The organism is Spirosoma liriopis (assembly GCF_023196085.1).
GTDB classification, from domain to species: Bacteria; Bacteroidota; Bacteroidia; order Cytophagales; family Spirosomataceae; genus Spirosoma; species Spirosoma oryzicola.
On the sequence record NZ_JALPRF010000004.1, the window covers coordinates 1 to 230,686 of the forward strand.

At 49.3% G+C, this 230,686-nt stretch carries 177 protein-coding genes and 1 pseudogene (1 of these 178 cut by a window edge); 79 read left to right on the top strand and 99 right to left on the bottom strand.

Translation table 11 applies throughout. The features are described from left to right. Window positions 1-625: 625 nt before the first annotated feature. A complete protein-coding gene (locus M0L20_RS22330; protein ID WP_248479177.1) occupies window positions 626-1,423 on the top strand; it encodes an SDR family NAD(P)-dependent oxidoreductase in 798 nt (265 codons plus the stop codon). Window positions 1,424-1,564: 141 nt separating this feature from the next. On the opposite strand, the gene M0L20_RS22335 is transcribed toward M0L20_RS22330, so the two are convergent. Next, entirely contained in the window at window positions 1,565-1,921 is a 357-nt protein-coding gene (locus M0L20_RS22335; protein WP_232563090.1) for a winged helix-turn-helix transcriptional regulator, read from the bottom strand. Window positions 1,922-2,081: 160 nt separating this feature from the next. Between M0L20_RS22335 and M0L20_RS22340 the strand changes: the two genes are divergently transcribed. The 5 genes from M0L20_RS22340 (at window position 2,082) to M0L20_RS22360 (ending at window position 6,109) form a co-directional block, all read left to right on the top strand. Further along, complete coding sequence (locus M0L20_RS22340; RefSeq protein ID WP_248479179.1) at window positions 2,082-2,954, top strand: pirin family protein; 873 nt, start codon at window positions 2,082-2,084, stop codon at window positions 2,952-2,954. 63 nt (window positions 2,955-3,017) lie between these two features. Next, window positions 3,018-3,566 (top strand): YceI family protein, encoded by a 549-nt coding sequence (locus M0L20_RS22345; protein ID WP_248479181.1) that lies wholly within the window; start codon window positions 3,018-3,020, stop codon window positions 3,564-3,566. Window positions 3,567-3,705: 139 nt separating this feature from the next. Beyond that, window positions 3,706-4,566, top strand: coding sequence for an AraC family transcriptional regulator (locus M0L20_RS22350; protein WP_248479183.1), 861 nt, complete (start codon window positions 3,706-3,708; stop codon window positions 4,564-4,566). A 75-nt stretch (window positions 4,567-4,641) separates the two neighbouring features. Further along, the gene (locus tag M0L20_RS22355) at window positions 4,642-5,457 is read left to right on the top strand and encodes an inositol monophosphatase family protein (protein ID WP_248479185.1); all 816 of its coding nucleotides are present in this window, start codon (window positions 4,642-4,644) and stop codon (window positions 5,455-5,457) included. Window positions 5,458-5,482: 25 nt separating this feature from the next. Continuing rightward, the gene (locus M0L20_RS22360; protein ID WP_248479187.1) at window positions 5,483-6,109 is read left to right on the top strand and encodes an NAD(P)-dependent oxidoreductase; all 627 of its coding nucleotides are present in this window, start codon (window positions 5,483-5,485) and stop codon (window positions 6,107-6,109) included. Between the two features lie 34 nt (window positions 6,110-6,143). Here the strand turns inward: M0L20_RS22360 and M0L20_RS22365 are convergent, their stop codons facing one another. Continuing rightward, window positions 6,144-7,352 (bottom strand): FAD-dependent monooxygenase, encoded by a 1,209-nt coding sequence (locus tag M0L20_RS22365; RefSeq protein WP_248479188.1) that lies wholly within the window; start codon window positions 7,350-7,352, stop codon window positions 6,144-6,146. A gap of 130 nt (window positions 7,353-7,482) precedes the next feature. On the opposite strand from M0L20_RS22365, the gene M0L20_RS22370 reads away from it, so the two are divergent. The 5 genes from M0L20_RS22370 (at window position 7,483) to M0L20_RS22390 (ending at window position 12,140) form a co-directional block, all read left to right on the top strand. Continuing rightward, on the top strand, window positions 7,483-8,109 hold the full coding sequence (locus M0L20_RS22370; protein WP_248479189.1) for a MarR family winged helix-turn-helix transcriptional regulator: 627 nt from the start codon (window positions 7,483-7,485) through the stop codon (window positions 8,107-8,109). A gap of 144 nt (window positions 8,110-8,253) precedes the next feature. Continuing rightward, the gene (locus M0L20_RS22375; protein WP_248479190.1) at window positions 8,254-8,868 is read left to right on the top strand and encodes a trimeric intracellular cation channel family protein; all 615 of its coding nucleotides are present in this window, start codon (window positions 8,254-8,256) and stop codon (window positions 8,866-8,868) included. A 388-nt stretch (window positions 8,869-9,256) separates the two neighbouring features. Next, window positions 9,257-9,991, top strand: a complete 735-nt coding sequence (locus M0L20_RS22380) for an AraC family transcriptional regulator (RefSeq protein ID WP_248479191.1) — start codon at window positions 9,257-9,259, stop codon at window positions 9,989-9,991. 72 nt (window positions 9,992-10,063) lie between these two features. Beyond that, complete coding sequence (locus tag M0L20_RS22385; RefSeq protein ID WP_248479192.1) at window positions 10,064-10,792, top strand: SDR family oxidoreductase; 729 nt, start codon at window positions 10,064-10,066, stop codon at window positions 10,790-10,792. A 259-nt stretch (window positions 10,793-11,051) separates the two neighbouring features. Then, on the top strand, window positions 11,052-12,140 hold the full coding sequence (locus tag M0L20_RS22390) for an acyltransferase family protein (protein WP_248479193.1): 1,089 nt from the start codon (window positions 11,052-11,054) through the stop codon (window positions 12,138-12,140). A gap of 93 nt (window positions 12,141-12,233) precedes the next feature. Here the strand turns inward: M0L20_RS22390 and M0L20_RS22395 are convergent, their stop codons facing one another. The 5 genes from M0L20_RS22395 to cobA form a co-directional block, all read right to left on the bottom strand. Further along, window positions 12,234-13,691 (bottom strand): rubredoxin domain-containing protein, encoded by a 1,458-nt coding sequence (locus M0L20_RS22395; protein ID WP_248479194.1) that lies wholly within the window; start codon window positions 13,689-13,691, stop codon window positions 12,234-12,236. Window positions 13,692-13,734: 43 nt separating this feature from the next. After that, window positions 13,735-17,253, bottom strand: a complete 3,519-nt coding sequence (locus tag M0L20_RS22400; RefSeq protein ID WP_248479196.1) for a nitrate reductase — start codon at window positions 17,251-17,253, stop codon at window positions 13,735-13,737. Window positions 17,254-17,310: 57 nt separating this feature from the next. Further along, window positions 17,311-18,627: a NarK family nitrate/nitrite MFS transporter gene (locus M0L20_RS22405; RefSeq protein ID WP_248479198.1), complete on the bottom strand. Its 1,317-nt coding sequence runs from the start codon at window positions 18,625-18,627 to the stop codon at window positions 17,311-17,313. Window positions 18,628-18,716: 89 nt separating this feature from the next. Further along, window positions 18,717-20,240 (bottom strand): alginate export family protein, encoded by a 1,524-nt coding sequence (locus tag M0L20_RS22410; RefSeq protein WP_248479200.1) that lies wholly within the window; start codon window positions 20,238-20,240, stop codon window positions 18,717-18,719. Window positions 20,241-20,511: 271 nt separating this feature from the next. Then, complete coding sequence (cobA, locus tag M0L20_RS22415) at window positions 20,512-21,270, bottom strand: uroporphyrinogen-III C-methyltransferase (protein ID WP_248479202.1); 759 nt, start codon at window positions 21,268-21,270, stop codon at window positions 20,512-20,514. Window positions 21,271-21,548: 278 nt separating this feature from the next. Here cobA and nirB point away from each other — a divergent pair, with 278 nt between their 5' ends. The 5 genes from nirB (at window position 21,549) to M0L20_RS22440 (ending at window position 27,329) form a co-directional block, all read left to right on the top strand. Further along, window positions 21,549-24,083 (top strand): nitrite reductase large subunit NirB, encoded by a 2,535-nt coding sequence (gene nirB, locus M0L20_RS22420; RefSeq protein WP_248479204.1) that lies wholly within the window; start codon window positions 21,549-21,551, stop codon window positions 24,081-24,083. Window positions 24,084-24,192: 109 nt separating this feature from the next. Then, window positions 24,193-24,546 carry a nitrite reductase small subunit NirD gene (gene nirD / locus M0L20_RS22425; RefSeq protein WP_232563071.1) on the top strand — a complete coding sequence of 118 codons (354 nt, stop codon included), beginning with the start codon at window positions 24,193-24,195 and terminating at the stop codon, window positions 24,544-24,546. Between the two features lie 74 nt (window positions 24,547-24,620). Then, the gene (locus M0L20_RS22430) at window positions 24,621-26,099 is read left to right on the top strand and encodes an ATP-binding protein (protein WP_248479206.1); all 1,479 of its coding nucleotides are present in this window, start codon (window positions 24,621-24,623) and stop codon (window positions 26,097-26,099) included. A gap of 2 nt (window positions 26,100-26,101) precedes the next feature. Beyond that, window positions 26,102-26,776: a response regulator transcription factor gene (locus M0L20_RS22435; RefSeq protein ID WP_248479207.1), complete on the top strand. Its 675-nt coding sequence runs from the start codon at window positions 26,102-26,104 to the stop codon at window positions 26,774-26,776. 178 nt (window positions 26,777-26,954) lie between these two features. Continuing rightward, window positions 26,955-27,329, top strand: coding sequence for a nuclear transport factor 2 family protein (locus M0L20_RS22440; protein ID WP_248479208.1), 375 nt, complete (start codon window positions 26,955-26,957; stop codon window positions 27,327-27,329). An 85-nt stretch (window positions 27,330-27,414) separates the two neighbouring features. On the opposite strand, the gene M0L20_RS22445 is transcribed toward M0L20_RS22440, so the two are convergent. Beyond that, entirely contained in the window at window positions 27,415-27,603 is a 189-nt protein-coding gene (locus M0L20_RS22445) for a hypothetical protein (protein WP_232563067.1), read from the bottom strand. Between the two features lie 537 nt (window positions 27,604-28,140). Here M0L20_RS22445 and M0L20_RS22450 point away from each other — a divergent pair. The 5 genes from M0L20_RS22450 to M0L20_RS22470 all read left to right on the top strand — a co-directional run bounded on the left by M0L20_RS22450 (window position 28,141) and on the right by M0L20_RS22470 (window position 34,616). Then, window positions 28,141-29,331: a sterol desaturase family protein gene (locus M0L20_RS22450; protein WP_248479209.1), complete on the top strand. Its 1,191-nt coding sequence runs from the start codon at window positions 28,141-28,143 to the stop codon at window positions 29,329-29,331. A 79-nt stretch (window positions 29,332-29,410) separates the two neighbouring features. Next, entirely contained in the window at window positions 29,411-29,851 is a 441-nt protein-coding gene (locus M0L20_RS22455; RefSeq protein WP_248479210.1) for a DUF4395 domain-containing protein, read from the top strand. A 12-nt stretch (window positions 29,852-29,863) separates the two neighbouring features. After that, window positions 29,864-30,682 carry a phytanoyl-CoA dioxygenase family protein gene (locus tag M0L20_RS22460; RefSeq protein WP_248479211.1) on the top strand — a complete coding sequence of 273 codons (819 nt, stop codon included), beginning with the start codon at window positions 29,864-29,866 and terminating at the stop codon, window positions 30,680-30,682. Between the two features lie 989 nt (window positions 30,683-31,671). After that, window positions 31,672-34,233 (top strand): TonB-dependent receptor, encoded by a 2,562-nt coding sequence (locus M0L20_RS22465; protein WP_248479212.1) that lies wholly within the window; start codon window positions 31,672-31,674, stop codon window positions 34,231-34,233. Window positions 34,234-34,403: 170 nt separating this feature from the next. Next, the gene (locus tag M0L20_RS22470; protein WP_232563063.1) at window positions 34,404-34,616 is read left to right on the top strand and encodes a hypothetical protein; all 213 of its coding nucleotides are present in this window, start codon (window positions 34,404-34,406) and stop codon (window positions 34,614-34,616) included. A 21-nt stretch (window positions 34,617-34,637) separates the two neighbouring features. Here M0L20_RS22470 and M0L20_RS22475 read toward each other — a convergent pair whose 3' ends face one another. The 5 genes from M0L20_RS22475 to M0L20_RS22495 all read right to left on the bottom strand — a co-directional run bounded on the left by M0L20_RS22475 (window position 34,638) and on the right by M0L20_RS22495 (window position 44,654). Next, window positions 34,638-36,671: an SUMF1/EgtB/PvdO family nonheme iron enzyme gene (locus tag M0L20_RS22475; RefSeq protein ID WP_248479213.1), complete on the bottom strand. Its 2,034-nt coding sequence runs from the start codon at window positions 36,669-36,671 to the stop codon at window positions 34,638-34,640. 83 nt (window positions 36,672-36,754) lie between these two features. After that, window positions 36,755-38,407 (bottom strand): RagB/SusD family nutrient uptake outer membrane protein, encoded by a 1,653-nt coding sequence (locus tag M0L20_RS22480; protein WP_248479214.1) that lies wholly within the window; start codon window positions 38,405-38,407, stop codon window positions 36,755-36,757. Between the two features lie 45 nt (window positions 38,408-38,452). Further along, entirely contained in the window at window positions 38,453-41,500 is a 3,048-nt protein-coding gene (locus tag M0L20_RS22485) for a SusC/RagA family TonB-linked outer membrane protein (protein WP_248479215.1), read from the bottom strand. A gap of 568 nt (window positions 41,501-42,068) precedes the next feature. Continuing rightward, window positions 42,069-43,019: a dihydrodipicolinate synthase family protein gene (locus M0L20_RS22490; RefSeq protein WP_248479216.1), complete on the bottom strand. Its 951-nt coding sequence runs from the start codon at window positions 43,017-43,019 to the stop codon at window positions 42,069-42,071. A 36-nt stretch (window positions 43,020-43,055) separates the two neighbouring features. Then, window positions 43,056-44,654, bottom strand: a complete 1,599-nt coding sequence (locus M0L20_RS22495) for a sodium:solute symporter family protein (protein WP_232563059.1) — start codon at window positions 44,652-44,654, stop codon at window positions 43,056-43,058. Between the two features lie 460 nt (window positions 44,655-45,114). On the opposite strand from M0L20_RS22495, the gene M0L20_RS22500 reads away from it, so the two are divergent. The 11 genes from M0L20_RS22500 (at window position 45,115) to M0L20_RS22550 (ending at window position 62,852) form a co-directional block, all read left to right on the top strand. Continuing rightward, window positions 45,115-45,981 carry an AraC family transcriptional regulator gene (locus M0L20_RS22500; RefSeq protein WP_248479217.1) on the top strand — a complete coding sequence of 289 codons (867 nt, stop codon included), beginning with the start codon at window positions 45,115-45,117 and terminating at the stop codon, window positions 45,979-45,981. A gap of 265 nt (window positions 45,982-46,246) precedes the next feature. Further along, the gene (locus tag M0L20_RS22505) at window positions 46,247-46,813 is read left to right on the top strand and encodes an RNA polymerase sigma factor (protein WP_232563057.1); all 567 of its coding nucleotides are present in this window, start codon (window positions 46,247-46,249) and stop codon (window positions 46,811-46,813) included. A gap of 88 nt (window positions 46,814-46,901) precedes the next feature. Further along, the gene (locus M0L20_RS22510) at window positions 46,902-48,020 is read left to right on the top strand and encodes a FecR family protein (RefSeq protein WP_248479218.1); all 1,119 of its coding nucleotides are present in this window, start codon (window positions 46,902-46,904) and stop codon (window positions 48,018-48,020) included. Between the two features lie 194 nt (window positions 48,021-48,214). After that, on the top strand, window positions 48,215-51,526 hold the full coding sequence (locus M0L20_RS22515) for a SusC/RagA family TonB-linked outer membrane protein (RefSeq protein WP_248479219.1): 3,312 nt from the start codon (window positions 48,215-48,217) through the stop codon (window positions 51,524-51,526). A gap of 13 nt (window positions 51,527-51,539) precedes the next feature. Beyond that, a complete protein-coding gene (locus M0L20_RS22520) occupies window positions 51,540-52,895 on the top strand; it encodes a RagB/SusD family nutrient uptake outer membrane protein (RefSeq protein WP_248479221.1) in 1,356 nt (451 codons plus the stop codon). 24 nt (window positions 52,896-52,919) lie between these two features. After that, window positions 52,920-54,053 (top strand): TlpA disulfide reductase family protein, encoded by a 1,134-nt coding sequence (locus M0L20_RS22525; protein WP_248479222.1) that lies wholly within the window; start codon window positions 52,920-52,922, stop codon window positions 54,051-54,053. 118 nt (window positions 54,054-54,171) lie between these two features. Beyond that, the gene (locus M0L20_RS22530) at window positions 54,172-55,236 is read left to right on the top strand and encodes a PLP-dependent cysteine synthase family protein (protein ID WP_248479223.1); all 1,065 of its coding nucleotides are present in this window, start codon (window positions 54,172-54,174) and stop codon (window positions 55,234-55,236) included. A gap of 48 nt (window positions 55,237-55,284) precedes the next feature. Continuing rightward, complete coding sequence (locus tag M0L20_RS22535) at window positions 55,285-55,731, top strand: protein-disulfide reductase DsbD domain-containing protein (RefSeq protein WP_248479224.1); 447 nt, start codon at window positions 55,285-55,287, stop codon at window positions 55,729-55,731. A gap of 8 nt (window positions 55,732-55,739) precedes the next feature. Then, entirely contained in the window at window positions 55,740-57,425 is a 1,686-nt protein-coding gene (locus M0L20_RS22540; protein ID WP_248479225.1) for a protein-disulfide reductase DsbD family protein, read from the top strand. A gap of 100 nt (window positions 57,426-57,525) precedes the next feature. Further along, window positions 57,526-60,387: a M16 family metallopeptidase gene (locus M0L20_RS22545; RefSeq protein WP_248479226.1), complete on the top strand. Its 2,862-nt coding sequence runs from the start codon at window positions 57,526-57,528 to the stop codon at window positions 60,385-60,387. 314 nt (window positions 60,388-60,701) lie between these two features. Next, on the top strand, window positions 60,702-62,852 hold the full coding sequence (locus M0L20_RS22550; protein ID WP_248479227.1) for a M3 family metallopeptidase: 2,151 nt from the start codon (window positions 60,702-60,704) through the stop codon (window positions 62,850-62,852). A gap of 115 nt (window positions 62,853-62,967) precedes the next feature. Here the strand turns inward: M0L20_RS22550 and M0L20_RS22555 are convergent, their stop codons facing one another. Beyond that, window positions 62,968-63,201 (bottom strand): hypothetical protein, encoded by a 234-nt coding sequence (locus tag M0L20_RS22555; protein ID WP_232563049.1) that lies wholly within the window; start codon window positions 63,199-63,201, stop codon window positions 62,968-62,970. A 175-nt stretch (window positions 63,202-63,376) separates the two neighbouring features. Here M0L20_RS22555 and M0L20_RS22560 point away from each other — a divergent pair, with 175 nt between their 5' ends. Continuing rightward, window positions 63,377-64,267, top strand: a complete 891-nt coding sequence (locus M0L20_RS22560) for a helix-turn-helix domain-containing protein (protein ID WP_248479229.1) — start codon at window positions 63,377-63,379, stop codon at window positions 64,265-64,267. 69 nt (window positions 64,268-64,336) lie between these two features. Beyond that, on the top strand, window positions 64,337-65,074 hold the full coding sequence (locus M0L20_RS22565; RefSeq protein WP_248479231.1) for an SDR family oxidoreductase: 738 nt from the start codon (window positions 64,337-64,339) through the stop codon (window positions 65,072-65,074). 175 nt (window positions 65,075-65,249) lie between these two features. Here the strand turns inward: M0L20_RS22565 and M0L20_RS22570 are convergent, their stop codons facing one another. Next, window positions 65,250-65,519 (bottom strand): hypothetical protein, encoded by a 270-nt coding sequence (locus M0L20_RS22570; RefSeq protein WP_248479232.1) that lies wholly within the window; start codon window positions 65,517-65,519, stop codon window positions 65,250-65,252. 251 nt (window positions 65,520-65,770) lie between these two features. On the opposite strand from M0L20_RS22570, the gene M0L20_RS22575 reads away from it, so the two are divergent. The 5 genes from M0L20_RS22575 to M0L20_RS22595 all read left to right on the top strand — a co-directional run bounded on the left by M0L20_RS22575 (window position 65,771) and on the right by M0L20_RS22595 (window position 73,176). Further along, the gene (locus M0L20_RS22575) at window positions 65,771-68,104 is read left to right on the top strand and encodes a S9 family peptidase (RefSeq protein WP_248479233.1); all 2,334 of its coding nucleotides are present in this window, start codon (window positions 65,771-65,773) and stop codon (window positions 68,102-68,104) included. Window positions 68,105-68,293: 189 nt separating this feature from the next. Beyond that, window positions 68,294-68,947 carry a (2Fe-2S)-binding protein gene (locus M0L20_RS22580; RefSeq protein WP_248479234.1) on the top strand — a complete coding sequence of 218 codons (654 nt, stop codon included), beginning with the start codon at window positions 68,294-68,296 and terminating at the stop codon, window positions 68,945-68,947. Continuing rightward, window positions 68,944-69,948, top strand: a complete 1,005-nt coding sequence (locus M0L20_RS22585; RefSeq protein ID WP_248479235.1) for an FAD binding domain-containing protein — start codon at window positions 68,944-68,946, stop codon at window positions 69,946-69,948. Before M0L20_RS22580 ends, M0L20_RS22585 begins: the two co-directional genes overlap by 4 nt. A gap of 8 nt (window positions 69,949-69,956) precedes the next feature. Continuing rightward, window positions 69,957-72,179, top strand: coding sequence for a xanthine dehydrogenase family protein molybdopterin-binding subunit (locus M0L20_RS22590; RefSeq protein ID WP_248479236.1), 2,223 nt, complete (start codon window positions 69,957-69,959; stop codon window positions 72,177-72,179). A 58-nt stretch (window positions 72,180-72,237) separates the two neighbouring features. Beyond that, the gene (locus tag M0L20_RS22595; RefSeq protein ID WP_248479237.1) at window positions 72,238-73,176 is read left to right on the top strand and encodes an NAD(P)-dependent alcohol dehydrogenase; all 939 of its coding nucleotides are present in this window, start codon (window positions 72,238-72,240) and stop codon (window positions 73,174-73,176) included. 85 nt (window positions 73,177-73,261) lie between these two features. Here the strand turns inward: M0L20_RS22595 and M0L20_RS22600 are convergent, their stop codons facing one another. The 7 genes from M0L20_RS22600 to M0L20_RS22630 all read right to left on the bottom strand — a co-directional run bounded on the left by M0L20_RS22600 (window position 73,262) and on the right by M0L20_RS22630 (window position 79,715). Continuing rightward, window positions 73,262-74,482, bottom strand: coding sequence for an exo-beta-N-acetylmuramidase NamZ family protein (locus M0L20_RS22600; protein ID WP_248479238.1), 1,221 nt, complete (start codon window positions 74,480-74,482; stop codon window positions 73,262-73,264). 161 nt (window positions 74,483-74,643) lie between these two features. Further along, complete coding sequence (locus tag M0L20_RS22605) at window positions 74,644-75,909, bottom strand: AGE family epimerase/isomerase (RefSeq protein WP_248479240.1); 1,266 nt, start codon at window positions 75,907-75,909, stop codon at window positions 74,644-74,646. A gap of 355 nt (window positions 75,910-76,264) precedes the next feature. Continuing rightward, window positions 76,265-76,771 (bottom strand): hypothetical protein, encoded by a 507-nt coding sequence (locus tag M0L20_RS22610; protein WP_248479242.1) that lies wholly within the window; start codon window positions 76,769-76,771, stop codon window positions 76,265-76,267. A gap of 45 nt (window positions 76,772-76,816) precedes the next feature. Then, window positions 76,817-77,413 (bottom strand): c-type cytochrome, encoded by a 597-nt coding sequence (locus tag M0L20_RS22615; RefSeq protein ID WP_248479244.1) that lies wholly within the window; start codon window positions 77,411-77,413, stop codon window positions 76,817-76,819. Between the two features lie 136 nt (window positions 77,414-77,549). Continuing rightward, entirely contained in the window at window positions 77,550-78,395 is an 846-nt protein-coding gene (locus tag M0L20_RS22620) for a helix-turn-helix transcriptional regulator (RefSeq protein ID WP_248479246.1), read from the bottom strand. Between the two features lie 89 nt (window positions 78,396-78,484). Further along, a complete protein-coding gene (locus M0L20_RS22625; RefSeq protein WP_248479248.1) occupies window positions 78,485-79,156 on the bottom strand; it encodes a hemerythrin domain-containing protein in 672 nt (223 codons plus the stop codon). 166 nt (window positions 79,157-79,322) lie between these two features. Then, window positions 79,323-79,715 carry a RidA family protein gene (locus M0L20_RS22630; protein ID WP_248479250.1) on the bottom strand — a complete coding sequence of 131 codons (393 nt, stop codon included), beginning with the start codon at window positions 79,713-79,715 and terminating at the stop codon, window positions 79,323-79,325. 170 nt (window positions 79,716-79,885) lie between these two features. On the opposite strand from M0L20_RS22630, the gene M0L20_RS22635 reads away from it, so the two are divergent. After that, complete coding sequence (locus M0L20_RS22635) at window positions 79,886-80,887, top strand: site-specific integrase (protein WP_248479252.1); 1,002 nt, start codon at window positions 79,886-79,888, stop codon at window positions 80,885-80,887. 90 nt (window positions 80,888-80,977) lie between these two features. On the opposite strand, the gene M0L20_RS22640 is transcribed toward M0L20_RS22635, so the two are convergent. The 6 genes from M0L20_RS22640 to M0L20_RS22665 all read right to left on the bottom strand — a co-directional run bounded on the left by M0L20_RS22640 (window position 80,978) and on the right by M0L20_RS22665 (window position 89,594). Continuing rightward, complete coding sequence (locus M0L20_RS22640; protein WP_232563033.1) at window positions 80,978-82,411, bottom strand: TolC family protein; 1,434 nt, start codon at window positions 82,409-82,411, stop codon at window positions 80,978-80,980. Continuing rightward, window positions 82,404-85,607 carry an efflux RND transporter permease subunit gene (locus M0L20_RS22645; protein WP_248479254.1) on the bottom strand — a complete coding sequence of 1,068 codons (3,204 nt, stop codon included), beginning with the start codon at window positions 85,605-85,607 and terminating at the stop codon, window positions 82,404-82,406. Before M0L20_RS22645 ends, M0L20_RS22640 begins: the two co-directional genes overlap by 8 nt. 26 nt (window positions 85,608-85,633) lie before the next feature. Beyond that, complete coding sequence (locus M0L20_RS22650; RefSeq protein ID WP_232563031.1) at window positions 85,634-86,716, bottom strand: efflux RND transporter periplasmic adaptor subunit; 1,083 nt, start codon at window positions 86,714-86,716, stop codon at window positions 85,634-85,636. Between the two features lie 53 nt (window positions 86,717-86,769). Continuing rightward, complete coding sequence (locus M0L20_RS22655) at window positions 86,770-87,063, bottom strand: hypothetical protein (RefSeq protein ID WP_232563030.1); 294 nt, start codon at window positions 87,061-87,063, stop codon at window positions 86,770-86,772. Window positions 87,064-87,498: 435 nt separating this feature from the next. Beyond that, a complete protein-coding gene (locus M0L20_RS22660) occupies window positions 87,499-88,854 on the bottom strand; it encodes a sensor histidine kinase (protein ID WP_248479255.1) in 1,356 nt (451 codons plus the stop codon). Between the two features lie 68 nt (window positions 88,855-88,922). Continuing rightward, window positions 88,923-89,594 carry a response regulator gene (locus M0L20_RS22665; protein ID WP_248479257.1) on the bottom strand — a complete coding sequence of 224 codons (672 nt, stop codon included), beginning with the start codon at window positions 89,592-89,594 and terminating at the stop codon, window positions 88,923-88,925. Between the two features lie 414 nt (window positions 89,595-90,008). Here M0L20_RS22665 and M0L20_RS22670 point away from each other — a divergent pair, with 414 nt between their 5' ends. Continuing rightward, window positions 90,009-91,550, top strand: coding sequence for a sulfatase family protein (locus M0L20_RS22670; RefSeq protein ID WP_248479258.1), 1,542 nt, complete (start codon window positions 90,009-90,011; stop codon window positions 91,548-91,550). An 89-nt stretch (window positions 91,551-91,639) separates the two neighbouring features. Next, window positions 91,640-91,894, top strand: a complete 255-nt coding sequence (locus M0L20_RS22675; protein ID WP_248479259.1) for a hypothetical protein — start codon at window positions 91,640-91,642, stop codon at window positions 91,892-91,894. A gap of 301 nt (window positions 91,895-92,195) precedes the next feature. Here M0L20_RS22675 and M0L20_RS22680 read toward each other — a convergent pair whose 3' ends face one another. Both M0L20_RS22680 and M0L20_RS22685 read right to left on the bottom strand, forming a co-directional pair. Continuing rightward, window positions 92,196-93,137 (bottom strand): ParB N-terminal domain-containing protein, encoded by a 942-nt coding sequence (locus M0L20_RS22680; RefSeq protein ID WP_248479260.1) that lies wholly within the window; start codon window positions 93,135-93,137, stop codon window positions 92,196-92,198. 34 nt (window positions 93,138-93,171) lie between these two features. Continuing rightward, complete coding sequence (locus M0L20_RS22685; protein ID WP_232563024.1) at window positions 93,172-94,128, bottom strand: ParA family protein; 957 nt, start codon at window positions 94,126-94,128, stop codon at window positions 93,172-93,174. Between the two features lie 907 nt (window positions 94,129-95,035). On the opposite strand from M0L20_RS22685, the gene M0L20_RS22690 reads away from it, so the two are divergent. Beyond that, entirely contained in the window at window positions 95,036-96,301 is a 1,266-nt protein-coding gene (locus M0L20_RS22690; RefSeq protein WP_248479261.1) for a replication initiation protein, read from the top strand. Between the two features lie 101 nt (window positions 96,302-96,402). On the opposite strand, the gene M0L20_RS22695 is transcribed toward M0L20_RS22690, so the two are convergent. Continuing rightward, entirely contained in the window at window positions 96,403-96,819 is a 417-nt protein-coding gene (locus M0L20_RS22695; RefSeq protein ID WP_232563022.1) for an OsmC family protein, read from the bottom strand. A 189-nt stretch (window positions 96,820-97,008) separates the two neighbouring features. Here M0L20_RS22695 and M0L20_RS22700 point away from each other — a divergent pair, with 189 nt between their 5' ends. Further along, window positions 97,009-97,605, top strand: coding sequence for a Crp/Fnr family transcriptional regulator (locus M0L20_RS22700; RefSeq protein WP_232563021.1), 597 nt, complete (start codon window positions 97,009-97,011; stop codon window positions 97,603-97,605). A gap of 51 nt (window positions 97,606-97,656) precedes the next feature. Here M0L20_RS22700 and M0L20_RS22705 read toward each other — a convergent pair whose 3' ends face one another. Continuing rightward, a complete protein-coding gene (locus tag M0L20_RS22705; protein WP_248479262.1) occupies window positions 97,657-99,555 on the bottom strand; it encodes an AAA domain-containing protein in 1,899 nt (632 codons plus the stop codon). Between the two features lie 535 nt (window positions 99,556-100,090). Between M0L20_RS22705 and M0L20_RS22710 the strand changes: the two genes are divergently transcribed. Next, window positions 100,091-100,681: a DUF6134 family protein gene (locus M0L20_RS22710; RefSeq protein ID WP_248479263.1), complete on the top strand. Its 591-nt coding sequence runs from the start codon at window positions 100,091-100,093 to the stop codon at window positions 100,679-100,681. Window positions 100,682-100,765: 84 nt separating this feature from the next. On the opposite strand, the gene M0L20_RS22715 is transcribed toward M0L20_RS22710, so the two are convergent. Further along, a complete protein-coding gene (locus M0L20_RS22715; RefSeq protein WP_248479265.1) occupies window positions 100,766-102,691 on the bottom strand; it encodes a CocE/NonD family hydrolase in 1,926 nt (641 codons plus the stop codon). A gap of 556 nt (window positions 102,692-103,247) precedes the next feature. Here M0L20_RS22715 and M0L20_RS22720 point away from each other — a divergent pair. Both M0L20_RS22720 and M0L20_RS22725 read left to right on the top strand, forming a co-directional pair. Continuing rightward, window positions 103,248-105,329: an ATP-binding protein gene (locus M0L20_RS22720; RefSeq protein ID WP_248479267.1), complete on the top strand. Its 2,082-nt coding sequence runs from the start codon at window positions 103,248-103,250 to the stop codon at window positions 105,327-105,329. Between the two features lie 111 nt (window positions 105,330-105,440). Then, window positions 105,441-106,166 (top strand): LytR/AlgR family response regulator transcription factor, encoded by a 726-nt coding sequence (locus M0L20_RS22725; protein ID WP_248479269.1) that lies wholly within the window; start codon window positions 105,441-105,443, stop codon window positions 106,164-106,166. A 128-nt stretch (window positions 106,167-106,294) separates the two neighbouring features. On the opposite strand, the gene M0L20_RS22730 is transcribed toward M0L20_RS22725, so the two are convergent. From M0L20_RS22730 to M0L20_RS22765, 8 genes are all read right to left on the bottom strand, one after another. Continuing rightward, window positions 106,295-108,022: a RagB/SusD family nutrient uptake outer membrane protein gene (locus M0L20_RS22730; protein ID WP_248479271.1), complete on the bottom strand. Its 1,728-nt coding sequence runs from the start codon at window positions 108,020-108,022 to the stop codon at window positions 106,295-106,297. 22 nt (window positions 108,023-108,044) lie between these two features. After that, entirely contained in the window at window positions 108,045-111,314 is a 3,270-nt protein-coding gene (locus tag M0L20_RS22735) for a SusC/RagA family TonB-linked outer membrane protein (protein WP_248479272.1), read from the bottom strand. Between the two features lie 233 nt (window positions 111,315-111,547). After that, a complete protein-coding gene (locus tag M0L20_RS22740; RefSeq protein ID WP_248479273.1) occupies window positions 111,548-112,651 on the bottom strand; it encodes a FecR domain-containing protein in 1,104 nt (367 codons plus the stop codon). A 55-nt stretch (window positions 112,652-112,706) separates the two neighbouring features. Further along, window positions 112,707-113,279, bottom strand: coding sequence for an RNA polymerase sigma factor (locus M0L20_RS22745; protein WP_248479274.1), 573 nt, complete (start codon window positions 113,277-113,279; stop codon window positions 112,707-112,709). A 167-nt stretch (window positions 113,280-113,446) separates the two neighbouring features. Beyond that, complete coding sequence (locus tag M0L20_RS22750; protein WP_248479275.1) at window positions 113,447-114,577, bottom strand: LLM class flavin-dependent oxidoreductase; 1,131 nt, start codon at window positions 114,575-114,577, stop codon at window positions 113,447-113,449. A 31-nt stretch (window positions 114,578-114,608) separates the two neighbouring features. Beyond that, a complete protein-coding gene (locus M0L20_RS22755) occupies window positions 114,609-115,910 on the bottom strand; it encodes an APC family permease (RefSeq protein ID WP_248479276.1) in 1,302 nt (433 codons plus the stop codon). A 36-nt stretch (window positions 115,911-115,946) separates the two neighbouring features. Further along, window positions 115,947-117,389 carry an amino acid permease gene (locus M0L20_RS22760; RefSeq protein WP_248479277.1) on the bottom strand — a complete coding sequence of 481 codons (1,443 nt, stop codon included), beginning with the start codon at window positions 117,387-117,389 and terminating at the stop codon, window positions 115,947-115,949. Window positions 117,390-117,686: 297 nt separating this feature from the next. Beyond that, complete coding sequence (locus M0L20_RS22765; protein WP_248479279.1) at window positions 117,687-118,679, bottom strand: ATP-grasp domain-containing protein; 993 nt, start codon at window positions 118,677-118,679, stop codon at window positions 117,687-117,689. 916 nt (window positions 118,680-119,595) lie between these two features. On the opposite strand from M0L20_RS22765, the gene M0L20_RS22770 reads away from it, so the two are divergent. Continuing rightward, window positions 119,596-123,264 (top strand): beta strand repeat-containing protein, encoded by a 3,669-nt coding sequence (locus tag M0L20_RS22770; RefSeq protein WP_248479281.1) that lies wholly within the window; start codon window positions 119,596-119,598, stop codon window positions 123,262-123,264. Window positions 123,265-123,419: 155 nt separating this feature from the next. Here the strand turns inward: M0L20_RS22770 and M0L20_RS22775 are convergent, their stop codons facing one another. After that, window positions 123,420-123,773, bottom strand: coding sequence for a winged helix-turn-helix transcriptional regulator (locus M0L20_RS22775; protein WP_248479283.1), 354 nt, complete (start codon window positions 123,771-123,773; stop codon window positions 123,420-123,422). Window positions 123,774-123,863: 90 nt separating this feature from the next. On the opposite strand from M0L20_RS22775, the gene M0L20_RS22780 reads away from it, so the two are divergent. Further along, window positions 123,864-124,832, top strand: coding sequence for an aldo/keto reductase (locus M0L20_RS22780; RefSeq protein ID WP_248479284.1), 969 nt, complete (start codon window positions 123,864-123,866; stop codon window positions 124,830-124,832). Window positions 124,833-125,265: 433 nt separating this feature from the next. On the opposite strand, the gene M0L20_RS22785 is transcribed toward M0L20_RS22780, so the two are convergent. From M0L20_RS22785 to M0L20_RS22835, 12 genes are all read right to left on the bottom strand, one after another. Beyond that, window positions 125,266-128,595, bottom strand: a complete 3,330-nt coding sequence (locus M0L20_RS22785; protein WP_248479285.1) for a M43 family zinc metalloprotease — start codon at window positions 128,593-128,595, stop codon at window positions 125,266-125,268. 715 nt (window positions 128,596-129,310) lie between these two features. Further along, window positions 129,311-129,733 (bottom strand): GNAT family N-acetyltransferase, encoded by a 423-nt coding sequence (locus tag M0L20_RS22790; protein ID WP_248479286.1) that lies wholly within the window; start codon window positions 129,731-129,733, stop codon window positions 129,311-129,313. Window positions 129,734-129,754: 21 nt separating this feature from the next. Continuing rightward, a complete protein-coding gene (locus M0L20_RS30150) occupies window positions 129,755-129,889 on the bottom strand; it encodes a hypothetical protein (protein WP_262923994.1) in 135 nt (44 codons plus the stop codon). Window positions 129,890-130,127: 238 nt separating this feature from the next. Next, window positions 130,128-130,703 carry a carboxymuconolactone decarboxylase family protein gene (locus M0L20_RS22795; protein ID WP_248479287.1) on the bottom strand — a complete coding sequence of 192 codons (576 nt, stop codon included), beginning with the start codon at window positions 130,701-130,703 and terminating at the stop codon, window positions 130,128-130,130. Window positions 130,704-130,718: 15 nt separating this feature from the next. Next, the gene (locus M0L20_RS22800; RefSeq protein WP_248479288.1) at window positions 130,719-131,273 is read right to left on the bottom strand and encodes a carboxymuconolactone decarboxylase family protein; all 555 of its coding nucleotides are present in this window, start codon (window positions 131,271-131,273) and stop codon (window positions 130,719-130,721) included. Window positions 131,274-131,332: 59 nt separating this feature from the next. Next, window positions 131,333-132,553, bottom strand: coding sequence for an MFS transporter (locus M0L20_RS22805; protein ID WP_248479289.1), 1,221 nt, complete (start codon window positions 132,551-132,553; stop codon window positions 131,333-131,335). A gap of 5 nt (window positions 132,554-132,558) precedes the next feature. Beyond that, a complete protein-coding gene (locus tag M0L20_RS22810; RefSeq protein WP_248479291.1) occupies window positions 132,559-135,351 on the bottom strand; it encodes a TonB-dependent receptor in 2,793 nt (930 codons plus the stop codon). Window positions 135,352-135,447: 96 nt separating this feature from the next. After that, window positions 135,448-136,023, bottom strand: a complete 576-nt coding sequence (locus tag M0L20_RS22815; RefSeq protein ID WP_232563000.1) for a carboxymuconolactone decarboxylase family protein — start codon at window positions 136,021-136,023, stop codon at window positions 135,448-135,450. Between the two features lie 285 nt (window positions 136,024-136,308). Then, window positions 136,309-136,848, bottom strand: a complete 540-nt coding sequence (locus tag M0L20_RS22820) for a hypothetical protein (protein WP_248479292.1) — start codon at window positions 136,846-136,848, stop codon at window positions 136,309-136,311. Window positions 136,849-137,049: 201 nt separating this feature from the next. After that, window positions 137,050-137,649: a YdeI/OmpD-associated family protein gene (locus tag M0L20_RS22825; protein ID WP_248479293.1), complete on the bottom strand. Its 600-nt coding sequence runs from the start codon at window positions 137,647-137,649 to the stop codon at window positions 137,050-137,052. 129 nt (window positions 137,650-137,778) lie between these two features. Next, on the bottom strand, window positions 137,779-138,195 hold the full coding sequence (locus M0L20_RS22830) for a DUF1761 domain-containing protein (protein ID WP_248479294.1): 417 nt from the start codon (window positions 138,193-138,195) through the stop codon (window positions 137,779-137,781). Between the two features lie 71 nt (window positions 138,196-138,266). After that, window positions 138,267-139,256: a helix-turn-helix transcriptional regulator gene (locus M0L20_RS22835; RefSeq protein WP_248479295.1), complete on the bottom strand. Its 990-nt coding sequence runs from the start codon at window positions 139,254-139,256 to the stop codon at window positions 138,267-138,269. A gap of 217 nt (window positions 139,257-139,473) precedes the next feature. On the opposite strand from M0L20_RS22835, the gene M0L20_RS22840 reads away from it, so the two are divergent. Next, window positions 139,474-140,430 (top strand): glycoside hydrolase family 43 protein, encoded by a 957-nt coding sequence (locus M0L20_RS22840; protein ID WP_354004261.1) that lies wholly within the window; start codon window positions 139,474-139,476, stop codon window positions 140,428-140,430. Window positions 140,431-140,516: 86 nt separating this feature from the next. Here the strand turns inward: M0L20_RS22840 and M0L20_RS22845 are convergent, their stop codons facing one another. Next, window positions 140,517-141,404: an SDR family oxidoreductase gene (locus tag M0L20_RS22845; RefSeq protein WP_248479297.1), complete on the bottom strand. Its 888-nt coding sequence runs from the start codon at window positions 141,402-141,404 to the stop codon at window positions 140,517-140,519. Window positions 141,405-141,600: 196 nt separating this feature from the next. Here M0L20_RS22845 and M0L20_RS22850 point away from each other — a divergent pair, with 196 nt between their 5' ends. After that, entirely contained in the window at window positions 141,601-142,182 is a 582-nt protein-coding gene (locus tag M0L20_RS22850) for a Crp/Fnr family transcriptional regulator (protein ID WP_248479298.1), read from the top strand. Between the two features lie 104 nt (window positions 142,183-142,286). Here M0L20_RS22850 and M0L20_RS22855 read toward each other — a convergent pair whose 3' ends face one another. The 3 genes from M0L20_RS22855 to M0L20_RS30155 form a co-directional block, all read right to left on the bottom strand. Further along, window positions 142,287-142,652 carry a hypothetical protein gene (locus M0L20_RS22855; RefSeq protein ID WP_248479300.1) on the bottom strand — a complete coding sequence of 122 codons (366 nt, stop codon included), beginning with the start codon at window positions 142,650-142,652 and terminating at the stop codon, window positions 142,287-142,289. Between the two features lie 256 nt (window positions 142,653-142,908). Then, window positions 142,909-144,567, bottom strand: a complete 1,659-nt coding sequence (locus tag M0L20_RS22860; RefSeq protein ID WP_248479302.1) for a carboxylesterase/lipase family protein — start codon at window positions 144,565-144,567, stop codon at window positions 142,909-142,911. A 364-nt stretch (window positions 144,568-144,931) separates the two neighbouring features. Then, window positions 144,932-147,568, bottom strand: a complete 2,637-nt coding sequence (locus tag M0L20_RS30155; protein WP_262923995.1) for a cellulose binding domain-containing protein — start codon at window positions 147,566-147,568, stop codon at window positions 144,932-144,934. Between the two features lie 719 nt (window positions 147,569-148,287). On the opposite strand from M0L20_RS30155, the gene M0L20_RS22870 reads away from it, so the two are divergent. Then, window positions 148,288-149,268 carry a helix-turn-helix transcriptional regulator gene (locus M0L20_RS22870; RefSeq protein WP_248479304.1) on the top strand — a complete coding sequence of 327 codons (981 nt, stop codon included), beginning with the start codon at window positions 148,288-148,290 and terminating at the stop codon, window positions 149,266-149,268. Between the two features lie 8 nt (window positions 149,269-149,276). Here the strand turns inward: M0L20_RS22870 and M0L20_RS22875 are convergent, their stop codons facing one another. After that, window positions 149,277-149,777 (bottom strand): cupin domain-containing protein, encoded by a 501-nt coding sequence (locus M0L20_RS22875; RefSeq protein ID WP_248479305.1) that lies wholly within the window; start codon window positions 149,775-149,777, stop codon window positions 149,277-149,279. 354 nt (window positions 149,778-150,131) lie between these two features. On the opposite strand from M0L20_RS22875, the gene M0L20_RS22880 reads away from it, so the two are divergent. The 6 genes from M0L20_RS22880 (at window position 150,132) to M0L20_RS22905 (ending at window position 155,049) form a co-directional block, all read left to right on the top strand. Beyond that, complete coding sequence (locus tag M0L20_RS22880) at window positions 150,132-151,073, top strand: NAD(P)-dependent alcohol dehydrogenase (RefSeq protein WP_248479306.1); 942 nt, start codon at window positions 150,132-150,134, stop codon at window positions 151,071-151,073. A 760-nt stretch (window positions 151,074-151,833) separates the two neighbouring features. After that, window positions 151,834-152,208, top strand: coding sequence for a YtxH domain-containing protein (locus M0L20_RS22885; RefSeq protein ID WP_248479307.1), 375 nt, complete (start codon window positions 151,834-151,836; stop codon window positions 152,206-152,208). 186 nt (window positions 152,209-152,394) lie between these two features. After that, the gene (locus M0L20_RS22890; protein WP_248479308.1) at window positions 152,395-152,667 is read left to right on the top strand and encodes a hypothetical protein; all 273 of its coding nucleotides are present in this window, start codon (window positions 152,395-152,397) and stop codon (window positions 152,665-152,667) included. A 38-nt stretch (window positions 152,668-152,705) separates the two neighbouring features. Continuing rightward, window positions 152,706-153,446 (top strand): hypothetical protein, encoded by a 741-nt coding sequence (locus tag M0L20_RS22895; RefSeq protein WP_248479309.1) that lies wholly within the window; start codon window positions 152,706-152,708, stop codon window positions 153,444-153,446. 197 nt (window positions 153,447-153,643) lie between these two features. Continuing rightward, the gene (locus tag M0L20_RS22900) at window positions 153,644-154,399 is read left to right on the top strand and encodes a hypothetical protein (RefSeq protein ID WP_248479310.1); all 756 of its coding nucleotides are present in this window, start codon (window positions 153,644-153,646) and stop codon (window positions 154,397-154,399) included. A 23-nt stretch (window positions 154,400-154,422) separates the two neighbouring features. Beyond that, entirely contained in the window at window positions 154,423-155,049 is a 627-nt protein-coding gene (locus M0L20_RS22905; RefSeq protein ID WP_248479311.1) for an LEA/WHy family protein, read from the top strand. Window positions 155,050-155,241: 192 nt separating this feature from the next. On the opposite strand, the gene M0L20_RS22910 is transcribed toward M0L20_RS22905, so the two are convergent. Further along, entirely contained in the window at window positions 155,242-157,122 is a 1,881-nt protein-coding gene (locus tag M0L20_RS22910; protein ID WP_248479313.1) for a serine hydrolase domain-containing protein, read from the bottom strand. 616 nt (window positions 157,123-157,738) lie between these two features. Next, window positions 157,739-158,602, bottom strand: coding sequence for a UbiA prenyltransferase family protein (locus M0L20_RS22915; protein WP_248479315.1), 864 nt, complete (start codon window positions 158,600-158,602; stop codon window positions 157,739-157,741). 392 nt (window positions 158,603-158,994) lie between these two features. Here M0L20_RS22915 and M0L20_RS22920 point away from each other — a divergent pair, with 392 nt between their 5' ends. Then, window positions 158,995-159,993 carry an SGNH/GDSL hydrolase family protein gene (locus M0L20_RS22920; RefSeq protein WP_248479316.1) on the top strand — a complete coding sequence of 333 codons (999 nt, stop codon included), beginning with the start codon at window positions 158,995-158,997 and terminating at the stop codon, window positions 159,991-159,993. Window positions 159,994-160,255: 262 nt separating this feature from the next. Here M0L20_RS22920 and M0L20_RS22925 read toward each other — a convergent pair whose 3' ends face one another. From M0L20_RS22925 to M0L20_RS22940, 4 genes and pseudogenes are all read right to left on the bottom strand, one after another. Next, entirely contained in the window at window positions 160,256-161,773 is a 1,518-nt protein-coding gene (locus M0L20_RS22925) for a RagB/SusD family nutrient uptake outer membrane protein (RefSeq protein WP_248479317.1), read from the bottom strand. A 12-nt stretch (window positions 161,774-161,785) separates the two neighbouring features. Further along, window positions 161,786-165,151 (bottom strand): annotated as a pseudogene (locus M0L20_RS22930) (TonB-dependent receptor). Between the two features lie 34 nt (window positions 165,152-165,185). Then, complete coding sequence (locus M0L20_RS22935; RefSeq protein WP_248479318.1) at window positions 165,186-166,199, bottom strand: FecR family protein; 1,014 nt, start codon at window positions 166,197-166,199, stop codon at window positions 165,186-165,188. Between the two features lie 39 nt (window positions 166,200-166,238). Next, entirely contained in the window at window positions 166,239-166,865 is a 627-nt protein-coding gene (locus M0L20_RS22940) for an RNA polymerase sigma factor (protein WP_248479320.1), read from the bottom strand. Between the two features lie 193 nt (window positions 166,866-167,058). Here M0L20_RS22940 and M0L20_RS22945 point away from each other — a divergent pair, with 193 nt between their 5' ends. Next, complete coding sequence (locus M0L20_RS22945; RefSeq protein ID WP_262924000.1) at window positions 167,059-167,274, top strand: tyrosine-protein phosphatase; 216 nt, start codon at window positions 167,059-167,061, stop codon at window positions 167,272-167,274. A 299-nt stretch (window positions 167,275-167,573) separates the two neighbouring features. Here the strand turns inward: M0L20_RS22945 and M0L20_RS22950 are convergent, their stop codons facing one another. The 6 genes from M0L20_RS22950 to M0L20_RS22975 form a co-directional block, all read right to left on the bottom strand. Next, entirely contained in the window at window positions 167,574-168,041 is a 468-nt protein-coding gene (locus M0L20_RS22950) for a CYTH domain-containing protein (protein WP_248479322.1), read from the bottom strand. 26 nt (window positions 168,042-168,067) lie between these two features. Next, on the bottom strand, window positions 168,068-168,994 hold the full coding sequence (locus M0L20_RS22955; RefSeq protein WP_248479323.1) for a CHAD domain-containing protein: 927 nt from the start codon (window positions 168,992-168,994) through the stop codon (window positions 168,068-168,070). Between the two features lie 323 nt (window positions 168,995-169,317). Next, window positions 169,318-169,719: a hypothetical protein gene (locus M0L20_RS22960; protein WP_248479324.1), complete on the bottom strand. Its 402-nt coding sequence runs from the start codon at window positions 169,717-169,719 to the stop codon at window positions 169,318-169,320. A gap of 426 nt (window positions 169,720-170,145) precedes the next feature. Next, window positions 170,146-170,709 (bottom strand): hypothetical protein, encoded by a 564-nt coding sequence (locus tag M0L20_RS22965; protein ID WP_248479325.1) that lies wholly within the window; start codon window positions 170,707-170,709, stop codon window positions 170,146-170,148. A 438-nt stretch (window positions 170,710-171,147) separates the two neighbouring features. Then, window positions 171,148-172,479 carry a DUF2254 domain-containing protein gene (locus M0L20_RS22970; RefSeq protein ID WP_248479327.1) on the bottom strand — a complete coding sequence of 444 codons (1,332 nt, stop codon included), beginning with the start codon at window positions 172,477-172,479 and terminating at the stop codon, window positions 171,148-171,150. Between the two features lie 136 nt (window positions 172,480-172,615). After that, window positions 172,616-173,179, bottom strand: a complete 564-nt coding sequence (locus tag M0L20_RS22975; protein WP_248479329.1) for a fasciclin domain-containing protein — start codon at window positions 173,177-173,179, stop codon at window positions 172,616-172,618. A gap of 640 nt (window positions 173,180-173,819) precedes the next feature. On the opposite strand from M0L20_RS22975, the gene M0L20_RS22980 reads away from it, so the two are divergent. From M0L20_RS22980 to M0L20_RS23025, 10 genes are all read left to right on the top strand, one after another. Further along, entirely contained in the window at window positions 173,820-174,554 is a 735-nt protein-coding gene (locus tag M0L20_RS22980) for a GntR family transcriptional regulator (protein ID WP_262924001.1), read from the top strand. A 179-nt stretch (window positions 174,555-174,733) separates the two neighbouring features. After that, complete coding sequence (locus M0L20_RS22985; RefSeq protein WP_248479331.1) at window positions 174,734-176,161, top strand: sugar porter family MFS transporter; 1,428 nt, start codon at window positions 174,734-174,736, stop codon at window positions 176,159-176,161. 69 nt (window positions 176,162-176,230) lie between these two features. Next, window positions 176,231-179,377: a SusC/RagA family TonB-linked outer membrane protein gene (locus M0L20_RS22990; RefSeq protein WP_248479333.1), complete on the top strand. Its 3,147-nt coding sequence runs from the start codon at window positions 176,231-176,233 to the stop codon at window positions 179,375-179,377. Window positions 179,378-179,397: 20 nt separating this feature from the next. Then, entirely contained in the window at window positions 179,398-181,029 is a 1,632-nt protein-coding gene (locus M0L20_RS22995; RefSeq protein ID WP_248479335.1) for a RagB/SusD family nutrient uptake outer membrane protein, read from the top strand. Window positions 181,030-181,049: 20 nt separating this feature from the next. Further along, window positions 181,050-182,168, top strand: coding sequence for a SusE domain-containing protein (locus M0L20_RS23000; protein ID WP_248479338.1), 1,119 nt, complete (start codon window positions 181,050-181,052; stop codon window positions 182,166-182,168). Between the two features lie 82 nt (window positions 182,169-182,250). After that, window positions 182,251-183,465 carry a glycoside hydrolase family 76 protein gene (locus tag M0L20_RS23005; protein ID WP_248479339.1) on the top strand — a complete coding sequence of 405 codons (1,215 nt, stop codon included), beginning with the start codon at window positions 182,251-182,253 and terminating at the stop codon, window positions 183,463-183,465. A 3-nt stretch (window positions 183,466-183,468) separates the two neighbouring features. Next, entirely contained in the window at window positions 183,469-185,829 is a 2,361-nt protein-coding gene (locus tag M0L20_RS23010; protein ID WP_248479340.1) for a GH92 family glycosyl hydrolase, read from the top strand. A 46-nt stretch (window positions 185,830-185,875) separates the two neighbouring features. Then, window positions 185,876-187,093 (top strand): glycoside hydrolase family 76 protein, encoded by a 1,218-nt coding sequence (locus M0L20_RS23015; RefSeq protein WP_248479341.1) that lies wholly within the window; start codon window positions 185,876-185,878, stop codon window positions 187,091-187,093. Window positions 187,094-187,099: 6 nt separating this feature from the next. After that, complete coding sequence (locus M0L20_RS23020; protein ID WP_248479342.1) at window positions 187,100-188,050, top strand: ROK family protein; 951 nt, start codon at window positions 187,100-187,102, stop codon at window positions 188,048-188,050. Continuing rightward, complete coding sequence (locus M0L20_RS23025) at window positions 188,047-189,834, top strand: class I mannose-6-phosphate isomerase (RefSeq protein WP_248479343.1); 1,788 nt, start codon at window positions 188,047-188,049, stop codon at window positions 189,832-189,834. Before M0L20_RS23020 ends, M0L20_RS23025 begins: the two co-directional genes overlap by 4 nt. A gap of 194 nt (window positions 189,835-190,028) precedes the next feature. Here M0L20_RS23025 and M0L20_RS23030 read toward each other — a convergent pair whose 3' ends face one another. Then, entirely contained in the window at window positions 190,029-190,394 is a 366-nt protein-coding gene (locus tag M0L20_RS23030; RefSeq protein WP_248479345.1) for a glycoside hydrolase domain-containing protein, read from the bottom strand. 1,014 nt (window positions 190,395-191,408) lie between these two features. Between M0L20_RS23030 and M0L20_RS23035 the strand changes: the two genes are divergently transcribed. Together M0L20_RS23035 and M0L20_RS23040 are read left to right on the top strand one after the other, a co-directional pair. Next, window positions 191,409-191,771 carry a LytTR family DNA-binding domain-containing protein gene (locus M0L20_RS23035; RefSeq protein ID WP_232562958.1) on the top strand — a complete coding sequence of 121 codons (363 nt, stop codon included), beginning with the start codon at window positions 191,409-191,411 and terminating at the stop codon, window positions 191,769-191,771. A 22-nt stretch (window positions 191,772-191,793) separates the two neighbouring features. Next, on the top strand, window positions 191,794-192,042 hold the full coding sequence (locus M0L20_RS23040; RefSeq protein WP_248479347.1) for a hypothetical protein: 249 nt from the start codon (window positions 191,794-191,796) through the stop codon (window positions 192,040-192,042). A 268-nt stretch (window positions 192,043-192,310) separates the two neighbouring features. Here the strand turns inward: M0L20_RS23040 and M0L20_RS23045 are convergent, their stop codons facing one another. From M0L20_RS23045 to M0L20_RS23060, 4 genes are all read right to left on the bottom strand, one after another. Next, window positions 192,311-192,478: a hypothetical protein gene (locus M0L20_RS23045; protein WP_248479348.1), complete on the bottom strand. Its 168-nt coding sequence runs from the start codon at window positions 192,476-192,478 to the stop codon at window positions 192,311-192,313. 402 nt (window positions 192,479-192,880) lie between these two features. Beyond that, window positions 192,881-194,323 (bottom strand): hypothetical protein, encoded by a 1,443-nt coding sequence (locus tag M0L20_RS23050; protein ID WP_248479349.1) that lies wholly within the window; start codon window positions 194,321-194,323, stop codon window positions 192,881-192,883. Continuing rightward, the gene (locus M0L20_RS23055; protein ID WP_232562955.1) at window positions 194,307-194,891 is read right to left on the bottom strand and encodes an RNA polymerase sigma factor; all 585 of its coding nucleotides are present in this window, start codon (window positions 194,889-194,891) and stop codon (window positions 194,307-194,309) included. Before M0L20_RS23055 ends, M0L20_RS23050 begins: the two co-directional genes overlap by 17 nt. A 51-nt stretch (window positions 194,892-194,942) precedes the next feature. Continuing rightward, window positions 194,943-195,911, bottom strand: coding sequence for a hypothetical protein (locus tag M0L20_RS23060; protein WP_248479350.1), 969 nt, complete (start codon window positions 195,909-195,911; stop codon window positions 194,943-194,945). A gap of 279 nt (window positions 195,912-196,190) precedes the next feature. Between M0L20_RS23060 and M0L20_RS23065 the strand changes: the two genes are divergently transcribed. Further along, complete coding sequence (locus tag M0L20_RS23065) at window positions 196,191-197,417, top strand: hypothetical protein (RefSeq protein ID WP_248479351.1); 1,227 nt, start codon at window positions 196,191-196,193, stop codon at window positions 197,415-197,417. 242 nt (window positions 197,418-197,659) lie between these two features. Here the strand turns inward: M0L20_RS23065 and M0L20_RS23070 are convergent, their stop codons facing one another. From M0L20_RS23070 to wrbA, 13 genes are all read right to left on the bottom strand, one after another. Beyond that, on the bottom strand, window positions 197,660-198,514 hold the full coding sequence (locus tag M0L20_RS23070) for a DUF2306 domain-containing protein (RefSeq protein ID WP_248479352.1): 855 nt from the start codon (window positions 198,512-198,514) through the stop codon (window positions 197,660-197,662). 200 nt (window positions 198,515-198,714) lie between these two features. Further along, on the bottom strand, window positions 198,715-198,960 hold the full coding sequence (locus tag M0L20_RS30360) for a DUF1398 family protein (protein WP_354004262.1): 246 nt from the start codon (window positions 198,958-198,960) through the stop codon (window positions 198,715-198,717). A 118-nt stretch (window positions 198,961-199,078) separates the two neighbouring features. Next, window positions 199,079-200,257 (bottom strand): tyrosine-type recombinase/integrase, encoded by a 1,179-nt coding sequence (locus tag M0L20_RS23075; protein ID WP_248479353.1) that lies wholly within the window; start codon window positions 200,255-200,257, stop codon window positions 199,079-199,081. A 582-nt stretch (window positions 200,258-200,839) separates the two neighbouring features. Next, a complete protein-coding gene (locus M0L20_RS23080) occupies window positions 200,840-205,303 on the bottom strand; it encodes a cellulose binding domain-containing protein (RefSeq protein WP_248479354.1) in 4,464 nt (1,487 codons plus the stop codon). A gap of 154 nt (window positions 205,304-205,457) precedes the next feature. Further along, window positions 205,458-206,411 carry a methionyl-tRNA formyltransferase gene (locus tag M0L20_RS23085; protein WP_248479355.1) on the bottom strand — a complete coding sequence of 318 codons (954 nt, stop codon included), beginning with the start codon at window positions 206,409-206,411 and terminating at the stop codon, window positions 205,458-205,460. A gap of 19 nt (window positions 206,412-206,430) precedes the next feature. Beyond that, a complete protein-coding gene (locus M0L20_RS23090) occupies window positions 206,431-206,958 on the bottom strand; it encodes a phage tail protein (RefSeq protein WP_248479356.1) in 528 nt (175 codons plus the stop codon). Between the two features lie 46 nt (window positions 206,959-207,004). Beyond that, on the bottom strand, window positions 207,005-207,541 hold the full coding sequence (locus M0L20_RS23095; protein ID WP_248479357.1) for a phage tail protein: 537 nt from the start codon (window positions 207,539-207,541) through the stop codon (window positions 207,005-207,007). A gap of 25 nt (window positions 207,542-207,566) precedes the next feature. Next, the gene (locus M0L20_RS23100; RefSeq protein ID WP_248479358.1) at window positions 207,567-208,103 is read right to left on the bottom strand and encodes a phage tail protein; all 537 of its coding nucleotides are present in this window, start codon (window positions 208,101-208,103) and stop codon (window positions 207,567-207,569) included. Window positions 208,104-208,701: 598 nt separating this feature from the next. Further along, window positions 208,702-209,376, bottom strand: a complete 675-nt coding sequence (locus M0L20_RS23105; RefSeq protein ID WP_232562945.1) for a response regulator transcription factor — start codon at window positions 209,374-209,376, stop codon at window positions 208,702-208,704. After that, window positions 209,373-210,032: a sensor histidine kinase gene (locus tag M0L20_RS23110; RefSeq protein ID WP_232562944.1), complete on the bottom strand. Its 660-nt coding sequence runs from the start codon at window positions 210,030-210,032 to the stop codon at window positions 209,373-209,375. Before M0L20_RS23110 ends, M0L20_RS23105 begins: the two co-directional genes overlap by 4 nt. Before the next feature lie 110 nt (window positions 210,033-210,142). Beyond that, window positions 210,143-210,748, bottom strand: a complete 606-nt coding sequence (locus M0L20_RS23115) for a hypothetical protein (protein WP_248479359.1) — start codon at window positions 210,746-210,748, stop codon at window positions 210,143-210,145. A 78-nt stretch (window positions 210,749-210,826) separates the two neighbouring features. Then, window positions 210,827-211,312 carry a hypothetical protein gene (locus M0L20_RS23120; RefSeq protein ID WP_232562942.1) on the bottom strand — a complete coding sequence of 162 codons (486 nt, stop codon included), beginning with the start codon at window positions 211,310-211,312 and terminating at the stop codon, window positions 210,827-210,829. Between the two features lie 933 nt (window positions 211,313-212,245). Beyond that, the gene (gene wrbA, locus M0L20_RS23125; protein ID WP_262923996.1) at window positions 212,246-212,860 is read right to left on the bottom strand and encodes an NAD(P)H:quinone oxidoreductase; all 615 of its coding nucleotides are present in this window, start codon (window positions 212,858-212,860) and stop codon (window positions 212,246-212,248) included. 688 nt (window positions 212,861-213,548) lie between these two features. Here wrbA and M0L20_RS23130 point away from each other — a divergent pair. Next, window positions 213,549-213,698, top strand: coding sequence for a hypothetical protein (locus M0L20_RS23130; RefSeq protein WP_248479360.1), 150 nt, complete (start codon window positions 213,549-213,551; stop codon window positions 213,696-213,698). A 47-nt stretch (window positions 213,699-213,745) separates the two neighbouring features. After that, the gene (locus M0L20_RS23135; protein WP_248479362.1) at window positions 213,746-214,156 is read left to right on the top strand and encodes a DoxX family protein; all 411 of its coding nucleotides are present in this window, start codon (window positions 213,746-213,748) and stop codon (window positions 214,154-214,156) included. Window positions 214,157-214,380: 224 nt separating this feature from the next. Here M0L20_RS23135 and M0L20_RS23140 read toward each other — a convergent pair whose 3' ends face one another. Then, on the bottom strand, window positions 214,381-215,142 hold the full coding sequence (locus tag M0L20_RS23140; RefSeq protein WP_248479363.1) for an SDR family oxidoreductase: 762 nt from the start codon (window positions 215,140-215,142) through the stop codon (window positions 214,381-214,383). A gap of 191 nt (window positions 215,143-215,333) precedes the next feature. On the opposite strand from M0L20_RS23140, the gene M0L20_RS23145 reads away from it, so the two are divergent. Continuing rightward, a complete protein-coding gene (locus M0L20_RS23145) occupies window positions 215,334-216,269 on the top strand; it encodes a helix-turn-helix domain-containing protein (RefSeq protein WP_248479364.1) in 936 nt (311 codons plus the stop codon). Window positions 216,270-216,413: 144 nt separating this feature from the next. Here M0L20_RS23145 and M0L20_RS23150 read toward each other — a convergent pair whose 3' ends face one another. The 6 genes from M0L20_RS23150 to M0L20_RS23175 form a co-directional block, all read right to left on the bottom strand. Further along, window positions 216,414-217,616, bottom strand: coding sequence for a PepSY-associated TM helix domain-containing protein (locus M0L20_RS23150; protein ID WP_248479365.1), 1,203 nt, complete (start codon window positions 217,614-217,616; stop codon window positions 216,414-216,416). A 177-nt stretch (window positions 217,617-217,793) separates the two neighbouring features. Beyond that, entirely contained in the window at window positions 217,794-219,017 is a 1,224-nt protein-coding gene (locus M0L20_RS23155) for a DUF4374 domain-containing protein (protein ID WP_248479366.1), read from the bottom strand. A 19-nt stretch (window positions 219,018-219,036) separates the two neighbouring features. After that, complete coding sequence (locus tag M0L20_RS23160) at window positions 219,037-221,463, bottom strand: TonB-dependent receptor (RefSeq protein WP_248479367.1); 2,427 nt, start codon at window positions 221,461-221,463, stop codon at window positions 219,037-219,039. A 91-nt stretch (window positions 221,464-221,554) separates the two neighbouring features. Further along, window positions 221,555-222,250, bottom strand: coding sequence for a hypothetical protein (locus M0L20_RS23165; RefSeq protein ID WP_248479368.1), 696 nt, complete (start codon window positions 222,248-222,250; stop codon window positions 221,555-221,557). A gap of 100 nt (window positions 222,251-222,350) precedes the next feature. Further along, on the bottom strand, window positions 222,351-222,875 hold the full coding sequence (locus M0L20_RS23170; RefSeq protein ID WP_248479369.1) for an RNA polymerase sigma-70 factor: 525 nt from the start codon (window positions 222,873-222,875) through the stop codon (window positions 222,351-222,353). Between the two features lie 439 nt (window positions 222,876-223,314). Continuing rightward, complete coding sequence (locus M0L20_RS23175; protein ID WP_232562928.1) at window positions 223,315-223,671, bottom strand: winged helix-turn-helix transcriptional regulator; 357 nt, start codon at window positions 223,669-223,671, stop codon at window positions 223,315-223,317. A 90-nt stretch (window positions 223,672-223,761) separates the two neighbouring features. Between M0L20_RS23175 and M0L20_RS23180 the strand changes: the two genes are divergently transcribed. Next, window positions 223,762-224,517: an SDR family oxidoreductase gene (locus M0L20_RS23180; RefSeq protein WP_248479371.1), complete on the top strand. Its 756-nt coding sequence runs from the start codon at window positions 223,762-223,764 to the stop codon at window positions 224,515-224,517. A 182-nt stretch (window positions 224,518-224,699) separates the two neighbouring features. Here M0L20_RS23180 and M0L20_RS23185 read toward each other — a convergent pair whose 3' ends face one another. After that, the gene (locus M0L20_RS23185) at window positions 224,700-226,142 is read right to left on the bottom strand and encodes a family 43 glycosylhydrolase (protein ID WP_248479373.1); all 1,443 of its coding nucleotides are present in this window, start codon (window positions 226,140-226,142) and stop codon (window positions 224,700-224,702) included. A 40-nt stretch (window positions 226,143-226,182) separates the two neighbouring features. Beyond that, window positions 226,183-226,941 carry an acetylxylan esterase gene (locus M0L20_RS23190; protein WP_248479376.1) on the bottom strand — a complete coding sequence of 253 codons (759 nt, stop codon included), beginning with the start codon at window positions 226,939-226,941 and terminating at the stop codon, window positions 226,183-226,185. A gap of 383 nt (window positions 226,942-227,324) precedes the next feature. On the opposite strand from M0L20_RS23190, the gene M0L20_RS23195 reads away from it, so the two are divergent. Continuing rightward, window positions 227,325-227,762, top strand: a complete 438-nt coding sequence (locus tag M0L20_RS23195) for a hypothetical protein (protein WP_248479378.1) — start codon at window positions 227,325-227,327, stop codon at window positions 227,760-227,762. A gap of 200 nt (window positions 227,763-227,962) precedes the next feature. After that, window positions 227,963-228,433, top strand: coding sequence for a hypothetical protein (locus M0L20_RS23200; protein WP_248479380.1), 471 nt, complete (start codon window positions 227,963-227,965; stop codon window positions 228,431-228,433). A 165-nt stretch (window positions 228,434-228,598) separates the two neighbouring features. On the opposite strand, the gene M0L20_RS23205 is transcribed toward M0L20_RS23200, so the two are convergent. Continuing rightward, window positions 228,599-230,686 carry the 3' portion of a hybrid sensor histidine kinase/response regulator transcription factor gene (locus M0L20_RS23205; protein WP_248479382.1) on the bottom strand. The gene runs 2,058 nt beyond the window's last position, so the window shows 2,088 of its 4,146 coding nt (coding positions 2,059-4,146); its start codon lies beyond the right edge, outside the window; its stop codon occupies window positions 228,599-228,601.

The window sequence follows — 230,686 nt, forward strand, 5'->3', positions numbered from 1 at the left end:
CAGCTTCAGTAACCCACAATTGACCCTGGCTATCTGCCTCCAGACCCAGCGGGCTGACTAGACCAGACGCTACCTGAGTGACAGGCGATGGACTAATATGATCCTTGAAGACTTGGCAACCTGCTGCACCGTATAAAAGAGCAGTTGCGATAAATAGTAAACGTATGTAGCGCATATAGTATAGAGAAAAATAGATACACCTACAATTTGACACTTACCGCATCGGCAAGCCATTTTCAATCAATTACTAATTAAGGTCCAGATACTTAGCTCAGAAGATACTCATTCAACTACTTACTTCGTCGTTATGGACAAAAATCGATTATTCTAGGAAATATATTTATCGAATTTGAGTCAAATGCTATCATATTCGGGACACCTATTGTCAACTACACAAAATAGTCACCAAATAGCTAATAGGGCTAGCATCGAATTCGGCATCGATTCAATTACCGGTTTTTTGCAGGAAATTGTAATACTCGGTACATATTGGCAAATGATGGGTAGCTTAAAATATAGTAAGTCCAACGCTGGTACTATGTACATGCCCCCAACTACAGGATTGACCGTTTGAACATTCTCTCTTAGAAAATGTACTACTTTCATAAAAACAAATGCCTCGCTTATGCTTTCGGTACTAGTCACAGGAGCAACTTCTGGTATTGGCTTAACTATCGCCACAAAACTGCATGAACGTGGTTTTAAGGTTTTTGGAACCAGCCGCTTTCCGGAGAAGTACCAGCAAAAGTTACCCTTTCCCCTCTTACCGCTTGACATCACCTCCGAAGAGTCAGTTAACCGTTGCGTAGCGGCTTTTTCTGCCCGTTCGCCCGTTATTGATGTGTTGATTAATAATGCCGGTATGCTCGTCAGTGGCAGTGCTGAAGGAACAAGCCTTGATGAGGCACGTCAGCAGCTAGACGCTAATTTTTGGGGAACGGTTATGCTGACCAGAGCTATTTTGCCACGAATGAGGCAACAGCGAAAGGGCCGCATTATTACGATTGGATCAGTAGCCGGTTTGATCGGGGTTCCGTTTCAAAGTTATTACGCTGCCTCTAAACACGCGATTGAAGGTTTTTTCAAGTCGCTTCGTTTTGAAGTAGCGCCCTTCAACATCGATGTTTCTGTTATTGAGCCAGGTTTTTTCAAAACTAACCTGGAGCAGACCAATGAGCCAGCCCGCTCTACCATTCCCGACTACGAGGTAAGTCAAAAGAACGCGTTGCGGATTTTCGCAAAGTCCATTCAAAAGGCGCCCACCCCTGAACCTGTTGCAGAGGTTACGTTAAAAGTAATTCAGGCCAGTCGCCCCCGATTCAGTTATCATGTTGGCAGCGAGGCAAAGCTATTACCATTGCTCCAGTTCATGTCCTATCGGTTTTTTGAGTGGGGAGCCCGAAGAAAGTTTAAGTCAGCGTGAAATGTACCATCAAGCCCGTTCGCTCTGGGCGAGCTGGATAGACAAGACTTACATCATGCCTTATCTTGATCCACTATACGGCTCTGCTACGTAGCCAGTATAAAAGAGGAAAACAGATAGGACTATTTTGTACTCGTTTGTTTACTCTTCACCGGAGAGGATTTTGCGCCGATGAAGTTCACCCCAGCTGCGTAAGGATTCTATAACTCCGCCCAAGGTTTTGCTATGAGGTGTCAACGCATAAGTCACTTTAACGGGATAGGTGTCGTAGACAGTCCGTTTCACCAGCCCATTCACTTCCATATCCCGTAATTCTTTAGATAGCATTCGGTCGGTGATGCCATGAACTTCTTTCGCAATTTCGCCAAAGCGCTTCTCTCCAAAGGTCAAGGCAACGATAATGGGCAACTTCCATTTGCCGTTTAATACGTCCAGCGCATCCCGTACGGGACGCAACGTGCTGACGCATTCTTCATGTTTCAATTCACCTATTTCCATCTTACCAAACTAGACGATTGACAAAACCCTGTTTCCGTAAGTACTATACCAGAGTATAGCGCTATACTCTGGTATAGTACTTACAAAAGTATAGTGTATGAAGTAAATTTGCATCATCAATCAGGGCAAAATTTATGACCTGACTAAAATGAAATCGGCAATGAATCTTCATAGAAAACTTGTCAACGTATATACCCCACCTGTTCAACAGGGTTTTTTGGGCGATGGCCATGTTGCTAGGCCGGTCATTCAGGTTGATTACATCCAAAGTGATCCGTTCATTGTACTAATGGACGATCAGCTTACCAAACTAAATGAGCAACCCGTGGGTGGTCCGCATCCGCATGCCGGGTTTGAGACCGTGTCCTTACTGCTGGAAGGCGAAATGGGTGATGAGGCTCACCGATTGCACGATGGTGATTTACAGATTATGACCGCCGGTAGTGGCATCATTCATACGGAAACCATTGAGCGCCAGGCATCCATGCGGCTGCTCCAATTGTGGCTAAATCTACCAAAAAAAGATCGCTGGGCTAAGCCGCGCGTTCAGGATCTTTCTTTGGATAAGGTACCGACTTTTGCGCAGAACGGCGTAACCATAGGGGTTTACAGTGGCTCGTTGGCTGGCTTGACTTCACCAATTCAGAATTATGTACCACTCATCATCGCCGATATCCGGTTGCAGCCAGGAGCTAGTACCGTGCAGCACATTCCGGCTTCGTATACCGCTTTCTTGTATGTACTTGACGGCAGTCTACAAGTAGGAGATCAGGCCCAAGAGATACATCAGGAGCAGGTCGGTTGGCTGAACAGATCCGCTGATGAAGCATCGAGCGAGCTGAAATTAACCGCTGGTGAATCCGGAAGCCGATTGATTCTGTACGCCGGTGAGCCACAAGGTGATGCCATCGTATCGCACGGCCCCTTCATTGGCGATACTCAGGAGGACATCAGACGGCTCTATCAGGAATACAGGCAGGGTAAAATGAATCACATAGCCACCGTTGAGGCTTCGCAGCGGATGCTGTGGTAAGCTTCTCCTAGGCCATCAACAAAATCCTTTCTCAGTACGGACAAGTCAATAATTTTCAAGCATATGTCAACTACCAAATGGGTCCTAGACCCCACACACAGCGAATTAGGTTTCAAGATCAAACATCTGATGATCAGCAACATTTCAGGCTCTTTCCAGCAGTTTCAGGTAGCGGTTGAAACAGATAACGACAATTTCAGCACGGCACAGATTCGGGCGACTGCCGAAATAGCTTCTATCCACACCAATAATGAGCAACGCGACCACCACTTGCGTAACTCCGATTTTTTCGATGCGGAAACCTATCCCCAGTTGACGTTTTCATCGACAAAAGTAGAGCAGCTAACCGACGATACTTTTAACGTCTATGGGAATTTAACCATGAAGGGGACTAGTAAACCGGTCAAATTGACGGTTGAGTACAGTGGCGTTACGAAAGACCCCTGGGGTGGTCAGCGAGCGGGTTTTACCGTGACTAGTAAAATCAACCGCAGCGATTGGGGCATTAACTTCAACGGCGTCCTGGAAACCGGCGGGTTAGCGCTGGGCGAAGAGGTGAAGGTTAATAGCGAAATCCAGCTGGTTAAACAGCTCGCGACGGTAACCGCTTAACCAGACTCATTTGTAAAGCAGCCTTCTGAAGTGCCTGATTGAATCGGGGGCTTTAGTAGGCTGCTTATTAATTTATAGTCAGATCTAAAAATGCCTGTACTTTTGCGGCTGCCTGACACTTACTCATCTTACGTTATCCTTGTCACAATCGTCTTCCATTCAAGAATTTACCCTTGATCCGCAGAACAGAGCAAGCCTGTTTGTCAAAAAGTTGCAAGGCTCTTTTAGTCAGGAGGGGCATGATATCGGTACGCCACACCGCGATGACCATTATCTTTTTATGCTGGCTTCTGAGGGAGAGATGGTCTTGAACATTGACTTCGCTCGGGTGGAGGTCAAAGCACCCGCGCTGGTGCTAATTACACCTGGGCAAGTGCATAACGTGCTTGCAGCGAAACGAATGCAAGGCTGGACCGCTGGCTTTGATGCTTCATTGATTGATGGTGATTTTTTGCAGGTATTAACCCGCTACTTTCGCAGGTCAGTGGTTAGTCACCCCCAACAACCTTTGCTGGATCGTAGCCATACACTGTTGCAGCTGTTGGAGGTCATTCAGACGGGTTCGCACGATGCATACACCCACATTACCCTGCGCAGTCTGCTGACGGCCTTGCTGAGTCTGCTAGCCGGTCAGCTTACAAATCAATCAACAGGCGTGAAAGAGCCAGAGCGACGGGTAACTGTGATTGAGCAGACATTTCATCAGCTATTGGAACAGCACTATGCCAATTGGAAACAACCCGCTCAGTATGCCGCCGAACTAGCCGTCTCCGTTTCGTATCTCAACGAGGTGGTCAAAACCATCACGGGCCATTCGCCTTCGAGCCTGATTCAGCAACGATCCATTCTGGAAGCCAAACGACTGCTTTATTTTACGAATCTGACTGTCAAGGAAATTGGTTACCAACTTGGCTATGAAGACCCCATTTATTTCAACAAACTATTTCGTAAACGGACGGGCAGCACCCCACTTGCCTTTCGACAACAGTTCCGCGATTAGGACCATCTTTTCCGCTAACAGAGCTATATAGGACTACGGTCTATACGCTTGTTTTGCAACGAAATCAAACTCGTTATGCAAACCAACATAAATATTTCACTTGTTCTGGAAGCCGTCCGGCAAATTGGCGATACGTTCCTCCTCCATTATAAAAACACAGCGATTCCAACCGACATGGATTCACTCATGGATCGCTTAAATCAACTGGACGAACAATGCCTGTCTAGTCTGAAAGCCAATCTGTTGCCAGCTTATCCGGACATACCCTGGTTCGTCGGTGATGAGTTTGACAAAGCGGGCCAAAAACAGCCGCTTGATCTACCCGAATACTGGCTATGCGATGCGATGGACGGAGCCATTCAGTATTTGCAACACCTACCGGGCTGGACCATCAACCTCGTGCTGATCCGTCAGGGACAGCCTTACTTGTCAGTGGTGTATGCTCCGCTGGAAGGCGAGCTGTTCTGGGCTCAGCAGGGCAAGGGGGCCTATCTAAATAACCAGCCTGTCCATCCCAGCACTAAAACTGATCCCGCCGTTATGGTAGCGGTATTCGATTACGGTCACCAGGATGAAGCGGCCTTCGCTCCTAACCTGAATCAGCAGGTAGGCACGGCTGTAACCCGCTTGCTCGATCACGTTGGTATCGTTCGCAACTACGGTCCACATGGGTTGCAACTGGCCAATGTAGGAGCAGGTCGCATCGATCTGTTTTATCAGCCCGGTCTGGACACCTTCAACTGGCTGGCCGGGCTACTTATCGCTCGTGAAGCCGGCGCTCTCGTGCTGACCACGACTGGTCAAGCTTGGCAATGGGGCGACGATAGTTTGCTGGTAGCAGCTCCCAGCGTAGCTAAAACGCTGTTGACTAGCCTAGTAAAGGACTTGTAATTTCTCACCTAATCTTTTCTAAATCATGACAATAGCCATCATCGGTGCTTCTGCGGGCATTGGCCTGCTCACCGTCGAAAGAGCCCTGGCCAGTGGACACCAGGTGATTGCCCTTTCGCGGGACACCTCACCCATTCCAGATCATCCAGCCCTCACCAAAGTAAAGGGCAGTGCCACCTCCGTTGCTGACCTTAAAGGACTCATCATCGACGCCGATGCGGTTCTGGTTACCATAGGGACCAAGAAAAAGAAAGGGACGACCTTGTTCTCCGATACCGCTCAGGCACTTATTACCGCGTACGCTGAGACTCGATCCAAGGCCCCGCTGCTGGTAATTACCGGCTTCGGCACAGGCGAAAGCAGGCGATATTTGGGGTTGTTCATGAAACTAGTTATCCGCTTTTTTCTCAGGGATCAGTATACCGACAAAACGAGAATGGAAGTCATGCTGGCCAAGGGTTTGATTCGCTGGGAAATCGTTCAGCCGGGTATACTCACCAACGGCTCGCACACAGGAAACTACCGAGTACAATCCTCACTGCATAAAGGCATGCAGGTTGGCCGCATATCCCGCGCTGACGTAGCTGATTTTATGATAAATCAGGCAGAAAATCCCACATTCCTGGGCCAGCACGTGGCTATCAGCTACTAAACGAATGGGCCGTTAATCAAAATACAGGCAAGGCTTACAGAGCGTATTTAGGTAACGGTGTGTCTTTAAGCAGTTCCTCCTCTTCCGGGTCCGAGCTACCAAACACGCTGGCGATCTTTTGGACCGGCTCGCTCGCCAAGATTCCCACTACGGTGTTGACGATTGATACACCCAGCGCTGTTTTGGGATAAGCTATCCGAGGGATACCGGGCGGCAGTTTTTGAACCGACTCAACGTAAGGTCGGAGAATACGTTCGTAGCTGGCAAACCCATCTTCGAAGCGTTCATGGGTGGCCAGTTCGCCCGCCAGTACGTAAGCCCCTACAAAGGCCAGCGTGGTACCTTTGCCCGTTATGGGTGCGGGGCAGTAGGCTGCGTCCCCAACCATGGCAAAACGACCGGTTGACCAGCGGGGAGCTTTGATCTGACCAACGCCGTCAAAGTAGATATCGTCGCTTTTTTCGACTTCCTGGGCCAGGCGGGGTGCTTCCCAGCCTGCACCAGCCAGCCGACTGAGCAGAATGGCTTTCTTAGTATTCTTGTCTAATTTTTCATACTCTTCCTGCGGCAAAAGAAAATTGATGGAAGCACGGGTGGTTCCCTCGTTATCGGGTCTCAGCAACAGCACACGTGAGTCATCCGCTGTGTACCAGCGTGCCCAGTTGGTGTCCGTTTCCGTTTTGGCAATTGTCAGGTAGGCAGTGCACAGGCCCAGATAGTTGAACACAGACTCGTCGCCAAACATCAACGTTCTCGTCCTGGAACGAATCCCATCTGCCGCAATTACCAGATCGTACGTTTCGGTATGGCCGCTGGCAAACGTAACCGTGGCCTGATGATCATCCTGAGCCAGTTGAGTAATCTGATCGTCGAACCGGTACGTTACGTTTTCTTTAGTGATCTCATAAAGAATGTTCACCAGATCACCCCGAACAATTTCCAGTTCTTGGGTGAGGCTGTTAGCTCCCTCTTTTGGAAAACTAGCCGTCACCTGGTTATCCTTGTCTACCCATTGCGTTCCGATTTCACCCGTATTGGCAGCCTTTATCTGATCCAAAATGCCCATTAGTCGGGCAACTTTTCGGGCAGGTCCGTTAACATCAATGTTTTGCCCGCCCAGCCGAAGCGACGGTGATCGTTCGACAACCGAAACCTCAAATCCATATTTATGCAGCCAGTAAGCTAGCGTTGGTCCGGCAATGCTAGCACCAGCGATAAGAACTTTCTGTTTTTTCGTTTCCATTTTGTTTACACGTCGTTCGAGTTAACTGCTTCCTCAGTTGTTTGAGGATTATTCAGCGTTTACTTTTGATTAGATACAAAACAACGATATTGTACCTTTGTTATGATATTACAACGGAAATCAAATAAATATGCCTAAGCTATCCGCGGTTCCGGTATTAATGGAGTGGGAACGCTTTGTGGACGAGAACCCACAAGGGGGTATTAGGGAGTTTGCCAGTTGGTTGCTAACGAATACCGATCCGCTACGAAAAACCCCAACAAAGCTGGAATCAGAGCCCTTGATGAAATCGGGAATGCGCCTGTCGGAAGCCTTCCAGGAAAGTGAAGATTTCCTATCCTGGTTTTTTATGGGCCGTCTAATCCGGTACGTTAAATTTTACACCAAATCGATGATGGCAGAGCAGGGCATGAGCGGGCCAGACGAGTTTTTGTTTCTTTCCCTGATCAACGAGATGGACAGACCTACCAAAAAAGAGGTATGCGTAGCCAACGCTACCGAGTTGACCACTGGTATGGACATCCTACGTCGATTGATCAAGTTAGGGCTAATTGATGAATTCGCCGATGAGCGGGACAGGCGGTCTAAGCGGTTAAACTTAACACCAAAGGGACACGACACGGTACAAATAATAGCGAAGGGTTTGAGTCAGCTCCACCATAGCGTACTGGCGGATCTTGAGGCAGCGGAACGAAAGCATTTTTTACAGACGCTTCAATACCTCAACAATTACCATTTCCCGTTTTATGAACCTTGACAAGAAAAAGCCGTTCGATACTCCCGAACCGAATCTAGCCAGCTCTATATGAACATAGGCATTGAATAAAACCGATCTGACGTAAGTTTGCGAATTGATCGCCAACAGAAAGCCTTTAATCACTTCTGAGCGACGCTTTACTTCATGACAATTTGGTACATCATCGATCTGGCGGGGACGAGTGTCTTTGCTATTTCGGGCGCACTTTCCGCCCTGAGCAAGAAAATCTACCATGATCTGGTTGCCCTGTTTTTTGTAGGCTTTTTGACAGCCGTGGGTGGAGGAACGGTTCGCGACGTCATCATGGGTGCCTATCCGATTTCCTGGATACGGGATCCGGCTTATTTGATCGTCATTCTTCTAAGCGTTCTTGTTGCGGTGGCCGGGCGCACCTGGTGGCGTGGTGCTTTTCGGCGGCCCTTAGTCTTCTTCGACACAATTGGTCTTGGCCTGTTTACGATTCTGGGTATGCAAAAAGCGCTGCATTCGGGCGTAAACGGCTGGGCTGCCATAGTATTGGGGATCATCACGGCTCTTTTCGGCGGTGTGATTCGGGATACCTTCGTGAATGACTTGCCCCTTATTTTAGATCGGCAGCTCTACGTTACACCCTGTTTGACCGGTGCTCTCCTCTACCAATTGAACGCAAGCCTGGGCCTAGACCCAACGCTCAACGTGATCGTGTCAGCGGGTTTGATTACCCTATTCAGGCTCATGGCAATTCGCAAGGACTGGACCTTACCCCGGATTGAGAATTAAGCGAAACCAAAAAGCTTACCCCTAATCGAGCCATTCGTAGCGACAACTAATTCTTCATAACAGCTGCGTCATTAGGCGTTTTGAACGAATCAGACAAAATCACCCGGCTTCAAGCTGAACCAATTGTTGGCTGGACGTGTCAGGCAAACGATTGGAGATGTGTCTGGCGTCTTCGTTGCATTCTCCAGTCACTACAAAAAGTGTAGTTAGTCAGATTAGCTGACGAACCAATACATTGCGAGCCGTGGAAGATACCAAGGGACTACTTAATCAAATAAAACACCATGACCAATTAGCGGTTACAGTGAACCAAAACTGTTCAATCGCCTTACCCGAAGCGGCTTTACACAAGTTGCTTCAGCCACATAGATTAACGTATTACTATTTCATGTTCTTTGATCAGGGAACGGAAACGGTTGAGGTTGATCGGCAGGAAGTAACGGTTTCCAGCAGCCAGCTTGTATTTGGTCTACCCAATCAATCGTTCGTTCACGATTCGCCCAATCACAACAATCAACAATATAAGTTTAGCTTTGACGAACAGACATTGGCCTTACTCCCACGGGCTTACCCTTTTCTGACGAACCCCAAACAGGCTAGCGTAATCTCCTTTGACCCACTTGCCAAACAGCGGGTTAGCGCTTTGCTGTCCATGTTGTTTCAACTACTCCATGCATCCACCAAGCCGATCAGTACGGATATTATTTTAGCGCATTTAAACTCGCTGCTCAGCGAATTCAATGGTGCCTACTTTGATGACGAAAGCAGAGGCTACATGCCCGACTCAAAACGGACGAAATACGTTGCGTTTAAATTAGCCGTCGAGAAACAGTTGACCGAGCAGCCAGACGTGCATTCTATTGCTCACCAACTAGGCTTGACAACCAGCAGCCTATACGCACTAGTTAAAGAATATTCTGGCCTGTCACCCAAAGAATGGGTCATCAATCAACTGATGGTAGAAGCGCAACGTCAGCTTCAGTATTCACCTCGTTCGGTGAAAGAAATTGCCTACGAATTAGGGTTCAACGATCCGGCTTATTTCTCCCGGCTCTTCAAAAAAAAGACGGGTAAAACGGTCAGTACATTTCTAGCCGACTTGCGCGATTTGTCCAATAGATAACACGATTTGTCCCCCTCCCTTCCTGTAGAGTGCTCTACTTTTGCTGAACTCATTGATAGATAAATAAGTAAAATGAAAACAGCACTAGTAACCGGAGCCAATAAGGGTATCGGTCTGGAGGTCGCCAGACAGCTCGCGCAGCATGGATATTTCGTATACTTAGGGAGCCGCACGCTGGCGAATGGTCTAGCGGCTGTCGAAAAGCTAAATGCCGACGGTATCAGCAACGTGGAAGCCATTCAACTAGACGTTACCGATGAGCGGTCGGTTCAAACCGCGCGCATAGAGTTAGCAAAGAAAACGGCGACGTTAGACGTACTCGTTAACAACGCTGGTATTTCAGGCGGGTTTCCCCAAGCAGTGCTACAAGCATTCATTGATCAGTTCAAGGCTGTTTTCGAAACCAATTTATTTGGAGTTGCACGGGTTACAAAAGCCTTTATTGATCTGATGAAGCAATCGCCTGAACCACGCATTGTTAATGTAAGTACAGCCTTGGCCTCGCTCACGCTTGCCGCTGACTTAAGCAATGATAACCGATACGCAGTTTATCAGTCGAGTAAAGCGGCTTTGAACATGTACACCGTTAGCCTGGCCCACGAATTGCGTGATTCACCGTTTCGGGTCAACGCGGTTTGTCCTGGCTATACACAAACTCATTTTACCAACCATCAAGGTACGAGTACAGTGCAACAAGCCGGCCAACGCATCACTAAATATGCCCTGATTGATCAGGACGGCCCAACCGGAAAATTTATCAGCGAAGAATACTTTCCTGAACCAGCCAGCTGCCCCTGGTGAGGTTAAAAAACAGCTTACTATCGTAGCCCATTGACTGAATGAACTCCGGTTCGGTCAATGGGCTACTACCAATGCATCTCCTTCTCATTCTTTTTAGTCCTCAGTGACTTGATGTAAGCATAGACCGAAGTTATGCAAGTCAAAATGCGCCGTAGGTTAAGTATTGTAAGTCCTGTTTCTGAACGATATAGCTATCTGGCAGGTAGCAGTTAAAACAAGTCTATAAGGTAATAGTATGGCTCCGGTGTCTTTAGTAGCAATGAACTCAACGAAACCCATTGCGAATCCATTAACGACAAAACACCACTTTGCCATTTTAGACGGTCTCCGGGGAGTGGCCGCTGTAGCCGTAGTCATCTTTCATTTTATGGAGTTCATCGCGCCTGACTACCACGATAGCTTCATTGCACACGCATACCTTGCCGTTGACTTTTTTTTCTGTTTGTCCGGCTTTGTCATCGCTTATGTTTATGATGATAAGCTCCAGCAAATAGGCATTGTTACGTTTCTAAAGCTTCGGCTAATTCGCTTGCATCCACTGGTTATCATTGGTTCCGTGATTGGTTTGATCGCCTTTTTGTTTGATCCGTTCAGTAACCTTCACCGACTTTATGACCAGAAAATCGTCGCGATGTTTGTCGCTTCCTGTCTGATGATTCCATATCCCCTGGTAAGGGAACGCTACTTCAACCTATTTCATTTAAATCCACCTACCTGGTCGTTGTTCTGGGAGTACGTTGCTAACTTGCTTTACGCCCTGATCTTGGTCAGGTTACCCACAAAAGTAGTATGGGCTTTAACGATCCTAGCGGCTTTTTGCTTGGTGTATGAAGCGCGCAAATCGACTTACCTGGGTGTAGGCTTCGGCGGGGATAACGTCATGGGTGGAGGTATTAGAGCGTTGTATTCCTTTCTGGCAGGCATGCTCGTGTACCGCTGCAAGTGGATTATTAGTACTCGTCTTGATTTTGTTTCGGTTGGCTTGTTGTTGTTAGCGGCTTTTCTTATCCCTTTTTCGAAGCCCGTCAATTGGTTCGTCGATTCCGGAGTTGTCATTGTCTACTTTCCTTTTCTAATAGCTTTGGGGGCAGGGGCACGATTGAATAAAGCCCTGACAGGGCTTTGCCGATTTTCGGGTGAAATTTCGTACCCTTTGTATATGATTCACTACCCTTTTTTGTGGATCGTTTTGAGTTATATCGAAGTAAAAAAGCCGTCGATTAGCGAGTTGACCGTTATCACGATTGTCGGGACTATTTTATTGATTCTGCTCGCCTATGCAGTCTTGTTATTCCTGGATAGTCCCATTCGGAAGTACCTAAAAAAGAAACTATTGAAAACGATGTAATTAATTGAGGGCTTAAATGATGTATTGTTACGAGTCAAATGCGCAGCTATACACCGATAACTGTATTCATTACAGCTGTTTAAGCCTGTCATTTTAGGTTAATTCCGCCATTTCGATTTCGAAAAAGTCTTCTTTGGGCGCGTCGCAGGTTGGACAGGTAAAGTCATTGGATAATAAAGCAAAAGAGACACCGTTCGAAACACCCCTTAATGGCTCACCAAATTGGCTGTCATAAACCGTGAAGCAATGACTGCATTGGTGGACTTTTGGTCGTTCATGTACGTCAACTTCCGGCTGGTCAACTTTACTATCAAGCGGCTCATCGTTCCTGATTAATCGCCGGGCACTGAACTTTCGACAAAGTCGTTCGATCTGAGCCGGCACGTGAATTTTTAGTAACCCCCGTTCGAACAGATGGTAAGTGCGACTGTTTGGGTTAAAATTATCGGTATAGTATAAATCGTACACGCTGAATAAAGCCAGCTTGCCGACGCGAAAGACGGGACGCTGCCGTATCAATACGGAACCGAATACCTCTGACTTCGGCTGCGTCTGAACGCCAAAACACAACCCAAAAGTGCGGGTATCATTTTTCTCAAAATACCGCATAACGTAGCTTTTGAGCTGCGTTCCATCGGTTGTATAATCCTCGGTTTGCCAGGCCAACTCATTAGCCGCGTGACGAACGTTGATATTATGCTTTCCCAAGATATGAGACCATGCCGCACGGTCTTTCTCCTCAATACCTTTGATAATAAGCGACTTCCAAGGGGTTGTGCATAGTTCACCGACGCGGGTTTTCAGGCATAGCGCACATACATCCAATAGAAAGGCAATGGAAAACTGTTCATCCCGGCGGTAAAGTCCCAACCAAGACCGTTGTCCGTACCGGTTAAACCCTTCGTAGTAAGGAAGCGAGAAATCAGGCAATTCCACGTCCTGCGAGGCCGGTTGCGTAACGAATGGCTGAGCCGTTGTTACAGCGTTATACAAGGCTTCTTCCTCCTGAATAGCCTGATCGAGCATCGCTTGTTCCAGCGTTTTAGCCAGACGGCCAATATCGTTGGTATACACCAGTTCGGGCCAGCGAAACAAGGTATTTCGCTGCTTTGGACGAATGTACAAAAACCAGAAGTGCGGCTCAGGTGAAGCAATAAAGTTTAAATTTCCGGTAAAAAAAGGCGTAAAACTTTGGTTAGCATCGGACAGGTTGACTTTCAGGCGGGGCTGATAATCAAATTGATCCAGCACAGTATGATACTCGCTTTCGCGAAGCCACGCGCCCGTACGAAAGACTTCTTCACCGCAATAAGAGCTAATGATATTGGGGAATTGCTCGGTATTTATTTCGTACTTGATTTGGTGCTGCTTCAACTCCTTTTCAAAAAAGCGCATGTCCTCGTAATGGACAGTCATCAGCAATTGCTGACGAGCGCCAAAACGGACGGTTCTAACCTTGGCGTCGTAGGCTAATTTCAATACCAGTTGCAACGCGCCAGGAGATACGATTCCAGCAGGCAAATTGACTTTTAAGGTATAGTAATCACGCATGGATCAAAGCAGATAAGTGAGCAAGCAATAGTCTGTAATCGATTTAAACACCCGTTAACTCACTCATGAACAACAGTATGCTTCGAATTTCGGGTCGACAAGAGCCGCAGCCTGTTCCGGCACCCGTTTTTTGACAGAGTTGCTGGAAGTCGGTGCAACCAGCTTCGATAGCCCGCTCTAAATTTCCCTGACCAACGGTGTTACACGAACATACCAGTTTGCCTTCGACCGGGTCTATGCTCTTGCTGGATCGCAAAAGCTGAAGGCGCTTTTCCGAGAGCTCTATGCCGTTTGCAATCAGATCGCGGAATTCCGTAAATTCGTTTTTATCGCCAACCAGGATAGCCCCAACCAGCTTGTCGTGGTGAACAATGCATTTTTTGTAGTAGCGCTTTGCTTTGTCGATAAAGACAATTTCTTCATAGCCCGATTTTCCCGCCGGGACTTCACTGATGCCAATGCTGCATAAATGCAGTCCTTCCATTTTTAGAATATTCATGGACAGACTACCCCGGTACGGCTGAGAAATATCACCGGCAATAAATCGGGCGGCTGTTTCTGCCTGCTGCTCGGCGGCTAAGGTTACGCCCCACATGTGACCGTTCCACTGCGCTACTTCACCAGCCGCAAAAATAGCGGGGTCGGACGTTTGCAGGTAGTCATTTACCACTACTCCTCGATTGCAGGTAAGTCCTGCTTCGCGCGCCAGTTCAATATTGGGTTCGGTGCCGATTGCCATGACAACGACCTGACACGCCAACTGACGGCCTGATTTTAAGCGAACACCACCCAAGTGGTCAATGCCAGCAAACGTTTGAATTTCTTCGTTGAAATACACCTCAATGCCCCGATCGAGCAGTTCCAGGTAAAGTAATTCGCTGGCCAATGCGTCAAGCTGCCGCTCCATAAACCGGCCCGACCGGTGAATCAGCGTCACGCGAACGTTAATTTGCCGGAGCGAAGCCGCCAACTCCAAGCCAAGCAAACCTCCACCCACCACTACCGCGTGGGGTGCGTCGCCGGTAAGAAACGGCAGCAGTGAATCAGCATCGAGTCGTGAACGCATGTTGAAGATGCCCGGCAATTTAGGAATCCCTTTCGGCATAAAGGCGCGACTTCCTGTTCCGAGTAGCAGCTTATCGTACGTGTGTTCGATACCTTCTGTATCCGTAACGACTTTGGCTTTCCGGTCGATATGCGCAATGCCCACGCCTTTGTGAACGATTATGTTGGCTTCGTTGAACTGATCTTCACGCAATCGGACAAGCTGATCCCACGTTTGCTCTCCGCTGATGTAGTCGGGCAGCAAGACCCGATTGTAAAAGGGGTAAATCTCTTTTGAAAATACGTGAATCTCATCCTGATTTACGTTCGGCTCCAGCGACCGGTACGCATTAATAAAGCCTAGCCCCGCCGATCCGGCACCAATAACGATTATTTTTTCAACTGGCTTTTTGTAAGGAACTACCTCCACCGCCGAAAACTTAAAATCCGGTTCTTTGGAGCGCGGATCAACCAGTGCATTGGTCAGGTTGTTGGCCCGATTCAAGTTACTGTTCAGCATCTTACCCCAGTGCATTGGCATAAAACACAAGCCGGGCCGGACGTCATCGGTCAGTTGCGCTTTTACCCGAACCACTCCCCGCCGTCCCTGCACCTCAACAAGTTGCCCCTGGCGAATGCCACGAACCTCAGCATCGGCGGGATGAATTTGCAAAAACGGCTGTGGGTTATGTTGGTTAAGTTTCGCAACGCGTCCCGTCTTCGTCATGGTATGCCACTGATCCCGAATGCGACCCGTGGTAAGGACAAGGGGAAACTGCTCATCCGTTGGCTCCGATCTATTCTCGTCCGGTACCGGGTGTATCTGCGCCCGACCGTTTGCTGTGTAGAATTGATGATTGGCGAATAATCGTTTTGTTCCTGCCGCGCCGTCCGCTCCGTCGTTCATCGAATACGGCCATTGAATTGTCCGGTTCTGCTTTAGGATGTCATAACTTACGCCCGTTACATCGATGCTTGTTCCTTCCGTAATTCTTGCGTATTCTTCGTACACCTGTGCGGCTTCGGTATAGTCAAAAGAAGCGCCAAATCCCATTTTCTGCGCGAAACGCCAGATAATTTCCGCGTCGGGCAGAGCCTCACCCGGCGCGTCGAGTATTTTGGGCAGATAGCTGATTCGACGTTCGGCGTTGGTCATCGTTCCTTCCTTCTCCAGCCAGGCCGCAGCAGGCAATACCACGTCGGCAAACTGGACAGTGTCGGCCCGGTTTGAAACATCCTGTACCACCACAAAGCGGGCCTTTTTCAGCGCCTTCTCGGTCGCGTTGACATCGGGCATACTCACCAGTGGATTGGTGTTGATTATCCAAATGGCTTTCAGTCGATCATCTGACAAGGCGTCGATCATTTCAGTAGCTGTCAACCCTGGTTTTGCCGCAATCTGGATTGGGCTATTCCAGAAAGCTTCCATTTCGGCGCGGTGTGCGGCATTGGTCACATCGCGATGGGCGGGCAGCAGATTAGCTAAACCGCCTGTTTCGCGCCCACCCATTGCGTTAGGCTGACCCGTTAGCGAGAAAGGTCCATTGCCCGGTTTACCGATCCGACCCGTAATCAGATGCAGGTTGATGAGCGACAGATTTTTATTAACGCCGACTGCCGATTGATTGAGGCCCATCGTCCAGAGCGACAGAAAACCCTTTGAACGGGCAATCCAGCGTGCAGCGGTGTAAATACCTTCTGAGGGAATCCCACACAACTCGGCAGCTTCGTCGATGGATCGTTGCATCACCTGTTCACGGTACGCGGTAAATCCATCGGCGTGATTGACGATAAATTCGTTATCAACAGCGTTATTTTCGATCAGCAAGCGACCAATCGCGTTGTTCAGTACAATGTCCGTACCGGGTCGGATGGGTAAGTGTAGATCAGACGAGCGGGCGGTATCGGTACGGCGGGGGTCTACGCAAATGATTTTGACGGTAGGATTGGCAGCTTTGTGTGCTTCAATACGACGCCAGAGAATAGGATGGCACCAGGCTGGATTCGCTCCCTCGACCAGAAAAACGTCCGCTTCTTCAATATCGTCGTAACAAACGGGTACAGAGTCTTCACCCAATGTCAGTTTATAACCGACCACCGCCGAACTCATGCATAACCGGGAATTGGTATCGATGTTATTTGACCCGATAAAGCCTTTGATAAGCTTGTTGACCAAATAATATTCTTCCGTCAGGCATTGTCCCGATACGTAAAACGCAACGGAATCAGGGCCGTATTTTTGAATCAATGTTCTGAAAACAGCAGCCGTTCGTTCCAAAGCTGCATCCCAACTCACCCGTTGCATGGGCATCGACCGATTGAACCGCATCTGCGGATACAATAGCCGATCCGACTGATCCATGACGGTGTAATGCAAATTCATTCCTTTGGAGCAAAGCATGCCCTTGTTGGACGGATGTTGCGGATCACCTTGCAGGCTCAGTCGCCCGTTCTGCTCCTGTTTGATCACGATTCCACAGCCAACGCCACAGTAGCAACAGGTAGTTTGGTGAGTCATAAGTTTTCAGAGAAAATAAGAAAGTAGCCCTTGACGCGTTGCTATTCTTTTTACCAACTAGGCGGTTTGCAGTTCCGCTTCCGTTGGCTCAATCACGACGGCTTTACCGAAATTGACCAGGAACAAAAGTACCCCCACAACGGCAACAATGCAGCCGATGTACAGAAACGCCTGACTGTAGGAAATCGATTGCGACTTGAACAGAAAGCCCATTAGCATCCCTCCTACGTTACCACCGGCACCGACAATACCGGATATCATCCCTACTGCTTTCGGATTAACAAACGGAACAATGGCGTACGTACCGCCATTCGACATTTTCAGGAATAATGCGAAAGCAAGCATTGATGCAATAGCCATCGGTAAACTCCCTGCCTGCGCGAACAGAATAACGCCCAGCCCTTCGAGCAATAACATGCTGGCTAGCAGAATACCTTTACCGCGCATGCCGTATTTGTTTCCTACTTTATCGGCTACAATTCCCCCCAATGCACGGGCAAAAATGTTCATGCCGCCAAAGAGCATAGCCCAAAAACCAGCCTGCGTTTCCTCCATCTTAAAGTTATCGAAGAAATACAGCGCGGCTACCCCATCGAAGGTAATTTCCATCCCGAAGCAGCAGCCATACGCCAGCGCCAGCGCCCACACCCGAACGTCAGAAATGGCTTTACCGAAGCTAATTTTTTCGGCCTTGTTGGTGGAATAACCACCCTTTTCTAGTTCGACGGAGCTGTCGCCGTAATTGCCATTCGGAGTATCTTTCGTAAAACGGTAGTAGACAAAGGCCATGATCAGCATCATTACTCCTGGTACAACCATTGCCAGCCGCCAAGCTTCCGGCTTGGTGTAGCCTAAACCGACGATAGCGGCCATGATCAGCGGCATTGCCACCTGCGTTATACCACCACCAAGATTACCCCAGCCACCCGCTACCGCATTGGCCGTCCCTTTGATTTTTGGCGCAAACATCATCGACGTGTGAAACTGCGTAATCACAAATGACGCGCCGATGGTGCCAATCGCTAATCGAAATAATAAAAACGTCGTGTAATCGTGCGCCAGTCCGACCAGCATAACCGGTAGCGAACCCAGCACCAATAAAGCCGTATACGTTTTACGTGGTCCCCACGTATCGCAAAGTTTACCTACCAGCAGGCGGGCAAAGATTGTCGCTGACACGGCGGCAATGATCGTGTTGCCAACCTGTGGTTTTGTCAACCCCAAATCGGCTCGAATAGCGGGCATTAGCGGAGCCAGCCCGAACCAACCAAAAAAGCAAACGAAAAAAGTGAACCACGTAATGTGAAACGTACGCATCTGAATTCCGTTAAATCGGAAGACATTTAGGGACTCAAGCGGTTTGTTAACGTTCATGATTAGATCGTGTTTGAGATTGGTGAAAACGTGTGTGAAATCACTATGGATAAAATCAGTTTTGAGAAACTAAGCGCACAGGAGAAGGATTACTTACTCGCAAAAAAATCGGGTTTGATATTGATCATCAGATAAGCCCACGTGCCTACTTTATCTTTCTGATTCATCGTACCCTGCTTCGTGTATTCCAGCGTATTGGTACCGTTCATGATCGCGTATCCGGCTTCCAGCATTGTGTATTTATTGAGCGCGTACGTAGCAACCAGATCGTATTCGACGCCTAACTTCGCAGATAAGGGAGTTGCTGAAGTCATGTCGGGCTGCTTGTTGTAGGTGGTATTGGCTAAGGCAAAATAGTGGATGTCAAACGTCGTACTCAGGCGTTTGCCGGTGTATCTGACCTTTACATAAGCATCCTGCAAACCTCCCGATGGTGAGCCGGTACCCGCGTAGAAGTAATCCATCAGGCCCCAAAACTTATGAGGTGTGCCGTAGAGTGGATCGAAGCGATTTGTTTCACCCGCTTTGAGGGTAGCGTCATTGTTGCCCGATACAATTTCATAGCCAGGCCCCACGCCAAAATTCCCTTTCTGAACGATGGCATTCGCGCCGTAGTGATGCGCTTTTCTGATCTGCAATCCGTCGCGGTCTTTGCCGGTTTGCCAGTACCCAAAAGCCTGCCAGAACACTTTGGTCGCAATGCCGGACTGCCCGGTTAACATCCCTCCGTACGTTACCCGTGAATTTGTACCAGACTGGTCATAACGTCTCCCATATACGTAACCGGTAGAAGCAGTACCAATTGAGTCGAGCCGGTACTTTTGAAAATCATCTTTGAAAACCAGCGCGGAGAATTTCGCCTGTCGAAATTTGCGTGTCAAATACGCCATCTGAAACGATTTGAACTGTTGGTTCTGCCCGTTTGTACTTACCGCATTGACAACCACTGGCGCACCGCCCTTCCCTACTGTCGGCAGAAAGCCGGACGGTACCGGTAGCGTTACGTTTTGTGTTGATAAAGCCGATGTCGGTACGTTGGCGGGGGTGTAATACGTGCCCGCCAAGCCAAATGCATCGGTATTTTGATTGAAGCCTACGCCCAGATCGAGCGCCCAACCGTTGTGCTGTGCTTTTAACAGTGCAGCATCGAAACGGCGGCCCTGCTGCAACCAGTCTAGATTACCGATTAATCGGGAATCGTCGTACACCATTTCCTGACGACCGATTTTCAGGGATAGAAAATCAATTACTTTCGATTTGATCGTTGTGTCGGCGCGGTTCAGCAGAACAATGTCACCCCACGCTTCGTGCACCATCAGCCGATTGCCGTCAGCGCTGGAGATGGTTGAAGCGTCCTGCCCCCAAACACGTACGTCCTGAACGGCAAAGCCAAAGGTTATCCGTTCCCATTTGTAGCCGAAGGTCAGCCGCGCCCGCTGCGACGTAAAAAAAGCGGGCGAAGCACCTGCCAACGGCAAATTTGCGACACCGTTACGAAGTTCCGTGCGGGTTCTGAGTTGACCAATCAGTGAGAATTGCGCTTTCAACTGCGGGGTTGAACTGAGTAGGCCAACACCAAGCAGCGCTAACCGCGTCAGGTAAGATTTAGTCATTTTGAGTGAATTGGGTGAGAAAATGAATCGCTTTGGCAATGGTATTCCTACCTACACAGGAATGCGTAGTAATCAATACATTACAGGATAACGGAGCTGGGTCTACCAACTAGATTCCGAATACAATACGGCGTTGGCCCCAGTTGATAGCAGACGGAGATTTGCTTTACGAGTAGCTTTTCATTTTCTTTGACATGTTTGTGTTTTTCGCATAGACAAACCCTGTTAAGCCGGTCCAAAGGTGCCCCCACACCGGATCGGCTTTTTATTATTAGCTAACCAGCGATACGTTGTGCAGGCATTCCGCTAAATACGACGGATGCAAGGAAACGACATCGCCGATGACAAGAACAGCAGGCGCCCCCACGCCATGCTCTTCTACCAACTGCGGAATACTCCAGACTTGCCCAACGACGCTTTGTTCATCAGCCCGCGTCCCGTTTTGAATTACTGCCATTGGTAAATGACCGCGTCCGGCCTGGCAGTACATGGCGCAGATTTCGCCTACTTTGTTAAGTCCCATCAGGACAACTACGGTCGCTTTCGACTGAACGGCCAGCCGCAAATCGTCGGATAATTCACCATCCCGCGTTGTACCCGTGATTACCCAAAAGCTTTCACTTACACCCCGACTGGTAACGGGTATTCCCTGCGATGCAGGAACCGCAATGCAGCTGGAAACACCTGGGACAACCTGACAGTCGATGCCATACTGCCGGGCGTAATCCGCTTCCTCGAAGCCCCGACCAAACACATAAGGGTCTCCGCCTTTCAGCCGGACCACATGCCCATGCTCCTGCGCCAGTCGAACGATTAGTGTGTTAATTGCCTCCTGCGAAAACGACAGCTTGCCAGCGCGCTTGCCAACGTATGTCTTGAGCGCATGTGCTGGTGCAAAGTCCAGCAAGGATGCATTCGCAAGGTCGTCATAGAGCACAACATCGGCCTGTTTCAGCGCTCTGATCCCTTTCAGTGTAATCAACTCGCCGTCGCCAGGACCCGCTCCTACTAGTGTAAGCTTTGGCTGCATAATAGTAGTATTTAATTAGCTGCATAGTAGATATCTACTATTTGTAGCTAGTAATAATCATTCGTTATTACGCTTCAAAATTAGATACGACATTCTTAAAAACAAGACTTAAGCCAATAATTATTTTTAATAAGGCACTTTAAACAAAATTTAACATTAGGAATTAATACAAATGCATTTTACTTTTGACGCGGTTGTTTTAGGGGAAAAACAGCTCGATTATTAGTAAAGTGCAATAATAAAACAGGGTTTTTATACACTTATAGTTGTTATTGACTATGGTCGAACACACAAACAAGCATGTTGTTGTCATTGGCAATGGCATGGTAGGCTACAAATTCTGCGAAAAACTGGTAGCCAAACAAAAAGATCAGGGTCGTTTCACAGTGACGGTTTTTGGGGAAGAACCGCGCTCTGCCTACGACCGCGTCCATTTAAGCGCTTATTTTTCGGGCAAAACAGCAGATGATTTGACTCTGGCTCCTGTTGAGTGGTACGCCGAAAACAATATCAACCTGTATCTGACAGACCCCGTGGTCGATATCGACCGGGAACGGAAAGAGGTACGTTCACACCACGGCGTCGTAGTACCTTATGACTATTTAATTCTGGCGACCGGCTCAGGTGCTTTTGTTCCGCCGGTAGCTGGCGTAGAAAAGGACGGTGTTTTTGTTTACCGCACGATTGAAGACCTTGAACTTATCCAGTCTTACGCGGGCAAATCCCGGAATGGTCATGCGTTGCGCGGAGCGGTACTAGGTGGCGGTTTGCTTGGTCTGGAAGCAGCCAAGGCGTTGCTTGATTTAGGATTGGAAGAAGCACACGTCGTCGAATTTGCCCCGCGTCTGATGCCCCGGCAAATTGATGACGCCGGTTCGGGGGTTTTACAGCAGCAACTGGAATCGCTCGGATTGACCATTCATCTGTCTAAAAACACGCAGGAAATTACCGGTGGTGATTGCATCACGGGTATGCAGTTTACCGACGGATCGCACCTGGAGGTCGATATGCTCGTGATTTCGGCGGGTATTCGTCCACGGGATGAACTGGCCAAAGCAGCTGGCCTCAACACCCACCCGCGCGGAGGAATAGTGGTCGATAATGCGCTTCAAACCTCGGACCCCAGCATTTTTGCGATTGGCGAATGTGCAGTTGCTCACCACATGATTTATGGTTTAGTAGCTCCCGGTTACGACATGGCGGAGGTGGTAGCCTCTCAGCTCATGGGTGTACCGAAAGAGTTTAAGCCGTTCGATATGTCCACGAAGCTAAAGCTGATCGGTACGGATGTAGGTAGCTTCGGTGACCCCTTTGCGAGTGAATCGGACCACCGCACGATCGTTTACGAAAACAAAGCGAAAGGCGTTTACAAACGTATCAACGTGTCGGCGGATGGTAAGTATTTGCTGGGCGGCATTCTGGTGGGTGACGCTGAACAGTACAACATGCTGTTGCAGACCTGCAAGAACAAGACTATTCTGCCGCCTGATCCAGAGGATGTTATTTTAGGATTCAGAGGGGGTGAAGAATCGGGTGCGGGCGTAACCAGTCTTCCCGACGACGCGCTGATCTGTTCCTGCGAAGCCATCACGAAAGGAATGATCTGCCATGAGATCAACGAGAACGGACATACAACGGTTGATGCGCTAAAGAAAGCAACAAAGGCTTGTACAGGCTGTGGCGGTTGTACACCCATGGTGAAGGATCTGCTCCAAAGCGTACTAAAAGAGAAGGGCGTTTACGTACGTAATGTACTCTGCGAGCATTTCGATTACACCCGTCAGGAGCTGCTTGATATGGTGAAAATGAACGGAGCAAAAACCTATACCGACGTTCTCAATACGTTCGGGCGGGGCGATGGCTGCGAAATATGTAAGCCCGCCGTGGCCTCGATTCTGTCGAGCTTGTGGAATGAGAATATTCTCACCAAAGATCGTGCTCCTATTCAGGACTCGAACGATCGGTTCCTGGCCAATATTCAGCGGGGCGGTACGTATTCGGTTGTGCCACGGGTAGCCGGTGGTGAAATCACGCCCGAAAAGCTGATTGTACTCGGCCAGGTTGCCCAAAAATACGGCCTGTACACAAAAATCACGGGCGGGCAACGGATTGACCTGTTTGGCGCTCACGTCGGTGATTTACCCAAAATCTGGGAAGAATTGATTGCTGTCGGTTTTGAAAGTGGTCACGCGTACGGGAAATCGCTTCGCACGGTTAAGAGCTGCGTAGGAACAACCTGGTGTCGTTTTGGCGTACAAGATTCCGTTACGTTTGCCATTGAGTTGGAAAACCGGTACAAAGGCTTACGATCACCCCATAAACTCAAATCTGGTGTGTCGGGCTGCACGCGCGAGTGTGCCGAAGCGCAAAGCAAGGATTTTGGCATTATTGCTACCGAAAAAGGCTGGAACGTTTACGTCTGTGGCAACGGTGGTGCCAAGCCACAACACGCCCAACTGCTGGCATCCGATGTAGACAAGGAAACCTGCGTGAAGCTGCTCGACCGGTTCCTGATGTTTTATATCAAAACGGCCGATCCGCTGGCTCGTACTGCGGCCTGGCTCAACAAAATGGAAGGCGGAATGACATACCTGAAAGCGATTGTGGTCGACGACATTCTAGGCATTGCGGCTGATCTGGAACGCGAGATGCAACTGATTGTCGACACCTACGCCTGTGAATGGAAAGAAGTTGTCGAAAACCCAGAACTCCGCAAACGTTTTACCCACTTTGTCAATGCTGTTGAGGTAAAAGATCCTACGGTGGAGTACGTACCGATGCGTGATCAGATCCGTGCAAAGGACTGGGTTTAGGTTCTTGACCGGATTAGTAGAATTTGCAGGATGGAGAAGATCCGAAAAATCTTGTCAATCCTGTTCATCCTGTCGAAAAAACGAAATTCTTATTCTAAAAAACTTTCCTATGGAAGCGCTCACAATTGACACTGAACAAATAACCTGGCACGCCGTCTGCCGCGTCGATGACATTCCGGAAGATGGTGGTGCCTGTGCACTCATCGGTGGACGCCAGATTGCCATTTTTAATTTCACGCGCCGGGGCGAATGGTACGCTACGGATAATCAGTGCCCGCACCGCCAGCAGATGGCACTCGGTCGTGGCATGATCGGTAGCCAGGGCGACGAACCAAAGGTTGCCTGCCCCTTTCATAAACGGACGTTCTCCCTCAAGACGGGCCAATGCCTGAACGACGACAACTATCGCATCAACACCTTTCCGATACGTGTTGAGCAGGGCGTTGTGTACATTGGCGTTTGAAAAATAGCAGCAAGTATAGGACATAGGAGCTGACTTAGTCGCTTAGCCTGTCCGGATACTGTTTACCGTACTTTATGAATCAGCTTGATCAACAGGTAGCCCACCGACTGACACGGTTTTATTTACTGGCACTTACCGTCATTGCCGTCCTGTCGATCAGTGGGCTACTGTTTATCCGAAACACGCTGAACAATCACTACGATGATAGCCGGATCGTCAACGTGGCTGGTCGTCAGCGAATGTTAAGTCAGCGATTAACGAAACTTTCCCTCCTGCGAGTAACGGGTTTATCGGCTGCGGATACAATCTCGTTTGATTCGTTGCAACGGACCTGGGCGCAAACGCATAGCCAACTACGAAACGGTATGCTTCGGATGGAAACGGTTTACACGGTACGTAAAAGCGCTGCACTCGACAGCATGTTTACCCGCATAGAACCTTACTTTCAATCGCTCAATCAACGCTTTGATCAGATCAAGAGTCCTGCGGTTTCTCCCACCGACAAGCAAGCAGCGCTCCAGATCATCTTACGAGATGAGTTGCCGTTCGTACAGCAGATGAACGACATTGTTTTCCAGTTCGACACCGAAAGTTTTGAGCGGGTAAAAACCCTGGAACGCATCGAGTGGCTATTGGCAGCGGCTACTTTGCTGACCTTACTCATCGAAGGATTTTTCGTATTCAGGCCCGTAGTCAATCACACTAAACAGGTTATCCGTAGGCTGGATCAGTCAGAAAAAGCGTTACAAGTAGCTAATTCGAGCCTTGAAGTTGTCAATCAGCATCTGGAAACGACGAATCAGGATCTGGCGACTTCTAACCAGCAGTTGGTCGCTACGCAGGCTGAGTTGGTGCAGGCTACCGAAGAAAAATACCGCTTGCAGCTTTCCGAAGCAACGGTACGTTCGGCGGCACTTCTGGAAGGGCAGGAAGAAGAGCGAAGGCGGTTTGCCCGCGAACTTCACGACGGTATTGGACAGATGCTCACGGGGCTGAAACTACACGCTGAAAAGCTTAAATCGATGGCTATCCACGACGAGAAGCAAAAAATGCGTTTCGCTGAATTGTGCGACCTTATCTACGATACCATCCAGACAACCCGGCAAATAGCCTATAACCTGATGCCATCGACGCTAAGTGATTTCGGCTTAGGTGCCACCTTACAGCTCTTGGCTGATCAAACAGCTCGTTCGTCGGGTATCGATGTTATTTTTGTCGGTGAGCGGGAAGGTGAACGGCTCAGCCCTGCCATGGAAATAGGTCTGTATCGCATTGCGCAGGAAGCCCTGCATAATGCCGTCAAATACGCCGGTGCCCAGTTGATTCGCGTAGTCCTGGTACAGACTAGCCGTAAGCTGATTTTATCCGTGGAGGATGACGGAAAAGGATTCTCGATAAAAGCGTTACCGAAGCAGGAAAACGCTTCGGTAATCGTAAATGGCCTCCAAAATATGAAAACAAGAGCTCATTTGTTCAACGGCGATTTGACGATAACCTCTAAGCCTAAAAAAGGAACATCAGTCAAAGTCAGCGTCAATTTATTAACTCATTGAGTATGTCGATACGTATTCTTGTTATTGATGATCATTCCGTTGTCAGAAAAGGCATTCGAATGCTGTTGGAAGACGAAGCCGATATACAAATTGTGGGCGAAGCCGCTGACGGTACCGAAGCGATTGACTTACTGCCAACGATTCAGCCTGACGTTTTACTGCTGGACATTACTATGCCTAAACTATCAGGCATCGAAACCCTGAAAATCGTCTCTAAACAGTACCCTGGCATTAAGACGCTCATGTTCAGTATGCACAACAATCCTGATTATATTTTGAATTCGGTGCAGAACGGAGCGGCTGGTTATCTGCTGAAAGACACCGACCAAAAAGAAATCTTACAGGCGGTACGCACGGTGATTAACGGCGACTTGTATTACCCGCCCAACGCTTCGTCAATCATTATCAAGAACCTCGTCAAACCCGGCAAAAGCATTCCTAAAAGCAACGACGAGCCAGTCGCCAAAGAGCCATCGATCTGGAGTAAAATTACAGCTCGTGAAGAACAAATTTTGACCTGCCTGGTCGATGGGATGAGCAGTTCGGCGATTGCCGACCGGTTTGGAATCAGTATCAATACGGTTGCGAATCAACGAGCAAGCATCATTCGCAAAGCTGGCGTCAAAAACACAGTTGAGCTGATTCGACTGGCCTTGCAAAATAAACCCCAGCAATGAGGCTCCTATTACCTTACACGACTGAATTGACTCGCTCTGAGTTGGCTCGGTATCAACGTATCTGTTATAGCGCTACACGTTTGTACAACAGTTGTTCCGTAATCAGCATGCTCATGGTTCAGCCAGCATTTTGTTTTTTCCGATTAGGCCAATAGGTTTGATGCCTAAACAAATAGGTATGGACCATACAGCAGCACAATTATTGGAAGACAGCCTTTTAAAGGTGTGGAGCGAACGCGACGAGGAAAAACGAATGGCCGTTATGACGCGAATTTATTCAGCTGACATTGTCTTTTACGAAACCGATAACACCCCAGTTATCACGGGACACCAAGCGATAAATCAGCTCATTAAAAGTCTACAAGCTCAGTGGCCGCCAGAATTTACGTTTAAGCTTACCAAACCAGCGGTAGCCAACCACGGGGTCAGTCAAATAGCCTGGACGCTAGGAGTAGCGAATGCAACACCAGCCGCTAGCGGTATGGATATTGCCATCGTTAAGGATGGACTCATCAAAGAATTATACCTGTATCTCGATGCTACTGCAAGCTAATTATAAAGACTGCCCGACCTACTTTTGTAAGCCGGGCAGTCTTCAATAGAAATGCACTAGTCATTTTCTACCTACCAATATAAGCTTATTCTTCATCGTTTCCCTGATCGACGTGCCCATGAATAAATCCACCGGGCAACTCTTCCTGATCCTCCAGAGGGGTATCCCCCGGTTCGTGGGTCCCTTCCTGACGCAGAATTGACTCTCTGTCATCAGCACTGCTTCCTCCTTGATCTCCGTCTCCTCCTGGCGAATACCATCTGATCGTCTTCATAGCTACTTGGGTTTTGTGCGAGTAATAGACCGTATAACGTTGTCAAAGCAGGCTAGGTTTGTAAAACAGAGAATACGGTCAGCTCGAGAAGATTTATCAGAAATGCCAAAGTCAACTACAAACCATATTCATTGAATCCCTTTAAACTTCACTTCTTGAAAACATATAAACTAAATTTTAAAAATAACCTTGTTCTATAAATGCAGGTATTTTGCTGACTCTTTCTAACTCAACTAAACGCTAACTAGCTGGAAAAGAAACACATTGTCGCTTTAACCTACCTATCAAATAGATTACCCCTATTTCTCGATAGATTATTTGACAACATATTGACAATCATTTTTTTATGATTTTGCTTGGATAACTAAATTTTGCCGATAACCTTTGCGCATCGTCGCTGTTAATACAGCAAGCATATGCAACAACAAAAGTCAGCTAGCTGGCTTATTTATTTATCAAACAAATCTATATAATATATAGATTATGAATAGTTATAGTTTAAATTGGCTTGCTCTTGCCATTCCTTTTTTTCTGTTCATGATGGGGCTTGAATATCTGCTAGCCAAAGCCATGAAGAAAGTTTATTTCCGGTTCAACGATTCCATCGCTAATGTAAGCGTGGGGATCGCTGAGCGTTTGCTGGACCTGTTCACAGTAGGCGCTTTTTACGGAGTTTATGACTACCTGCATCACCACTATGCTTTGCTATCCATCAAGCCTTCAGCGTGGACTTGGGTTGCCCTGTTTTTCGCAACAGATTTTGTGTGGTACTGGTATCATCGGTTCGCCCATGAGGTCAATCTGTTTTGGGCGGCTCACGTTGTGCATCACCAGAGCGAGGAATTCAATTACACGGTTTCGGCTCGAATTACTGTCTTTCAAGCGCTTATTCGTACCGGATTCTGGGCTATCCTGCCCATCATTGGCTTTCCGGCAGGTATGATTACGACGCTGCTGCTGTTCCATGGTTTGTACCCATTTTTTATTCATACCCGCACAATTGGGAAGCTAGGTTTTCTAGAATACATCCTTGTCACTCCTTCTCACCACCGGGTTCACCATGCCAGCAATCCGCAGTACCTCGATAAAAATTACGGGGATGTACTTATCATCTGGGATAAACTCTTTGGTACGTTTGCGCCCGAAGTAGAAGAACCCGTCTATGGTCTGACCAAACCACTTCGCAGCTACAGTTTTCTTTGGCAACAATTTCATACCCTACTGGAGCTTTTGGAAGCGACTCGTCGCACGAGCGGTATTCGCGCCAAAGTCAGATTGCTCTTTGGCCCACCAGATCGGATTGACGGGCAGATAAGGGACCAGTTGGCTACTCGCTTTTTTGTGGCAGCTCACCCCCTCACGCTGGTCCAGTCGATTACCCGCTTGCGAGGATACGTGGTCGGTCAGATCATTAATTTATTAATCCTGCTGTTCGGCCTGACTTTGTTTGAACATCAGATCCCCCTTCTCTGGCAGGTGATGATGGCGCTCTTTATCCTCCTAACCCTTATCAACTGTGGTGCTATTCTGGAACAGCGGCAGTGGGTCATTCACCTGGAACTGGCCAGATTGATCGTTCTGTGGGCTTTTCTGTACGTTACCACCGGCGATCCGATTCTCATTATACTGGCCTACATCGGTGCCATAAGCTGGTGGGCTTATCAATCCCTTATCCAGCGCGTTTACTTCAATTTCTTATTCGGACTCGCTAAACAACCAGCACAATGACAGCAGGAAATAACAGTGAATCAGAGGTACTACTCGAAGTAGTTAACGCAAGTTTGTCGTTGTCTAAACAGAAAAATTGATGGAATCGAACCTTCTATGCCCTGTCGATGGGGTTCAAATCAACGAAACGAAAGTGCGCCTGACCGCCGGGTTCATTTTACTGATAACCTTAGTGTATTTACTGACAGGCTGGGTACTGCTGCCTGTGCTACTACTGGCTGACTTTGGTTTGCGGAGTTTTCATGTAGGCGAGTATAGCCCTTTGGGAAATGGAGCGTCCTGGATCGTGAAAGTGCTTCGATTACCCTATAAAGCGACAGATCAGGCACCAAAACGATTCGCGGCTCGCATTGGCTTTGGCTTCAGTCTATTGATTCTAAGTCTTGATCTGGCTCATCGATCAACGCTACTTCCGGCTAGCATACTGGCTGTTTTTGCCGCCCTTGAATCCGTTTTTGGTTTCTGCGCGGGCTGCTATGTCTATACGTTTTATGTACGGCTGTTTTCACGGGCCGCTTAATTGATTTATCCTATGCTTACAAATTCCACGCTGCTTCCTGACCAATTGACGCAGGTACTATCCGCCCAGCAACTTGATTTTTTCGACAAGAATGGGTTTATCCATATCAAACAGTTCGTCGACCGTCTGACAGTGCAGACTTTCCTGCATGAGATTCAACGGGTCGAAGCGCTTTGGCTAGCCGAAAACGTAGACACTGTGAACGGCACGCCCCTCAAATTCGGGCATGACGAGACCGGCCGTCAGATCATTCAGCGGTTTGCCTTTACATCGCAGTTCAGCCCGCTCTTGAGTCAATTTCTGAAAGATCCTCGTCTGCAAGGACTTACACAACTCTTATCGCCCTTCGAAGGCCGGATCAGTCCGAACGAAAAAGATGGCTTGGTTGTCAACCACTACGTGCGAACGCCAACTAGTAATTTTTCGCGGATGGGCTGGCATACGGATAGCCCACGGGATTTGTTCCTGGGTCGGCGCATTCGCCCGATGCTCAATGTTGGTTTGCATCTGGACGACTGCCCACAGGCTAACGGGGGTTTACGGGTCCTACCAGGTACGCACCGGCAATCGGTGCTGCTGACGTTGTTTCGCAAGCGCCAGTTCATCGACCACCGGCCAGACCCGCGTGAGGTAGGATTTGACATCGAAGCGGGTGATCTTACAATTCACAATGGGAGTTTGTGGCACCGCGTCGAGCAATCGCCCCATCTAGGAGCAGCCAGTAGACGGCGTGTGATGTACATCCCGATCATTACGGGTGACTACCAACCCAAACATGCCACCAGTAAAACGCCTTTTTACCACCGTTTCGCCCAACGGATACAGGATTAATCTATTAGAAAGACCCCTGAGGCAAAACTTTGGCGGAAACCAGATGTTTGGCGATCGAAAAATAGAAGATCACGCTGCGATAAGTAGACAGGAAACAAAAAGCCCCACTTGCACAGCAAGTGGGGCTTCGCAAACGCTAACAGTACATTAACGCTAGTAGCATTCTTTTATTGTGTAACCTGCAACAGATTGGGCCTTATTTGTCATTATTTTTTACCTCTACGAATCGGTAAATGGAAGTGGTATTTCTTAATCGGTTAACCAAATGTGTTTGCTTTTCTGGCGGGTGTAATTATGACCTTTGGTTTAATAGGCTGTTCTTAGTGAAGACAACAGTCTGTTTCAGGCAGTTGTCTTCTGAACAAATTCTCTGATTCTTACGGATTGTCTCCTTGACTAAGCTTTCACACCAAGCATCCCCGGAAGCTTAGTGCACCAACCGGTTTTGGGCAAGATCGGGGACCTAACAAGGAAAAGTAATAGACTTAGGGAATGGTTGTTGGAATATTCTCATCAAAACAACTACTTTTGCCCAAAGTTTTACTAGCTAGGTAGCCGACCAGCTCTTATGTGGCCCATTACTTTTGTTTAGTTGTAAAGCAGATTCACTAGTTACCTCGTCCAGCAGACGTATTGTTTTTGCCCTAAGAACAGCCTTTACAACGGCTATCACTTTGTTGAGTTAATCGTATGACGTAACGAAAAGTAGTACCGCACTTTAGTTTTCTGAGTGCTATTTTATTTCTCGGGAAGCTAATTTTTTTAAACTACCAATTAAAATCTACTAATTCTATATACTATATATGTTTATAGGCTTTTAGATAATAAATCTTTTGATTGAGATAAGGCCCATTCTGTATCGATCATTAAACCTAATAAACGATCCCGATTGTAACCGGCCTGATTTGGAGCGGCTGGTCGGAGTCAACATAGTGCACAATCCGCTCCTGTTCATTTAAACAACCATGAATTCCACCAAATACACTAGCATGAATCTATTTCTAAGGTCAGTTGTCTTACTTACTGCACTTTTTAACGCACAACTTTTATTCGCGCAGACGCCTACAATCAATTCGACCGTTTCCGGAAAAGTAGTGGATGCACTGACAGGTGAAGCCTTGATCGGGGCCAGTATAACCATCAAGGGAACAACCAATGGATCAGCAACGGACGCAAACGGAGAATTCAACCTGATTACCGGACAAAAACTACCGTTTACGCTGATCGTTTCTTCAGTTGGTTACCTCAAAAAAGAAATACAAATCAACGAAAGCAGAGTCGAGATAAGGCTCGATGCGAATACTACCCAACTGGAGGATGTGGTGATTTCTTCCCGTCGGCGGCAGGAGTCGGCTCAGGAGGTACCCATTCCCATATCGGTGGTCGGTGGGCAAAGGGCCGAAGACGCCGGTGCTTTCAACGTGAACCGGCTTAAAGAATTGGTACCCACAGTTCAGCTATACGCGTCAAATGCCCGAAATACAACCCTGAACATTCGCGGATTAGGATCGACTTTCGGCTTGACCAACGATGGTGTTGACCCAGGTGTCGGTTTCTACGTAGACGGCGTTTACTACGCGCGTCCGGCGGCTACGGCACTTGACTTTATTGACATCGAACGCGTCGAAGTACTTCGTGGGCCACAAGGAACGCTTTTTGGTAAAAACACGACGGCGGGCGCTTTCAACATTACGACGCGGGCAGCAAGTTTTACACCCGGAGCCAACTTCGAACTAAGTTACGGCAATTTCGGATTCATTCAGGCGAAAGGATCACTAACAGGACCACTGAGCAAAAAACTGGCCGCTCGTCTTTCGTTCTCGGGCACGCAGCGGAATGGCTTGTTTTACAACGTACACACCCAAATGCCCATCAACGACATCAATAACATCGGCGTCAGAGGGCAACTATTATACACGCCCAGCGATAACGTACAGATCACTGTAATCGGCGACGTTACTGATCAGAAGCCCAATGGATACGGTTGGCCAGTAGCTGGCGTAGTACCTACGCAACGGGCAGCTTATCGCCAGTTTAATGCCATTATTGCCGATTTAAACTACAAGCTTCCTTATTCTAGTGCGTTCGAGCGTGTTGTGGATTTGGACACTCCGTCAAAAGCGGATAACCAGTTAGGTGGCGTTTCGGTCAATGCGGACATCAAAATCGGGAATGGAACACTGACCGCTACATCGGCCTGGCGCTACTGGGTATGGACCCCATTGAATGACCGCGATTACATCGGCTTACCGGTCTTTACAATCTCTTCTGGTAACTCGAAGCATGACCAGTGGTCGCAGGAGATTCGCTATTCGGGTAAAGTGTCTTCGAACCTAAGTGGGGTTGTCGGCTTGTTCGGTCTCTGGCAAGACTTGAAATCGGACCCGGTTCAGACGGAAGAAGCCGGTTCGGCCCAGTGGCGATTTGCGCAAAGCTCGACCAGCGCATTGTGGAAAACGCCCGGTTTATTCGACAACTTTGGTATTCGTACCACGAACGAAATTAAGAGCACGAGTTTAGCGGTATTCGCTCAGGCTGACTGGGCTGTGACCGACCGGCTCCACATCTTACCCGGCGCGCGTTACAACTATGACAAAAAAGTAGTTGATTACAGCCGGGTAACGTATGGTGGTTTGCAAACTACGGACCCAGCCTTGATCGCTTTAAAAAATAGTGTTTACACCAACCAGGCTTTCAACACGGATTACGCGCAGGGCAACTTCTCGGGACAATTGTCTGTACAGTACAAAGCCAGTACTAACCTCAATGCGTATGCTACCTACTCCATTGGGTATAAGCCAATTGGTGTAAACGTCGGGGGCTTACCTACAGCAAATGGACAGGTTTTGATTGATCTCGCTAATGTGAAGCCTGAATACGTAGACCATAAAGAATTTGGCATCAAAACCAGACCTTCGGGCAATTCCGTCTTAAATCTGACCGTCTATCGTTCAGACATCAGAGATTATCAAACGCAGGTACAGACGCCGGAACCGGGTGTAAACCGGGGCTATCTGGCTAATGCAGAAAAAGTGCGGGTGCAGGGCGTAGAACTAGATGGTAATGTTCGATTTACAAACCTGACGTTGAATGCTGCGGTGGCTTATACCGACGGTAAGTACGTGCGCTTTACCAACGCTCCCGTGCCTTTGGAAGAAGTAGGAGGTGCTCAGGCTTTCAAGGACGTTTCGGGAGGAGTGTTACCCGGTATTTCTAAATGGTCTGGATCGGTCGGTGGCGAAGTTACGGCCAAGGGTACGTTGACGGGCCTGAAAGGAAATTACTTTTTGGGTATTGACGAATTTTTCCGGTCAAGTTTCTCGTCAAGCCCCTCCCCTTCGCAGTACCTCAACATTGACGGTTATGCGCTTAGCAATGCACGGCTAGGTTTCCGAGCATCGAACGGGCTTACATTCTTTTTGTGGGGCAGAAACCTGTTGAACAAGAATTACTACGAACAGTTGTTGGCTGCCCCCGGAAGTTACGGCCAATATGCCGGTATCGTGGGCGACCAGCGTACTTACGGGGCCACCATCCGTTTTACGTACTAGTGTAGACGGAAAGATTGACGGCAACCAATCGATTTTTTATTGGTTACACTTTGGGAAAGGTAGTAGCAAACCTTGTTTTGCTACTACCTTTCTTGTTTTTGGAATCACACGACGACCCAAACCATCCTAAGCGGACAAAATTGATTCAGCAACCTGCGGAATAGTTAGCTATGAACGATCAAGAGTTTAAATTAGACGATTGGGTTACGCCCATCGACGAAGAATCCGCTCGTGAGCAGCAAGCGGCCAATCCTGATATTGACTGGCCGGTACCCGTGATTAGTCAGTACGGCGAGCGTGTACACTGCTGGAATAGTGAACGACGCGAGTTTACCATAACGCTCAGTGCGAGTGAGATCAGAAGAGTAAAGCCGACCGATTAAAAGCTTCTTTTAGTCGGTCGGTTAGTTATTTTTACTAGCCGTAACTATCGTTGGACGTTCATTCAGCCAGGCGAGATTAAACTGATAATGTAAGCTACTGCTTAGCAGATGAATAACGTTGTCGGGCGTTTGTGTGATGGCTAAATAGCCTTTAGGCTCCGCGTGGGTTTGATCCATTTCGAAGGCACCTGTCCAGGCTCCTCCATTTAGGTACCGGTCTTTTCCGTCGGTCACCAGTTTGACTACCGGCCAGGTTTTTCCTTCATCGAACGACACCGCAGCATACATCCCGTAGCCTTTATATTGATTGCCATCGGCCAATTTAAAGGGCATACCGGCCAGCTTTTCAGCGCGTTCGTCCGGATGGTGCGTGAACGAGATCATAAGCAAGGCACCTTCGTTGAGCCGGGTAAGTACCAACCGCTGTCCACTCCAGACTGGTGGAAAAGGAGACGCTGAATAGGTCCAGGTTTTTCCCATATCGGTTGAGCGGCTCAGGGGCATACGCAGGTCTGAACTGTCGGCAGCTTTAATATCGTTCTTCCGGCCCAGTGCCAGCAAATCACCGTTTTTGAGCTGAACAACACCGGCGTGGATGCCCGCAATCAGTCCGCCCGTTTCTCCCGCGCCAAAAGAAGGCGTCTCCGTTCCTGTGTACGGATTTGTCCAGGTCTTCCCCTGATCCTTGCTAACATGAATAGCCGTACCACCCGAAGGACCGGGGTCCGCATCGGCAGGCTGGATAAGCCAACCTTCTTTGGTTTGATTTAAGCCAGCAATGACTTGATTCCGCTTGGTATGCTCTGGGTTAACCAAACGTGGAGTTGTCCAGCTTGCTCCGTTATCATTACTGGTGCGCAGTACCATGGCTAAATCTTGCCAGTCGCCGTCAGTTTCTACACCGTTCATGTGGTAGATCGTACCTTTTCCATCGTGTAAGAGAGAAGCACCCGTCATGTTGCGATCCGGTACTTTAAAAAATTCGGCTGGTTCATCCCAGCGGGTAGCGCCCGCTCGAAGTCGACTAGTCAGGACGGTCATTTCCCTACCACTTTCTTCATCGGTAGAAAACCAGATGGAAAGTAAGTCTCCATTGGGACACCAGGTGATGGCAGGTTGATGGTTGTGACTGTAAAACGGAACGGGGTGCGTACAGTCAGGCTTATTTACGTACCGCTGCGGTTCCCGAAAGATTGGCTTGCTTGCATCAATCGGCTTCCAGTTGTAGCGTTGCTGGGAAATGGAGCTCGCGTAAGCCGGTGGTTTCACCGTCGGCAATGGTTTGGAGGTTGGCAGTGGAGCCTGAACGACCCGGAAGCCTACTAACCAGTTTTTATCCTCGGGTATCATCGCCGACCGGTTAGCAGACCGCAAAAAAGAAACAGGCGTTCCAAAGCTCCCTCCTCGGCTAATTCGGTACAGACCAGAAGCCCGGCCAACCGGGTCTATAGCAGGAGCCGGTTCGTACGGACCGTACCAGTCCAGACACAACTCTTCTGCGTTGCCATGCATGTCGTAAAGTCCCCAGGGGTTAGCCGGCGTCTGAGCAACTTTTAAGGAGACAACAGCCGTGTTGCGATTCGTCGATTGATTTTTCTGATAAAGTTTCGGCAGCGAACTTCCCGTCCAAAAATCAGAAACGGTACCCGCCCGGCAAGCATACTCCCACTCCGCTTCGGTCGGTAGTCGGTAGGGTTTTCCTTCCTTTTTGGTCAACCAATCGCAGAAGGCGATAGCATCCTGGTAGGAGACAAAGACAACGGCTTCGTCGTCCTGCGTTGAAAAGCCGTTTTTTCCCCTTACTTTTTTATGAGCCGCATCGAAGGCTTCGTACTGGGCATTGGTCACTTCGGTAGCGGACATCAAAAACGGTTTCGACAGGCTTACCTGATGAACCGGACTTTCGTCATAATCTTTTCCTTCCCGCTCCGAGCCCATGTAAAATTTACCGGCTTTTACGGGGATAAGCTGCATACCGATCGAGTTTTTTTCCTGAGCCCAACTCGTCATCAATGGCCAGTAAAGTAGTAGTAATCCAATTAGCCTTGCTCTCATGGTAGTAAAGATAAGCCAGCCCTGGCTGATTGATGATCAAATCCACTGGGGCTGGCCTTTTTATTAGTACGTGCGTGAACGAATTAATAACCGGGATTCTGGGTCAATTTAGCGCTAAAGTTGGCGTCGATGGCCGACTGTGGGATGGGGTAAAGCTCGTGAAAATCCTGAATCGTGCTTCGTACGTCAGACCGCGTTTGGTACTTACGGGTGCGCTCAACGAGTTTGCCCATCCGGCTGAGTGTCCGACGACGGGGTTCTTCGGTAATTAACTCCCGAGCCCGTTCATCTAGAATATAGTCGATCGTTACATCGCCAGCCGCCACCGGCTTAGCCTTCGCGCGGTTACGTACGGCATTGATGTCAGCAGCAGCAGCCGTCAGATTATTCTTACGAACGTAAGCTTCCGCCCGCAGCAGATACGTCTCGGCCAATCGGTAGACAATGAAATCTTTACCCGTTCGTCCCGATGTGTTAGACCCGTTGAACGGTTTACCTTCCAGCTTGCGCAGGTAAGGATAAACGTTACGCATGGTGTCTTCGTTAGCCGTACGCTTCTCTACTTGTTTACCAAAATACGTCGATGCCGGGTTGTTGTAATAGAATTTACGCCGGATGTTATACACCGAGTTGCGAATGTCGTTATCCCAGTCGTCTTTCCAGAGATCATAAAAGAAAAACGTCGTCGGCCGACTATAGGCAACTCCCCGGCCAAGGCTATCCGATACTATCATGCCCGTTCCCCCCGCCGGATCTTTCAAATTGGGCAAAAACGGAACCCAACCGCGAATGTTGTTATTGCCATTGTTTGTCCCCGCTCCACCCGGCGTTAGGTTTTCATACTGCCATACGTAGATGGACTCCAGGTTTCCGGTGCTTCGGTTCTGGTTGCCTTCCGCAAACAAATCGGCATACACGTCGCCGGGCTGATCCTTTCGGACACCAAACCGATTGGTCATCAATTGGTAAGTTCCGGAGCTAATCAGGCGGGTAGAGCTTTCGATGGCTTTGTCGTAATCGCCCAGATTTATGTACACCTCCGTCAGCAGGTGATCGGCTGCGCCCTTAACAATTCGCCCCTCACTCGATTTGGCTACCGTAACCGGTAAATATTGCGTAGCAAATTCCAGGTCCGCTTTGGCAAACTCATACACTTCTTTACGGGTAGCCCGCACAAAATCGGTTTTCGGATTTTGGTAGGTAACATCGATAATAGGTACACCTCCGTAAAGATTGGCCAGCAGGTTGTAGGTGTATCCCCGAAAAAAGCGGGCTTCAGCGATAATGGCATTACGTTCGGCATCGCTGGCGAATATCCCTTTTAGCTCCGGCTTATTGGCATATTCAATAACGGTGTTGGCCCGCAGAATCATCTTAGTGTATCCCCAGTTCCAGAAACTACTGGCAGCAGCAGCAGTTGGGGTTAGAAAAGTGGTATAATTCCGAAAATTTACCGTTTGCTCCTGACCCGTTGTGGCGACATCCGTACCCAGATACATGTCATAAAAACTCCCTAAGTCTTCCTGCGACAGTTCATCACGAGCGGCTTGGTGCAGGCCCGTAATGTAGTTGTCGAAACCCGCTCTCGAGCTAAGAACAACGTCTGAGCTAAGCGAAGCCAGAGGAACTTCGTCTAAAAACTGGTCTTTGCAGGAGCCAGACAAAAGGATCATTGCGCATAAGCCAACCAGCTTACCAAATGATCGGGTGGTTATATTGAATTGTCGAAATTTCATTGTGATTGAATCCACCAGAGATACTTTTTTTACAACCGTTATGGATTAAAAACCTAAGTTCAGACCCAACGTATACGACCGGGGCATGGGGTAAAAGGAAGACTTGGTCGTACCACCACTTTCGGGATCTGTACCTGGCCAGTCGGTAAAGGTGTGCAGGTTCTTCGCGCTTAAAAACGCCCGTAGATTCGTGACATGGAGTTTGCTGACCAGCTTGCTCGGGAAATTATACGCCAGCGACACGTCCTGGATGCGGATAAAATTCCGGCTTACGTAATAGTTATGCCCCTGTGGGTTGGTGTACACCAGAGATGGTCGGGTGTTGGATTTATTATCGGCAGTCCACCAGCCCGCATCGATTTGGTTCAAAGCACGACCTGGTGAATTCTCACTACGAGTCGAGTTAGGATCGAGCAGGATAAAATCCGAAATCCAGCCCTGCATCGCATTCACAAACACGGAGAGTGACAGATTACCGTAGGAGAAATTGTTGGTAACTCCCCAGCGAACCTTGGGCTGCCCGCCTTGCCCGATAATCGTCCGGTCGTTGTTTGCGTCCAGCTTACCATCGCCATTCAAATCTTTAAGCCGGACAAACCCAGCTTGGGAACCACTTGGAATTTGATCGCCCTGCTGATAAATTCCATCGAAGACGTAGTCATAATAAACCGTGATGGGCTGTCCGATAAACCACCGGTTTGCCAAGTCGTCATCCTCTTTACCGTCACCATTCGTATCAGACCGGTATAGGTGAACGATTTTATTTTTATTGGCGGACAGGACTATATTACTGCTCCACTCGAAATTCTTTTTGCGCAGATTGACCGTATTGAGGGTTAATTCAATACCCTTGTTGTTGGTCGCTCCTAGATTTGTCAGGACACTGGTATAGCCGGTAAGCGTGGGCAATGACCGTTGAACAATCAGGTTTTTGGTATCACTGTTGTATACTTCAACGGTACCCCCCAGTCGTCCTTTAAACAAACTAAAATCAACGGCGGCATTCGTCGTGTAGGTTGTTTCCCATTTCAGATCCGAGTTAGCCATTGTCGCAGGAAAAATTCCGACCGAGGTGGGGCCACTATCTCCGAACACGTACTGCGTTATACCCGACAGACTAAGCGACTGATAAGGCTGAATGGCCTGATTACCAACGGCTCCGTAAGAAAGACGGAATTTGAGTAAGTCAACGAAGGAGGCTTTGCGCATGAACGACTCTTCCGAAGCAATCCAGGCTAGAGCCGCCGACGGAAATGTAGCGTACTTATTGTTGGCAGCAAACACAGAACTGGCATCCCGGCGGGCCGTCAAGGTAAGCAGGTATCGATCCTTAAAGCGGTAATTCAGGCGGGCCATTGAGGAAATCCCGTCGATCTTAGAAGCGGTAGAGGTCGTTGTCTGCGTGCTTCCCAAGGTCAGGCTATTCCAGCCGAGCGCGTCCGAGCTTAGTTGGTTGGCATTAGCTGTCGTTGACTCGGATTGCTGGTGATTTCGCCCGTAAAGAAGTGTCAGATCGAAGCCATGATTCGGGTTGATCTGCTTATTGTAGGTAACGATATTCTCCAGCACCCAGTCGAAACTTTCCTGATTGTACTTATTGGTGCTGGTCGTGTTGTTGGGCAACCGGCGATCCTGACGGACGAAATTATAGATATGGTTCCACCGATAGTTTGGCGAGTAATTGACCCGGTACGAAAGCCCTTTGATAAACGGTACCGTTACGAGTCCGTAGAAATTGGCAAACAGGTTATTATAAATTTCTTCGTTCTTCGTTAGCAGGGCCGACCGGATCGGGTTACCCGAAATTTGTTCTTCGGGTACGCTGTACTGCGTCGGCTCACCATCTGAATATTTCCAGGTACCAAAGGGACTGCTGTAATAGATACTAGCCACATCGGCTTCCCGTCCTGACAAATCACGTCGGATAAACGTAGCGTTCGTGCCTACCGACAGCCAGTTCGTCACCTGATTTTCAATGTTGGTCCGCAGGGTAACGCGTTTCTGGTTGTCGTTGAAGATAACTCCTTTTTCGTCGGTGAAGGCAGCCGACAGGTAATAGTTGGTCGCGTCGTTGCGGCCCGATAAACTTAAATCATACGACCCGATGCGCCCGGGCTGCGAAGCCTCTTTCCAGGGATCGATTGTATTGCCTGATTTGTAGTTGGCGGCCTCGGTTGTGGTTAGATAACTAGCTACATTGGCCGGGTCCGACGGTAAGCCACTTTGTGCGCGGTAATCCAGCGTTTTTTGCAGATATTGCTCGGGACTCAGTAGCTTGACCGTGCGTCCGATTTCTGAAACACCGCTAAAGGCATTGATCCGGATGGTAGGTTTGCGGGTTGTTCCCTGTTTCGAGGTAATGAGAATAACCCCGTTAGCAGCCCGTGATCCATAAATAGCCGCAGCGCTGGCATCCTTAAGGATTTCCATTGACTCGATGTCATTCGGATTAATATCGGCCAGACTGCCGTTGAAGAAAATTCCGTCCAAAACAATCAGCGGATCGTTGCCGCCACCCAATGACCGGGGACCTCTGATCAGGATGGAGCCGTTTTGACCGGGACGGCCACTGTCGGTAAACTGCACACCGGCTACCCGGCCCCGTAAGGATTGCGTTACGTTCGTGTTAGGCAGGTTTTCGGTTTGTTTCATATCGACTTTGGCCACCGAACCCGTAACGTTACGCCGTGACTGCGACCCGTAACCAACGACAACCACCTCGCCCAATGTTCTTGAATCCGACTCCAGAATAACATTGATCGACGTTTGATTACCGACGGTTATCTCCTGAGCCCCGAAACCAACCGAGCTAAACACTAACACATCGGTCGTTGAGTTGATCGCAATTGAATAATTACCGTTCACGTCGGTGGTGGTTCCTTTCTGGGTACCTTTCAGGACCACATTGACGCCTGGTACACCCTCTCCTTTTTCTTTATCCGTTACCCGTCCCTGAACGGTAATCTCCACAGCGTGCCAACCGCCAGCCGGATGCAAACGTACATGGTTGTTACTGGGAAAGGCCACTGTCGGCAGTATGCCGGTACAAGGCCCAACCACGAAAAGTAATAGGGTAAATAGTCGTTCTTTCATAGCAATAGTTAAAGTGAATCGGAGCAAGACGTTGCGGACATGATCAAAAAAGGGCACAGCTATTTACCACGTGCGGGCCAGACGCGAGCAATAAATTTGTACAATAGTCCTCCATAGCGCTATCAAGCTCTATGAATAATGTCCAATACGTTCATGAAATAAGTGGGAGTGGTGGGGTTGTTTTTTAACGTTTCTCAGAATTAACTTAATTTTCTGTAAAACTAAATGGTAAACACTATTTATCCTTTAATAAATTATATCAATTGAGTGTACGAATTTATCATAATTTAGCCTTCGTTGATCGTTTAGAGGGCAAACACCTGCTCAGGATACTTTACTGGTCAGACGCGTACATAAAAAAGCCTGCCAACTGCATCTTTTTATCTAAAAAATAGACCTGCCATTCGAATGAAGGGCAGGTCTATTTTTTGAGTATTTGTATCAAAAATAGCATAGGCTGAAGATTTTCATAACTCACGCCTATATTTTAAAATAAATCACTTGTAATGAACTACTTACCAATAATTACCAGCAAATTTAAAGAATAATGCGCACTGAGAAGCGATAGCTATATCTCGCTAACGTGCATCGCTTTTGTAAACTTGTTTAATTTAGCTAGCAGTTGATCGATACCGGTACGTAAATTGTCTGTGAGTGGTTCGACCTGGCGACGAGTGTATAAGGAAATTGGTAAGCCACGTTGTTGCAGGGCGTACTTGGCAATCGTTGGGTAAGCAGAATGAACCAGATCCATACAATCTACTAAAAATTGCTGCACCTCATCAACCTCTGCTTGCAGGTCAGGATCATTGACATGGTTGCATAGCCAGACCAGTAGTTCAGGGAAAATATTCGCCTGGATGCAGGATAAGCCCGCTGCCCCGGCCCGCAAAGAGGAAACGGCGTTGACCATGTAGGCATCGTACAAACCAAAATTATACCCCTGTGCAACGGCAAGACGGTTTTTTACCTCTTCTTCATCCAAGCTCGTATCTTTATGATAGATCAATCGACCAGTTGGCAGCAATTGAGCTAGAATATCTGCCGTAATCAACCGTTTGTAAGGAACTGGACATTCGTACAACCCAAGCGGTACGCCGGGGGTCATATCCAGCAGCGTCCCTATACGGTCTAGAAAGGTTTGATCACTATCCTGGGGTGTCACCAGCTGACCGGTGATAACAATAACCGCTTGTACACCGGTATCGTATATACGTTTAACAAAATCAGTCTGTTGATCGAGTGCTCCCCCGAATGTCCCGGTAGCGACAACGGGAACACGGCCACCTGCCTGCTGAACGACCTGTCTGGTCGTGGCCAGCCGTTCATCGTCCGTTAGTTCATACATTTCACTCGAGAGGCAGTTAGCAAACAAACCTGCTGCTCCCGCATTGAGATAATAATCCGTTAGCTGATGTAATCCGGAATAATCGACGGCTCCATTGTCCAGGAATGGCGTTAGCATAACCGGAATGAGTCCGTAAGGTAGTGGTTGCGTGGAATTAGCTAATTCGGACATAATATATAGTGAGTTAACGATAATAGGTGTTTAGTGTTAAGCTTGTTGTTGTGGCTCATTGCGATCGACGGGATGTTCTAACACCCTGCTTTTTGCGGATCGACGGGTTAAAAGAAGCCCCGTTAAAAAGATCGTAAGCGTACCGAGTACCATAATCATATTCTGGTGAAATGGGCTTCGCAATGTCGCCAATTGATTTGGTATAAACGCTGAGAACGTCATCCAGATAATAACCAGAAGGCCGATGAGGGTTGCTGTGAGTGCCTCAGGTCCTTTCGTGGAACGAGATATGATACCTAATAAAAACAGGCCAAGCATACCACTGGCAAATATGCCGGACAACAGCCACCAGGCATCCAGTACACTTTTTACGCCAATCATCGCAATTCCGGTCGTCATGCCCAGCAAGCCAAATACTACGGTGGCTCCGTATAGGATTTTTAGGGATTGTTTGGACGTAACGTCTGGCTTAATGTAGCGCTGATAAATGTCAACTAAGAAAATGGTTGCCGAAGCGTTCATACTGGAGCTAATCGTGCTCATAGCAGCCGCCATGATAGCGGCAACGATGAGTCCCAGTAAACCCGTCGGAACCTGGTGAACCATGAAATGAGGCATGATCTTATCACCAATATCTGATGCTGTCAAGGTGTGGGCTAAGCGGTTGATGGCTTCGGGAGTCTGGTTGGGTAATCGCTCGCTGGCAACCTGGTAGCGAACCTGATCCATTAACTCCGGGTGGACCTGATAATACGTGTAAAGGCAGCTTCCCAGTACGAAAAACACCAACGATATCGGCACATACAGGTATACGCAAAGCCAGATCGAACGCGTTGCGTCGGTAACGGATGTTGTGGTATGGTACCGTTGAACATAATTTTGGTCCATCCCGAAATTGTTTAGATTGATAAAAAAGCCATACAGCAAAACGACCCAGAACGTAGACGTGGTAAAATCAGGAGCGAAACTTCCTAGGCTAAATTTATCATGAGCAGTTCCCATCGACAGAATGCGCGGAATGCCTCCGTCGACATGCGTAATTACTAGATAAAGAATAACGAGCGCGCCAACCGTCTTAATGACACCCTGGGCTACTTCCGTCCAGATAACGGCTTCCATACCCCCTAAAACTGTATAAATAATAATGCAGATACCGACCACGACCATAATGGATGTCATGGAATAACTCGTCAGCGCCTGCAAACTAAGCGCAATTCCAAAAAAGATTGAGCCCATCCGAGCCAGTTGCGTCAGCAAAAAACAGATAACTGCATAAGTACGCGCCCACGCACCAAAACGTTTTTCAAGATGCGAATACGCCGATACTTCACCCGTACTGCGGTAAAAAGGAACAAAATAGTTAGCGGCTACCCAGGCCGCCAGAGGCATCGACAAACTAAATACGAAGGCATTCCAATTACCGCCGAAGGCTTTACCCGGTACACCTAAAAAAGTGTTACTACTTAAAAAGGTAGCGTACAGCGACATGCCAATGGCCCATCCCGGTATTTTTCCCGAAGCTGTCGTAAACTGATCAGCGTTTTTATTCTTTCGGGAGAAATAAACGCCAACCAGTACCATACTGATCAAGTACAGCAGGATAATTGATAAGTCGGCAACAGGAAGCGATTTCATGTAAATTGGTTCGTTAAGTGGTTAGGAAGCGGGCGTGAAATTATTATAAACTTTTTTGTATTCAGGATACCGTTGTATTCTTGACTTTATTCCCCCAGTTTCTGACAATAACCTAAAAGAGCCCGATGCCCATCACGGATTTCGATTTTTCAGAGCGTGTTATAATCTTAGTCGTTAGGGCGGTCACAACCCATTCCAATGAGTAACCGTTGAAATGATTTCTGGGGAGTGCTTCAGAACGAGCGTTCATAACGGAAAGAAATAATTTATAGGAATCATCAAAAAGAACTGATCCGATTAAAGCGCTATCATCTTGTACTATTCCTGGCTACGCGCATCACAGTTGTACTATGACAGAAAATCCTTTAATTTTATCAGCAAAACTAAGTGATAAGCAAACGCATTTACTGTTGCCAATTTGCTAATCAGTGTACGAATTTACCCTATTCATCTAGCGCTGATGAAACCTCATTTTCACAAAGTGCCGGTTAACTCACAGGCTTCTTTCCGTATTTCGCACGACGTGAAAGCTAACTTTGGCACGATTTGGCACTACCATCCCGAACTAGAGCTTCACTATGTTGTACGAGGAGAGGGCGTACGGTTTGTCGGCGATAATGTGAGTAACTTTTCGGCGGGTGAAATTCTCTTACTCGGCGAAAATCTACCGCATACGTGGCGGTGTAACCAGGAATATTTTCAGGAACAATCCAGTCTACAAGTAGAAGCAATAGTCGTTCAATTCCGCACGGATTGTTTAGGGCGGGACTTTTTACAGTTGGACGAAGTGTACGCCATACGTACCTTATTCGAGAGAGCACGACAAGGCCTACTGATTCATGGCGAAACGAATCAAAAAATAGCCGAGCTGATGCGATCGGCTGTAACGGCAAATCCATTTCAACGCCTGATAACGCTGTTGTCGATTCTGGACGTAATAGCACAGGCCGATGAGATAGAGACCATTACTTCGGCTAAAGCTTTCTACCAATCGAACGAAATGGAAACAGTTCGGCTCAATAATATTTGTAACTACACGCTAGCAAATTATGCGCAGCCAATAACGCTTACTGAAATAGCCTCTGTGGCTAATCTAAGCGTTACCTCGTTCTGTCGGTATTTCAAGCTGATGACCCACAAAACGTATCACGATTTTTTAAACGAGGTAAGGATCAGCCATGCCAGCAGGTCGTTGATCGAGAATTCGATGAGTACAGAAGAGATTTGTTTCGAGAGCGGCTTTAATAATCTTTCCAATTTCTACCGAAATTTCAAACGAATAAAAGGCGTAACCCCGCTCGATTACAAGAATCGATATATTCAGTAGGCTTGTTAAAGACGGAAGTTTGCTTTTGCTATTCATTGCCCTAGAGCAATAAAACAGGCACGGATGGGTGCTACATAGTTTCTGTCTTTAAGTAAAATAGGACAACGCCTTTCAGTTTAGGAGACAAATTTTAGAAATAAATACTACTACGCAGGTCGAAACCGGGATATTTTGGCTTGCCTTTTATATTTGTACTTTTAAAATATTTTGCCAATTCAGCGTCAAACCAAAATAGAAGCCCATTCGAATTGGTTGTGATCTACCTATGAATATTTTCCGTAATGGCTTTTCCGAAGATGACACGACGCTCTGGCTTCGCCTGATTGAAGGCGATGATACAGCGTTGGACAAGCTGATGAAGCGCTGTTTTAAAGAACTCTATCATTACGGTACTAAATTCTCTAAAGACGACGACCTCATTAAAGACTGCATTCAGGATGTGTTCCTGGATTTATGGGAACGGCGTCACGCGCTACGAACGGATGTGCAGGTAAAACCTTATTTGTTTGTGATTTTGCGCCGACGCATTTACCGCGTTTGGCAAATGAATCAGTTACAAACCGATCTGGCAGCTCAGCCTGACTTTTCGGTTGAATACACGGTAGAAGAAAATTTGATTCAGTCTGAAAGTGCCCGCCTGAAAGCCCACCAGATGCAGCAACTGCTGGACGAACTGCCCGATCGTCAAAAAGAAGTGATCTACCTGAAATACTTTCAGGAGATGGACCGGGATCAGATTGCTCAGACGATGCAGATAACGCCCCAGACGGTTTCGAACATGCTGCAAATGGCCCTTAAAAAGCTGCGGGGCCAGTGGCGAGAGGATTCTTAACAAAGAAGACTCTTTGGCATTTTCAAAAAAATGTAAAAAATTTTCGAAGTTGAATGGTATCTGCCTGCAGTTTTCTGCTATCGAAGGTATGATGCAGCAAAATCCATCAGATTTTACCCCCGTTACGCTGGAAGAACTCGTCTGGCAGGAATCCTTTCGCGAGTGGGTCATGCATCCGACGCCGGAACGGGAGCAGTATTGGCAGGGGTGGCTGGCTAATCACGCGAATCAGGCAACTACGCTGAGCCAGGCCCGCGAAGTGGTGCTGGCGCTGAAGGTAAAAAACAGACCCATAACCGATGCCGATGTTCAGGCCTGCATTGAACTAACCCGGCAGTACCTGGATTTACCCCAATCAGACGTGGTGAATTCCTCCCCTTCGGCCCCCGGATGGGTTTGGAAAAATCGACTCGCTATCGCGGCTACGGTCTCCCTTTTGTTGCTGGTTGGCGCTGGTCTCTTCTGGCAACAGCAACCAACCCTTGTAATCGGATCAAGTACTACGGTTCCGGCGAACACACCGAAGTTTCTAACCGCAAAGGGCACGACTGTCAGGCTTGACGACGGCAGCCTGATTCAACTTAAAACGGGTAGTGAACTTCGGTACCCCGCCCGCTTCACGGCCGCTACCCGCGATGTGTATTTAACGGGTGAAGCTACTTTCTCGGTTGTTCGTAAACCAGATCAGCCCTTTCTAGTATACGCCAATGGTTCAGTGACCCGGGTTCTGGGCACTCAGTTCACAGTCAACGCTCCCAGTGGTGTGGGCCGGGTTATTGTGAAGGTGTTGTCGGGAAAAGTATCTGTATTTGCCGAATCGGAATGGAAACGAGCGCAGCAGCAGACGAGTTATCAACCTCAGTCGATTATCGTTACGCCCAACCAACAGGTAATTTTCGAGCGAGATCGGGAGCGGTTAAGCAAGTCCCTGATCGACCAACCGATCGTTGTCAATACGCCCGTGGGTGAAAACCGATTCAACTTTGTCAACACACCGGTTCCGGTAGCGCTGAAAATCCTTGAGCAGGCCTACAACATCCCTATTGTTTTCGATCAGCAGCTCATGCAACATTGCCAGGTGACAGCACCACTAGGCGATGAACCCCTGTTCGATAAGTTAAGCATCATCTGCGAGACCATAGGGGCTCGCTTTGAAGTAGTTGAGACTCAAATCATTATTTCAGGGAAAGGCTGTGAATCGCCGTAGCTTTCCCCATATAAGAAAAAGCTGATGGTGTTACCAGCACCACCAGCCTTTGCGTAAACCCGTCCAGTATGTGCGACCATCTGAACACCCGAAATCCGGGCGACGGGCTTTGTATTGCCTTGTATCACCAAAACAACACTTGTAAATCTACGATGAAAAAAGCGATACCTCGCCGAAACTTACTGCTACACTGTATGAAACTAGCGGCATTTCCCCTTGTGCTGACTCTAATTTTGGCCAGCACGGCACTGGCTTTCGACGGCCTGGGACAGACTCTGCTGGAACGTAACATTACGTTGACAATTCAGGATCAACCTCTGCCAGCGGCCCTCCATGCGATTGAAAAAGCGACGGGGGCGAAATTTACGTATGTGCCTTCGCTGATCGAGAAACCCCAGCGCGTATCGATTGACGCCCGCAATGAAAATCTGGCAACGCTACTGGACCGCTTGCTGAAACCGCTTCAAATCGACTACAGCATCCGCCGGAACTACATCATCCTCAAAAAAATGACTAGTGTGGCTCCGATCAATGCCAGAGCCTCGATCGACAGTCGGATTGACGTTACGGTGAGTGGCCGGGTGACCGATGCCAGCACGGGCGAAGGTATACCAGGAGTCAATATCGTGGCTGGCGGCACCCCTATGGGAGCGGTCACCGACGAGCGGGGGCAATACCGGATGAGCGTTCCCCAGGGGGTTACGCTGCGGTTCAGCTTTATTGGCTACACCACCCAGTCGATTAAAGTAGAACGGGAAAGCGTTATCAACGTAGCGTTACAACCGGCAGACAATACGCTGAATGAAACCGTCGTCATTGGCTACGGCACGACGACGCAGCGTTACAATACGGGCTCGGTTAGTTCGATTACGGCTAGAGACATTGATATTCAAACTGTTACAAATCCCTTGGTTGCCCTTCAGGGGAGAATTTCAGGGGCGCAGATTACGCAGAACAATGGCTTGCCCGGCAGTTCGGTCCGCATTCAGATTCGCGGCCAGAATTCCTTATCTGCGGGGGGCGTTCCGCTCTATGTTATTGATGGTATTCCATTTACGCTATTCAATGGTGGACAACCGGCTTCGGACAACTTAAATGCCTATGGTATTTCTGGGGCTAACGGCGAACAAAGTCCTTTGGGTCTGATTCCGCCCGAAGATATCGAACGAATTGACGTGTTAAAAGATGCCGACGCGACCGCCATTTATGGTTCACGCGGCTCGAACGGCGTTGTTTTAATTACGACGAAAAAGGGGAAAGCGGGTAAAACTCAGTTTAACATTAACGTGAACAGCGGAGCGGGAAAAGTGCCCTACTACATCCCCATGCTGAATACGGACCAGTATCTTTCGCTGCGTCGTGATGCCTTTGCAAGAGCTAAAGTAACTCCTACGACGTCCAACGCGCCTGATCTAACGGTTTGGGACCAGAATGCAAACACGGACTGGCAACGCAGATACCTCGGCGGTACAGCTCAATTTACCAATGCAACGGCTTCGGTATCCGGAGGAAACGTAACCAACTCATTTCTTTTTAGTGGCTTATATCGAAAAGAGGGAACGGTATTTCCGGGTAATCTGGGATCTACGACGCTCTCCGGCCGCTTCGCCAGTAGCCACACCACGGCGAATCAGAAATTTAGAGTGGATTTCACTACGTCGTACTCCCGCGTCAATAGTAACCTGATTGGTACCGATCTTTCTTCGGTTTATAACCTGCCTCCTAACTATCCGCTCTATAACACCGACGGTAGCTTAAACTGGACCGGCGGAACGAATCCCGAAGCCCTGCTGATACGGGATTTTGAAAACATCAGTACAAACTTCGTTACCCAGTTGAATCTAAAGTATACGGTTCTTCCTGGACTGGATCTGAAAGTAAACAACGGCTATACACTGACGGGGTTGAGCCAGATTCAGACCAACCCGATTCGCTCGCAAAACCCGGCATCCAACCCCGTAGCAAACGCCACGTTTGCCAACAATCAAAACGAAAGCTACATTATAGAGCCACAGCTTGATTACCGGAAAACGTTCGGAAAAAACCATCTCAACGCCCTGATTGGGGGAACGTTCCAGCATTCAGACGCGACCGGCCAGTCGATTAGTGGGCGTAATTATACGAACGAAGCCCTGATTAAATCGCTATCGGGAGCCGGTACGATCACGGTCAGTTCGAACAACTTTTCACTGTATCGTTACACGTCGGCATTTGGACGAGTTAATTACAGCTGGGATAACAAGTATATTCTCACCGGAACCTTCCGGCGTGACGGCTCTTCCCGCTTTGGCCCGAACAACCGTTTCGGAAATTTTGGTGCCATTGGGGCGGCCTGGCTGGCTTCTTCGGAAGAGTTCATGAAACCAATCACTTGGTTGAGTTATCTGAAGCTGAGAGCGAGCTACGGGTTGACCGGTAATGATCAGATTCCAAACTACGCCTATCTTCCGTTCTACCAGGTTACCTCGGGTACCAATACCTATTCCGGCTCAGCTACGCTGGTCAATTATAACATTGCGAATCCAACACTGCACTGGGAGACTACGAAGAAACTCGAAGCCGCTCTTGAACTGGGCTTTCTCAAAGACCGTATTCTGCTAAAGAGCGCTTATTTCAGAAACCGTTCGAGTGATCAGTTGGCTAATACGAACATGCCTACGCAATCGGGCGTCAACTCGTTCTCGGGAAACCTGGATCTCCTGATTCAAAACGATGGTTTTGAATTCGACCTTAGTACAATCAACGTGGCTACGGCTGCTCTCCGGTGGACGACCAATATCAACCTCACCTTCTTAAGAAACAAGCTTTTGTCAATCGGTGACCCCGGACGACTGTTCAACTCCAGCTCTTACACCGTGGGCCAACCCATCAATGCGACCCGTGTCTATAAGTACACGGGCCTGGATGCGAACGGCCTGCCGACGGTTCGGGATCTTGATGGGGATGGGGTCATAGACTTCAATAAAGATCGGGTCATGGCTCCGATTGGAACACCCTTCTTTGGTGGCATTAATAACTCAATCTCCTACCGAAATTTCCAGTTGGATGTGTTCGTACGCTTTAACCGTCGTAATGGGTACAAATTCAATTTCAACGAACTGTACGGTTTCCCCTTGGGCTCCAGCGTCGTCAATACAACAACAGAAGCACTAAACCGCTGGTCCGAGAGCAATCCGAGCGCCCTCTATCCTGCTGCGACAACCCTTTATAGCCAGGCTTTTGGCAATTATAGCTCGTCGGATGCCCTCTGGGGGGATGCTTCCTTCCTGAAAATTGGTACCGTAAGCCTGTCGTACAATCTACCCACCACCTGGATTCGGCCAACCAAACTGTCGAAGGTTTCGGTCTATGTACAGGGACAAAATCTATTTACCTGGGCGAGTCAAAAATACATCCTTGACCCCGAAACGACCGTACCTGGCACAGGCACAGCCCCCGGAGCAGGTCAGTTTCTGGCAATGCCACCCCTTCGCACGATTGTAGGCGGTCTAAATGTTTCATTCTAAGCAGGCTATTTTCATGAAATCGTACGTTCGTTTTTCTTTTTTCATTACTCTGGCAGGCTTGAGTCTTGCTTCCTGCGAGAAGTTTGTAACCATTGACTATCCACCCACCACTATTGGCGTAGGCGACGCCTTTGCCAGTGATGGTTCAGCGACCAGCGTCGTGTTGAATATGTACTCCACGATTCGGAATACCCCTACCATCACCTGGACAGGCTATGCAGGTTTGTTGAGCGATGAGCTGGAATATACCCTTTCCGCGCCAACCCTGGAGGAAATGGAAAATAACACGGTATCTCCGCTTAATTCATCGGTAGCCAACCGGTTGTGGGGGGAGACATATACCTTTATCCGCCAGGCCAACATGGCCATTGCGAACATTGCACAGTCGAATGGCATGAGCGAAGCGGGTAAAAATCAGTTACTCGGCGAAAGCAAATTCTGGCGGGCTTACGGACTGTTTAACCTGGTCAATTATTTTGGTGATGTGCCACTAACTACGTCTTCTGACGAATTCGTGAATGCCGCTTTGGGCCGGGCTCCGGCGGCTCAGGTCTGGGCTCAGATCATTACGGATTTGAAGGAAGCTAAAGCCACGTTACCTACTGCCTACGTAGGGTCATCGCGTACACGAATTAATAAACACACCGCTTCGGCGTTTCTGGCCCGGGCGTATCTGTACACGAAAGACTATACCAATGCCGCCCTCGAAGCGTCTGAAGTCATTGGCTCGGGAACGTATTCGTTGAGTGATCTGTCGACGACCTTCGTTAACAGCAGCAACGAGACCATCTTCCAACTTGCTACGTTTGAAGGATTTACACCACTGGGTGCTAATTACCGCACGGCCAGCACGACGGCTCCCCCCGCTTTTGTTTTACGACCAAACTTTGTTCGTTCCTTCGAAGCAGGTGACAAACGCCGTACCGCCTGGGTGGACTCCATGACGATTAGTAACGTCGTTACGCACCGAATCAATAAGTACAAGCTTCGGGTAGCAACGACGGGAGGCAACGAAAATATTGTCTTGTTTCGTTTAGGTGAACAGTACCTAATCCGGGCCGAAGCACGGGCGAATCTAAATCAGCTGGCCGAAGCCCAAGCCGATCTTAACGTGATTCGCAGTCGGGCTGGCTTAGCCGCTACGACGGCTACCGCGCAAGATGGGATTCTGGCCGCAATTTTACGGGAACGTAAAGTGGAATTGTTCGCCGAATTTGGCCACCGCTGGTTTGATCTCAAACGCACTAACCAGGCGGATGTCGTGCTGGCTCCAATCAAACCGGGCTGGAAACCAACGGCCGTGTTACTACCCATTCCTTCCTCCCAGATTGAAGCCAATCCTGCTCTTACGCAAAATCAGGGCTATTAATTACTTACTAACTAATAATGAATTATGAAGAACTCACTGACCTTAGTTGGATTGATGCTGCTCAGCATCTCGGCTGCTTCTGCACAAAAAGCACCGGCCTCCGCATACACAGTAAAAGGAGAAATAAAAGGATTGAAAAACGAGAAAATCTATTTCAATCATACCAAAGGGGAAGAATCGGTACGGGATTCCGCGATCAGCGCGGATGGTACGTTTTCTTTTAAAGGGCCGCTCGATCACGAAGGCACAGCGTCGATCAGTCTGGCTTCTGATCGCAATCAGTTTCTCCCTTTCTTTCTGACGCCAAAGCCGGTTACGATTAAAGCCGTGAAGGATTCGCTTGGTCAGGCCCTCGTTGACGGTTCCGAAGAGACAAGACTCTGGAGACAGCACCGCCGGGAACTGGAAACCGAGGTGTTTACCAAACTGAATGCAATTGATAAGAAATACGCGGCCATGAAAGCCAAGCCCACCGACAAACTGTCCGACAGTCTGGCGAAGCAGCAAAGCGCAGCCATTCGGTACCAGTTTTCCCGGGCGGATAGTCTAACCCGTGTATTTATTAGTGCGCATCCCAACTCGGTCGTTAGCCCTTTTCTGGCCATGAGTTATTACTCGGTAGAGCCCGAAACTGATAAACTACCCGCTATTTATGCGCAACTGTCGCCAGCCGTGAAAAATTCGTACTACGGTCAGCAGATGCAGCAACTGATGACCGATCTGGAGAAAGTAGGGATTGGCAGACCAGCTCCCGCCTTTACGCTGGCCGATACCACTGGCAAAGCGGTTAGTCTTTCGTCGATCAAAGGCAAATACGTGCTGGTCGATTTCTGGGCGAGTTGGTGTGGTCCCTGTCGGAAAGAAAACCCGAACGTTGTATCGGCTTATCAGAAATTTCATGACAAAGGTTTTGAGATTATCGGCGTTTCGCTCGACACCAAAAAGAACCTGTGGGAAAAAGCCATTCAGGCCGATAACTTGAGTTGGTATCATGTGTCGGACCTGAAAGGCTGGAAGAGCGATGTATTAAATCCGTACGTAATCAAGGCGGTCCCAACCAGTTATCTGCTGGATCAGAACGGCAAAATTGTGGCGAAAAACTTACGGGGCGAACAACTGCATAAAAAGCTGGCCGAACTGCTGGACCCCAAACCTTAGTCGCATCTCCCATCTCCTTACCGGCTTAGGTCGGTAAGGAAAATAGACGCTTTTCCTGTACCTATCGCTGCCCTTTTTCATGGGTACGGCTCCTCTATTGCCTTTACTTTCCATTAACATGCTCACGGAGACAGTATCGCCTGACTTGACACCCCGTCTGAGAGAGAAATTTGCGCACCTCTGGCACATGATTGGCAATACGCCCATGCTGGAATTGGTGTACACGTACCGGGGTGAATCTCGTTCGCTCTACGTAAAATGTGAACACTATAACCTGACGGGCAGTATCAAAGATCGCATGGCCCTGCACGTGCTACATCGGTCCTACCGGGAAGGGCTAATCAAACCAGGCGACCGCATCGTAGAAGCCACCAGTGGCAGCACGGGTATTTCGTTTGCCGCCGTTGGACGAGCCCTGGGCCACCCCGTTACGATTCTCATGCCCGCTGGCATGAGTCAGGAACGCATGGATATTATCAGCAATCTGGGAGCCGACATTCAACTGTTTACTAAGGAAGAAGGCGGTTTTCGGGGGGCGCAGCGACGAGCCGAGGAAATGGCCGCCAATGATTCCGGCATTTTTCTGCCCCGTCAGTTTGCCAACCAGTTCAACGCGGAAGCCAATTATCTGACAACGGGACGCGAAATCTGGCTGCAACTCCAGAATATCGATTGTTCACCGGATGCCTTTGTGGCAGGCGTGGGGACCGGAGGGACCGTTATGGGCGTAGGCCGCTATCTGAAACGGCGCAATCCGGCGATTCAGGTTCATCCGCTGGAACCCGCCGAATCGCCAACGCTTTCCATTGGCTATAAAACCGGTTCGCACCGGATTCAGGGGCTATTCGATGAGTACGTCCCGGACTTGGTTAATCTGGCGGAGTTGAACGCCGTTGTGCAGGCGTCGGATGGCGATGCGATCCTGATGGCACAGAAACTGGCGACTGATCTGGGCCTGGCGGTGGGTATCTCGTCGGGAGCCAACCTGATCGGCGCGATCCAGGTGCAAAACCAGATGGGAGCCAGCGCCATAGTGGTCACCATCCTGTGCGACAGTAACAAAAAGTATTTGAGCACGGATCTGGTTCGCACCGAACCCCTCAAACCGAATTACGTCTCGCCTGACGTGCAGTTCCTAGATTATCGACCCATCAGCCGATTGGCAAACCCGCTACTCAGCTAAATAAATGCATACCCATTCGCTAACGCTTTCAACGGAACAAACCCCCAGATGAAAAAACTAGTACTCGCGAGCCTGATGCTGCTCGCCGTTTGTGCCGTTCAGGCTCAGGTATTAAAACCCGTAAAATGGAGCTACGCAGCCCGGAAAACGAGTGCGACGGAAGCTGTCATTTTTTTGAAGGCTACAATCGATCCCGGCTGGCACGTGTATTCGCAGCATGTGAGCGAAGGAGGCCCGGTCAAAACGACCATTTCTTTCGATCCCGGTACTTATACCTTACAAGGAACGGCACAGGAACCGAAGCCCATCACCCGGATGGAAAAGGTATTTAACATGGAGGTGAGCTATTTCGAAAAGGAAGTCATCTTTCAGCAGAAAGTTAAACTGCCCGGCAAAAGCCCTCAGGTTGTGAAAGGAACGATTGAGTACATGGTCTGCAACGACAAGCAGTGCCTGCCCCCCGACGAAATCCCCTTCAGCGTATCCATAAAATAGTGAACGACATGACTACACATCGATCTCTGTTTCCTGGTTGGCGCTGGCTAATGCCCTGTTTATTGATGGTAGCGCTCCTGGTCGGCGGTCCCCAGACAGCTTGGGCGCAGGATACGCTGTCTACGGAAGGACTGGAGTTTTCACCAATCGAGGAGTCGGCTACAGGAGCGGATACGATGACACAAACGACCGTATCCCCCACTCCTTCCTCGACAGGCATAGGGCCTCAGAAAGCGGCTGCGCCATCACTCTGGGTCACATTTGTAGCGGGTTTACTAGGCGGCTTTGCGGCAATTCTCATGCCGTGTATTTTTCCGCTATTACCCATGACGGTGAGCTTTTTCACCAAACGATCCGCAAGCCGGGCGCAGGGTATCCGTAATGCACTCATTTATGGATTGTCGATCATTGGGATCTACGTGTCATTAGGATTGCTGATTACGGTCCTCTTCGGGGCCGATGCCCTGAACGAGCTATCGACCAACGGTATCTTCAACTTTGCTTTCTTTTTGCTGCTGATCGGCTTTGCTGCTTCATTTTTTGGAGCTTTCGAAATTATATTACCCACATCATGGGCAAACAGAATGGACGCAAAGGCCGATCAGGGTGGTTTGCCGGGTATTTTCTTTATGGCCACAACACTAGCGCTGGTCTCTTTTTCCTGCACGGGGCCTATCATTGGTACGCTGCTGGTACAGGCCGCTTCAATGGGTCAGCTCATAGGTCCCGCCGTGGGTATGTTTGGCTTTGCCCTGGCCTTGTCACTACCCTTTATGCTGTTCTCGCTGTTTCCTTCGTGGATGGCCTCACTGCCCAAATCGGGGAGTTGGCTCAACTCCGTAAAGGTTGTCCTGGGCTTCCTCGAGCTGGCACTGGCGCTGAAATTTCTGTCGAATGTTGATCTGGCGTATCACTGGCAGTGGTTCGACCGGGAAGTGTTTCTGGTGTTGTGGGTTATCATTTTCGGTATGCTGGGCTTTTATCTACTGGGTAAATTGCAGTTTACCCACGACAGCCCCACGACAAGTATCTTAGTACCTCGGCTGTTCATGGCTATTGTGTCGCTAGCGTTCGCTCTTTACCTGGTGCCGGGCTTGTGGGGAGCCCCCTTACAAGCTGTGGCCGCATTTCTGCCTCCACAACAAACCCAGGATTTTGATTTGTATACACGTAGTCTGACCCAGTCAGGAATGACCGGGTCAGGCACAATTAACGAAACGGCCCACTCGCCAACGGTTAAGAAATACGGCAATCTGTTTCACGCGCCCCTGGGCCTGAACGCCTTTTTCGATTATGAGGAAGGAATGAACTACGCGAAATCGGTGGGGAAACCCGTATTGGTCGATTTTACCGGCCATGCCTGCGTCAACTGTCGGAAAATGGAAGCCACCGTCTGGCCTGATCCGGCGGTGCTTAAACGTCTACGAGAGGACTACGTACTGATTCAGCTTTACGTTGACGACAAGACCGAATTGCCCGAAACGGAGCAGCGCGTATCCTCATTCAGTGGTAAAAAAATCAAAACGATTGGCAACCAGTGGAGCGATTTGCAGGCCAGCCGATTTAATGCCAATTCGCAACCGTTCTATGTACTCCTGGGGCCCAATGGTAAACCACTGGTGCAGCCGCAGGGAGCCGATTATGATCCGGTTAATTTTGTCTCATTTCTGGACAGCGGTCGCCAGACCTATTAATTCAATTCCGTCTCTCAGTGACCCATACCCTACCGATGGGCTCTACTCCCTGAAAGCGATCCTCCTATCATATCCATCGCAGTAACACGACACAAACCGCATGCATTACGTTAAACGAAGTCTATGGCTGGCCCTGCTGGTCGGGTGCCTGACGACTCAGTCCGCCTTTTCACAGGCTAAATTGATCGAAAAAGTATCCCGAAAAGGTACTGAACTCCTTATTCCCTACGAAAAGTACGTACTTCCCAATGGGCTAACGGTAGTGGTTCATGAAGACCACTCGGACCCGCTGGTTCACGTCGATGTAACGTACCATGTAGGGTCAGCTCGGGAAGAAATCGGAAAATCGGGCTTCGCTCATTTTTTCGAGCACATGATGTTCCAGGGCTCTGACCACGTCGCCAACGGTGAACATTTCAAGCTGGTGACTCAGGCGGGTGGTACCCTGAACGGAACGACGAACCGCGACCGCACCAACTATTTTGAAACGGTACCCAGCAACCAGCTGGAGCGGGCTATCTGGCTGGAAGCCGACCGGATGGGCTTTCTGCTGGACGCGGTTACCCAGCAGAAATTCGAGATTCAGCGGGCTACGGTGAAAAACGAACGCGGTCAGAATTACGATAACCGGCCTTACGGACTAGCCGAAGAAGTGACGGCTAAAACGCTGTATCCCTACGGGCATCCGTACTCATGGCTGACTATTGGTTACGTAGAAGATCTGAATCGGGTAAACGTAGACGATCTGAAAAACTTCTTTAAACGCTGGTACGGACCCAACAATGCCGTGCTGACGGTGGGTGGTGACGTTACTCCGGCAGAAGTAGTCCGGCTGGCGCTCCGTTATTTTGGGCCTATCAACCGGGGACCAGCCGTAAAAAAGACGGTGGTTCCTTCTCCTGTACTGACGGCAGACCGCTACGTTTCCTACGAGGATAATGTTCGATTCCCGATGCTACGATTGACTTACCCATCCGTTCCCCGCCATCACCCCGACGAAGTGGCGCTCGACGCGCTGGCGGCCGTGCTGGGAGGTGGTAAAACGTCAAGACTCTACCAGCGTATGATGAAAACCCAGAAAGCGGTTCAGGTCAACGTTATCCATCTTACAAGTGAGTTGGCCGGCGAATTTTCGTTTATCACCCTACCGCTTCCTACGTTCCAGCTAGACAGCGCCGAAGCGCTGGTACGGGCCAGTATGATGGAACTGGAGCGTCAGGGTGTAAGCGACGATGAGCTGGCTCAATTTAAAGCCTCGCGGGAAGTCGATTTAATTGGTTCACTGAGCAGCGTAGCGGGCAAAGTATCCCGGTTAGCCGAATTCCAGACCTTCGACGGCAATCCCAATCAGTTACCTGGCGAACTTTCGGCCTTGCGTAAACTGACTAAAGCCGACGTTATTCGGGTGTATAACCAGTATATCAAAGGAAAAAAAGCCGTCATCACCACCGTTTATCCGAAAGGGCAGAAAGCGATTGTCACGCACGCAGATAATTATACCGCGTCACCAGCGGGCTATCAGGCACCGGATTATGGATATACGGGCCTGACCTATACCAAACCAGCCGATACCTTCGACCGAAGTAAGCTACCGGCTGTGGGTCCTAATCCTACGGTTAAAGTGCCACCGTTTTACAAAGAAACGTTTCCGAACGGATTGCGGATGATTGGCGTCCGGTCGGATGAAGTACCAACCGTGACGCTCTACCTGTCACTGAAAGGAGGCCATTTACTGGCTCAGCAAAACCTGTCGAAAGCGGGCGTGGCTCAACTGACGGCCTCCCTGCTCAACGAAGCAACCCGTACCCATTCAACCGAGGAACTGACGCGCCAGTTGGAAAAGCTGGGCAGTTCAATTGCTTTTTTTGCTGGCCCCGAAGAAATGGGCGTCTCCGTCGAATCGCTGACCAAAAATCTGGACGCAACACTAGCCATTCTGCGGGAGAAACTTGGGGAACCCCGGTTCGATCCAGCCGACTTTGAACGGTTGAAAAAGCAGCAGCTTGAATTGATCGCCAATCAGAGCACGCAGCCCGTAGTAATTGCTAATAAAGCCTACAATCGTCTGTTGTTTGGGAGCGACAACATCCGCGCAATTCCGGTTAGCGGCACCCGGCAGAGCGTAGAAACGCTGACGCTGGATGACGTGAAGGAGTTTTATAACATTCAGTTTTCGCCATCCGTAGCGAAGCTGGTTGTTGTGGGCGAAGTGGATAAAGACGCTTTGCTGACGAAGCTGGCCTTCCTGAAAAATTGGGCGGCTAAACTCATTTCCCTACCCACGCTACCCGCTCCGAAAGCAACCGAAAAAACGCGCATTTATCTGGTCGACAAGCCGGGGGCAGCCCAGTCAGAAATTCGGATTGGTTACCTAACCGACCTTCCTTATGACGCAACGGGCGAGTACTACCGCAGCTCACTGACGAACTTTATTCTGGGTGGGGCCTTCAACAGCCGACTCAACCTAAATCTGCGCGAGAACAAAGGCTATACCTACGGAGCAATGTCCCGCTTTTCCAGTACGTTTCTACCCGGACCGTTCACCGCTCAGGCGGGTGTTCGGGCAGCCGTAACCGACAGCGCCATTGTTGAGTTTGTCAAAGAAATCAACCAATACGCGCAGCAGGGTATCACCGCCGAAGAACTGAACTTTACCAAAAATTCGGTCGGTCAGCGCGACGCTCTCCGGTACGAAACCCCGTTTCAGAAGGCCCAGTTTTTAGGTCAGATTCTGGAGTATAATCTACCCGCTGATTTCGTCGAACAGCAGACCAAGATTCTCAGCACATTAACCCGTGAACAGGTTGGCGAAATGGCTATCAAGCGGTTTCCCATCGACAAAATGATTATCCTGGTAGTGGGTGATAAAGCTAAAATCAAACCTGGATTGGATAAGCTGGGGTACGAACTGGTTGAACTAGAAAAGGAAGGAAATGCGGGGGCGTCTCTAACGAATAAATAATTCGATCATTCAACAAACTATTTAAGCAGAAGACGAACGTATCCCCCATTGAGTTTCGCCAATCATTCAGTTGAACCGACGCACTTTATCGGTAGAACGAACGATAAAGTGCGTTGGCGTCCTGTGCTTTGACGTCATCCGATATTAGCTGAATCCTAATTACTTCAATCGTATGCTGATGACTTTCTGACTCATCCCTATCGGGGTGTCGTATCCATTGCGGATAGAGCTTTACAAAACAGCTATTCTTGTCTGAACGGATTGTATTATTTTTACGCAGTTTTCCTCTAGTACTGACTAATACACTCCATCAAATGAAAGTTGGACTATCTTTATTCGCACTGGCTACAGTGATGACCGCCTTTTCTCCAGACACCGACATGCCGCACGTCGCTACGCATTTTGTGGACACTACAGCATCGAACCCGTTTTTTAGCGTTTACAAAACCCCTTTTGCGGTACCACCTTTCGATCAGATCAAACCAGACCATTTTGAACCGGCTATCGAAGAAGGAATCCGTCAGCAAACAGCTGAAATCGCAGCCATTACTCAACAGAAAGCGGCTCCGACTTTTGCAAATACCATCGAAGCAATTGAAGCTAGTGGCGATTTACTTCGGCGGGTCAATACCGTGCTGGGGAATCTCAACGGGGCCAATACAAACGATCAGTTGCAAAAAATTGCCCAGACAGTAGCGCCTAAACTAGCCAAACACAGCGACGATATTATGCTCAACGCGGCCTTGTTTGGCCGGGTCAAGGCTGTTTACGAAGGACGTAACAAACTCAAGCTGTCGGGCGATCAGCAACGTCTGCTCGAAAAGACGTACAAAAATTTTGTGCGAAACGGTGCCGCCCTGAATTCCGACAAACAGCAGCGTCTGCGGAAAATCAATAGTGAGTTATCGGTGCTTACACTCAAGTTTGGACAGAACCTACTTGCCGAAAATAATACCTATACGCTGGTCATCGATAAAGCGGAAGACCTGAGTGGTTTACCAGCTTCGGTTGTAGCGGCAGCCGCCGAAGAAGCCAAGAAACGTAAGCTGGACGGTAAATGGGTTTTTACCCTGCAAAATCCGAGCATTATGCCGTTTTTGCAATACGCCGACAACCGAAGCCTGCGCGAGCGAATTTTTCGGGCTTACCTCGAACGGGGCAATCATAACGACGCGCACGACAATAAGGCAATCATGGCTAACATGGTGGCGCTGCGGGCTGAAAAAGCACAGTTGCTAGGCTACTCCAATCACGCGGCTTATGTGCTGGAAGAAAGCATGGCCCAAACACCGGAAAAGGTGGCTCAGCTCTTGAATCAGCTATGGTCGGCAACGGTTCCTGTGGCCAAAAAGGAAGCCTCCGATTTGCAGGTGATGATGGACAAGGCAGGTGGTCAGGGCGAAAAACTAGCCGGGTGGGACTGGCGCTATTATGCGGAGAAGCTACGCAAAGAAAAGTATGCCCTCGACGAGCAGGAACTGCGTCCTTATTTTTCGCTGGAAAGCGTACGAGAAGGCATTTTCATGCTCACCAATCGACTGTATGGCCTACGCTTCGAGCGACGCACCGACGTACCGGTCTATCATCCGGAAGCGGTAGCGTATGAAGTAAAAGAAGCCGATGGCCGACATCTGGGACTTATCTACATGGATTTCTTTCCTCGGGCCAGCAAACGCGGTGGTGCCTGGATGACGAGCTATCGGCGACAGGAAATCGAAAATGGCAAAAATATAACGCCCGTCGTTTCTATTGTCTGTAACTTCTCGAAGCCAACCGGCAATACGCCCGCGCTGTTGACTCTCGATGAGGTAAGCACCTTCTTCCATGAGTTTGGCCATGCCCTTCACGGACTCCTATCCAATGTGCATTACGGTAGCCAGTCGGGTACATCGGTACCCCGCGATTTTGTGGAGTTGCCTTCTCAAATTATGGAAAACTGGGCCGTAGAGCCTGAAATGCTGAAACTTTTTGCCAAGCATTACCAAACCGGAGCCCCTATTCCGGACGCGCTCATCGACAAGATCAAGCAAAGCAGTTTATTCAATCAGGGCTTTGAAACCAGTGAGTACTTGGCGGCTTCGCTGCTTGACATGGCTTATCACACACTAAAGCCAGATGCGGTTCCTACAGATGTACTGGCCTTCGAAAAGCAAGCGATGGACAAGATCGGTTTGATTGATCAGATTCCTCCGCGTTATCGCAGCACCTATTTTCAGCATATCTTTTCGGGTGGGTACTCGGCGGGTTATTACAGCTACATCTGGTCGGCGGTACTCGATGCCGATGCCTTCGAGGTGTTCAAGCAAAAAGGGTTGTTTGATGCTAAGTCGGCTCAATCATTCCGTAAAAATGTTCTCGAACGGGGCGGCACCGAAGATCCGATGACGCTATACCGCAAGTTCAGAGGCAGTGAACCAGACATCAAACCACTGTTGCGCCGGCGGGGCTTGTTAAAGGACGCATAAAATAACAAAACGGGAGACCAAGTTTGGTCTCCCGTTTTGTTAGCTATTCGTTTGGTATTCTCTAACTTATTCGGCCAATCCCCTTAGCGTGTGTTAGGTCGGACGCTATTATGGGTTAGTCAGTATTTTTCTTCGCCTGTTTTTTGGCTCGTTTAGCCGCGTCCATCGTTTTATCAGCGTCTTTCTGATCCGTCGAGCTACCTGTTTGGTTGGCTTGCTTCTGTAATTGCTTGGCGTTTTTCTGAGCAATCTTGGTTGTTTTGACGGCTTCCTTTTTCGTAACTTCCTGTGCTTTTGCCGTACCCACCAAGAGCAGTGAAAGAGCGGCCACTTTAAGTAAGTTTTTCATAAGGTGTTGATCTGTTTGCTTGTCTAAACGCGCAAACAGGCGAAAAGTTATGATCTGACCAATCGTAGCGTTAACTCACATCGCCGAACTGAACGGGTTCGATTAATCGAATCGTTACGTGTTATCAAGGTCCGGTTCAATACGATACTGGTGGCAAGAATTTTTAATGGTAAGCATGAATATAATCAATCGTGATCAGCAAGTACCGGTTTATACACTGGCTCAGGACCCTATCTTCCAGGAAAAGCTGTTTAGCATAGCCCGCTTCGAAGGAACGCTAACCCACCAGTCGGAACTGCTGATACCACACCGTAAGGATTATTATCTGCTCGTGTTCGCCCGTCGGGGTGATAGCCGTCACTGGGTGGATATGACTCCTTACTTAACCAAAGACAATACGTTTTATGTATTCGCCCCCAATCAGCTAATTGTCAAAGAAGAACCTAAACCGATGTGGGGTACGGCGGTGGCTTTTACCAGCGAGTTTCTAACCTTACAGGAAAGCGCGTCTCTTCGCAAATTGCCCTTACTTCAAAACCCACAAAATGCGCATGAATTACGGCTGTCAAACGAGGATGTGCTTTTTATGGAAGACATACTGGAAAAGATTCAGGTCGAATACACCCGCCCCAGCGAATGGCAGCAACGCATGATAACGGCTTACTTAACCGTACTGCTGACTTACCTGAGTCGGCTCTATACCAGGCAGTACGAAAGCGACTCGTTTTCCAACGACAAGCTCCTACTTAAAAAGTATCAGGCTGCGATTGAGGAGCATTTTCGCGAATTGCATCAGGTAAGTGATTATGCTGCTTTATTGCATGTCTCGGCTGGGTATCTAAGCGAGGTGATGAAAGCACAAAGTGGTCAGCCAGCCATCAGTCACATTCACGAGCGGCTGGTGCTGGAAGCAAGGCGCATGTTGTTTCACACCCAACATTCACTGAAGGAAATCGCTTTCGACCTCGGTTTTTCGGATGCATCCTATTTCAGTCGCTTCTTTAAACGGGAAACCGATTTGACGCCCGCCGAGTATCGGACGAGTACCCGCAAAATGTACCAGTAATGCCGAAGAATGTGTTTCAACTGCTACGAGGGAAGGCTCTAGTTTTGTCCCATCATAAACAGATGAACCATGAAAACAGTACTGATTACCGGCGCGAACAAAAGCATCGGTTTCGAAACAGCCCGGCAGTTGTTGCAAAACGGTTATTATGTCTACCTCGGAAGCCGTGATCCGCAAAAAGGCCAGCAGGCGGTTGATCAACTGAAGTCGGAAGGTTTGAAAAGCGTCGAACCCATTACCATTGACGTTGACAACCCTGATTCCATAAAAGCCGCCCGTGAGACGCTAGGCAGTAGGACAGCTGTCTTGGATGTACTGATCAACAATGCGGGCATCAGTGGTGGTTTTCCTCAAACAGCGCTGGACGCGAATATCGATATGTTTCGACAAGTGTTCGAAACCAATTTGTTTGGGGTGATTGAAACTACGCAGGCCTTTGTTGACTTACTGCGACAATCCCAGGAGCCACGAATTGTCAATGTCACGTCTGGCTTAGGTTCGCTGACGCTGCATAACGATCCCAGTTGGAAGTACTATCATGTAAAAGGAGCCTGTTATACGGCGTCCAAAGCCGCCCTGAACGCCTACACCATCGTTTTGGCTTACGAATTGCGGGATACACCGTTCAAGGTAAATGCTGTTGATCCAGGGTACACGGCTACTGATTTTAATCACCACAGCGGCCCCGGTACCGTACCGGATGCAGCCGCGCGTCTGGTAAAAGCAGCTACGCTCGGGCCGGACGGGCCAACAGGTCAATTTTTCAGCGATGATAATGCCCCGGACACAGGCATAAGCCCCTGGTAGTCTGGGTAGCGTTAAACAATAGCTATGAGTAAGTAGCTTGAAGCGCTTTTCATGTAACCATTGAAGAGTTGTAGTCCTCTTCGTTTTTGTGAGGCCAGATATAAGAACCTGACCTCACAAAGACGAAGAGGACCTTTTGCGTATCAAGCAGTACCGGTTTTGCAAAGAAATTCAATCACCAATAGCTAAACTGAATCACGACGGGGTCATCGCTTAAGTCCTCCTCGTACAACGGAGGATTGGTAATTTCTTCGATCTCAACGGTTATGCTTGCTGGCGCTGTTTCTACCGCATAGGCTTTTGCTGCCTGATGAATCAAAGCCAGCCGAGAATAAACCGAACCATTTCCAGAGCTACTGCCAGCGATCCGTTCCATTCGTTGCCGGAATTGATCAACGGCTATTTCGAGGGTTTTCCACTGTCGGCCAGAAGGTTGTTCATTCATACGGTTACAACCTGATTTTTACCACCCTGTTCCGAAACGCTCCTGAATTATACGACAGAGCGATACTTTTCGTAAAAGTAGCCTGCTGTTATACCCTATGCGATTCTTATCTTTCGCACAAATGGGCTACAATATTTTGCCATAGCGCTCCAACACTGACCGTTTATAAAAGGCTTAGCTTATTTTTGTTGCTTACTTGTTTTAACGTGCGGGGACGCTCTGCGCGTCTGTCGTCATTTTCCTCATCAACCATGAATAAGTTTTTGCTTACCGGTATACCGTTTCTGCTATTTGCCTCAGCGCAGGCGCAGCAACGTCCCCAATTAACCACTACGGATTACCAGCAGGCCCAACGCTTTCTATCATCCAACGCCGAGCAACTAGTTGATCATGGTAGTGTGCGGCCCAACTGGTTTGCCGGAGATCGGTTTTGGTACCGGGATCTGACGGCCAAAGGAAGCGAGTTTATCCTGGTCGATCCTGCTAAGGGAACGCGTTCAGCCGCGTTCGATCACCAAAAACTGGCCGATGCCTTGTCGAAGGCAACGGGTAAGACGTACGAAGCGGCCATGCTGCCTTTTCAAAGCATCAGTTTTTCGCCCGATGGTAAATCTGTTTCGTTCCAGGCCGACGGCAAGCCGTGGCTCTGTGATCTAAAGACCTACCAACTTACAGCCGACTCGGCACCCCAAAAAACCCAGCCTGACAACGACGCCGGGAGACGCCGGGGCGGAACGGGTATCGAAGTGCTATCGCCGGACAAAAAGCGGGCGGCTTACATCAAGGAGTACAATTTATGGGTTCGCGATGTGCAAACCGGTACACAAACCCAGTTGACAACCGACGGTGTTAAGGATTTCGGCTACGCAACCGACAACGCCGGCTGGAAATCGAGCGACAGAGCAATTCTGGCGTGGTCGCCCGATTCGAAAAAGATCGCTACGTTCAAGCAGGATCAGCGTCAGGTGAGTGACATGTATCTGGTAACGACCAACGTAGGAAAGCCAACGCTCAAGCAATGGAAGTACCCGCTACCGGGTGATAAGGATATTGCCACGATCCAGCGCGTTATCATTGAGGTCGATAATCCCAAAGTAATTCAGTTGCAGATTCCGGCAGACCCCCACCGGGCAACCCTAAGCGACGACATCGCCAGCAGCGGCACGTTCGACGATGTGAACTGGACTGACGATGCGTCGAAACTGGCGTTTGTGTCTACGTCACGCGATCACAAGCAGGAAAAAATTCGTATGGCCGATGCGGCAACGGGCTCTGTCCGGGAGATTTTCGAAGAAACAGTTCCTACGCAGTATGAATCCGGTTGGGGAGCCATCAACTGGCGTTATCTGGACAAGTCAAACGAGTTTATCTGGTTCTCCGAACGCGACAACTGGGGACACCTTTATCTGTACGACGCGGCAACGGGCAAGCTAAAAAACCAGATTACGAAGGGCGACTGGCTGGTTACCCGGCTGTTGAAGGTCGATGAGAAAAAACGGTTGCTGTATTTCATAGCAAACGGACGGCAAGCCATTAATCCTTATTTCGGCCAACTCTGCAAAATCGGTTTTGACGGAAAAAACTTCGCCGTTCTGACCCCCGAAGAAGGAAATCATCAGGTCAGTATTTCGCCATCGGGTAGCTATTTCGTTGATAGCTATTCCAAACCGGACGTCCCTCCTACTGTCGTGCTGCGAAACATGGATGGTAAGCTGATTACAAATCTGGAAAAAACGGATATTTCCCGATTGACGGCTACTGGCTGGCAACCGCCCGTTCCCATTACGGTAAAAGCATACGACGGTAAAACCGACCTGTATGGCCTTATGTACAAACCAACCCGTCTCGACCCGGCGAAGAAGTACCCCGTTGTCGATTATATTTACCCTGGTCCACAAGGTGGTAGTGTAGGAAACTGGTCGTTTTCGGCGGCCCGAAAAGACAACCAGGCACTAGCCGAGCTTGGCTTTATCGTTGTCGAAATCGAAGGCACCAGCAATCCGTTGCGCTCAAAAAGTTTTCACGACATGAGCTATGGCAACATGTCGACCAATACATTAACCGATCAGATTACCGGCATTCAGCAACTCGCTCAAAAGTATGCTTACATCGATACCAGCCGGGTTGGTATCTGGGGTCATTCGGGTGGGGGGTTTGCCACGGCCACAGCCATGTTTCGCTACCCCGATTTCTTTAAAGTAGGTATTTCTGAATCGGGCAACCACGACAATCGGAACTACGAGGACGACTGGGGCGAACGCTACAACGGGTTAACGTCTGCTGTCGATTATGAAGCACAGGCAAACCAGAACTACGCCAAAAATCTAAAGGGTAAACTAATGCTGGCCCACGGGATGATGGACGACAACGTGCCGCCTTACAATACATTATTGGTTGTTGAGGCACTTGAAAAAGCCAACAAGGATTATGACCTGGTGATTTTTCCAAACAGTGCCCACGGTTTTGGAAGCTACACTCCCTACATGATGCGTCGGCGGTGGGATTATTTTGTAAAGTACCTTCAGGGCGCGGAACCACCACACGAATTCCAGGTGGAAACGAAGCCAGATCCACGCACTCGATAATGTAAAGCAAATCGATTCAGGTCCAAAACGGCAAGCGCTGTTCAGTAGGTATCTAGATGCTTACTGAACAGCGCTTGCCGTTTTTCGAAAAAGACGGTAAGTCGATTTAGTCGATCTGTACAATAACATTTCGCTGTCAGGCTAAACCTGCATGGGCACTTTGTGCTTTATGAATAAACGTTAGCCAGTATGGAAAACAGACCACCCGATTCACCGATCGATAACGAAGAAGGGCATTCTCAGGAAACACGCCGTGACTTTTTGAAACACTCTTCGTTACTAACGGCTTATGCGTTATCTCCTTCCTCTTTAGTAAACGCTGCCGAAATGAATGGACTCAATCCTCCCCAGGCCGATACGGTATCGATACGCATTGACATCAATGGTACTTCGCGTACACTACACGTCGAACCACGCGTGACCCTCCTGGACCTGCTGCGCGAACAACTCGATCTGACTGGCACGAAGAAAGGCTGCGATTACGGACAATGCGGAGCCTGTACGGTACACATCAACGGCATACGAGCGCTAGCCTGTCTGAGCTTTGCGGTCATGCAAAACGGAAAAAAGATTACCACGATTGAAGGATTAGCCAAAGCCGAGGCCAGTGGATCGGCGCATTTGCATCCCATGCAAGCGGCCTTTATCAAACACGATGGTTTTCAGTGTGGGTATTGCACGCCCGGCCAGATCATGTCGGCGGTGGGGTGTATCCGGGAAGGACACGCGAATTCAGATGCCGAAATTAAGGAATACATGAGTGGCAATATCTGTCGCTGTGGCGCGTATGAGGGTATCGTCGAGGCTGTTAAGGAAGTTAAACAGGGGGGTCAAAAAGTATGAACAACTTTCAATACACGCAGCCGGCCACGCAAAAGGCCAGCATTGATGCACTGGTCAAAGAACCGACGGCTCAGTTCATTGCGGGCGGTACAAACCTTATCGACCTGATGAAGCATGGAATAGCGGCTCCAAAAACACTTGTCGATATTAATAATCTGACGCTTCGAACCATTGAGCAACAAGGGAACACGCTTCGAATTGGGGCGCTGGCGTTAAACAGCGAGGTGGCCGACAGTAAACTGGTACTGGAAAAACAACCGTTACTGGCACAGGCGCTCAACGCAGGAGCATCGGCGCAAATTAGAAATATGGCTACCGTAGGCGGTAATATGCTGCAACGCACCCGCTGCTATTACTTCTATGATACAGCTATGCCCTGCAACAAGCGACAACCCGGCTCTGGCTGTGGCGCGTTGGAAGGGTATAACCGGATACACGCCATCTGGGGTACCGAAACAGCATCGACGGGGCGTACTTCTTCCTGTATCGCCGTTCACCCCAGCGACATGTGCGTCGCGCTGGCGGCCTTAGACGCAACAGTGCTTGTATCCGGCCCGAAGGGTGACCGGCGGATTCCGTTCACTGATTTTCACCGTCTTCCGGGCGATACACCGCAAATTGATACGAATCTGGATCGTGGTGAATTGATCGTGGCCGTTGACATTCCGAATAATGCGTTTGCTAAGCATGTACATTACTTGAAGGTCCGCGACCGAAATTCATACGCCTTTGCGCTGGTGTCGGTGGCCGCTGCCCTTGACCTGAACGGATCAACGATTCGGGAAGCCCGGCTGGCGATGGGTGGAGTAGCTCATAAACCCTGGCGGCTAACCGAAGCGGAAAAAGCGCTGCAAGGAAAACCCGCTACGACGGCTACGTTTGAGCAGGCGGCAACAATTGCCATGCAGGGTGCCAAAGCTTACGAACACAACGCTTTTAAAGTAAAGATGGCCCCTAAAGCTATCGTAGAGGCCTTAAAAACAGCCGCCGGTTTAGGCTGAGATCAATTATGGACGAGACAGCATTTGACAAAGTATCAATTGGCAATCCATTAAACCGGGTAGATGGTCAGCTAAAAGTAACGGGTGGCGCCAAATACGCGGCTGAATATAATTTACCGAATGTCACCTACGGAGTACTGGTAACCAGCACAATTGCTAAAGGTCGTATTACCCGTATTGATACGCAGGCAGCCGAAAAAGCGCCGGGTGTGCTGGCCATTATGACGTACAAAAATGCGCCTAAAGTGCCCGGTTATGAAGCCGGAACCGATAATTCTCAGTCGAGGGTATTCGGGCAGGAGTTTCGTGTTTTCTACGACGACCGCATTTACTTCAACAATCAGCCGGTTGCGCTCGCTATCGCCGACACGTTTGAGCGGGCTACCCACGCGGCTTCACTGGTGCAGGTACACTATCAGGAACAACCGCACGAGACCAGCACCAAAAATAACCTGGCCAAAGCGATTAAACCCGAACGCCCGGACGATTACTCGCGGGGCGCTAAAGACGCCTACAAAACCGCGCCGGTTACGATTGAACAAACATACCACACCCCCGTTCACGTCCATAACCCGATGGAGCCCCATGCCGCCACAGCCGTGTGGGAAGGTGACGACAAACTCACCGTTTACAACAAATCACAGGGCGTAAAGCTGGCGCAGAAAGATTTGATGAAAGCCTTTAACCTGAAGGAAGAAAATATTCAACTTCATTCGCCTTTTGTGGGTGGAGCTTTCGGGAGTTCGTCGCGCATCTGGCCGCAGGAAATGGCGGCTATCTTAGGTGCTAAAAAGATAGGCCGTCCGGTAAAGGTTTCGTTAAAACGCGATCAACAGTTTAATATGGTTGGCTACCGGCCCCGATCCATTCAGAAAGTGGGGATCGGAGCCGCAGCCGATGGAACGCTAATTGGCATTACCCACGAAGCGTATGGCTTAACGTCGAGTTACGAGCAATTTACGGAACGTATTTTGCACCCAACCAAATCTTCCTACCGGTGTCCGAATCTTACGGCAACGTACCGGCTTGTACCGCTCGATGTAAGTACGCCCTGCTGGACGCGCGGCCCCGGCGAAACCAGCGGTTCATTTGCGTTGGAATCGGCGATGGACGAACTCGCCTACGCGCTGACCATGGACCCTATTGCCCTGCGACTGAAAAACTACGCCGAGGTAGACCCCGAAAAGAACAAGCCCTGGTCGAGCAAGTTTCAGAAAGAATGTTACGAGCGAGGAGCCGAACGGTTCGGGTGGAGTAAGCGTAACCCGCTACCGGGCTCTATGCGATCGGGTGAATTGCTGGTCGGACAGGGAATGAGTTCGGGGATATATAAATCGGAACGCAGTCCGGCAGCCGCTCGTGCAACATTAAAAGCGGATGGTACGCTGACGATTCAGACAGGAAGTGCCGACACAGGACCCGGTACGTACACCGTTCTGAACCAGATTGCCTCGGACTTGACCGGAATAGCTTCCGAAAAAATAAAAGTCGAGCTGGGCAATTCAATGTTTCCACAGGCACCACCCCAGTTCGGATCTCACACGGTGATTTCGGTTGGTTCGGCGGTGCATGACGTGTGTGTAGCATTGAAACAGCGACTGGCCCAGTTGGCGGTCAACAAAGAAGGAACAGCCTTGTATAAAGCGGCTGAAAGTAATCTGGTGTTCGAGGGCACGACAATTCGTTTGAAAAATGGCTCGGCCCATGTGTCGTACATAGACGTTCTCAAGCAAAACAAATTACCCGAACTGGAAGTCCAGCAGGAAGCGAAAAGCGGCCCGGAGGTCGAAAAATTTTCGGGTAAATCGTTCTGTGCCAACTTCGTGGAAGTACATGTGCATCCGGCAACCGGTATGGTGAAGGTAACACGCGTGGTTTCGGCGGTTGATGCGGGACGGGTCATGAACCACAAAACTGCTCGTAGCCAGGTACTTGGCTCGGTCATCTGGGGCCTCGGCATGGCCCTGATGGAAGATGGCGTCATGGATCATCGCTACGGTCGGTATATGAACAAGGATCTGGCTGAATACCACGTCCCCGTTTGCGCTGACACACCGGATATCGACGTTATTCTCATCGACAAACCCGATCCTATTATTGACCCGATGGGCGCTAAAGGACTGGGCGAAATCGGTATGATTGGGCTGGCAGCGGCCATCGCCAATGCGGTCTACCATGCTACGGGCAAACGCATCCGTGAGTTACCCATTACTCCGGATAAACTGCTGTAAGAGCGAACAATTAGAACCCGAATAAATCAGGCTCAACGAAACAAACCCGAATATCATCATGAAAGCAGCCGTTCTCGAACACTATGGCGACCCCAGCGAATTTAAAATTAAAGAAGTTGACGCACCCACCATCGAAGACGGACAAATCCTGATTCGAAACCGTGCTTCTTCCGTAAACCCAGTCGATGTACTTGTACGTCAAGGAAAGATGCGATTAGTTTCCGGTCTGTTCGGTGAGCAAATTATTGGCTGCGATTTCGCGGGTACAGTCGTTGAATCGCGAAGCAGCCGCTTCAAAGCAGGTGACGAGGTGTTTGGGTGCAAGAGCCCGATGGCGGGTCATACGTATGCCGAACTGGTGGCTGTGGATGCTGATGTGGCGGCTTTAAAGCCTGAAACTATTAGCTTCACGGAAGCCGCGAGTTTACCGACAACCGCCCTGACGGCCTGGCAAGGTTTACTGAAAGAAGGCGAGTTGAAATCAGGCGATCAGGTATTGATCAATGGCTGTACGGGTGGCGTTGGCGTAGCTGCCGTTCAGATTGCCAAAAGTTTGGGCGCTACAGTAACGGGAACGTGCCAGGGTGATCATGCAGAAACCGCACGTGAGCTAGGCTGTGATCAGGTAATTAATTACGAAACGGAGCCCATCCCGAAAGACAATCGTTACGCGCTTATTTTTGATGCGGCTGGCAAACTTACCTTCTCGGACGTGGAAGACAGCTTAACCCCTGACGGTTTGTTGGTAACCACAAAACCCGACGCAACCGATTTTGCCAGTGCGGTCTCGTCGCTAATCGATTTGGCAAAACCACGCATGAAGCTTGTAATTGTCAGTGCGAATGCTCCCGATCTGATGCACGTCAAAGATCTGGTAGAATCCGGAAAACTTCGTCCGCTTATCGCGCAGACGTTTCCGCTGGAACAAGTCGGCCCGGCGCATCAGATGCTGGAAACTGATGATTTTGTGGGGAAAATTACTCTTGAAATCACCTAGCGCCTGTACTCGCTTTGTTAACGGTAGTTGTGCGAGTAAGATCAGCAACTACTACCGTTAACAATGTTGAGTGAAAGCGTATGGATTAACGATAAAGCAAATACTTCTCCCGCATCTTCTTGTACGCGCTTAGACCGGGCTCCCAGCTTGCCCGTATTTCCTTCTCGGATTTTCCTTCCATGATTTGCTTGCGAAACAAACCGTTGCCCACCAGCCTTTCAATCACGCCCATTTCCTTACTTAGCTTTGAATCAAAAAACTTCTCTTTCTGGGGGTGAGCCTTATACAGTTCCATCAGCCATTGAAGATTAACCTGCTTTTTCTTCCGCAACAGGCTGGTGTCGTAGGCGCGCAAATCGAGGCCGTAGCAAACCTGATCCATAAACAGCGGAGTCTCAGCCATGCCTTTAATGGAAGTCGGGGTATACGAAAATGAATAGATGCCCTTCAATTCAGGACTTCCGATTACTGTGAAGGGAAAATGAGTACCGCGTCCGTGATTCAGATACGTTCCTTCAAATAAGCAGGTGGACGGATACAAGAGTATACTCTGTTGGGTATTCAGGTTTGGCGAGGGCGGAACTGGCAGCGTGTACGGCATGTCATGGGCGTAGTTAGCAACCTTGACAATTTTGAGCTTACAGTTTACCTTGTTGGTAAGCCATCCTTCACCGTTCGCCATCTGGGCAAATTCGGCGACCGTCAATCCGTGCGCCATCGGAATTGGGAACATACCGATACCCGACTTAAACTGCATGTCCAGGATTGGGCCGTCGATAAGATAGCCGTTAGGATTGGGCCGGTCGAGGATCATCAACTCTTTGTTGTTCTCCTGACACGCTTCCATCACCCGAACCAGCGCGTTGATATTCGTATAAAAACGGCAACCTACATCCTGGAGGTCATATACCAGGATGTCCACATTGGCAAGATCTTCCTTCGAAGGCTTATTTTTCTTACCGTAAAGTGAAATAACGGGTATGCCCGTTGCACTATCGGTTTCATCCGCTACAGAAGTACCCGCACTGGCTTTGCCCCGAAATCCATGTTCCGGACCGAATATTTTTACAATGTTGACGCCCAACGCCGACAAACTGTCAACCAGATGTTTTTTGCCGATAATGGAAGTCTGATTCGCCAGTATAGCGACCCGTTTCCCTGTTAAATACGGTACGTACTGATCCGGCTGATCGGCCCCGGTTACGATAGACTTCTCCTTGCTTTTTTTAGTACGACGACTTACCGCGCATCCAAAAACAACAGCGACGATAAGTAAGGCACTTACGATGAACAATCTATTTTTCATGCGTTTTCTCGATGGATGACTCGCCGAAAATACAACTCTGTTCCTGTTAAGGAAATGATTTCTTCGCTGAATACATTGTATGAGCAAGCGTGACTAACCTAAATGCCCGTTAGCAGCAAAACAAACAGGCCGTCTTTCACGAGAAAGCGGCCTGTTTGTTTTTATTTGTGGGTTGAATGCTCTACCCCTTTTGTCTTCGATTGGTCAACGCAGTTTGCTAAGGCTCGGTACGTATGATAAGTCGCTTTCCAGATATGTCCTTTTAAGGCTGTTCGGCGCTCAGGGTCTTTGTCAAGTCCTTCTTCGTACCAGTCGCCGTACTGATGATCGATCAGGTATTTTTGGCAGTACCCCCATAGCAGCTTGTAATTATTGAAATACTGCATGGAGTCGTTCGGAAACCTGTTTGCCATGAGCAGCAGCGTGTTAAGCCCTTCGGCCTGCGACCACCAGTTTTTGCTTTCCCGAATAATGGTCATACCGGGTTTGTCTCTAAAATAATACCCTTGATCGTAGAAGCCCCCCACTTGTTTATCCCAGCCGTTCGCCAACGCGTGGTCAACCATTCGTTTGCCTACTTCCAGCGTTTTAGTGTCATTTTTCAGACCGAGCACGTGCGAAGCTTCAAGCATCAGGTAAGCCGTTTCTACGTCATGACCGAAGGAAACATGATCCAAATTCCGGTGTTTCAACACGACGCTTTCGGAAGAATCGCGAAATGATACAGGCGTCCAGTCTGGTTGAAAAAACAAGACTAGATTTCCTTTTGGCGTCGTGATAACATCGCGGATTAGCCGAAGCATTTCGTCCAGCCGTTCGCGCACCAGCGGGTCGGGCCAGACGGTATACAGCTCTGTGATCGCTTCCAGCAAATGAATCGAACTGTTCTGGTCTTTATAACCCAGATCCGAGGTCGACGGTACCGAAGCATTCCGTTTGATGGGTGTACCATCCCGGCCTAAATGCTGAAAATAGCCTTTATGGACCGGATCGTAGCTGTGTTCTTCGAGCCAGCGAAACGATTTTTTCGCCAGGTTCAATGCTGCTGTATCACCCGACATGTGGTAGTAAGCACTCAGGGCATAAAGGCCAAACGCATTTCCGTAAGCCTCCTTATTTCCCGTTCCTTTGACGGTACCTTTCCGGTCAACCAAGTTGTAAAAACCACCGTACTGCTTGTCCCACATCACGTCGCGGAGAAACTGAAACCCATGTTTCGAGTTACTTTTGTACTGCGCAACGGTCGGGTAACGCTCAGCCGCTTTGGCGTTTGTCCAGGTATGACGGGCCTGCGTCACAATCATTTTGTCCTGAGCGCCAGTCGGCTTGAAGTCATACGTAAAGGTGCTCAGAAACCCGCCATACTCCTTATCGATTGCTTGAGGATACCAGTCGTTGAGCATTTCCGTACGGATGGATTTCTCCATTTCGGTTGCTATACGGGCTCGGTCGCTTGTCGTTTTCTGTGACACAACCGGCTGAGTTACTGCTAGTAGCGAAGCAGTGGCAATTAGAGCGAAAAACCTATTTCTCATGCAGGACTAACAGGCCGAAGCGGCTTACTTTTTGGCTGTCTAACCAATAAGGAAACAAGCCGGGGTTTCATACTGCCTTTTATGGTTATAAAGGCAGTATGAAACCCCGGCTTAACGTTTCGTATGGGCAGGCTACTTACTCGTGACCCCACCAGACTTGCGACCGAACGTGCGATGATACCCGTTTAAGGCGCTTCGTTTTTCGTACGCGTAACTTTTTCAAGAGGTAAATCATTGGTGTGTAGTGTTATAAATGCTCCCAGATCATCGTTGCGGTCAGCGGTTGACCTTCCTCTGTAATCACAACCTTCACTTTTAATGATTTTGGTAGCGATTCCAGAACAGTCCATTCCGAAACGCTCTTATCTTCACCGATCAGACGAAGTATTTTCGTTTCGCCATCGTACGACCATCCCCTACTCGGCTTATTGATGGTGGCTTTCTGATGGATACAATCGAGTGTGCCGATGTCTTCTGTTAGCTTACCGGTAGGCTCAAAAACGAGTCCATTGTCCAGATCGCAGGGTCTGAGAAATTGAGTCAGATCGGTGTCTGGCTTACTGTCTCCATTCATATCAGTTGACTGATCAAGTGTAAAGGAAGCCAACTGCCAGCGCACCCCGACGAACGAAGCAGAATGATTATCCGTATGGGTCCGGGCTGTTACAGCGCTGTTATCTGTAGCAAACGAAGCGATCATTAAAAGCAGTCCGTAAAGGATGGACCGCCAGTTAAACATTGATAAACGATTCATTAGATTTGTTGTCATTATAAGAGATTGTCTACTATATTTTGTCAATTAGGGCGCAGGTGGAATAGCAGCTGGTACGGGATTCGAAACCGGTTTAAGCGACTTTAAGTAGGTAAACACCGCCCGCATATCGGCATCCGTCATCGCTGTGTAGTTGGGCCAGGGCATGGGCGGCAGCAAGGGCCGACTGTTATCCACTCCTCTGAACTTGCCCTGCCGCATGGCTTTGTTGAACTGCTCCAGCGACCAGTTTCCGATACCCGTTTCGTCCGGGGTCAGATTGGCGGCAAACGATACTCCCCAAGGACCGATGAAAGCCGTATTTTGCCCGTTGAACAATACCCACTGACCCGTTTTAACGAGGTCTTTGTCGTACGTTCCCAAGGGTATGTCGCTGTTGTACCCGGAAAGAAAGCGATCCATGTCGGGTGCGGGTCCTTTGGGAGTCATTTTTTTCGGTGCATGGCAGTCCGCACAACCCATGATCGTAACCAGGTACTGCCCTCGTTTAACCAACTCGCCTTGGCTCGATTGCTTAGGCTGATGCCCCGTTCGTTTGGGGGGAGTTGGGGTATTGCTATGCGTGGTAAAGGCACAAGCCAACCCCACAGCGGCTGTAGCCGCCAGATACATCCATTTCATCATGTGTTTAGTTTTATAAAGAAAAAACGATTGCTGTGGTCTGCGGCTGATCAATCAGGCAGACCATTTGTCTGGTAGAAAATAAAAAAGTAAACCGATTGATAAACCTTAAAACGGTCGTTGAGCGCGTTTCCCGACACTAGACACGCCTTGCGGTGCTATGCTTTGCAGGACGCCGAAAGTATTGTTCTGTATCCTGATAAACCAGGGTAGGCACTTCATTGGAAAACTCTTTAAAGTCCCGGATAAAATGCGCCTGATCCGAATACCCAAAATTGTACGAAATATCCAGCCAGTTAGGCGTTCTGGACGTTTGCTGGAATGACTCGTACGCGTTGCGAAAGCGGATAATTCGCTGGTACATCTTGGGCGAAGTGCCGTAGCTATTTTTGAAGCTACGCTCTAACTGTCGCTTACTGACTGCCAGATGCTCACTTAGCGATTCAATCGACAAATTTCCTTTTGCCTGACGAATTACCCGAGTTGCTTCAAATACGTAATTCCGCTCGGCGTTTAGATTTTTGAATTGAGTCAGCAGAAATCGTTCCACTACCTGAACAACCGACTGAATATCCGGCAACCCATATACGTCATCGATTAACCGATTGATACTTTTGCCGAAGAAGCTTTCCAGGTCGGTGAAATTATTGAACAGCGACGCTACCGGTACGTTGAAAAGTTGGAGCAGGCTTTCGGGTTTAAGCCGGATACCAAATTTGCGACCCGTCCCTACCGGTTTCCACTGTACCGTATCCCGATAAAGTCCGACGAAGAAAGCCTGGGGAAGTTTCTGCCAACACGTATCGAACAACACATGAGCCCGGTTATCATCCAAGTGCATAATCAGTTCCATCGCGCCAAAAGGCAGGCAACGCTGAACGGGCGATTCTTCATTGCTGCTAGTCTCGAAATAATGCAGCCAATAGCATTCCACGAAGGGCAGTAGGGCTGGTGATGGCTTAATTTCTTCGTAACTCGTGTTCATTCGTATCGTCGTGTTGTAGCGCGTGATTCTGTAAATGTAGATAAGCTACTTCATTCGCGATTGAAAAAAAGCGACATGTGTGCAAACGGTCAGACAATGGCCAAAGCTCGTTGCACGTTTGTGAGCCGCTCCACCGGTAATTCTTCTTCGGCCATGCGCACAAAGCTGTTAAACACCTCTGTTGGAGCGCCTTGTCTAATACCGGCTAACCACTCGATTACTTCCGTATCATTGATCGAGCGCATCATCCAACGGCTTTCGGCCATTAGCGTCTGGGGCGGAATGGATTTCAGGATCTCCCCTTCCATCTGTCGGATTTCGCCGTCGCTATAATGCTTCCAGAGTAGGTACATCAGCACATTCTCTTCCTTGTTCATGTGGTAAAGGTTGAAGGCAATGAACTCAGAGAACGCAAATAGAAGCCGTTGGCCGATGGCCTGTTTTTGCGCTGCTGATGTGCTGGTTCGCCATTCCCGAATCTGCTCAAACAACGTCTGAGTCAACCGATGATCAATGTCGTGGTCCTGTTCCAGCTCGTCAATCAACTGAGCGTTGTGCTTCCGGATGTGCGGTAGAATGAAGTTGTCTTCATTTTCGGCATGTTCGTCAAAAAAGTGTAACACCTGTTCCAACTGATCGATTCGTTTGGCGGCTTCTGGCTGCGCGAAATCGGTTTGCTGTAAGCGAGTAGCTGTATCGTAAAGCATACCCCGCAATCCTTTGTGAATCTGATTAAACACGTTATACCGTTGTTCTTGCATGGTTTTGTGACTTAGCGAATGATTTTGTTGCTTGATTGCTCTGAGTGAGCACCTTCACGGCGACTTCTGAAAAATCCTGTGTGGTTACACCGCCACAGGCTTTCCGGCCCATACACAGGCGACAGGGGCTCACGGGAAAATTATTCTGTTTGCACATGTCGAAAAACTATCGGACTGCGGTTGCTTCCAGCTCGACCATAAGTTGTGGAAAGGCCAATGCTTTCACTTCGACCAATGTGCTGCTTGGTGTACAGCCCGCCGTACTTAGCCGATGGATTATCTGACCGTAAGCCGCGAAAAACTGCTCAATCGAAGTTGTATAAAAATTCAACCGTACAACATTCGTCATTGAGTAGCCAGCGTTTTGTAACACCGTTTCAAGATTGTCGAAGCTTAATCTGATCTGACCGTTCATATCCGTTTCGACGGGCTGTCCCTGCGCATCCATAGCCGCTTGTCCGGCACAATACAGTGTATGGGTTGCATGGGCGATTTCGACACCTTGCGCGTAGCCGAGCTGGTCCTGCCATTGCCACGGATTGTTCATTGCTTTTTTCATGAGTACTGGTGTTTAGAAGAAATGTTAATTACTGTACAAAAGTAGAGCGGCTACTAAACGCAGTATTGAAGAAATGCGACAAGTTTGAGTCGAAGCAGTCAGAAGAAGCCGTTATATTGCATCTAGTCCGTGAAGTTTACTGACTAGATTTTTACGTATATATTCGCTGTATGAAAAACAGACCGGACGCTAAAAAGCGCAGCAAATCCGAAATAGTACCCGTGCAAGCATCAGCCTTGAGCAATAACTTATCGCATCTGCGAAGTAAAGTAGCGGACTATTTTCAATCCGGTCTGGAAGGCTCGGCAAACACGCGACGCGCTTACGCTGCTGACCTGCGCCATTATCGCCAGTGGTGTACCGATCACCAGCAACTACCGTTACCGATATCGCCTGAAGCGCTTTGTGCGTACTTAGCCTTTACCGCCGAAACCGACAAATGGGCTACAATCCAACGGCGATTGTCAGCGATTCGCAAATTACATCACTTGCAAAACGCTGACTTTCCCGCACAGGATCGCCACGTACAGACGGTATTGGAAGGTATTCGACGCACCATTGGCGTTCGTCAGCACCAGGCCCCCGCCTTTTCCATTGATGAATTTCGCTCGGTTATTCAACGATTAGACGTGAACGAATTACAGCAGTTGCGCGACAAATTGGTGTTGCTGCTTGGCTTTACGGGTGCTTTTCGCCGTTCCGAACTGGTAGCGCTCAATCTTGAAGATCTGACTTTCTCAGCCGAAGGGGCCATTATCCGCTTGGGAAAAAGTAAGACTAACCAATACGGCGATCACGAAGAAAAGGCCCTTTTCTGCCACCCGGATCCTGACTTGTGCCCAATCGAAACGCTTCGTCACTGGATGAACCAACGTCCCGAACGGGGTCCCCTACTCGTCCGCCTGCGCAAGGGTTCAGAGCCGGGTTTTGTTAGACTCACCAACGAGCGGTTGTCGGACAAGAGCGTAGCCCGGATTGTTAAACACTATCTGGGTGATGACTATTCAGCCCACTCGCTTCGAGCCTCCTTTGTCACGATTGCCAAACTGAACGGTGCTGATGATCTGGAGATCATGCAACAGACCAAGCACAAAACGAGTACAATGATCCAGCGTTATACACGCGTTGACAAAATAACACGCTACAACGCCGGTAAAAAGTTAGGTCTTTAGACAGCCACTAGATTTAATGCCGCAAAAAAATAAGCCTAGAAGAACTGATAGTCTTCTAGGCTTATTTCATTAACAATTACTTGGCAGACACTATTGCCAGCCGCCACCCAACGCCCGGTAGATATTAACCATGGCCGTCATTTGCTGCATTTTGGTTTCGACTAGGTCAAATCTCGATTCCAATGCATCGCGTTGGGTAAACAATACTTCTGAGTATTCAGCCCGCGCGGAATTGAACAGGTTATTCGAGATGTTGATCGATTGGGTAAGTGCTTCCACCTCTCTCGATTTCACGTCGTAACTCTTTTCCAGATTACTAATCTTTGACAGTTGATTGGCAACCTCAATGTACGCGTTCAGAATCGTACGCTCGTAGTTGTAAACGGCCTGAATCTGCCGGGCGTTAGCACTGTAATACGTGGCGATGATCGCATTCTTGTTGATCAACGGACCAGCAATGTCGCCAGCCAGCGAAAAAAGTAATGATTCAGGCGTTTTCAGGATGTACGCCGGGTTGAATGCCTGATAACCAATACCAGCGGAAATTCCGAGTGATGGGTAGAACCGCGCTTTGGCTACTTTAACATCCAGCTTAGCGGCTGCCAGATCCTGTTCGGCCTGTCTGATGTCAGGTCGATTGGCCAGTAGCTGCGATGGAATTCCGGCCTGGATCGTAGTAGGTACCAACGTGTTGAAATTCTGCGAGTTTCTAACAACCGGCTGCGGATAACGACCTACCAGAAAATTGATCCGGTTTTCTGTTTCCACAATCCGTTGCAAAATGTTGTACTGAAGATTCTGCGTGTTCAGCACCTGCGCTTCAAATCGACGCACAGCCAGTTCAGTAACCCGGGTCGCTTCTTTTTGCTGCCTTACTATTCTGAGCGCATTGTTCTGAATATCGATGTTCTGTCTGACAATCGCCAACTGGTTATCGAGCGCCAACAACTCGTAGTACGACGTTGCAATCTCAGCGATGATGTTCGTGATCGTGAAATTTCTTCCCTCGTTGCTCGACAGATACCGGTTGATGGCCGCCTTTTTGGCGTTGCGTAGCTTATGCCAGATATCGACCTCCCAGTTAGCGTAGAGCCCTGCGTAATAATTCGGCAGCGGATCAGGAATCTCTTTACCCGGCTTCATTTCTGCGTTAGCCTGCGCTGCGCCCAAAAGCGTATAGCGACCAACTTTGTCAACGCCCGCTCCCCCTCTGAGTCCAACGAAGGGGCGATATTCCCCTTGTCTGGCTCTTATTTCGTTGCTGGCAATCTGAATCTCCTGAGCCGTAATGTTCAGTTCCTGGTTGTTTCTTATCGCCGTGTCAATAAGAGCTACCAGATTGGGGTCGGTGAAAAAATCTCGCCACTTAACCTTTCCGGTGTTGGTAGAGTCCTGTGAGTTGTTGTAGCTCACAGGAACGGATCTGTTTTCTGTTTTTGTAACCAGTGCCGGGGTTTTACATGCCGTTATTAGCAACGGCATGCAAGCTACTCCCAGACATCTGTATATAAGCCTCTTAAGCATGATCAGTACTTTCTTCTGTTACAGGAAATGAGTCTAATTGATGGACCAGATTTTCGGTTAGAGATTCATCCTCTTCCCCCTTAATCAGCTTCCGGCCATCAGCCAGACTACCGAATATGTAGTACAAACCGGGGATGATAACGACCCCAAAGACGGTTCCAAATATCATACCACCCATGGCAGAGGCACCAATCGTGCGGTTACCGATGGCACCGGCTCCCCTGGCGAGGATCAGCGGAATCAGACCAGCTACGAAAGCGAACGAGGTCATCAGAATCGGGCGGAAACGAACCTTGGCTCCTTCGATGGCTGCGGCTAGTATCGTTTCACCTTGCTGTCGCTTCTGAACAGCAAACTCCACGATCAGTACGGCGTTTTTACCCAGCAAACCAACCAGCATGATCAGACCGATCTGTGCGTAGATGTTGTTTTCCAGCCCCATCAGCTTCAGCAGGAAGAACGATCCAAATATCCCAACCGGCAGCGAAGTCAAGACGGCGAGCGGAATAATGAAGCTTTCGTATTGGGCAGCCAGTACCATGTACACAAAGGCTACCACAATCAGGAACACATACAAAGTCTCGTTACCCCGCATCGATTCATCGTACGAAAGACCCTCAAAGGCAATATCATACCCTTTCGGTAAGGTCTTGGCAGATACTTCCCGGATGGCTTTGATGGCGTCTGCCGTGGTATACCCTTTGGCTGGTAAACCCTGAATAGCCGACGAGTTGTACAAGTTGAACCGGGTAATCTCGTTAGGCCCCTGCCCTTTCTTCAACTTCATGAAGGCTGAATAAGGCACCATTTCGCCCGCGTCATTTTTCACGAAAAGCTTTAGAATATCAGATGGCAGTCTTCTGAAGCTCGGATCGGACTGTACGTACACTTTAAAGAACTGGTTGAATTTAATGAACCCTTGTTCGTACGTACTACCGATCAGGATGTTCAGGTTGTCCATCGCTTTACCGATAGACACGCCTTTCTGCATGGCCAGGTTGTTATCAATTTCCAGTTCGTACTGCGGATAGTTGGCCGCGAAGAAGGTGAATAAGCCGGTCAACTCTTTCCGTTTGCCCAGATCTTCCATGAACTGCTTGTTGACTTTGTCAAACTCGCGATAGTCCGTATCGGTGTTCTTATCCAGCAGACGCATCGAGAAACCACCCGATGAACCAAAGCCAGGAATGGCTGGTGGTTCGAAGAATTCGACGGTCGCTCCCAGGTTTCTGGACTTACCTTCTAGCTCTTCCATAATCTCCTTCACGTTCTTATCACGTTGTGACCAGGGTTTCAGGTTAATCAAACACGTACCAGCGTTCGAACCCCGACCTTCAGTCATGATCTCGTAACCGGCCAGCGACGATACCGACTCAATTCCAGGAACCTCTTCGCAAATTTTCTGAAGTGATCGCGAAACCTGATTCGTTTTTTCGAGCGTCGTACCCGGAGGGGTCTGGATGATCGCATAGATCGTACTCTGGTCTTCGTTTGGAATAAATCCGGCGGGAAGAATCTGATTCTCGTATACAATACCGGCGCAGAACGCAGCCAGAATAGCGAAGGTGATCACTCGGCGGTTAACGATCAGTTTTAACAAGCCTACGTACCAGCCGGTCATCTTATCGAATCCCCGGTTAAAGCTATCAATCGCCCGAGTCAGCGGATTTTTCTTCTGAACGTGTCCATGATGATTTTTCAATAACATGGCACACAATACCGGCGTGAGCGTCAAGGCGATCAAGGCCGAAATCACAATGGAACTTGCCATCGTAATCGAGAACTGACGGTAGAACGTACCAACCGGTCCCGACATAAAGGAGATGGGCAGGAACACCGACACCATGACCAGCGTAATCGCGATAATAGCTCCGCTGATTTCGCCAAGCACTTGTTTGACCGCTCCGAAGGGACTTAGATGAGGCTTTTCTTCCATTTTGGCGTGAACGGCCTCCACCACCACAATCGCATCATCGACCACAATACCAATAGCCAGTACAAGAGCAAAGAGCGTGATCAAGTTAATGGATAGCCCAAACGCCTGAATCACGAAGAACGCGCCAATCAACGATACCGGAACCGCAATAATCGGGATAAGCGTCGAACGCCAGTCGCCCAGGAACAGGAATACGACAAGGGCCACCAGCAGAAACGCATCCCGTAGTGTATCGATTACCTGCTCAATAGACGCATCCAGGAATTGAGAAACGTCATAACTGATTTTATAATCGACGCCCGGCGGGAAAGAGGCTTTCATGACCTCCAGCTTCTGTTTTACCTCTTCAATAACTTCGCTGGCGTTACTACCGTAGTTCTGACGGAGTACGATAGCCGCTGAAGGGTGACCATCCAGATTGGAATAGATGTTAACGAATTCACTACCCAGTTCAACCCGGGCAATATCTCTCAGGTGAATACTTTCCCCGGCGGAGTTGGCGCGGATAATAATTCCTTCGTACTCTTTCGGATCACTGTATCGTCCCTTATAGGTAAGCACGTACTCCAGCGATTGAGCGGCAATACCTGAGCTTTGTCCCAGACGGCCTGGTCGCCCGATGATGCTTTGCTCACCCATTGCTTTCATTACTTCTTCCACCGATACGTTGTAGGCCCGCATACGGTCTGGATCTAACCACACCCGCATGGCGTACCGGCGGCTACCTAATATCTGCGCTCTGGCTACCCCTTTTGTCCGTTGGATTTCAGGGATCATTTTAACCGTAGCGTAGTTGAACAGGAATTTCTCGTCAATACCTTTCTCCTTGGCGTAAAGGTTGACGTACATCAACATACTAGGCTGAACAGGTGTGATAATAACCCCTTCCCGCTGAACAAGTTCTGGCAGCAGTGGCATTACCTGGTCAACCCTGGTTTTAACCCGGACAACGGCATCGTTCGGGTCCGTACCCGGTTCAAAAATAATCCGGAGAGTAGCCTCGCCCGCGCTGGTTGCATCCGTAGCGATGTAGCGCATGTCCTGAACCCCGTTGATCGCCTGTTCAAGCGTAATCAGCGTCGATTTAACCAGTACGTCCGCACTCGATCCGGGATAGTCAATAAATATGTTTACGGTGGTTGGGGCAATATCCGGAAATTGAGAAACCGGAAGTTTCTCGATAGCCAGTACGCCGATGAATACGATCATGATCGAAATCATAATCGCGAATACTGGCCTGCGAATGAATTTTGTGAACATGTCTTCTGCTTTTTTAAACGATCAGATTACTCGGCGTACAGCCCCAGATTGGCGATGACAGAAGCGGGCTGCTGATACTTATAGGCAATTTTTTCATTCTCTTTCACCTGACGTAATCCTTCCAACAGGATCTTGTCGTCTTTTTTCAGACCAGACCCAACAACGAAGATGTGTGGCATTTCGGCGGCTATCGTGATTTCTCGCGACTGAATCTTGTTGTCCTTGGTGATCACATACACATACTTTTTCTCCAGTACTTCGAAAGTGGCTTTCTGCGGAATGATCATAGCGTTCTTCATCGGCAAAGTCATCTGAATGTTGCCGGTTTCACCATGTCTCAGTAAGCTATTGGGGTTCGGGAAGGTAGCCCGGAACGCGATGTTACCGGTTTCGTTGTTGAAGTCAGCCTCAACCGTTTGTACTACGCCTGGGTATTTAAAAAGCTGTTGGTTCGCCATCAGCAGGTTTACACTATTCAGATTTTCCTGCTGAGCGTGGGTTTTGTAGTTCAGGTACTCCGCTTCCGGCACATTGAAATAGACCCACATTTTGCTGTTGTCCGAAAGCGTGGTTAACAGGTCACCCTCGTCAACCAGACTACCCAATCGTACCTGGAAGTGGTCCATGATCCCATCGAACGGTGCTCTTACTTCCGTGAAACCTAAGTGAACTTGTGCCAGAGACACTTCCGCTTTTGCTTTGTCTAATTTAGCTTTTGATAGAGCCAATTCATTTTTTGAGACAATGTTGCTATCGGCGAGTTGCTTTGTGTTTCTGAATTCAACATTGGCAAAATTGGCTTCGGCTTCAGCTTTCTGTAGTTCCGCCTGGTATTGCACCGGCAGGATTTGAAACATCAACTGACCTTTCTTGACGTACTGTCCTTCGTCTACAAAAATCTTTTGCAGATACCCTTTTTCCAGCGCCCGTAATTCGATGTGCTGGATGGAGCGGATTTGACAGACATAGTTATTCGTGATCGTCGTGTCTCTTAGCAGAGGACTCGTGACCGAATATTCCTTTTCTTCTTCCTTTTCTTCTTCTTTGTGCGAACAGCTTATGGTACCAAACAAGGCACATACGCTTAGGAGAACGAGGATTCTTTTCATAAGAACCTGAGGTAACATGGCTAAATAGTAGGGGTTTGTATTATTAGATGGTATTACTTTGAAGCAGTACGCTGGCTTACAACCGCTTTGCCCGGCGGGGGGGCATTGGGAGCTTGTTCTAATTGACGAAGCAAACTGTCTTTTTGCTGATTGGCTCGTTCACACTCAGAAAGCTGCTGTTCCCAAACCACATCGTCTACCGAATGGCTTAAGTTACCCAGTTCGTATTCGTAAATGCTTCGCTGGTGGCTTTGCTCATACAGCAGGAACCCATTGAACGCCAATGAAAGAGCCAGTGCCAGCCCAAAGCCGTATAGCAAAATCGAAGGGAAATACCGACGCTGCATACCTTGTGTCTGTGTTTATTGACACAAAAGAAGTTTAGCGGTATTAAAACGATGTAAAAAGGAAATTAGAAGATATTAGAAAAATTTAAAGTATAACTCGGTTACATAGCAGAAACCGCTCCCCTTATCAATAATATTATATTTTATATTCTAATGCGTCAAATGAACCCACGTCTTTTGCGCTTTTATTCGTCCCAATGGCAAAGTACAGACCCGATATTATTAATTTCTAATGGACTTTGTAGCCTATCTGTAATTCTTTATTAAAGGAGCCAATCATAGTTAAATTGTTTTTACAAACAAGAAATATACTGTATATCAGATAGTTACCATTTCAATAAACGTGGTTCTGCTTTTTCATCGCTATTGTGAATAAGTATTTTTGGTCGTTAAAATTTATATGTATTAAAATGAAATTAAAGCAGAGCCAGCTAATCACGGCTGAATGGGCAAACTAATCGTAACGGACGTTCCTTTGTTCACATTCGAACTGATTTGCAGACTGCCCTGGTGTAGATCAATTATCTTCTGCGTTACAGCCAGACCGATCCCGTAACCAGGCACGTCATTTACATTCTCACCTCGGTAAAGAGGATCAAGTATATGAACGGCATCCGTTTCCGAAATGCCTCTCCCCTGGTCAGTTACGGTCACAATGATCTGCTCATCCCGTGATTTAAGTTGCACAGCAACCGGTTCGCTCGAGTATTTACAGGCATTATCAAGCACGTTCAAAAAAGCAGTAGTCAGCAATGTCGCATTGCCTTTCACCGTAAATGATTCATCCTCGCTTGTTACAAATTGGAGCGGCAGACTTCGGCCCGGATACTTGGTTTGTACTTGCCCAATCGCCGTAAGCAGGCAATCGTCTACCTGAACGGCGGTCAGGGCAACAGTTCCGTCAGTAACCTTAGCCAGACCAAGCAAACCATTCGTTAGGATGATTACTTTTTTCAGTTCATCAACGGCTATTTCCATACTGTGACGCCATTCGATTGGGTCCTGATCGTAACGAAGGGATGTTTCCAGAGTTCCCAAGGTGTTGGTGAGTGGTGTGCGCAATTCGTGGGAAGCATGAGAGACAAAACTGCGTTGCGAAACAAACGCGTCTTCCAGGCGGAAAAGCATTTGGTTGAACGTCATGGCGAGTTGAGCGATTTCATCCCGGCGATTTCCTTCGTTTACCCGCTTGTGCAGATGCGTAGCCGTGATTTGCTCTACCTCGTCTACGATTTGCGAAATAGGCTTTAGCACACGCCCGGAAAAGTACCAACCAGCTAGTACAATCAGCGTAAAGCCCAGCAAATTTGACAGCAGCGTGATCTGTTGTAAGGCACTCAGTTTGGCAAAGCCGATCCGGTCGTAACCAGAGGCAAAAATATAAAATTGTTGTCCCCGATCACGGTATGGTATGACGATGGACTCCAGATGACCGCTTCTAAATTCAACCATGGAATTGGTAGCCAGCAACGGGATCTTTTCTTTGTAATAGTCCGATTCTTTTAGTGTCCGATTCGTAAATACCAGATTATGCTGGCTATTGTAAATACTGATTTGTTCCTCTACGATGGTGAGCAAATCGGTACGCACCATGTTTTTAAAAAAATCGTCGTGCAGGTGACGCCGGGAAATAAGCACTCGACCGGCCACACGAGCCTTTCCCTCCAACCTGCTGAAAAATTCTTCCTGTCGATACAGTGAATAGAAGTACAATACCAGCAGCGACAGCGTGATTTGGATAGCCATCGCCAGCAAGGTAAAAATAATCGTTAAACGGTTTCGGATAAGCATGAAATGCTATTGGCAAGTAGACCGATTGATAACTACGCGAAAAGCTACGACTGCCCTATTAGTACTGGTTAACCCTCACGAAGCACGTACCCCATTCCTACAATGGTGTGTAACAGTTTGGGCGAGAATCCTTTGTCTATTTTCTTTCTCAGATAACTCACATATACATCAATAACGTTGGTACTGCTGTCAAAATTCAGGTTCCAGACCTGCTCACTGATATCAATCCGCGAAACAATTTTCCCTTTGTTGAGCATCAGGTATTCTAACAAAGCGTATTCCCTGGTAGTCAAATCGAGACGTTCACCAGCCCGTGTTGCGGTTTGAGTATCCAGATTCAATTCCAGATCGGCCAGTCGAAGTACCTGCTTCTGCTTGGTACCACTCCGGCGCGTCAACGCTCTGACCCGTAAAAGCAGTTCCTGAAATTCAAATGGCTTGGCTAGGTAGTCGTCTGCTCCGGCATTGAAACCATCTGATTTATCAGCCAGACTATCCAGCGCGGTTAGCATCAGCACGGGTACGGCTTCATTTTCCGAGCGGATCATGCGACATAGCTCAATACCGTTTATGTGCGGCAGATTGACATCCAGTATAATGATTCCGTACTCATCCCCGCGAAACAAGGACAGTCCAATTCGGCCATCATAGGCAATCTCGACTTCGTAACCCTCGGCCGACATACCTTTCCGGATAAAAGAGGCCAACCGCTCTTCGTCTTCAACTAAAAGGATTTTCATGCAAACGATATTGGTTGATTGTAGCTCACTGTTGGCACCAGGTTGAGCGGCTCGTTTTAGGCCTTAATTTGCGTTAAGAATACATCTTTGTTTTGTTCTCGAACATTTCCGCTTCCAGATCTAGTCGAGTATGGTCCCAAGTCTTGTATAATGCGAGAAATACAGGCGTGGCCAAAACCTTTACTTATTACCGCTTAAGCATACCGTACTGGCTATTTCTGTGATGACGCATTTAATCACATCAATGGTCAAAACGTAGATGGCATAAAGGTAGACATTACTTTTATCTTTGGCTTGCTTCAGGTAGTTACCCATTCGAATACCGTGCCCTATTTGACTAGCTGTTGAGTAGGTCTTCTTTGTGGTACGCTTAGCTTTTAGACGAGAAACCATCCCGAACGTTCTGTGCGATTTATGAAGAGATTTTTTCACTACAGCATCCTTTTTGTACTGTTGGCTGGACTTCTGTTCGCGTTCCGACCCCAGCTTCAGCCACCGGGTAAACCGAGTGTGAATAAGCCTAAAAACATCATTTACATTCTGGCCGACGATCATCGATACGATTTCATGGGCTTTACTGGCAAAGTAGCCGGTCTAAAAACGCCCAACCTCGACCGACTTGCTAACGAAGGCGCTCATGTGCGTAATGCCTTTGTCAGTACCGCTCTTTGCTCACCCAGTCGTGCCAGTATACTAACCGGACAGTACGCTCACACGCATAAAGTGGTCGATAATTTTGCCCCATTGACACCCGGTCTAAAATTCTTTCCTCAGTATCTTCAGCGAGCCGGGTACAAGACCGCGTTTTTAGGTAAGTGGCACATGGGCAACACCGACGACGCCCCCCAGCCTGGGTTTGACTACTGGCTTAGCTTCAAAGGCCAGGGCGTCTACTACAACCCAACGTTCAACATTAATGGCAAACAGGTTGCTCACGGTGACAGTAGCTATACCTCGGATCTACTAACGGACTATGCGTTAAAATGGCTGAACTCGCTTCACAAAGACAAACCGTTTTGTATGTATTTATCGCACAAAGCGGTTCATTCAGAGTTTCAGCCAGCCAAACGACATCGAGGTATGTATCGTGATGTGCCCATCAATTACCCACAAACGATGTACCTGACGGCTTCGGATACCAGTAAAATTTGGGGTCCGAAGCCATCGGTAGTTCCAGAAGGTAAGTCGCTAAAGGTTAATATGGCCGATATGCCGAACTGGGTCAAGCAACAACGTTACAGCTGGCATGGCGTCGATTATCTGTATCACGGATCGATTAGCTTCAACGACTTTTATCGTCAGTATTGCGAAACGCTCATGGGTGTCGATGACAGCGTAGGTCGAATTCTAAAATGGCTGGAAGATAACGGCCTAGCCGAAACGACGATGGTGGTTTATATGGGCGACAATGGATTCAGCTTCGGCGAACGCGGTCTGATTGATAAGCGACACATGTACGAAGAATCGATGCGGGTACCTTTACTGGTGCGTTGTCCGGCTGTTGTGAAGCCTGGTACTAAGCTAGAGCAAGTGATTCAGAACATCGATATTGCTCCGACGTTTCTGGCTTATGCGGGTTTACCAAAACCAGCGCAAATGCAGGGTAATTCCTTTTTACCATTCTTAAAAGGTCAGTCCGTTCCCTGGCGTGACCGGGCTTTTTACGAGTACTACTGGGAAGCCGATTTCCCTCAAACGCCTACCATGTTTGGTGTCAGGAATGGCCGGTACAAGTATATTTTTAATCATGGCGTATGGGATGCCAACGAACTGTACGATCTACAGACCGATCCGCAGGAAGTGAATAATCTGATCCGCAGTAAGGAGCATCAGGAGATTGCTAAGGATCTACGTAACCAAGTATTCGACTGGCTTGAGTCTACGAACGGCTTACAAATTCCCCTCCACCCGATTCGTCAAAAACGCTTTGATCACCGCTACCAAGGTACCTACTAAGCGCACTTTGGGTAGTCTATGATCAGCCCGAAAGTCAAACCATTTGATTTGCTGTAGGTTACATTTCATAAAACAACCGAAAAACAGGTATGGACAAGAAAGTAACGGCTTTAGCGGGGATTGCCCTGGGGGCCACTCTCATTGCTAGCGCTAGTTTTGGCATCTACAAATGGATAAAAAACAAAACCGGCAACAGCGCCGAATCTAGCTCAGCCGTGTCGGCGGGCAACACTGTCGGAAACAAATTCTCTGGTGGCTTCCTTGGTAATGGGCTGGTTAAAAGCAACAGCTTGTACGGGGGTGCTACGAACGGCCTTGTCGGCGGAGGGTTATTCAAGGGTTAGCCTATAAAGTGTTATTCGAATAGTACAGAGGGTCGATGAACCGTAGTCTTTTCATATCACGGTAGGTCAACTACAGATTTCATCGTATACTCGTCTGTGCAGCCTGAACGGCGTCGTGAAGTTGGTTTCTTTAAGCCATTTTCACGACGCCGTCTGATGTATAAGCTAAGAAGGTAATGACCCAAGAGGCTACAATCGTCATCGTGTAGCTACTCTGACGTATCACGAGTTAAAAAGGTCAAGGGCATAAGGGACATTTTGACCCTTATGCCCTTGACCTTTTTAACTTTTATTATTCCAGTTATTCACCTTTTTGAAGCAAGCGGGCGTATTTGATCAGCTGTTCGCAAATCTCCGTTGTATTTGCTTCGTCGCTTTCTAACTCAGTAACCAGTTGACGAAGCTTGTTTTTTAACTCAGTAAATTTTCGGTTTGGGGTTGCATCAGTGGGTTTGCTTGTTGCACTGGCGACCTGACTTAGCTGCTCTAGTTTCGCTAAATCCCCGATGGCTTCAATTTCTTTATCAAGCTGCCCTGCCCGCTGTACTAACGATTTATCTACTTTTATTTTGTTCGATAAGATGTCTTGCTTGAAAGCTGGCGTTAATCGCTCCAGGCCCTGAGCAAATGCCGCGTCTCGTTTTATCGTCTTTTCGCTTACGTTAAACTGCTTGCCTAACCGATGAGCCGTTGTCTCGCGCGTCTTCTCATCCGTCCCGTTTTGGCCTACCTCTGACCCATCTGACTCATAAAGGTCATTTTGACCCTTTTGCTCTTCACGGTCGTATTTGCCTTTTCCCTGCTTTTCCCGGAGATAGCGTAAGCCTCGTAAATACGATACCTGTTCGGGAGTCAGATTGCGACGGCCTAGCTGATTATCGATCATAAAGAACTTTACCTCCTCGAGGGAAGGAAAGCTCATGAGATGTACTTTAAAATCCAGCTTGTTTCGCTGACAGATCTCATACCGATTGTGCCCGTCAATAAGCACATAAACCGGTCCAGATGTTTGGGATTCCGGGAGTTGATCGCTTGTGGCTTCCCAAACCAACAGAGCTTCCCGACAGCCATTCTTCTGGATGTTTTCTTCTAATTGCTTGTATTCATCTGGTAAGAGAGGAGGGATATAAGCCGCCAATTCGGGTAAAACCAGGATGTGCTGTTTTATATCCTCATGCCGAAGCAAACTTTGATCTTTAATGATCATTTTTGTGGCAAGAGCCGCTTGATATTTCTTTGTCATAGCAGACGTAGTAACAGGAATGCTGTTGATCGAATCAGTGGACGTTTTGACGAGTTAATTCCAGCGCCAGACTACGGTAGTCGGCAGCACCATGCGAATCTTTAGCGTAAGTGAAAATATCTTGCTGGGCAATCTGCGATTCTTTTAACGCCACGTTTAGCCGAATTTCCGTGTTAAAGATTGTGAAGTTTGTGAGCACCCCGCTCCGGATGTAATTAAGCATATCACGGTGGACGTTCAGGCGTTTATCCACCAACGTCAGCACGATTCCCTCCACGGTTAGTTCATGGTTGATTCGGTCGCGAACCTGAGTAATGCGCTCAAATAGGTTGTTAATTCCTTTCATCGCGGACGCTTCAGGTTGCAGCGTAATAAGACAGGATGTCGAAGCTACCAGCGCCGAGTTGGTAAATATATTCAGGGCGGGTGGGCAGTCGATCAGAATGTAATCATACTGCGCGCGCAAACCCGCAATGACGTTCTTTAGCTGATTAACTCCCCCAACGGCCTGTACTAACTCGAGATCGGCATTGGCCAGTTCTAGATCGCTCGGAGCAAGGTCAAAATTGTCAGTGATACGTACGATAGGCAGCGATTCATTACCCAACAACGCATTTACAACCTGTTTTTGTGGTTCTTCGACTCCTAAGACCTGCGATAAATTACCCTGGGAGTCTAGGTCGATCAGCAAAACTCGCTTTCCTAAGATTGACAAAGCACGCCCTAAATTTAAGGTCGTCGTCGTTTTGCCAACACCGCCCTTGTGATTCGCAATAGATATAACTTTTGCTTTTCGGGCTGAAGCATCGGTATAACCGTACTTCTTCAGGATGGGGTATAATGCAGCTAAATGCTTCGCATTTAGGATACGACCACCTGTCAACGCTTTGGTGAGTGTTGTAGTGGGTATACCGGCCTCCTGTTCAATCACGGAAGCGGATATGGCAGGGTTATGCTGAAAGAATGTTAGGACGTCAGCGTTGGCAATCATAGTTTAACAAGCTATTTCGCCTTAATTATAGGACAAATATATAACTATGTCAAAAAAAATTGACAAAGCGACAGTACTTCAACTACTACAGCGCTTCCTGATATTCCTAATTCATTGCTATTGAGCAAGGTCTTGTTTAATTGCGAGGAAAGTACCGTCGCGGAAAAATGCATTCATCCCGCGTTAACGACCCGTTCGTTTTGAAAGCTTTTTTTAAAAAAATTAACCAAACCCTGCTATTAACCTAATTGGCTTGTATTAATTTTTATTACCTATTAACTATTAAGGGCTCTGTAACTAGTTGATTTTCATGGCCTTATAAGGTCTAATTGCGAGGAAAGTACCGTTAATTGCGAGGAAAGTACCGTCCAGCTGCGAGGAAAGTACCGTCAACTACGAGGAAAGTACCGTCTAATTGCGAGGAAAGTACCGTCTAATTGCGAGGAAAGTACCGTTAGTGCGAGGAAAGTACCGTCAACTACGAGAGAAGTACCGTTAGTACAAGGAAAGTACCGTCAATTGCGAGGAAAGTACCGTTAGTGCGAGGAAAGTACCGTCATTGCGAGGAAAGTACCGTCTAAATGGTTACTAGAGGGTATGAGCGTGACAGATGCGAGTAAGTTGCGAAACACTCGTAACAACTACGAGGAAAGTACCGTTATATACGTTCTAACTCTTTCTTGCTAGATTTTTTACAAGCTAATTCGTGCTTCAACTACGAGGAAAGTACCGTCATTGTGGCGAAATAGCGCTTCTGATATGGATAAAATAGTGGAGTAAAGGATAGCTTTTGCTTAACCACGGGGTTTTACTCGCAATACTATAAAATGCGAAGCCGGGTCTTGTTAGTCGAAAAAAGTTGCTTACTCAAGGGTATTTTTTAGCTTTGTAAAAAGCCTTTTATCGTATGGCTAAAAGCACGAAGGCATCGGGCTCTCAAACCGAGTTATTTAGTAACGACTCCGATTTTTTGGAAGCCGATCGGCGGGCCACCAGCCGCCAACTCCGGCAAGATAGCATAGTTGCTCAGCATAATGATTTGATTCGAGCCCGCTATGAGATGTCTTTGCTGGAATCACGCTTGTTTATTTGTTTGCTGGGCCGTATTGACCGTAAGGATAAAGATTTTTTGCTCTGCCGAATTCCGGTTTCTGAGTTATACCCGGACGAAAAAGTAGGAGGAAAGGCGTACGCGCAAGTTCGGGAAGCCGTCATTCGTTTAGCCAGTCGGGTCATTCACGTAGAAAGCATCGATGAAAATGGTCGACGGGAGATTGTCAGCAACCCACTCATGGCAACCTGTCGGTACAAAGAAGGGTCAGGCTACCTGATTGCGCAGTTTAATAACTTTGTAAAGCCATATCTGCTCGAACTTCAGGGAAACTTTACGGTGGCAGAGATTCAAACGCTGCTTGGGTTCCGGAGCTTCTATTCCTATCGCCTGTACTGGTTATTGAAATCAGCCGCGTTTCATCACGAAACCATAAAGCTGGAGCTGTCATCGCTCAAAAAGACGCTCAATCTGGAACAGCGCTATCAGAACTTTGCCGACTTTAAACGCTTTGTGCTAGACATTGCCAAGCATGAGCTGAGTATAACGGATATGGCGTTCGACTACAAACAGCTTAAAGATGGTCGTGCCGTTACAGCTCTGTCGTTTCACTTGCTAAGACCGGCGGTCGTTACCCAGGATGATATAAAACTTCCTGAGGGTACGCAGCAAACGCTTACCGAAATAGGCTTAAGCCTTAAATCCCTGAGTGATATAAAGCTGCGGTTTCAGCAGGGAGGGCTTCCTGAAGATTATCTGCGGTTCGTGATTCATTATTACCAGGAGGCTAAAAAGAAAGGTCGGCTTAAATCACTGGCCGGGGCAATCTACAAAGCGTTGATGACGGATCAGCTTCGTCAGGAATTTCAGCTCTGGCAAGCGAACCAGCCTACGTATCACGCTCCCAAAGCAACCCATAAGACGGCTAAAGTTGAAATGATTCCGCTCGATGTGTTGCGCGAACAATTTGAGTCGTTGTCCACCAAAGGCTTGGCGGAGTATGATACATTCGAAGCCTATCTGGATTGGATGTTAAGCCAAGCTATGTACGACATGGACGTGATTGATGGAAAAGAAGTATTGGTTTATACCGAACCAGCTACCGACGCACCAAAAGCCTAGCGACAACTTCCGAAGCAGATGAATAAATTCCAAACCCATTCAAACAAAGCGGGGTGACTTTCGAAAAAGTCACCCCGCTTTGTTTACGATCAGCTCTTCGACTACACGAGAGTAGCGTCAACAGTGATGTTGGTATTGAACAACTTCGAAATCGGGCAGTTGTGCTCAGCGTGGTCAACCAGCTCATCGAATTTTGCCTGATCGAGGCCGGGAACGCTTGCTTTGAGAGTTAGTTTAGAACTGGTGATGCCTCCGTCTTCGAGCGTGATGGCAGCCTGTACATCGAGCGAATCAGCGGCAAAACCAGCTTGCTGAATATTAAATGCTAGTTGCATCGCAAAGCAGCCAGCATGAGCCGCGCCAACCAGTTCTTCTGGATTCGTCCCAACACCATTCTCAAAACGAGTGTTGTATGAATACTGTGTCTGGTTCAATACAGTGCTGGCAGTACTTACCGTACCTTTACCATCTTTTCCAGTTCCTGTCCAGTGAGCCGATGCATTACGGGTAATTTTCATAAACTTGTGAGTTAACTTGTATAGTGGTTTGTTTTTGATAGGTCAAAGGTAGCCGGTCGAACGCAGCTACTTTTTCACCTATGTTAAAAAATAACCAAGGTCATCACAAAGGAGCCTAAATAAAATATTGTGTGGTCTAAATTCTGCTTAGCCCGACTTATTCACAGGCTTCGCTTATAATTCACAGCGATGGTTTCTGCTCAGCATCCTATTTTACACGATAAACTACAGCAGTTTGCGTTACTCTCGGAAGAAGACATTCGTTTAGGAAGCGAGTTCTGGTCTTTACGAACAATTGCCAAGCACGAGTTTTTTAATTTTCGTAACTCGGTCTGTCGGTACGTCGGTTTTATTGTGAAGGGACTTTTTCGTGTCTACTACATGGACCCTAAGACGGAGCAGGAGCACAACCTGTTTTTTATCTCCGAGAATATGTTCCTGACAGCGCTAAAGAGCCTGCTAACACAAACAGCTTGCCCTTATAACATTGAAGCTCTGGAAGACGCCGAATTGCTGGTTATTCAGCATGATCATTTGTTACGACTCTATCCGCAATCGCACGGCTGGGAACGGTTCGGACGTGTTCTGGCCGAGCAATACCTGATGCTTACGCAAGGTCGGTCAGAAAGCTTACTAACCCAGTCGGCGGAAGAGCGGTACATCGATCTAATAACGAATTACCCAGATTTGGTAAACCGCGTTTCTCTGGGTCATATTTCTTCCTACTTGGGCATCAAGGGACCGTCACTGAGCCGCATAAGAGCACAGATGGCTCATAAGCTGTAATCGACTACACCAGACGCTTGTTTCGTGTAGTCGATTAGCGGACAAATTAAGCTAGAGCCATTCCCACGCACTTTGGTAAGCATCGAGGTTTTCGGCGTAAGTGATAAATTCGCTGTAGAAGGGAAGACCTGCCAGTGTAGCACTGTCGCCAACAATGACCAGTTTCTTGCGGGCACGGGTCATCGCTACGTTCATCCGGCGAATATCTGACAGGAAGCCAATGATTCCTTCCGCATTGCTTCTGGTCATGGATATGTACACAATGTCACGTTCCTGCCCCTGGAAGCTGTCAATCGTGTTGATGGATATGTGTGAACGATAGGGCAGGAGCGAGGGCGTGTTTGAAAGGGCTTCGTTCAGAACGCTCAACTGCTGCTTGTAGGGCGAGATGATGGCCACACTCGGAAAGTTTTGTGGCGTATACACGTCAGAAAGCGCTTCGGTCAACTGGGCAAAATGCTTCATCAGTAAAGCCGCTTCTTCGGGATTCGTTGAGCTTGTACCGTCCAGCTTTTCGTCAAATCCACAACCTGCCGTATCAACAAAGACAAGTGAGCTATCGCCCGGAAAAAGAGAATGACTGGCGACTGAAACGTGTGCTTTCACTTGATTACCGTAGAATACCTGGGATGAATACCCCATGATGTGTTCGTGCATTCGGTATTGTTCGTCCAGCAGGCTTACGGCTTCGGGATGTACCGTCACGCATTTTTCCAGCAGGGTAGTGCTCAACCCATTTCTGGCGGCTTCGGCCGATTTGACAGTTGGCGACAATTGGCAGTGATCACCTGCCAGAACAACCTTTTGCGCTTTTAATATCGGTATCCAGCAGGCAGGCTCCAAAGCTTGTCCCGCTTCGTCGATAATAACCGTATGAAAGTTTAAATGACGAATGGTATGGTGATTCGCCCCAACCAGTGTTGCCGTAATCACCTGCGCCTGCGTTGTAAGTTCGTCAATGATGTATTGCTCCGTATTGGCTACCTCCTTCATAATCCGGTGCGCTTCATCGAAGAGCGCTTTTCGCTGATCACGCTCGGCTTTGCCAAAATTTCGTTTGTATTTGTGCGCCATGTTTCTGAACTCATTGGCCTGCTTCTTAAGCTTTTTGGCCTCTTTCATCAACCGGTGTTCCGACAATTTATGATCAAGAGTCAGTGACACCAATCGTTCCGAAACGCGGGCTGGATTACCCACTCGGAGTACGTTCAGACCGAGTTGATCCAGTTTTTCGCTCAATAAATCAACAGCCGTATTGCTGGGAGCGACAACCAACAGTTGTTTGTGATCCCGTTGTAGCAACGCGCGAATAGCCTGAACCAAGGTTGTTGTTTTGCCGGTGCCCGGAGGGCCATGCACGATAGCTAGCTCATTCGCCGTCACTATTTTTTCGACTGCTTTTTGCTGGCTGGGGTTCAGCTGGGGAATAAACAGTTCAGGGGCTTCAGGGTGAAAAGTAGGCGACTGCTGGCCGGTCAGAATCTTTACCAGCCTATCCTGGGGCGGTTCGCTGATGGAATTAGCCGTTTTCAGGGCCTCCTCCATCTGATCGTACGTTGAGTCGTCAAAGAGTAACTCCACGCCTAACTTTCCATCGCGTGACCAGTCGGGCAGTTCATCAGTGAGTAACGTAATTTTAAGCCGGTTTCCGCTTTGGTACGAAACAGTACCTTCGACCCGATCATTCTTAAAATCATGGTTGCCGAACAACATAGCAGGTACGCCCGCCCGAAACTGGTGGGACAAATCCTGGTGCGTAGTTCGTTCAACTTCAACGGTTAAATAATCACCCCTACTCATTTCCGATCCTCTGATAGCGATTGGATACCAAGTCAGGCCGTTGCTTCTGCGCTCACTTATAGAGGTCGCTTCCGTAAGGATTGTATATTGATTTCGGTCTTCTTCCCGTTCAGTCTTTACTAAATCAAGTAGTTTTTTAAAGTAATTCATTCACAAAGTAAGCTAATCGTTAGCTGAGAGTAGAGCCAGGCAAATAATCATTGACCGGGCTTGCGATAGATTAGGTTGATCCGTTCCGACCAAATTAAGGCTTCCATGCAACAGTTGACGCATCATTTCCGTCATTTCATGGCAGTTACAGTAGCAGGTTAGGCACGACATGTCAACCTTTGTTCTATTGCTTATAGCCCGCTATAGTAAAACAACTGTTCCATTCACTAGTTCATCTATAGAAAAGAGTCCATTATTTGCGGACAATAAATAAAGTTACTCGCGGTGATTTGCATTAATCAACGTTTTATTTGTAACTTTTAATCGAAATTGGTACAAGGAGCATAATATGAACCAGACCACGGCCGATTGGGTGTGATTTAGAATCTTTAACACATCGTTTCGCCTGATTCAATTGCCGGTTTTCTCCAGTACAATGCTACTTTTTTTGATTGTTCCGTAGGGGAAGACGACTGGATAGCTGTCTTCCTTGTGCTTAACACAAACTCAGACGAACCGCTAACCTCCTAGGCGTATGTTATTCATAAAATGGTTTAGTATCGTCCTGCTTGGATTTCTATCAGACTCAGCGCCACAGTCTTTGACGTACGATATTGTGGTCAACGACCGGACCGTAGGGCAGATGCAGGTTGCAACATTGCCAACTGCCAGCGGCCTGCAATATCAGGTCAACGCCGATGTGCGGATGCATATACTGGGCGAGCGACGGATGATCACCAATTTCACGAGTACGTATCAGAATAATCAGCTTACGGAGGCTCGGTTCCACGATCAGCTTAACGGAAAAACCCGTCACGATGCCCTTGTCCGTTGGGACGGCGCGGCTTATCGGATCAAGGTTAATGGTGAGCAGTCGCAACTCGCAAATAGACGGGTTACCTACAGCACCGCCAGCTTATACGCGCAGGAACCGCTAGGTATTCGGGAGTTATTTTCTGAACGATTCGGCCAGTTTTGTTCGATAAAGCCTTTAGCAAATCACACGTATGAACTGACAATGCCTGATGGACGCAAGAATCGCTATCATTACGTCGAAGGAATTTGCCAGAAAGTAGAAGCGCAGCAAGCCTTATTTGATGTTCAATTCCGTCTTCGACGGAATTAAGGTAAGCAATTATTACACCTAACAAAAATGGATTGTACTACCAGTACAATCCATTTTTGTTGGAAACACCTGAGTAACGCTGAATCAGTTTGGTGTAGCAAGAACGCGCACGACTACGCTTGATGGAGTCTGTGGTGAAACGTAAACGCGGTGCGTCGCCTTTTGAAAATCTCCTTCGGTAGCCTGATAAATGTTGACAAATTTTTGTGGATTACGGTCAACCAGCGGAAACCAGGAGCTTTGTACCTGTACCATTAGCTTATGGCCTTTCTTGAACGTATGAGCGGCATCCTGCATATCGAATTTTACTTCCGTGACTTCGCCTGGTTTCATCGGTTCGGGTTTTGAAAAACTGTTGCGGAATTTAGCCCGCATCACTTCTCCCCGTACCATCAGTTGAAACCCACCCATCTTCGTACCGGCAATCGGGCTATTATTTGGGGCGTTGTTTGGGTATACGTCGATCAGTTTGACAACAAAATCAGCATCCGTGCCTGTCGTAGAGACAAATAGATCGGCCATCACATTCCCCGAAATAGTAACGTCTTCCGTTAGCGTGTCCGATTCGTAAACCACTACGTCGGGCCGGGTAGCCGCAAAGCGCTGATCTTCGTACATAAAATCACTGCCCCGAACTGTTCTGATTTCAGCGGTGTAAGGAACAGGCTTCTTCGGATCACTCACGTATTCGTCGTACGAAGGCTGACTGTTCCGGGGAGCTTCGAAAGAAAGTTTACCGTTTGGATGAAAGTAAAGCTTTTTTTCCTGAGCGGCTTTAGGTGGCCATTGATCGTATTTTTTCCACTGATTCGAGCCGGTTTCAAAAATATACGCTTTGGGGAGTTGCGGATCGGGTTTGTCTTTCAGGTAATGATTGAAAAACGGGAATTCAATCGTTTCCCGGTAAAAAGGAGCCGTCTTCGACTCAAAGACAATATTACCCAATGATTCCCCCGTTGAGCGCGACCATCCGCCATGAATCCAGGGTCCCATGACCAGTAAATTAGGCGATTTGGGACTGTTGCGTTCGATACCCGCATAGGTCTTGAGCGGACCGTATAAGTCTTCCTGGTCAAACCAGCCGCCAACTGTCAGCACCGCCGGTTTAATGTTTTTGAGATGGGGTACGGGAGTACGCGCCTGCCAGAACTCATCGTACGATTCATGGTCCATCATTTCGTTCCAGATCGCGTTCTGCCCCTTAAAGAAGCGCTCATTGACGTTTTTGACGGGACCCAGGTTCATGTAAAAGTCATAACCGCTTGGCGTACCGTAAGCCGAGAAACCAGGGCTGTTTTTCGGGGTAGGAGTGGGTCGTGGCTGACCGTAGGAAGACAAAAAAGCGAATGTTCCCATCAGAAAGAAAGCACCATTGTGGTGTCTGTCATCACCCATAAACCAGTCGGTTACCGGGGCTTGTGGGGAAGCCGCTTTCAAGGCTGGATGGGCATCGATGATGGTAGTCGTGGTATAAAATCCCGGTGCCGATATGCCCCACGTACCGACGCGACCGTTATTGTTCGGAATGTTCTTCAGCAGCCAATCGATGGTGTCGTACGTATCCGAAATTTCATCAACATCGGTTTTCTTTTTTTTATTGGGTATGTACGGGCGGACAGCAACAAAATCGCCCTCTGACATGTACTTGCCCCGTACGTCCTGATAAACGATGATATAGCCATCGCGGGCAAACAGCATCGAAGGACCGATTGATGTTTTATAGTTGTTTTCACCATAGGGCGCTATGCTATAGGGGGTTCGATCCAGCATGATCGGGTAGTTCTGGGATGTGTTTTTAGGGACGTAGATTGATGTGAACAGCTTGATCCCGTCGCGCATTGGTATCATTCGTTCCATCTTCGTGTAATTCTCCCGGATATAAAGCGAGTCTTCTTTCGATGTCCTCGTTTGAGCCGATACGGGTTGAGTCAGCAAAAAAAGTAAAAAACATAAAATACTGATTAGGGTCTTGTACTGCCTGCTGATGAATGAATAGCGAATAAGCTTCATGGTTTTAGGAGAAGTAGCTTGGCAAAAAGGATTAACAGGGGAGCCTTGCCAACGGTAGAAAATGAAGGGCCAGACTAAAGAAATGAAATACGTTAAATTGTAGAGGTTGAACGTGGAAGGTAAATTATAGAAGTACTATTTGCAATAAAATTTCATGATTTATAAAAATAGTAACAGTTTATTTTAAAAGATTTCAATTTTACTCACTGTTTCGTGAGCGTGTTTTCAATTGTCCAGTGGTAAATGTACAGAAGTTGAAATAGCTAATGGTCGTGTTGTCACTTGCTGATACCGAACACTAAACAAGAAAGCTTAACCAAACGAACGGGTCAACTTTGTTTTCACTGTCTGACCTACTTAGTTGATATCGTATAGGTCTTCCCCGTCTTTCATTCAGCAATTTTTGTCAGTTGTGCAAAAAAGATATGTACTAAGTAGTAACCTTTTTTACTACTGTAAAATACATGTTTATTATTAATATTAGTCTATAAGCTATACTTTAGCGTACAATGTGGCTTATCCTCTAGTTTAAATTCTTAATGTCAATGCTATATTCATGAAAATGACAGGATTTACCGTTATTGGGTTCTGCGCAATACTGCTGAGTAGCTTTATCCCGGCATTAGCTCAATCCACACACCCATCGGCTTTTCCTAAGGATTCCACGCTCAGTCAGTTAGCGCACCAATTGCAGGAGGCTAACCAAGATACGACTCAGCTTAGAATTCTGGGTAAAATTGTTAGTCGATGTAAAGAAATAAATCAACTCGAAACGGCTGCACCCTATGTACGGGAAGGCTTGCAAATTGCCAAACGTACGGCTGATCCGCTCGTTTTAGGGCGTTTTTACGCTCATGTAGGAAGTTACTACCAAGACACGGCCAACTACCCGGATGTCATTAATATCTTGAATCAGGCTATTCAATACCTGAAGCAAACAGCTCAGAAAAAGGAAATCACCCGTGCTATGTATATGCTGGCCCGTGCGTATAGTTACCGGGACATGTTGGTACAAAAGTTCAATCAGATTAAGCAAAATCTGGCCTACGCCGAGAAAATTAATTTTCACAAATATGACGTCTCAAACTACGCGCTGTTATATACCTACTACGCGGGAAAGGGACAGAATAAAGAAGCGTTAACGACTTTAAAAACCATGGTCGCGCTGGCCGAGCAATTAAATAGCCCCAGTGATCTGTTTCTGGCGTATGCCAATTTTGGGGAGTGGTACGATCTACAACACCAATTCAGAAAAGGCTTACCGTATCATCAGAAAGCACTCGCTGGAATCCTGAGACAGGGTAACGTGGACGTAAATTATGTAAGTCAAACGTATTACTCGATTGCTAATAACCTTCTCGAACAAAATCGACTCAGCGAAGCCCAGGCCGTTGTAAGCAAAGCGCTTCAGCTGAATAAACAAGCCGGTATCTATATGCCGGGTAACCTGTTTCGAATCCAGGGTCTGATCTTTGAACATCAGCATCGATTCGAGGACGCTTTCCAATGGATCAACAAACCCTTACAAAATTTCCGGAGCGCCAACCCAACAGAATTAGTGGATATTCTGAGTAGTTTGATTCGTATCCGGGAGAAGCAAAGGCGATATCAGGACGCTTTCCTGCTGTTGAAGGAGCAAAAACAAGTCAATGACAGTCTGCAACGCGTTGAAAAATACAAAGCACTGGCCAACCTCGAAGCGCGGGCTGAACTGGAAAAGCAGACGCAGCATGTTTCACTTCTGGAAAAGAACATGGCCATTAGCCAGCTTGAGCTTGAGCAGACCCGGCAGCGGCAACTCCTGGTTGGAGGATTGGCGCTTAGTCTGCTATTGTTGGCTATTGGGGGTGTACGAGCGGCTAAAACAGCGCGTACCCACGTAAAGATACTTGAGCAGCAAACCCAGCAAATCCGGTTGCAGACCGAGCATTTGCAGGACCTGAATAACGTAAAGGACAAATTATTTTCTGTAATAGGCCATGATTTGCGAACACCTGTTTTTCACCTGCGGGCTTCCCTCAAACAGCTAAGTCAGCCAACGGTTAACCAGCAGCGTTTTGATGACCAGGTGGCCCAACTCAGCCGAAATGTAAATGCCATATACTCTACGCTGGATAATTTGCTGCATTGGTCGGCTCTCCAACGGAATCTATTGATAACGCGGCCCGCCAGGGTAGATTTGGCGACTGTGACCCAGCAAGTACTCATGCTGTTTGAACCCATGATCGCTCAGAAAGCCCTGGAGGTTGAGTTAGGGGCAGGACCGTTGTGGGCTTGGGTGGATGAAGTTCAAGCCCAAATTATTGTGCGCAATATTATCCATAATGCCTGCAAATTTACCCCGGTGGGAGGCCAGATCAGTATTGACTACCAGACGGTAGGTCAGGAGTCAGTAGTTGTAATCGCAGATACAGGAATAGGGATGCAGGCGACTGAAAAGCCCCAACCACAAAAAGGGACTGGGTTGGGCCTAGTAGTGACTCAGGAGTTTCTTGGACTAAATGAAGGACGATTATCCATAACCAGTCACGTCGGCGAAGGTACAACGGTCGAGCTGTTCTTTGCTGGAATTGACCCTGGTGATAACACGAAGCAAGATCCAGAATTGCAAGCTAGTGAAACCCAAGTAAGTGCTTAGTTTTTCTGTTTCAGAAACTTACTTTAAGTTTACAGGTTTTGATGTGTTTTTAATTAACAACAATACGAGTAAAAAGAAGGCTTATCAACCCTTCGCCTTACCCCCTTTTGCATGACGATACTTATCCTGGAAGATGAACTAACTATTTCGTATCATTTAGAAAGCTTGATTCAACAGCTTCCTTTTCCTGTTCATATTCAAGCCAAACTTACCACTGTTCAAGCGGCTATCCACTGGTTGGCAAACCAACCCGCTCCCGATCTTGTTCTGGCTGATGTTTTGCTACAGGATGGCCTTAGCTTCGAGATTTTTGACTATCTCCAGTTACAGACTCCCGTCATTTATTGTACGAGCTATCAGGATTACGCTCTGGATGCATTTGGTAGCCACGTTATCGATTATATTCTTAAACCCGTTACGGCGGACAGGTTATCTAGTAGCCTAGACAAATTTGCCCGGCGAGCCAACTATTTTAGCCATTCAGCGATTCAAAACAAGCAAGCGGATTATATCGCTGTGAGTAAAGGGGCGAAGCTATTGACTGTCCCTACTGTATCCATTCGGTGTGCGTATCTCAAAAATCAACTTAGTTATTTGCAGACGTTGAAAAATACGTACCAGATTTCACATACGTTGGACGAACTGGAGCAAATGTTGAACCCGAATACATTTTACCGGGCGAACCGCCAGTACCTGATTCATCGCCAAAGCGTCATGAGCGTGGAGTATTTGCCCGCCCGAAAGATTGGTGTCCGGCTTAATACGGACATGGATAACTTGATTGTGGTCAGCAAAGCGAAGTCTAACGATTTTCTCCGCTGGAAGGGCTTTAAATAAATGCATCACGCTGATTCGTAACAGGCTATCACAAGAAAGTCGTCTTTACATACAACTCATCATCTTAGTTGTATGTAAAGACGACTTCTCAAAAGCACTAAGTCCGCGCTCAAATAAGAACGCAGCTCTTAATAGCCGGGGTTCTGTTTTAGTTGCGGAGACACATTTAATACGTTTTGACCAATCGGGAAAACAGCGGTATGGTTATCTGCATCCGGTTGTTTGTCCCACCAGGTACCGGTATTGAATACCCCCCAACGAATAAGGTCGGTACGTCGGCGACCCTCCACCAAAAACTCGCGGCCCCATTCATCCAGCATTTCCTGATCCGTCAATTGGCTGCCATCCGCTTTGTACAGACTCGGTGAGTTGGCTGGGTAGTTTCGGGTGCGAACCGTATTCAGAAGCGTTGCCGCTCCCGCTTTATCACCCGCCCGGTATTTGCATTCGGCCAGCGAGTAATAGATCTCGGCTAACCGAATCTCGGCGTAGGCTGACGAAATCTTGTTCGGATCACTGCTGGGGTAATACGGATATTTTACGGGAGTGATACCGGAGTTTTGGTCAGCATTGTTCATGTTCGACGTTTTGTCGGCGATTTTCGTACCGGGTTTGGCTGCTAGGAACATCCCTACCTGATCCCGGAAGAAAAGCGGGTAAGGCCCTTTGGTAGAGCGTACGGTGTCTGGTTTGCCTGCTGAGTTGGTATAGGTTAAATAACCTTTCAGGAACATACCTTCCCGTTTGCTGTTGCCCAGATTCTTGTACGTTCTAAGCCGGTAATCGTCGGCATACTTTTGGAATTTGATGAACGGTTTACCCAAGGTAAAGTTGTATTCCGTGCTATCGACATCCCGACCCGGCTGAAGGGCATATTTGGGGTTGGCCGTGCCAAAATCCGTGAAGCCGAAGTAGAACGTAGCGTTGACGGGTAACATCCAGAAATACATCCCGCCATCGTACTGCCAGTGCGTAAGGCCGAAGCTTCCGGGAAAACCAAAAACCGTTTCTGACGATGTGGCATTGGTGTAATCGTAGGGAGCGTCCCAGCGCGATTCCAGCGCGTACTGACCGTATTTGCCGCCAATAATATCCTCGCAAACTGCGGCACAGTCCGTAAAGCGGTCGGTACCCGTATACACTTTAGCGTTTAGGTACAGCCTTACCAACAGCGCTGCGGCTCCGGCCTGCGTCCAGCGTCCGATTGCATTGGCTCCTAGACTTTGGCGAGTCGGTAATTTCGGTATCGATTCTTTTAGCTCCTTTTCAATGAAATTAAAGGTTTCCTGGGGGGAAGCCTGCGGACCACCCTGCGTTTCGCCTTTCACTTTGGTCACAATCACAATGTTGCGATAAAAATCCAGTAGCCTTAGGTTAAGCCATGCCCGAAGCGTACGAACCTCCGAAATCATGTCATCGAGTTCTGCCTGGGTCATACTGAACTTGGCTGGGTCTTGGATACTCTGCAAATCTTCCAGCGTGTTGGTTGCTAACGTAACGCCCCCGTACAACGCGTTCCAGGCATCGCTTGTATAGTTGTCGTTGGGAGTCCAGGTATGGTTGTGAACCCGCTGAAATTGCCCCCCGTCGAACCAGTCGCCCTGCCGGTTTGGGGTCATCAGTTCATCCGAGCTATTTTCCTGAAGCATAAACGTTGAGCCACCCTGAATCGACCAGTAGCTGTGTTCGAAGGGGCGTAAGAAGTCCCGGATAACATCCTCTTTGGTTTGTAGGAAATTTTCTGAGGTGATCCGGTCGGAGAGGACCTCATCCAGATTGGTGCAACCGCTAGCGGCTACGAGCAGCAGCGAGACGGAGGCACTACGTATGGCGGTTAAGAATTGATTTCGTTTCATGAGTTTAACGTGTCGCCTAAGGTTAGAAAGTGACCTGAAGACCCAGTAAAAGCTGGGTTGTCGATGGGAAGTAATTCAGCGTGCCGTTGTTGTCGCCGTTCGTATTGACACCGGGATATAAGCCGTTTACCTGAATTAAATCGGGATCGCCCCCAGTGAATTTGGTGAAGGTTTTCAGGTTCCGGGTTGTCGCATAGACACGGACCGAACGTAGGAATTTGCTTGTAACGGGCTGCGTGTAACTCAGCGTTATGTTGTCGATTTTGACGAAACCGCCCGGCTCCAGAAAATAATCGGAAAGTGCCGAGTAGGTCGCCGAATTAGTCAGCTTCGAGTATTTGCTTTTTTCGTCAAACGCCGAACTTAACAAGTTGGCATTCTGCTGAGCAGCGGGCGTTCCCAGATAGGAGGCAAAGGTGTTGAAAATCTTGTAGCCAAACGTTCCCCGCAGAAATACGCTTAGGTCCCACTTCCGGTAGTGGACGTTGTTGGTCAGGCTCGCCGTAAATTTGGGTAGACCATTGCCAACGAACTGCCGATCATCGTTCGTCGCTTTATTGGCTACGATGATATCCCCGTTTTTGTTGTACACCAACAACGCACCAGTTTCATCGACGCCTGCCGATCTTAACATGTAAAAGCTGCCAATCCGGGTATTTTCCTGTAACCGCTGCGACGTGCCGGGGCTGCCGGGTGCGGGCATACTAACAACGTTGACAAAGTTCTGACCCCTGTACGCTTCGTTGGAGAACGAAACAAATTTGTTGTCGTTGGTAGCACCGGCAAAGGAGACGTTGTAGCTAAAGTCATTGTTCGAAATAACCGCTGCACTCAACTGGATTTCGAGGCCGGAATTCTTCATCGTCCCTACGTTGGCAAAGGTTGAACCCTGCACGTTTGGCGGATTGGCTACTGTGTATGAACCCAGCAGGTCTTTGTTGGTGCGAACATAGTAGTTCAGGCTACCCGTCAGGCGGCTGTTTTTAAACACATCAAAGTCAACACCTACGTTGAAGTTAATTGCTTTTTCCCAGCGTAAGTCGTAGTTAGTATTCTGGCTCGGTCCCCACACTTGATAGGAGCTACCGTTGTACAGATAGTAACCATACCCACTATACGTGTCCAATGAGCGGTAGTTGTCGAAATCCTGGTTACCCGTTACGCCATAGTCGGCTCGCAGTTTCAGTTCGTTCAACCAGGGCAGTCCCTGAGCAAATTTTTCCTGCGTAATGCGCCAGCCCACCGAAGCCGCCGGGAAATTACCCCACTTGTTGTCGTAACCAAACTTAGATGATCCTTCGTGGCGTAAGCTGGCGGATAGGTAATACTTCTGGTCGAAGTCGTAATTCACGCGTCCGAAAAAAGCGGCCAGCTTGGAGTTGTTCCGGTAAGACCCCACGTTGTTAATGCCTTGCTGCAAATTCCAGAGACCCGTGCCCAGACTGTTGTACGTTAATATGTCAGAAGGGAAATTCTCGTTGGAAGCACTAAATCCCGATGACGTAAAATATTGATAGGAGTAGCCCGCCAATAGTTTTACCGAGTGCTTTTGAGCATCCAGCGCGTAATTGCCCGTCCACTCAAAGCTTTTCTGATCGCGTTCATCCAGCGCCTGCGAAGCAGAGTTCCGTTTGGTACCATTCACCACCGTCGACAGCGTAGAAGGCGTGAAGTTTTCGTTCCGGAATGAGCCACTTACTTCGCCGAGCGTTATCAGGGTCGACAGGTTGTTGAGCAGATTCAGTTTAAACGAACCGTTGATGTCCAGGTATTTGATTTCCTGCTGAGCCAGTACATTCTTAGCCCGCTCAACAGGGTTATTCGCAAAAAAACCTGATGTGATATAAGCATACCGGCCTGTGTTGTCATAAATCGGCTGCGTTGGATTGAGCGTTAGGGCATAATTGAAGGCGCTGTAATCGGCCCCACTGGTGTTGGCGTAACGGGGAGCCGCCGTAAACGTGATGGCATACAGGTTATTGGCCGAGGTATGGTTGATATTTACCCGGCCACCGTATTCGCGTTTCGCGGAGCGCAAATCTATACCGGTCGCGTTCCGATAGTCGACGGAAGCAAAGTAGTTAGTTTGACCATTGCCTCCCGAAAACTGCAAGGTATGCTTCTGCGAGAAAGCCGGATTACGGCTAACTGCTTTCATCCAATCGGTTTCGCCACCCAGATCAACCCCGCGCTTGTCCGCCAGAAACTGTTCTTTCGACAGCACATGGAGTTTGTTGGTGATGTAATCAAACGACGTGTAGCCATCGTAAAAAATACGAGGTTCCGAAGAGCCTTTCTTCGTAGTAATGACAATCACCCCATTACTACCACGCGTTCCGTAGATGGCCGATGCCGCACCACCTTTCAGGACATCAATCGACTCAATTTCATTTTGGTTAATGTTATCCAGGTTTCCGCCCGGCACGCCATTAATGACAAACAGAGGTCCTAAGCCCGCACTTCGGGAAGAAGCACCCCGAAGTTGAATACTAGGCGTCGAATTCGGATCACCGGCGGCTGTATTCGTGATCGATAAACCTGCCACCTTTCCCTGAATCGACATCAGCGGACTATTGCTGCCTACTCGCAACAGATCCGAGGAAGACAGGTGTGTAACGGCACTTGTCACTTCCTTACGGCTCAACGAACCGTAGCCGACAACAACAACTTCATTGATGGATTTGACATCGGGTTGCAACTGAACAGACAAGTTGGTTTGATTTCTAACCGTCACCTCCTGAGTCGTGAACCCCACGAAGCTGAAAACTAGAGTCTGTGGACCATCGGGAATAGTTAGGCGGTAGGTGCCTGATGCGTCGGTTACCGAACCACGCGTTGAGCCTTTTACAATCACACTCACACCGGGCAATCCCTGCCCTTTTTCGTCCGATACAACCCCTGTTATGGTTCGTTCGGCGGGTGCTTCGTTGATTTCGACCGATTCACCCAACTGACTGCGAACCGGTTCGTCAACCGTACGGGCTAAGATGATCTGTTCGCCAGAAATGCTGAAGTTAACTTTTAACGGTACGAGCAGCTTTTCCAGCACTTCTCTTAACGTTCCGTTCTGCACCTGCATCGAAACCAGTTGCCGGGAGCGGACAACTTGCGGACTGTAGGAAAACTTGACACTAGCGGCTTTTTCAATGCTTCGTAGTACGGTCTTAATGTTCTGATCCTGTATTGTAAGGCTTAGTCGGCGGTTGAGTAATTCCTGGGCTGTGACATCGCTGGCCCAGGAGACTCCCATGAATAGCACCGTCAGTAACAGTTGCAGGCACGTGAGTTTCATAAACCTGAATAAGTAAAGGTTAACGTTTTTCATCGTATTGATTGGTTTTAAAAGGTCAAAAAGAGTAGGAGGGACGCGTCCATTGGCCGCTACGAAGAATGTCATAAAGGAATCGCCGGGCCATGAAAGCAGCCGGTCCTATCATTGACTTTGGGGTTCGGAAAGCAGGTAGAATTGATTCATATTGTACTGAATAGACTTGAAAAATAAAGGTAAATTGTAGCTGATAGTCGTTAGTTCTGACAGGTGCCGCCATTGATAATGACCTGCCCATCAATCATTTCGTAGGTAGCGCCAATTGTGCGGCAGATGATTTCCAGCTTCTGCTCGAATGATTCATTGGTCATGGAGGAGTTCAATTGGCAATTGGTTAATGCTTCCTTGTTGTAGCGGATCTCAATGCCGTAAGCATCTTTTAATTCCTGCAACACTTGGGGAATGGGCGTATCGTTATAGACAAAAGCCGGACCTTTTTTCTGACGGGTTGGGCTGATTATCAAGCTGGGTGTTTCGACCAGCATTTTATCGAACTGGTCCGTCTTTCGGTTAAAGACTACCTGCTGATTGGGCAGTAACATCACCCCTTTTTGCTGAGTCGGCGAGTTTGTTTGCTGATCGCGGTAGACCGATACCTGACCGGATTGCACCCGAACCCGAACCCGGTTTTCTTCGGCAAAGGCCCGAACGGTAAACTGGGTTCCTACAACTTTCGTAACGACTTCGTTAGCATGCACAAGAAAAGGACGTTGCGAATCTCTGGTTACCGAAAACGTCGCTTCGCCCGAAAGATAGATGACTCGCTGGTGCTGACCGAAGTCAACAGAATAGCTCAACCGACTCTTCGGAGCCAGCCGGACAACGGAGCGGTCGGGTAGGTCAATCGTTTGAACTTGCTGGGTATTGTTTACCTTTTCGGAAACCGTTTTATCGAGAGTTGCCAGGTGCTGCTCATACGGGGAGGAACGGGTTTGGGCTTGCCACCAGATCGTTACGCCCAGTACCAGAAAAACCGATGCGGCTGCTGCCCAAAGGCGCCATCTTATCCGGCGAACCGGTGTTTCGGTCTTATCAATCTGGGCGTTTGTTTGCTGAATTCGAACGAGAAGCTGTCGAATAGTCTCCTGCGGCAAATAGGTTTGCGCGTAGGAGTCAAGCCCTAAGCGGATAGCGGCCAATAAATCGACGGCCTGTTGCCATTCCTGCTGTCGGTTCGGGTGCTCTTTGAGCCAGGTTGCCCAAAAATGCGACGAATGGGGTGTGGGCTGAAGCTGGTGATAGACGAAATAATCGTCCGTTAGAAAATCAGCGGTTGAAAAATTCTTGTAATCGGGCTGCACAGGCTACTGGATTTGTCAGTAGATGACAGCATTTGGAAAACGTACTCACTAAAACCTAAAAAAAAGTTGAAAAAGTTAAAAATAAGAGAGCAACCCAACCTCGAAGTTTTTCTACGGCCCGGAATACCAAGTTCTTAGCGGATTGCTGGTTAACGTCCAGTATCTCGCCAATTTGGGTGTAATCCATATTTTCCACGAAGCGTAATTTCAAAGCTTCCTGCTGACGGGGGGGGAGCTGGGCAATGAGCCGTTCCAATCGCTGTTGCCGTGTGCTGGCCGCTTCCAGTTCTTCCAATAATTCCAGGTCATTGGGTTCTGCCCACAGAAGTTCGTAGTCGGTTTCAGTTAGGGGTTTATTCGGTCGCTCTTTTCGTTCGAGGAGGTGAACAATGCGTATTTTAAGCGCTTTCAACAAGTAATGACGAACATTGTCCGGTGTGGTAAGCCGTGTTCGTTTCGCCCATATTTCCGTAAAAACATCGTGTACACAATCTAAAACAAACGCTTCCGAAGCCGCTACCAAACTCATGCCATACCGGTACATCGCCCGGACGTGATTTTGATAAAGCTGTGTATACGCTTCTTCATCGCCTTCCTGAAAGGCTTTCCAAAGTTGTTGCTCGCTCACGTAACCAAATGCATGTAAGGTGATCGATTGTCTAGTTAATGTTCGCTGTAGTTTAACAGGCAGACAGGGTTAGAACCGAAACGCAGTCTTTTTCGTATCAAGTAACAAACACTTTTTTATACTTAACGGCAATCTATTTCGGTGTCAAACAAACCCAATTTTTTCGTTCAGGTCTGTGGTCGTCGCCCCTGTTGAACAGACAGCGAGATCGTCGGTAGCTTGGGCAATACTAAGCTTGCGAAATAATCAGCTTCTTCGATAAGTGGATAACCCGAGAAAATAAAACTCCGCATACCCATGTCCATGTACCGGGTTATTTTCTCAACAATCTGATCGGCGCTGCCCACCAATGCTCCGCCAGCACCCGACCGCGCTTTGCCAATATCAGTCCACAACAACGGCTCGACAAACCCGTCTGAATCGGCCATCTGGCGCAGCTCATTTTGCCGTTTTACACCCAGTGACCACGAACTTTGGGACGCATTTTTTAAGGCGGCCCCCCGTACCGGATCGAACTTCGACATAATATGCGTTGACCAGGCGCGCGCTTCGGCCTCGGTTTCCCGGACGATAACATGAATTCGCAGTCCAAAGTCGATGGTTCGTCCGAGTCGGTCGGCCCGTTCAGCTACGTCCTGCATGTTGGCGTATAGCATCTCCTCGCTTTCGGGCCACATCAGAAACACATCACAATAGCGGGCACAAACGTCGCGTGCGCCATCGGAAGTGCCCCCAAAATAAAGTAACGGACCGCCGTGTTGCTGATAGGGTCGGACAGGGGCTGTGTCCAGACTGATTTTACCGTAGACAGGTCCGTCGTGTTCAATCCGGTCCTGTGTCCAGGCTTGTTTCAGGATCTGAATGGTTTCGGCGCAACGCTGGTAACGAAAATTGGCGTCTTCGCGGTAGCCGGGCAAATCGGAATTAATAATATTGATCGTCAGTCGCCCTTGCAGCATATGGTCGAGCGAAGCCAGCGTCCGGGCCAGCATAGGTGGATGTAGTTCCCCACAGCGGATAGCGGTTAGCAGACTGATTTGCGTTAGATCAGGCGCAACGCCACCCGCAAATGGAATGACTTCCTGGCCAACCATGTATGAAGTCGGCAGCAGTAAGTTATTAAAACCTAACTGGTCGGCCTTGAGGGCAATCGTTCGACAATGGGCGAAGGTGCTACGAGCCGGGTCGCGTACACTCAGAAATTCGGTGTCTTCTCCGCAAAGGTCAGAAAACCAGGCTACTTCGCATGCCCGTTGGGTCGTTCGTACCGGAACTGATTGAATAGGATGATGAAGCATGAAATAAACGGCTTTTATTCGTATTGTGGCACTATTGGCGTGGTTTTGGTCGGCGCTGCATCAACGCAAAAATAAGGAGGCCCACACCAATCGCTATGCTTACGTCCCGCGCTTCTACCGCCGAACTATTGCTGAGTAACCAACCGCAAAACACGACTGCTAATCCGGAAATGAGCCACCCGCCGGCTACATGAAACTGGGCTGGTGGTGCATCGGTACGTAGTCGCAAAACGGGTAGTGCAGCACTGACCAGCGCAAAATAAGCCAGTCGAATCAGGGTGCTAAGGGTCAGCGCATACAGGAAGGTGCCCGTTATGGCCAGCAAAAGTTGCAGCGCAGCCGTCACGAAAATGGCGACGTACGGCGTTCGAAAGCGGGAGTGGGTGCTGGCCAGCCAGCTAGGTAGTTGCCCTTGTTCCGCCATCGCAAACAGGAGCCGGGGACCTGTCAACATCAGAGCGTGCAAGGTTCCCATGGCTGTTAACAGGGCTACGGCGGTGATGACCCAACCGCCCACCGGACCCATGAATTGGGTAGCCGCATCAGCGAGAGGCCGTTCTGACTGGGTAAGATTGGGCAGCGTACCGATACAGACCACCTGAACGGCCATAAACAGCAAAGCAACCGTTCCGATGGCTATTAGCAAAGAGATAGGAACGGTCCGTTGCGGCTGCTGAACCTCGCCCGATGGTATTGTTGCCACATCGAAACCGGAAAATGTGAAAATCAATAAAAGTACCGATTGAGAAAAAGGAGAATAAGCCGGGAAAGGGGGCCAAGTGAATGTTTCCGTTTTAACGAAAAATAACCCCACTGCGGCAAACAGACCAATAGCTCCTAATTTGGCGAGTGTAAATAACGTGTTTATCCGAGCCGACCGCTTCACGCCAACGTAATTGAGCAGGGACAAGCCCAGAACGAGTGCCGTAATCACGCCCGCGCGCTCCCATCCACTAGCAAGCTGGGGCCGAAAAAGAGCCGCGTAACTGATGAATAAATTACAGATTGACGCAAAGGCTGCCACCCGCGATAACCAGAATAGCCAGCCAACCTCAAAGCCAATCAGTGGCCCAAAAGTCCGGCGCGTGTACAAATAGGGACCACCCGTACCACTAAAACGGCTGCTTACCTCGGCAAAACAAAGGATAATCAGGGTAACGATGATACCGCTGACCCCGTAGGCAAGCAAACTCCAACTGCCCACCAGTGTATACAGCTTGGCCGGTAGGCCCAGAATACCTGCACCAATGGTGATGTTGATGATAAGCGCAATAAAATCAAACCGGCCAATGCCCCGCAGCAGAACCGGTGAAGTAGTTGGCGTAGATGCCATCCGTCTGTTTCGTTTACGTAGTTTACAGCATTATAGCTATTTAGCGGGCGTCTGCCATTTGCTCCGTTTCTTGCCGTAGGCGAAGTAGATGACCAGGCCAATAGCTAGCCAGACGACGAGTCGAATCCACGTATCGAGCGGTAGTGATAGCATCATAACCGCACAGGTTACAATGCCTAGAATCGGTACGACGGGTACCCAGGGGGTTCGGAAAGCGCGGGGTGCATCCGGTTGTCGTTTGCGTAGAATCAGCACGCCCAGACAGACCAGAATAAATGCCAGCAGCGTACCAATGCTCGTCATTTCGCCAACAACCCGGATAGGTACCAAGCCCGCAAACAGACTAATAAAGATGCACAGGAGGATATTTGAGCGCCAGGGCGTCTGAAAGCGGGCGTGAATGTCGGAGAAGGCGCGGGGTAGTAATCCGTCGCGGCTCATCGAGAAAAATACCCGCGACTGTCCTAATAAATCCACCAGAATAACGGATGTGTACCCGATCAGAATAGCCAGAATAATCGCTTGACTGAGCCACTGATACGGCGTCTTTTCGATGGCAATCGCTACCGGGGCTGCGCTATTTTTAAACTCGGTGTAATTAGCCAGACCCGTCATAACGTAACCAAACAGGACAAAAAGAACAGTACAAACAATCAGCGAACCGAGAATCCCGATCGGCATGTTGCGTTGTGGATTTTTTGTTTCCTGCGCCATCGTTGCCACAATATCAAAACCGATGAAAACAAAGAAAACGACGCCCGCTCCCCGGAAAATCCCACTGAGGCCAAATTCACCAAACACACCGGTATTGGGTGGAATGTACGGTGAATAGTTGGCGGGGTTGATGTATTGCCAGCCCAGAGCGATAAACACGAGAACAACCAGCACTTTCAGACTTACCACAATGGCATTGAACACCGCCGACCCCTGCGTACCCCGGATGATAATCACCGAAACCAGTACGACAATCAATACGGCAGGTAGATTGATGAATCCACTCACCACCGAGCCGTCGGCCATCGTTATAGATTCGAACGGTGATTGCACCAATTGAGGAGGCAAATGCAAGTTGTATTTTGCCAAAAAACGGGTCAGGTACTGGGACCAGCTGATAGCGACTGTAGCGGCTCCTACGGAGTATTCGAGGATCAAATCCCAGCCAATGATCCAGGCAAACAGTTCACCCAGGGTGGCGTAGGCGTAGGTATAAGCGCTGCCCGCAACGGGTACCATAGCAGCAAATTCGGCATAACATAAGGCACTGAAAGCACAGCCGATAGCCGCCACAACAAAAGAAAGTGTCACCGCAGGACCTGCATGGTTAGCAGCCGCAATGCCCGTTAAGGAAAACAACCCGGCTCCGATGATAACACCGATTCCTAGGGCTACAAGATTAAATGCACCAAGCGACCGTTTAAGCGAGGATTTGCCGCTTTCGCCAGCTTCCTGCCGCAGTTGGTCAAGAGATTTTATACGCATGAATACAATGATAAACAACCGGCATTAACTGGCTCATGAACGACAGGAACATAGCCAACGCCGGTTACGAAAAATAAACCTGTTTACTGACGGAATATGGGTCAATACAAAACAGGTAAATAGTCTAGAATTAATTAAAAACAACGTCAGGCTTTCACCTGGATCACCGCTTCGCAGTCCCCGGTTCGAAACCGAATAATCTTCAAGCGAGCCCTGCTTTTCCAACTGCGTAACCGCCAGTCACTGCTGGTAGTTCTTGTAACCGGCCGCCGAAGACGGGCATCCAATAACCAAATTTCATACGTTTTCGGAGAGAAGCGTTTTTTCGAGTTGGCCTTCGAGGTAGTCTACGAAGCGGGCGTAGGGGTCGAAGCCAACGACGTTGACCGCATCGGCCACAAAGTTGGACAGCGCGTTGATGTCGTAGAAGAGCACTTCGCCGGTTCGGTCGTCGATGAGGTATTCGACACCCCCCACGTCGATGCGGGCAGTTTTGGCGATGCGTTCCACGGCTGCGATAATCTGGGCGGGTGGGGTATAGGCCTCCACCGCCCTTCGGCCTGGATGAATGCCTTTCTTAGGCGCTTCGGTCAGACAGAAATCAGCTGATGGCGACTCTGGAATCGCGCAGATCTCAGCAGGGCAGAGGTTAAAGCTTTCGCCAGTGGTGAAGACCTTCATGGCGTACAGAAAGCGTCCGTTGAGCGTCTCGACGCGGACGATATGGCCCCCGCGTGGCTGAACATACTCCTGCACCAATGCCGTCTGGTCGATACCCAAATCAATCTGGTTGGTCTCAACGGCTGCCTGCAAACCTTCGTGGGTATCGAAGCGAACAATACCAGCCCCCGCTCCGCCGATGTTGACTTTAACGACAATTGGGAAGCGTAGTTCTTGCGCTGCGGGTAGCACCTGCGAGACGTGATTAACGACCAGGGTTTGAGGAAAAGATAAGCCTAGGGAAGCCAGCAGGGCCAGTTGTCGGGCCTTGTTGGTTTCGATGCTGGTAGCGACGGTGCCATTGATGACACGCACGCCAATCTGTTCGAGGTGGGTGAGGTAGCCAGCGGTGTGAAAAATGCCTTGTCCGTTTCCACGCAGGTAAGCCGACGAACTCATTCGGTTGACGACTAGGGAATAAGGGCTGTCGGCTTCGGCAGGGTTGTAGCGATGCCGGGTGGCATCAATTCGTTCAAAGGGTATATTGCGCCGTTGGAGTTCGGCAAAGAGGGGTTTAAACCAGTCAGGATGTTCGTAATAGATACCAATAGGTTTTACTAATTCAGCCATAATCGCTTAGTATTGATGGATCGCTCCTACCTGAACATAAGTAAATTGGAAAGGGTTTGGCCGGCCAACTAGTCATCGATCAGTTCATTCAGAATGATTGATAGGGATGGTCTATGCAATGAACCTTGTAATCCTATTTACTAACTGGACAAATCTACAGGTAAAACGCATTCTGAAACGCAGCAGCTGTATGAATTTAGTTAACACGGAAAATTTTTTGCCTTATACGATTATTACGTTACTGAGTTTCACGGCTTTCTGATAATCCGCTGTATAAAAAAACGACAGGGCTGCTTTCCGTCCGCATTTCTTCTAACCATTCACACCTCGAGTGGCACAAAAGGTCACTGCAGTAGTTGGGCGGAGTTGTATAACAGCCACAATCTTTTCTTATGATAGCCGTCAACGTTGCTTAGTATAAAGAATGTAACTTATTTCTACTGGCTAAATGTCGCGCAAGCCGTCAACGTCACTCATCTGTTTTGTAGTGAAGGCTGATAACGAACCTTAATAAGGTGAAATCGCTCTAAGAAGGAGCAAATTCAGTCGTTTGTTACAAATTGAACAGTTTTTGGGCAGTCTGCGATAGTCACTCATGCTTATTACGACCAGTTTTGCGATCATAATCAATGTGATCATATGGTTAAAGTTTTTAATGGATACGCTCTACTATAGGAGTTTATGAACACATAACACTAGCCTATAGTCACGTAGTACACATAATTGGTGGGTTATGCCTGCCGCAGCTATGCATACGTTTGGTCTACTGATAAAGAAACCAACAAAAAGTTAGTCTATGCATAAGTAGAAGTTTATAGTATTGTATTTATTATCATATAGTTAAGTATTCAATGACTCCTTTAACTAGCGCTCCTTTTCATGACACCCATAATCTCAATTTAACGCTTTCCTATCTATGCTCATTTCTACTTTCTTTTCAAGTCAAATCGAGAAGCTAGCCAATCGCTCAATAGTGTGGCTACTCTTATTAGCCTGCGTCAGCTTTGCCCAGGTGGCAAACGCACAAATCTCCTCGTTCACCGCGGCTCAAATTGAAGAAGGCAACGGGTGCAACTGGCCTTTCAGCGCTCTAGCCGCTAACCCTAAAGATGGAAAAGTTTATGGCTTCTGGCGCAAGGGGGCTGGCGATGAGGCAATCTACAGACTCATCCGATTTGATGGCAGCGGCTGGGCAACGGTGAGTTCATTTTCGCCAACGGGGGGAAGTGCCTCGATCAAGGTACCCAGTTTTGACGGGGCCAGTGATGACGTTGATTTAGCCATTGATGCGCTGGGCCGCTATCACGTTACTTTCCAGGGCTCTCGGGGGTCGGGCGTTACCAGTACCCGAGGAGTCTGGTACGGCTTTAGTAGCGACGGTACCACTTGGTCGTTTAGTGAGGTTCAAACGTATTCAGATCCCAACGGATGGAAAAACACGGACAATCCCGTCTTAGAGTTGGATAATAACAATCAGCCGCATATTGCCTTTCTGTTTAGTGACGCTAACTCACCCCGTACCTATAGCGTTCGGTACTATCGTCAGTCCGGTACTAGCTGGACGGGCGAGGATGCCTTTTCGCAGTCCGGTGGTGAACCCGCCAGTAACGAAATAATTACTTTCGACATGGCTGTTGATGGCAACACTAAAGCACACTTTGCTATTCAGCGGGAAACGAACGGAGAAGGCCGTAATGGGGGATTGATCTATACGACCAATAGCACCGGAAGTTGGGCAACCCCTACTGTGTTGGCGGAAGGTCAGCAGGATAAAATTCAGGGTAGTAGCTTAGGCATTGATACTGACGCTGCCAACAAAGTGCATATCGTTTATTCCGGCTACCCCGGACAGATTAATTATACAAACAATAGTGCGGGTAACTTTTCGACACCGCAGCGGATCAATGGTAATTTATCGGGCAGCATCGTTCGGGGGTCATTCCGAATAAATAGTAATGGCGATAAAGCGTTTGTCTATCAATCCAGCGGCCTACGAATTGCTTATCAGCCCAGCGGAACGACTAATACTTGGACGACGGCGCTCGCCTACACGGCCCCGCAGGGCAGCAGCGTGGCGAGTTTTCCCTCGGGTATACTAGCGCCTAATGGTCGAATTGTGGTGCTGTTTGATAATTTGAATACAAGCAACGAACAACAATGTGGTGAGACGAACACCCGTAGATTATGGTATGCCACGGCTACCGTTCAAGCTCAACAAGCTGCCGCGCCTACCGTGACCAGCGCAGCACCCAGTGCTATCACGACGAGCAGCGCAACACTAGGCGGTAACGTGACGGCTGACGGCGGAGCCAGCGTTACCGAGCGAGGTATCGTCTACGTAGCGGGTAGTGGTACACCTACTACCAGTAATACGAAAGTGACCAATGGCAACAATACGGGCAATTTTTCCCAAACGGTCAGCGGATTGACACCCGGCACTGCTTATTCGGTCCGTGCCTATGCCATCAACTCGGTCGGCACCAGCTACGGTAGCGTGATGACCTTCACGACTACGCCCAATGCACCGGTGGTAAATACACCGAGTAATCAAGCCCTGATCGTTACCACTTCGCCCACCTACACCGGCACAGCTCAGGCGGGCAGTACAGTAACGGTATACGTGGACAACAACATAATTGGTTCCACGACTGCCAGTGGGGGCACTTTTTCTTTTACTCAACCGACAGCGCTAGGACAGGGCAGCCACAGCGTGCGGACCACGACGCTAATCGGTAGCAGTGCTGCTAGCGCTAGCTCGAACACCAATAACTTTACAGTGGATACAGTAGCCCCTACAGTAAGTATCAGCTCTTCGTCGGGGTCATCAGGAAGTGACACGCCTGACCGGCCTATCTCCTTTACGTTAACTTTCTCGGAAAGCGTGACGGGCTTGTCAGGCAGTAGCGTTCAAGTAGCGAATGGTATCCGGAGCAACTTCTCGGGTAGTGGTACCACCTACAGCTTCGAGGTGACTCCCTCGGCTAACGGACTGATCACGGTAAATCTTGGGGCCAACAGCGCGCGAGACCTGGCCGGTAATGGAAACACGGCGGCTAGTACCTTTAGCCTTACCTACCGCCCACCCGTCACCATCAGCGGCTTTTCGAGTACACCCGCTGCTGTTTGTGTAGGTAGCCCTGTAACTTTTAGCGCCACTGTTGGTCGGGACGCGGGTACCTATAGCTATACGCTCACCGGTGGTAACCAAACCATAACGGGTAGCACAGTCAACGCCTTCAGCCAAACGGTGACCACCAGTGGTTCAGGCGCTCAGAACTTCACCCTGCGGGTCAGCAACGGCGTGGATGCAACTAGTCAGAACACCTCGCTAACGGTCAATCCCTTACCTGTAGTATCCATACCGGGTTTGGCGGATGCCTACTGCCAGGATGCAGCGGCTATTACGCTAGCCACTACCGGTTCACCCGCAGGCGGCAGCTTTACCATTGACGGCAACTCGGCCACTGAGTTTATTCCGGCCAACTTAGCGCTGGGGACTCACACGGTAGTTTACCGCTACACCAACAGCAATGGCTGCACCAATTCCGCCAGCCAAACCGTTACCGTCAAGGAAGTGCCCACCGCTCCGGTGCTGGTCACCCAGGCGGGCAATCCCTACCCGGCAGAAGTCAGCAACCTGACTATCTCCCAGAACGTAGGTAATGTGATCCTGACCGTCTCGGGTTGTACGGGTGGCACTATCAACTGGGGAGGGGGCAGTGCAAACACGCTGGCCGTCTCGACCGGTAACCTGGGGACGCAGACCTTCACGGCCACCTGCACTCGCAACGGCTGCACCAGCCCAGCAACTACGGCTACGGTAACGGTAGTAGCGCCTACGCTCAAAGTGCTTTCGCGTGATCCTGACAACGGCCAGCTGGGCAACAACACCATCAAGCCCTACCTGATCCTGCAAAATGTAGGGCGTGACCCGTTCGCCTACAGCAACATCACCCTGCGCTACTGGCTAACCACCGAGGATAACGTGGGCCTGATCTTTCAGAAAAACTTTGTAGCGATTGGTCAGGGTAATTTAAACTTGCGGTATGTGCCTATTAGTCCGGCTCGTCAAGGAGCTACGGGCTACATCGAATACAGCTTCAACGGGGGAGCAGGCAGTCTGGCACCGATGGGCGATTCAGGCCCGCTGGAGATCCAGGTTAACAAGCAGGACTACAGCAGCTTCTTCCAGCCTGATGACTACTCGTATATTAACAACAGCAGCTACACGCTCAACCCCCGCATCACGGCTTATCAGAACGGCACCATCTTCTACGGTATCGAGCCGACGGCCACAGGCAGCTCGCGCGTGGCCTCGCAGGATGAGGGTCGTGGTTTAGCGGTAAAGGTGCTGGGCAACCCGGTGGTAGGCCCATCGGCGGAGGTCGAGATCAGCGGAGTAAGTGGTCAAGCCGTACAGCTCAAGCTGGTTGATTTACAGGGTAAGACACTGCATGGGTTTAGCATCAAAGAGGCTGGTTCTGTTGAACGAGTGAGCGTACCCGTGAGCAGTGCTCACGGCATACTCCTACTGGATGTAAGTACAGCTACTCAGCGTCAGCAGGTTAAGTTGTTGAAACCCTAAGTGATTAACAGATAGATAAAAGCAACGCCCGGGCTATGGCTAGTCCGGGCGTTTTAATAGTTAAGGGCATAAGGGAATTTTACTAAAACGCTCATGGGCGAAACATCTGAATTTCCCTACATGATATTTCAGGAAATGCCCAATCAGGACGGTGTTCACCGCTCGTTGATCAGAAGCGGTTCCAATACATCTCGATGAGCCTCACCCCATTGGGCGGTCAGTTCAATCACTGGTATCAAACTTTGGCCCAAGTCCGTCAGTTGATATTCCACTTTTAAGGGCTTTTGAACAAAACTAGTTTTGGACAAGATACCCTGCTCGACCAATTGGCTCAATTGAGTATCTAAGAGTCGGCGAGACGCTCGGGAGAGTTTACGATGCAAGGCACCAGGCCGCCGGATGCCCGAATGAATGCTCCAGATCAGGCTTAGCTTCCACTTTCCATTCAGCACTTCCATAAACAGGTGAAGGCCGCAGTCCAGCTCGAGGGGTAATTTTCGCTCGTACATACCGCAAAGATAAATCCATACAGACACGATTGCATACGGCTGAATTTAGCCCTACTTGACTCAATTTTAATTAAGGCAGTCTTTTGTAGAATGAATTACAAACTATTTGGAACCCAAACTGGATTGCCGGCGAGTGAGCTGATTCTGGGTGGCTCGCAGTTAGGTGACCGCCGGGGCTATGGCACGCCAGTCCAGGAAGCTCTTCAGATCCTGTCGGCTTATGCCGATAAGGGAGGCAACTTTATCGATGTCTCCGATCAATATCAATTCGGCCAAGCGGAAGAAACAGTTGGCCGCTTTACCGAACACAACCGACACGATTTTATCATTTGTACGAAGTATACCCGAAGCAATCAGGCGGAACCCTCGTTGGCTAATGCGGGTAATCACCGAAAAGCGATGCGTCAAGCCGTAGAAGGCAGCTTGAGACGGCTGAAGACGGAGTATATCGACCTATACATGCCCCATTTTGATGATGGGGTAACCCCACTAGAGGAAACGATTCGAGGTCTGGACGATCTGGTGCGGACGGGTAAAGTGTTGTACGTGGGTTTGGCCAACTTTCCGGCCTGGAAAGCAGCGATCATTGCTGCTTCTATACCGCTGACCGCTGTGCAATATGAATATAACTTGTTGCAACGGACGCCGGAACGTGAACTGATGCCAATGGCGGAGCACTTTGGTTTAGGTAAAATGGGCTATTCTCCCTTAGCTGGAGGCTTATTGACGGGGAAATACCGGCAAGGGGCATCAGGGCGGTTAACGCTGTCGTCAGCGGGCACTTACCAAGAGGATGAGCAAGCAAAGGCGATCCTGAATCAACTGGAGCGGATGGCCAAAGAGCTTGACGCTACGGCGGGGCAGCTCGCGCTAGCCTGGGTTTTAAGCAAAGGCGTCTTTGGGATCATTGGAGCGCGCACCCTGGCCCAGTTGGAAAGCAGTTTGAGGGCAGCCGCTCTTGGTTTATCAGCAGACCAGTTACAGCTTTTGGATGAGTTGAGTGCCATCAAACTGGGCTATCCTCACGATCTGCTAGCTAGTGTGCAAAAGCACTATTAAGATATTACGCGCTGAAGTTATTTACTCTCCTAAAATACTACCAAATGAAATGAACGCCGATCTGTAAAATATAATAGCTGACAACCTACTCCGAAAATATACTGTGCTAAATCAGCGCTCCTGTAAAGATTCAACATTTTGGCCGGATCAATCCTTCCATCGTTCGGTGCCAGCCCTACAAACAAATCAAGCTGATCCTAAGTAAGCAACCGCTCAATAAATACACTGATTTAGTAGGTGATGTAAAAGTGTAATTGGTTAGTTAATTGATTTTTTAGGCATATAGTAAAGTTTCTGTCTCATATAGTAGCTAGATACTTATGTGGAAATTATACCAAGCAGATAGTATTGGCTAAATTATTCCTGAATGATTTGAACCGGAGCCGTAACGAATAGGCGGTGAAGATAGTCATAACGGCTCCAGCTTAAAACCTTACTGTGTCAATAATAAACGAGCCCCGCTTGACCAGGTGACAGGAACCGCAACGTCATAAACTAGACTACGAGCCGTAGCCTGATAATTTTGGGGAATTCTAACCGCATGCTTTACGCGCACTGTATCGGTGGCAATCGGTAGACGGCCACAGGACCATACACTCGCATCATTCCAGTTGCCACCTTTTAGTGTATACATCTGATCGCAGGGCGCTTTGGTTTGGAATACTGCTGAACTTGAAAAAGCAGAACTTTCCGTTGGTGTGCAAAGTATCCGCACTTGCCATTCGTACTGGGTTGAGCTAGTCAGGTCCGTTAAGCTGTAGGTATTAAAACCGTTCGAATTAAGGCTTAGATTACTAATCGTTGTCCAGTTGTCAGATCCTACGGCCCGCCAGCGGATTTCGGCCCGTGTGCCACTGTCAAAACTGGAGTAATACCAGCTGAGTATTGCCGACTTCTCTGTGATATCGTACGAAGTGATGGAATAAGGAACAGAACATTGCTGCGTCGTGAAAGTAGCCATCACCGAATAGTCCGAGTATTGTCCATCTGGGCAACGGGTCCGAAGTTGCCACTCGTAAGGTGTGTTCCCTGATAGACCAGTAAGCTCAATAGTAGTCGATGATAGATTGTCTTTCACGATCCAGTCAGCCGTACCTACACGCCGATATCTCAGATCGTATGTAACGCCAACCCCCATCATAAGCCAACTCAGCGAAGCCTTTGAAACACCAGTTGACGAATTCCAGAGATTTGTGGGCGTTCGGCATTGAGTTGTGAAATTTGATCCTCTTGTGAACGCGGAACTAACCGAAGCTGAGCAGGTTGTCCTGATTTGCCATTCAAAGGTGGTATTATTGGGTAAATCAACGACATTGAAATTACCGCTTGACGTGGTGGCAGTCAGATTGCTAATAGTCGTTGTCCACTCGGAAGAGCCTAATGGACGGTATTGGATTTCATAGGTTGTTCCCGCTTCGTTTTCAACATACCAGAAGAACTGAGCTGATATGGAGGTGACATAAGAGACATATGCATTACCAGCTGTAACGGGATTACACCGAGTGGTAAAGCTAGCGGTTGCGGAATATTCCGACTGAGCGCTCACAGAACACGCTTGACGCACTCGCCATTCGTAAGTCACATTGGTAGGAAGGCCCGTCAGACTATAGTTGTAGCTGCTTATGTTCCTGATGGTACTCCATTCTCCATTGCCTACTGCCCGATACTGTAATTCGAAGCTACCTCCCTTCTCTGTTTCCCCATTGAGATACCAGGATAAGCGAGCACTCGTAGCCGTTGAGCTGCTACGAAGACCTTGCGGTATGGCGCATACAGTGGTAAAATAACTCGACGCCGAAAAGTCGGATTGCTGATCACCCGGGCATATATTTCTCACTTGCCATTCATATTGGGCATTGTTGGCCAAACCAGTTAACGAATAAGCTGTCGCAGTTAAGCTGCTAACCACCGTCCAATCCGCACTGCCCACCGCTCGATACCTAAGCTCGCTAGTACGCCCTTCTTCATAATAATTATTTGACCAGTAGAGATAAGCTGATGAGGATAAGATACTGGTTGTATTCAAAGAGGAAGGAGGCTGACAAGAAAAAGTTGTAAAGGACTGTAAGGGGGTAAAATCAGAACTTACTGTTGGTGAACAGACACCTTGTACCTGCCATTCATAGGCGGTCGACGGTTGTAAGCCTGTCAGTGAATAGTATCCCGTGCTCGCACCAAGATTATTCACAACGGTCCAGTTCAGATCATTCTTCGCCCGCCAGCGCAGGCTATACGATTGGCCGATAATTGCCGTGCTCCAGGAGAGCGAGGCAGATATACGGGCCGGATAAGCATACGGGTAGGCAGGTACCTGACAGGGGATAGTAAAATTGACGGGTCCCTCATACTGATTGCCACCTGTCGTTTTGACCTGCCACTCATAAGTTGTGTTGGTTGGTAGTGCATAAAGAGTGAATCTGTTTTCCGTTAGATTCGTCACGGTATTCCAGGTGGGGGTGTTGACCGCCCTCCACTGTAGTTCATAGGTAATACCTACTCCCGCAAATGGCCAGCTTAGTGACGCGGAATTTCCATTAAGAGTCGTCGTTAACGTTGAAATTGAAATGTCAATGGTTGAACTAATACTTCCGGTAGTGGTATTCGAGGGACGAATACGATAGTAATAACGGTTTGCCGCAGTGGCGCGGTTGTCTATAAAGGTGGTTGCATTGGGGCCTACCCCGCCAACAGGAACAAAACCGGTAGTGGGTGAGGTAGACCGTTCAATGAAATAGCCCATTTCGTTCGTCGCGTTGTCCTGCCAGGTCAAGGTCACTAAGGTGCCGTTCAGGCTAACGCGTAAATTACTGGGCGCGGGAGCATCGGTGGGTGGTGCATTAAGTGAGTAAGTGGTGTGGGTTTGGCGCAGGGCTAAAGCTGCCTGTATGCGGTCATACTGACCAGGGGTGAAATCGTGCCGACAGCCAAAGTAGTACGACATGATATTTGATACAGATGGTGAGTAAGCTTCTCCGTTGGCATCACGGGCAGTGCTGTTTGGATCATACTCAAGACAACCATTTATATAGATCATATTAGCGCCGGGCTTTTTATAGGGGTCGGCGGGCGTGTCACAGATCAGATCACCATCGGTCGTACAGTTGGCTCCGCTTCCCCGGGTGACTAATTCATTACCGCCAAAGGTGTGGAAGAGATTAAAGTTGTGGCCTAGCTCATGAGGAATCGTATTATGGGTAACATAATCCATTTGGTTATTATTATAAGTCCCGATAAACGATCGTGTTGAATAAAGGTTATCGATCGGAAAGTAAGCGTACCCCCCTATAGCGTTGTTTGTAAACTGATTCACATAGTATTGATTCAATGCGTTGGTGGCATCTCGCCCATCTACTTGAGAGCCAGTTGGATAGGGAAACTCCTTATCTAATTCATCATTGTCAATGTAATCAGGGGTAGTACCCGCGAAATAGAACTGAATACCGTAACCGTTCAAGAGGAAGTAGCTATTATTGATAGCCATAGCCTGATTTAAGTTGTCCAGCGTAAAGCCGCCTGAACCGTCACTTCGGCGAACGATGTGGGGGCGAATGGGTATGTATGTGATGGCAGTGAAGGCGGCCCCCGAGGCTCGTTTGCGTTCCAGCGCCAGATTGCCCTGCTGAAGCAATTGCCGTATCTGTTGTGGTGCCAGATCTTCAGTACCACATTGGGGAAGTTGACTTGCAGGGGATTGAGCCAGCAACTGAGCGTTAAAAATTAATAAGAGTAGCCAACTGATGATACCGGTAAAGATTCTATTCATGAAATGGAAAGAAAGTAGATTATTTTACTTGGTGGAGGTATTCTAATCGGTAAGATTCCAGAAAGGTAGCACACGGTTGATGCTTTATAAATACCGTTTATGAAATAATATGTTGTAGTAGAGTTGATTAATAAGTATCCTATTGTGATTATGCGTTACGCACTATTAACCTAAGCCACACGTTCAGTAGCATGGCTCATGCAGTAGTAGTATGAATTGAGGTTGCTAAATTTAACGTACTGGCTTAATAGATTGCATTACGATTTGACCATCGGCCAAAAGTAACCAGTCAACCGCAGGCCACGAATCGAATGGGATAGTTATGTAAGGTGCTCTCTAATAAATCGCTTCGATGCCTGATCGATTACTGAAGCATTACGTCCTTTAGCTATTCCTCTGGATATTGGGATGCCGGAGTTGGATGGCTATGCTACTTGCCACCTGATCCGCGAACAGGTTTGGGGCCAAGATATGGTCGTGATAGCCTTGAGGGGTACGTCAAGAGAAAGATCGACAGCGAACTAAGGAAGCGGGTTTTGATGGTCATCTGGTGAAGCCGGTAGATCTAGAAGCATTGACAAAATTGCTCACAGATTTGCTCCACAAGGAGCAGAACAGAGCTGGATTGGCGTAATAACTAAATCTCCAAACGCTCTCCCATACAAAGTGAAGACTAGGTGTCAAATTGAGGACCACACAGTTTAACAGCTGAGGCTTACAAGCTTTTCCTAAAGCCCACGCGGCTATGACCAGTCGGGTAGAAGTTCTCCTGCTTACAAAAAATTTCGTAGCCTTGTTTCAGATAAAACGGCGGTGCTTCGTAACCCGCCGTCCAAGTATAGACATGCTGAATGCCTAGCTGCCGAAGCTTTTGCTCAAGCAGGTTCATTAGCGCTCCTCCAGTGCCTCGTCCACGATAGGGTTTTTCCAGCCACAAATCAGTGATGTAAAACCAGGTGTCGCTGTTGGTCAGGCCACTGATGCAGCCTACGAAGCTGTCCTCATCAACGAGCGCATAGCCGTATTGCGTTTGGGTAAAGGGCTCGACGCCATGCTCAAGCCCGTGCTCGATGAAGCCGGCATTCATGCGTTCGAGTTCTCGGGGGGTGATGTCGCGTTCGACGATCTGAAGAGGCATAGGGCCAGCGTTTATGGTTTATTAGTCAGCGGGTTTATCAGTAGCCGGTTCGTCAAGGCCAGTACGCCGGAGCGAACCCACAAGCAGTATACTAAGCGGAGGACCAGAATGCCGACTCGGCTGAACTTCGATGGGTGTCCGGTATGTATAATTCAATTTGCGATAATAGTTTGATATAAAGTTAGATACATTAATTTTTAGGGCAAGTTTAGGGGATAAAGCAACGCGCAAGTTTCATCCTAATGGGCAGTTCGCTTACCTAAGAAAGAATTAGGTCAATAAGATCAACGCGTTTCGTTGATGTAATCACTTAAATAATGGGAAACAATTGACTCTTGATGAGGTACCAACTGTTTCCCATTGACTAAAGAGCTACTGAACAAGTGTTCGCTGATCAGGAGGGGGGCATGTAGTGGTCTTCGTGCGTGTATCCGTATTCGGCTACCTTCTGCGCCCGGTAGCGATACAGGTCTGGGTTTTCGGGTGCCCACGTATTCAACCCATCGACATAGCGATTGAACATACAGAACGCTGCGGCAATCAATACTGTATCGTGAATGTCACGATCCGTAGCACCGTTGGCGCGGGCGTTTTCAATCTGTTCGGCAGTTACGTGTTTACCGCCCTGTTGCACACTACCAGCAATAACCAATAAGGCTTTCAGTTTATCGGATAGAGCTGCTTGAGTAAAGTCCTGTTTCACCGATTTTACCAGCGACCAATCGTCATCGCCCAGGTGATGACTGGCGACGGCTCCGTGAATGGTCTGACAGAAGAAACAATCGTTTTGGGACGACACATACGTACCGATCAGTTCTCGTTCGCCCTCACTGAGCGTCGAGTCAGGGTGGCTTGCGTTGGTGCGAAGTAATACATTGACGAGATCGTTGAGGGGGCGGGCCGTTTCGGGGCTAAATGCCATTGGCCCGCGAATACCCGGCAGACCGGGTTCGAAATTGATGTGAGGCATTGTGTCTGTTATGGTTTAGTTCGATTTGGGTAAAGCATAACCCAGCGTACCCATGCGTTCGCCCATCGCGGTGTAGGCCGCCGGGTCTTCGGGGGTAAGTGTGGCCAGTCCGTCAACGTAGCGGTTGTACATCGAAAACGAAGCCGCAATCAGCACCGTATCGTGAATGTCACCGTCGGTAGCGCCTTCCGCCCGGGCTGCCGCTACCACCTCATCCGACACGGTTCGGGCGTCGGCGGTTACGCGCTCGGCAATGGTTAGCAGAGCGCGAAGCCTGGGGGAAATAGGGGCCGTTTCCGGATTTCGCAGCGTTTGATCAACAACAGTCGCCTGCTCGCCAAACAGGTAGCGTGAAGCGGCTGCGTGACTGTTCATGCAAAAAGCGGTACAGTTCAGGCTCGATATATAAGCGGCAATTAGTTCGCGTTCGGCGTCGGAAAGCGTGCTGTCCGGCGAACCGGCACGAAGCAGCGCCTGGGCCAGTTCGTAGAGCGGCTTACCCGTGTCGGGCCGGAACAAAACCAGGCTGCGAATACCCGGCGCATCGTTGTTGAGTTGAATATGAGGCATCGTTGATCATTTTTTAGGCTGAATAACAGTCAGTTTAACTGGGTAGCGTTTACGTAGAGTTAATGAGAAGTCGGTTTATACCGAAAGAATACAGCGATTCCGGCAACTAGAAAAGCGATGGAGAAAATAACCAGTGCATTACTGAAGCCGCCTAATGCCGCAACCATTGTTCCGACAAAAAACACCGCCGTTGCCGTAAAAAAACGACCGATGTTGAAACTGATTCCTGCCGCCGTCGCCCGAATTCGTACAGGGAACAAGGCTGGAATAATGCTCGACAAAGCGCCCTGACTAATGCCAAAAAATAAGGCCAAAAAGGCTGTTTCGGCATAAATGATGGGGGAAAACTGACGGTTCGTTAAAAACAACAGTGCACAGCCACCCGCGCACCCGGCGAAAGTGAGCAAGAGCGTCGTTCGTGAATCAAGCCGACCAATCAGCACACCGGATAGCATACCACCGACGATACCACCCATACCCAGCAACATCATGGTCAGACCCCGCTCACGGGCACCAGTCTGACCGGCTGGCAATAGCGATTGAACCCAGGTCGGTATCCAGGAAAACGTGCCCCAAAGCCCGATCAGTACTGTGCCAAAAATCAGTACGCCCGTCAGCAGATTCGTTCGGTCAGTCGGTGTCCAGCCTTTTTCCGTCTGCGATTGCAGGCGTAGTTGCGCCCAGTTATCGGATTCGGGCAAGCGGACAAGCATCAGAAGAGAAACCAGCACGGGAATCAATCCCAGCCAGAAAGCCTGTCGCCACGGTACCAGACCCGCGTTGAGTCCACCCGTGGCCACAATGCCTACTGGAAACATTACCGCTAAAATACCCAGCGCCACGGGCCGACTTTTTTCGGGCCAGATTTCCGACAAATAAACGGTAGTGAGTAGTAAGACCCCACCGACGCCCGCTCCCGTCAGAAATCGGCAGAGCAACAGCAGAGGCCAGTTCGGGGCAAAAACAGTGAACAGCATGGCTGCACCGTAAAGAAACGTAACAAGCGCAACTGCCCGAGTCCGCCCTATCCGGTCGCCGACGAATCCGAACAGCAGTCCCCCGGCCATCCAGCCGTACAAAAAAGCCGCGCTGATATACGCCCCAATGTTGCCCAGTTGTGTTTCTGAGACGGATTGGCCCAGTAGTTCGGGTATGGCAACGGGCAGAAAGGTTGCCATCAGTGTAGAGGCCGTTCCGCCCAGCAAATACGATAGGGCGCACAAGCCAAAAGCGAGCCAGTTCGCTTGGGTTGTTTCGGGTTTTGTGATAATTGCTTCCATGTTTTTTAGCGTAACCCTTGATCAAAAACGAGTGATAGGTAATAAAGTCCACCGACTGCTGGAGAGCCATACGCTTGCACCACGTATTGATTTGTCAAGTTGGTAGCGCCGAGCTTCACGACGGTTTTCAGCGTTGGCATTCGGTAATTTACCTGCGCGTCAAGCAAGTGGTAAGCTGGAACGGTGCCGGGAATGAGTGCGTTGAACGAACTCACCCATTCGAAGCTTTCCTGCCAGTGCCATGCGACGTTGAAACCCAGATTCGGCGCAATGTTGCGGTGGCCGAGTGTTACGTTGGTTTTGAAGCGGGGTGTGTTGAAAGCCGCCACGTTGTTGGGGTCTGCATTCCGAATATTAAACGCCGACCATGTACCATTGGCACCGATCTGGTAGCCACCCGGTGTTCGATACGTCAAACCAAGCGTTGCACCCTGGGACGATACTTTGTCAGGCGCATTCGTGTAAAGCTGAAACGCCTGAACGTTGCCATTCAAAATATTCTGCGCGGCTGCGGCATTGGGCTTGCCATCCTGGCCGAGTACCGGACTACCGGGACGCAGTACGACTGTGTTGAGAATGAAATTAGTGTAAATGCCGTAGTAATAGTTGGCATCAACCGACAGGTTGTTGCTGAGCAGAGCGCGATACCCAACTTCGAAACTGTTGACACGTTCGGGGGCAATGTACGGTACGTTCGCCTTCTGCAACTTGTCTTTGTTGTTTAGCAACGCCTGTTGCGGTCCTACCCGGCCCACATCGGCTCCGAAGCCCGCCCCAAACTGATTGACGCTGGCCGCTGTATACGAATTTTCGTACACGTTCATACCCGCGCTGTTGCTGGGCGCACCGCCTAGAATCGTAATCGGTCCCACATTGAGTTTGATGAATTGATCGGAAGGGGTGGGGTTGCGGAAGCCCGTCTGGTAACTCGCCCTGAAGTGGTGCCGGCCGGTGGCCGAAAATACCGCCGAAGCGCGGGGCGTAAAATAACCAGCGAAGTTCTGATTCTTATCGTACCGGCCTGATACCGTCAGTTTTAGTTTGTCGGCCAGGAAGGCTTTACTGACCTGCGCAAACGCGCCGTATTCGTGGTATAGAATCCGCCCGCCCTTATCATCGAAAAGGGTACCGTTGGTGAATAAGCTATACTGCCGAAAATTACCGCCAACCAAAACCTCCGCTGCGTTCTTGAAGGCCGACGTCAGGTTGTATTGTCCATCGGCGTGCCACATGCTGGTCTGACTTAAGATCCCCGCACCAGCTAACCCCTGAATTGCTGTCAGGCGCTCTTTCTGGGCATCAAACTCGGACGTGCCTGGTAGTAGTCTACCCTGATCGGCGAAGCTCCGGGCGGCTGTCTGGTCATTCCCACTTACGTTAGGAACGGTGCCACCGTAGGCTGCGGCATACCGGCTGAACCACGTATCATCGGCCTTATCGGGTGTTACCACGTTGCCATTCAGGTCGCGTACCCACGTCCGATTGATCTGTTGCCCCAGCGACCGCGTATTGTACGAGTCATGCGAGTCCTCGGCATTGCTGTACCAACGCACGAAAAACTGTTTTCCGCGTAGTTCCAGCCGGTGCTGCGTGAGCGAGAAGCCGTTGACCGAGAAGCGGTTAGAGCCCGTATAATTGGCGGTTCCTTTGGCGAAATTGAACGTGTAGATGGCTTCCAGTTTCGGTGTGATTCGGTAATGGAGCGCTCCGTTCAGTTTCAGACTATACACATTATAATCGGTCAGGTCTTTTTCCAGATACCCCGTTCGTGACACTTGCCCCGCGCCCGGCAGCGTCCGAACCACTTCATCGCCGTAAATATTGAGCGCGTTCCGGGCCGGATTTTGAGAGCCCCGTAGCTCGGAGGGTGTCGATTGGTTTACGTCGGTATAATCGGTAGCAAACCAGTCAAGCCCCCACATGTAGGACGCATTTAGTTTGAAAGCCAGTTTGTTATTGAACGCTTTGGTGTACCGAATGGCGTGGTCGTTGTAAACGGCGGGGGATGTCGGTCCGGCGTTCCGGTTAGGGTCATTTAAATGATTGACACCGACTTTGGCCTGAACACTAAGACCCTGATAAATAAACGGATCTTTGCTCGTCATTAGCAACGCGCCGTTGAACGCTGCGGGACCATACAGGGCCGAAGCCGCGCCGGGGACAAGCTCCACGCTTTCGGCATCTAAGTCGCTCAGCCCAAACATGTTGCCCACCGAAAACCCAAACCCGGCGGGCTGGTTGTCTACGCCATCGATGAGTTGCAGAAAGCGACTGTTCCCTGTGCTGGCGAAACCCCTCGTGTTAATTTGTCGATAAGTCAGACCGCTCGTCACCATTTCGACGCCTTTGAGGTTATTGATTCCTTCGTAGAAGGTAGCGGATGGTGTTTCGCGAATGCTGCGGGCATCCATTTTCTCAATCGTCACAGGAGCCCTGACTAGGCGTTCTTCCACGCGGGACGCACCGACCACCACTTCGTTTAGTTGACTCGTGGCCGGATTTAGCAGAACCGTCAACGGTTGGGCGTTGTCCGTGATTGAAACCGTTTGGGAGTCATAACCCACCATCGATACGCGTAGTGTAAGCGGCCCCTTCCGATTGGCCGGAATGCTGAATTTACCCTGATTGTCTGTAACCCTCCCGGTTGCTTGCCCTTTGGCGATGATGGTTGCCCCAACCAGTGGTTCGCGTGTCGTAGGATCTATGACCGAGCCCGTTACGTTTACCGATTGAGCGAGTGTTACGGCACTAACGAGCCAGAGCCAAGCGAAAAGCAAGGCGTGCTTCTTGTTATTCATGAGTTAAAATACCTTGTAAGATTAGCGCAACTCGCTAGCCTCCAGACACGCTGTGTATGCCGGATAGGACAAGTAAGTTGAGCTGTGATGGGTGGATTAGGAGTTGTTATGATTACGTTGAGGAGCTGGATGACCTCCCGGTGGACGGTTGTAGCCCCGATGAACAATGCGGTCGCCTAGCGTGTCATAATAAGCTGGGTCAGTGGGCGCTATGGTTGCCATGCCATCGACGTATTTGTTGTAAAGACAAAACAGAGCGGCAATCAGTACCGTATCGTGAATTTCGCGGTCGGTGGCACCCGAAGCATGGGCACGGGCAATGGCCTCCGGCGTAACGGCCCGGCCAGATTGTTGCGTCAGGGCGGCAATCTGCAACAGCGCTTTCATCTTTTCACTTACGGGCGCAGTTTCGATATCGGCTTTCACCGCAGCCGCAATCGTATTGTCACCCAGCAGGATGTCGGCGGCTTTTGTATGAGCTGCGTTGCAAAAGTTTGTACAGTTACGGGCGGATACCACTGTGGCAATCAATTCGCGTTCGCCCTGTGTCAAGGTCGATTCGCCCCGCAAAAGAAGTTGGGTTAGTTCCCGAATCGGCATGGCCGTATCGAGCCGGTATTCGAGCAAGCCCGTAATACCCGGCAAATGTTCCGGTAAAGGAATATGAGGCATACTAAGGAAGTATGGGAATGTCGGTGCAGCCTGCTACGTCTAGTAACGGGTCTGGTCAACGTGTCGTCGTTAGTTAATGGAATTACACACCGCTTCTACACGCTACTTTAGCGCATAGAAACAAGTCAGAACGATCCACGAATCGCTCTGCTCGAACGTACGTTTTAGGGGTTTACAGGAATGTTAGAACCGGTTCAAAGCAACCGTGGGTCACGAGTTGGTTATGCAGGTACGCTCAGAAGCCAGAAAGCAATCGTAGCGCACAAAACGAACCGAACATTCCGCTTAGACTTCTGGAGGGGGGGACGAAACCTGAAGCGCTAGCTGACGCAACAGAACTGGTTTTTCAGGGATCCGGATGTCATTGCGCCAGTTGGGCGGACAAAAGTAAAAAGCAAGCCTGGGGGCCGGGGAGTACTCTTTCAGTAAAAATTTCAGTAGCGTGTTCGCTTTACTGGGCGAGTCGGTTTCCCCCGTTACGTGCTCCTGCATGAACGAAAGCAAATCACTCTGCCAAAACGAATTACTGTCTGTTTGAAGACTGGTAATGTGCAGCGTGTCTCCGTGGATGCTCATGCTGATTACCGAATAATACTGCCCTCGATACGAAAACCCATCTGATGTAGTGCGCGTAATGGCACTAGCGTCGGGTTTGTCTTTCAGCGGAATCTGAAATTCAACTAAGCTATCGACAGAACGATAAACCGACAGTCGCTGCGAAAGATCATGTTCGGCCTGCCACCATGTGCCTATACACACCAGCACATACGCCAACGTGTGGTATAGTAACAATCCGGACAAACCGATTGATATCGCTTTCTTCACGCGAATGCTGTAGGATAAATTTTTCCAATAATAATACAAGATTATAAATATAACTACTCGCGTGCGATATATAATGGGCTGCTTTTCTGCGGCGAACAACAACTAGAACTTGAGTAAGTGTGTATCCAATCGGGTTAATGAGTGACTACCGTTGACCCGATTGGGCATCTAGAGAAAGCTGCTAGGATAGGGGATTCTTTATTATCTGATGAATGGAGGTTTCTGTCTCTGGGCGGCCTGTTCGATAAGCTCAACAATACGCTTTTGTCGGGTTTGGGACTGTTTAGCCAAGACAAGCCATTGTAGAATAGCTCGTTTGTCTGACCTGCTTAAACCGAGAAAATAGCTTCCTGCATCGGGGGTCTGTTGAAAAGCCTCTTCCAAGTCCGAGGGAATTGCCAGAGCCTCGACTTCGTCCAGGATTGTCCAGGACCCATTCTGTTTAGCAACGTCAATGGCATTCAAACCCGCCTGGGTCATCCGTCCACTGTCCGTCAGTTGCTGAATCTTTTCTTTGTTAATTTTCGACCACACGCTTTTCGGCTTTCTGCGGCCAAAAAACTGCATGTATGTGTGTTCGTCGATTGGCTTGGCCCGGCTATCGATCCACCCAAAACAAAGAGCTTCATCAACGGCATCGTTGTAAGAGATTCCTGAAATTGCGGATTTCTTTTTGTGATAAATAAGCCAGACGGATTGTTCGGTAGCATGATGTTCCTGCAACCAGTCTCGCCACTGCTGCCGGTTGGTCGGGCAAAACGTGCTAATTTCTTTTGCTTCGATTTTCATTGTCTGGCTCATCTCGAGGTAGGTAAGTTCGTCAACCGATTTCTGGCAATATTCGATTGCATAGTTTTTAACTAAAACGTCTCCTGAAATACACTTTGGTCAACTGAGCTTGCATCGTGCACTCAGTTGACCGGTAGCGTTTTATTTCATGGCAATTAAGATCACGCTGACAAGCAACGTACCAATGAGGTGATAACTGCCCGTAATAACGCCGTACAGGAACGGTCGGGGTATGTTTGGGTTGATGGCAATGTTGATTGTATTGGCAACCAGGTAGCCGACTCCAACAAGTACGGTAAATGATACCGCGTCATTGTACGATGTACTATTCAGCGCATAGAGCAGTACAGTGCTGGTAAGGGTAATAGCGAGTGTACATACCGCTGGGCCCACAATGTAAATAGGATCTTGACTCAGCTGAGCATCAGGCGCTTTACCCAAAGAAATCCGGTATTGTTTCGGGAAAAGAAATAGATACCACAGAGGGCCAAGCAAGAAATAAGCAATGAAGGCTACCAGGACGCTTAGCCAATTGATGTCAGATAATACGTTAAACATCGTTTGAAGTTTGGGATGATAAAAAAGAGTGTCACTCGACATTACAAAGTTCATCACCCGCACTGACAGCCTTATGTCATAGGTCTATCGGGCGCGCAAAAAAAATCGTGTGCGTGCTGGGCCAGGTCACGCAGACGCTCCCGTAAGGCAGGGGGTTGGAGGATCGTAATGGCACCGGCGTAAGGAAGTAGCCAGGTAGCCAAGTAGGTCAGCGAGCCGATAAAAAATGTCACCTCCAAGCTACCGTCGGGTAAAGCTTGCTGGTGTGCCCAGCCGTACTGATGTTTGGTATTCTGAAAATGCTGCGCCATAGCGGAGCGCGTATTAGCGAACTGAAAGCGAATGATAACGTTGTGCTTTGACCGTTCGTCGTCCTGACTGGCCCAATATTGTTGCAATGTTTCCGGACGTGAAGTAAACACTTCCTCGCTAAGGGTTAGGTGCTGGATACGGTCGAGCCGAAAATCGCGAAATGCCTGCCGAAGGCGACAATAAGCAACCACGTGCCACTGCTGGCTTAAGTAAAGTCCGATCGGTTCAATTTGGCGCGTGGTTGGTAACTCGGTGGCAGCGGCACAGTAGCTCAGATGGACTACCCGCTGCAACGCCACAGCCGTCACCAGTTGCTGATAAGCATTAGGCGGGTCGGGTTGACTGGCCGGACCCAAAACCTGAATATGAGGGCCAAGTGTCTCCAGGTGGTCGCGGTCTGCGCGTCGCAGTGCAGCGCGTAACTTGTCCATGGCTGCGCCACTAAGCTGAGCCGTTTGCGCGTCGGTGAGTCGGGCGGCTAGTTTTTCGGCGGTAAGGAGGGCGATAGCTTCCTCGCGCGTGAACATAACGGGTGGCAGCCGGTAACCATCCAGCATGGCGTATCCTTTACCCTCCTGGGTCACCACCGGGATTCCGGCCTGTTCAAGGGTTCGGATGTCTCGATAAATGGTACGGGTACTAACCGAAAATCGATGCGCCAGTTCGGTAGCGGTCAATAGTCGTTTTGTTTGAAGTAACGTTAGCAATGCTACCAGCCGGGAAAGGCGGGTTGTCTCGTGATCAATCATTGATTAGCCCGTTGGGATTGGAAACCTACCAAGCACTTAGTCCGCTTAAAATTAGCTTCATCTGCGCTTATTTAATCAGTCCACCCTGTTCATTCGTCTAACGTGACAAGTAGAAGAAACTGCGCTGTGCTTTTGCCATTGCAAAACATATGCTTGGAAAATTTCGCATGCCATGAAAATCGTCAAATTACTACTAATAGCTGGGCTACTATTCACTGTGAAGGCAAAAGCGCAGGAAAATAGAATTCCTGTTATTCGAAAAGATGTGCCATTGGACTCGATTCGGTTGAGCGATCCGTTTATTCTGGCCGACCGCAGTACCAACAGCTACTACATGACGGGGACAGGTGGTATGCTTTGGAAAAGTGCTAATCTACGAACGTGGGAGGGACCCTATTCAGTCACGCAGACCGATCCAAGCTCGTGGATGGGACCAAAACCAATGATCTGGGCCGCTGAGATTCACCACGTCAAGAATCGCTACTATTACTTCGCCACGTTTACCAACCGAGCCGTTATGATCGACACGGTTCAAGGCCGACCTATCGAGCGACGGGCAAGTCATGTGCTGGTCAGCGACCGACCCGATGGACCCTATGTACCCATGCACGATGCTACATACCTACCCGCCGACAAGCCCACGCTGGACGGAACATTTTGGGTTGATAAAGATGGTAAGCCTTATATGGTTTATTGCTACGAATGGCTACAGAATCTAAACGGAACGATTGAAAAGATTCAGTTAAAGCCAGATTTAAGCGGAAGCGTCGGCGCGGGGACGTTGCTCTTCCGGGCCAGCGATGCTCCCTGGAGCCGTGAGAAAGATGAGAATGGACACGACCACCCAAATAAAGTGACGGATGGACCGTTCCTGTTCAAAACAAAAACCGGACGGTTAGGAATGTTGTGGACAAGCTGGATTTATGACGTGTATACGCAGGGCGTTGTTTACTCGAAAAGTGGCACGCTCGACGGTCCCTGGATACAGGAAGCCGAACCGATCACCCCGCCAAACTACGGACATGGTATGTTATTTACCACATTCGATGGCAAAATGTTGATGTCCATGCATAGCCACAAAAGTGTAAACGGTCGCACGGTTCGGGTTCCTCATCTGTACGAAGCCGATTTGTCAGGCGATAAATTACGCATTGGCAAGCCGTATGTACCGTGAATGGCTAGTGTTGATTGCATCGTTCAAATAAAGACCCACGCCCAGAACGTATGGTTGACCGTACGCATCCGGGCGTGGGTCTTAAATCAGCGTTCGAAGTAGTGCCCCATGTCAAGATCTTCGATCAGACCCGGTTGCATGGGCTGCCAGTCTAGCTGCTCCCTGGTTTTTGCGCTTGAAGCCGGGCTATCGAAGGCAACGAAGCGCGCGAGCCAGGCAAAATGATCGGGTGCCTCTTCGGGCGATTTACTGACGACTGGCAGGTTCAGGTGCTTACCGATTGTTTCGGCAATTTCGCGAAACGGTATACCCTGATCGGCAATCACATTGTAGCGGCTACCCGCCGTTCCTTTCTCCAATGCTAGCCTGTACAGCTTTGCCGCGTCGAGCCGGTGTACGGCTGGCCAGCGGTTATTGCCATTACCAACGTAAGCCGATACGCCTTTCTGACGGGCGATGTCAATCAGCGCGGGGACAAAACCGTGATCTCCTTTGTCATGTACCGAAGGTGGTAGGCGTATAACTGACGTTCGTACCCCAGAATCCGTAAAAGCCATCGTTGCTGTTTCCGATGCGCGGGGTTCCGGAGTTGCCAGATCGTCCTCGGTGATCAGATCGCCGTGGCTCGATTGTAAGACTAGTATCCCAGCTGTAACGATTAGGGGACGATTGGAGCCCGCGAGTGCCGTACCGAACGTTTCGATAGCCCGCTTATCAGTTTGAGCCGAGGCTGCATAATTGGAAAAATCGTGCACAAAGGCGGTATGAATAACGGCATCGGCGGCTGAAGCGCCCCGCGCAAGACCATCAAGATCGTCGAGACTACCTATAAACGGCTCGCCCCCCGCTTCGGTAAGTGATTTGGCTGACGCATCCGAGCGGACAAGACCGACTACCTGATGACCGGCCTGAATTAATTCCTGTACAATGGCGGAACCAATAAAACCAGAGGCTCCTGTAAGAAAAACGCGCATAATTGGTTGGGTTGATGGTTACTGGCTATTTTTAGCTGTTCAATCTATTCGCTGGCAAAATTGGCAGAAACGAGGTGGCGAAAACGAGGTCATTTGACACAATTTTGTCAGGGATTGACCGCAGCTTAGCGTTTGTGGCCGCTAAAAAGCACCTTACAACGTTGTTATGCGTTAACGGGTAAACGGGTTTTGATGAATGATAAACCAATTTGATCATTATTTACGCTCGAAAGCTCAGTTCACCGACGATGAGCTTCAACAAATACACGCTTGTTCTATACCGTTAAACCTGCGTCGGCGACAACTGCTGCTGCGGGAAGGCGACGTGTGCCGCCACAAAATATTTGTGCTTGGTGGGTTGCTGCGAACCTACCGGGTCAGAGCGGATGGTATAGAATCGACCATGCGGTTTACGATTGAAAACGGATGGTCGATTGACCACGAAAGTTACGTGGATCAGACCCCGTCGAACTACCGCATCGAGGCTATGGAAGAGTCGAGTGTACTGCTATGGACGAGGGAAGCTATGGACGAACTGTTCGATGAGATACCGACGTTCAAATTGTTGTCTGATCGGCTGAGGGAGCAAAGCATGAACGAGAGTCTTCAGCGAATTTTTATCAACATCAGTTACACCGCCGAAGAAAAATACGATGCTTTCGTCAACGCATTCCCCGACGTATTCCGGCGCGTACCCCTGCACATGGTAGCTTCTTACCTGGGGTTGTCGCGGGAAACGTTAAGCCGCGTCCGGCATAAGCATCATCGGGTTGGCTAATGGCTGTGCGCAAACACCCTATCGCCACTGCTTTGTATTCACGTCGATTCGTCAACGCCTTTGGCGGTTAGCGAATCGGTTTTCCGTTACGCTTGTCTGTACGCTTACACACTTTCGGGTTGTAGGTAAGCCTGTAGTTCTTCCTCGTTCGCAAACAATCTAGGTTCGCTGGTCGGATCGGTTGGACATTCCACACTAAAGGCTGAGTGATGATGGTCCAACGGCGGGCAGATAATCGTGTATACTACCCGGTCTACATGCAGAATCTGTTCGTCACCGGGTTGACTAATGGCTAACCCATTTGTCGTATTCAGGTCAAAAATGAGTTTTATTTTGATGATGTTTCCTTTCTGGTAGGGTTTCCAGGCGGGGCCGCCATGACAAGGGATATCTTTAGGAGGATGCAGCACAAATACCTGATCGCCAATGCCAAACGGTGTGGTAAAATCGAGTGAAAAATGAATATCCATGAATGAGGAGGAGTATGTTCGGTGAAATCATACCCCGTAACCTTACCCTAAAGTCACTGGCACTTTTGTGGTGTACATTGTGAGGATACGGTCGAACGCTAATCTCGGTTAGTCAAACCGCACTCGGTACTATCTTGGTATACAATTGCCATCGCTACAGCATTCCTCATTGCATCAATCGTTGTCATTCGGTTGTCGCGTGTCCGGGTTTGATAAGCTCGGATACACGACAACCAAATGACAACGTTCTTACTGATTAAGCTAACGTTTTTCGGGCTTCGCGGTCGGGGTCGTTGACCAGTGCAGGCGAATCATCCAAAATCATGGTTTCTCCGCTTTGACGGGTATACGGCTTCCAGGTCGGTAAACCACCTCCGTTTGGGTTACCGGTTTTAACGAAATTGATGAACGAACCGGCCATCTTTTCGGACAACGCTCGGGGACGTTTACCCCCACCCGTATGCGTCAGCATCAAGTCTGTATTGTAAAACCAGAAGCAAATATCATCGCAGTGGAAAGCCCGCATGCGCCCGTCGAAGAGGGGGGGCTGCCAGCCAAACCAGGCTACATAAACCGGCGCTTTTTGTTGGGACGCCTTTGCATCGGCGGCTGCAACGGCATTTTTGCGGTTAGAAACAATCAGCGCCCAGATCTCGATTGGACGAGCTTTCGGAAAATTTTTGGCGTAAGCGTCAACAATTTCGCTTGATTTATCGCCAAATCGGGGCCTGATTTTTTCTTTCACCTCCGCCAGTGAAATGCTTTCTAAGGAAGCATCGGTCCGGTCAGGGTTCTGCTCATGAAAGGTGCTACAGATCATTAGTGGAATGGTAGCCGAAAAATGGTTCGGATCGCTGAAAAATGGTTTATCTTCCAGATTAACGCCATCCGCTACCGGCGAATAACCACCTCTCTGAATATTGAGCCGTTTCGCTTCGTCGGCCATTTTTTCTACCGCCCGATTGGCAATGTCAATGTATTCGCGCCAGGGAATCTGTTGCAGCTTACCAATCTCGCCGGGCTTTAGACCCGCTTCTTCCATCACCTTGAGTCCCAATTTCTCGGCGTATTCTTTGTTGACACCGGCTAAAGAGCTGCCACTCAGTGCCACCGCTTTGTGAAACAATCCTTTGGCGGACGGCATGTTCATCAGGGTAGTTACTTTCGCTCCTCCTCCTGACTGACCAATAATGGTGACGTTGTTCGGATCTCCGCCAAAGTTAGCAATGTTGGCTTTGACCCATTCGAGCGCAGCGACCATGTCCAGATTACCAACGTTACCGGACTCCGCAGCTCCCCCGGCGGCTTTCAAGTCACTGTAGCCCAGCGCGCCCAGGCGGTGATTCAGGCTACAGAAAATAACATTACCCAGCCGGGACAGATTTTCGCCGTGATACCCATCCTGTTCAATGCCATTTCCGTTGACGAAGCCACCCCCGTGCAGCCAGACGATCACCGGCCGTTTTTGTGAATCGAGGGCCGGTGTCCACACGTTCAGTTTGAGGCAATCCTCCGACACATCATCGTAGTTCCAGTGGTCGACAAAGGATGCGTACGGATTAGCGTACCGCTTTTCCATGATCTGGGGAGCGGAGTTGCCCCACCAAAGGGCCGGGCGAATATCTGTCCACGGCGTAGGTTTTTGAGGAGGCATAAATCGGTTTTTACCGGACGTATCAGCTCCGTAGGGTATTCCCAAAAATTGATGAATGCCCCGGAGTATAAAGCCTCTAACCTTGCCGTACTGCGTATTGGCAATGGCAATGTTATCGCCTACAAATAAAACTTGGTCATCGCCCGCTGGCTTAACCACTTTTGGGGGAGTCAGATCCGACGCTATAGTTGACTGGGATATACCCACACTGGCTACGCTCACGCCCAGCGATTGCAAGAAATTACGCCTTGATGCTTTCATCGATTGATTTTGTTAATGGTTTAAGAGAAATAGACCCCGTGTTGCACCGAGTAATCAACTTTTGCGGTGCTGGTACTGAAAACACAAGGCTGTTAACCGGTAAAAGCACAGACTGGCCTGAATCTACGGATGTGACAATGCTTCGAGGAGACATTTATAGAAAAAGACAAGCTCTCCAGGCTATTCCTCTTTCCCATCTAAGTCTTATAAGTAGTCTAAGAATCGCTCGGTAGTCTAGGGAAATGAATGAAGCTACTACTATGGTTGTTCTTACTGGTCGATAGTTTGTGCCCCAATCAAACAGTCTTCTTTTTTCAAAAGAAGACTGTTTGATTGGGGCTTTTATTAAGCTTTACAATACCTTTTAAGGTCGCACTAGTTTGATGTTCTGACGTTGCGTAGCGGTGCTCACATCCAGCAGGATCATGCCGTGTGTATTGTCTAAAGGTAGACTAACCCGCTCTATGGTGCCCGCTTCATCAATGCTCTGCCGGCGAAGCGTCTTACCTTGCAAATCCGTTAGCTTCAGTTGGACGGCTTGCCCGCTCACCCCGCTAACTTCCACCTCGACGGCTTGCCCCACTATGGGATTACCCAGCACCTTCACCGATAGTCCGCTGCCCGATTCCTCCCTAAGTACGCGGGCACTACCTGTGCCACTTGGCTCCTGGCCATAGAAGATCATTCCATTCTGGTAAGCCGTAATGCGCGGGTTGAGCGTAAAGCTGCTAGTATTGCTATACGAATAATCGTCTCCCTGGAAGAAGCTGCTGTAGTCCTGTTTGTTCACTTGAATCTCTAGCGGACCTGAATCGCCGTTTGGTGCCAGACTGCCCGCTCCTCCGCTAAAGCTGTACTCGATGTAGCCCGTAGCTCCCTGACGGGTGGGACTAATGGGCACATAGCGCAGGTTGAGATTGTTTTGACCAATTGCTACGTAGTTTTTCTGAAAGACCAGAGGAATAGTATTCTCCGTAGTCAGCCAGTAACGCAGGGTAATCGTGCTATAAGGAATCGGCGTGGTGCCTTCGTTTTGTAGCAGCAAGTACGGCTTAATAGTGTTGTTGTTCAACTGACCATTGTCAGGGTCACGGGAAAGCACTTTGAGCGTGGGCGCTACGACGGTGACTGTGGCCGTTGCTACCGGGCTGGTGCAGCCTGTGCTGTTACTGGTACATGTAGCCGTAAAACTCTGCGTTCCCAGGTTAACCGTTGAGACTGCCAGCGTACTGTTACTGCCCCCGTTCCAGTTGATAGTACCGTCTTGACAACCCAATACCACCAACACCACATCGCCGGTATTCTGGCTGACCGTCAAGCTGCTCACGCCCGCTGGGTAGGGTTGTCCAGACTGAGTTACCAGGCTGGGAGCGGGAGGCAAAGGATTGACTGTAATGGGGGCCAGGGTCGTTGTCACGCTGTTGCAGGCACTAATGATGACAAACTGATAGTTGGCGCTTCGAGTTAGCTGCTGAGTATAGCTGACAGTACTACCAGAATAATTTGTTAGTTGATCCAGTAGCTCGTCGTCCCGAAAAAATTGGAGAGTAAGTGGTCCCGTACCCGTAGCCGAGACGCTAAACTGGCCGCTGGTATTGGTGCCGCAGACGGTTGTCAGGGATTGGAATTGGCTGGTGATGGTGACAGGCTGGTTAATTGTTACTCGAGCGCTAGCCGTATCGCTACAGCCGTTGCTGGTAGTGCCTGTTACTGAGTAGCTACCGCTGGCCGTAGCAGAGATGGTAGCTGTAGTATCGCCGGTACTCCATTGATAGGTAGTGGCACCTTCGGCCGTCAGATTAGCGCTCTGACAAACAGTCTGCGTCGGCGGATTGATACTCACCGAAGGCGCAGTCGTGTTACTGGATACAGTGGTCGTCGCTATCACTGAGCAGCCGTCAGGAGCGGTTACGGTGACGCTGTAGGGACCCGACTGGCTTACCGAAGCGATAGCTGGGTTGTTGGCGTTAGCCGTAGCCTCTGGACTATACAGATACGTAGCACCTGCCGGACCGCCGGTAGTAAGCAGATTGACGCTCTTTTTTGCGCAGGTTAGAGGTCCGTCGTTGGTCAGGTTAGCCGTGAAGGATGAACAAAGTGTATAGGTGATGATAACAAGACCATTACCCGGATTACCATCAATAGCACCAGTGCGTGCAAAAAGACGGGGGCCAGCGGTGAACGAACCGCCCCCACCACCAACACCACCAGATGGCTCACCCCGGAAGTTAGCCCCCCCGCAACCACCGCCGGAGTAGCCGCCCCCACCTCCTCCAGAAACGTTACCTCCCCCGCAGCCTCCACCTCCGAAGCCCCCTGGCGAGGTGTATCCTACTGAACCGTTACCCTGTCCACCGGCTCCACCATCAACAAAGGCTCTACCGTTGCTGATTTCCGGAAAATAACCGCCACTGCCCGCCGTCAACAAGCCACCGCCACTGTATGAAAGATAGCCGTTGGGAGGTGGTGTGATACCGCCATTCCCACTGTTACCCCCGGTTCCTGCGGAGTTCCCACCGCCATTCCCGGCTGATGTACCGGCTTGACCGTGTTTTTGCGTAGCATCGGCATTGCCACTGCCACCCCCGCCACCGGCGATAACCAACGGTGCGTTGTTAAGATCGGTTACAAAAGTACCTCCACCCCCACCATTGCTATTAACATCACCGGGGTTCCGTTGCTGCCCGACCAATATTTTCAATTTCTGGCCCGGTGTAACGCTAATTGTACTAGCTATGACTGCTCCCAGACCTGCTTGGAAGCGAGACTGACTTGCATTGCTTCCCTGGGCTCCTCGTGCTTCAACGGTGAGTGACGTCACGCCAGTAGGTACCGTCCATGTCTCGATCTGGCCGGTGTAGGAAAAGCTTTGAGTGGTCGTCACCGAACCAGATTTCTGTGCCTGAACGCTCGTGGCTATACTGCCGCCTAGCAGTAGCGCCAGCCCCAATCGCCAGTGGGCCGCCAGTCGCTGGGGTTTGATCGTAAATCTTGTTTTCATACGTGTTGACGCAGGGGGTTAGTGATCCTGCCGAAGAAGGTAGTTGGTAAAAGTTGACTGTATGCAATCGCCTGATGTGGGTAAGCGACTCACTAGAGATAGTGGACAAAAGTAGGCCGGTACTAAGCCCGTGGACGATAACAAATCGCACAAAAACCATAACATTTATCCCAAAGAAGGGCAAAATGGCCTGTTTTCTTGGATCAAGTCGAGATCAAGAGATGGGTAGTGACTCTGTCAGGCCGTATTTTGGGTATAGACAAGCCAGTGTCAGAGCATGGACAATATCGATATACATATTAGCAGCTTACATCTGGCGGGCTTTTTCCCGTCGTTCTACAAGGGTCAACAGGCTAAGGAAGCAAGGGGTCAGTACCGGGCGCGATGCGGAGCCGTCGAAACGGTTTCTGAAATGGTCCGTTTATCGCGCTGTGCATGACTGACCTAACTCAAGATTGGCAAATTACGAAGCCTGAATGGGGCAGCTATAATGTCCGTTTTGCAGCTTTCAGACAGAAATCCGCTTCGTATAGGCCAGGTCGTCAGCGGGCGATTGACGAATCCAATGCTCTAGGCAGTCGAATGTTGGCTTGGTACCAATCACCCATTGGCGGTTCGATGAATGGAACAACGGTACACTATTTTCAAAAGCTAACTGTGGAATTATCAGTCCTGATTATGTACTATTGTTAAGCGTTAGGAACAGGAGCGCTACTGTCATGATATTCAGTTTTTCCGCTACACCCGATTTTGATTTTATGACCTACTTCGCCCGTTACATACGGGCGACAGTACAGAATGATCTACTGGTGATACCGGATCATTTGGGACAGGGATACATACGCAAGCTCGCATTCGGACCTGACTTCAAGATCACTATACACCGTTATCTGCTTAAGGAAGACCTAATTATCAATCGCAACACATCCGGTCAGGGAAACGACCTGGTTACCGTCTTTTTTTATAGCAACGAGCAAGCCCTAGAGATTGCTTACAACGATGCTCCCCAAGTTCTGTTCTCGCAGCGCGATGAGTCTGCTATCCAGGTTACGTCCAACGATCTCAACTCAACCATCCGTTTTCCCGCTCATCAAACGATTCACTACGTAGTTGTTGCCATAAAGCCGCCCCGTTTGACGGAATTGTTAGCCGTCAGCGAGCCCAATTCGGTGCTTCAGACTATTACTGAGAGTGGTAACTCTTTTTTGTTTTTCGAACGCATGGAAGCGGAGATCAAACAGCTACTTAAAAATGTGGCTGCTGTGGACATGAATGATCGCTTGAGCCACTTTTACATGCGGATCAAAGTGCAGGAACTGCTTTATCTGGTCTTCCATAAACTGTCTTTACGGGAAAATGCGGCCCATCAACCGATCAACAGCGCCGACGCGGAAAGACTCCTGTTGGTCCGTAACGAAATCATCGGCGACCTAAGCGTGCCGCCGGTAATCCGTGAACTGGCGCAACGTGCTGCGATGAGTGAAACCAAACTAAAACAGCTGTTCAAACAAACGTTTGGTACCACGATCTACAACCATTACCAGCAGGCCCGCATGGAAGAAGCTGCCTTCCTGTTGAAGCAAGGCAAGCATTCCGTTGGCGAAGTGGGCTATGAATTGGGGTTTTCTAACCTGAGCCACTTCAGTCGCATATTTGAAAAACATTATGGCCTAAACCCCAAACGCTACTCGTATTCGTAAGGCGTTATTTATCCTAGGTAATTGGGTGGAAATAGTTGCTGACCGTGCTTTTCGGCAATGGCTTGTAGTTTCTTCAGAGTGGCTTCATCCAGCCGCGCCGGAGGAAGGAACTGACCGACGGCAACGGGTTGACCGATTTCCTCGAACAACGATTCCAACCCGGCAGGTACCACGGTGCAAAGCAAATGAGCCGTCTGCTCGCTCTTGTTCTTGAAAGCGTGCACCACGCCCCCTTTGGGTATGGTAATATACGATCCTTTGGCCGCTACATAAGTCCCAAACTCAGATCTTACTTCGACTTCCCCTTCGATCACATAAAACGTTTCGTCAAAATCCGCGTGGGCGTGTGGGCCAGGTCCACCGCCGGGAGGGATCAGCATATCGATTGTAGCGAAAGCTCCTTCGGTGTCTTTCCCACTAGCCAGAATACGATAGGTGCTACCGCCGACCGAAACGCTTTTTCCCGCTTCGGGACCCACCGTGATAGGTTGTTTTTTGTGATTTTCCATGATGGTTGGTTTAAATACGCCACAAAGCTCGGTAGTATTCGATTTGGAAAATACGCCGATCCGACCATAAATCAGTCCGGTCCGACAAACAAGGTTATCCTGACCAAACGGCTGAACAGTACCGATAAAAGCGTATCTGTTAAGTAATTGACCTAGTTGTTCCGCTCCGCCGTATTCGACTATTTTTTCGGCCTTTTGCGCTATTTACAGCTCTTCAGATGATTCAATTTTGCAGTGAGCAAGACGCACTGACTAGCCAGCACTGGATGAATGGATTTGATTCATCTGGCTCACCGCCAGGCAAGAGCTTTTCGGTTGATCGCGCTTCATGTAAACCTCAACTAATAAAACAGCATGAAAAAAGTAATTTATAAACAGTTCGGCGACGAAAGCGTGCTAGAGCTGGTTGACCAAGCGATACCTAGTATTCAGAAAGACCAATTATTGATCCGGGTAAAAGCGGTTTCGGTTAACCCGCTGGATTGGAAAGTATATGGTGGAGAAATGAAACTGATGTCGGGATCTGGCTTTCCAAAATCGGTAGGCATCGATTTCTCGGGTATTGTCGAACAAACGGGTAGTGCCACCACTCGCTTTACCCCAGGTAACGCGGTCATTGGCTTACTGGATGTGTTCAAAGGTGGAGCCCTGGCCGATTACGTGGTTGTCAAAGAATCCAATGTTGCCCTAAAACCAGCCAATATTTCCTTTGAGCAAGCAGCCGCCTTACCCGTAACCGGGCTGTCAGCCCTCCAGATCATCGATCAGCTGGCAGCAGTCGGTCCTAATCAAGACGTGTTAATTAACGGGGCTACCGGTGGTATTGGCGTTTTCGCCGTGCAGATTGCCAAAAAACGCGGTGCCAGCGTAACAGCAGTTGTTAGTACGAAAGGGGTGGACGAGGCCGCAAAATGGGGGGCTGACACGGTAAGTGACTATACGAAGCAATCGATCAACGTACTCAGTCAACGCTTCGACGCGGTTATTGACTTATCTACCAAGCTTTCCTTTACCGAGGCAAAAAGCCTGATGAAACCAAGCGCCGTCTATGTCAGCACACTTCCGTCACCTTTGACACTTGCTTATTCATTTATTAACAATCTTTTCTCCGGGCGGAAAAGCAAGGTTCTAATCTTAAAATCGACTGTTGAGGGGCTCAACGCATTAACCCATTTAGCCGAAGATGGCTTGCAAATCGTGCTGGACAAGTCGTACTCCATAAACAACGTCCGGGAAGCCTACCAAGAAGCCCGTCGGGGTAAAGGCATCGGAAAATCGGTAATCGTTCTTGACTAGCGGTAGATTACCTGACCAAACATGGTTCTTCAACGGGTAAGAACCCGTTTGCAAATCAGCTTTTTTCATTTTAGCCAAGACTTAACGCGATGAATATGGTATCATGCGAAACGCGAAAACACTGTCCCACGACAGTGTTTTCGCGTTTCGCTCAAAGGCAAATAGGAATCTGTCAGCGCTAGAATTGGTATAGCGAAGCTGCCTTTTCAAGGTAAAACTCGGCCTTGCACTTGTATCGCCATCATTCATTATAAGGACAGTGAATCTATCAACCATTATCCCTGCTTTAATAAATGAGTATATATACTTAAAAACATAGAGTGCTTATCTTTGATAGCTAACGCTTTGTAGGTACTATTTTGAAACCACCAGTTCCTGTTCAGGCGAAGACAAACATTGTATTTGTATAACCTAAACTGTTTATATACAAGTGTATATATTTATATTGCCTGGGTAGGAACGCCTAGACTTACCTTGCCAAAGGGACAAGAATGTCTCGTAAGACTTAACTACTAGCAATTTGAAAATAAGTAATAATAGCAAACATGAATAGCTTTTACAGGGTAAATTTACTTAAAAAATGAGTAAATTATGCAACAAAATTGAGTATTATACTCTACTAGTAACGTAATTAGAAAAAATTCTTTACGTCCTGAAACGCACTTATAGTCAGTAAGATAGCTGTTTGGTAATCATCTGGTATAATTTTTACCTCATATGAATCATTGGTCTTTATTTCCCACATAAACACGCTAATCATATGCTTTTCGAACAAAGAAAGGATGTTCAGGACTACGTTACCGATACCACTTTTCTGACTGGATTATTAACAGGGGTAGTCTCTGGCTTGGCCATCGGTCTCTTGCTGGCCCCCCGCTCAGGTAAGAAATTGCGCAAGCAAATCGCGAAGAAGGTACACGACGAGACAAAAGAAGCAAAACACCAGTGGCACAAAGCCAAAGAACGGGCGGAGGATAAGTTTGATGCCTTTGAAAACGGTGTAGCGTCAGTTGCTGGCAAAGCAGAAGATGAATTCAGCAATTACGCTCACAAGGCGCAGCACGGAGCGAACCATCTGGCAGACAAGGCTAAGGCCGGTATCGACTCTCTAAAAGATACCGTTAAGTTCAGCTAACAGTTTGCTTGTTAGCATCGGGTCTTCTGATTTACTCAACAAAAGAATCCCCGGACCGCACCGATCCGGGGATTCGCTTTCAAACCCTAAGTTGTTGAACGAGTGTTGCCTAAGAGAATAGAAAATAGTGCAGCAGGGATTCTGGGCAGCCACACAACGCTTTATCATAATTAACTATTAAACACAATGGAACGAGAACTTACTTCTTTTAACAGCACGGCTTATGGCCGCAGCTCTTTTGTAAAACGAATTTCTTGGAGTGCCGTCTTCGCCGGTGTACTGGTAGCAATTGTAAGCCAGTTATTGCTGTCGCTATTAGGGCTCGGCATCGGATTGAGCACCATCGACCCGGAGACGGAACAAAACCCAACGGCAGGACTAGGTACGGGGGAGCTATATGGTATGTTGTCAGCAGCTTACTCTCTCTGTTTGCCGGAGGATGGATTGCAGGCCGACTAGCTAGCGCGCCCCGTCTTTTTGACGGTATCATCCACGGTGTGCTGACCTGGAGTCTGGCGACGCTATTAACGATTTACTTTTTAACGACGACTATTGGCAGTCTCATTGGTGGAGCGAGCCGGTTGTTGGGCGGGATCGTCCGGACGGCAGGGTCTGCGGCAGGTTCAGTTGCTTCAGCAGCGGGGCCTCAGTTGGGTCAGGCTGTTAAAGGAGAACTTGCTAAGAACGGTGTTAACGTTGATAACATTGACCTGACGAACCTACGCAACGAAGTTAACACGATTCTGCGCCAGACGGGTAATCCCGCACTCAACCCTCGCACGCTGGAGCAGAAGGCTGAACAGGCTGGCGATCAGGCTCAAACTACTGCGGGCCGGGCCGCGGAGAATCCACAGGCTGCTGGCGCATTGGCCGACGGTTTGTTTGATCGACTCTTCAAACAAGGACAAGCAACCGTCAGTCAGGTTGACCGGGACGACGCGGTAAATGTAGTGATGAAACGTACCGGTAAAAGCCGAGCTGAGTCGGAGCAAATTGTTGACAACTGGATCAATACGTACAAACAGGCAGCTGCTAAGTTTGAACAAACGAAAGCAGAGGCTGCGGCAAAGGCCCGGCAGGTTGCCGATGCTACGGCTTCAGCAGCATCAAAAGCGGCTATATTCGGTTTCTTTGGACTACTGATCGGTGTTGCTGCGGCAGGATTCGGCGCGAAAATGGGTACCGAATCGAAAGAAGCGACGAGTTCGCTAGACCGTAAGCTACAGTCTGTAGCCTAACTTCGCTGCCCTCGCTGCTGGACTGTACATCATTTCGTCCGGCAGCGAGGTCTTTATTACTACAAATGGCCTCCTGGACATCAATCGGTAGCTGCCAGTAGACGCTACTTTGAACAGAATATATGAAATTAATTCAACTAGCTACATAGTCTTGTTGTGTCTGCGCTTCTGTTTCTTATGCAGTTTGTCTATCGCTCATGAAAAAAAGTTGTCAGCTACGGATTCTAGTAGTGTGTTTAGTATTACTGGCTGCAATTCCTTATTTGAGTCGGGGGCAGGATTCACTAGCCAGAAAGCAACCTTTTAGGACTGGTCATACAATCTCGGCGGGATTACAAGTTCCACTAAACTATACTCTTGGTTATGAATACCGGTTTAGCCGCCGATTGTCTGTACAGGCACAGGCTGGACTAATCGCTGCTCCTTTTAATCGATACACGCTGAAACTGCTCGAAGGATTCGGACTAGATCCTACGCTGAGCGGAGTCATCGACCGCTCATTTCGACAGGGTAGCCTTATCAGCTTAGGTATGGGTATTCACGCCAATTCGGCTTGGTACAGCACCATCTTCGGTCAATATATCCATTTTTCGGCAGGACCCATTACCCCCGCCGATGGGTTAGGGGTTTATTTTAACCGGGATCTTTCGGGGTTCAGTCCACTCAATTCCCCTGCTTTTGTTTTTAATCTGCAATCAAATCTTTTGATTGGTGGGGTTCGTGTAGGTCGTTCTTTTGCGTTTAGCAATTCGCGATTTGGCCTGAATACAGAACTAAGTTTAGGCAAGATCATCACGACTCAAAATACGTTTTCCTCTAACCGTTCCGTCATTGATGGGCTAGGAATTACCCAGCGCTTATACGCCGACCTTGATGGTGAAACAGATACGAAACTCCATCAGCACGGTTTTCTGCCTATGCTCAACGTGCTCCTTACTTATCGACTGCGTTAGCCCGCAGTGCATTCTAATCATCTATGCGACTATTTATCAAGCTGGCTCTGCTGGCGGTCCCTTTACTTTATACGCAGTGCGGTATCAATCGGCAGGTTCAGCAAGCCAAAGGGCTGGGCAAAAGCCGGTATGCTGTTCATTCGGCAGACAACGTTACGCTTGCCGGTTATGAGGTTAGCGAGTTTAAAGAAATTAACCAGTTGGAGGACCTCAACCCGGTTAATTATCCTCGGCTTGCAGCCGGGTTGTTAAGTAAGGATATCCCCTTTAAGGCGGACATCAATCTGGAAATTGTCAATCCAACTCGCGATACGGCGGCTATCAATCAATTCGAATACCGTTTGCTGCTATCAGGTAATGAACTGGCTACGGGCACCGTCGATCAGCGAGTAGTTGTACCGCCAGGAGGAGGGAAGACCCTTGTCCCCATCCCGGTAAATACCAACGTGTATGGTCTGATGGCGAGTCGGTCAAGCCGCAAATCATTTGTTGATCTGATTCGTAACCTGGCTGGTAGCCAACGGTCTTCGCCTTCTCGAGTAACGCTCAAGATCAAGCCGACCTTTTTGGTGGGTAATAAGCAGATAAAGTACCCTGGTTACATCGATATTGACAAAGACATCAGCAGAGACATGCTCTTAAAAAAGTAAGAGTAGCTATTTCGCAAACGGCCACAGCAGTAGATAGAAGCCATTCTATCTACTGCTGTGGCCGTTGGGTTCTCACTTGTAAAGCTTCTGCAAGGGTTTTGGAGTTCTGTCAATCTTTCTTCTTCACAATAAGTGGGCTTTTTACGCTTTAGAGCAATAGGTTGAATGTGAGCGTTTAGCTAGCTGAAATTCTTACAGCCAGGTTCGCATACCCACCAATCCCCAAACACCCATGTAGCCTACGACTAGTAAAGCGAAACCAACGGCTATAAGCATGAAAATTCGTTCGGTGCGGCTCGAAAGCTGACGATAGTTGCGGGTTAGGTTAAAGAAAGCCATTAAAGCAGCCAGTGGTCCCAGAAGCGAAGCGGTAAAAACGGTGATCGACAGGGGCGAAACGACGCCTAGTTCGTCTCCACCCTCGTTTAGACTGATGACCATAACAAGGTATGATAGTGCATACACAAAGAGCCCGATTCGTACGGGCAGGACGCTCAATCGACGGCCTTTCCTCTGCAACCAAACCCCCCGAATGAGCCAGACAATGCCCATAATGAGACACAGGGCTAGTATCAGCACCGATAGGTGCCCTAGCAATACGGGAAGCCAGGCGCCCAAAAATGACGTTTTAGTAGCCGTATTCGCCATTAGCCCAGCACCGAAAGAGCGAACCAGCACCGGCTCGTTTGAATCGTTATGCACCAGCGTTAGCTCGGGAGTGTAGCCCCGGCTGTCCAGCCGCAGTACCTGGTTCGGGCCAATCGATTGAAGGGGTTGGCTGCCTAATCCGTCATACAGCACCAGGTTGTTTCCTTCTTCTTCAACGTGCACAAGTTGCGTTAAGCCCAGAAACCAGCCTGTGGCTGCCTGTCTGAAATTACTTGGTCTGTAGTAGCCAATCCAATTTTCTTTTTCTGCCTTCGATAAGCGATAAACGGGCGGACGTTGTGGAGGAACATTTTGCATCACCAGTTTCAGAACGGCGTCTTTGAGCTTACTGAAGCCGGGACCATCGGTGTTGACAAGTACAATAATGCCCCGGTTCAGCGCCGATTGGTATAGGTAATGCGCTCGCAGACCGATTGACGCTCCGTCATGGCCATGCAGCAGGTGACCCTGATAGGAAGTGGTGAAGTTATTAAGACCGTAGCCCTGTTTAGAACCCGCGCGGGCGGCCAACGTGGTGGATGGCGTTTCCATACGGTCAACTAAAGCGGGGGAAAGAAGTGGCTGCCCACGAAAAGATCCCCGGCCCATCAGCATTTGCACAAAGGGCATCAGTTCCAGGGCTGATACGTTAAGCCCACCCGTAGGTCGTGCCAGCAGATACCAGTAAGGAGCTTCCTTTTGGCCGTTATCTGTATAACCGCTGGCCAGATCTGTTAAGGCTGCTCCGTCGCGGTGAAAGGTGGCTCGGTTCATGCCCAGCGGAGTAAAGATGCGTTGCCGTACGAACGACTCGAATTCCTGTCCCGTTTTCTTTTCAATGATGCGGGCTACCACAGGCGGGTCAGCATTGCTATAGGCCATAAACGTACCGGGTCGCCAGCGCGACTGACGGGACTGGGGCGCAATGGTGAGTCCTTCCTGTAGCGTGATAGTAGGGCTATTGTAGGCATAAGCTTTCATGGACCAGTCGTCGAAACCCGCCGTATGTTCCAGCAGATGGGCTACTCGGACTGGATCAGTGGCTTCCCAGGGGTTATGAAATTCAATTTCAGGGGCTAGTTTTTTTACTTCGTCAGTGAGCGATAATTTCCCCTGTTGAACCAGCATCAGAGCGGCTACGGCAACCATACTCTTGGTTACGGAGGCTACCGGAAATAGGGTCTGGGCGGTTACAGGCGCCTTTGTCTTAAGGTTTCGTAGCCCGGCGTTTCGTTGGTAAAGCAGCGAATCTTTCGTAAACACCAGTACTTGCAAACCCGGAATTTTTTCGACTTTCTGAATGCTATCAATTTGGTAGGTTAGCTTGTTAAAGGGAATCGCAGGACCTGATGACTGGGCGATAGTGCCTTCACAAGAAATCAATAAGAGCAAACCGGTCAGGAGTAGCGTGAGTCGTTGAAGCATGGGTTAGCGTATCGCCTATTTTGTCTGGATGAATGATGCGGAAAAGACTAGACTAGCAGAAAGAAAGAGTGAATTTATTATTCGCGAATTGGTGTAGCAATTGCTTCAATTGAGTCTATCAGTCTATAAAGATTGTCAGTTTGAACAAGTGGAGCAAACTTATAACCTACACTGATTCAAAGACATCGGATAACTATATGATACGTGCCAAATGATGACTATTAAGGACAATCGATCGAATAGCATATTGGATAATCAAGGTGCTTCTTTGCCTAATTATTCGATGATTCATTCCAGAGTAGTATTGAGCTTAAAATAGCTTCCTCACGTCATTCTCCTGATTAAAAAATAACAGGTTTATGACTACGTATAAATAATAAGTATTGAACTCAGTTTTATGGCTTATAAACCGACTCCGGCTAATGTGCAGCAAGCTGTCAAATTCGAAAAATACCTAAATCGCTGATAGTTAACTATTTGACAAACTCGCCTAAGTGAGAATATAGATGGTTGATTTGACTCACAAAAAAGGGTTTGTTAGGGTTGTTGTAAACTCCACAATGTTGTTTTTGATGCAGTGAAGCTTGCCGGAAGGGGTATAGAAAAGAGTGTACTGTCAAACAAAGGATTCCGCAGCTAGTAGCGTCAATCCTGATAAGAGCAGCAATCCATCTAAATAAACGTAATACCAGTAGTCGGAGGACCAGTGTGGTATGTAAGGAACGGAACCAGCTAGGAAACACATAGGTAAACTCAGCGCTATCACCTTAGGGAATGACATGCCGTGCTGTAATAACAGAATCAACGTCAAAGCGAAACAGCTGGCAATGCCATAAAACACAGTCGCGGCCCGCTTTGGGTTCATCATGGAGACGATGGTAAGCCATCTTGACCGACGATCCGCGACTCGATCCCGGTAGTCAAACCAGAAACAAATGCTATACAGAAACAAAAATCGATTTATCGCCCAGACCGTTAAAGCCATATTCCAGCCAGGGCCTGTGAGCACGATTGGTAAAACCCCCGTTACAAGTGTCCAGACCAGAGCCAGGTAAGCCGTTTTTAGAATGGCAACTCGGCGTAAATACCGAAACGGAACACGGTCAATTTTGGGGGCTGTGTATAGGAGGGTAGCTACGACAATCGGAATAAAGTAACGGTAATAGCTCACCAATTGAGTGAAAAGGACTAGCGCTACCAAGGCAGACCCAATTCCAATACCGATCAGCAGCAACTTATGACGCCTGTTCCATTGGTTGCGTTCTGTTGAATCGAGCGTAGTGGGCGTCAGATACCAGTGTAAGCTGTAGCTGCTTACGGTTGCGACGAAAATAAAAGGCAGGAAAAAAGCAGGTAACTCCCGTTGAAACAGGATGGCCGTTGCCTGACACATGACCACGGCACACAAGGCAATGTAGCCATTGCTAAACAAAATGAATTCCAGCAGGGATTTTCCTAACCGACGAGCTTGCTCAACCATTGTTATTTTGTGATGGTACAGGCTTCAGCTACCCGTTTGCCTGCACCCGAAGCCCGACCGGAGAACCTCACGTGTTTTAACCGGGACAAATCGTTTTCGTTCTGCTCAAGAGGATGGATACATAAACCATCGGTAGACGCAACAACCAATAAGTCAACCTGTCCTCGCCAAACACGCACTATACTGAAACAGAAAACCGGGCTACGGGTGCAAAAATGCAATTTTTTTGCAGGAAATTTGACGGGCGCTGCTGTGGTTGAGCCTTATAGACGTTTTCCTGATACATGAAATTTTCGACTCTTTTCCTTGTATTTGCCTATAGTGTCTTCTGTTTAAACTGCGTCTCCTCGAAAAGGCAGACAACAAGCGTTGACGCTTTACCGGCATCAGCCTTGACACCCTACGGAAGGTTTGTTTTAAGGCAGGATCAGGGGCTGGAAATGATTAGCTCGGCTATGCACGTTGGCTTTAGTTTCGAGGGTAAAAGCTGCCAGATAGTTGCCTCTATTCCATCGGCAAACGGCCATAATTACTTACAATACGAGCTGGACGGCGTGTATCAAAAGCGTATAAAAGTAGTTGGCAATTCAACAATACCGATTAGCCTGACAGCGCCCACGGCAGGAAAACATACTGTGTGGCTCTATAAAGCTACCGAAGCCCATACGGGGCCAATATTTATTCAGAAGATTGTGGGGAACCAGCTCGTTGCGTTGCAGCAGCGCAACGGACCCCTTATCGAATTTATTGGCAATAGCATCACCTGTGGGGCAGCTGCCGACCCTTCGGAAGTAGCCTGTGGAAGTGGACAATACCATGATCAGCACAACGCTTACCTGGCTTATGGCCCCCGTGTGGCCCGTGCGTTAGGTGCTAATTTTGTCCTGAGCAGTGTCAGTGGTATCGGTGTTTACCGAAATTGGAACAGTGACGGCCCTACTATGCCGGATGTGTACGAGAAAGTAGATTTCCAGGCGGCAAATCCACAACGCTGGAACTTTGCTGCCTTTACGCCCCAGGTTGTGAGTATTGCCTTGGGGACCAACGATTTTAGCAAAGGAGATGGCAAGAAGGAAAGACTACCCTTCGATAGCGCTCGCTATGTAAACAGTTACGTTAAATTTGTTCAGCTGGTCAAAGCCAAGTATCCCAAGGCTCAAATTGCGTTGCTGAGCAGTCCGATGATTAACGGGAAAAATAGAGAGACATTGCAAAACTGCCTGCTGGCCGTAAAGAATAGCATGGACGCTATGACGCCCGCTGACAAACCCTTAGCGCTTCATTTCTTCCAACCCATGCAGGCCCGTGGTTGTGCCGGACACCCTAATGTAGACGATCACGCCATTCTAGCCCAGGAGTTGGAGCCCTTTTTTAAAAAACTTATTCGTTAACAGACGTTCTTGCGTGAGGTCTGATGCTGATTCAGGAACCTGTGAATACACACCGGCTTCCCCAATATGCTAAAATCGAACTATCCGGCGCATGGCTTTGCTGAAACCGCTTCGACTGGTATCGGTTTTCATCACAAATGCTGTTTGCCAAATGGTTTCGAATCTTGATTGTCAAAAGTAGAAGTGTAGTAAATCTTATAGGCAAAAAAGATGCCCTACCAAACAGCGTTCGGCAGGGCATCTTCTAGTTGAACGTACTGGATTACCAGCCCTGGTTCTGGGTTAGTGAACCTTTGCTGTTTTGAATTTCTGTTGGCGGAATCGGCCAGACGTTCATCACCTGGGGGTTAAACGTGCGGGCGGGGTAGATCACCCGGCCATCGGCATGGTGCAGCGGTTGGGCGTACACGGTCTGCGCATCCCCCCAGCGAACCAGATCGAAATGGCGGTCGGTCCACTCGCCACCGAACTCACAACGACGCTCCCGTTTCAAGTCTGTTATCGTCGCTCCGCTGATGGCGGCTAGACCAGCACGCGTGCGAATCTGGTTGATTTCGGTATCCGCGTTTTTGCCCTGCATCAGTTTGGCTTCGGCTTTCATCAGCAGAACGTCTGCGTAGCGCAGCAGTGGTACGTTCAGCGAGGTCGATGGTTTGTCGCCGTTCGGGTTGATGGTCGAACCGATGGGGTTCGCGTAACTATACGGCTCCATGTATTTGCGGAACTGATAGCCGGTCCGGTTGCTGGAACTGACCGTGAAAGCACCGACGTTGAACGTGCGCTCCTGCCCAAAGAACATAAACTTATCACCCGTTTTGAGGATCGTTACTTCCCGACGTTTATCGCCCGTCTGGAACGCATCGTACAGCTCTTTCGTCGGATAGAAGTTGCCCCAGCCATTGTAGAGTCCCCAGCCTTTATCTTCCAGACAAACGCCCGGAAAGATACAGCCAACCCGCGTATCTTTTGCGCTCGACGTAACCGACCAGATGTACTCTGACGACCAGTTGTTCGCTGTTTTGAACACGTCTTCGTAGTTGGTCAGCAGGCTATGTTTGCCGCTGCTGATCACCATATCGGCGTACTTTTCGGCGTTGGCCCAGTCTTTTGCGTACAGATACGTACGGACCAGATACGCCAAGGCCGCCGTTTTGTGCGCCCGACCGTAGTTTTCTGCCGAATAGCTGGAGAAGTAAGGCAACAGATCAGCCGCTTTCTTAAGGTCTTCGGCGATGTACGCGTAGTTCTCAGCTACGTTCTTGGCCCGAGACACGTAAATGTTTTCGGGGTTTGAGCGGTCCTGAATTGGAATACCGGCCCGGTCGTCACCGTAGCGATACGCCAGTTCCAGGTGCATCACGGCATGGTTGAAATAAGCCTCACCCAGAATGCGGTTTTTGATTGACTCGGTCATCGAGATGGCCGGAACGTTACGGATCACGTCGTTGGCTCGTTTCATCACCTGGTAGTGTTTTCCCCAGATCGACCGCGTATCGGACTCGTTGCCATCGACCTGAAAGTTTTTGATCCGTTCGGCGTTGGCGCGGGGTTTGGTACCGATGTCATCGCTGGCATTGTTGAGCCAGAAGAAACCCCGGCCATACATGTCGTCGTCGCTGTAGAGTTCGTAAATGCTGTTGACGCCAGCGACGGCATCGCTTTCCGTTTTCCAGAAATTGCCTGTGGTCGGGGCTCCCTGTGGTTCAAGATCCAGTTGACTGTTGCAGCCAAACGTCAGACCGCAAAGGGCGAGCAGAAAGAGTTTGTTTATTTTTTTCATGATAGCTCGTCGTTAGAAAGAAATATTTGCACCAATCATGTACACGCGGGCCAGCGGATACTTCGCTACATCGAGACCAAAGCTGCTGATACCCACTTCGGGGTCCATACCCGAGTACTTGGTGACTGTGAATAGATTCTGACCGGTCAGGTAAATCCGGGCGCCGACCACTTTGGTGAACGTACGTGGAAGCGTGTAACCGATGGTCAGGCTTTTCAGGCGCAGGTAGCTGCCGTCCTCCAGGTAGAAATCCGAAATCCGACCAAAGTTGTTGTTCGGGTCAGAACCCGCCCGTAGCCGTGGAATCGTGCCGCCGGTATTGGTCGGACTCCAGGCGTTGGTTATCTCGGCAAGCATGTTGTACCCTGGGTAAGCCCCCGGATTCAGCGCCAGATTTTTCACGGAATTGAAAACTTTGTTACCCGCCGATCCCTGAAAGAATACGTTCAGGTCAAAGCCTTTGTAGCCCACGTTGCTGTTCAGACTGAACGTTTTGGTGGGAAGAATGCTGCCCAGTACCACCCGGTCGTTGTCATCAATTTTGCCATCGCCGTTGGTATCAACAAACCGGAAATCACCGGCTTTCGCATTCGTCTGGTAACGGGTGCCACTGGCATTGACGTACGCACTGGCTTCTTCGTCGCTCTGGAACAGGCCGTTAGTCTGGTAGCCGTAGAAAGCGCCAAACGGTTGGCCAACCATGTGGAAGTTGGAGTTAGGCAGGCTGCGTACGGTCGAGCCAGTCGGTTGAAGCGTCTGACCAGCCGGCAGAGCCGTTACTTCGTTTTTGAGGAACGATACGTTAGCCGTTACGTCGAACTTCACCCCGCCAAAATTCCGCTGGTAGGTCAGGCCCAGTTCGATACCCCGGTTTTCGGTTGAGCCCGCGTTGATGGTCCGGCCACTAGGGGCACCCGCTACGCCCGGCAACTGCTCCTGGAACAGCATGTTGTTGTTTTTCTTCGAGAAGACATCGATGGTACCGACGAACTGATTCCGCAGCAAGCCAAAATCAAGACCGATGTTGGTTTGAGTAGACGTTTCCCAGCGCAGGTTCGAGTTCGACAGCGCCCGTTCGGCAAACCCAAAATTGATGGTCGGATCGGAACCTAGCAGAGCCATTGTCTGGCTAAGCGGAACCGAATACGCGTAATCGCCCAGCCCGGCCAGGTTACCGATGCGTCCCCAGCTAGCCCGCAGTTTCAGGTTGGTCAGCCAGCTCACATTTTTCAGGAAAGCTTCGTCGCCAATCTGCCAGCCTGCCGATAAAGACGGATACCACTCCCAGCGGTTGGCACTCAAAAGCTTCGACGTACCATCGCGACGAACGATGGCCGACAGCAGGTATTTGTCGTTATAGCTGTAGTTAAGCCGGCCAACGTACGATTCCAGACCGCGCTCCACGACGTAGGTATTATTGGCATCGTAGAAAACCTGCTTGGCGTTGGTCAGGTAGCGCTGCGAAGGATCTTCGTTATCGAAACCCGTGCCCCGTACGCCAAACGATTCAATCTTGGTTTTCTGGAATGTATAACCGAGCAGGGCGTCGAAATTGTGCTTGCCAAACGCGCGCTTGTACATCAGCGTCTGTTCATTGAGCAGGTCATTCTAGGCATAGTCACTTTGATACAGTTCGTTGAAATCAAAGATTTTGCCGGGCTCGGTAATGCGGACGTTGAACTGCTTTTTGCTATTCTTGATCTGCGTGATGCCCCAGTTGCTGCGGAAGGTCAGCCCGTCGATGATTTGCCATTCCAGATACGGATTGACAAACAGGTTGCTGACCGGATTGCGGTTATCGAGTCGTTTCAGATACGCAACGGGGTTGATCAGGTCGCCGTACGAACCGGCAAAATCAGACGGTACACCGCCAAATTTACCCGAGCCATCTTCCCGATAGATCGTTGCGTTGGGCGGATAAAAAATCGACGTCAGAATCGCGCCCGTGTACGCGCTGTTCGTATTACCCGATTGTCCGTTATTGACGTTATACGCCAGATTTTCACCGATTTTGACTCGCTTGGAAAGCTGGTGCGACGAGTTTAGCCGGATGGTGTAGCGATCCGAATACGTATTCAGCAGAATCCCTTCGTTTTTGCGATATCCGCCCGATAGGAAAAACGTCGATTTCTCGGTGCCACCACTGACCGACGCATCAACGTTATAGATCTTTCCCGTCTGGAAAATCTCGTTCATCCAGTCCGTTTTCGTGGTGCGGGCGGTGGGGTTTTTAGCCGGATCAAAAGCCGCGATCCGGGGTAGACCGGCGTTATCGGTCGCCGTGTTCATGGCGTCGGCAAAGCCAGCCGCGTCGAGTGGTTTCAGGGTTTTAGCCACCTGCTGAATCCCCTGCTGGTAGTTGACATTGACGCGCATCTGCCCGCTCGAACCCTTTTTCGTGGTGACCAGGATTACCCCCGCCGATGCTCTGGCTCCGTAAATGGCCGCCGACGCATCTTTCAGTACGCTGATCGACTGAATGTCGTTCGGGTTAATGGAACTCAGCGTTCCCGGATAAATGACGCCATCGACAACGAGCAGCGGACTTTCGTCGTTAAGCGAGCCAATACCGCGAATTTTGATGGTTGGGTTGGCGGTAGGATCACCGCCTTCATTGACGACCGTAACGCCGGGCAGCGTTCCCTGCAATACTTCGGCGGCTGTGTTGTAGTTACGGCTACCGATTTCTTTGGTTGGTACGGTAGCTATCGCACCCAATACGTCGCGTTTTTGCTGGGAGCCGTAGCCAACCACAACCATCTCGTTAAGTTGTTTGGCCGATTGGGTCAGGGTAATCGATACTTGTGAACGACCACCTACTTTTACCTCAATAGATTCGTAGCCGATGTACGAGACAACCAGGATCGCATTTTCGTCGGGTACGCTGATCGAGAACTTGCCTTCGGCGTTCGTTACGCTGCCTACGTTCTGACCTTTTACGACGATACTCGCACCGGGCAACACCTCGCCCGACTGTTGATCGGCAACGGTTCCTGTAATGGTGATCTGACTTTTCGCTGATGAAGGGGTTGACGATACGGGTGCTTTACGCAGCACGATGTGGTCGTTCACCAGTTCATAGCTGATGCCGTAGGGACGTAGCAGATCCGTCAAGACATCACCTAATTTCTGTTTGCCCGCCCGAACCGTAACGCGCTGATTTAGTGGGAGCGACGGGCCGTAGACAAACGTTTTACCCGTTTGGGCTTCAAGCTGCTGGATGGCCTGCCGAAGGGTTACATTGGTGAGTTGCACCGTAACGACCTGATCGGGTTTAGTAGGGCCAGCCTGCGACGCGCAGGGCCACTGGGCCGCCAGAAAGCCAGCCAACAGCAGATGCTGCCCAACCTGGCGGGGGGATAGATACAGTTTTTTCATAAAGAGAAACAAATGGGTGAGTGATTGTAAAGAACTAGCAACCTTTTCTGGTAATGGTAATGCGGGACCCTCGATGCTGATACGTAGCGTTGAGGTAGGAACAGAGTACGGTTAGTACGTCTGGCAGTGACGGCTTTTCAAAACGGGTAGTAATCTGGCAGTGTCTTAGTTTTTCCTGAGGAACCTGAATCTGAACAGCAAACCGGCGATTCAGTAGGCGGACGGCTTCGGCAATCGTTACATTGTCGAGAATGAGTCGGTCGTTTGTCCAGGCCCGATAATCAGTTGCATCGGTAATCGTTTGTTGGTCAAGTGTATGGGTATGACGGTCGTAATGGCTTTTTTGGTTGGGCAGCAAATTGACCGAATCGCGCTGGTCGTCCATCACCCGAACGTTTCCGCTCACCACGGCGACCTCTACATCGGGATCATCGGCATAGGCCCGCACGTTGAACTGGGTACCCAGCACACGAGTGGTCAGGGTCCCGCTACGGACAATAAACGGGTGCTGTTTGTCGTGGGCTACGTCGAAATAAGCCTCGCCTTCCAGCTCGACCACACGCTGAGCAGTATGACTAAACGTACTGGCGTAGCGCAAACGACTCTGCGCGTTGAGCCAGACTTCCGTGCCGTCGGGTAGCTTGACCCGCGCTTTCTGCCCGGCGGGCGTAACGACCTGACGAAAAGCGACCGGCTCTGTCGGAGTGCGGGTGGCTGGCCAGAACCAGAACAAACCAAGCCCTGCTAAGGCAGCCGCAACGGCGTAAGACCAGTACCGGCGGAACGGGATGATTCGAGCCGATTGACGCTGTTCTGCATCGATAGCGTCCTGCAAGCGGCCCCAAACCCGGCTTTGTAACGCTCGTTCCGATGTTGTTTCCGCTGGTAGATCGGTGGGGGCAGGGAGTGACTCTTCGTCGATCAGTTCCTGCATCAGCGCCAACCCATCGGGCGTGGTTAGCCAAGCTTCGAGCTGTTCCCGTTCGGAAGCGGAGCACTGATCGGCCAGGTATCGCCGGAGTAATTCTTTATCGTTTGAATCGGCCAATGGTAGGGCTATTTGCCTACAATACAGCTGCCGAACGGATTAGGGTAGTTCGGTTAGAAAAAATTTTAGCAGCGCTGCGCCGACGGGTAATCCCAGCAGCGTCAGATCAGCGTACCGACGGAGAAAATGATTCAGAAACCGGCGTGCGTGAACCATATGGTCTTTCACTGCATCGCGGGAAATACCAAGCTGCCGACCCACCTCATCGTAGCTTTTACCTTCCACTGTACACAGCTGAAAAACTTCCTGCCGACGGGGTGGGAGCTGTGCAATGACGTTGTGCGCCATCTGTTCGTATTCGACGGTGATGTATTGATCTTCTACCGTGTGGCTGTGCGCATCCGTACGCCGACCCCATTCCTGGTTCAGCTTTTGAGCAGTAGCCCGTTGCTTGATCTGATTAAGGACCTGATTGCGGGCCAGCGTATGCAGATAACCACCAATACCAATAGACGGGTCGAGTTGTTGCCGCTGTTGCCAGACCGTTAAAAATACGTCGTGCAGGATCTCCTCGGCTTCTGCGTCGGACTTAAGAAACTTCTGGATAAAGAAAAAAACAGGGCGTTTGTAGCCATTGAACAATTGCTCAAAAGCCTCCGTGCTGCCTCGCTGAAGACATTGTATGAAGTCCGCTTCCTGCTCTTTGCTAAATGGTCCTGTATACACGTGTCAACACAAATGATTGAATAGTACGCAAAGGTAGTACGACGCTATGGGGCGAGGTAGACAAAAGCACATTCTTAATAGATTCATAATGTAGCGCTTTCTGATCGTATAAAAAACATTGCACTATTTATAGATTGTATTTTTACTTAAGCGAAATACTTTTTTTTAGCGATTATACGGCTACAAAAGATCACTGGAAAGGAAATCGGAAGGAGGTAATCGAAGCCATGAAAAAGCAGGTATAGATGAGAAAACTATCAAAAGTATGCTGGGTGCCAATCCGGCTTATCTGCAAAATGCCGTTGCCGCCATTGACAAGCAGTACGGTTCGATGGACAAATTTCTCACGCAGGATATGGAGTTGACACCGCAGAAAATAATGACGCTACGGTCTACATTTCTTCAATAATCGTGCTTAGTGTCTTGTTGCAGGATTGGCTCAAACCTATGGAAAACAGAGCTTTGGTAAGAGTCATTCTGACTAGTTCGGTTAGACAAAAAAACTCCCTGAATCTATACCCACCAGCCGCATCTGCCCGTTTTTCCATACCTAGAGTCGGGGAGAGCTTACGATAATACGGCTTTCCCCGATCCAAAGTATAACCTGGTTATAGAAATTGCCTGAGTTGAATACGTCAACGTAAACGAGCCATACACGTTAAACTTGGTGAATGGAAAACACGTAACACCTAGTACTCACTAAAAGGGTTAGTCCCATTGTGAATAGGGATGCTTGATCAAGTTAGCGTTGTAGTATTTTTCTTCGGCTGTTACTTCTTTCCCAACCCAGTCTGGCAGGGCTATCGTCTGATGTTCGTCCGTTAGTTCGACCTCGGCAACCACCAGACCCTGGTTTTCTCCTTGAAACTCATCGATTTCCCAAACGAGTCCTTCATAAGTGATCCGGTAGCGGACCTTCTGAATAAGAGGACGTTGGCACAGTTGATCAAGCATCGATTGGGCGTCGGCATAAGGAATACCGTATTCGTATTCTGACCGACTCGCACCCGCTGTTATCCCTTTTATCGTCAGATAGCCTTCATTCCCCACCGTACGAACGCGCACAGTCCGATCTGGATGCGTGCTCAGATAACCTTGTTGATACAGCTGACCCGTTCCCTGCTTTTTCCAATCATCGCCTTTGACCAGATACTTTCGTTCGATTTCAACACCCATGATTTGTGGTTGACTACGTTAAAAAACTACTTACCAATTTTCTGACTGGCTTCCTTATGCCATAGCTTCCAGTGCAACTGGAACCTTCGCACAAACGCACTCGGCTTTTCGGCCAGGAGTCGGTTGGCCAAGGGGTAGATCTGCTCCTGCAACTGATACCGTTGCTCCTGAATCCCTTTTAGCACGGCTTCCTTCTTCGGTTTACCGGGTAACAAAAGCGGGTCTGATTCTATCAACTGCGCTAACACCCCAAGGTCATGGTCATCGCCTAGCAATTCTCCCAGACGATCAAACTCGTGCTCATACGCCTTGAAAAGACTTGGCCAGATCGGCTGTAGCAGCCGGGTGTGATACCAGAGCGTTTTTACTTCTTTGCGTAATTCATGCAAATGGTCAATACTCGGCTGTTGGACAGCTATTTGCAACGCTTTACGGGCTTTGCGGTAAATTTCTTCAAGGTTAGGGGCTATTATCCGAAAACCGTTACGGTGTTTAGGAAGGCCCTCTACGCGCTGAGAAGACTGCTGAAAGGCGTTGGTCACTTGTGTAATCTGAATTGAATCTTCAAAAAAATCGCGGGTTGTCCGGTCCTGTTGCTTGACCAAAGTGCTACGAAAGCCATTAAATACCCGAGTTGACATAATCGATGGCTGAGCCTGGCGGAGTTTTTCTAAGGTTTTAATCATGACCGTGGCATCCCTTAACGGAGATAACTGATGACCGATCGATCGGTAGAAGCTGTTCTGCCGCTTAAAGTCTTTTTCTTTCAATTCACGCCGAACTAACCGAAGAAGCGCTCTGATCTTTTTTATTCGTTTTCGAATCGTATGAATCGTCTCCGGAGTGACTTGGTCTGGCTTTTCCAGGAGGTCCAGCGCTTTCGTTATTTCTTCCTCAAGAATGCGATTGACGTTCTGAACGATCGATTGCTCTTGTTCAAAGGCGTAGGCCATGTTGTAATCGTTTAAATCCACTTTTGGATGATAACGCTGGAAACGCCTGCATGGATTTTAAAACGAATACGTGAGTAAGCCCGCGTTTTGAATCAGCTGGGTGTGCGTTTGCAATTGTCTGTAATGACTAGTGCGTAACACGTTCACTACAAATAAGAAATGGCAGCTAGCTTGACCAGACGCAGATTATAAGACTGGCAGCCATGCGTTTTCTTGCAATAGATTATTAGTTAATTATGCAGGATTGGCCGTCAACTTATAGTTCACGACCAACTCTGCTTGGGCTTCTGCGAATCGATCTTGCAGGGCGCTGGGCGGCCTCCTTATTTCTTGGTCGTAAGAATGGTTTGACCGGCTGGATACAGGATCTCCGCGTTGTCTTCGGCGGTAATAAAAACGGCCTCAGGTTTTACGACGGCCGTCGCGTTTAAGGTTGCCGAGAGGTCTTTGCCGGACGGACTCAGCTGACCTAGTTTTTTTACTGAGTTGTCATTCTGTTTCATCCAGACCAAGTATGTTCCTTTCGATGGCGTCAGGTTTTTAGGTTCGGCCAGATTCCGTACGTCTACCGCGAGGGTGTAATTGCTGTTTTTATCTTTCTTTACGTTTATTGTTCCGTTGGCTGCTGGAACGACAGTCGACGTTACAAAACTCATTTTGGGGGTACAGGCGTTGAGCATGAAGGCAATGCATAGTCCTGCTGCGATTCGATTAATTGTTTTCATCTCGTTGAGGTGTTTGTGATACATTTATTTAATGGGTTTTTGGCCGAGTTTAGCACGTATTACTTACCTTGAACCGACACTCGAACTTGATTACCAACGTTGAAGGGGCAACGCCACAAGATCAGGAGACCGGCGAAAAATTCTCTAAAAGACTCTCGAAGGCAAATCCGATAGCTAGGGATGTAATTTTTAGACCAGCTTCCAGTTTGCTGATAATCTTGTCCGTTCATCAGCAGCAAAACAGCAGAAACACCAACATACCCATAAGGATCTAAGGTAAGCCGGAAGTTATGTCCTTCATAAAATTGCGAACGGTACTTCAGAAGGTTAGTGTTTCGTTGATGGTGGAGGGTGGCGTATTGACCCGTGGCGGTTAGAGAATAGTCCAACCAATAAGCATATCGTTACGCTCAAGCGGTTAGCTTATCAGTTGGTTGGGGAGTTCGGCAGTAGAGTAGCGGGTTTGTAAAACATGACCAGTGTTCCCAGGCGTTTGTCAGGACTGGTCACTGGCGCCGACAGTTCATACGGCTTTTTGTTGTTGAAATACACGTCCTGCTGCTGTAGCAGATAGCCTGGGAAGCGGCTGGTGAATGCAATTCCCTGATTTTTCTTGTTCGTCGAGATTGTTACTTTTCCCTCCGGATCAACCAGCAGCACCTCCTGAACACCCCGGTCTTTAACCAGCGTATTGAAATACTCATTGATCTCGCCCGGTTTGTTTTGCAGCATTGCGTTCCGCACAGCCCAAACAAACGTTTTCATGCCGAACAGAAGCTGCTGGCGGTCTGTTGTCACCTGATTGTTTTGAACAGCAGACCGAAAGTCGTCACGCTCGCGTGCAAACTGGCGGGTCGTTTGTACATTTTTGTAAAGTAAATACCCTCCACCGAGTACTAACAGGGCTATTACACCGTAAAGAATAAGCAGCTGCCTGGAACTGCTTCCGGTTGTTCTTGTTTCATGTTTTGTCTGTTGCTCTGTGTTCATAATCGTCGTAGTTGTGGTCGTGGTTTCACCGGCTATCGATCGACCGGTATCGAATCACTCACCTGTCACAAGTATTTAGTCAAGCCATAGTTGCTATTAGTCGAACGGCTTATGGCTTATTAAACACCGACCAACTTAGATAAGGCTTAACGAAACCTTAGAATTTGGTTAGAGTGATCAAGTGGCTAAACATTTGTTAGGGTATCACATAACTACGTCGATACCATCCAGCCCATGAGGTCGAGAATTACCGGAAATTGAGTATTTCAGTAAAAACGGTAAGGGTATGACAGCGCTTTAGAAAAATAAAAACAAGTTCTGCGCATGTCAATTCAGGAGGTTCTTTTTAACGATAAACTATACAACGTGCGACTCTTGAAAAAGAGTCTAAATCTAGTACAATCGAGTAATAGACTAAGGTTAATGCGGTTACCCGATTTAGGACCAGGTTTTCATCAAATCGTTGTACAACTCTTGTACCTGACGTTTTTCGTAATCAGTCTTTAGCATCTGGTCAGCGTACTGGACCAACCGGTCAGCCAGCTCACGCAGAACGGGTTTACGGTCAGCCGAGCATACGGCTTCATTGACCGTCGCCAGCGCTACCAGCAATCGTCTCAATACGGCATGGTCATCCTTCGCATTTATAAGAGGTAAATCGAAAGCCAGTCGAATGTAATCGGCAAAGTCGGCCCTCCGCACCAGCACCCGTAAATGCTTTCCATCGGAACGCAATCGGGCGGGAAACTCGCGACGGGCCAGTTGCTCGCAGACAGCCCCCAGGTAATCAACCGCCATGATGGCCGTGGTCGTGTCATTGATACCGGGGGAGAGTGCTTTTAACGAAATGTCCAATAACTGCTGAATACCAAACGCTACATCCTGTTCGATGTTACGATGCCGCCCAATGCTAACGTAGTCCAACAAATCATCTGGCCAGTCCGCTTTTTCGGCTTTAGGTCGTTCCATATCACTACGCACCAAAAAAAGTACAGTGCCTTCGCTCATAAAAGCGCCCATTTCTTTTTCGATACGGAGCACCACCCGATGCTGAGTGGCCCATTTTAGTAGTCCGTCGGTATTGATCAACTGTAAATAGCCCACCTGCCCAGCCTTAACCGGATACCAGCCCGTCTGCTCTTCGACGTAACGCAGAGCCGCTTCGGACTGCTGAGGATCATCAATGGGTTCGCCAAACTGATCTGGAAAAAAATGGGCAATAGCTTTTTGGGTCTCGTGAAATGTATGCTGCACAATTGTACCTGTCTGGATCGACTCGGCAATGTGGTGAATAAAAAAGATTAGGGCCGCTACGCCACCTAGTGCCAGGAACAAGCCTACTAACACGGCCGTAGCGGGTACAAATTTGATTTCGTCAGTGCCGCGAATGGTTCCTAACACGATCAGACAGTAGGCGAACACACCCACAAAATAGCCCATCACCACCTGATTGACCTTATCGCTCATGAAGTTCCGCAACACGCGCGGAGAATACTGGTTACTGACCTGCGAAATGGTCGATAAGGTTAGGGAAAAGGATAGCGTAGCCACCGTCAGCATAGAACCCGCAATGGCACCCAGCATTGCTCTGGCTCCTTCAGCCCCCGAACCAAATAGCAGTGGAAATTGCTTCTCGCCGTGCCAGCTCGTATGCGCATCAAACTCTACTAAACCATAGGCCATTCCAAAGGAAGCTAGTACCAGTAAGCCGGGTACAAACCAAAGGGATTCACGCAGTTGCTGCCAATACTGGCGAAGGTGGGTAGTCATTGATAGAAAAATAAAGCTCAGGAGTCAAACCGGCCAGTGGTCAAATCGTTGTTAGGCCTAGTTACCGACCCAAAAGGGGACGTACTGCTTGAAAGAATAGCTTTCGATCTAAAAGCAAGACTAGGTTATCAAGTAGCTAACGAACAATGGGTCCTTTGTTGACAACTCGCTGCAACACCCGATTGATCGAGTATACCACGCCGTTGGTAGCCCGAATATCGCCCTGAATGACCTCCGCCACCGTACCCCGGCCATCTTTGATAGTTATATCATTACCCTGTTTATGCACCACTAGGATTTGTCCGCTTAGATTCGTTAAGCTCTGGCCGTCTCTCAATTGATCCGATGTCAGTCGGCCTTTCACGACATGATAGGCCAGAAACTGAATAAGTCTGGTTTTGCTCGACGGTAACAGCAGTTCGTTTAGTTCACCATCCGGAAGTTCAGAAAATGCCGCGTTCGTAGGTGCAAACACCGTGAAGGGTCCTTTTCCATGAGCCTGCTTTAGTAAACCGGAGGCTTTCAGCAACTGAAGCAGCGTCGTATGTTCGGTCGATTTAGCCGCGCTGAGTCCCAGATCAGTACCGGTCTGTATACCACTGGCTTTTAGGCTGGGATTGTTCTGAGCAATGGCGGGTTCAGCTATAGCCAGGCAAATGATGCTGGAAAGTCTCAAGATGAATTGATGACTTAAGTTCATAAGGATCTGTTGAAAAATTAAAAGGAAAATTGGCCTACCGGTTACGTTTTTAACGCTGGATACACCTGAAAGGTTATCCCCAATCTATCGAAGCCTTTCTTGAAGCCAGCTGATCCAGAGCCCGGACTCGACTGGATCGCCAGTGCGACAGCAATGCGAGTTAGCAGAACCCTTGTGAAGCGACCTGTGGCCTTTTGAATAGTAATGTGAGTGTTGACCCTCCCACGTAGGAAGTTCTATGATACACATTGACTATGCAAGTGGCATTGATTCTGCCAAGCTGGCCATCAACTGGGTGGTCTGCACGTTCCCCAAACTACTTACTGCCCTCCATTCACCTACAAGTCTCTAAACCACCCTGCGCTCGGTGAAAACGCTGCCGGGCTGCAAACCAGCCAAATCAGTCTCTAGTCGCCTATAAACTCGATAAAGATTTGTTAAAAGATCAAGAAAATAGTCAGTTGGATGGATTTTCTATTAGTTTATAAAAAACAATTCAACTACTTGATTTAGAGCCTTTATCTATAATTCGTATAGGTTGAACCTAATTCCTTTTTGAAAAAATACAACTAATAGTTGCTAGTATAAAAATATCAATTAATCTTTGCAGTATAGTATGTATAGACATTTAGACAAGCAAATGCATTTGTTTACTATTGATCACAGCAGCTCTGTTCCGCTTCATCTTCAAGTGGAAACTATTATGCGAGATTTGATTGATAGTGAAGAATACCAGCAAGGTAAACTTTTTCCGAATGAAGTTGACTTAGCGAAGCGACTCGGCATTGCCCGAAATACAGTCAGACAGGCGATTAACAAGCTTGTGCACGAGCAATTGTTAATACGCAAAAAGGGCGTAGGTACCAAGGTCGCCAAGAACCGGATCACTACCAAGCTGAACAGCTGGTCGAGTTTTACGCTCGAGATGCACGATAAGGGTGTTGACTTCCAGAACTACGAAATCAAGACGAGCTGGACCCTGGCCGACCAGGACATTGCGGAGGTGTTTGGGATCAATACCGACACGAGAGTACTAAAGCTTGAGCGCCTGAGAGGGCTGGATGCCGGCCCCATTGTTTCTTTTATCTCGTATTTCCACCCGCGAGTGGGGTTGACGGGAAACGAGGACTTTTCCAAACCGCTTTACGAAATGCTGGAGCGTGATTATCACACCGTAGTCGTGCTGTCGAAAGAAGAAATCAGCGCTACGCTGGCCGATGAACAACTGGCTGCCGTATTGCACACGCTACCAGGTGATCCTATTCTATTGCGGAAACGGATTGTCTGCGACCCAGGTGACCGACCTGTTGAATACAATATTGGCTATTATCGGGCTGATCGCTTTACGTATGCCATCGATATAGCCCGCAAGTAATTTGTACAAACCAGCTTATTGCCTAATTGTCTTGTGCTAGTCGTTTGATTAGTATCAGTTTATAGTTGTCGATATTGATATGTCTATACATATGGACATTCGAAAACTTTGTCCACTTTGAAAGTCCTTAATTCAAGTGAATAAGAGGAATCATCCTAAACCCTTTACCACCCTTAATCATGATTGCCTTAACGAATCAACCGACAAACAAGGTTAATAAATCGTACCTGTACCTGGTTTGTCTGGTGGCTGCGCTGGGTGGTTTCCTGTTCGGTTTCGACACTGCCGTCATTTCAGGGACCGTCAGTCTGGTTAAAAACGATTTTGCGCTTGATGCACTGCAGGAAGGCTGGTTTGTGAGTTGTGCCCTGCTGGGTTGCATCGTCGGCGTCAGCGTTTCAGGAAAACTTAGCGACACCTACGGACGCAAACTGGTCCAGATTATCTCGGCGGTTTTGTTTCTGGCGTCTGCTATTGGGTGTATGTTTTCAACAACGTTTACCACGCTGATCGCTTTTCGGCTGGTAGGGGGCTTAGGCATTGGCGTGGCCTCGATGGTTTCTCCGCTGTATATCTCGGAGTTTGCGCCCCCCCGCTACCGGGGAACAATGGTGTCGCTCTACCAACTGGCTCTGACCGTGGGTATCGTACTGGCTTATTTCTCGAATGCTTACCTAGCTAGTCACACCACCGATACGTTCGAAAACGAAACTCTCCAGCCTATTTTCTCGACGCAGGTCTGGCGGGGTATGTTGGGTTTAGGTGCCTTACCAGCGGGTGTTTTCTTACTAGCCTTATTGGTCGTGCCCGAATCACCCCGTTGGTTGTTACTGCGCGGGCAGGAGCAAAAAGCGCGGGAAATCCTGACTCGTATAGACGGTCCCGTTTCTGCCCAAAATGAGATTGAAGCGTTCAACGCAACGGGTGACGAAGGAGAAAGCAATCTGAGCGAAGTCTTTACACCTACTTACCGCCGGGCTTTGTGGATCGGCTTGCTGCTGCCGTTTCTATCGCAGGTGTGCGGCATCAACGCCGTGATTTACTACGGTCCGCGCATTCTGGAACAGGCCGGTTTTACGCTCAATAACGCATTGGGTGGACAGGTTACCATCGGGCTGGTCAATGTGGCTTTCACGTTCGTCGCGATTTTCACCATCGACAAATGGGGTCGCAAACCCTTGCTGTATGTGGGCGTCGGTGGGGCGGTACTGTCACTACTAATTATCGGCTTGCTCTTTCAGATGGGCGTTACCTCTGGGCCGTGGATATTGCTTTTCATTCTAGCCTTCATTGCCTGCTTTGCGTTTTCGTTCGGGCCTGTGTGCTGGGTCGTTGTCAGCGAAATATTTCCCAATGCTATCCGAGGCAAAGCAATGGCGCTGGCTACCCTGTCGCTCTGGGTCGGTAATTTCCTGGTCGGTCAGCTAACGCCCTTTTTGCTTGAGGAGGTCGGTTCTGCCGGGACCTTCTGGCTGTTTGCACTGTGCTGCTCCCCCGCCTTGTGGATTACCTGGAAACTGATTCCCGAAACCAAAGGCTACTCCCTAGAAGCAATCGAAGCGTACTGGAAAGACACGTATCGCTCAGACCGAACTACCCATTTATAATTCCTAAACCTTACTCTTTTCGTGTGTATCCTAAGATTCACTGAGTTTTCCTAAACCAACAAACCCCGTATGAACATTCCAATACATCATCGAATGCCCTTAACAACCTGGTCAGGCAAGCAGCGGCAGCTTCTCGGATTGCTACTTTTTCTGCTGAATTACGGTCTTTTAGCCAGTTCATCGGCCTTTGCCGCGCTCAACATCGAACTAACGGGCCAGGTACTGGACGAGCAGCAGAAGCCTTTACCGGGCGCAACAGTAAGTGTAGTGGGCACTACGATTGGGACCACTACCGACGAAAATGGCAAATACCGGTTATCGCTGCCGGACAATTACGTGGGACGCAGCCTCGCCTTCTCCTACATCGGCTACACCAAGAAGACCCTCGTTATTGGGCAGGATCGAACCATTAACGTAACGCTAACGGCGGATAGTGGCCAGTCGCTCGATGAGGTAGTGGTGGTTGGCTACGGTCGGCAGGATAAACTGTCGGTGACCGGCGCGGTGGACCAGATCAAATCCCAGAGTATTGAAGGCAAGCCGGTGACAAACGTACTCCAGGCGTTGCAGGGCGAGTCGCCAAACCTGATTATCCAGCAGACAAATTTCAGTCCGGGTAGTGGGGTCAATATCAACATTCGGGGTCTGGGTACGCTGGGTGACAACACACCCCTGATTGTCATTGACGGTATTATTGGCGGAGACATTAACCTTCTTAACCCCAACGATATCGCGAGCGTATCCGTCCTGAAAGATGCGGGTTCAGCCGCGATTTACGGCTCACGCTCGGCTAACGGTGTCCTTCTCATCACGACCAAAGGCGGAAAACTAAACCAGAAAGCCACGATTACGTACAACGGAAGTTACGGAATTCAAGCACCTTATGTCGGATTACACAAAGTAAGCGCCTGGGATAATGCGTACTACAAAAACATGTCCCTGATTAATTCGGGGCTGCCACCCATCTACACGCCGGACGACATCCAGGCGCTGAAAGCTCAGGGTAATGGCGACTGGGAGCGTCAGTCAATTTTGCAAAATGCGCCACAACAATTACACAATATTTCGATTACCGGTGGAGGAGCAAACAGCAGTTACCTGATCTCAGCCGGACTCCAGGATCAGCGCAGCAATTTCGTCGGGCCATCGTACGGTTACAAAAAATACAACCTGCGGTTGAATCAGCTTTCGGTTATCGGCAAACTACGCGTGAATACGATTCTGAACTACGTCAAATCGAGCAATAAGTCGCACAGCAATACCGACTGGGTCATTTTTGCCGATGCGGATCGGGTACCGCTGAACTACAGCTTTCAGGATGCGGCTGGCAATTACCTGACCAACCCGGTGGCTTCGCAGTACAATGTGAAAAGTGTACTAGAGCAAGGTGGCTCCTATCTATCCGACAACGACCAGTTCTTCGGTAATCTGAACGCCGAATTAAGCATCACTAAAGACCTGAAACTAACGGGTATTTTCGGGGGTACGCAGAATGCCAATAACGCCTTTTTCCGTCGGTTACAGGTCAACAACTACCCATCGGGAGTGTACGGAAACGACCGGACCGTGTATGACAACAGTTTCAAAAATTCGTTGCTGAACACGCAGTTATTCGCGGATTACACCAAGCGCTTCGGTGCCCACAGCATCAAAGTCTTGCTGGGTGCTTCCGATGAACATTACCGATCCAACGGCTTCCAGTTGCAGAAAACGCTGACCGATCCGGCCCTGGGTACGCCAACAACCGGAACAATCATTGACCCGGTAAACTCGTTCAATAGCAATTCCAACACCAATCCTAATACGTACCCCAGCACGACGGAGACGCGCATTAGTTCCGTGTTTGGCCGGGTGAACTACTCGTTCAAAGACCGTTACTTTCTAGAAGGTAACTTCCGGCAGGATGGATCGTCTAAGTTTGCTGCGAACCGGCGGTGGGGCTTCTTCCCGTCGCTGTCTGGCTCCTGGCTGCTGACCGAAGAATCGTTCATGGAATCGGTCAAAAATACCGTGACCAATCTGAAAGTGCGGGCTTCGTATGGTCTGGTTGGTAATCAAAACGTGAATGCCTACCAATACCAGACGAACTATTTTAATTATGCCAACGCATACGGTTTCAATAACACCGTAGTCGGTGGAGCGGGCTTTGGCTTGGGAAATCCGGATCTGACCTGGGAAAAATCGGCCATTCTGAACGTCGGTACCGATGCGAGCTTTTTTCAAAACAAGCTGTCGCTTTCTCTCGATTACTTCAACAAGGTAACCAGCGATATTTTGTACAGCCGCCAGGACATTCCGCTTTTATTTGGCGCCGGCTTTCCGGATTACAACGTAGCGAAAGTTAAAAACACCGGTTGGGAAGTTAGTGCAACCTATAACCTGAATACGAAAGCCGTTAAGCAAAGTTTCAGCGTCAATTTAGCCGACAACAAGAATACCCTACTTGCCCTAACCTATGGCTCCGAGCAGCAAATTTCAAACGTCGATGCGTTCGGCTTTATCCGGAAAGTGGGCCAGCCCATCACGCAGTACTGGGGATACAAGACCAACGGTTTCTTCCAGAATCAGGCGGATGTCGATAACTCACCGAAACCAGACGGCGTTACGGTTGGGCCGGGTGATCTGAAATTTACGGACTTCAATGGGGATGGCAAGATTGACGACAGCGACAAAATTGTGCTGGGCAACCCATTCCCGCGCTACACGTTCGGCTTCACCTACCGACTCGCGGTAAAAGGCTTCGATCTGAATCTGTTCATCCAGGGCGTAGGCAAGCGCGATGTGATGCTGCGGGGCGAAACCGTCGAGCCATTCCACTACAATTACGGGGCAACCATGTATGAACACCAGACGGATTTCTGGACGCCCACAAATCAGAATGCGCGCTACCCCCGGCTGGCGGCTATCGGCTCACCTTCCAACACCAACAACTGGCGGTTTGGATCAGACGTCTATCGGTACAGTGGCGCATACGCCCGGTTGCGGAACGTGCAGGTCGGTTACACCATCCCGGCTGCCGTAACCCAGAAATTCGGGGTTCAGCGCCTGCGGGTATCCCTGATTGGCCAGAACTTGCTGACGCTTACGCAGCTTAAGTTTATCGATCCCGAAACGTCTGAGTTCAACAACAACCTCAACTTGAATGCGTCGTCAAACAGCGGCCGCAATTATCCTTTGCCCATTTTTTACGGGTTCGGTCTCGATCTCAGCCTATAACCCTTACCTAACAACTAGATATGAATCTTCTCAAAAAGATAAGTAGCCTGTGCGTGGTGTTGCTTACCGTCGTCGGGTGCGGACCTTTAGACATAGCCCCGGTCGATCGGTTTACGGAACTTAACTTCTGGACATCAGGCGAGAACGTAAATAATGCCCTGAATAACATTTACAGTGGCATGTATAACAGCACGTTATACTTCTACAACGAGGCTTTGTCGGATAATGCCTACACCGCGCAAGGGTCGGCAGCGGGCAATCCGGAAGCCATCGCGAGTGGTAGTTTTACCTCGACGTTACCGAAATTCCAGAACGACTGGTCGTTTTATTATAGCGGTATCAAATCCTGCAACATCTTCCTGACCAACGTGGATCAGAACACGACGCTTCCGGCGGAGACGCTGGCGCGGATGAAAGGTGAGGTGCGTTTCGTGCGGGCCTGGCACCATTTTAACCTGATGAAATGGTATGGCGACGTTCCCCTGCTGGACCGCAATATTTCGCCGGACGAAGCCAAAACGATTGCCCGTTCACCAAGAGCCACCGTTCTGAAATTTGTCACGGATGAGCTGACGGCGGCTGCGGCTGTGCTGCCCTCCCGGGACGCCTACGCCCCCGCCGATAACGGTCGGATTACCAAAGGGGCTGCTATTGCTTTACAAGCCAGAGCCTTGCTCTACGAAGGAAATCGGATGGCCGAGGTTGTTACCCTTTGCGAACAGTTGATGAACGATCAAACGACCAACGGACAGTACGGACTGGCGGCCAATTACGGCGATCTGTTCAGCAGCCCAACGGTCAACAAAACCAGCAACGAATCTATACTGGCCCTGCAATACGTACCCGGCCTGCGCACCTGGTCGGAGTTTTTCGACTTCGCTCCCCGCTCGGTTGGAGCCCGAACCAATAGCTTGGCCCCCACGCAGGAGTTGGTCAACGACTACATCATGCTTAACGGCAAAGCGATCAGCGAGACGGGCTCAGGATATGTCGAAAGCAATCCCTACGTCAATCGCGACCCTCGGCTGACGGCCACGGTGGTCTATGACCAGTACCTTTGGCGGAACGCGGACGGCACGACGCAAACGATCTACATCCGACCCGGCTCGGACCCGGTCCGCCCCGCTCTGAACGAATACGCGCTCAACGGGCAAGGGTCACCCACGGGTTACTACTGGCGCAAATACTACGACCCGAATAGTCTGGCCAACTTTGCGTCGGGGCTGAATCTTCACCTGATCCGATATGCCGAAGTCCTGCTGATGTACGCGGAAGCGAAGCAAAGCCTGGGACAGATGACCGCCGATGTGTGGGACAAAACGATTCGGCCCCTGCGGCAGCGGGCGGGCTTCACGGACGCGGCAGCGTTGAACTTCCCAACAGGTGGCGATCTGACGCAGATTATTCGGCGGGAACGCCGGACCGAGTTCGCCATGGAAGGACTACGGATTGACGACATTCGCCGGTGGCGGATCGCCGAGACGGTTCTCAACGGCTACGCCCACGGTGCCAAATTTGGCGACCCGGCGGTAGACAACGGCTACATCCGGGCGCAACGTCGACAGTTCGACCCGGCCAAAAATTACCTGTGGCCGCTCCCCGCTTCCGAGCTGAATCTAAACACATCATTGACCCAAAATCCTGGTTACTAACCGTCTAATCAACCCGCTCCATGAAACAAGCGTTGACGTATGGTAGTATGGCTTTATTCGCCGTGCTGTCGATTGCCTCCTGTACCCAGACGGTCCGGGAACTGAATCCGGCGGTCACCCCAGTCAGTTCGCTGATGACCCCCGACAATAATACCAGTGTGAAGCTGGAGCCGAGTACCCCGGCCAGTGTGCAGTTTAAATGGGAGCCCACCCAGGCCGCTGAAGGTGTCTTGTACGAAGTAGCGTTTGATAAGGTCGATGGCGACTTCAGCAAGCCGTTTTACAAAACAGTATCCGACGGATTGGGCGTACAGCCTCAGCTCACCCTGAGCCACAACGACCTGAAAAAAATCGCGGCCCTGGGGGGTATCGCGGCTTCTTCGACGGGTAGCGTCAAATGGACGGTATTGGCGTCAATCGCGCTGAACCGCCAGATGAGTACGATCACCCGCATTCTGACCATGACTCGCCCCGCCGGGTTTGCCGAACTGCCGGACAGCTTGTATCTGACGGGAAGCGCCACCGAAGGCGGTGAGGATGTAACGAAGAGCATTGCGCTTAAGAAAACCGAGGACGGCGTCTTCGAAGCGTTTACCTCGCTAAAGGCCGGTACCTATTACCTGACGGACAGACGGGCGGGCAGCGGCAAAAACTATTACGTTGCCAAAGACACTCTTCGGGAAGGCAATACGCCCGTAACCCTGACCGGCGCGACGAAAACCTACCGCTTGCGGTACGATTTCAACATCGCCACGGCGCAGGCTACCGAAATTCAGTCGGTTGGGCTGTTCATGTCGGCGTACAACAAGGAAATCGGTACGCTCACCTACGCGGGCAATGGGACGTGGACAGCCGCCAGCATTCCGGTTGAGTTTTACCCCTTTTCCTGGGGTCGTGACGAGCGGTATAAGTTCGTTATGCATACCGCGAATGGTGTAGAGTACCTGGGCAGTGCGAATGTGAATAACAACAGTCCCGCCGGAGCCCCCGCATCGTATTTTCAGGTTCAGTCGGTTTCCGATGCACAGTGGGACAATACGTATAAGTTCGATCCAACTGCCGATGGCAAGAAGGTGAAAGTGGACCTGCTTCTCCGGGCGAACGCGCCGTATACGCATCAGGTAACTGTGCTGAAGTAAGCGCCGTCGCTGCTGATTACTCTTGTCGAATAGCCTGTTTTATAGGTATAACCGCTTGTAGCACAGGATTACGCTCCCGATTATGAGAAACTTTCTTTTTTATGGACTTTGGCTGATTGTAGCCGCTACGCTCGTTACGGCTTGTGGCGATAAGCAGTCACCGTCGCCCGTTGCAGAACCCGACACGACCACGCCGACCGTACCTACGCCAACCGTATCGCGGTATCGGACAGCAGCCCAGAAAAGCCATGCCTACGTACTGGCCAATCTGCTGACTCCGTACAAGAGCTACCGGGTCAACGCGACCACCGATCCGACGTCGGCGTTCGAATGGTACAACACCAGCCAGATTTACGCGGATGCCGCCATGGTCAGCATTGGGGAGACGAGCCACGCGACCTACATGAATGACAGCTTCAACTGGATGAGTCATTTCTGGGATGATACCAGCCCCATCGGTGGTTATTTTGGTTTCGTGCGCGTTGACGGTAGTGAAAAAGGCTCCGACTCGCTGAAATACATCGACGACAACGCCTTATCGGGAGTCGTTTATCTGGATGCCTACGAAGTGAGTACCGGAGCGATGAAAGCGGCTTATCTGGACAAAGCAAAAGCGTGCGCTAACTGGCTCATCAAAAGCGGTGCCTGGGACACGACCTTCGACGGGGGCTTCTGGTGGAACACAGCCAAAACGGTGAAGCCAACTCAGTCGAACGGTTTAGCCATGCAGTTGTTTGCGCGGTTGTACGCCCTCACCGGCGAAGCTGTTTACCGCGAGTGGGCAACCGCCGTGGATAAGTGGCTGTCTACTAAGTTATACGAAAGTAGCACTGGCCTATTTGTCTGGCAGATTGACCGGGCTGGCAAACGGTTTACCGAAAAATTCACCTACGACAACGCCATTATGGTGGAAGCCTTTCTGGTGTACGGACAAGCGATGAAAGACCCGTCGTACCTGGTTAAAGCGCAGGCGCTGGGCAATGCCATGAACCGGACGCTCTGGGATAAGACGCACAACGTGTATATCTTCAACACCAGCGACCTCCGAGTCACCCCGGCCTGGTGCGGGTGGGGGTCGCAGGCGATGATTAAGCTATACGAAGCCGACCAGAATACCGCGTGGTTGGGTTATGCGCAGGGAAATATCGACGCCATCAACACCGTCCTGCGAGACCCAGCTTCGCACGGGTATTACCAGTTTGCCAGCCTGAACGGGGCCGGTCGATACGCGAACATCGAAGGAGTTGACGTAGCCTGGATGCAACGGATACAGGCCCTCCTTTCAACATACAGATAAGTCATGAAACGAATCCATTTTTCCACCCTCTTCGGTGGTTTTGCCCTCGCTGCGCTGCTCACTTCCTGCGCCGTGAAACGCCCTAATGTGCTCCGCTACGTCGATCCCAATATCGGAACGGCCCATAGCCGGTGGTTCTTTTACACGCCAGCGGCTGTCCCCCACGGCATGGCCAAGCTGGCTCCTTCCACCAACGGGCACTACGGTAACAATCAAGGCTGGGAAGCGGTTGGGTACGATACGCGGCACAACTCCATCGAAGGCTTTGTCCACTTCCACGAATGGCAGGTGGGCGGGGTCAGTTTTATGCCCGCTACCGGTGAGCTGAAAGTAAAACCCGGCGATCTGGACAAACCGGGCAGTGGTTACCGATCTAAATTTGATCGAAAAAATCAGGTAGCTGAACCCGGTTACTACAGGGTTTTGCTGGATGATTACGGAATCACCGCCGAACTGACTGCTACTAAACACGTTGGTTTTCATCGGTATACCTTTCCCAAAAATGACCAGTCGCGAATTATTCTGGACCTGGGTAATGTGCAGGGCGAAAGCGGGGAGGTGCGGAAGTCGGAGGTTCGCATGATTGACGATACGCACTTTGAAGGGTTCGTGACCACCTACCCCAAGTACGTAAAAACCTACGATCCGAACGGGCAGGTTTCCATGTACATCTGGGGCGAAGTGAGCAAGAGTCCACGGTCGGTAGGGTCGTTCACGGACGCTGGCGTTCAGGCACAAAGTAAGTCGGCCACAGGAAAAGGCGCTGGGCTTTTTCTGGAATACACTACCAACACCAACGAGGCCATTGAGTTGAAAGTAGGCTTGTCTTATACGTCCATTGCCAACGCAAAGGCCAATCTGGAAGCCGAAGCCGCCAGGCTGTCGTTCGAGAAAGCCCGGAAACAGGCGCAGGATACGTGGCAAACCGAACTCGGCAAGCTGGCCGTTGAAGGGAATGAAACCAATAAAGTGAAGTTCTACACGGGCTTGTTCCACGCCTTGCTGGGCCGGGGGATCGCCAACGACGTGAACGGTTCCTATCCCCGGCATGACGGAACAATCGGCCAGTTGCCGCGCGATAAAAAAGGGAATTTTAGCTACAACTTTTACAATACCGATGCGATTTGGGGCGGCTACTGGAACCTGACGCAGCTCTGGGCGCTTTCGTACCCCGAGCGCTACAACGATTTTGTGCAAACCCAGTTGGCGATTTACAAGGAACGGGGCTGGTTTGGGGATGGCATTGCCAACAGCAATTTTGTATCGGGTGTAGGAACGAACTTTGTCGGTTTGGCCATTGCTGGGGCGTATCAGGCGGGTATTCGGGATTACGACACGAATCTGGCTTATGAGGCTATCCGGGCTAATGAACTGAGCGGGCGAAACCGGCCCGTTGGTTCCGGCAAACTGGATGTCGAAGCGTTCGTCAAGCGGGGTTACGTGCCTTACCTAGACGCAGACAAAACCGATTCGACCGGCTCCCACTTTTCGGCTTCGCACACGCTGGAATATAGCTTTAGTGCTTTCGCAGCCGCCCAACTGGCAAAATCAATGGGTAAACAAGCGGATTATGGGCAATTTGCCAAACTCTCCAACGGCTGGCAACTTCTGTACGAACCGAAGGACAAACTGGTTCGCCCGAAAAAAGCGGACGGCAGCTTTATCGACAAATTCGACCCCTACGAACCCTGGCGGGGATTCCAGGAGGGTAATGCTGTACAGTACACCTTTTTCGTGCCGCAGAATCCACGGGCACTCATCGATAAATTGGGCAACGACGAATTCAACAACCGGCTCGACGGCATCTTCACGACAGCTCAGAAAAACGGGTTTGGCGGTGGCAAGGAAATCGACGCCTTTGCCGGGATCAAGTCGATTTATAACCACGGCAATCAGCCAAACTTACACATTAGCTGGCTGTTCAACTTCTCCGGCAAACCCTGGCTTACCCAGAAATGGACCCGCGCCATCTGCGATGAATTCTACGGTGTCGAACCCATCCACGGCTATGGTTACGGGCAGGATGAAGACCAGGGCCAGTTGGGTTCGTGGTACGTGATTGCCTCACTTGGTTTGTTCGACGTGAAAGGCTTCACCGATCTCCGGCCAATTATTCAGCTGGGTAGCCCCGCCTTCGATCAGGCGACGATTCGGCTGGGCGATGGCAAGAAGCTACAGATCGAAGCTAAAAACAACTCCGCCCAAAATGTGTACGTGCAGTCGGCCACCTTCAACGGAAAAGCTCTACAAAATTGCTGGCTGTACCGGGACGAGTTGATGCAGGGCGGCAAGTTAACCTTTGTCATGGGCAGCCAGCCCAACACGAACTGGGGCATTCAAACCCCTCCGCCTTCGGCCCAGTAGCGGGCCCGATTTGGCGATCTGATTTACTCAACATAAGCATAAACGAATGAAAAATTTGACCCACCTACGCAAAAAAAAGCCTGCCCGAATGGTAGCGATTGGATTGCTTCTGGCCGTCCAGACCGCCGTTGGGCAGGCCCCCAAAACGTCGGCTGACTACCTGAACCGGGCGCGGGAAACCTACACCAACGTCTGGCGTCGGTACCGGGTGCCAGCCCATAATCTGTTCTCGGAAAATTACCCGTCGAATCGCAACGATACGCTGACGTACATGCAGGGTGGCAACGTCAAGGAAAAGGCGGTTAGCTTTCTCTGGCCGTTTTCCGGGATGTTCTCAGCGACCAACGTACTGCTGAAAGTTCCTTCCGAACGGAAAGCGCAACTACACTACCTGGATAGTCTGGTTACGGGAATCGAAGCCTACCGCGATTCAAGCCGCTCGCCGGTGGGTTATCAGGCGTATCCGGTTCAGTTCGAGAAGTCGGATCGGTATTATGACGATAACGGATTGGTCGGAATCGACTACATGGAAGCCTACCTCAACACCCAGAATCCGCTATACCTGAAACGGGCGAAGGACGTATTTACCTTTATCCTGAGCGGTTGGGATGATGAACTGGGGGGCGGTGTGACGTGGCTGGAAGGGCATCGCGATCAGAAACCGGCCTGCTCCAACGGCATGGCTACGCTCACAGCGCTCAAGCTCTATCAGGGTACAAAAGACCCGCAGTACCTGCAATGGGGCAAAAAGTTTTACAACTGGATGCACACCAGCCTACTCGATTCGACTGGCGTGTACGCCAATGATCGCAAAGCAACGGGGGCCGTGAACCGGGTCTTTTACACCTACAATTCCGGCTCCATGCTCGAAGCTGCGGTGCTGTTGTACCAGTTTACCGGCGACAAGCAGTACCTGAAACAGGCCGAACAACTGGCTAAGGATACGTACGTTCATTTCAGCAAGCAGAAGCATCCCGCTTCGTCCGCCATTCAGATCGATTTACCCTGGTTTGTGACGGTGCTTTTCCGGGGTTACGAAGCGCTTTACCGGGTTAACGGGGACTACCAGTATATTACCAAAATCAAACAAAGCCTCGATTACGCCTGGCAGAACTCCCGCGATCAATACGGTCTGGTTACCCACAGCTGGACGCCCCAACCGGCAGAATTAGCCAAGCCAAAATGGCTGCTGGACGAAGCCTGTATTGCTGAATTGTACGCCCGGCTAAGTCTACTGGAAAAGGAACGGGAAACGAAAAAATAAACGGGTATGGAGCAAAAAGCAATCATCGCTATCGACCTGGGTGGTACGCGTATCAAGCTGGGGCTTGTCAGGGCGGGGACCGTTTTGCTGACCAGCCAGCTGGATTCGCAGTCGGGTCAGGGACTGCAAAGTCGGTTACCTCAGATTCAGGCCACCGTTAACGACATGCTGGCCAAAGCGGGTCTGTCGGCGGCTGATCTGGTGGGTCTGGGCGTTGCGGTACCGGGTATCGTTGATCCCGTTCAACAGCGCGTTCTGTCCATCAATGCCAAATATAGCGATGCCCCCAATCTGGATTTGCCCGGCTGGGCCAGAGAAACCTGGGGCGTTCCCTTTTACCTTGAAAATGACACCCGAGCGGCTCTGCTGGGAGAATGGCAGCACGGCAGCGGACGCGGTTATGACAACGTCGTGCTGATGACACTTGGTACCGGAATCGGTACATCGGCGGTCATCGAAGGTCGGCTATTGCGCGGCAAGCACTTCCAGGCGGGCGTTCTGGGGGGGCATTTCATTCAGAACACCCACGGTAATCGGTGCAATTGCGGGGCCGTGGGCTGTGCAGAGGCCGAAGCCTCAACCTGGAGTTTAGCCGAGCGGGCAACGACGCACGCAACGTACGCCCAAAGTATGCTTTGCCGGTATGATACGGTCGATTACGAAGCCGTTTTCCGCTGTGCCGAGCAGGGCGATGCGCTGGCCGTTACCCTGCGGGATCAAAGCATTGCGATCTGGGCGGCCTGTGCCTATAACTTAGTGCAGGCGTACGATCCGGAAGTGCTCATTCTGGGGGGCGGGGTGATGGCCAGTCGCGATGTCATTATACCTCCAATCCAACTCCGCCTGAATCAAAATGCCTGGGCCACGTGGGGGAACGTGGCCGTTGTGCCCAGTCTTTTAACGGATTCGGCGGCTCTGTTAGGAGCTGCTCATCTAGTATACAACGCTGAATTATGACCGTTCAAACACAATCAACTTTTGACAAATATCCGGCTGTCTCCGTAGAAGGCGAAACATGCCTGACAGGATGGGAAGCCATTGCCAGCACCCTACGCCAGCACATTCAGGCAACCGGGAAACCGAAAATCATCGTGGCGGTGGATACGTATCTGGGCGTCTACATCGACGAAGTTATTGCGGGTTTAAGCACCCTGTCGGACCAGCTAACGGTCATTGAAACGGGCCACGCCCTCCGCAGCCCGGGCGAAATCGATGAGTTGGTTAACGACTTCGTGACGGATGACCCGGTATTTGGCCACGTATGCCCGTTTGAGTTGTCCCGTTTTTATGACGAAGCCAAACTAGCGACCTGCCAGCAAACTATTCAGGCTGTTGCCGAAGGCGTGGTGCTGGTGGTTGGGACCGGGGCCGCGCTATTTGTAGATCAACCCGACGTACTGGTCTATGCCGACATGCCTCGGTGGGAGATCCAGCTTCGATTCCGGCAAAATCGGGTTAATAATCTGGGGGCTCAGAATGCGGATGCGGTCTTTGCGTACCAGTACAAACGGTCTTTCTACGTGGACTGGAAGGTGCTGGATCGGCATAAAAAAAACTTCATGGAGCGCTGGGATTATATGATTGACACCACGCGTGAAGACACGCCCAAGCTTATCAGCGGAACGACTCTGCAAAAAGCGATGGCTCTGGCCGTTCGGCGGCCCTTCCGGGTGGTTCCGTTCTTCGATCCGGGGCCCTGGGGTGGCCAATGGCTGAAAGAAATCTGCGATCTGGACCGGTCGGTGGTCAATTACGCCTGGGGGTTCGATTGCGTTCCTGAAGAAAACAGCCTGCTATTCAACTTTGATGGCGAAACCTTTGAAATTCCGTCAATCGACGTGGTTTTCAGTCATCCAGTAGAGTTGCTGGGCGAGCAAGTGTATGCTGCATTCGGCGCTGAGTTTCCAATCCGGTTCGATTTTCTGGATACCATCGAGGGCGGCAATCTGAGCTTACAGGTGCATCCCCTGCACGAGTACATGCGGGAGCAATTCGGGATGCCCTACACCCAGAACGAAAGTTATTATTTTCTGGAAGCGAAAGAAGACGCCTGTGTGTATCTGGGGCTGAAAGAAGATATTCACCCGGCCGAGATGATTGCCGATTTGGAGAAAGCGCAGGAAGGTGAGGCCCATTTTGATGCTGATCAATACGTCGAAAAATGGCCAATCAAAAAACACGATCACGCCCTTATTCCAGCCGGGACGGTACACTGTTCGGGGGCCAACAGCGTCGTGCTGGAAATTAGCGCGACCCCCTTCAACTTTACATTCAAACTCTGGGACTGGGGCCGCACAGGATTAGACGGAAAGCCCCGGCCTATTTCCCTGGAACACGGCAAGAAGAATATTCAATGGGACCGCACATCGCAGTGGACCGAAGCGAATCTGCTGAATCAAATTCAGGAGATTGGGCGTGGTGACGGTTGGCGGGAGGAGCGCACCGGTCTTGACGAAGATTCGTTCATCGAAACCCGTCGGCACTGGTTTTCGAAGACGGTGGCTCACGATACGAAGGGCGTCGTCAACGTCATCAATCTGATTGAAGGCGATGAAGCCACGGTGGAAAGCCCATCGAATGCGTTCGAACCGTTCGTTGTGCATTACGCCGAGACGTTCATTGTACCTGCCGCCGTTGGGACTTACACGATCAAGCCTTCCGGGGTCAGCGAAGGGCGAGAAATTGGGACGTTGAAGGCATATATCCGAACCGAAAAATTAACCGATCATCCCTTGAAATAAGTGTTTAAGTAGCCTGAAAAGCAGTTCACTGATGTTACACTTCTATTGTTGGCTGCCTAATTTATAAACAGACCGGTCGTTGGGAAAGTAGCCTGGCGATCGGTCTGTCCGGTTTTTGGACGTTCTATTAAGGCTTCTGGGCAATTGCTTTTGAATGGGTGTCCATCACATTGATTCAGGGACCGGAGGTTCTATTACTTCGTGATAATTTCTAAAGTACCCCTATTTTTAAATAAATCGTGGGAGACAAAATAGCCTTTAGTTTCTTTGCCATTTACTTGGATAGTGGTCAAGGTTTGGCCCCGGCGGGGCTTTTTGATTGTGAGTAATTTACCCGTATTAGCTTTCTTGGTTACCTTATCAAGCAAGGGAGCCATGACAGTGTATTCGGCATCGGTAGCCGAGAAAGGATGCAAACTAGGCGCACAAAGCATATACCAGGAAGACAGTTCATCAGCATCAACCATACCACACAGAGCCAGCTCCTCAGCAGAGATCCGATTTTTATAGACGATATATTCGTCAACAGCCCAGGTCTTTGTAACTATATATTTTGACACGTATATACATGATCGTTAAATAGTCTGATTATAAATAGATAAATAAATAGAGTGATTATAAATTGCCCCAAGTATGTAGATTTTATACCCCACTGTTAACTCTATTGCTTGACGCATATTTAACTCAGGGTGCATTAAAGACATATCTGATGCTTCTTGCCTATTCGATTCTTACTTGTAAATCAGTGCTTTTATAAGTAAGTATATATTGTTGCTGGTAGTAGATACGGGCAAGTAAAAATACTGGCAGCGCTTTTGCGAACGTGTTCGTTAAACCACTTAGTCTTCCCGACAACACAAAGCCTGTCTGCTTAAAGCAGCCAGTTTGTTTTACGCCTACGCTTCTTCACCTATGTTGAGCACGTCAATCGCTTCCACCACCAATAGGTCGACTTTACAGTCTGTAACGCTATGGCGGAAGTATTTTCTGACGGGTTGGAGCCGTCAAATCCTCGTTCAATTGACGGTGTTCCTGGTAGGTCTGTTTTACTCGTGTGCTGCGTTAGAGGTCGATCTAGGCGAGACCGGTGACAGTTTTGGCGATGTGTATGACGCCTACGTAGCCAGTGCGCCGGTTCAAACGCCTAAACCATCAACGAGTGTTTACCGAAAGGTTTCAACTACCAAGTCAGTTATTTCCCCCTGCAAGCATCCGATACCTTTATCGATAAACGGCTCGTTTACTGGTATTTTATTTACAGTTACTTTGTATAAATATAGCCTCCTTAAACGTAGGCGGCTGCAAGCGATACATGCTATCTGGCGGCTATAAGCCGATCTTCCTTTCTTGTTCCTGCTGCACTCTACTCCTGGGTCCAGTTGATTAATCGTACTATCCTGTCGGCTTAACGGAACGAAACCGCTCTGATTCTGAAGCTATTGGTTATGGCGTTAAAATCGATTGGATCGGACTGAGACTTCTCTTCTCATGACGCTGTATCCACTGAAAACTGTTGGACCCAGCGGCACTATCCGCTTACTTCTTACTATCTATTACCGTAAACCTCTTTTCTTATGGCTACTACTGCTCATCCAATCGATGCTTCTATTAAAATTCCTGGCTTCAACAAGCCAGTCCAGTTAAACACTATTGTTCGTTTACAAGGGTTTGGCAACTACACCTGGCTTTACCGAGATGCGCTGAAACCGTTGCTGGTCGCTAAAAGCCTGAACTGGTTCGAGCAGCTTTTACCTGACTTTGTGCGGGTTCACAAATCTGATTTGATTAATCCCAGTTTTGTTCAGACAATTGATTCCCTCAATGCCCGGACCTTAGAGTTGAGTCTATACAACCGGCAAATTATTAAAGTGTCGCGTCGCCGGATTGAGCCGGTTACGACCAAACTGAAGCAGCATCGGCATTTTTCGCCTAACTAAACTACCCTTATCGGATTCGATTATGAAAAATTACAGCCTAACTTTAAGTGTCATCCTGGCCAGTTTACTGATGATAGTTGGCTTCGGCTGGATTGTGTTTGACTATTTTCAGGATATGAAGGCAGGCCGCTATAAACAGGAGCCTTTGGTCTGGGTAATTGAGCTAGGGGTTATGTTGGGTTATTGTTATCTCGTCTATCGGCTATTTCAGCATCGGTTCATTCAGGTCAAACAAGCCAAGATACAACCCGCTGTCAATACCAGGAAGTAAGTAAGATAGCAAGACTCGCTCTTAGAAGCATTCATATAGCCTTACTTGTCAACCAATATCCGCACTTTTAGTAGAAGCAGCAGTCTTTAGTCAACTAGATCGTTTATTTTTTACCTGTTGCGCGTGCAAACCACCATTCACGATAAGCTTGGCGCTAAGGAGGCATCCGGCGCCAAGCTAAACCTATAGTTTTTGCTTTGATGATCAAGGCTACAATGACAGTAAAAGCGTAAGGGCCTTTGACCCAATTAAAATAACTTTCCAGGTCTTAATTTGTAAAATAAACTCCGGCTTCGGTGAGGATAGACTCCGCGAATCGTTCGACTCGTTTCAACTCGTCATAAGACAGAAAATCCTTATTCGGATTAGCTAGATCAATAGCGTACCGCAATAGGTTCTTACTTGCAACTATTCCTCTTTCAAGCAATTGATTCATAGAAAATTGTATTTTTAAAACGAATCAAATTTTTGGCAATAGGATCTAAAATGAAGCATAGATCGGTCCGATATCGGTACTTAACGGCTGATCGTATCCGCTCCGACTCTGCTTCTGGTTCGATACGTAGATCGTTGTATCGAGTAACACCTTTTGTGAACAGAATGGGCAAAAATGTTGGAACCGAAAACAAACAGCAAGTATAGGGGCCTTACTTGTTCTTCCTCATGAAAGTAGAGCTTGGTCAATTCATCAAGTAAGCGCTGAGCGAGTTCAGAAAATTCTTGACCACGTATTCGCTAGTTCTGGTTGGGTTAGTTTTAGTTGGCAAACCAGGGGATATGAATAAAGATCTGAGGAAATTAGCGGTCTGCTGACGTCAGAGCCTCCCTCAACCGATCTCTACTGCTCCTTAGAATACAGACGAGGTTGGATTCGTACACTGATGCCCACTACAATCGGGTGAATAACTAACTGTTGCTGTTCGTTCGTCAATCGGGTCAGGCCGTACTCAGTCGTCAAGCCAGCCTGTAGCTCATGCCGTCGGCCCACAGGCAGTCGTCGGCTGGCTCCTCCCCGCAGACTAGCTAAGGTCTGTCCGCCCATTGGTGAATACGCGACCTGGCTACCCAGTTCAACTACGTAACGGCCCTGTCCCAGTAAGCGGTACTGGCTTAGACCAACGCCAACCATCGGCAGCGCGACATTTTCGGCTACCACGTGCTTTTCTCGAACCAGTTGGTACGAATTTGTTGGGCCGGACTCCATGCGGTACCGGTTTTCGTTGACTGTATAATAGGCCCAGCGCCGAAGCTGTCCTATGGATAGATAAGCCTGCCAGCGCTGCCAGCGTAATCCCCCGTTAATCTGGTAACCCCAGGTAGCTGGCGAAAAAGCCGCCGGGGCGTTGACTTGTGTGAGATAAGCGGTTGACGAAGATGAACTAGTCATCCATTGAAAACTACTCAGCGGTACCGCTTCGACAAACCACTGTTTGTGCCGGTTAACGCGGTTTTCGGCAGCATCAGCCGGGTGACCCACGAATTCATAGGAAGGAATTTGGCCGGGTAGCGCACGCAGCGAGGAGGGTAACGCAGAGAGTTTCGGGATTTCAAGCTGCGCAAACACGACGGGCCAAGCAGTGGTTGCTGACAGACTATTCAATACGTGATCCTCAGCAATGGGATCGCTAGCGCCATTTCCTATCTTATCCAAATTTTCCGCAGAAACCTCTACCCACTCGCGTTTATTGACTTTGACCGAAGGGGACGACGTAATGGGAAAGCGGGTGTTTGAGAAATGGGGCGATTTGTCCAAGGGGCGACCTGGGTGATAAGATTCTACCAGCGGCATGTTCGATTCCTTGCGTAGACGAAGTCGAGTAGTTAGCTGCATGGAGCGTCTGGATGAACCTTCCACAGTGCCAATCTTTGTATTGGATATAATTGCTTCACGATCTGTTTGCTGCGGTCTGGTTATGGACCCGTTAACCCGTAAACCGATTTCGGATTGCTCTGCTAATGTAGTAGGCTTGACCGGAATCGCAGGCTGACGAACGGTAACCCGTCCAGACTGTGTAGAAGGAGCAAGCTGAACATTGGTAATACGGCTCTGAGGTGACGCGGGGCGGTTACTTCGGTGAATCGTGTAAACCAGGATGGTGCTGATCAGCAACAAGAGTGCCCCCCCCGCCAGCAAAACCGGCAGTTTGAGGTGGTTCCGAGCCGTCACCTGGCCGAGTACGCGCCGACGCAATGAAGTCCGGGACTGAACCTCAAAATCAGCGAACGTCTGCTGCCAGCGCTGGCGCAGCAGCTCGTCGGGATCTTCATCCCAAGAATTCATGTTGGAGGCCATGTTGATTAATGAGTGTCAAGAGTAGTTGGCGAGCCCGGCTGAAACGGGAACGGGCCGTAGCTTCGGGAACGTTGGTGAGCTGCGCAATCTCAGCGTGCGTATAGCCTTCGATCAGGTATAGATTGACGACTAGCCGGTATGCATCGGGCAGGCGGGCCAGCAACCCCAAGATGGCTTCCTGATCGTAACCGGCCAGAAGCCGCAGGTGATCATCACTGGAAGGCGACTCGCTGAGAGCCTCGTAGCTCGTTAAATTTTCCTGGGGGCGAGTGACGCGGTGGTAATAATTGATCGCCGTGCGTACCACGACCGCCTTTACCCAACTGTCAGCTGATTCGGGTTTGACTAGTTCGTCGATGTGGGCAAACACTTTAACGAACGCTTCCTGAAAGATGTCTTCGGCTTCTGCCACCGTACGGGCGTACCGCACGCAGACCCCCAGCATCCGCGCCTGGTAGCGTTCGTAAAACGCCCGCTGCGCCCGCGGTTGCCCTTGCTGACAGCCCACGACCAGTTCGGTAAGGGTTCGGTAAGACTTGTGGCCGAATAGCGGCATGTACGGAGACGGGTCAGAGGTGAGGGCTTCTGTCTATTGATGTGTTGATTGTCAGTAGCTGATTGTCATAAAGGATCGGCTGATAAGTTGACCATTTTCTGAAAATAATAATAGCCAGCCCTGTTTCTCTTTTACCAGACTCACTCGATACGTATTCAGCGAGCCGTAGGTATGACGGGTGGTATAACCGTACAATGCCCCAGCCCGACTCAGATCAAAACCGGCCAGTTCGGGTCGTCGCAGATAAGCCTGAATAGCCGATGGCAATTGATCGATCTGCTGAATAGGCGGCTCTGCCTGAGGGCTGATCGCGGCCATCAATTGCCCTGCGTTATTGTACGTGAGTTCCCAAATCTGGTTCTGCTGGTTGACCCACACCGTATACTGCTGTTTATTAAAGCCCTCAACGGTGATCGCTGCATACGTGAACGTTAGCTTCTGGTCGCGTAAGGAAGACTGTATTGATTCCGGTAGATCGGTCAGAGCATCCGTTTCGTAGCTGGCCTGCTGAAACGGTAGTAGTTCAGCATAATAGAATGGAACGCCGGAGCTTGACCGGACAATATACCAGCGTGCTGTGTAAGGCTGTTGCTGCCAGGTGTAATCAGCGTATACGTACGAGGGCGGTCCGCTCAGGAAAGGAGTTGTGTACCACCCGGTATACTGGCGAAAACGTGGATTGCTGAACGTGCCGCCCCAGACCGCCGTTGACCTTAGAATACGCGTGAGTGAATCAGGAAGGGAACCCTCAACCAACTGATCAACAGTCCTCAGTCGTGTGGGGCTGACCAGCGCCTGGTAGCGCTGTCGCTGCTGGGTAAAGGTAGCCTGCCAGAGCTGATTAGCAACGAGGGTTGTAAATAGGGTATTCTGAGCCTGAGGGTACTGTTGAATAAGCGCCTGGGCAGTGCCTGCCGTAGGGCCAGTGTCGGGGGTTGGCTGCTGATCAGTATAGCGATTACAGCTACTGATCCAACCGAGCAGCAAGCCAATCCAGACGTATCGTTTGACATGATCCATAGGTGAAAATCGTACCAGCGCATTCGGGTTTGACGGATACTGACCCTTGCACGGCTACAGACACAAAAAGTACTTCCGACTGTTGCAGTACTCGTCGTTTTTTTTGCGGATAAAATTGCGTCCATTGACCGCGTAAAAATAAATCGGTGGCGTGCAACACTTTATCAAACCCGGCGTGTCTATGGCCTCGACAAACAGCCGACAGTGCCTACCGGTGGGCGTGGCTTTTAGTCGATATTTCTTTAGTTTCTCGGTTCAACATTTAACACGCTAAACGTTATGCGCCTAATCACTATTCCTGCCTGTCTAAGCACCGTGCTCGCTTTTACGCTCCTGGCTTGTCAATCGCCTGAGCATGTTGATGAGCTGATTGAAACGGCCAAGATAGCCACTGTCAACCAGACCAGCTCCTATCTGTTTACCGGTGCACCGGGTGTCCGCAACACCACGCTCGATGATATCACCGGCACGATGGTCGGTTCAATTGATGGGCAACCCATTGCGTTCGGCCCCGACAAATCGTTTCCATTAGAAGCCTTCACGGCCTTTAATAACACAGGAAGCAAAGCAAGCGTTATCCGGCTTCACGCCCAAAATGCTCAGTACAACATCATTTTGAATATTCGCGGTCCGTTTGAGGCTGGTCGCAATTACATAGTCTATGACCCTTCCACCGACAATGGTGAATCCAAAGATGACCCCTATATTGTCTCGTCCTTTATCCGCATTCCGGAGGGGCAGATTGGTCGGGATATTCTTAATTTGGCTGACCCCAATAATCAGTTTCGAATCACCGCTATCACGCCTGAATACGTGGATATCGAATTCTTTTTTACGCTTAAAAAGGCGGGGGCAACTCAGGAGCGGCTGAATATCCGGATAAAAAACGTGCTCAACGAGAACCTGAGTTTACGGACGCAATCGGAGGGCGAACCTTTTTGGGATTATACGAAGGCGCTCCGAAAAGTTGAAGCTATGGCGTATGTTCCCTGGCCAGCTGGGGGCCTGAGTAATTACCTGACGCCGACGACGACGCGGGTAACGATTAGTCAAACAGACCTTAATGCACCCGTCAGCGATATTACCTACGAAGGGATAACCAAGCCGGCTAACTGGCAGGCTGCATCGCTGTACCGGACCCGGGCACCCCAAGAGCGGACCCAGGTCGAATTTGCGGCTGGCACCATGTATTCGGATGAAGGCTATCAATTGGTAGAGATAACCTGGCCGAACTTTACAGGGGTAGGCGTCTACACAGGCGATCAGGTCAAAATTACGTTTGCCAATGCGCTCAACAACCAGCCCAATGGCGATTACTGGAGCATTAAGCCTTACTTACTAGCCAGCACAACGACGAAATGGCAGGTTAATGTACAGCGCGTTACTTCCGACTTGATCGAAGGAACTTACACCATCGTTGACGCACCGTTGTATGAGAAAAGAGGGACGACCCTGCCGGCATCGGCGAGTGCGAGCGGCCGTTTTAAAGTGATTTATCCACGTTGATTACGAAGTCAGAACCGTTCAAGATCAGCCTCGCGAGACGTACCGTTTGCTACCTATGTCGAGTGTTCGCTAAGCCTATGACTACTGGAAGTTGATTATACTTTTGCTTTTAACATTCTTCTGAAATGGCGACAGTTCTTTCAGTTGGCGATTGATGCTGAGGTATTTCACAAGCTACTAAGGGAGTGTTCAGAGTAGTCATCCTGCTCAAAAACTCGTTGATTGGCTCATTTTCTGAATGCCTAAGCAGCACCTAGCCAAGTAAGGATGGCTGGTCCCCAGTAGTAGCGGGTAAAATAATAAGTACCTACTCCCAGGAAAACTGTTGCCAATAATAGTAGACTGGAGGTCAATAATCTTAGGGTGGTCGAGGCCCGGTAGGCCCCAGCCCGGCTAACAGCCTCGACCACCAGCAGATTAGGAATGTAAAAGAAAAAGGCCATTACCTGGTCAAAAGGGCCACTAAAGGTGCGGGTATGCCCTAACCCGTCGGTTAGTAATAGCCAAAAACCGTAATCCATGCGATAAAGCCAAGAGCCGATAGCCAGCGCATACAGTCTGAGAGCCCAAATGCGGTGCTGCTCAAGTTGTCGTTGAATGGCATGTCGATAGGTTTCCAGAGCTGACCAGCCCATTAACAGACCGTACAGCCCAAACCCGATGCTCATTACCGGCCCGCCAATGGTGCCTTTAAGAGCAATGAATACCAGTCCTCCCACAGCGGCCAGCAGGCAAGCTCCGATGTATAACCGACCAACCCATCGGTGTAGCGCCGGGAAACGAATTCGAACCGAGTCAAGTAGTTGGATGCTGCCCAAAATAAGGATAATGCCCCCGGCGGCAAAATGAAGACCAATGCCCGTAGTAGCCGTTGCTGTTTTCGATTCATACAAACGAGGTAACACGCCGTTCCAGCGCTGCATATCTCCCTGGTATAGGGCTGCGGCATAGAAAGCCAGTATGTAGAAGCCGAATAGGAAAGCACTGACCCAAACGGTAATGACTAGAATGCGGCTTGACCAACGCAGCAGAGTTCTACTCAGCTTGGAAAGGTCTAACCCGCGGGTAGGCTGAGGAAGATCGTTACTGCTGATCATACCCATTGTCAAATTGATTTGTTCGTAGTCAAAAGAAAGCAATCAAAAATAAGTTGGACGGTAATTACTAAGTCTTATTATTAATCAAACGGCACGACCTTATCTGTTTGACATTCAGCGTAAGCGAATCACTATAGCTTCTACCAATACCTCAGTACTCGATGCCTAGAAATACGTGCACAGCCACAGATCCAGCTGAACTACCAATTTCGAACACCTGATCGATCGCAGTCAGTACAAAACGTTCGATAATCGGACTTACCTTTCTGATGCGCTTTCAGCTCAGCTTTGAACGGGTAAGTATTGAAGACGCTAGCCCCGTATAGTAGCGGATACTGAGGAGCCCTCAACCGATTCAGAATGGCGTTAAAGTGTAGAATAGAAGCAAACTTTTTGGGTGTAGTGCCGACCAGTTTCCGAAATCGTTTTTCCAGCGAACGCGCCAATCGTTAGTTAAGATCTTTGATCTGGATTATGTCCTTAGACTGGTGGATCAGTTTGAGAGCATTGCACCAAAAACAGTAGTTGCCTCCAAGGCTTGCACAACCGTGTAGAAAGAACGGACTACAAGATGCTGTTAAAATAGTCTTCGTCGGTTTTTTTGCGCACGTAAATTAACGTCGTTTCGAAGTTTTTGTGCCGCAGATGCCGCTGAACATGGACTGCGTCTACCCCATCATCCAATAAACGCTGGGCCGCTGTATGCCGCAAACTATGCGCCGACAGACGAGCGCGTTTTAAACCGCTCACTTGCATATACTTCTGTACGCGGTACCGAATCGAGCGCGTCGTCAATTGATCGAACAGCGAGTCTGACGAGTTTTGTTTGCCGACCCCAAACTGCTTTAGGTAGTCCTGGAGCAAAGAAAAGCAGATCGCCGGTAACTGAACGTCCCGTTTTGTATGCATCCCCTTACCCAACACCCAGATCCGACGGCGTTCCACATCAATATCGTTGAACTGAAGCCGGACCACTTCAATAGTACGTAGTCCACCCCAGGCCATCAGCGCCACCATCAAGCGTTCATCCGGTTTTTCAATACTCATCAGCAACTGTTCTCGTTCGGTTCCCGTCAGGCTGTCTTTATGATAGTCCCGCTCGATCCGGTTCCCTTTCAAGCGGGTAATCGATTGCAGGTCTTTTAATTGGTTTGCCGTTAACTGATGACGCTCCTGTGTCTTGATGACCCACTCGGCCAGTTGTTTCAAGCACGATAGATATAAATTATACGTAAAAGCCGACAGGCGCTTGGTGTTCAAGTACTTATCGACAGTTTGTGCACTGAAGCTAGCCAGTTCGCCCATGGCCCGTTGAGAGACAATGTAATCGAAGAAGCCGTTCAAAACCCGCAGGTAGGTTACCCGCGAGCTTGGGGAAATGCGGACTTCAGGATCAGCCATAAATCCCAGTAATAAGCCATCGGCAGCGGGAATACTTTTTGGCTGTTTGGGTGGATCGGCAATGATGGATGGTTGCCCCTGCATTTGATACCAGAGGATAAATTTGCGAATAGGGGAGATGCGGTTGGATGCTTTTCCTCCTGCATACAGGCTAAGGCTAAACTTATCGAAGGTATAGTTGTGGGCGATGCAGTAGGTAAGGTAGGCTTTAACGATCCGGGGGTAGTTGCCGGGTTTGTCTAGACTAGCCGCAAAGTATTGAGTAGCCTGGGTGACGGTTAGAGTAGTCAATGATTGACCAAGGCTATTACTTTGATGAGTTAAGCGAGCTAGTGCTTTCATTAGAAACAGATTTTACAAAGGTTTGCCCATGCCGAGCAGTTGTAAAGATAGAGGAACACCATAGAATTATTATCAAGTTGCAAAAGTTTACGGCGTTCGTTAAATTAAAGATAAATCATTGATATTCAATGATATGAAGGTGAATTTTTATGGGAATTATTACTATTTATAAACACCGAATGTAGTTTTGACTCAATCAAAATAAAGAAGGTTGAGCAAGAGAAGGAAGTTTTTGTAATGTCGAATTATGTACTATTTTAACTGTGGGCCAAAATTAGAATACTTAAGCTATATTCATTAGGCCATTCTTTGAATCGCTCAATCGAGATCTTAACTCAGCTCTAGTAACAGCGTATTGAGTTATTACTTGTGAACGGCAGGACAAAAGAGAGCCGATGAATAGCTAAAAGATTATGAATATATTATTACGCTCATCTATTAAATTGAAAAATTCAACATTGAGTGCCTTTTTGCTTTCTGATGAGTGTTTTAATTAGTAGATCCTAAACTATTCGATTAAAATAAACGCCCGAATCTGTGATGATCCGGGCGTTTTCGGTTGGAGGGTGTGTATAGAAATAATTAAGGACGTAGCAGTTTGATTTGCTGGCGCTGGTTAGCGGTGCTCACATTCAGTAAAAGGATACCTTGGGCTGTACCTAGCGGCAGGCTTACTCGTTCAGTTGAATCAACCTCTTTAATGCTGTGCTCAAATACTGGCTTACCTTGGGAGTCGACTAGCCGGATTAGTACCGACTGACCTGACACTCCGCTAATCTCCACCTCAGCGGAATGGCCGATAACAGGGTTGCCTAGGACGTTGACCCGAAGGATAGACTCTGCCTCCTTGGCAGCTACCCGCGTGTTGCCGCTACCAGCAGGTTCTGTACCGTAGAAGATCACCCCGTTCTGGTAAGCGGTGATACGAGGATTTAGCGTGAATGTACTATTGTTGATATACGAGTAATCATCCAACTGGTTGAGCACCGCATAATTCTGCTGGTAAGCCTGTACTTCTAGTGGACCCGAATCACCCATCGGTGCCAGGCTACCTGCTGCCGAGTTGAAGCTGTATTCGATGTAGCCCGTTGCTCCCTGACGAGGACTCGCCAGCGGAACATAGCGCAAGTTGAGGTTATTTTGGCCAATGGCTACATAGTTTTTCTGAAAGATCAGATTCATGTTGGGTTCAGTCGTTAGCCAATAGCGCACGGTGATTGAGCTATACGAAATAGGCATTGTACCTACGTTTTGCAAAAGCAGATAAGGCTTGATCGTATTGCTGTTCTGTTGACCGTTATCAGGGTCGCGAGATAAGACTCTAAGCGTTGGTAGAACTACGGTTACTGTTGCTGTAGCAGCAGGACTCGTACAACCATTCTGGGTACAAGTAGCGGTAAAGCTCTGCGTACCTGTGTTCGCTGTGGAGACGGCCAATGTAGCTGCATTCCCACCACTCCAGTTAATCGTACCGTTTGTACAGCCCGACACAGTTAAAATTACATCACCTGTATTTTGCGAAATAGTCAAGCTGGACACCCCCGCCGGATAAGGGCCGCCGGTCTGGGTTACCAGGCGCGGGGCTGTTGGCGTTTCGTTGACAGTAACGATTTGGGTCGCCGTATTCGAACAGCCACCAGCGTTCGTATAGCTGTAGACAACTGTGTGCTGACCGATTGTCAGGCTGGTAGGGTCGAAGTTAGTAGCCGGATTACCGTCAATCGTGAAAACGCCCCCCGATGGTTCTCCCTTCAAGGGTTGGCTACCCGCGTCCTGACAATAAGCCGTTGCTAAGCCCACAATCGAAGGCGTCGGCAAGGGCGTGACCGTCACGGGTGTAAACGTAGTCGTCAGGCTGGCACAGCTCGAGGTAACAACGATTTGGTAGTTGGCGCTTTGCGTAACGTTGCGAGGAAAGATAATGGTTGATCCATACGAGCCCGTCGTTTGTCCATCTTGGACATTATTGCGGAAGATCGTCACCGTATAGGATTCTATTGGATCTGGTGTAACCTGGAAATTTACTTGACCCCCCGGTGCGCATAGGCTAGTTGCGGATTGACTGCCTCTGATGTTCGTAAGGGTGCTTTTAACGGTTACACTTGCAAAAGCTGTGGTTACCTGACCATTGTTGGCGCTTACCGTAAGCGTGAAGTTCTGGGTACCTGAGTTGGTTGATACCACCGACTGATTAAACGCCGGATTGCTACTGGTGCCCGTTGTGGTGCTAACACTATTTGTCAGTGTATACGTATAAGCCCCCGTTACGTTGCCTATTGTGGCCGTAAATGTGACTGGACTACCCACACATACCGATGGGGTAGTAGCCGTAAAGCCGCTAATAGTAGGGAGTGGTGCATAGGTGATGGTATACGGATCGGACTCGACGTTACCATTGCCCGCTACATCGCTTGCCACGCTACGAGCCAAACTCACGGAAACTGCTCCGCTGGTGGTAGGCGTTACGGTGAAACTGTACTGGCTGCTGCTAATGGCACTAAAGCCCGTTACGGAACCATTACCCACCGTTATATCGGAGGCTACAAAATTGGCTACGTTCTCTGAAAAGGTAGCGTTGTAGACAAAGGGCGAACTGTTGTAGGAACTGCCGTTGGGAGCCGTCGCGGAGGTTAAGCTGACCGTGGGGGCCGTCACATCAATGATAAAGGTGTTCGTGTTCGAGTTGGCGCTGGTTGGGCTGGTCGTTCCATTGATCGTTACCGTAGCCGTGGCGTATACAGTATGGTTTCCCTCGTTCAGTGATGAGGGCTGAACAACGGTGAAGTTGCCCGCATTATCGACCGTTGGGGTGGCATTAAGCAGGGTGCCATCTACATACACTTGTACCGTGCTGCCCACTTGAGTTGTACCCGTGTAAATGGGTGTGCCGGTGGCAACATAGGTACCGTTGGTGGGCGTGTTCAGTTGCGGGCTTCCGGGCGTAGTAACGAACGTAACTGTGCTGCCAAAACCAGTACCGACGCTGTTGATGGCGTAGGCCCGCGCTGTATACTGAGTCCCCGATGTCAACCCGGCCAGGGTAGCTGAGAAGGTTCCTATACCGTTGCCGCTGGTTACTTTGGAGTCACTGGCGGTTGGCACACTCGCGCCAGCTTTGTATACAATACCTCGCTCGGTAACACTGGCTCCACCGTCAGTTGTTATGTTACCTCCCAGGCTGGCGCTAGTGGTTGTCACGTTGCTGACGGATGAATTGGTCGTCACCGTCGGCGCTGCGAGTTGCGTGCCCGTTAGCTGTATATTATCGAAGGCTAATTCTGCTGAAATATCGTCTGACTGCTGGACCAACAGGAAGTCAATGACCTGCCCATACGCTGAAGCGGGTAGGGAAACGGTAAACGTGTTTAGATTTGGCGTTAAAGTCGAACCAGTCGGTATGCCTGTCGTGGCGCTGGGGTCAGCATCCTGTTGCAAGTTACCCTGTGCAGATTGCGTCGCCGTGTTTCCCCGGAACGAAAGGATAGGCACTTGGGCACCGCCCGCTACCCGGTAGTAAACCTTAAAGTAATCGGTGTTCTGCCAGCGCGCATTCGCACCTGACGAGGCTCCAATGCGTATCGAGAAAGTTAAGTTCGTGTAACCTGCTGTGTTGATTTGCAGCGTCTGTAAGGTGCCCATGCGGGTAGCACTGTTCGCCAAGGAGTTGGTATTGTTGCCGTACCAGTAAGCCGAACCGCTGATGTTGCTGAATGTGGTGGGGTTTGGCGAAGGCGGGTTCGTCTGATAGGGATTCGCGGTTGTCCGTAACCAGGCCGCCCCAGTGCCATTTCGGGCAACAAACGTATTCGAACTGTAGCGCGTACCTTCCTTATCCACTTCAAAATCTTCCTGGTAAGGCAATGTCGTAGCCGCATCCAGGGAGGCCGTCACCGTCACATTACGCGACACTTGGTTGCTGCTGGTGGTGCCATTGTACACCACAAAATCCAGGGTGCGTGTGCCCGCTGGTACGTTGATTGCATCCGAATTCCGAAAGGCTACCGATCGTAAAGCCGCCTGATAATCCTCCGTCGGTGCAGTACCATTCAGTTCAAGTACTCCCGTCGATGAGTTATACGATCCTGATATAAGGTTAGTGTTAGTAAATACCAGTTGATCGCCCGCACCCCGACCGCTGCTTATACTGACGGTAGCCCGACTCAGCGTCGATCCTCCCGGATTGACCACGGTTATAGTGTTGGTAACCTTTGTAGCGCCCTGGCCTTCGGCATACGGTAAGGGATCGTTTTCAAGATTACTGAGCGTCGGTGGAGACACGGTATTGGCCACGCCCGTTACCCGGATATTGTCGAAGGCTAACTCTTCGCTGCCCCCGCGCTGGTCGACCTGCACCCGTACGAGTAACGAGGACGGTGAGCCCGGAATATTGAACGAGAAATCACGCATATTGATGTCTAGCGTGTTGGTCGCTGTCTGCGCTCCATCGGCAGTGCCGTCCAGGTCTGCGTCAAGTTGCATGAAACCTTGTCCAGACGGATTATTACCTACAAACTGCGCCAGCGTATTATAGGTCGTTCCGCCATTAGTCGAATACTGTAGGCGAATAAAGTCGTTAGAATCGTATTGGGGGTTCAATTCGCCCCCATTTCTGCTGAGAGTAGGACTACTGGGGCCGCGAGCATCGGCGAAGGCTACCACTAATTTTAGTGAGCCATAGTTGCTGGCGTTAATGGCGTTGAGCGTGACAACCCCCGGAGCGCGGTCATCATCCGCTGGGCTGGTTGCCGTGCTCCGGACGGCCTCAGATGACCAGAAAACCGCGCCGTCTACCCCACCAATGGTAACGGGGTATTTATTAGTCCCAAAGCACACATTGGACGGATTGAACGGATTGAGCAGGGGGTTGGTCAGCGCCCGCGTGAAGTAAGGCAGCGAAGAACTAGCCGAGCGCGAATCAAACTCGTTCGAGGTGTAGCGCGTATTCCGACCGTCGGTCTCGAAGCTTTCCTGCACCAGGGTTACAGTCTGCGCCTGGACAGAATAAACGGTTAGTAATGAACCGAGAAGTAAAAGTAAATTTTTCATGAAGTTGGATGAACGACAAATGGGTATGGGTAGTAGAATAAAGACTAAGTGTAGGCGCTGGTTAGATAGCCAATGCCCCCGCTGGTTGCGGTAGAAGAAATTAATGAGTAGTAGTCGCAGTATACAGTTGATTAGCTGATCGTACCCCTTATCGCTAACCCGATAGAACAGCGTCTGCCTGAAAAGATGTGAGTACCTCACCCACCTGCAAGCCGAGACCGGCTAGTTGAGTCCCCGAGAAGTAGCCTTCTGGCAACGAAACCATATCCAGTTGCACGATCTGCCCCTGACCGCAGGCAACGCCTAGGCCCTGCTGAGGAGTTGCCCAAACGATTGTGCCCGGTAAAGCTGGTGTTGTTTCAGGCCGGGGCGTCACACCCAGTAGTCGTAGGCATTGGCCACGAAACGTAGTTAATGCACCCCGGTTCCAGGGATTAACGGCCTTTACCAATTGGTCGATTCGCACAGCTGTTTCCTCCCAGTCTACGCATACGTCGGCCAGACCAGCACGGGGCCAGTAGCGGGCAGACATATCATCTTGCGCGTCAAATTCCAGGGGTATTCCACTCCAAAGTCTGGTGAGCAGCTGGTGAGCAGCAACGACGGCATATTGAGCGAGTTTTGCCCGGTGTAGCCCATGCGTATCTTTGGGGGCAATGGGGACCGGCACGGTTAACAGGACAGGGCCCGTGTCAAAATTGGCATCCATCCGGTGAATAGTTACAGCCCCGGCTGTTTCGCCATTACGCAAGAGCCAAAACAACGGCTCCGGGCCCCGATAGGCTGGTAAAGGCGCCAGATGAACGTTCAGAAACCCCTGACGCGGGATGGACAACACCGTTGCTGGAATGCGCCAGGGTAACGTAAAAACAAGGACGGCGTCAAGCGGGTCAGGGCCTAACCACGCTAGTAGATCGGTGCGAAGCGTTTGACGGTGTAACCACGTCAGCGGTACGCCCAGCGTAGAAACAGCCTGAGCGATCTGAATGGATTCGTCCGGATAGGAGGGTGTATGGGGTACTGCTACGCGGGCTATGACACCTTGCGCCACCAGTTCGTAAAGAAGCGGCAGGCCCAGCAAACTACTTATGATTACACCCAGTTTCATAGCGTACCCCTCAAACTTGTTAACTATGCGGAGGAAAAATACCTTGTATGGCAATGCAGTAATTCAGCGCCATTACTGGCTGGCGGTTTTCGTGCGGTAGCCCTGTGCCAGCGGGACTTGTCTGCCCTGTTATAGCAGCCATAGTGGTGTTAGCCCCCCCAGACGCATACTGGGTAACATTAGTAGGAGCCGGATAAGCCCCCCTAGGATCCTGTCCATCGGCTTCCGAAGCGGTCTGAATGGAGCCTGCTACCGAATGGTTATGAGCAGCCAGCTGCGCGGTAGTTAACGGTATACCCTCCGAACCTCCCCTCTCGCCTTGGCTGTATCCTTGTATACCCGAGCCCTGACCGAAGCTTAGAACTACCCGGCCGCGCAAATCGGGTAGAGCGAAATTAGTTACGCCATTCCCCCCGTACATGGTGCCTAACAGGGAGAATAAGGCTTGGTTTTGATTAATAGGTAACAGTTGACCCTGACAAGGTGCCCAATATTTGGGGTTGAAGCCAAAACTCATCAGGCGAATTTCGCCCATAAAAGGATCCATACAGATTAGTGATTAAGGGTAGTCGATAGGTGTAGAAGCGCTCAGGCTACTGCTGTGTGGGATAGATTCCATCCGTAGCAATGATGTAATTAATCACCAAATAAGGCTGAAGGTTGGTATGTGATTGTCCCCCCCCGCTGCTGCTCGTCTGACCAATAACGGCGTCGGTAGCCAGCGTTGCTGAACCCGCCGTCGATTGATACGCAGCCTCCCCCTGATCGCCGAAATAGGCTCCGTTGGGAGATACCTGGGCGGGTGCGCCTACATGCGCTTGCGTGCTAACCTGTACTGCGTGCTGATGAACAGGCATCTGGTTGGCTGTTACCGTTACCGCTTCCTGGCCCGCCTGTTGTCCCAGCACGTACGTACTTAAACCTTGGCCAGCGCCCTGACCAACCACGGCCCGGCCTTGCAGATTGGGTAGGGCAAACTTCGTTTGTCCATCGCCCCCATAAGTCGTACCGATCAATTGAAAAAGTGCTTGGTAGTCGCTTATGTTGACGGATTGTCCATTACAATATAGCCAGCCAACCGGAGCAAAGTTGCCAGGGAAAATGCGAATCTCACCAATGTATGGTTCCATAAATGCGAAGAATGAATGGGTTAGGTTAGGGGCGTTGAGGAAACACACCCTGTAACGCAATGATGTAATTCAGCGCCAGGTAAGGCATATGATTGTCATGAGAGGCTCCTTCACCTATGAACGAGGCCGTTCCGCTCAGAGAACCAGCGGCCATCTGGCTGCTCGTGCTGCTCCCGTAGTGTGCTTTGTCGGTCTGGGCCAGAACATTTTTAGCTGGTGAGCTGGAGTTGGGGCTGTTCTCACTAACCGGGACCCGAATGGCATCCAGTGAGTGCGTATGCTGAGGATTCTGCTCTGGCGTGAGTGTTACGGTGTCCTGCCCACCGGTTTGCCCCTGATAGTATGGACTTGAGCCCGGTGCCTGACCCGAATTGACAATAACCCTGCCTCGCAGATCGGGCAGGGCAAAGTTAACTCGCCCATCGCCCCCATAAGTAATGCCTAAAATGGAGTACAACGCGGTATTTTGCGCAATAGATAACAATTGCCCTTGGCAAAAGGCCCAGCCATATGGGGCATAATTAAAGCCAACAGCACGAATTTCACCGAGAAAAGGGTCCATATAATTTCATCTAGCAAGCGTAAAAGAAATGAGTGATCCGGTTTTGTGGTCAATCAATAGTCAAGATGGTGTGAATAGAAGATGGTGCGGATAGTAGGTAATATCGGTTTGATTCGTTGTTCGACTTAATGAGTGCGTAGCGTAACTGTTCTAACGGTTTGATCGATTCAGGAACATCTTATGATCACTTTGTTGATGAGTGCCCGCTATTCCATTATTAATCCCGCTCAGGCAACAGGTCATTGTCTACACGCTTGTTGCATTCAGATAATAGACATATGTCTAAAAATTTCTCCAAAGAAACACTGAATCGAACGGTTGAATACAGGCATAAATACCTGTATTCAAAATCAGGCAAAAATTGTTTTTGAGTTTGGCGGTATGAAAATTTGCTATTGTACCCTACCAATAGCTGATGACTCTAGTAGTAGTCTGATAATCAGTTGATAAGAGGGGGGCTGGTTACTGCGTGTAGGGACAATCAAGTTCTGGGTACCCGTTATTATTGGCTTCTACTCTGTACATGCTGCACTAAACCAGACTCTTTCTGGTAGGGTTTAGACTGCTACTAGAGGAAAACGGATGGAGTAGCGCCGGGTTAAAGGAGTGAAGCAGGGTCCAGTAAATGGTTCTTGACGGCGAAGATAACCAGGCCAGCCGTGTTGCGAGCGCCGGTTTTCTCCAGCAAATTGTTTCGGTGACCATCGACAGTACGGGTGCTGATGCTGAGCCGATCCGCAATTTCCTGAGCGGTTAGTTGCCGACATATGAGTCCGAGTACTTCTAATTCTCTGGGGGTTAAACTAGAGGCAAGATCAACGGTTAGTAATTGACGAGGTTTTTTGATAGACATCCGGTTTTTCATGGCCGTCAAAAAGATGTCGTTCACGTAAAAATCTTTCTCAACCACAGTACGAATCGCTCGTTCTACCTCCAGTGGCTCGACATTTTTAAATAAAAACCCATTGACACCCAGATCGATCATGTGGATGACAAACCGGTCTTCGCCATAAACTGACAAGATTATTATTTTAAGGGCAGGATACGCACTATTCAGTCGCTTCGTGACTTCGACTCCATTCAGTTCCGGCATTGATAGATCCAATAGGACCACATCCGGAAAAGAGGTAGCTGTTTCAAGTCCTTCCAGCAAAGCTCGACCATTCTCGGCTTCCAGGGTAACTTGTATACCCTCAAAACCATTGATAATAGACAACAAGCCTTTCCGAAACAGCACTTGGTCATCAGCGATAGCAACGTTGATAGTCTTCATAGGTTATTTAGCAAAGGAACTCCAATAGTAACTTGTAATCCTTGGCCCGATTGGGTTTTGAAGTCAACAGAGCCGCCTAGCATTTGTGTGCGCGTTTCGATGTTCTTCAGACCCAAACTCTTTTTATGGTACGCTTCCTCCAGATTAAACCCGATGCCATTGTCGCTATATAGCAACAGAAACTGGTCGGTAGAAACTGTAATTTGCAGTTCAATACTGGTCGCATGGGCGTATTTGCTGGCATTGATTAGTAGTTCCTGAACGAGTCGATATACAGTCAAGTTGAAGCGGGCGTTAAAATTGACCGTGCCCTGAACCAGTAACTGGATATCATTTTCGGTTACTGCCATAATATCTTCACATAGTCCTTCCAGTGCGTACACCAAACCGAGTTCGGTAAGCCCTTGCGGTAAGAGATCGTTGGAGATCCGTCGGATTGTATCCAGCGTATGATCAATCTGCGCCTTGAGCTTAGTTCCTGCGGGGTCAACAACAGGATTGGATTGCACCAGTTGGCTAACCAATAAGCGCATGACGGATAGGGAGGCTCCTACTTCGTCATGAAGATCCCGTGCTACCCGATGACGCTCGTCTTCGACCGCATCCAGCGTACGATAAATTACATCGCGTTGGTAGTTTAGCTCGATTTGTTTCATTGCTAACTCTTGCCGGGCCAGCCGCTTCTGGTACAACAAAAGAAACGTTATCAGGCCAGCTACTAGCAATAAGATAGCGATCGAACCACCAAATAGTAAAACGTACAGATCTATCGAAGATTGGGGCTGAGCCATAAACCGAGACCAAAAGCAAGATGCATTAAGACAAACAGACAGGAATGTAAGCCCCAGGACATCAAACTTAATGACTGATTGGGTTGCGCTATGGCAACATTGGCTAATATAAACAAGATGAGGCTTCCTGCGAAATAAATCAAAAATCCCGTATTTATCCAAAATACGGGATTCGTTTCAGGACGCTTGATATCGAGTTCGGTAAGCATCTTGTAAAAGCACAAGATGGAAAGCCCAATAACCATCAGGCTTTCTAAGCCCCGTGCATACGTGTTGAAAACGGTCAGCGGCTGAAGGAAAAGAGTATTGAAGACGGCGAAACTATTGAACACCGTCAACAATACAATTATTAACCACTTAGGATAGAAGTTCGAAAAAAAGCGTCGATAAAATAAAGCAATTATATTAAATTCAATCAGCGTGTAGATATGCAAAAGGAAAAGGTTGGGTATGTGCAACTTAGAGAGAATGAGCGATACGACCTCACCCACTAGGCTAAGTAGCAAAAAAGCAACGATATACCTTAGCTCAGCCTGTAAAAACCTACGGCGTACAACAGCGACGCCCAGGGAAATGATCATCACATAAGACCCATTCAAAAGCATCCAATGCAAAAAACGACCGATCATATAATCAAGACTGGCTAACGTATCATATAACTAACAATCACATGGCTGATCGCTAGCAATAAATAATGGACTTTCTTCGTCGCACTGCGGGGGACAGACATGGGTGAAATCGAATACATTGTAATTCGGTTTCGATAGATCAGCCGGGTTGGTATCATTGATGTCCATGTGTCCAATCAGATCAATAACGGTATCCGGGTCCTTTCCGCTATCTGGGTCGATATCTCGACGATAAGCTGCCGATACCAGCAACAAGCAGGGGCGAGTACGCTTACCACCCGTTGTCGGTTCTTCAATGGGCTTTTTGCCAATATACATACGGATAAATTCGGTATCCAGTTGATTCAGGAGTTCAACAATTTCGGCTCGTCTGACCAAAAAAGCGCGCATTGCAGTAGGGGGAGTCGAGTCTGATTGATCTTCCCCTTTAGGATCAATCCAGTTTGTAACCCAATCCTGAGCCGTTAAAAGTGGAACAGCGTAGGGCACTAAATCTAAGTTGTCTTGATTCTCCATTGATTTGTATAGCGCTTTTTTGTTGTGCTTGGCAAAGAAAGAGTTTAGTACGCGCGCTTATACCCGTAAAAATACCTGTTCTGATAATTTGATATAAATATCCTCGGTTTGATACCGCATACTATTAACCAAATTTGACATATATTATGCCCTCTATTCAGGACAGCCAAAGAGAAGTAAGAAGTTACCAGTTCATTGTAAAAAGTGATAATAGTTGCTTTTATCGCTGGCTGATTCGCTCCAGCAGCAATAGTCGTTCGGTAGTTGCCAAATTTAACCGTATCGAATTCAGACCATTTACTACTTTAAACGGACGAGCACAGTTGAGAACAAGCGATGGCTGTCCTGATTGCCTTACCAGAAGGTGTTAGTTCCTAAGGTAGGAGTGCGTATCTATCGTTTGATGCTGGTGCATAGAAGTTCAGACCATAACGATGACTACATCTACACATCACACCTGAAGGCCGAACTGTTGGGTAAGCTATATGGATGCTTTGCTAATAGGACACAGGCTTTTGTCCTACATCAAAAATCAAGCACGCTGTTTATCTATTGCGGGTCGCAGCAAGGAAGTAGGTTGAAAAGCTAGCAATTGCTTGTTGATCTTGAGTGCACCTATTTAGGTTGAAATTATCAAACTGAACTATCGTGTTGAGTTTGTTGCCTCAGCTATTTATCGAAGTAAAGTACCAGACTTTTAGGCCGATTTCCTTTTAAAGAAGTAAAGTTAGGACATGATAAACAGTTCCTTCCGTAACATATTAGTTAATAGCAACTAACTTATATAAGGCCATTTGATAGGTCAGTTACCTTAACGGCTAAATGCTTATGAAGGCTACTAATAATGGTCTACGTCCGATTGACAGTGGCTATGGTCACAATGCAGCCTATCTGGGAGGCAGATAGGCTGCATTGTGACCATAGCTCAGCGGGCTACTTAAGAGCCAGCTTACGGGCAATCTCGGCTGTGTGTCGACCCTGGAAACGAGCCCCTTCCAACTCGTTGGCGCTGGGCTGGCGTTCGCCCTGGCCGCCCGCTACCGTGCTTGCTCCATATGGCGTGCCACCGGTTACCTCTGTGTGTCCCATCTGGCCCTGCCAGGCGTAGGGCAAACCCACAATCACAAAGCCGTGGTGCAGCAACTCGGTATGGAAGGCGCGAATAGTTTCCTCTTGGCCCCCGTGCTGGGTAGCCGTACTTACAAACGCCCCGCCTACCTTGCCCACAAGCGCTCCTGTGGCCCACAGACTACCCGTACTGTCCATAAAAGCTTGCATTTGGCCGCAGAGGTTACCATAACGCGTTGGTGTGCCAAACAGGATGGCGTCATATTCAACTAGTTCGGCGGGTGTGACGACGGGTACATGAGCGAAAGCCTTTTGAGCATCCGTAGCCCCTATTTTATCAAGTATTTCGGTAGGTAGTGTTTCGGGTACGCGTTTGACAACTACCTCATTGTTCTCAATTTGGCGAGCCCCTTCGGCAACAGCCTCGGCCAATGTCCATACATGACCATAGGTAGAATAAAATACGACGAGCGTTTTCATAATGCAAAGTAATGTGTCGAATATAAGATAACGAGAAATGTCAACGTATCGCTGAACGGCTTTGTTTAAGAAAAAGCCCAAAGAGGTCACTAATTAATGTAGCTACATGGGTTAGTGACCTCTTTGGGTACAGTCTGTTTGGTGGATTTTTCTCATTGGCATGTTGACCAAAACAAGCTTTGAAGATAGGAATCAGTCGAACATACCGGCATCCAACAATGTAACAGTTGCTTTTTAGGTGGCTTTAGGTAGTGATGTCAAAGCAGTTAAGTCCCTTAGAAGGTCTGGTATGCTTGTTAATACATTTGCAGGGAGATATAAAACGATAAAATGGTCAGATTGAAAATTTAAGCTGAAAGTGGTAGGTAATCGTTCTACTAACACAATGTAGAAAGTTATTTTTAGGTGCGTGATCCGCTGTACATCTTCACCAGGATGCGTTTCTCTTTACCGTAGTCGATCCACTAATTCCCGGCGGTAGGTAAGCCCCACGGGTAGGGCGGTCTCACCGATGAATACCTCGTTGCCACTCAGACGCCTGACTTGTCCAGGGAAACAAGGTAGGATTTATGAATGCGTATGAACCCATCGGCGGGCAGGCGCTATTCCAACTCGCTCATCGTCAGCGCTGTTACGTATACCTGTTCTGGCGTAAATAGCTTGACATAATTTCCCCCAGCAAAACGACTTGCAGTCGGACATCTTCCGGGCGTATTCGGCCAACCAGTATTTTACTCGCTCGGTGAAGCTAACCTTTAGCTGGCAGTTTGGGCAAATACGTGATAATCACGACGAACCGGTCCGGAAAATAACCAATGACGATGCCTGGGCGAAGTAATCCGATTTATTCCCAATCAACCCATTATTTACGCTAAACAATTTATAATGAAGCAATTTTTGAAACCGGGATACACCTTATGGACGATGAATAGTGCCTGTCTGTGGTTACGTTTGGGACTGGGCGTCGCGATGATTCCCCACGGCTACGAAAAACTGATGCACTTCAACGAGCAGCAGGCCGACTTTCTCAACCTGTTCGGTTTGGGAAGCACCATTTCGCTGGCGCTAGCCATCGGGGCCGAGTTTTTTTGTTCGATGTTGCTGATGCTGGGTCTGCTGACCCGCCTGATACTAATTCCACTAATCATCACGGCCTTAGTCATTGTGTTTATGGCCCATGGAGGAGATATCGTGGGCGACGGCTCGGCGGGCTTTCTGTTGCTAGTCGGTTACATCACCAGCCTGTTGTTGGGAGCCGGTGACTATAGCCTGGACGCATACATCTTCAAACCATAAATAGGCACTTTGGGAAATTGCCTGGGGACAGAGTTGGTATAGGTGCTTTTATTAGAGCTGCAAACAGCAATTGTTCACGCGTCGAAGACTTTTATGCTACGATGATTATTCCAGTGTAATATTCCCCAAAACGAAGTTACCTATGCCAAATCAGCTCTTCTTTGAAACGTCTGATCTATCCAAGAAATGGGGTAGATCAGACGCAGCATATCCTTAATTTTTAGTTATTGGATACTATAACCGCCATCGACGACCAACGTATGGCCAACGACCAGACTGGCTGCGTCGCTACACAGCCAAATAACCGCATTGGCAATTTCCTCCGCACGCCCAAGTCGTCCCACCGGTACCGTTTTGATCATAGCATCCAAGACCTCCTGCTGCCCGCCTTCTATCATTTTATCAACCATAGGGGTGTGGATGATGCCTGGACAGATGGTATTAATCCGGATTCCCTGGGATGCGTATTCCAGAGCCGCGCTTTTGGTCAAGCCAATGACGCCGTGCTTGGCGGCATGGTATGTCCCGCGCCCGGCACCGCCCAGAATGCCACCGATCGATGAACAATTCACAATAGCACCACTGCCTTGTTTACGCATCTGCTGTAACTCGTACTTCATACAACTCCAAACGCCCCTCAAATTGATGGCCGTTACCCGGTCGAAGTCCTCTCGGGTCTGGTCGGCTGCATCGGCAAGGGCATTCTGAACCGCGGCATTGTTGTAAGCAGCATCCAGTCGTCCAAACGTAGTCACTGTTTTTTCCACCATGGCTTGCACAGCTCGATCGTCGGATACATCACACACCACTGCCAGGGTCGTGTAGCCTTCTGCCGCCAATTGCTCGGCTGCGGCATAGACCTCTTTTTCATTCCAATCCGCCAATACGACTGATGCGCCTGCCTGGGCAAACGCCCTGGCGGCTGCCAGCCCGATCCCTGCTGCTGCGCCCGTTACCAGCGCGACTTTATCCTTCATTATTTCCATGATACAATTGCCTTGCGTTTGGCTTTTAAAGATATGATACCAAAACGTATCCCGGCACAAAGGTCATAGAAGGTTGAAAATCAACGCTTATACAGTTTACTGATTTACCTACCATTTTTACGGATTCTGTTTTGCCGACAAGGACGGGCTGTAATTACCGGTAAATTCGCAGCGGTAAATCGACAAGGAATATGGATACCATCTTACGGATTGATACGGTCAGCGAGCATGATGCTTTTTACCAGCAGGAGAACCGACATCCGCTGGTCAGCGTAATCGATTTTGCGGGTAGGACGCCTGCGGTTTATGCCTCGAAGATGAATTTCGGGTTCTATGCGGTTTATCTAAAAGAGGTGAACTGCGGGGACATGAGATATGGCCGTCATACATACGACTATCAGGATCGAACACTGGTTTTTGTGGCACCTGGACAAATCATTCATGTGGATATCAATCAGGACTACAAACCACAAGGCTATGCCCTCCTGTTCCATCCTGACTTGATCCGTGGGACATCACTGGGTAAGCATATCGATACCTACAGTTTCTTTTTGTACGAGAGCAAAGAAGCGTTGCATTTGTCCGAAAAAGAGCGAAAAATCGTTTTGGATTGCTTCGAGAAAATTCAATATGAGCTTGAACAGGGTATCGACAAACATAGCCGAACACTCATTTCTGCCAATATCGAACTGTTACTGAACTATTGTACGCGGTTTTACGACCGGCAGTTTATTACTCGGCAAGATGTCAATACCGATATTCTGGAAAAATTTGAGACGTTATTGATCAACTATTTTCACTCTGAGAAGCCACAACTTATTGGCCTACCCTCGGTTAGCTACTGTGCTGATCAGTTCCACCTTTCGGCCAATTATTTCGGTGACTTAATCAAAAAAGAAACCGGGAAAACACCCACGGACTATATTCACTGGAAAGTGATGGAACTGGCGAAAGAGAAAATGATGGACATGCGCAAATCGATTAGTGAAATTGCGTTTGATCTTGGATTCAAGTACCCACAGCATTTTACTAGGACCTTCAAAAAAACCACGAGTCTTACGCCCAATGAGTATCGTCGGACTATCGGGCGCTCACTCAATCAGATACAGCGCTATGACCTTAATTAAATAAGCCTATTAGAAGCATATCATAAAATTAAGCGGCTCAGTCAACCTTCAGTTCTTATGTGCGGCTGATTCAAATGACTTGAAGATTATGAGAATTTTCTGTGGCAGACTTACGACTGCGGCTGACCATCTGAAACGGTCTGGCTACCGTTTCTTTTTGCCAAATCCTTTTCGGTTCCACCAAACCATAAATCCGGTTACGGGTAGCGAAGCACCAATAAGTGAACCTAAAAACGCCAGAATCTTGCCGGGCATGCCCAGTATCGTGCCAATGTGAATATCATAATTCATCCGGCGTACTTTCGCGCCGGTTGATGACTCGTCAAAGCTTTTGTCGAAGACGGCATAAAAGTCTAATCGCTGTAAGGTGTGCCGATCGAAGGTGTGTCGGGCTACATCGTAGAATCGGCCGGGGGCGGGGTAGGTTCGTATGCTGATGGTCGACTTCGCCTGGGAGGAATCGGGGAACGCGTAAAAAAAACCACCTGCCGAAGGATAGTCGGTTATCATGCGTGCCCACGCCCCATCGATGGCCTGGTTGTAGGTATACTGTTTGTGCTGCTGAGAAGGGTCCGAACTAACGCGCTTCCATTCGGGTTCCGTCTCCCCGCCGGAAGTTATCCAATACAATCCTTTACTGTACAACGGAAGCCCGAAGACCATGCCCGACAAGGCCAGCGCCAGCAGCACCAGCAGCGCATAGAAGCCCAGCACATTGTGCAGATCGAGGTTGATTCGCTTCCAGCCAGCCTTTCTCTTTATCGTAAAGCTTTTTTGGCGGGAAGCGCGCGTCCATTTGGCGGGATACCACCAGATCAGACCAGTAATCAGCAGGATGGTAAAGACCAGCGTTCCATAGTTGACCAATGGCTGACCAATTTCCTTCGGAAGCCACAGATGTTGGTGCCCCAGCAGGACCCATTCGAAGAACTCTTTTTCGTTTTGCCCGTAGGTTTTACTACCCTGAATCTGCCCGGTATAAGGATTTAGAAACAGTAGGTGCCGTTCGGGGTCGCGTTCCGTGCCTACGCCTACTCGGATAGCCGTTCCCTGTTGATAATAAGCATAAGAAGCGGACTTTCCGGGATAATGCTGCTGCGTGATGGCAAGCACTTTAGACGGAACGACCACTGGCTCCTGGCGGATCTGGGCGCGAATCGACGGCTCGGTCAGGTAGGTGATTTCTTCACTGAACACCCAAACAGCCGCTGTGATGCATACAATAAATACGATGATACCCGAAGCAAGTCCCAGCCACAAATGAAGCCAGTTATTCACCTTTTGAAAGGACGACTTTTTTCGACGCCGAGTCGATACTTCTTCGAGAGATTCAATACCAGTATTCATGGGGTAAGTACTCAATCACAAATAGTCTAGAATATTTCAAACTGGCGTTTTTGTCATGCTGACGAAGGAAGTATCTTCGAAAGGCTACGGCCAAAGATGCTTCCTTCGTCAGCATGACAAAAAATGGCGATTAATGGATTAATAATTAACTGATTATTAATCCATTAATCGCGTTAATTATTTAGTCGGGTGCGGGGCAATGAGCTGCACCTGCACCGAACCACCCCCATCGAGGCTGAGGCCTTTTTTGAACCCGTTCGCATCACCCGCCGGATCGAACTCGTAGATGAACGCAGGCTGATCGACCGGAGCGATACCCGTGTAATATTTACCGTTGAATACCAGTGGAGAGCGCACCATAGACACCGGGCTTAGGGGAACATTCATCAGTGTCGCTTTCTGATTGCGCAGGTCTAGTTTCACCACTTGACCCACGTTTTTCAGTCGGTCGCGTACAGAGGTCATTAGCTCTTCGTACTGTACCGTGCCAAACGCGATGCCGTTACTCACATAGTTCATACCCATCAGGCAACCCTGCCGACCCACCTGGCTTGTTACGTCGAAGAAATAGTCTTTGTCGAACTCGGTCGCACCTTTTTTGATGCGCAATACTCCCGACTTACCACCTAAACCGGTCCAGTATTTACCCGCACTGGCAACGAAATAATGATTGCCCTCTTCGTCGGTGGTCAGGCTCGACAGGTAATCGTAGCCAATACCGCCAGCCGTCGCGTTGCTCTGCGCTACGTTCAGGTTCGTCATGGCCGGGTAATCGTATACCAGCGCTTTCACGCCATCGACTTCGTAGGCACGGGTAGCCGTGTTGTAGAAATAGCCGCCCAGGATAAACTTACCGTTGTCGACATATCCTTTGCCGGGGTAAAACTCCAGGCCGGGTTTTGCGGCATTATAAGGCACCGTCAACGTTCCTTTCGCAACTACTTTCAGATCAGGCACACTCAGCCGCGCCCAGCCAATAGAACCGTTATTGCCCGAATCGTTAGCCCCCAGCACCAGCAATGTATTGTCATCGACGACGTTGATCGACTGGAAATAGTTAGGCACGACACCGTCGGTCAGGATGTAGGCGTTCTGCACCAACGACCCGTCGACCCCCATTTTGTACTGTACAAACCGCTTTTCGGGTAGGTTCATCAGGTACACGTATTCTTTATGCCAGATGTAACGTGACCCATTGGCTTCCAGGCCTTTGCCTTTAAACGTCAGCGAACCTTCCGTCAGCGAGGACGTGGCCGCTACGTATTGCAGGTCCTGAGTCCAGCTGGCAACGGTAAAATGCTGTGGACCGGCCGGTACAGTATTCTCGGAATCATTTTTACAGGATATGATACCACTTAGCAGCCCTGCCGATAGCAAAGCAAGGGCGGTGAGCGACTTCATTCGGGATACGGGAAATAGGCTACTTGACATTTGACGAACTGGATTGAGATAAAAAATAACGCACTTTAAGGCTAATGAACCGCCCCGGTTTCTGGAGCAGGTAGTTATCGTATACTTGCTGATCGAGCAGGTTGCGGCAGTCGACGCCAACCACGTAGCGCCGGTTGGGTGCTGTAAACTCCGCCCCGATGTCCTGCACGAACTGGGTCGGAATGACCCGCTTGGTAGCCTTTGCCCCCAAACTCGGCCAGCCCAAAAAATACTCGGGAACATAGTGAGTACCGACGTAGCATGATGCAAGAGCCCCTTTCCAGAACAGGTCGGCTTTGGTCAGGCTGATCTCGGCATTGGCCAGCAGGTAAGGTGTGTTCCGCAGTCGGTCGTTGAAGACGTGGTTGGGGGCTCCGGCAGCGGTGTAGCGCAGTTTATTGCGGATGTCCTGGTAGGTCGCGTTGGCGGTTAGGCGCAGCCAGTTTCGGTAGCGGTACTGCACTTCAGTTTCTACGCCCAGCGTCTGAATGCGGTTCAGGTTTTCATAGCGGGCGGTGCCAAAAAGGTCGGCTTCGCCCAGCCAGATCAGGTTGTTGGTATGGCGAAAAAACAAACCGGAGGCTATGTTCCAGCTACTATTAGTCCGGCTCAGGCGGTACTGCACACTGGCATTGGCGTTCATACTCTGTTCAGGTTGCAGACCGGGTGCGTTCAGGATCGTGTTGCCGTCACCCAGCAGTTCTAAGGCATCGGGTAGGCGCGTGGCCGATTCAGCCGACAGTTTGAGCCGCGTGCGGGGATGCAGCTGATAGGTCGACGCCAGACCAAATCCCCAAACGCCCTGCTGCTGCCGGTTTATCAGCAGTTCGCGCTGTGCGCCCCCGTTGTAGTCATATGCGTTGGCCTGCGCGGCATAGCGGTAGTATTTGACGAAAACGGTATTGGTCAGGCGGGCGTCGAGCAAATTCAGTTCGTACGACAATCCCATGATCTGCTTGCTGAGCTGCTGCGGTAACCGAAACGGTATTGTCCAGTCAGCGATGGCCAGCGCGTCGCTACCGGTCCGGCGGGTCTGGTTGTGGAGTGCGTTGAGGATAAAACGGTGCCCATCGGCTGGCTGATAAGCGAAGTTAACCCCGGCCAACGCTGTTCGGTCGTCGAAGGTGTACAGCGAGCGCTGCGCCCGGATGCCGCCCAGTTCCCCCCGCACGTTACTGGCAATCACCTCGCCCCGCCAGTTGTACTTGCGCGAACTGGTATCGACGGTTGTACCTTGCAGGCTGTTCAATGATGCAAACGCATCAACGTTCAGCCCACGGATAAACAGATCTTTTTTGGCAAACGTCAGGCTCGGCATCACCAGCCTCTCGCGGTACCGTACTTCACCGTAGACAAAGGCCATTGTTCGGCCCGTCTGAATACCACGTTCCAGATCGGTCACTGTCAGGGCCAGCAACAGGCGGTCGGCCCAGCGCACATTGGTGAATCCCACCTCCAGGCGGGCGTTGGCTGATTGATAATCGTCGTTGAAGCGCCGGAGTCGCCCCACGTCGGGTAGAGGTCGTCCGTCGGGCCCGGCAATTTCGATGGTTCGACCCCAGACCGGATAGTTGTTTTTCGAAGCGTTGTAGAATAGGTGTGCGTTGGTGGTAAAGCCCGTTTTGGCCTGCCGCCAGCGTCCGCTGAGTGCCCCCCGGTGCGTGCCAAACGAGCCGATGCTGTAGGAAGCGTCGAGGTAGCTAGCCACGTCGCGCCGAGTAATCAGATTCACGGCTCCGCCCAGCGCGTCACCCGCCAGTTCGACCGGCACAACCCCTTTGTAGACCTCGATCCGATCGACTAGATTGATGGGAACGTTATTGATACGGTACGAACTGCCGAAACTTTCCATTGGCACACCGTCGATGAAAAATTTGACGGCTTTTCCCGACAGTCCCTGAATGGAATAGGTAAAATCGGACCCCATCCCGCCCGTTTCGCGCACCTGCACGCCCATCGTCCGGTCGAGTAGCCGGTTCATATCGACGTTGCGGTTTTGAAGCGGCAGCGCATCGATGGCTTCGACAGCGAACGCCCGCTTGCGAATGTCCTGTGTCGTGGCCTGCCCTGTCACGGCGACTTCGTCCACCGTCTGCACGGCTTCGTTCAGCATCAACACGCAGGTACTCGTTTCGCCCGCCCGCACCGACACCGTCTGCCGATTCGTTATGAAGCTGACGCCCGATCCAGTCAGCACGTACGTACCCGGCGTCAGATTCGAAAACCGAAACCCGCCATCAGCTTCCGTGACGGTTGCTTTATTCAGTGAATCGAGCCGGATGTGAATGCCGGGAAGCACCCCACCAGAGGCCGCCCGGACGGTGCCGGTAATAGTGCCGGTCAGTGCTGATTGAGCCCATCCGAAATAAGATAGGGCACAGAGCATCCCCACCAGCAAGAATTGTCTAACTTGCATTGCGTTTACTTGTTGCCAAACGGTAAAAGCGCCCTGTTTCCAGCAGGGGTAATCCGGGGTCGTGTAGCGTCAACTACGCGGCCCTTCTTTATTATAAGCGAAACCGGTTAACCAGCCGGGCACTGAACGGGCGCGGTATATCGTCGTTTAGTTCGTCGGTGGTCGCCGTGATCAGTTGGTATACATCATCAGTCATTGCCAGGAACGTCTGCCCCGGCAATAGCCGCAATCCGTCTTTTTTATGTGAATCGGTGCATTCGACAGTCAGCGTCTCCGGGTCATAGTCGTCCCGTTCCGGCGTTATGGCGACTGCGCCCTGAAACTGCACGTTCGTTTTGAAATCGAATGGCGAGGTCGTTACCGTACAGCGGCTGCCCGGCTGCACGATCAGCCGCAGGTGATTCACCCGTAGGGTCTGCGCCGTGGCCCGATGACTCGTATCGATTACGCTAGTCTGGACTAGTCCACCCAGCCAGCCGTAGCCCATCCAGAGCGTCAGACAGGCAGCCGTCAATGTGGTCACCAAACGGCCTGACGTAGCGGGCCAGTTTATCCGACACGCCAGAAATCTTTCCTGCGTATTCGATTGCGACCGGTCAATGGCCCGCCAAATCTCGTCCCGCACCGCCTGCTCGGATTGAGGTGGGCAGTGGACCGGGTTAGCCCAGGCATCGGGGATACCTTCTTCCGAACCGGACTGCGCCAGCCAATCGACTACGGTCTGCCGTTCAGCGGGCGTGACCGTGTCCTGGAAGTAGCGCATCAGTAAGTCGGGCGTGATTGTCATTTATCGCTGGATCTATCCGTTAATTGCGCAAGTCGTCCCTTACCCCCAATCAATTGGCTACTTTTTTTGCTTGTCAGCAAAAGTGTTGTACAAGGCGGGATTAGAGATAGTCGGTCAGCCGCTTACGAAGGTATTGCAAGGCGTGGGTCAGGTGATTTTCCACCGTTTTTTCGGCAAGTGTCAGTTCAGCAGCAATTTCGCGGTTAGTCAGCCCCTGCCACCGGCTTAGTTCAAACACACGTCGACGCTGTCCCGGCAATTGTTCGACCAACTGAGTCACGCGCTGCGTTAATTCACTAAAAACAATTTGATTGTCGGTCGTGTGGTCAGACGGTATACCGGTTAATCTTATTTGTTCAAGGTGCTGTTGACGGGCGGCCTGTTTTCGATAATGAGCCGCCACTTGAAGCCGGATCGCTTTGAGCAAATAGGCTTCGAGCCATTCTTCAACAGTGAACGTTTCCCAACGTTTCCAGAGCGATTCGAACACCGTCTGTACTATTTCCTTCGCCAGCTCATTATCCTGCGTATAGTGAAACGCCAGATTGTACATCCGCTTCCAATAGCGGTCGTAGACCTGGGCGAAAACGGACGAGTTGAGTGTATATGACGAAGAAACAGACAAAGAAGGTACGGCTGGTCGACGCAAAGGTACATCATTATTTAGAAGTAGTCCAAATAATAGTTTACACGAGATATACTCAACTGACCTACCATAAGCTCCGGCCTATTGCATTTTCACAAACGGCTTGGGGGTTTTACGAGTAGATTTCATAAGATCGCCAAGGTTTATGCAGTCGATAAAAAGTCTTTCAACACTATTTGCTTACGGTCGAACAATCGTTTCAGCGTACCGACGGATAGATCAAAATAAATTATTGGTTCACACTGTGCTGGCAAAACGGACGGTGAAATAGTTTATAGAATGGGTACGATCCTTCTTATTAAAAGTAATTATAGCGCTGTATGTCAACGTTTTTACCGATAATTCACAGCCGCTCATTTTTACCCTCTTAGCTAACACATATGGGGATGTGTAGAAAGGATTCAATAAAGCAAAACGACTATTTTCCAATTATTACTTTTCGATGCTCAGTACCCCACTCGGCCAGCTTGTCAATGACGGTTTGTAGTGTTTTTCCGTAGGCCGTAAGTTGATACAGAACCGTTACTGGCTGCGTATCCAACACAGTGCGTTTCACCAGTTTGTTAGTTTCCAGTTCCTTCAATTCTTTGCTCAACATTTTGTTTGAAATACCCTGTATATCATGCAAGATGTCGGAAAATCGTCGCTGATTGTTGTAACAGATGGACGAGATAATTGAAATTTTCCATTTCCCGTTCAGTACATCCATCGCATCGTGAACGGCCATGATTTGCTTTTTCTTCGTCGTGCTAACTGCACAGTGACTGTCTGTCATAAGTTACCTTGTTACGCAAAAGTTACTGTTACTTTTAGTTACAAAGTTACGAAAAGCAACCTCGCTAAACTACATTTGTCCCGAAGAAAAATGAACGCAAAAATGGATTTCACAAACAAAAATGTAGTGATCACCGGCGGAAGTACGGGAATTGGCTTTGCCACCGCCAAAGCATTTATCGACGCAGGGGCTAAAGTTTGGATCACTAGCCGAAGTGCCGAAAATCTAGAAACAGCAGCAGCAACCATTGATAATCCCAATCTACATACAATCGTTTCGGATACGGCTAATGTAGCAGGGATTGCGGTTTTGGAAAAGGCCGTTGCCGAAAGTGGGGATAAGGTAGATGTTCTTTTTTTGAACGCTGGTATCGCTGTGTTTGCTCCCATAGCATCCGCTACAGAGACTGACTTTGATGCCCAATTCAATACGAATGTAAAAGGGTATTACTTTACCTTGCAGAAGATGATTCCACACCTGAAAGAAGGAGCGTCGGTTATTTTCACCTCTTCGACGGTTGCTACCGCTGCCAATTCGGGAGCTAGTATATACTCGGCGACCAAAGGTGCGGTGAACAAAATAGCCCAGATAGCCGCCAACGAACTGGCTGACCGAAAGATACGGGTGAATCTGCTTAGCCCCGGTCCGGTAGAAACCCCCGGTTTTGACAAGGCTACCCTTGGCATGCCCAAAGAAGCTTTTTCATCGGTTACGGCTCTGCAACGTATGGGCAGACCGGAGGAAATTGCCAAAACGGTACTGTTCCTAGCCAGTGATGACGCCAGCTTCATTACCGGCACCGAACTGCTTGCCGATGGTGGTTATCTGACCTATGCTACCAAATAGAGCGCACCATTTAATCGGTTCAAATCAGGGATTCTGCCTTTTTGACGAACGTGTTTGGTTGAACAAAAACCTGCTCATTTGTGAGCAGGTTTTTTTGTTTAAATACCTCGCTATAAGCGTTACTATGGATAAAGGACAAAGAAAAATGATTCTCACAGCATCAACAGGTGTAAAGAGTACGCCTAAGGAGTCCTGAAATTCCATTTGGAGTTATCGCTGCTGAAATCAAATTCTGCCAGTGTTGGTGTGCTATCTCCCGAAGATACCAGCGCTAATTTCTTTCCTGAGTTCGGTACTACCTTGGGCATTATTCTGTAGCTACCATCCGTCAACTGATCGATGCGCCATAACTGTTCGGGTGCGCCAGTAAACGCGGGCACGGTTACAACCTCTGCTTCGGTAGTGGCAGCCAGGGCCCGATCTGTTCCGGCCAAGACAATTTTGTAATAGGGACCACCTAAATAGCCGGTGGTATCAGGAGCATCCGTAATTGTCCAATTTTGATGGGGGCGGGACATGTAGTCGCCTATTCGTAGCGGAACAGTACCGGTTGGCCAGGCTTTTACGACATCGGCTAATTGCTGAGCCGGAACGGGCTTAATGGGGTCATTGTTGGGCTGGCCAAACCCTCGTGGTCCAACAGCCATTCTTGTAAAATCAACGGCCAGCTCTAACGCATAGCCTCTTCGTATAGATTCAATTTCATACGTCCCTTCTTTAAACTTTTCCCCAGCAACTGGCCATCCATCTTTCCAAACTACCGGCAGTATGCCCAAAACGCTTCGACCACTTTGCTCTAAATCGGCTTCGTAATGGATAGACATTTTTTCAACGCCGTCCTCAAGTCTGATGTGCCCAAAATGCCCAGGACCAATTAATCCTCCGCGGGTAGCAACCACCATTTTGCCGCCCCCTTCTAGCATGCTTCTGCCTACATTATCGAGGTAAGGACCTGTTATTTTTTTGGATCGACCTACCACCACATTATAGGTTGAGTTGGCACCATCGCAACAACTTCCATGCGTAGCCAGCAGGTAGTACCAGCCGTCGCGATAGACCAACGTGCTGGCTTCACAGACGATGGCTACATCAACAGGTTTATTACCAGCTTTGAGCTTTCCTGTTTTAGGGTCTAATTCGATCAGGCGGGTGAAGCCAAAGTAGGTTCCGTAGGTTAACCAAAGGCGTCCGGTGGTAGAGTCCAGCATGACACCGGGGTCAATAGCGTCGTTTTCCTCGTAGCCATCTGAGGTAGCTACGACAACTGGTTCGGAATACTTGAAATCGGGCGATTTTGGATCTAATGTCTTATTCCACATGGTCAGAATTGCACCCTTGTGGCTGGGAGAACCACCAGTTGCGCCATAGATGACAAGATACCGATCTCCGATTTTAATAACGTCGGGAGCCGCTCCGCCACCGGGCCTCACTCCACCTCCGTGCCATGTCCAGCCATCTTCAGAAATTAATCCGCCACCGCCTGTGCCAAATGTATAGTACTTGCCGTCACATTCAGCGATGGTCGAAGGATCATGAATGAAGGGTCTACCGATCTGGGCTATTACAGTTTGTGTTATCAATAAAATAAGTAAAGTTGTCAGGCTGGATACGTTCATTCGTTTCATAGATTATTTGTCTTAATTAGCGTAAACAGACGGCTAACGCTTATTCGTAACCAATACGGAGGTTTTTGACGGGCGATCCTTTTTCATCTAAAAAACGAACACAGAAATTAGCCATACCCGGTCCATTTATGACGGCCCCACGGACGATGTTCTTCCCCTTTTTAAGCGTTAAACGAGCAGAGGTACCATTATCGGCAATCATATCCCGGTCGCCGGAAAGCATTAAGGCTTCCTGTCCATTCAACCACCACATACTGCCAGAATTGCATCCGGCAGCCATCCTGACGTTTTGGATTTCTTCGGGGCAATCGATGATCGTCACAAGCCAGACAAGTATGCCGTATTTTGGCTTGTTGATGGCGTAGGTAAAATGGTATAAATTGACGTTGAAAGTCTTGCTGTCCAGTGCATACCACTTCAACTCCTGGTTTCCCACTTTTACCGTTTCGCCATCTTGAGGAATCGTGTTGTAATCGCCAGAAAAATTGTCGGTCGCAAAGGTGGTTCGCAGGTAGTTGTCGGTGAAAATATTATTCCTGACGATATCTTTCTTTACCGGTTCCAGCACGAGCCAACGTTGAATGAATCCTTTTGCATCAGGTGACTTTTTTGCGGCAGAGGCCCTTGTGAAGTGTTTGGATAAGGTATGTGTCGTATCCTCTTTTATGGGTATGGGAGGGAGTGGTATTCGTTGTCCCGGACCTGGGCCTTGGGCAAAGGCGGTAAGGCCACCTGTTTGTAATCCTGATAAAATGACAAACGTTACAACTGGCAACAAGGGTTTGCGTCTTCCGTTCATAGCAGATTGCCTCGGTAAGAATCAGTGTTTCTACAGTAAGCGTAGTTTAGGCAAACCTACTCAACGAATCCGCTAAATGTGTCGGGTACTACCACAGACGGGTAAGCCGTTTCGGGCGGAAATTTTAAAATGCCCAACTTAAGACAGAAGGTTTAGTCTAACCCTCATCACTACGGGGAAGGAGCCGCATCAAGGATTAAATGACAACATTCTGAGCTAGTGCATTAAACCCCCAATCCATAATGATGTCTATAGCATAGATACTCAGTAGAATACGCCTACTAAAAATTCAGTCTGGTAGCGTTTTCCGGTATAAATCAAAAAGTTTTACGAGATAAGCTTAATCCTGTGCGGTATAAACAGGTAGTGCAGCATTTCATTGAATGAATAAACGAGAGCCTGATTACGGAAGTCAGAACTTTACCTACCAAGTGAAATTGCCCGCGCAATTCACAAGTTGGAATGGCTTTTATGATGAGTTGTTCCGCCTGGGACTTATTCAACCAACAACAACTATCGTTCGCATCAACCTCTTTCGGGCAACCGATACCATAAAAGAAAACGAAAGTCCTTCGGTCAGTTTGACGTTTGAGCGTCAGCATATCGAACGAATGTGTCTGGAGGAGTACCGTCAACAACGAACGATTCAGGCCAGCTACTTGCCGACTGTTCAGGAATTAGAGCAGCTAATTCAAATCGTGAGCAACCAAGCCACCCGATTGAACGATTGGGATTTACTACTCAAGCTCAATGCGCTATTGCACTACAAGCAGCAACAGGAAAACGAAGAAAGCAACCATCACGTTCAGTCTGGGCACTAGATGATTTCGCAAATTACCTTAATGCGGTGATGAGGTAAATATCGCCGTACTAACCCGAAACGGATGGCGTCTGGTATGGTTACGCTGATTCGCTGAATTAATTGGGCTTTACTCGCTTGACACTAAATTTAGTGAACAATCAGGACGGCTGGTCAGTTGACTCATACCACTCACTAGGTCAAACAAGCTTTTTACCAGTAATGGACGGAACCAACGAGTCAGGGAAGGCAACAAGATCTCAATCATTATATGGGCTACTTGCTCTACTAGGGGTTCTTTCAGTGGGTGGGATGCAGGGGGGATGGCATCTTATGAATGATCCTTCGGGGCAGTGGCTGGCTGTTTCGCCTAATCGGTTCACCTGGTTGACCACCGATTTTTTCCTGCCTGGCCTCTTTGTCTTTGTCTTTTTTGGCTTTACTCCTCTCTTTTTAGCCTATGCCATTCAAGTACGGTTGAAGTGGCCTTTGGCCGAATCCTTCTTGAGTGATAGTGGCGATCATTGGGCCTGGGCTGCTGCAATGGGTTTAGCAACGCTACTGTTTATATGGACAATGGCATTGGTAATGGTGGTTGGCTTTTGTACTCTTTATCAAGTGGTTGATGCGTTGATGAGCCTAGTCATTTTAAGCTTTCTATTGCTGCCTTCAGTTCGCAGGGCACTTAATTAGGCTTTTCCATTGACTGCTTTTCCGGCATTATAGGAAATGTTTTCCGTTCATTCCTTCCCAAAATTTCGGGAACTCCTGAAGCAGCCTATTGCCCATATCTACAGTTGTAGGTATCCCCCTTTGTTCCATTCTAGTTTGAGCTATGACCAATTTATTCAAAATAGGTTAGCTATCCATCGGTTGTTTCATAGTTCTAAAAGCAGTAGGAGAAACCCCTTTTTCTTCCATAAAAACTCGCCTAAAGTGCCGGGTGCTGCCAAAGCCCACTACACAGGCTACTTCGGTAATGCTCAACGTGGAATACTTCAGTAATTCTTCGGCTTTTTGCACACGAAGGGTCCTCAGGTAAGGCGTTGTTGACATACCCGTCAGCGCCATCAGCTTGCGATACAACGAGTTCCGGCTCATGCCCATTAACTGACAGATCATGTCGTTATCAAGCGCTACGTTGTCTAAATGATCTTCCAGAGTTCTTCGCAGTTTCGTCAAAAACTGATCTTCCTTCGCATCGGTTTCTCCAAGCGAAACTGAACCGGGCTGCAAATCACCCAGCGCCCGCTGACTGTAATAGCGCTGTAACCGCCGTTGGTTCTGTAGCAAATTACTCAGCACCAAGAGTAACTCTTCCCGTTGGAATGGCTTAACCAGATACGCATCGCCCCCCCGCCGTAAGCCTGTAAGTCGATCATCTGTAGCAGCCCGGGCCGTGAGCAGTACAATAGGAATGTGGCTGGTGCGTTCGTCACTCTTCAGCGTACCGCAGAGTTCGAAGCCGTCCTTGAGCGGCATCATCACATCGCTGATAATCAGGTCAGGTATTTTCTCAAGAGCCAGATCAATACCTGCCTGCCCGTTTGGAACACAAAGGACTTGGTAATCAGTCTGGATACAGGAAACAATGTAGCGGGCCACATCGTCATTATCTTCCACCAGCAGTAGTACCGGCTTGTCCGCGCCAGCATCAGCTATAAGTTCGACTTTGTCCGGCGTGGTCGGATACGGGACAATCGGCTCAGCACTAAGCGTCAGGGACACTGTATTCTGTCGGATCTGGCGTAACCGGATAGCAAACTCAGCTCCCTCGCCAGGCTGGCTTCGCACGGCTAGTCCGCCGTTCATGAGTACCAATAATTCCCGCACCAGCGAGAGTCCAATACCCGTTCCGGAAACTGGCTGCGTCGGATTCATCGGTGCGGATCGCTGGTAGAACCGGTCGAAAATGTGCGGGAGGTCCTGCGCGCTGATACCGGGACCAGTATTGCGAACATGAATTGAAATCCAGGGCCCTTCGCCGGGCTGTGTCGGTACGACGGCTTCGTAGTAATCGTTTGTCAGGGAAGGATATATCGGATAGATGGCCAATGTACAGGAAACGAGTCCACCGGCGGGAGTAAATTTAAGGGCGTTGGTGAATAAATTGGACAGGATATCGCCTAGTTTATCCCTATCAAAGTCGGTATCAAGTTCGGACTGGTCGGCCTGAAAATGCAGCTGAATGCTTTTTGTAGTGGCCATGGCCTGGAACGACTCGGCGACGTACTGGATGAAGCCAACCAGATCGGCCCGGACGGGTTGCAACGACATGGCCCCGGCTTCCAATTTTGTCAGATCCAGAATTTGGTTGACCAGCCTCAACAGACTTTGGCCGTTACGCTCAATCATGCTGGCCGATTGCTTCAACTGAGGATCTGCCTGCTGGTGAAGTCTGTCGGCCATGCCCAGGATGATCGTTAGGGGGGTACGGAACTCGTGAGAAATGTTGGCGAAAAAATGGGATTTGGCTTCGTCGAGCTGCTTTAGATCCTGAGCCTGCCGGGCAATAGTTCGGGTAGCCTCATCAATTCGGGTTTGAAGCCTAATCTGTGCTTTGTGGTATTGCCTGTTCCGCCACCGTCCCCATCCCCAAACACCACCCAGCATTAGAAACGCCATCGAAAAGAGAAACCAGCCGCGCAAGTAAAATGGCCGCAGTACGCGTACCTTAAAAGACAGCGGGACCGCCGACATCCGACCGTCGGCGGCCTGCCCCTTTATCAGCAATTTGTAGTCGCCGTAGGGCAGATTACCCAGCCGCAGGTAGGGTTCGGCCTGGTAGTGCCAGGTATCAGCTAACCCGCTAAACTGGTAGGCATACTTGTTTTTCTGAGCGTCGGTGTAATTAAGCAGTGCAAAGTGAAGAATACTGCTCCGGTCATTGGGTTGCAGCGTGATTTGCCTGGTTTTGATGAGTTCTTCGGTTTTGTCGACCAGCGT

Coding starts and splice junctions, on each gene's coding strand:
- nirD (WP_232563071.1), top strand. CDS start 24,193: ATGGAAGCGCTCACAATTGACACTGAACAAATAACCTGGCACGCCGTC.
- M0L20_RS22490 (WP_248479216.1), bottom strand. CDS start 43,019: ATGTCCGAATTAGCTAATTCCACGCAACCACTACCTTACGGACTCATT.
- M0L20_RS22870 (WP_248479304.1), top strand. CDS start 148,288: ATGATATTCAGTTTTTCCGCTACACCCGATTTTGATTTTATGACCTAC.
- M0L20_RS22960 (WP_248479324.1), bottom strand. CDS start 169,719: ATGAAAACAATTAATCGAATCGCAGCAGGACTATGCATTGCCTTCATG.
- M0L20_RS22335 (WP_232563090.1), bottom strand. CDS start 1,921: ATGGAAATAGGTGAATTGAAACATGAAGAATGCGTCAGCACGTTGCGT.
- M0L20_RS22435 (WP_248479207.1), top strand. CDS start 26,102: ATGTCGATACGTATTCTTGTTATTGATGATCATTCCGTTGTCAGAAAA.
- M0L20_RS22730 (WP_248479271.1), bottom strand. CDS start 108,022: ATGAAACGAAATCAATTCTTAACCGCCATACGTAGTGCCTCCGTCTCG.
- M0L20_RS22950 (WP_248479322.1), bottom strand. CDS start 168,041: ATGGGTGTTGAAATCGAACGAAAGTATCTGGTCAAAGGCGATGATTGG.
- M0L20_RS23065 (WP_248479351.1), top strand. CDS start 196,191: ATGCGCCTAATCACTATTCCTGCCTGTCTAAGCACCGTGCTCGCTTTT.
- M0L20_RS23075 (WP_248479353.1), bottom strand. CDS start 200,257: ATGAAAGCACTAGCTCGCTTAACTCATCAAAGTAATAGCCTTGGTCAA.
- M0L20_RS23000 (WP_248479338.1), top strand. CDS start 181,050: ATGAAACAAGCGTTGACGTATGGTAGTATGGCTTTATTCGCCGTGCTG.
- M0L20_RS23180 (WP_248479371.1), top strand. CDS start 223,762: ATGAACGCAAAAATGGATTTCACAAACAAAAATGTAGTGATCACCGGC.
- M0L20_RS23165 (WP_248479368.1), bottom strand. CDS start 222,250: ATGACAATCACGCCCGACTTACTGATGCGCTACTTCCAGGACACGGTC.
- M0L20_RS23035 (WP_232562958.1), top strand. CDS start 191,409: ATGGCTACTACTGCTCATCCAATCGATGCTTCTATTAAAATTCCTGGC.
- M0L20_RS22800 (WP_248479288.1), bottom strand. CDS start 131,273: ATGCCTCATATTCAACTCAACAACGATGCGCCGGGTATTCGCAGCCTG.
- M0L20_RS22575 (WP_248479233.1), top strand. CDS start 65,771: ATGAATAAGTTTTTGCTTACCGGTATACCGTTTCTGCTATTTGCCTCA.
- M0L20_RS22765 (WP_248479279.1), bottom strand. CDS start 118,679: ATGGCTGAATTAGTAAAACCTATTGGTATCTATTACGAACATCCTGAC.
- M0L20_RS22645 (WP_248479254.1), bottom strand. CDS start 85,607: ATGTTCACAAAATTCATTCGCAGGCCAGTATTCGCGATTATGATTTCG.
- M0L20_RS22550 (WP_248479227.1), top strand. CDS start 60,702: ATGAAAGTTGGACTATCTTTATTCGCACTGGCTACAGTGATGACCGCC.
- M0L20_RS23140 (WP_248479363.1), bottom strand. CDS start 215,142: ATGGAAATAATGAAGGATAAAGTCGCGCTGGTAACGGGCGCAGCAGCA.
- M0L20_RS22515 (WP_248479219.1), top strand. CDS start 48,215: ATGAAACTAGCGGCATTTCCCCTTGTGCTGACTCTAATTTTGGCCAGC.
- M0L20_RS22710 (WP_248479263.1), top strand. CDS start 100,091: ATGTTATTCATAAAATGGTTTAGTATCGTCCTGCTTGGATTTCTATCA.
- M0L20_RS22345 (WP_248479181.1), top strand. CDS start 3,018: ATGTCAACTACCAAATGGGTCCTAGACCCCACACACAGCGAATTAGGT.
- M0L20_RS22355 (WP_248479185.1), top strand. CDS start 4,642: ATGCAAACCAACATAAATATTTCACTTGTTCTGGAAGCCGTCCGGCAA.
- M0L20_RS22695 (WP_232563022.1), bottom strand. CDS start 96,819: ATGAAAATTACCCGTAATGCATCGGCTCACTGGACAGGAACTGGAAAA.
- M0L20_RS22750 (WP_248479275.1), bottom strand. CDS start 114,577: ATGCTTCATCATCCTATTCAATCAGTTCCGGTACGAACGACCCAACGG.
- M0L20_RS22885 (WP_248479307.1), top strand. CDS start 151,834: ATGCTTTTCGAACAAAGAAAGGATGTTCAGGACTACGTTACCGATACC.
- M0L20_RS22780 (WP_248479284.1), top strand. CDS start 123,864: ATGAATTACAAACTATTTGGAACCCAAACTGGATTGCCGGCGAGTGAG.
- M0L20_RS23200 (WP_248479380.1), top strand. CDS start 227,963: ATGGACGGAACCAACGAGTCAGGGAAGGCAACAAGATCTCAATCATTA.
- M0L20_RS22390 (WP_248479193.1), top strand. CDS start 11,052: ATGAACTCAACGAAACCCATTGCGAATCCATTAACGACAAAACACCAC.
- wrbA (WP_262923996.1), bottom strand. CDS start 212,860: ATGAAAACGCTCGTCGTATTTTATTCTACCTATGGTCATGTATGGACA.
- M0L20_RS22995 (WP_248479335.1), top strand. CDS start 179,398: ATGAATCTTCTCAAAAAGATAAGTAGCCTGTGCGTGGTGTTGCTTACC.
- M0L20_RS22910 (WP_248479313.1), bottom strand. CDS start 157,122: ATGCTTCAACGACTCACGCTACTCCTGACCGGTTTGCTCTTATTGATT.
- M0L20_RS22735 (WP_248479272.1), bottom strand. CDS start 111,314: ATGAAACTCACGTGCCTGCAACTGTTACTGACGGTGCTATTCATGGGA.
- M0L20_RS22480 (WP_248479214.1), bottom strand. CDS start 38,407: ATGAAATTTCGACAATTCAATATAACCACCCGATCATTTGGTAAGCTG.
- M0L20_RS22760 (WP_248479277.1), bottom strand. CDS start 117,389: ATGCGTATAAAATCTCTTGACCAACTGCGGCAGGAAGCTGGCGAAAGC.
- M0L20_RS22630 (WP_248479250.1), bottom strand. CDS start 79,715: ATGAAAAAAGCAATGAACAATCCGTGGCAATGGCAGGACCAGCTCGGC.
- M0L20_RS22640 (WP_232563033.1), bottom strand. CDS start 82,411: ATGCTTAAGAGGCTTATATACAGATGTCTGGGAGTAGCTTGCATGCCG.
- M0L20_RS22460 (WP_248479211.1), top strand. CDS start 29,864: ATGCTTACAAATTCCACGCTGCTTCCTGACCAATTGACGCAGGTACTA.
- M0L20_RS23070 (WP_248479352.1), bottom strand. CDS start 198,514: ATGATCAGCAGTAACGATCTTCCTCAGCCTACCCGCGGGTTAGACCTT.
- M0L20_RS22620 (WP_248479246.1), bottom strand. CDS start 78,395: ATGAACACGAGTTACGAAGAAATTAAGCCATCACCAGCCCTACTGCCC.
- M0L20_RS23010 (WP_248479340.1), top strand. CDS start 183,469: ATGAAACGAATCCATTTTTCCACCCTCTTCGGTGGTTTTGCCCTCGCT.
- M0L20_RS22375 (WP_248479190.1), top strand. CDS start 8,254: ATGACAATTTGGTACATCATCGATCTGGCGGGGACGAGTGTCTTTGCT.
- M0L20_RS22970 (WP_248479327.1), bottom strand. CDS start 172,479: ATGACTACCCACCTTCGCCAGTATTGGCAGCAACTGCGTGAATCCCTT.
- M0L20_RS23135 (WP_248479362.1), top strand. CDS start 213,746: ATGAAGCAATTTTTGAAACCGGGATACACCTTATGGACGATGAATAGT.
- M0L20_RS23160 (WP_248479367.1), bottom strand. CDS start 221,463: ATGCAAGTTAGACAATTCTTGCTGGTGGGGATGCTCTGTGCCCTATCT.
- M0L20_RS22395 (WP_248479194.1), bottom strand. CDS start 13,691: ATGCGTGATTACTATACCTTAAAAGTCAATTTGCCTGCTGGAATCGTA.
- M0L20_RS22655 (WP_232563030.1), bottom strand. CDS start 87,063: ATGCAGCGTCGGTATTTCCCTTCGATTTTGCTATACGGCTTTGGGCTG.
- M0L20_RS22405 (WP_248479198.1), bottom strand. CDS start 18,627: ATGAACGTTAACAAACCGCTTGAGTCCCTAAATGTCTTCCGATTTAAC.
- M0L20_RS22465 (WP_248479212.1), top strand. CDS start 31,672: ATGAATCTATTTCTAAGGTCAGTTGTCTTACTTACTGCACTTTTTAAC.
- M0L20_RS22400 (WP_248479196.1), bottom strand. CDS start 17,253: ATGACTCACCAAACTACCTGTTGCTACTGTGGCGTTGGCTGTGGAATC.
- M0L20_RS22450 (WP_248479209.1), top strand. CDS start 28,141: ATGATGGGGCTTGAATATCTGCTAGCCAAAGCCATGAAGAAAGTTTAT.
- M0L20_RS22495 (WP_232563059.1), bottom strand. CDS start 44,654: ATGAAATCGCTTCCTGTTGCCGACTTATCAATTATCCTGCTGTACTTG.
- M0L20_RS22850 (WP_248479298.1), top strand. CDS start 141,601: ATGATAAACCAATTTGATCATTATTTACGCTCGAAAGCTCAGTTCACC.
- M0L20_RS23115 (WP_248479359.1), bottom strand. CDS start 210,748: ATGATCATTTCCCTGGGCGTCGCTGTTGTACGCCGTAGGTTTTTACAG.
- M0L20_RS22925 (WP_248479317.1), bottom strand. CDS start 161,773: ATGAAAAAAATAAACAAACTCTTTCTGCTCGCCCTTTGCGGTCTGACG.
- M0L20_RS22665 (WP_248479257.1), bottom strand. CDS start 89,594: ATGAAAATCCTTTTAGTTGAAGACGAAGAGCGGTTGGCCTCTTTTATC.
- M0L20_RS30155 (WP_262923995.1), bottom strand. CDS start 147,568: ATGAAAACAAGATTTACGATCAAACCCCAGCGACTGGCGGCCCACTGG.
- M0L20_RS22915 (WP_248479315.1), bottom strand. CDS start 158,602: ATGGTTGAGCAAGCTCGTCGGTTAGGAAAATCCCTGCTGGAATTCATT.
- M0L20_RS22805 (WP_248479289.1), bottom strand. CDS start 132,553: ATGGAAGCAATTATCACAAAACCCGAAACAACCCAAGCGAACTGGCTC.
- M0L20_RS23120 (WP_232562942.1), bottom strand. CDS start 211,312: ATGGAGAATCAAGACAACTTAGATTTAGTGCCCTACGCTGTTCCACTT.
- M0L20_RS23095 (WP_248479357.1), bottom strand. CDS start 207,541: ATGGAACCATACATTGGTGAGATTCGCATTTTCCCTGGCAACTTTGCT.
- M0L20_RS22535 (WP_248479224.1), top strand. CDS start 55,285: ATGAAAAAACTAGTACTCGCGAGCCTGATGCTGCTCGCCGTTTGTGCC.
- M0L20_RS22340 (WP_248479179.1), top strand. CDS start 2,082: ATGAATCTTCATAGAAAACTTGTCAACGTATATACCCCACCTGTTCAA.
- M0L20_RS23145 (WP_248479364.1), top strand. CDS start 215,334: ATGGATACCATCTTACGGATTGATACGGTCAGCGAGCATGATGCTTTT.
- M0L20_RS22905 (WP_248479311.1), top strand. CDS start 154,423: ATGCGACTATTTATCAAGCTGGCTCTGCTGGCGGTCCCTTTACTTTAT.
- M0L20_RS22585 (WP_248479235.1), top strand. CDS start 68,944: ATGAACAACTTTCAATACACGCAGCCGGCCACGCAAAAGGCCAGCATT.
- M0L20_RS23040 (WP_248479347.1), top strand. CDS start 191,794: ATGAAAAATTACAGCCTAACTTTAAGTGTCATCCTGGCCAGTTTACTG.
- M0L20_RS22855 (WP_248479300.1), bottom strand. CDS start 142,652: ATGGATATTCATTTTTCACTCGATTTTACCACACCGTTTGGCATTGGC.
- M0L20_RS22410 (WP_248479200.1), bottom strand. CDS start 20,240: ATGACTAAATCTTACCTGACGCGGTTAGCGCTGCTTGGTGTTGGCCTA.
- M0L20_RS23195 (WP_248479378.1), top strand. CDS start 227,325: ATGAATAAACGAGAGCCTGATTACGGAAGTCAGAACTTTACCTACCAA.
- cobA (WP_248479202.1), bottom strand. CDS start 21,270: ATGCAGCCAAAGCTTACACTAGTAGGAGCGGGTCCTGGCGACGGCGAG.
- M0L20_RS23020 (WP_248479342.1), top strand. CDS start 187,100: ATGGAGCAAAAAGCAATCATCGCTATCGACCTGGGTGGTACGCGTATC.
- M0L20_RS22650 (WP_232563031.1), bottom strand. CDS start 86,716: ATGAAAAGAATCCTCGTTCTCCTAAGCGTATGTGCCTTGTTTGGTACC.
- M0L20_RS22485 (WP_248479215.1), bottom strand. CDS start 41,500: ATGAAAGAACGACTATTTACCCTATTACTTTTCGTGGTTGGGCCTTGT.
- M0L20_RS22890 (WP_248479308.1), top strand. CDS start 152,395: ATGGAACGAGAACTTACTTCTTTTAACAGCACGGCTTATGGCCGCAGC.
- M0L20_RS22660 (WP_248479255.1), bottom strand. CDS start 88,854: ATGCTTATCCGAAACCGTTTAACGATTATTTTTACCTTGCTGGCGATG.
- M0L20_RS22385 (WP_248479192.1), top strand. CDS start 10,064: ATGAAAACAGCACTAGTAACCGGAGCCAATAAGGGTATCGGTCTGGAG.
- M0L20_RS22470 (WP_232563063.1), top strand. CDS start 34,404: ATGAACGATCAAGAGTTTAAATTAGACGATTGGGTTACGCCCATCGAC.
- M0L20_RS23045 (WP_248479348.1), bottom strand. CDS start 192,478: ATGAATCAATTGCTTGAAAGAGGAATAGTTGCAAGTAAGAACCTATTG.
- M0L20_RS23175 (WP_232562928.1), bottom strand. CDS start 223,671: ATGACAGACAGTCACTGTGCAGTTAGCACGACGAAGAAAAAGCAAATC.
- M0L20_RS22530 (WP_248479223.1), top strand. CDS start 54,172: ATGCTCACGGAGACAGTATCGCCTGACTTGACACCCCGTCTGAGAGAG.
- M0L20_RS22700 (WP_232563021.1), top strand. CDS start 97,009: ATGGTTTCTGCTCAGCATCCTATTTTACACGATAAACTACAGCAGTTT.
- M0L20_RS23025 (WP_248479343.1), top strand. CDS start 188,047: ATGACCGTTCAAACACAATCAACTTTTGACAAATATCCGGCTGTCTCC.
- M0L20_RS23005 (WP_248479339.1), top strand. CDS start 182,251: ATGAGAAACTTTCTTTTTTATGGACTTTGGCTGATTGTAGCCGCTACG.
- M0L20_RS22370 (WP_248479189.1), top strand. CDS start 7,483: ATGCCTAAGCTATCCGCGGTTCCGGTATTAATGGAGTGGGAACGCTTT.
- M0L20_RS22860 (WP_248479302.1), bottom strand. CDS start 144,567: ATGAAAGCATCAAGGCGTAATTTCTTGCAATCGCTGGGCGTGAGCGTA.
- M0L20_RS22980 (WP_262924001.1), top strand. CDS start 173,820: ATGCATTTGTTTACTATTGATCACAGCAGCTCTGTTCCGCTTCATCTT.
- M0L20_RS22825 (WP_248479293.1), bottom strand. CDS start 137,649: ATGAGCCAGACAATGAAAATCGAAGCAAAAGAAATTAGCACGTTTTGC.
- M0L20_RS22430 (WP_248479206.1), top strand. CDS start 24,621: ATGAATCAGCTTGATCAACAGGTAGCCCACCGACTGACACGGTTTTAT.
- M0L20_RS23050 (WP_248479349.1), bottom strand. CDS start 194,323: ATGAATTCTTGGGATGAAGATCCCGACGAGCTGCTGCGCCAGCGCTGG.
- M0L20_RS22510 (WP_248479218.1), top strand. CDS start 46,902: ATGATGCAGCAAAATCCATCAGATTTTACCCCCGTTACGCTGGAAGAA.
- M0L20_RS22555 (WP_232563049.1), bottom strand. CDS start 63,201: ATGAAAAACTTACTTAAAGTGGCCGCTCTTTCACTGCTCTTGGTGGGT.
- M0L20_RS22810 (WP_248479291.1), bottom strand. CDS start 135,351: ATGAATAACAAGAAGCACGCCTTGCTTTTCGCTTGGCTCTGGCTCGTT.
- M0L20_RS22365 (WP_248479188.1), bottom strand. CDS start 7,352: ATGGAAACGAAAAAACAGAAAGTTCTTATCGCTGGTGCTAGCATTGCC.
- M0L20_RS22955 (WP_248479323.1), bottom strand. CDS start 168,994: ATGGCCTACGCCTTTGAACAAGAGCAATCGATCGTTCAGAACGTCAAT.
- M0L20_RS22785 (WP_248479285.1), bottom strand. CDS start 128,595: ATGAATAGAATCTTTACCGGTATCATCAGTTGGCTACTCTTATTAATT.
- M0L20_RS22605 (WP_248479240.1), bottom strand. CDS start 75,909: ATGGAGAAATCCATCCGTACGGAAATGCTCAACGACTGGTATCCTCAA.
- M0L20_RS22675 (WP_248479259.1), top strand. CDS start 91,640: ATGGACAAGAAAGTAACGGCTTTAGCGGGGATTGCCCTGGGGGCCACT.
- M0L20_RS22380 (WP_248479191.1), top strand. CDS start 9,257: ATGTTCTTTGATCAGGGAACGGAAACGGTTGAGGTTGATCGGCAGGAA.
- M0L20_RS22705 (WP_248479262.1), bottom strand. CDS start 99,555: ATGAATTACTTTAAAAAACTACTTGATTTAGTAAAGACTGAACGGGAA.
- M0L20_RS22610 (WP_248479242.1), bottom strand. CDS start 76,771: ATGAATCGTTTATCAATGTTTAACTGGCGGTCCATCCTTTACGGACTG.
- M0L20_RS23090 (WP_248479356.1), bottom strand. CDS start 206,958: ATGGATCCTTTTATGGGCGAAATTCGCCTGATGAGTTTTGGCTTCAAC.
- M0L20_RS23080 (WP_248479354.1), bottom strand. CDS start 205,303: ATGAAAAATTTACTTTTACTTCTCGGTTCATTACTAACCGTTTATTCT.
- M0L20_RS22975 (WP_248479329.1), bottom strand. CDS start 173,179: ATGAACTTAAGTCATCAATTCATCTTGAGACTTTCCAGCATCATTTGC.
- M0L20_RS22545 (WP_248479226.1), top strand. CDS start 57,526: ATGCATTACGTTAAACGAAGTCTATGGCTGGCCCTGCTGGTCGGGTGC.
- M0L20_RS22985 (WP_248479331.1), top strand. CDS start 174,734: ATGATTGCCTTAACGAATCAACCGACAAACAAGGTTAATAAATCGTAC.
- M0L20_RS22830 (WP_248479294.1), bottom strand. CDS start 138,195: ATGTTTAACGTATTATCTGACATCAATTGGCTAAGCGTCCTGGTAGCC.
- M0L20_RS22615 (WP_248479244.1), bottom strand. CDS start 77,413: ATGATGAAATGGATGTATCTGGCGGCTACAGCCGCTGTGGGGTTGGCT.
- M0L20_RS22600 (WP_248479238.1), bottom strand. CDS start 74,482: ATGAAAAATAGATTGTTCATCGTAAGTGCCTTACTTATCGTCGCTGTT.
- M0L20_RS23190 (WP_248479376.1), bottom strand. CDS start 226,941: ATGAACGGAAGACGCAAACCCTTGTTGCCAGTTGTAACGTTTGTCATT.
- M0L20_RS22990 (WP_248479333.1), top strand. CDS start 176,231: ATGAACATTCCAATACATCATCGAATGCCCTTAACAACCTGGTCAGGC.
- M0L20_RS22680 (WP_248479260.1), bottom strand. CDS start 93,137: ATGACAAAGAAATATCAAGCGGCTCTTGCCACAAAAATGATCATTAAA.
- M0L20_RS22725 (WP_248479269.1), top strand. CDS start 105,441: ATGACGATACTTATCCTGGAAGATGAACTAACTATTTCGTATCATTTA.
- M0L20_RS22690 (WP_248479261.1), top strand. CDS start 95,036: ATGGCTAAAAGCACGAAGGCATCGGGCTCTCAAACCGAGTTATTTAGT.
- M0L20_RS22845 (WP_248479297.1), bottom strand. CDS start 141,404: ATGCGCGTTTTTCTTACAGGAGCCTCTGGTTTTATTGGTTCCGCCATT.
- M0L20_RS22755 (WP_248479276.1), bottom strand. CDS start 115,910: ATGGCATCTACGCCAACTACTTCACCGGTTCTGCTGCGGGGCATTGGC.
- M0L20_RS22835 (WP_248479295.1), bottom strand. CDS start 139,256: ATGATTGATCACGAGACAACCCGCCTTTCCCGGCTGGTAGCATTGCTA.
- M0L20_RS22540 (WP_248479225.1), top strand. CDS start 55,740: ATGACTACACATCGATCTCTGTTTCCTGGTTGGCGCTGGCTAATGCCC.
- M0L20_RS22815 (WP_232563000.1), bottom strand. CDS start 136,023: ATGCCTCATATTCCTTTACCGGAACATTTGCCGGGTATTACGGGCTTG.
- M0L20_RS22775 (WP_248479283.1), bottom strand. CDS start 123,773: ATGTACGAGCGAAAATTACCCCTCGAGCTGGACTGCGGCCTTCACCTG.
- M0L20_RS22720 (WP_248479267.1), top strand. CDS start 103,248: ATGAAAATGACAGGATTTACCGTTATTGGGTTCTGCGCAATACTGCTG.
- M0L20_RS22520 (WP_248479221.1), top strand. CDS start 51,540: ATGAAATCGTACGTTCGTTTTTCTTTTTTCATTACTCTGGCAGGCTTG.
- M0L20_RS23015 (WP_248479341.1), top strand. CDS start 185,876: ATGAAAAATTTGACCCACCTACGCAAAAAAAAGCCTGCCCGAATGGTA.
- M0L20_RS23105 (WP_232562945.1), bottom strand. CDS start 209,376: ATGAAGACTATCAACGTTGCTATCGCTGATGACCAAGTGCTGTTTCGG.
- M0L20_RS22580 (WP_248479234.1), top strand. CDS start 68,294: ATGGAAAACAGACCACCCGATTCACCGATCGATAACGAAGAAGGGCAT.
- M0L20_RS23085 (WP_248479355.1), bottom strand. CDS start 206,411: ATGAAACTGGGTGTAATCATAAGTAGTTTGCTGGGCCTGCCGCTTCTT.
- M0L20_RS23055 (WP_232562955.1), bottom strand. CDS start 194,891: ATGCCGCTATTCGGCCACAAGTCTTACCGAACCCTTACCGAACTGGTC.
- M0L20_RS22670 (WP_248479258.1), top strand. CDS start 90,009: ATGAAGAGATTTTTTCACTACAGCATCCTTTTTGTACTGTTGGCTGGA.
- M0L20_RS22795 (WP_248479287.1), bottom strand. CDS start 130,703: ATGCCTCACATCAATTTCGAACCCGGTCTGCCGGGTATTCGCGGGCCA.
- M0L20_RS22790 (WP_248479286.1), bottom strand. CDS start 129,733: ATGCCTCTTCAGATCGTCGAACGCGACATCACCCCCCGAGAACTCGAA.
- M0L20_RS23060 (WP_248479350.1), bottom strand. CDS start 195,911: ATGGATCATGTCAAACGATACGTCTGGATTGGCTTGCTGCTCGGTTGG.
- M0L20_RS22595 (WP_248479237.1), top strand. CDS start 72,238: ATGAAAGCAGCCGTTCTCGAACACTATGGCGACCCCAGCGAATTTAAA.
- M0L20_RS22875 (WP_248479305.1), bottom strand. CDS start 149,777: ATGGAAAATCACAAAAAACAACCTATCACGGTGGGTCCCGAAGCGGGA.
- M0L20_RS22900 (WP_248479310.1), top strand. CDS start 153,644: ATGAAAAAAAGTTGTCAGCTACGGATTCTAGTAGTGTGTTTAGTATTA.
- M0L20_RS22685 (WP_232563024.1), bottom strand. CDS start 94,128: ATGATTGCCAACGCTGACGTCCTAACATTCTTTCAGCATAACCCTGCC.
- M0L20_RS22330 (WP_248479177.1), top strand. CDS start 626: ATGCTTTCGGTACTAGTCACAGGAGCAACTTCTGGTATTGGCTTAACT.
- M0L20_RS22360 (WP_248479187.1), top strand. CDS start 5,483: ATGACAATAGCCATCATCGGTGCTTCTGCGGGCATTGGCCTGCTCACC.
- M0L20_RS22455 (WP_248479210.1), top strand. CDS start 29,411: ATGGAATCGAACCTTCTATGCCCTGTCGATGGGGTTCAAATCAACGAA.
- M0L20_RS22635 (WP_248479252.1), top strand. CDS start 79,886: ATGAAAAACAGACCGGACGCTAAAAAGCGCAGCAAATCCGAAATAGTA.
- M0L20_RS23150 (WP_248479365.1), bottom strand. CDS start 217,616: ATGAATACTGGTATTGAATCTCTCGAAGAAGTATCGACTCGGCGTCGA.
- M0L20_RS22500 (WP_248479217.1), top strand. CDS start 45,115: ATGAAACCTCATTTTCACAAAGTGCCGGTTAACTCACAGGCTTCTTTC.
- M0L20_RS22440 (WP_248479208.1), top strand. CDS start 26,955: ATGGACCATACAGCAGCACAATTATTGGAAGACAGCCTTTTAAAGGTG.
- M0L20_RS23100 (WP_248479358.1), bottom strand. CDS start 208,103: ATGGACCCTTTTCTCGGTGAAATTCGTGCTGTTGGCTTTAATTATGCC.
- M0L20_RS22965 (WP_248479325.1), bottom strand. CDS start 170,709: ATGAACACAGAGCAACAGACAAAACATGAAACAAGAACAACCGGAAGC.
- M0L20_RS22505 (WP_232563057.1), top strand. CDS start 46,247: ATGAATATTTTCCGTAATGGCTTTTCCGAAGATGACACGACGCTCTGG.
- M0L20_RS23185 (WP_248479373.1), bottom strand. CDS start 226,142: ATGAAACGAATGAACGTATCCAGCCTGACAACTTTACTTATTTTATTG.
- M0L20_RS23155 (WP_248479366.1), bottom strand. CDS start 219,017: ATGAAGTCGCTCACCGCCCTTGCTTTGCTATCGGCAGGGCTGCTAAGT.
- M0L20_RS22770 (WP_248479281.1), top strand. CDS start 119,596: ATGCTCATTTCTACTTTCTTTTCAAGTCAAATCGAGAAGCTAGCCAAT.
- M0L20_RS22560 (WP_248479229.1), top strand. CDS start 63,377: ATGAATATAATCAATCGTGATCAGCAAGTACCGGTTTATACACTGGCT.
- M0L20_RS23110 (WP_232562944.1), bottom strand. CDS start 210,032: ATGAAACAAATCGAGCTAAACTACCAACGCGATGTAATTTATCGTACG.
- M0L20_RS22565 (WP_248479231.1), top strand. CDS start 64,337: ATGAAAACAGTACTGATTACCGGCGCGAACAAAAGCATCGGTTTCGAA.
- M0L20_RS22880 (WP_248479306.1), top strand. CDS start 150,132: ATGAAAAAAGTAATTTATAAACAGTTCGGCGACGAAAGCGTGCTAGAG.
- nirB (WP_248479204.1), top strand. CDS start 21,549: ATGGTCGAACACACAAACAAGCATGTTGTTGTCATTGGCAATGGCATG.
- M0L20_RS22445 (WP_232563067.1), bottom strand. CDS start 27,603: ATGAAGACGATCAGATGGTATTCGCCAGGAGGAGACGGAGATCAAGGA.
- M0L20_RS22525 (WP_248479222.1), top strand. CDS start 52,920: ATGAAGAACTCACTGACCTTAGTTGGATTGATGCTGCTCAGCATCTCG.
- M0L20_RS22590 (WP_248479236.1), top strand. CDS start 69,957: ATGGACGAGACAGCATTTGACAAAGTATCAATTGGCAATCCATTAAAC.
- M0L20_RS22475 (WP_248479213.1), bottom strand. CDS start 36,671: ATGAGAGCAAGGCTAATTGGATTACTACTACTTTACTGGCCATTGATG.
- M0L20_RS22625 (WP_248479248.1), bottom strand. CDS start 79,156: ATGCAAGAACAACGGTATAACGTGTTTAATCAGATTCACAAAGGATTG.
- M0L20_RS22715 (WP_248479265.1), bottom strand. CDS start 102,691: ATGAAGCTTATTCGCTATTCATTCATCAGCAGGCAGTACAAGACCCTA.
- M0L20_RS22570 (WP_248479232.1), bottom strand. CDS start 65,519: ATGAATGAACAACCTTCTGGCCGACAGTGGAAAACCCTCGAAATAGCC.